The sequence below is a fragment of the Clostridioides sp. ES-S-0048-02 genome, assembly GCF_020658495.1.
Classification (GTDB): domain Bacteria; phylum Bacillota; class Clostridia; order Peptostreptococcales; family Peptostreptococcaceae; genus Clostridioides.
The window spans coordinates 115,343-309,342 of the sequence record NZ_JACVWH010000005.1 but is presented as its reverse complement, the minus strand read 5'-3'; the positions used below and the strand labels follow the sequence as shown (position 1 = coordinate 309,342).

Sequence of the window (194,000 nt, the reverse complement as noted above, 5' to 3'; positions counted from 1 at the left end):
CTTGTAATATATCTTTGAACATATCTCTTAGATAACTACTTATATCTCCAGATTTTATAAATTCTCCATCTGATATAATTTCTTTGACTAATTGTTTTCTTAAAGTATTCATAAAAAATCTCCTTTAAGACATTTGATTATATTTAAATCATTGCCATAAAGAAGATTTTTATTAACCTTGAAGCACAAATTATTTTACATTACCAATAAAGTTAATTGATATATAAAATGTTAACTTGTGTATAGATAGATATTTTCTGTATAGATAAGTATCTTGTGAATAAATAATTATAATTAGAGGCACATTTAGTCATATTTTTTATGATAATGTGCCTCTAATTTTTGCTTATAAGATATAAAGATTTATCTTCGTGTAATTTATATAACTTTTTAATGTATATTATCTTTATGTAGTTTATACAAAGCTTTAATATCGCTATTTTTTGTTAGTTATTTTTTATAATATTTAAATCGGCACTTGTAGTATCCACATACATCTTTGCAGTCCCATTTTTATAAACATATGAATCGCCATCCTGAAGTAATTTAAAACTACTATTTAAATTACCAGAGACCTTACTAAAATCTAAGGTAAATCCTGAATTCTCAGGAATATACAAATCAATATCACCAGAAGTAGTATCACATTTGAAAGAAGACAACATTGCACTTGAATTAATTTTTATATCTCCACTAGTTGTCTCAGATTTGATATTGGAAAATTTACCATCTATATTAACTTTACCAGAAGTTGATTCGCATATAAGATTCTTATTGTCCATATTTTCTAAATCTATATCTCCACTTGTTGTATTTATCTTCAAATCGTCAGTTTTACCAGAAAGTTGAATTTTACCAGATACTGAATTACAGGTAACACTTTTACTATCAAGTTTTTTTATGTTGATATTGCTACTAGTTGTCTCTAAAGTCATTTTGTCAATCTTACCATACATTTCTATATTACCTGAAACTGATTCAATATACGCCATGTTACTTTTAAGATAAGTACTATATATATCTGCTGAAGTAGTAGATACATTTATATTGTTATATAATTTTTCAGGTAAATATAGTTCAAGTACTGTTGATTTTGGAAGTCCAATTCCAATGAAGAATTTTTTTGCAGAATTATCAATGATAGAAAGAGTATTACCATCAACCTTTATTTTTGCAATCTTTTTCCTTGAAAAATTAGAAGGAGCTTTTTGAATTAATTTGATTTTATTAGAATCACTCTTTAAAACTCTAACTTCACCTGAAATCCAGTCAACATCAATATTATTTATTTTATTTGAAAAACTCTCACTTTTAACAGTTATATACTTATCATAATTTTTATTAGAGGATAAAAAACTTTCATTTTTAACTGAACCTTTAATCAAATCTTTGACATCATATTTAGATGAAGTAATAGTATTTGTAAGGAAAATAATAAATATTATAGAAAATACTATAGCCACAATACTCCAAACAATAATTTTTATTTTTAAAAATTTTTTATTCATATTTATCATCATCCTCCGCGTCTTTTAATTGTAGTACACCTTCGACTATATGAATTCCCGCAGCACCTATTATGAATATTATCCATGAAAAGCTCCAAGCATCAAAACATATATTAACAATTAAAAAAATGCCAACTATTATCATCCAATATGCACTCATAAATGATTTATAAGCAAGATTTGTACTTTTAGTTTTTACTCTCCATTCTTTGAATTCTTCTACAATAGTATCATCAGATGGACTATAGTTTTGCTTTGTCATTCCATTGTATACTAATAGACCTGTTCCAACTGCTATTAATATAAACATTGGAAGACTAGCCAGAGTTGGTTGGATACCCAAGTTTACAATTAAAACAGCAGTTAAAAATGGACTTATTATAAAAAGAGCAATTGCTATTGATACTCTCAAAGCTCTTTTTTTTCTTTCTTCAATTAATTCAGAAGACATAAAATATGGTTCTTTAACACTTTCAATTAATTCAGATAAATCTCCAATCCCAGATATTACTGAATTATATGCTTCTTGCTTTGACTTACCATTTTGTATTTGGTCGCTGTATTTTTCTTTTAGATTTTCGAATAGTTCATCTTTAAGTTCTTTGACCTTTCTTGTTTCTTTAACTTCTGTAAAGCTTTGTTCAATATAATCATGTATTTTATCTAACATATTTTCACCTCCTAAATTAATGTGTCTATTAACAATTTTGTATTATCCCATTCTTCACGGCTTTTTTTATATTTTTCTCTACCTTCGCTTGTTATAGAATAATATTTTCTTCTAGCACCAGTAGCCTCATCACCCCAATAAGATGTTATTGCACCAGATTGTTCAAGTCTACGAAAGGCTGTGTATAAGGTTGCTTCTTTTAACTCATACAAGCCTTGTGTTTTTTCTAATATAGATTTATTAATCTCATAACCATAGCTATCTTTTTCAAGTAAATGCTTTAAGATAATTGTTTCTGTATGACCTCTTATCATATCAGATGCGATTTTCATAAACATCACCTCCGTTTAAGTATATAATACTTTTATATACCTCGCCTGTCAATGTATTTCGTGTGATAAAATTTATTTTATTATAATTCTTACAGCTTTATATCGTTTTAGGAGAGAATTACATACTAAATCATATGAAAAACGTACTTTTATAGTTATTTATAGAGAAATGATGTTGTTATTAAATTGGAAGAAGGAAGAATGCTTAAATATATTAGCATATGTAATGATATTATTAAAAAATAAAATAAAATTCAATTTATTTAGGATAATTCTATCAAGGTATTTACTACAGGTGTAGAGTCGTATATAATTAAGTTATATGGAAAATTTTAAAAATTAAATTATTAATACACTAGGAGAAAATATTATGATAAAGTCAAATTTGTTTTGGAATATTTTCATTGCTATGTCTTTTATCATAGAATGGTTTGTTTGTAAAAAAATACTAGATTACACAAGTATACAAAAAATTTCCAATAAAAGAATAAATCTTTACATGATAGGTATTATTATTTTTGCTAATATATTTTATTTCTTTGACGTAATTCCAAATATAAGAGTAATTATATCTGTGATGATTATGATTGCATTTTACAAAATTTCATATAGAGTAAGGCTTACAAAAGCCATACTAATATCTTTAATGTATTGGATGTTGTTAATGGGTATAGATGCTTTGAGCATGTCTTTAACAATTTGGATTAATTCAATAGATGATATGAGCCAAATGTTAACAGAAAATATATATAGAATTGAGTCAATTGTATCTGGAAAGACAATTTTGCTTTTAATTTTATTTTTATATAAGACATTAAAAATAAAATTGAATATAGAAATAAATAAAAAGACATTAACATATGTAATTATACCTATAATTGCCAATATAGCGTCTTTCTTTGCTATTTTTGAATACATATTTAATCCTAAAACTAGTGGTAGTTTAATACATAATTATCAATTACTTATAATCTCTATCATGTTACTTCTATCAAGTATTATCTTGATTTTAGTTGCTAAAAAATTACAAGAGTATAATGCATTAATAGCAGAAAATAATATGATTAAAAACGTTTTACACAATAAAAATGAATATTATGAGGATATAGAAAAGAAACATTTAAAAACTAGATTATTAAGTCATGATATGAAAAATCATATCTTATGTATAAAAACTATGGTTAAAAAAGGTATTGATGTTACTTCATATTTAGATGACTTACAGATGGAGATTCAAAGTAATGATATTTTATTTAATACTGGTAATTTTATCTTAGATGCTATATTGAGTGAGAAGAAAGAAGTTTGTGATAAAAATAATATAGAACTTAAAATAGGAATAAATTTTGGTCACTGTGAAGCTATTGAATTAATAGATGTATGTCATATATTTTCAAATATCTTAGATAATGCAATTGAAGCATGTAAAAAAATTGAGGAGGGGAGTAAAGTAATTTGTGTTAAAGGTGATGTTTTACAAAATTTTTATCTTATAAGAGTGGAAAACACTAAAGTAAATGAAATTATCACAAAGAACGGACAAATTGTAACAGATAAAAAAGATGCACTTCATGGTCTAGGAATAAAAAGTATAAAAAACTCTGTAAATAAATATGGAGGTAATGTTGTAATTGAATATGATGATAAAAAATTTGTAGTGAAGATTGCTATACCACTTAGGAATGTGAAAAAAGCAATTAATATATAATTTGATGTGTCATGAGTAAATAATATAATTTTATAAAGATAATAGACTTAATTATTACCTATAAGAATCTATTTAAATTAGTGTGTTATATAGTGAATCATACATATAGTGAGCTATGCATATAGTGTGTTGTACAAATAGTGTGTTGTACATATAGTGATTCGTGCATAGAATGAGTTTTAAAATATAAAGTCTGAGATTTATAGATAATGTGGCTGGAAGTAGATAACATGGGTGGAATCAGTAGACAAAATAACATAAAAAAGAAGTTGCATCGAAAGGAGAAAAACTCTTTAGAGATGTAACTTCTATTGCAACTAAAGTTATGTTATATTGATAAAATCAACAAAACATTTGTATCAACGTAACTGCTTATTAGTGAAACTATTAAATTGATAAATACATAATCAGATACTATATATCTAGTTGTTCTATTATTTAATTTGGTTTTATTATACTTACTTTATATGTATGATAGCCTATATTTCCATTTCTGGAATTAGGCTTCTCATAGCCTCTATAGTTGTTTGTATAAGTTTGTCAAGTTCCCAATCAAGCATTTCTGCACCACTTCTTATAACATCTCTAGAACAGCCAGCAGCAAAAGATTTATCTTTAAATTTCTTTTTAACAGACTTTAATTCTAAATCAGATACACTTTTTGAAGGACGCATTATTGCAGCAGCACCAATTAATCCAGTAAGTTCATCTACAGCAAATAAAACTTTTTCCATAAATTGCTCTGGTTTAACGTCTGAGCCAGTCAATCCATATCCATGACTTACAGTAGAATCAATTATTGATTTATCTAAATCAAGTTCAGTCATTAATTCTCTTTGCTTAACACAATGTTCTTCAGGATACATCTCAAAGTCTAAGTCATGTAAAAGTCCAACGATTTCCCAAAATTCTACTCTTTCAGGGTCGTATTCTTTTGCATAATATCTCATAACACCAGATACAATTTGAGCGTGTCTTATATGAAATTCTTCCTTATTGTATTTTTTTAAGATTTCCCATGCTTGCTCTAAATTTGGCATGTAACTCATTACTATCACTCCTCTAGCTGAATATTTTGAATTTTTATAAAGCTTATTTTTCATTGATTATATCAATCAATTTCCAATACGTCAACACACTAATGCATAATTTTGCATTTAAATTCAGAAATTAGTGAAAATTAAAATTTTATCAGTATATATGACACATTCATATATTATGCTACAGTCGTATAGTTTTGTATATTTTGTAAAATTAAGACTAAAATCAAACATCATAATGTATCTATGAATATAAATATTCTGCTGATATTATTTGTAAAAAATACAATTAGAATATAATAAAATCTCTATTTGTTGTACTTAGCACTTTTGTCTTTTAATATTACTTTTGAAATAATTGCTATAAAGAATGTAACTATACCAACTCCTATAATAATAATGTAAACTCTATCTGATAATAAATCAAAAAGTTTACCATATATGACTTGACCAAGAGGCATTGCAGCAGCTGTTCCTGCAAAAAGTATCGCCATTACTTTTCCTAACAGTTCATTTGGAGTTTCTAATTGAGTTATTGTTATGGCAAATATTGAAATAATTGTTGTCATGAAAAATATTAACATAGAGGATATTACAAGAATTAAAAATGGTGCTACCAACCCTGTTTGTAGTATAGATGGATATACCGAAAATGCCATTGGAATAAACATTAGTGCACATACACAAAGGTATATATATAAATTACTAATTTTTATATGTTTAGAGAACATGCCAATACTTATAGCAGCTACTAGTGAACTAAATGATATTGCTCCCTGTGCAGTACCATATAAGGTATCATTAGCACCCATTGTTATTTTTATTATATATGGTATACCTACAATTATCATTGAAGTTAAAAAGAGGTTTAATGCCATTGCTATAAATAATATTTTTAATAGAGTAGGATTTTCTTTACATATATGGACAACACCATCTTTTATATCATTAAAGATAGACTTTATGATATTACCAGACTGTTCTTGTTTAATAAAAGGCATCTGAATAAACATTTCCATAATAGCTGATAAAAAGAAGCTTATACAACTGATAATTACAATAGCATTAACTCCAAGAATTCCATATAAAACACCACCTAGTACAGGTCCAGCGATATTTGTAAGAGATGCAACTCCAGCTACGACACCATTTGCATTCATTAAATTTTTACTATCAACTAGGATAGGTGTACTCGACTGAACAGTGGGTTGATACATCGTACTTATTATTGAAAGTATGGTCATGATAATTCCTACAAGAAGTATTGAACCTTTATTGTTAAATAAAAATAATGCTAAGACTAGAACAGTTAAACTACTTGAAAAATCAAAAATAACCATTAAATTTCTTTTATTAAATTTATCTGCAATAGCTCCACCAATAGGGGAACATATTATAATTGGAATTGAAGATACTGCAAGTATTGTAGCAAATATTCCTGCTTTTCCTGTCATATCAAGTATGTACAAGGATAAAGCGAATTTAAGTATTGAGGCACCAAACAGCGAAATTATTTGACCTAATACCATTAAGTTGAAGTTTTTGTTGAAAGTATTTAGTGATTTTGTCATATATACACCTACCTATCTAAGATTATTAAAACATTTATAATAATTGTTATAACAGCAATTACTATTAGAAGTTTTCTTTTTATTTTAATTCCTAACACTATTAAAAATATAGCAAACATTATAGATAGAGTAGAGTAGAAAGGCATAAGTTCACTACTAGGGTCTACAAGTTTTGTGTGTATGTTTAATTTTTCATTTATTTTATATATAATATCGTTTAGTTTTTGTATTAGTTCAATCATATGGACTCTCCCAAAAGAATTTTAAAGGAATTTTAGCAGAAAAACAAAATTTATTATTTTTGCTGTGTAATTCACTTAATTTGTTTATTTAATTTAATTTATTTTATAGTTACCTATTCTACTAGTTACCTATTCTACATAATCATTTATTTTACTTATATAATCTAGTAAAATTAGCACATCATATTATTCAAATATGTCATCTACAAGATTCTCTATCATGAAATCGAATACTTCAAAATAGTTATATCCAATATCTTCTTTTAACAGTAGACTTGATAATAGAGCATTACAAACACCAAAGGCTTTTTCTTTATCTATTTTTAGTTTAAAATCATACTTTTCAATTAAATCATAGAAGCTTTGTATATTGTTATGTTCAAGCTTTGAAACCATGTCTTTAGGTAATTTGTTTAAAAAAGCAATAGAATCATGATCTCTGGGAGCATATAAAAATGGATTTTTATCATATAAGCGATATAACATCTTTAAAGATGCTACAAATCCTTCTTTTGTAGGCATACTATTCAAGATTTCGTATATTGATGATATAAGTCTATTTTGAATTCCATTTAATACTTCAAAAAATAACTTTTCTTTTGAATCAAAAAATGTGTAAAAAGAGCCTTTTGCAATTCCTGCCTTTGAACAAAGCTCATCAATATTAGTTTTTTTATATCCATATTTAGACCAGTGGTTTTCACATTCTAAAATTAATCTTTCTCTTATATTGTTTTTTTCAACTTCTGTAAAGCTTTTAGCCATATTTATCAATCCTTTCCATAAGTATGTATATGTATGACTTAAAATATTTTTTTAGTCATACATATATAGTATTGTCCATTTATGAATTTGTCAAGTATGATTTTGTTAACAAACAACGTTTTTTTGCTACAATCTGCAAGTAGTATTATAGTAGAGGCAGTTATATGAAAAGAGCCAATAGCCATAAGGAATGCCCTTATAGGTTATTGGTTCTATGTATGTGCACTTGATAACTGGCATATTTAATTGTTTTACAGGGACATACTTTAGCACATAATCCGCAATAAATACAATCATCCCAAACTGTAAAATATTTATCATTGCCTGGACAATTCTTTATATAACGGTCCATTATTTTATGAAAAAGTGCATTTACTAAAAAATTGGATTTTGGATAGCTTTTTATTTCTTTTCGTGATATTTCTTTTTTAAAACAGAATAGTGTTCTGCTTAAATTATATCACATAGATAGATTAGGGTCAATGATTAACAGAATAATGTTCTCTTAATTGTGTAATATGTTCTATTATGGTTGACATTATGATATGTGTAATTATATCTTGCAAGAAACTCAAGCATGAAATGATGAGGAATTATTTAAAATAAAAATACATTAAAATAAGTACTTAAACTACAGAGACATATTAAAAAATAGGTATTTAAATTAAAAAGCTACTTCTAATTAAAACGTTATTTAAAATACAAAAAATAAGGATTACAAAATTTTTTTTAAAGGTAAACGTTTATGAGAAAAAGAAATGTTTACATAACAAATAAATGGCTATAATTTAAATACATAATGTTATATCAGAGAGAGGAATAAAAATATGTTTAATGAACTTAAAACCGAAGAAAATGTATATAAAAATTTAATAAATGGGAAATGGGTAGAATCCAATTCAAAAAAACCAATAGAAATTTACTCACCAATAGATAACTCACTTGTTGGAAAAGTACAATCTATGACAAAGCATGAAGTAGATGAAGCTATTAAAAATACAAAAGAAAGTATAAAGGTATGGGCTGATATGCCTGTATACAAGAGGGCTAATATATTTCATAAAGCAGCTGACTTATTGCTAGAAAATATGGATGAAATAGCTAATATATTGGTACTTGAAATAGCTAAAGATATAAAATCTGCAAGAGCAGAAGTTGAAAGAACAGCAGATTTTTTGAGATACACAGCAGATGTAGGAAAGAATATGGAAGGTGAGGCTATTAGTGGTGACAATTTTCCTGGTGGAACACGTAATAAGATGTCTTATGTTTCAAGAGTTCCGTTGGGTACTGTTTTAGCTATATCTCCATTTAATTATCCTGTAAATTTATCAATGTCAAAAATTGCACCAGCACTTATTGGTGGAAATGCAGTTGTCCTAAAACCTGCTACACAAGGAGCTATTAGTGCACTTCATTTAGTAGAAATTATGAGAAAGGCTGGTATACCAGATGGTGTACTCAACACAATTACAGGTAGAGGTAGTGAAATAGGAGATTATGTTGTAACTCATAAGGGAATCAACTTTATAAATTTCACTGGTAGTACTGAAGTTGGTCAACATATATCTAAAATATCTAAAATGGTTCCGTTATTATTGGAACTTGGTGGAAAAGATGCTGCTATTGTATTAGAAGATGCTGACTTGGATTTTGCAGCTAAAAACATAGTAGCTGGAGCTTACTCATATTCAGGTCAAAGATGTACGGCAGTAAAGAGAATTTTGGTTCAAGATAGTGTGGCTGATAAGCTAGTTGAAAAAATAAAACCGTTAGTAGAGAAGTTAACAGTTGGGAATCCAATGGATGAAGTAGTTATTACACCTCTTATAGATAACAAAGCAACTGATTTTGTTCAAGGATTAGTGGATGATGCATTGCATAAAGGGGCTAAATTAATAACAGGTAATGTTAGAAAAAATAATTTATTTTATCCAACATTATTGGATAATGTAAGTGTTGATATGAAAATTGCTTGGGAGGAACCTTTTGGACCAGTACTTCCAATTATAAGAATTAAAGATATAAATGAAGCAATTGAAATTGCTAATCAATCAGAGTATGGGCTTCAATCATCAGTATTTACAAGTGATATTGATAAGGCTTTTTATATAGCTGATAAGCTTGAGGTTGGTACTGTTCAAATAAATAATAAGACTGAGAGGGGACCAGACCACTTCCCATTTTTAGGGGTAAAGGCATCTGGAATGGGAACTCAAGGCGTTAAGTATTCAATTGAGGCTATGACTAGACCTAAGGCAGTAGTAGTAAATGTTAAGGGGTTGTAGATTATACTAGCAATATAGGATAGAGTGGAGAAATTAATTTTTTTCACTTTATATTTTGTTTTTTAAAGCTTTATATAGCTCTAGAAAATAATGAAGTTTTAATCAGGATATAGATTTTGTATAAATTATATAGATATAAAAAAGGTTCACTCTAATTAGGGTGAACCTTTTTTCTCTTCTTTTTAGAGAAAGAACTAAAACTAATCCAGATATTGCAGTAGGGCAATATTTAATATAAATATCATAATAATCTTCAATATGGATTTGTATGAAAAGAATAAGTATTATATGAATTATTAATGTCAAAATAATTATATTTGTTAGTATATTTCCATTTCTAACTTTTTTATTTAGCTTGAATTCATCAACTTTATTTTTCATAGATATCTGTGATAAATTTTGTCTATGAGATGTTAGAGTGTGGTTACACTTGGGGCATATAGTTGTAGTATCGTCAAACTCTAAATCACAGTTTTTGCAATACATAAGCTATGACTTCTTACCCATGTCCATATCTGAAGATTTTGCACACATATCATATGAATTTGCTGTTGTTGCTACAAAAAAAGTAGTTGCTAGTGTTAAACTTAATACCTTTGTTTTAGTTTTTTTCATTTGTTTTCCCCCTCAAAATATATTTAATTAAAGTTATAAAATTCTTGAAATTATAACTAGAATTCAATGTTTTTATCTGTGATATTATGATTCGAATAAGAGTTATATAAAAAGATTAGATGATTAATTTAAGAGTGGTAATTTAATGAATTTTATTCTATATAAGTAGTATATCGGAAAAAATAAAACTATATCACTGAAAAATAAAAAAATACATATAAATAATTTAATATAATGATTTCTTATTGTAGATATATCCATTTTATTTTCCTCCTCAATCTTTATTCTAAAATTTTAACAAATATACAGGTTACATACTATCAATCTCACTATGTTTTTTGTCAACGTTGAGTTGCATCCTTGTAACAGCAAGTATTTCATATAAGTTTTATTATTCAATAAAGTAACTTAAAGTTATGAATTTAAGAAAAATTTAATATCTAAGTATGGTGCAGAGTATAAAATTAAATGTAGGTCTAAATTAGATGATTCTATCTCTTTATTTTATATAGTTCGATTCCTAAAAGAATTATTTTAACATTGTTGAAATAGAAACAAAAGTTTAATATAATATTGTTAATGCACTAACGGGTGGGAGGATATATACCATGAATAAAGAAGAACAGGTCATGATGGGTTTTAGAGATTTACTAAATAAGACTGTTTGGCTTAATAAATTTAAGATGGAAGAGAGTCTCAAGGGTTATAAGTCTTCTGAAGTACATTGCATTGAATACATTGGAAGAAATGTAGACTGCAATGTGACAAAACTGGCAGAATACTTTTATATGACTAGAGGTGCCATAAGTAAAGTAACTAAAAAGCTAATAAAAAAAGGTGTTATTGAAAGTTACCAGAAGCCTGATAATAAAAAAGAAATCTATTTTAGACTTACTGAGCAAGGTAAAACAGTTTATAATATCCATGAGGAACTTCATAAAGAGTTTCAAGAACGTGATAAAGTTGTATTTGAGCAGGTAACTGATGAACAATTTGACAGTATGATTAGCTTTGTCGAAAATTATAACCGACATTTGGATGAAGAAATAAAAAAACAGGGGATAATATTAAAGTAGAATAAATCAGAATAATGAAAATGAAATCATATACAGCCTAACTCTATTGAGAATAGGCTGTATTTTTATTGTTATCTATTTTGTTGACAAGGAAACAAAAAAATGATACTATAAATATGTTTCCAAGGAATCAAAAAATGAATATGGGAATATACCTCCAAATGAGGCGAAATGATAAAAGATGAACATGCTACTAGGGAAATAAAATAATGAAAAAAGTAAAGACGTAAAAAAGTAAAAAAGTAAAAAAGTAAAAAAGAAATAAAGAAATATGTTTCTAAAGGAAACAAAATTATAATTTTTGAGAGGAGAATTTAAGTGTTTATATTTAAATCAAACAATGAACAGAATACAGAACAAATTGTAGATAAAAAGGCTTTGATATTTGGTCTTATATCTGCGTTTCTTTGCGGAATCGGATTCACTATCATAGCACCTGTCGTTCCATTCTTAGTGCAACCTTATACAAATAGTCCAGAAGAACAAGCTATAGTTGTTACAATGCTAACTTCTGTTTATGCAATCTGTGTGTTTTTTGCAGCTCCTGGGCTTGGAGCTTTGAGTGACCGATATGGACGTCGTCCATTACTCTTATTATGCTTTTTGGGTTCTGCAATAGGGTATTTAGTTTTTGGAATAGGAGGAGCTCTATGGGTATTATTTGTTGGACGTATAATAGAAGGTGTAACAGGTGGGAGCATAAGCACTATCTTCGCATATTTTGCAGATATTACTCCTAGAGAACATAGAAGTAAATACTTTGGATGGGTGAGTGCATTTTCAGGTGTAGGCTGTGTTATTGGTCCAACTGTAGGTGGATTACTTGCTAAGTTTGGTTATTCTGTACCCATGTATTTTGGAGCAATAATAACTTTACTTAATGTTATTTATGGATTCCTGTATATGCCTGAGAGCCTTGATAAGAAGAATAGATTAAAGTCGATTACACTTGCAAGGCTAAATCCATTTATACAGCTTGCAAATGTACTTTCTGTAAAAAACTTAAAAAGGCTACTTTTATCAGCATTCTTACTTTGGATACCAAATGGGTCTTTACAGTCAGTTTTTTCACAATTTACAATAGACACTTTCAATTGGAAACCCGCACTAATTGGACTTGTATTTTCAATTATGGGTATACAAGACATCATTTCACAAGGTTTTATAATGCCAAAGCTTTTGAAAAAACTTAGTGATGTACAGATAGCAATTCTTGGAATGGTTTCAGAGATTATAGGTTACAGTTTTATTGCAGCATCAGCCTTGTTTTCGTTCTATCCTATTTTTATTGTTGGAATGTTTATATTTGGTTTTGGCGATTCTATCTTTGGACCTTCATTCAATGGGATGCTATCCAAGTCTGTCGATTCTAGTGAGCAAGGGAGGATTCAAGGTGGTAGTCAATCCATTCAATCTTTAGCAAGAATAATTGGACCTATCATTGGAGGTCAAATCTATGTATTTCTTGGTCATGCGACACCTGCTTTTATGGGCATGATACTTATAGGAATGGTAACATTAGTTTTGTATAAGGGGACACATGTAAATGTGTAAACTTTGTAAAATATAATAAGTAAAAATTCACTTTATGGAGCAGTTGATTTTAATAGATTGACTGTTTTTTTGTATTATATTATTTTTAATTAGATAAATTTGACTTTAAAAGTTTTTTATGATGACTATGTGTCCAGTTATGCACTTTTATCGACTAGTTACACAGTTTGCGTTGAATGCTTAGAAAATTCGTACTATTATATAAATAAATTTAAGCATATAAGGAGGTTTGTTATATGAATATTTATTGTGGAGGATGGTCAAAATTTAGACCAGTAAAGAAATAATAAGTAGAAAAATAATAAGTAGAAATATTCAATTAAGCTGTAGGAATGTTAAAAGATGTTGATTATGAAACACCTATCGTTGCTACTTAAGTTGTAGCAGGTACAAATTTAAAATTTATTTGTAATGCTACTGCAATTACAAAGGCTCCTAAGGATTATTTAGCAGAAATTATGATTTTCAAAGCTCTTCTTTGTGAAGAAAAAAGTAGAACATGTAATTAGATATATAAAATAAAAAATATAATTAGATATATAAAATAAAATAACTGTGTTAGTAAAGGCTTTATTTTACAAGCACAGTTATTTTAATATTAAAAAATTTTATAAAAAAGGGAGAAAATACATGGGAGAAAAAAATAAGCTTTTAGAAGAAATCAAAATCCTACTAGATGAAGGAAAAGTAGCAATAGATAAAGCTATAAATAAGAATCTAATTTTGATTCTTGGAGGCACAGGTTGTGGGAAAAGTACAGCAATTAATTATCTTGCAGGATGTGAAATGAAGGAAGTAGAAGATGAAGATACTGGTATCTCCTATATTGAATGTGTAGACCCTGTTGCAGAAATTGGTTCAGGAGCTGTTTCACAAACTTTGTATCCAAATATTGTAGATATGAGAAGAGAAGTAGAAGGAATGGATGCAAAATTATGTGATACTGCAGGATTTAGTGATAACAGAGGAGTAGCACATGACATTAGTGCAGCAGTTTCGTTAGGAGAGGTGTTTAGAAATTCTGCATCTATATGTGGAGTAGTTGTACTAATACCAGAAGCAGATATATTAGAGGCTAGACTTACAAAAGTACTTGATTTATTTCAACAATTAAATATGTGTCTTCATAAAGAGAATTTTAGAGGAAGTATTACTTTCTTTATTTCTAAAAGCTTTTTAGGAAGAACAGAAAAACAAATATATAATGTGATTAGAAAAAAATACGAACAATTGTGTGAAAGTCCAGAAAATAATATACAAGATAAAGCTTGGTTATTTGAAGAATTGCTAAAAGGAGAAGGAAAAAATATTCATCTTTGTAAACCACTTGAAGCAGAGCAAAGAGAAGGATTATTAAAAGAAGTAATAAAATTAGAAGAAGTAAAAGATAAAACATCAGCATTCCAATATCCAATCAGTGCAGATGCAAGATTAGTTTTAGATACATTAATAAAAGATATTCAAAGTAGTATAGTATCTAGACTAGAAGTTTATGTCAAGGAATATACAGAAGACTTTATTAAGAAGGTTGAAAGAGTAACAATGATTCAAGAAATGTCAAAATATGAAAGAGTAGTAGACATATTTAAAAACTGGTTAGAAAGTTCAGTTAATGCAGAAAGTATTACTTTAGATAAATTTATCAATTTATTGTCAGGAGAAAGTGGATTATTCTTGGAAGACACATGTATAAAACTACAAAATGAGATAAGAAGAAACTTAGATATAATTAAAGATTTAAATAAATATACAGACCATGGAAATGCTGAAATTTCACTATCTTCTGTATATATGGAATCTATTATAGAAAAAACAAGTAAAAGTATAATGGAACAAAAATTTATTATTATAAGAAAGAAAATAGAAGAGATTTTAGTTTCTTATGAGGTACAAAAACAGGTATGGACATTATCAAATAGAGATAAATTGATGGAAGTTGCAAATAAAACAGACTACATATATAGTAAACGTGATTTTGAGCCTATTTTAAAGAATCTTATAGATAGAAATAGTGAAGAATTAGAAGCAAATATAACAAGATTAAATGCATATGGAGAAAAAGGAAATGAAATAATTAGAAATCTTGTAAGTAAATATATTTTAAATCCATTTATAATAAAATCATTTATACTTAAAGAAAAGACGGTAATAGAAGTTAAAGCATTAATTAAAAACTTGGTAATTAGCAGTGTTTTAGAAGCTTTTAGAAATAGAAATGTGGGAGATGATGTCTCTACAATTATGTTTTTAGCTAAAGACACTATCTATATGGATATTAATCTTGGAATGGATTTTGCATCAGAAAAAAATATCATTATTTCTTGTGAGAATCTTGATGTAAGTAGTAATTCTAAGATTAATGTAAGTGGAAAGAGTGGAAATCTTATAGATAATTCTATATATGGAATCAATGGTGAAGATGGTAGAGATGCAGGAAATATTTATTTGTACATTAAAGAAGAAATTAGAAACTATCGCCTTACACTAATAGCAAATGGAGGAAATGGTTCAAGAGGAACAGATGGTAAAGATGGTGTGGCTGGAAGCACAGGTAGAAATGGAAGTGATGCAGGATATACAAGTTATTTCTATGGACAAATGTTTAAAGGTTATTTTGCAGAAGGAACAAGTGGTGCAAAAGGAGGAAAAGGAGAAAAAGGAGGAAATGCTGGAAGAGGTGGAAATGGAGGAAGTAAAGGAAATATTTACTTCTTGGCAGATTCAGATAAAAAGAGAGAGAAGTTAATCAGTTGTTGTGATATAACAGTAAGAGATGGAGAAAGAGGTCCAGATGGAAGACCAGGATTTGGTGGAAGTGGAGGAAAAGGTGGTCATCATGGTTATAATACACTTTCATTCTCTCCAAGTGCTATAGATTCTACTGTATACTATACAGGATATTTTAAAAGTTGGGATTATAAACTAACTAGTATTACTAGTTATCGTATAACTCTTGAAGGTGGAAGTTGGGAAAAAGGAAAAGAAGGTCCATCAAGAGAGTATGCTGATTATGGAGATAGAGGAGAATCTGGAGGATATAATAATCCAAATTATAAAAAATCAACAGCAGTTTTAAAAGTTGAAGAAAGCTTTGTTAAAGAGAAATATCAAAACTATTGTGCTGAAATATAGAAAGGGATGGATATATGTCAAATGAATTGTATAATGGAATCATAAATCTTTTGGAAAATGGAAGGAATGAACTGGAAAGATACAATTTAAAAGAAAAATCGATTTTGTTATTCCTGGGTGCTTCAGGGGTTGGAAAAAGCACTTGTATCAACTATTTAAAAGGTTGTGATATGGAAGAAAAAACAGATGCGGAAACTGGACAAGTGTACATCACAGCTAAAGATTCAGCAGTTGATATTGGTAATGGTGTATATTCTAAGACTTTATGCCCAGAAGTTGTAGATATTGAAAATAAAGCATTTTCTTTATGCGATTGTCCTGGATTTTTTGATAATCGTGGAGCAGAGTATATGATTGCAGGAGCAATGCTTGTAAGAGAAACTATATCTGCATCTTTAAAAGTAAAAGGTATAGTAGTCATTTTAGACTACCAGTCTTTACTGGACTCTAGACATACACTGTTAATTGATACAGCTAAAAACTTAAAAGATATGTTTAATGAATATACACAGTATAAGGAAAATTTTTTCTTTCTTATCAATAAAATACCTAAGCCACTTAGTGGTAACGTGACAAAAGAGAAAGTTAGAAATATACTGAAAAAAGTAAAAGAAGACCTAGATAGCCAAGAAAAATATTATGAAGGTTATAAGGAACTGGTATATCTGTTAAATGTGGTACTAGCAGATAATGTTTCTATAGAATTGTGTAATCCACTAGACACAAAGCCAGAAAATCTATTGAGAGAATTAGAAAAACTTCCAACTACTTTCAAGAAAACTGATATGGGATTAATGCTTACTGCTTCTTGTAAAATGGAGATACAAAAAGCTGTTGACACAACATATAAAGAACTAGAAAAACTTCTAGCTCCCTATATAGAAAGTGTAAAAAAGGCATTAGAAGATTCTATTTCCATTTTATCTTCTATAGAAAATCTAAAAGAAAAAAAATCTCAGTTGGAACAAATGTATCAGAGTTTATGTAAAACAAATAGTATTGAAGAACTTATGGAGTTTGTACAAGGGCTTTTCTATGGTGATGGAGTGCAAAAAGTAAATATATTAGAAAAAATACACCTTGTTCTAGAGCTAAATAGTTACTGCAAAGAAACTAATATTGTCGGTCTAAGTGAATTATTAAAGTCATTATTAAATACAACACTGGAAGATACATTAAAATGTATTAAATACTGGATAGCAGAGAAGGAATTGGAACAAGAAGAAGCTGAGAAGCTTCTAGATGCAGAATACAGAAGAGAAAAAATCCAAAGTTGTACATATATAAAATCATATGAAAAAGATAAAGTGCTTTCTATATATATTCCTGTACCTAAAGTGAATTTATCAGATTTAACTAAAATAATATCTGGCTATAAACTTAATGAATTATCATCTATATATATGTATGGAGAGTGTGAGCTAAAAATAGATTGTGATATGAAGAAGGATGTTTTCTCAGGTAAAAATATAGTTCTATTAGTTGAAAGATTATGTATACCAAAAGGTTCTTATTCAATTAATGTTTCTGGAAATGACGCAAAAAAATTGGATGGAGAAAGTTCTATTTATAACGGAATGAATGGAAGAGTCGGAAATAATGCAGGAACCTCAGGCGATATTTTAATATCTTTTAAACATATACAAAAAGAAGGCGAACTTAAGCTTTATGCTGACGGTGGACAAGGTGGAAATGGTCAAGATGGAAAAGTAGGAGAAACAGGAGCATCTGGAGTAGCTGGAGCAAATGCAAAACTAGGCTCTAAACCAGAGAAAAAAGAGTTTGCTGAGGAAAAAGGTGCAAAATACTATATAATAGAAGCAGAAAAAGGAAAACAAGGAAATACTGGAGGAAAAGGTGGAGATGGTGGAAATGCTGGTCTTGGAAGTAAGGCTGGACAGATTTATCTCCTTGGAGAAGCAACAGTTCTAAAAAGTTCTATAAGCCAAATAGACGGAAGACATGGCTTAGCTGGAAAAGGCGGTTCTGGAGGAAAAGGTGGAGCTGGAGGTCTTGGAGGAATCCGCGGAGTTTTTGAAGAAGCAAGAATGTATATAGGAATTTCTGGTAAAACGGGTTATAGTGACATAAACTATTACTATTTTGATAGATATGTGATAGGGAGTGGTTCAGATAGTGAGGAAACAGCAGATGATGGAAAGGCATTAGATGATCTTTATACAAAACACAAGGACTGGACAATTAAAAAGCTTGCAGACTCAGGTCTAGATGGAGCACAGGGAAAAGAAGGAAATCCTGGAAAGTCATTAGTAGAAAACGAATTGTTAAAGCAAGAGTATTCTCTATCAATGGATACATTTTTCTATCAATTCTTTGAAAGATTTGGTTTTTCTGGAAGTAAAGGATATAGAAATCTTAAACTTTTATGTGCAGTAGGAATTTTAGAAGCTGATATTTTAGAAATTTCGCATATTTATGAGATTTTTAATGCAGTTGAGAAAGTGGAAATGCAGTTAAATAGAGAAATTCTTCAGAAGTATTATAAATTTGATAAGAAAAATAAAGAAGTAATTTCTTTAGATGATATGCATATTAAGAAAGCGTTTTACCAAGAAGCAAAAGAGATTTATGACTACCTTATAAATAAATTGATGCAGTCTAATAGAATAGAAGCTTTTGTAAAAGAAAATCAGAGTTTTAGTGAATGGAGTATGATTTTATTTGCATTAGAACAGAAGGCAGCATTTTATATGCAGATGATAGAGGAAGATGAAATTGGAGGAAATCGTGTTACAGATATTCGAACTCTGACAGATTATCTAGAGAAGACTTTAAAAGAATTGGAACAAGGAAAGAAAGATGAATTAAAAGAAGCATATTTTAATACCTATAAGGAAAGTGTTTTAACTCAAATTAACTCAGGAAATCAACAAATAGAAGTTTTGAAAAAAGAGCTTGAAAATAAAATGCTTTCTGTTGGAGCAAAAATGAATCTTTTGATTCAAGAAATTCTAAAGATAAAAGAAGATGAAAAAGAAGATATAAAGAAACTAGAAGAAAAGAAGGAAAAACTTCAGGAACAAATGAAAACACAGCTAATTCTTTCTGGAATACAGAGTGCGTTGAGCTTACTATCATCATTAAGTGGCATTGGTCAAGCGTGTTTAGGAGCTTTTGATAGTGCAAAATCTTTAAAAGAAAATCTTTCAGCTAAGGAAGAAGAGTACCAATGGACTAACAGAATGGTTAGTTTTTCAGATTTCAAAATGGATTCTGAAGGTATGAGTTTTGTCCTTGGAACTCAGTTAAATGAAGATAGAAAGAATGCTTTAGGAGCAATGACAAATAAACTAGTTGGTGTAGATGATGGAAAGATAGATAATTTTAATAAAATTAAAGAGATTATGACTAAGTCTTTAGATAATAATGACTATCAAGGTAAAGAAAATGACATTGCAGCAGCAAAAAATGGATTGGATGAAGGCGAGTATGAAAAGATATACACAAATATTCAGAAAAAAGAAATGGGTATGTTGGAAGCAAATTATAGTAATAAACAACAAAAAGATAAGTTGGCTGCATTAGAGAAGTGTAAAGCATCTATTGAAAGACAGCAAAAAACAGCAACTATTAAAAATGTATTAAGTATTGGTAGTGCAAGTTGTTCTTTTATCAATACAGCAATTAGTAGTGTTAATAATTGTCTAAATGTAAAAGCTAGTTTTGAAGATAAAATAAAAGTAGTCAAAGATGCGATTAAGTCAAAAGAGGATAATATTAAAAAACTAGATAATTTAAATATTCAGATGGAAGAGTTCAAAAATAAAACATTGAAAGAATCTATTATACCATTTGTAGACGGATTTGATACTACAGTTAAAAATCAGGATATTTTTGAAAATGAAATAAGCAGACTAAAAATGAAAGATGTCCTAACTGAATTAATTAAGAAGTTTGAAATCTTGAAAATGGAAAATTCAGAGGATATTTCTGGGATTTTCAAAAAAGTACAGGATATGATGGATGCTCAGATTATTATTACTGATAAGATTGACAAGAAAAAAGATAATCTTGCAATGGGAGAACTGATTTATCAAATGTCAGACAGTGGTAACCAGATGAATGAGTATCAGAAAAAGCTTATTCATCAAATTGAATTGAATCAGATTAGATATTTGTGCCAATTGGAGGCAGCAGCTTTTCAATTATGGACATTTCCATTTGGAAGCAATATAGTAAATATCTTAAATAGATGTCATGTAGGGATAACAGAAAATGAAGATGAGGTGCTAAAGCAGGCAAAGGAACAGAATAGACAAATTAAAGAGTTTTTAGTTCAAGATACTTATCAATGGCAAAAGACAGATAATCATATTTTGAAAATACCATTAGCAGGAAGTTTAGCAGGAAAATCACGTGTGGGATTTGAAAATACATTTTCTTTATATGATTGTAATGAAGAAGAAGTGAAAAAGCTTTTGACAGGAGAAGAAATTAGCTTTGAAATTCCACTAAATCAAAACTATGATGCAATGAAATATGTGACTATTTATGCAAATATACCTAATCTTAGACGAAATATTTTAGATGATAGTTTAAAAATAAATGTACATATGCATTTATATGATAAAGGATATTTTTCTCTATATGATGATAACAAAGATATGCACTATCAATATGTATTTCCACAAAATTATATCGATATTACACATGGCTTGGATGTTAAATATAAAAAAGATGATGATTCAGATTTAGTAAACTCTATATGGTCTTCAATAGAAGATAAAGGAATAGAAAAGTTTAAAAATGCGGGATTAAACTCTGGTAGAAGCCCATATTCTATGGCTAAGCTTTCTTTGAAAGCACATTTTAATAAGAAGCTTTCTTATGACCTATTGACAAGTGAGCAGAATAAAAAGCTAGAGTCATATTTTGAGAAGAGTAGCAAAGATGTATGGAATCAGAGTATAGAGAGCTTTAAAAAACTTGGATACATTGATAAAAGAGGCGTTTTGTTAAAAAACTGGTCTGAAATTAAAAAGGATATGGATAACAATGGAGAAATTATGAAGTATTTCTCTATATTACAGGCTGATTTGTGGGAAAAAATTATATATGAGCAGATGAGTATACTGAAAGAGAATATACCAAATCTGACAGTTGAGTTTATTGGTTGTGGTATCTATGTAGAGTCTGAATTTAACTATCTAAAACAAAATGAACTAAAATGCTATGAACAGAGATTAATTGAAATATAGCGGTTTTAAGTGAGGTTTAAGGAAGGGTGTTTTTAGTAGTTAAGTAGAAATATTATGGAAATTTAGTCAAAAAAGCACTTTTAAATATTACTGTTTAATTGTTTAAAAGTGCTTTTTTTAATATGAATTATAAATTTTTTATGTATAAATGTGTTATACAAGGGGGTTTAATTGTAGTTATAAGTATTAGGTTTATCTAATAAATTTGTCATACTGTTTAAACTTATTCCAACAGTAGAAGCATTATGCAAAAACGCGGATGTACTTGGTCTAATAAATCCACCTACACCAAGAAAAATCAAACCTAAGTTGAAAGCAATAATAAACTTAGAACTTAAACCAATTCTTTTCATAAGTTTATTGCTAATCTGTTTTAAAGTAATTAAATTATTTAAATTATCTGCTGATATAGTAATATCTGAAATTTCTCTTGCTATTTCAGCACCTTCACTCATTGCAATTCCAACATCTGACTCAGATATAGCAGGGGAATCATTGATTCCGTCTCCAATCATAATAACTTTACGACCTTTTAGTTTTTCATCTTTAATAAAATTGGCTTTGTCTTCTGGTAGAACTTCTGAATAATACTCATCCACTCCAATTTTACTAGCTATAGACCTAGCTGTTTTTTCACTATCACCAGTCATCATTACAATTTTTTTGAGTCCATATTCTCTTAAGTTTGAAATTACATCTTTAGCTTCTTTTCGTAAAGGGTCATTAATACAAATAACAGCTGATAATTTTCCTGATATTGCCATAAATAGGTGAGAATATTCGTCTGAAAGATTATTATATTTATACTCCTCGCCATCTGGTATAATACATTTTTCATCTTCAAATACCAAGTGTTTACTACCTATTATAACCTTTTTATTATCGACTTTTGTTGAAATACCATGTGCAATAATATATTCTACTTCTGTATGCATTTCCTTATGACTGAGACCTTGTTTTTCAGCTTCATGAACTACTGCATTAGCTATAGAATGTGGGAAATGTTCCTCTAGACAAGCAGCTAGTCTTAACATATCTTTTTTATTATAATCTTGGAAGGTAATTATATCTGCAACTGTTGGTTGAGCTTTTGTCAATGTGCCTGTTTTATCAAATACAATAGTATCTGCATAGGCAACATTTTCAAGGAATTTCCCACCTTTTACGGCAATATTATAATTGTTACATTCTCTCATAGCTGATAATACAGAAATAGGAATAGATAGCTTTAACGCACAAGAAAAATCTACCATCAAAATAGAAAGTGCTTTTATAGGATTTCTAGTAACTGCATAAGTAAATAGCGTTCCTAAAAAACTATATGGAACCAAGGTATCTGCTAGATGTTCAAATTTTCCTTCTACAGAAGACTTAAGTTTCTCAGATTCTTCAATCATAGTTACAATTTTTTGAAATCTTGTAGTACCAGCCTTTTCTTTGACACACATTACAATATTACCTTGTTCTATTACAGTTCCAGCATAGATGTAAGAGCCTTCTTTTTTATTAACTGCAAGAGATTCACCTGTAAGAGAGGCCTGATTAATCATTGCTTCACCAGATTCAATAATTCCATCTAATGGAATCATATTTCCCATATTTACACTAACTAAATCGTTTTCTTTTATTTCTGAAATTGGGACTAAAATTTCATTATCATCCTTTTTTAACCATACTTTTTCAATATTTAATGACATGCTTTGAGCTAAATCATCTATAGATTTTTTTCTAGTCCATTCTTCTAGTAATTCGCCTATACCAAGAAGAAACATCACTGACCCAGCTGTATTTATGTCTTTCCTAAAAATGGAGATACCTATTGCAGTTGCATCCAAAACAGAAATTTCTATCTTTTTATTTAGTAAAGAAGATATACCTTTTTTGAAATATTTTATAGAGTGAAGTCCTATAAAAAAAAATCTTAAATATTTTGGGAAAAATATCTTAGATACACTCTTTATAAATAGCTTATTTACTAATTTATCTCTGTAGTAATTATTTAACTCTCTACCAGTGTGTTCAGGGACTAGTTTTTCTATTTCGCTATTGTTGAAACTGAACTTAGTGATTTCTTTTATTATATAGTCTCTTTCACCTGTGTAATAAATAACAGCGTCACCAGTTCTATCATAAACCTTTGCTTTGGTAACACCATTTATAGAAGTCAAATAATATAGTAGAGTATCTGCCTGTTTGTTATTCAATTTACCAAGTTGTAAATCAAAACGTATACGACCTCTGATTTCATGCTTTATATAAAGATTCAATTTACTTCCTCCTGATACTATTAATCATAATACTTGATATTATTAACCATAATAATCGTTAAATTTATTCTGCTGTGCAAGTACTATTTTTTTCTACAGTAGTATTTTCCTTGATGTCTTCACATTTAATGCTATCAGAATCAGTATTTTTTTCTACAGTTTGTACATTTTCATCTTTAATAGTTTCTTGTACAACTTTAGTATCTTCCTGTACATTTTTTGTTTTAGATGAAGATAATTCTTCTAGTTCATTGATTTCTTTTGCCTCAGCTAAAATATCTTCCATATTTTCTTGGATTTTAGTAGTTGTTTCAAGAACAGAATCCTTAACTTTCAACGCTCCAGCAGTTGCTTTAGTACAAGACTTTTTTACACAATCACTTGAAAGTATTTTGACACCTACAGTACCTAAAAGTACTCCTCCTAAAAATATCCCTGTTTTTTTCATTTTTAAAATATTCATTTTATCATATCCTTTCATTAAGTTAAATTTTATTTATATATCTTATGTATAAAGTAATAAATGTTAAAAATAGAGCGCGATTTTACAAAAGTAGTATTATATAGTTCTATTATGTTTCGAGAGTCCTATACGCTTTTGTATAATCCTATATATTTTTGTATAGTTTTATGTGTTTTTTATATAGTCTATATAATTCTTTTACATTTTAATAATTCTCTTATATTTTAAAGAATTATCATGTATTTTAGAAAATTCTTGATATTTATTTCGAAAATTAAAAAGTTAATAATAATTGTTATTAATAGAATTGTAAAATCATATGACATTTATTACCATTTATGCAATTAAGTATAGCACGCATGAATGTAACTTTCAACAGAAAATGATAATTTATATCAATTAATTGGCTTATTTTATGAAAAATATTATTTTATCACTACTCAAGGCTCAATTATTGAGAGTTTTATTTGTAACACATTCCTATAAGTATTACATTGCTTAGAGAAACAAACTTATTCTTGTTTATAGTTGATTTTATTATATTAAATCTAATTTTTAAACAATATTTGATGATAGTAGGTAGATATGATGCTGAAAAGAAAAGGGAGTTATTAGAATAAAAACACAGGTAAAATATGGGAAAGTATATGTTATAATATTTATAGCAAGAAGATGTAACCTATAATTTAAGAGTGGAGTTCATACTAGGATAAAACCTACTTCCTAATGAAAGGAGGTGGGAAGTATGAATAACTTTTTACTTAATGTAATAGCTGGCGTTGTTGCTAGTTTAATATTTTACTTAATTTGTAAAGTGTTTACGAAAGTAAAAAGCCACTCAACTCGTGGCAAGAGTAAAAGTGGCTGGGAATTTGATTTTAAAATCAAGTTCCATAAGTTCAAATAGCTTCATTTAATTATGAACTTCACTCTACGACGAAATAGATTGTAGTTCTTCTTGCTTTTATTATACCACAAATTGGTACAGATATTCAAAAACAATATTTTTACTCTTATAGAAATTTGTTAAGTATAGTTATCCTTTTATGAGTGCATTTTCGATTGCTTTTTTTATAACTTTACTTGAATTTGTTGCACCTGATACAGCATCTACATCTACTTTTTGCTTGTTAAGTACTTTATCAATAACTTTTTCTGCTTTTTTTCCTCGTTCATTTTTATGTTCCAAAAGATTAATGTTTGAAATTTTACCACTCTTTACAGTGACTTCTACTTTAGCAGATATGATATTTATATTACATTCTCCAACATAGGTTCCATCAGCAATGTCAGAGATATTTACTTTTTTAAAGGTCATATTTTCCACTGTTTGTTTGTAATTGTATTTGGTAATTGTTTTGAATATCTTTTGTTTTAATTTAATTTCAGATATATTCAAATATATAAAGTAATAATGTCTATTATAAGAAACTGTATATTTTTAGATTTATCTTATCTATTTGGGAATAGAGCGATAAAGCATATCAAATCCGTGTTTAAGAAATTCCTGTTTAGAAAGTTTTACTTCTTGTTTGATATAAGCTTCTTTATTTGCTGCTGTCTGTATAATGCCAGATAACATTCCCAACAGTGAAAATATAGTAGGCATAATTTCAATATCTTCTCTAAGCTCACCTGATAAGATACCAGTATTTAGTAACTGTTTTATTTTTTCATTGATTTCTTCACCAACACGGAAGGTTTCTTTTTCCCCAGGTGGGTAGTCTGTATTTTCAAAGTCAATGTTGATTTCATCGAGGGCTATTTTAAAACTTATTGCATAGAAAAACACCAGAGATATGACAATGTAGTGTTTATCATTTTCTGGTGCTATTTATATTAAATTATTTTAAAATTCTGACACTGTCGTTTTCAATTAATATTGCTTGATTATCATTAATAGCTTTTAATTCTAAAGTTTTAGAATACGCATTTACTATTTTTTCTACAGCTTTTCCAAATTCTCAATTTTGGAAATGTGGTACTACATAAAAATCAATTGAATTTAAGCTAGAATAGTCTTTTAAGTAGGGCGCTTTTTCTATATAGTCTATTTCAGATGAATATTTATTTTTTTATGATATTACAAATATCTGGAATATAAAGTGTTATATATAGTAGAGCAAATAAAGTTGTTAATAGGGGGTTAAGACCTAAAACTAAGCTGATTCCTATATCAATAAGCAATCCTATTGTAAATTTGATACCTTTATTAAGTTTCAATCAAATCACCATCCTTTTATTTTTTATTACCCAATTTAACTAAAAATAGTTGATTTTTATAAAAATTATTGATGTATAAAATTACTATCTTATAAGTTAATAGTATATTTAAACACTATACATGTCTATATTATTTTAAATATTATATATGTTTATATTATTTTTCTTATAAAACAATAAAAAAAGCAAAGACATTTTTAAAATTTACCTAAGAAATATATAAAAGAAATATATAATCTAAAAAATTATAAACTTGGAAAATAAAAATTTGATTTTAAAACATATGTAAAATACAAAATATTGAGCTAAATACTGAAGAAATAATGATAATTATGCTGTTGGAAAATTATGTAAAATAATGGTAAAATATAGTTTATAATAGAAAAATTGATTTATATTATAATTATATTTATTTTTTTGGATTTATGCACTTAGAGGATTCATAATTTATGCTGATTACTACTAAAAGTGCATATATAATATTATGTTATAAGCTTTCATGAACTTCTATTTGAAAGGGGAGATTACAAATGGATAAAAGATATTTGGAATCCAGTGTATTTGAAGCTTTTCAAGACAGACTTTCTTATGTTTTCAGTGAATTTGATTATATCTATGTATCTTTCAGTGGAGGAAAAGATAGTGGTCTATTATTGAATTTAGTTTTGGATTATAAAAGAAAATATAATATAAAATCCAAAATAGGAGTATTTCATCAAGATTTTGAGGCTCAATATAGTATGACAACAGAATATGTTGAAAAAATGTTTGAAGACAATCTTGAAGATATTGAACCATATTGGGTATGTCTGCCAATGGCTACGAGAACAGCTGTAGGTAATCATGAAATGTTTTGGTATCCATGGGATGATGAGAAAGAAGAATTATGGGTAAGAAAAATGCCAGACAAAGAATACGTAATAAATCAAGAAAATAATCTTTTTACCTACTATAAGTATAAGATGAAGCAGGAAAGTTTGGCAAAGCAATTTGGTAGGTGGATGAGAAACAAGCATAAGGGTGCAAAAGTTGCTTGTTTACTTGGAACAAGAGCTTCAGAATCCTTACAACGTTATTGTGCTATTGTGAATAAACAGCATGGATATAAAGGCAAGTGTTGGATAACAAAGGAGTTTAAAAATGTATGGACAGCATCTCCTTTATATGACTGGGGACTAGAAGATGTTTGGGTAGCCAATTATAAATTCGACTATGAGTACAATAAAATCTATGATTTGTTCTATAAAGCTGGATTGCCTCCAAGAAAAATGAGAGTAGCATCTCCTTTCAATGATTCAGCAAAAGAGAGTTTAAACTTATATAAGATATTGGACCCAGAAGTATGGGTGAAATTGGTTGCTAGAGTACAAGGGGCTAATTTTACTTCTATTTATGGAAAAACAAAAGCTATGGGGTATCGTAGTGTAAAGTTGCCAGAAGGACATACATGGAAAAGTTTCACTTATTTTCTGCTTGATACACTACCTGAAGATATAAGAAATAATTATATTAAAAAATTTTCAACATCTATCGACTTTTGGCATAAAAAGGGTGGTGGTTTGCCAGAAATCGCTATATGTGAGTTGATAAGAAAAGGGTATAATATAGAAATAAATGGAATTTCTAATCATACAAAAGATAAAAAAAGTAGAGTCGTATTCTTAGGAGATATACCTGATGACACAGATGATATTAAATTTACTAAAGATATACCAAGTTGGAAAAGAATGTGTTATTGTATTTTAAAAAATGACCATATGTGTAAGTTTATGGGATTTGGTCCTACAAAAGAGCAAAGAATGAAAACAGAATACATTAAGAAAAAGTATGAAAAATTTTCTAAGATAGGAGTTAAGATGCTATGAAGTATAAAAGTCCTGTATATGAAATCATCGCTGTCCCAATTGAAAAGATAGAATCTAACGACTATAATCCAAATGCAGTAGCTCCACCAGAAATGCAGTTACTGTATAAAAGTATAAAAGAAGATGGATATACAATGCCGATTGTCTGTTATTATAATCCAGAAAATGACAAATATGTTATTGTAGATGGTTTTCATAGATATCGAATAATGCTTGAAAATAAGGATATATATGATAGAGAAGGTGGAGTACTTCCTGTTTCAGTAATTGATAAATCACTTGATGAGAGAATGGCAAGTACTATTCGTCACAATCGTGCAAGAGGTTCACATAATGTGGATTTAATGAGCAATATTATAAAGGAACTTTGTGATATTGGAAAATCTGATAAATGGATATCAAAGCACTTAGGGATGGATATTGAGGAGATTCTTAGATTAAAGCAAATAACTGGATTATCCTATTTATTTAAAGATAAAGAGTTTGGACGTGCATGGATTCCTTTTGATTCTGATACTAAACAAGATAATTAAAAAGATATGTTTTTAGTCTAAACACTATAGAAATACTATTAACCTTTTTGGAGCAGTGTTTTAAAGAACTATGAAGAAGTGTTTTAAAGAAATATGAGGCAGTATATTAAAGAAATATGAAGCAGTATATTAAAGAAAATATACTTGAGTTTAAAGCTTTTGAATAAATACAAGTATTGAGAATAGAGTAGTGTAAGATATAAATTACATAATATTAACAAAGAAAAAAGAGTAGGAGGATATCCTGCTCTTTTTCTTTGTTAGTACTGATTAACTTTTTTCATTTATGAATAAATAGTATATTTTAATAAAAAAATTATAAGTGTTATAAAATTGTTATTTTTTCATGTTAATCTTCTTATAGAAAATGAATTTAGATTATTACAAGAAAGGATGAATAGACATGAAAGACTTAATTCTTGAAACAAAAAATTTATCAAAAAGATATAGAGAGCAGATGGCAGCCAACCATATTTCACTTCAAATTGAACGTAATAGTATATATGGACTTCTTGGACCAAATGGTGCAGGTAAGTCAACAACACTTAAAATGATTGTTGGACTTCTTCATCCAACAGGAGGACATATTTTTTTTAATGGAAAGCCTTGGCAACGAGAGTCTCTTACAAAAATCGGTTCTTTAATCGAATCACCTGCTTTATATGGAAACCTTACAGCAGAGGAAAATCTACTAGTTCACACAAGACTTCTAGGCATTCCACATGAAAAAATTCATGAAGTATTAGACACAGTTGATTTAAAAAATACTGGAAAAAAGAAAGCCTCACAATTTTCTATGGGAATGAAACAACGACTTGGAATCGCTATTGCACTTTTGAATAATCCAGAACTATTGATTTTAGATGAACCAACCAACGGGCTTGACCCATTTGGAATTCAAGAACTACGTGAGTTGATTGCATCTTTTCCTGAAAAGGGAATTACAGTAATTCTCTCAAGTCATATATTATCAGAGGTTGCTCAGGTAGTTGATAAAATAGGAATTATTAGTGGAGGAAGGCTATTATTTCAAGGTATACCAGACCCAAATGAAAATCTAGAGGAATTCTTCTCTGATGTAATCTTAAAAGGAGGAAAGTAAAATGAATGGACTTAAATCTGAACTTTTAAAATACAAAAGAACATTTATGGGGAAATTGATTGTTTTTATTCCAATATTCTTTGCATTATATGCAGGGATAACACAATCAACAATCATGAAAAACCCATTATCTCAAAGTAGCTCTTGGTCATGGGACAGCATTCTAGCCTTGGTTTTTAATTCGTGGCCATTTGTATTTTTACCTCTTGGTATGGGATTGTTTGCTACTTTGGTAGCTAGTCAGGAAAGAAAAGCTGGGAATTATCGCACTTTGCGTGCATATAATGTTTCACCTATGATTCTTTGGACTGATAAGGTTATGGCTATGGCAGTTTACACTCTGCTATCAACACTAGTTTTGATAGTTTCAACAATTATGACTGGTTTGTTTTTATCAGAAGGAGCAATCCCATTTGGTAGGATTATTGCTGGAGGTTTTGTTTGTTGGCTTGTTTCTCTTTCACTTATCCCTATTCAGCTGTGGGCAGCTACATGGAAAGGAACATTTTTAAGTATGGGAATTGCACTTGTAGGTATGATGATAGGTGTTCTTACAGCAATAAAATCTTTATGGTTTGCAGTACCGTGGAGTTGGGCTATGAGACTGATGTGTCCTATTGCTGGTGTGCATCCAAATGGAGCTATTTTGGAGACTGGAAATCCACTTTTAGATTCATCTGTGATTCCTGTTGGGATTATCGTATCCGTGGTTATATTTGTTGGAATTACAGTAGTTACAGGTATTTGGTTTAATAGGAGGGAAATAAAATGATAGGAGTATTATCATCAGAGTGGCTAAAAACAAAACGTACAGCAATTCGTTGGCTTACATTCTTTATGCCTGTAGTCATTGCACTTTGTGTTGTTGCTTATCTGGCAATTAGGTCTGAAGTTACATATAAATTTGTTTTTGAAGGTTATTTTATAGTATGGACAGCAATTATCATTCCAGTAGGAATAAGTCTTCTATCAAGCTTTATTATACATGAGGAGGAACTTGCTGGAGAGTTCAATGGTTTTTTAAATACAGGAGTCTCCCGAATTAAGTTATACTTAGGAAAATTTTTTATATTGATTTTTTGTATGGCAGTCAGCACTTTTATTTCATCACTTATAATATGTGTCGGAATGAATATTATAATACCTGATGAAGGTAGCATTTCTCTATTTATGATGGCATCCTTACTTGCAGTAATAGGGACACTTCCAATTCTATCTATTCACTTGTGGGTCAGTTTTTTATGGGGGATGGGAGCATCCATAGGAATAAGCATGGGTGGTATTTTAATGGCTGCTTTGATTGGAGGAACAAGTCTTGGGGGTAAAATCTGGGTGTTTGTTCCTTGGGCTTGGCCAGTAAAGATGTCAATGTTTCCATCTATTTATTTTCAGACTACCTTATCAACTGCAATTTCTTCAGGAGCAGAGTCACAGCTAATAAATGCACTTAATTTAACAGGAATTGGACTTATCATTTTTCTAGTTGGTGGAATTATATGGTTTAACAGATGGGAAGGTAGAGCATGCAATGAGTAATGACTATGGACATTTTTATAAACTTGACCAATGAGAAAAATTATCAGATAATATATGAACAGGTCACAATACAGGCTTGTTAATAATGCATAAGTATTGGAGGATAATTAAAATTGAGCAAAATATTGATTGTTGATGATGAAAGAGAATTGGTGACATTATTAGAAAAAAAACTGAAGTCAAAAGGGCATGAAGTACTTATCGCATATAATGGAAATGATGGAATTGAATTAGCAAAGAAACAGCCAGACCTTATTATACTTGATATTATGATGCCTGGGGCTGATGGCTTTGAAGTTTGTAGTACCATACGAGATGATGTAGTGTGCCCTATCATTTTTCTAAGTGCAAAGCAATCAGAAACAGATAAAATAAAGGGATTAACTCTTGGCGGAGATGACTATATAGTGAAACCTTTTGGGTTACGAGAATTGATGGCACGTATTGAAGCTAATCTACGCCGTGAAAAGAGGTCACAATATATCAATATGGAAAATAAACGTCCAAAAATGTATTTTGGAAAACTATGTTTAGATATACAAGAGCGTGCAGTCAAAATTGATGGCAAGGATGTTCACTTGACAAAGAGAGAATATGATATTGTAGAATTACTTGCATTGCATGCAGGACAGGTTTTTTCTAGAGAACAAATCTATGAAAAAGTCTGGGGATATGATTCAGAAGGTGAAGATTCAACAGTTGTTGAGCGTGTTAAGAAGATTCGTGCTAAATTTTCTGTGGTAACACCTAAAATTGAATATATTTCTACTGTTTGGGGGATTGGGTATAAATGGAACAAATTTTAGAGAAGGAGATTTTCATATAATGAAAAGCATAAAGAATCGGTCACTTTCAGCACAGTTTCGCAGAACACTTTTTTTAATTATAATCACCAGCATATTGGCGTCACTGATTACTTATGCTGGAGTAATTATGTTGTTTATTCGAGCTTTAAATAATAATGACATATATGGCGAAAATTATTATGAACAGCAGATACCAGAAATAGAAAAATACATTCATAAAAAAAATACAACTATTCTATCTCCTTCAAATGCAGAAGATTTGAACAATATGATTCATGGTGACGGATTATTCTATCAGGTTGTAGATAATGACAGTAACTTTTTATATGGTACATATAAGAAACAAATTTTTGAAACAAAGGAACAATTATTTAATAAACTAAATACTAAAATTATAGATTCGGGAAATTTTGTAAAGATTGTTCCTGTTATTGATGATAGTGGAAAAATCAAAGGGGCTGTCCTTCTTGCTTATCAGTTGAAACTTACTTATGCAAATGGAAATGAAAATGAGCTGTGGAGAGACGATAGGGTTATTATTCTTGTTTTGTTATCTCCTTTTATATATATTATAGGATTTACAATACTATTTTCTCGAATTCTTGCTAAAAATATCAATCGACCACTAAAACTACTGATGGATAGTTCACAGAAGATTAAAGAAAAGAACCTTGATTTTGAAATAGATTATTACGCGGATAATGAACTAGGAAATCTATGTAGTGCTTTTTCAGAAATGAAAGAAGAATTAAAAAAATCCTTATCTGCACAGTGGAAAATAGAACAGGAACGAGTAGAAATGGTAGAGGCATTGGCACATGACCTGAAATCACCATTATCTATTGTAAAGGTATATTCAGAAGCTCTGATTGATGATACTGAGATTAGTGAAGAACAACGTCAATATCTTGCAGTTATAGAAGCAAATGTAGATAAAAGTGTCTCACTAGTTCAGCAAATGCAATATACTTCTGAACTTGAAAAATCTTGTATTCAGTTACAGTTAGTTCCTATAAATCTGACTGAGTTTTTGGAGCAAAAAGTATACTACTATGAATTAGAGGCTAGGAAAAAAGAAATATCTATCACTTTAAACATTCAAAGTGATATAGAAGAATCTATTTTGATTGATATAGAGAAATTGGAAAGAATCTTTGATAATATCGTATCCAATAGTCTTCAATATACTCCAGAAGGTGGAAAAATCAAAATATCAGCAAAGGCAGAAAAAGAATATATCTCATATGAGGTTTGTGATTCTGGTACTGGATTTAGTGCTAAAGATATGCATAAAGTTTTTGAAAAATTTTATAGAGGTGATGAGGCTAGACAAACTAAGGATGGGCATTCTGGTTTGGGGTTGTACATTGTCAAGCAATTAGTTGAGATGCTTGGTGGTTCAATCAGAATAGAAAATGCGGAATGTGGTGGTGCATGTGTTATATTTCAGCATAAAATATTTAATCTCTAATCATTCATATTTAATTTTTTATTGTGTAGATATTGTAAATATATTAATAAGTGATTATGTTAAGTATATAAAAGAGGTATCAGCAATATGTTGATACCTCTTATTGTATTTGAGTATTGAAAAAATATCTTATAAGTTCTTAAATGAATATAGAAAGTTTCTACAATAAATAAAGAAACTTTCTACAAATAAAATCTGTTACCTTGACGTAATAAATATAGTATTATATAACTGTACCAATTAAAAGTAAATATATAACTTTAAGTTAGTTAAGGAGAATAATATGAAAAAATATTTACCTGTTTGTCCAGTAGAAATCACATTCTAAATGAGTTTATATGCGATTGTAATAATTTTTGATGTGTCTTAATAATGTGGCAAAAGGGATTTGGAGAGAAGAAGTTCCTTATTCTATGGATATGATAAATTATTATATCACTAATCTTGTTTAACTATTTTATGTCTGATAAAAAATAATAGTATGAGGTTAATTTATGAAAAGTACTAATGAAGAGTTGATAAAGCGAGGTTTTATTACAGAAGAATATATCAATAAATTTCAATCTTATTCAGATGAAGAGTTATTGGAACTAGCAAGTTCATCAAAAGCAGTTGAAAGGTCAGTTTATATAAATTTGATGTCAAAAAGATATGGAGTCGAAAATAAAGAATTTGTAGAGTTTTTGTTAGGAAAGCTTTGCGTTGAAAAATCTCTATATACGAAGATTGAGATTTGTAATGCCCTTGAAAATGGGAATACTTATACTGCAAAACAGATGATTAAATATCTTGGAACAATAGGAAATAATCAACATAAATATTTGCCAGACAGGGTTTCTAAAAAGAAGAGTTATCCATTAGCAAGGGATATAATTGCAAGAAGTTTAGCAAGGATGAATGTAGAGATTTTACCTGTATTGTTTGACGTTTTAGAGAGTGATGATAGGATTAAGATTTCTGAGGTAATTGATGCTATAGGATTTATGATATTTTATAATCAAGGTGTAGCTAGTGAATATTACTTTAAAAGGATTGTAAGTGTAATGGAAAAGTATTCGGAAGATGATTTAATTATTTGGAAATGCGTAATGTGCCTTTCTTCTTTTAAGACTCAAGAAAGTATAGATATTCTTGAGCAAGTTTTATATAGTGATAAAAATGATTTAATAAAAAATGAAGCGGAGTGTTCTCTAAGTAAGATTAAAAAAGAGATAAAGTTGTAGAAAGAAATAAAATCAAAATTAATAAAGTTGTAGAAGGAAATAAAATCAAAAGCAATAAAATTGTATAAAGAACAATCAAATTTGCTAATCTAAAAGGGGGAAACTGGTTTATGAGAAAACAGCTGTCAGATATGACATTAGAAGAGTTATGGAAGCTATTTCCTATATTTTTAACTAATCATAGGGAATGTTGGAAAGATTGGTTTAAAGAAGAAGAATCTAGACTAACTGAACTACTTCCTATGCGAAAAATTGTGAGAATAAGTCATATTGGAAGTACTGCTGTGAATACAATTTATGCAAAACCGATTGTTGATATACTGATGGAGATAAAGCCTGAGTGTAATATGCAAGAGATTAAAGAGATAATTGAGTCAGATGACTATATTTGCATGTCTGAAAGTGGTGATAGGATTTCATTTAATAAAGGATATACAGTAGATGGGTTTGCAGAACGAGTTTTTCATTTACATATAAGATATGCAGGAGACAATGATGAATTATTTTTTAGAGATTATTTGATTGATAATCCAAGCGTTGCGAAGGAATATGAGAATCTTAAGTTGAAATTATGGAAGGAATATGAGCATAATCGTGATGCTTATACAGATAATAAATCAGATTTTATTAAAAAGGTAACTGAAAAATCTAGGAAATTGTATTCTAATAGATACAGTTAGGATGTTATTTACTATATTTAAGTTTAATATATTTAAATTTAAGTTTAATATATCAATGCTTACTAAAAATGAAATATTAAAATCACTTTGAGACAGTTGAAAAAGCTCACAATTTATATGTGTTTATATTATTATTAAAATATAAATTAAGGAAAGTCATTTCTGGCTTTCCTTTTTGGAGTTTTTTAAATATATTAAGATTCTCAGCTTAATACTAACACAACCTAATATAAAGAAATAAAGAAAAATCTGTATCAGTATAAGAAATATTCAACTCTCCACTATACTTATCAACAATTTCCTTGATATTTTCAACACCATATCCATGAGATTTACTATTATCTTTATCTGAAATAAATAAACCATGTTTTTTAATGATAGGATTTACCTTGTTATTTGTTAATAAATAGCTAAAATACTCATTTTCACAACGTGCTTTTAGCACCACTTTTCTATTTGATAAGTCAGAAATCTTTAAGGATGCTTCTATAGCATTATCCAAAGAGTTTGAAAAAATAGTACATAAATCCATTGGCTCTATACCAAAGTGATTGTCTATATCTATATTAAAATGAACATCAACACTATTTTCTTCCAATTCTGTATGACGAAGATTTAAAATTGAATTAAGGGCAGGGTTTTTACAAAATTGCTTACCACTTAAAGTCCCAAAACTAAGTTTTAATTGTGTAAAATAATCTTTAGCTCCATCAATATCTTCAACTTCTAAATAAGACTCAATCATTTGGAAGTGGTTATTTATATCATGTCGTATTTTGCGTATCTGAACCTGTTGATTCTCTAGTAAGTCGTAATATTCTTCTTTTATATGATTCGATTGATTTTCTAACTTCATCTTTACATTTTCAATTAATGGATTTAAAAGAAGTATCACACCAATATTAGCTATGATTGCAGATAAAATAATTAGATAAGTACCATAAGGTAAGTTACCTAAAATAATATTATAATCGCTACCCATAGGAATTAAATTAGTGGGTGGCAAAATAATGGCAATTAATATTGATAAAAATGAGGATATACATACTATATCAATAAAAATCCATATGCGATTTGTAAGGTACTGTTTTATATTAACTAATCTATTTTTTAAGAAAAAATGTATCAAAAACCATAAAAATACTTTAATTATGGCAGAAACTATCTTAAAGATTGAAAGTACTACAGTATACTCACTTGAGCTTACAAGTTCTCTATATAGAGGATTGTTTATAAAAAGAAAATTAACACCAACTATAATAGGATAGAGTATCATTATAACTGATACTATAGGAATCAACCTACTTTTACTACAGACTATAAGGAGTATAAAATATCCAAGTAGTGTAAAAAGTATATTTACAGGGTCAGAAAGCCATATTATCATTTGACCAATAATAGAATAACCCAAAATCAATATTATTTTAAAAATCCAATGTTTCCTAAAATCTATAAAATAAGATGTTAGCTTATAAAGAAAAAAGGCCATAAAAATGCTAAGTAAAACTGTAATATAAATTGTAGCTTTTGATATTATTGAATAAGTATCCATTTGAAAACCTTTCTAAAAATTAAGATTCTAGCATATGTCTTGTAAATTTTCCTACAACTTCTTGATATTTTTGACGACTTATAGGAATTTTTTCATTTTGTACTTTAGCATATGTTTGATTTATACTGTCTACATAGTTTAGATTGACAATATATCTTTGATGTGTACGTATAAAATTAGATGGAAGAATATCTTCCATATCATTTAGTTTTCCATAATACTCTAAAGATTTGTCAGGGGTTACTACAGTCAGCTTTCTTAATTCACTTTTAAAGTAGAAAATGTCTTTTGTATTGATTTTACAAAGGTTAGTTCCAATCTGAATCGTAATAAAGTGTTCTTTCCATTGTTCTAATTTTTTTAGTGCTTCTTTTAAGACTTCACATATTTTTTCACTTTTATAAGGTTTTAAGATATAGTTTAAAGCTCCTACATCATATCCATGAAATACATAGTCAGAAAAACCTGTGACAAAGATAATTATAGTATCTTTTGAGTATTTTCGAATGACTTTTGCTATATCAACTCCATTAATTTCTCCAAGTTCAATATCTAAAAAAATGATGTCCATATAATAATTTTCATGTTCTAGATTATATATTAGACTTTCTCCATTTGAGTATTCTTTTATCTGGCAGGGATAGCCCCATAAATCCATTTCTCTTGTGATGATTTTATTTAGCATACTTCTTTGTTGTTTTTCGTCATCACAAATACAAATTGAAATCAATGATTATTCTCCTTTCAAGTTTTATATTTATATAATTAAGTATATAATAAATTGAGCTACCTAGATACATAAAAGAGAAAATATGTCTAGGTAGCAAAGTAGAGTCTTACTTAAATAAGTTTTGACTAAAATCGTACAGATAAGAATTATATAGACTTACTCAGAGAAGTTTTATCTAAAATAATTTAAGCAAACTTATTTTGAAATTCCAACAATTTCTTTAAATTTTTTGTAAGTCAACAGATATATAAGGTACATATAAACCCCACAAACCACTAGTAAACCTAGATTTATCAGAAGAGCATTGACTTCACTATGAACAATTCTACCATCATTGTTTACCATAATCATAAAGTTAAAAAGATATATTACAAAACTTCCAGTAATAAGAGGGTATGAAAAGATTTTCTTTAATTGGTTGCGAATACAGAATTTTATATAGTCGTTGTTAGCACCTAATCGACTCAAATCTATAAAAATCTGTTTGTGATTTACTGCTATTGTAACACCTCTTGTATATGCAATGATTCCCACAGCCGTAAAGCAGATTATACCTACATAGATAAATAACATCAAGAATACTGCTGTATTTTTTATCATATCTTGACTCTGCAAAGTTTTAAAATTAGGATAGTACTTCCATTGGAGATATAATTGATTATTATCTGGAGTTAATTTTAAAGAACCTTCTCCACTTGGATATTCTTCATCCAAAAAATACTTTTGACCAGTTGATTCATTGCGTTTTTTCACATATTCATCATACATAGTGTATGTTCCCATTTCCTTAGGTGTTCTTTTTATAATCTCTGACTTTAAATCATTAGCAAAAGCATAGGTATCTGTAACTTTATCTACATTAAATAGGATAGAATTATTGTAGTTATTTATAGATAAACCTTTAGTAAATGCATTATAATCGTCTTCACTAAGGACATAAGCAGTCATACGAGCATTTTGAAAGAAAGAACCATTAAATATTAGGTTTCCAGAATATTTAAAAGGAGTTTCTTTTTCTGTGGCTGGGCTTGATATAAATTTTGGAAAATCATAATCTCTATTATTATTTTCTTTACTTACAACAGCAAGATATTCACCATTTTTTATACTGATAGGTTTATCAATTAATTTAGAGAAATCCTTAGAATTAAAGAACATGGCTAAAGAATGTTTTTTCATATATACATCATCAATAGTTCTATCTTTATTAAATATTGATTCTGTACCATCTACAATTAATTCAATAGAAGGAAGTTCCATATAGTTTTGGATTTTTACTTTATGCTTATCTGCCAACTGTTCAATTTCTTTTTTAGATATTTGATTCACTCTTTGGTTATAAGTGAATGTGTAATCTATAGGATTCTTTTTAGTATTTTCATTAATTCCTGCAATCACATTAGGTATATAGAATACAGCAAATAAGGCTCCTGCAATTAAAAATGCAATAACACACATATTTTTTACAGTTTGCTTGCCCATAAATCTCATCATACTAGTAGATATAATATTTTTGTAGTATTTTTCTGGATGTTTTCCTCTTTTTGCATGTACTACTACATATGTCATAATCATGTAAATTCCAATAGCAGAGAATACATACGTAATGTTCCATATAGATGGCATCATGTAATTAAGTTCACTTATGACTATTGAAGGTACTACATAACCTAGAAGAAGTCCTAATACCATAAAAAATGTTCCCAATATACCATACCAACTTTTTACCTCATGCACTGGTTCAGAGATTCTTTGGTCATTTAGTATATCAATTATATTTGTACGATTGATAAATTTTACTGAAAGTAAGAAAATACATAGAGTTACAAATATACAAAATATGAAACCATATATAAATCCTTGAGTTCCAAAGTGGTATGTCATTTCTCTTGTATCAATAATTACCAATTGGAATATCTTCCATATACCAAAAGATACAGGCATACTCAATAGAAGACCTAAAAGACAACAGACTATTGAAATAAGGAGTATTTCTGAAAATAGAATTTTTTTCAAATTTTTCTTATCTGTCCCTAGAGCCATAAAAATACCAATTTCTCTACTTTTAAATTTTAAAAATAGGGAAGAGGCATAAGTAGTAAAAACAGCACATCCTAATATAGCAACTGCAAATATCATTATGGCTTGTTTTCTACTATCTCCTCCAGTTGGAAGGATTGTTTGCACTGTAGGACTAAAATAAATTAAAGCATATGAAGTTACTAAGACTACAGAAAGTATTATACAAAAGAATAATGTTGTATAGTTTTTCCAATTGTAGGCTCGAAGTTTTCCATATAATTTATTAATTGTCATCTTGACCGCCTCCCATTTCTTTTAAAAGTTCCAATAATTCATCTAGGAATTCACGTCTTGAATTTGATTTTACGACTTCTTTGTAGACCATTCCATCTTTAAGGACAATGACACGGTCACAAAAACTTGCAGCAAAGCTATCATGTGTAACCATGAATATAGTGGCATCTAACTCTTGTTTGGCTTTTAGGAATGAGTCAATTACTGTACGACAAGATTTGCTATCAAGATTACCAGTTGGCTCATCTGCTAATATCAAATCTGGATTATTCATAAGAGCTCTTGCTACTGCTGTACGCTGTTTTTCACCACCAGATATTTCAGCAGGGTATTTTTTGCGTATATGTTCAATACCAAATAATTTGCATAGGCTAGTAGCACGGTTTTCCATTTGTATAACTTTACCACCTTTAATAATTTGTGGAACACAGATATTTTCAAAGACACTAAGACCATCAAACAGCATAAAATCTTGGAATACAAAGCCCAACTGCTGATTTCTAACTTCGGAAAGTTCTTTTTCTTGTAGGTTTCTTATATTATTGTTTCCAAGAGTTATTTCACCTTCATCAATTGGTATAAAGCATGAAATGCAGTTTAAGAGAGTTGTCTTTCCACTTCCAGATGCACCCATGATTGCAACGAATTCTCCTTTATTGATTTCAAAAGAAATATTTTTTAATACAGGGTACGTTTTATTACCTGCCTTGTATGATTTACATAAATTGTTTACTTTAAGCATATATATCATCCTCGCTTTCATTTATCTTGTAAGTTAATGATAGCATTTGAAAGGGGTATGGGAATATAAGTCTCATTGTAAGAATTGGGTGTTTTTTTGTAATGTTTGAGTTAGAAAAATTTTTGAAAAGGTATTGTTACGATTATTTAGATAAAAGATATGTTGATGTATAAATGGTAGTCTTTTTTGTAAAATAATTATCTATTTTTATTTTATAATATAAAAACACTATTTTTTTACTAAAAAAGCTACCACAATCAATAACGAAAATACAATTGAAAGTATTGAAAAAGTAAAGTGAGAATTTGAGTCATTATTGCGATTATTAAGTTTTATCCAAAGTCCACATATAATTGTACATATCAATAAAACTGCTGATATTATCCCTATAAATGTAAAAAACATTAAAATTCCCCCTTTATTTAATGTAAGTATTTGAGTCCATGAGAATATCTTTAAGTTCTGTCAGAGTATGGCTGAGTTATGTATCAAAACTAAAAGACATATAATTAAACTGAAATAGTACTAAATAGATATATAGTTAAACTGAAATAGTATTAAATAGACATAATACTAAATAGATATAAATACTAAACTGAAATAGTACTACTTTATGGTGTCTATTAAAAATAACTCTAATTGAGAGTCAATTAAAGCACTTCTTTTCTCTGCATCCATAATATCAATACCACTGTATCTTAAAAAGGCATTAGAACGAAGAAGAACTAACTGTATAAATGAAGTTATTTGATATGCAATAACCTTGTAATCTTCTTCAGTTTTATTGTTGTCGTGATTTTTATAATGAGCTCTAATCAAAGGCAATATTTCAAATGGATAAATAATGTCTTCTTGAACTAATATGTAAGGTACAGAAATCTCTATAAATTGACTATATAAAATTATAACATCACAAAATGTCATTAACATTTCTTTTAACTCTTGCTTAGGTGTTAGATTTTGCTTATCATGTGTAGTTTTATATTCATCCATATGGCATTTTAAAATTCTCTTAATAGCAGTATTAATTAGTGCTTCTTTAGATTTAAAATAATAATTAATCATAGCCAAATTGACATTTGCTTTAGCTATGATTTCTCTAGCTGTGATACTTGAAATATCTCTATTTGAAGTTAATAGCTGAACTGTTGTGTTAATTAGTTGCTCTTTTTTTGAATCTATTTTCATATTTTTCCCCTTAAGAATTCCTCATAAAAAAATTAAACGTGTTTAATACACGTTTAGATACTATCACGAAAGCTTTTATATGTCAATGGAGGGATAGTTTTTAAGGAGGATAGTAGGGGGCAGTTTTGTATGACATTCAAAAGGGAACTGATATAACTGTGAAATTAAAAATGTCTAAAGAGAAATACTTTTGGCTTCAAAGTGTGAACTGTAACAGCTATACATAAGTGGGTGTAAGCTATAATATAATGTTTAAAGGTCTTATTAAGACGTATAATAAGACCTTTAACATTAATATGTAAATATTTATATTGAAATCTATTTAACTTTTATTACTGGTATCTGAATTTCTGTAAGATAGTTTTCAGGATTTTCCTCATTATGAACCCCTTTATGACCAATTTGCCTATTGATACCAGACATTTTATAATCACTATTTTTATCCAGCCAGTAAGCAAATGACTCATACCCACCAGCTATATTTTCATATGGGCCATATACCATACTACATGCCATCATATCAACTGCCTCTGTCTCACGATATATAAATCCAGATTTGTTTTTTCCTAATTTCTTTACAACCGTTCCAACCTCTATATCTACACCACAATCTTTCAGTTCTTCATCATGATAAAGTGCTATATTGTTGCTTGCTTGGTGGGATATTTCTATATGTTCTTCTTTAATAAATTCATATAATTTTTCCCACAGTATACCTTCATGGTGATAGTCTGGAATTATTTCTCTAAGCGAGATAATCTTATAACTGGGAATTTCCTTAAAGATAACATTGTAATGAATCTCATCTTTATTGTCATCTATAGCCTTAATCAATTTATTAATATTATTTATTCTTTGTTGTTCTTTTTTAACTTCATCTTGTATTTCAATTTTTTTTCGATTCAATTCTTTAATCACAAGTTCGTCGTTCCAATTATGAATAATATTTGATATCTCTGAAACAGTAAATTTTGAATCTCTTAGTAAAATAATTCTTTGTAAAGTTGAAATTTGGTCAGCAGAGTATAGGCGATAACCTGTGTATTTATCTATCTTTGCTGGTTTTAGAATACCAAGTTCATCATAATAACGTAACATTCGAATAGAGACTTGTGTTAGTTTTGAAAATTCTCCAATTTTAAACATGAAAATATGACCCCCTTCTCACTTATAATCAGTATATATTTTGTTTTTGTATACTTCAAGTGTTTAGGAAAATGCATTTAATTATCAGTTTAATCTATAATCAGCAGTCTAACTCAAATTCAAATTCGTCTGATTTTATCTTCTCAATTTCAGAATTAATTTTCTGTTTAAATTTAGTAGAAGAAATTATGTAAATAATTAATATGAGGCAAAATATTATTTTTACATATTGAGCCATTACGTAGGCTTCAATAGGGTAGTAAGAATATAGTTGAATGGTAAAGAAGTCACACATCATATGTACAAATCCACCTGCTAAAATACTTCTATGTGTATTAATATATACAAATGTAATAACAAAGTTTAGAAGTATAGTAGATGGTATAAATAAAAGTGCATCAAATAAAGAGTATTGCAGTAGATTATATGGGATTTGACCAGGTGTAAGATACCATCCCAAATACCAAACTCCACAAATAGTACCTAAAATAATTGAAGCACCTGTAAATCCAAATCTGACTAATAATTTATCAAGAGAATACCCTATCCATCCAAATCCTTGGCTAAGTATACTTAATATAAAGCTTATAAATAGCATAATTGGTATTTTATAAGGTGTATAAATAGCTATGTGCGTCCAATCCACATCATTAATTTCTAGATGAAAATATTTTCCTATTAGTAAAGAACAAATTACAATTAAAGCAAAAAAGAGTACTGTTAATAATGGCCATTTTACTCCTATTTCTTTGAAGCTAAAGCTCCTGTAAAGAAAATCTTTTCTTGCGCTATTTGGATATATTGTGAAAATAAAAAGTAGCCCTATGACGGAAGGGGCTGTATATGCGAAGTAAAAAAGAAGTTTTCCAAGCATGGTATTTGTAACTCCTAATAATACAGGTGTAAAGCTAAATAACCAAGTCCATAATAGAGTGCTTGTAAAGAAAAAAATTAAATTTTTATCTGAATTAAAATGGGGATTATATAATTGCATCTTATGTTCACTATCCTTTCATTTTGTTAATAGTGGTTTAATTTATATTTATTTTATTTTGACTATAAAGTTGATTAATAAGTAGATAATTAGTGATATTAATAAAATATTTTCGATTTTTATAATTTTTATTAAATATTTAGCTTATCTCTAATATTTTTTATGTAACGGCGATTTATAATAACTTTTTCATTATTTGATAAAGTAGCTTGCATGCGATTATGTGATATTACTTTTATACTTTCTAGGTAATCCATATTTAAAATCATAGATTTAGATATTCGTAAAAAAGATGTATTGTGTAATCGGTTTGATAATTCATATATTTTTAGGTCAACTTCAAATACATCATCTTTATAGTAAGCAAATGTCTTATTGCCAACTGTCTCAAAGTATAAAATATCGCAAATATTAAGCTTATAAATTTCTCCTGCTTTTTTACCATTTATATCTAGTAATGGTGTATTTAGTAGTGAAATTATTTTTTCAATATTATTGTCAATGGCAGAGCATTTTATAATTATTTCAATATCATCAAAATTAGTGGATTGTTCGACATGTATTTTCATTAATTATCACCTCATTTTATTACTGTCATTAGAATAGCATTATATTTTATTGAGTCCAACTAGATGAGTGCTAAATTTCAAATTAAGTACAGTTAAATTCAAATTTAAAATAGTAAAATTCAAATTTAAAGTGGTAAAATTCGAAAAAATACTACGACTATTTGGAAATGTTATCCAAATATCGTAGTACTTTTCATAGAATATCTCTAATTATTATACAAATAGACCTATCTTATGACTTACATATGTTGTCAAATTACTTCTCAAATGTCAAAATATTTTTAGATAGTACATCAATGCTGTTAGATAGTGTGTTCAATTTGCCCTCAATTCTAACCAATAAATACATGGATAGAGCTATAGGAAAACCAACATTAGTTATTAACAATTGTAAACTATCATCCATAAAATTACCTCCCATCCTAAACTAGGTCATAAGGAGTAGTATTAGTTTCTACAATCTTAGCTTCAACAGCAGAAGCAAGGTCAAATCCTCCAACTGAAAAAACATTTTTAGATACTATCAAATCCATAGCAGATTTTATATTTTCTTCAGTTAAGTCCTCCTTTGGATTTTCTATAGAAAAAGAAACTTGTTTATCCTTTGTATTCTTGAAACTCATGACTAATTTTTTCTTAATCTCCATACAGTTACCTCCACGATAATAATTTATTTTTTTAATTGCTTTAAGTATTTTAATTATTGTTAGGGTAGAAAATACTCTGGTATTGTTATACTTAAAGCAAAGCAGTATTTAAAATAACTAACATGTTTAATTTACGAACATATTTAAATTACTTAAGATATTAAACTGCTTAAAGTATCAATATATTAAGTGTATAATTTGTTAAATTTATATAATATCAAGTGTATTATATATTGAACATGATATATAAATAGTTGATGAATTTTAATGTAGACTATAATCATTAGTATAGACTATATTTGAAAGTTACTATTTAGATAGTGATGTGCTATCTAGTTTTAAAATATCTACAATAGGATTTTCTTGAAGATTTGCGATTGCTTCTGCAACTGCATAAACATCATCATTTGATGCCTCTGCCTTTACATTTGCGAAAGATTTACTTTTAATAACTGCCTTACCCTTATCATCAAAACCAGCATCCAATTTCAGTTTTATACTAGATAAATTTTTTGTTGAAACAACTGCCATAAAACTACCTCCTAAAAATTTAATTTCAAAGATTTGTCGACTTTCTTTGTTAAATCTATAGTATCATATAAGATAATATAGGAGTTAAACCGTAATTTCTTAAGATTTTTTGTTAAAATCTTATAGAAAACTTTATAAGTATATATATTTTAATGATTGATTGAATGTTTGTATGCTCTATGTGCAATAGTTTTTTATTGATTTTGCTTAGAATATTTTCTAGAGGGGATAAAATGTTTAATATGTTTGTTTAGAATGAACTATCTAGATGTATCCAGTATCTGTGTCCAGTAGCTAGATTGTAAGTATATACCTTTAATTATTTTAGCTAGTTCATCGTGATATAATATACTCCATATGTTGAACAGGAACACGATATTGAACAACAATATGCTATACTAAATTTTGAGAGGAGGTTATATTGTGAGTGAAATTCTGTTGGAACAGTTTGACTCTGATTTGGGAGAGATTTTGATGTCAGAATATGTAATAGAAAAACCTGATTGTCATTTTCCTGAGACTATCGTATGTGAATTTTCAAAATCTATGATACAAACAATTGTTGAAAAGTATAATGGTAAAAAAATAGGTCGTTTAATTAATGTTGCTGGAGATATACCAATTTATGAAGTATTTTTCAAGAATGTAAGAATTGGAATTTGTCAGGTTATGGTAGGTGCAACAGCATGTGTAACCAACTTTGAAGAATTAGTTGAGTTAGGAGCAAAGAAGATATTTATCTGTGGAGAATGTGGTGTGTTAGACAATTCTATTGATGATGCGTATCTAATCATTCCAACATCAGCTATCCATGATGAGGGCACAAGTTATCATTATCAACCAGTCTCTGGTGAAATTATACTTAACCCACATGGAGTTAAAGTTATTGAATCTGTATTTAAAAGAAAAGGATTATCATACATAAAAGGTAAAATATGGACTACTGATGCTCCATATCGTGAAACACCTAATAAAATACTTACACGGAAGACACAGGGGTGTATTGCAGTTGATATGGAATGTGCTGCTGTAGCTGTCGCAGCACAATTTAGAAATGTTATATTTTCACAGTTTGTTTATGCTTGTGATAATCTAAATTCAGATGTATGGGAACAACGAGGATTAACTATACATCCTATTTCACAAAAAGTACATACTTTTGAGCTTGCAATGGAGTGTGCTATTAAGTTGTAAATTTAAAGTGTTTTAACTTGTATTTTTTAATTTTAAATTACCAAAGCAGTAAATCGATTAAGGTTTACTGCTTTTTTTATTGTTGAATTTAAAAGTGATATATAGCTATATGCTCCTTCTGGAAAAATATTATTATATTAAAAATGCTTTAAAAGTGTTCGTTTTAGTCTAAGGTTTATGTTAAAAAAATTATTAAATTTAATCTGTAAATAAAAAAGTTAAAAGTCCAATATTAACATTTTACTCTTAAACCATTAAAATCTTTATTAAAGCTACTAAAGTTATTAAAAATATTTTAAAGGAGAGTGTAGTTTATGAAAGTAAAATTAGAAGATATACCAGTTCAGTTTCATGCAATGGTGGAAATAGTGGGTATTGATAAGTTTGTAGAGATTGCTAAATTGTATGGAGGTACAAACACTTATATACCTACATGTAAGGGGATTTTTAGATATGCAAGAAATAGGGAGATAGTGAGACAATTTAATGGGGTTAATTATGGGGAGCTCGCCATTAAACACAACATGTGTGTAAGCAATATTAAGCGAATAATAAATGAAAACAGTATATAAGTTGTTATACAAAGTATTTTGTAAAGATTAAGTGTGAAGTAGGTAAAAGACATTTTATAAAGTTTTTTTAGACAAAATTACTAAATTTATTGCCTATTAATTTAAATAGATTGTATATTCTATAAAATATTCTGTTAAATAATGGAGATATATTGAGAATTCAAAAAAAATAGTCGAAAATATTTGTTGGATAAAAAATAAACAAAATGATACAATTGCTTGTATAAAGGGGAAAAAACAATAAATAAGCTATATAAATAAAAAAATATAAATAAATATGACATAATATATTTGCATATTTAAGAATATAAATAGGGATTTTAAGGGATTAATAAGTATATTTAAAATATATTAAAATAAATATATATTTAAATTTAAACTTTATGTTATCTATATAAAGTAATAATTATTGAGAAATGATTACTTATTAGTAGAAAAGGGGTTAGTAGATATGAATAATGGATTTTATAAATTGAATTCAGTAGTATTAGGCTTTGATATAACAAATGATATTAATAAAATAAGATTTAATCATTATATAATGAGAAAAGAAAATATACAGAGATTGCAAGGTACTTTACCAAGAGGTCAATTTTATATGACAGTAAGAAGAACTGCTACAGATTTACAACTTTCTATTTCTACTATAAGTAGGCTTGTAAGAGAGTTTTCAGATTTAGGAGTAATAAGGCTTGTGTCTAAGGGAACAAGGGGGAAGATGCATTCTATATATAGCTATATCAGTTCAGAAATTAGTGAAGATTTATTTGATAGTACTAGTGAAAATTTACTTGATAGTGATGAAACTATAGATTTTAACTATAACAGTGTTGAGAACTATGAATTCAGTAATTTAGAGTATAATTATGGAAATATTGAAAATAAAGGTTGTATTGATGAAGATTGTATTTATGGTGGTGGAATGTCAAAGTACAATAGTGCTTATGATAATACAGAATGTAGTAACTGTGCTGACTGTAATATATTAAGTAGTAAGAATAATTCTGCTAATAAAAAAAGCAATGACTTAGCTTCTAGTGGAATAAAAAATTCTAGTAAAAATACTAGTTCTAATAATGAAAATATCAACAATGAAAATATCAACTCTGAAAAATCTGTTATTAATTTTACTAATGTAACTAATAAAATTAAAGATTATACCAAAAAAACACTTATTGGAGAAGAACTTAAAATCGAAAACTCTAATTTAAAATCGAGGTCTTCAAATGTTAGATTTAATGAAACATGTAATGACATAGATAAAATAACTAAAAATGACATAGAAGATAATCAAAGTAAAAATGCTATAAAATTAAGTAATAGTAAAGTATTTAGTAGCATGAATAGAGATGGTAAAAAGAGTGGTTTTGATAATATTCATGATACACAAAAAGAAGATAAGTTTGTAACAAATAAAAAAGAATCCTTAAATAAATTTAATAAAAAAAATATACAGCAAAGCATTATAAATATGCTAAATAAAAAAACAGGAAAAAACTTTAAAATCAATTCTCCAACGAGCATAAAACTTATCAACGAAAGACTAAAGGAAGGTTATGTCTTAGAAGATTTCTACAAAGTTATTGAGGTAAAAGTAGCTAAGTGGAAAGATACCATAATGGAAATGTATATAAGACCAGAGACCTTATTTAGCCATAAATTTGAATCCTATGTTAATGAAAACATATCTGTAAAAAATCAAAGTGATGTTTACCAGTGTAAAAAGAGCGACAATAATAGCAGTAATAATTATATGTATTCTGACTATACCACGTATGACGACAGCAATCGTGAAAGAAAAAAACATGAAAATGCAAGGTATTGGAATCCAATCTGTGAATTTTAATTAGTCTGATAATGCGTTTATAGGTGGAATGAATTTATATATTTTATAGATGATAATGTGTTTCTAGCTAACATGTATTTACACATTTTACAACTGACCATGCATTTATACCTTTTTATAGCTGATAATGCATTTCTAACTAGTAATATATTTATATCTTTTATAATTAAAAGTATATTTCTAACTGACAATATCGTTGAAATCTAATATAAAAATAAAAGACTTAATAATATTAAAATATAAAACTTAAGAGGAAAGCGAGATTAATTTATATGGTTAAATCAAAAGCTGTTGAAATAGAGCAGGCTATTTTAGGCACAATTATTTTAGACAATAAATTAAACTACAAACTAGATGACTTAAATGAAAATATGTTTATGAACTCTACATGCATTGAAATATTTAAAATCATGAAAGAACTTAGAAAAGAAAATATAATAATTGATGTAGCAACTGTAAAATCAAAGATAGATGAGAAATCTTTAGCAATTAAAATGAGTAGTTTAACTAGTGTAATTACATGGGGTCAAACTTTTGGTATTGATGGTTATATAAAAATTTTAAAAGAAAACTTAGCAAGAAGAAGCATAAATCAAAATTGTCAAAGACTCTTGGAAGGCATAAACTTTGGAGAAAATATTGATACTTGCATCTATAAATTTGAAAATAATATAAGAAAAATCTTGGACAAAGATACTTATGAAAATGATGATGTACATAGCATAGCAGAAAAAGTCCTTGATTTTTTAGAAAGTAAAAAGGATGTTGGATTTAAGTTTGGGATAAGTTTGCTTGATTCGACTATAGGAGGTCTTTTTAAAGGAGAGCTAACGACAATAGCAGCTAAATCAGGGGTTGGAAAGACTGCTTTAGCTCTTCAAATAATGTTAAATTCGGCCAAGCAAGGGAAAAAGACTCTATTTATAAGTAGAGAAATGACAAGTGAGCAAGTGTTTATGAGAAATATATGCAAGATAACAGGAGTAAGTACAAGAAATATGAAATCTAAAGAGATAAGTGAAAGTGATTGGAAACTAATTGTAAATGCAATAGGAGATTTACGTGAGAATAACTTAATTTATATAAATGACAAGATAGACACAATCAGTGCAATTAGAAAGAGGATAAGGCAAATAAAGCCAGACTTATTAATTGTTGATTATGTGCAACTTCTTACATCTCAAAAAAGTATGGAAAAAAGAGAAAGAGAAGTAGCCACTTTTTCTAGAGAATTAAAAAGTATGACTTTGGATTTTGATATACCAATAATTCAGTTAAGTCAATTAAATGATGAAATGAAAGATTTTAGACCTTATGGAGATAGACCTATGAGGGATAGTAAAGCCATCTACCACGATAGCAACAATGTGGTTTATATACATCAATTAAAAGGGAGTGATTATGAAGAAGCAGTAAAAGATATAAGAGAAAGTGAGGAATTAGTTAGAGAAGCAGAGTACAGGGGAATTAAGATTGTTGATTTAATAGTTGCGAAGTGTAGGGATGGACAGACTAGGCATAAGCATTTTTGTTACTATGGGGATAGGTTGCATTTTCAAGAACTAAATTATTAGAGTAATGAGATAGCCATAACAAGCTTATTGAAAGTCGAAAAATAATATAAAATATGAGGTGAAAAGATGTTAGAATTAGAGGAAATCATAGAATTGCTTGAAGAACACAATATAGAAGTGAGTATTCCAAAGGAGTTACATAAGTATAATTTATTGGAGTATCTGAAATTGTGTCAACAAAGTGGGGGAACATATTTTTATATTAAGACAGTGGAGGGTGCTTTAAAAGAGGCTAGAAATGAGCTTATGATTAAATTGTTTAATGGAAAAAATTATATGGAATTAGCTAGAATGTTTGATATGAGTGTTATTAATGTCAGGTACATTGTTAGAAAAAAATAGATATATTGTGGATAAGGTAAGTGTGATGTGTATAAAGTTACGACTATAATTAAGTTTAAACTGTGAATAATAGAGTAAGAATGTGTATAAAGTTATGATTATTTGAACAACTCAATGTCGTTTATTTACTTAAAATCCTTCTACAATTAGAGTATAATTTCTAATCTCGATATCTTATGTGATTAAGTCACAGATAAAAAGTAAATATATTGTTATAATTCTTATAGATTAATAATACAGGGAGGTTATTATGTCTAATAAAAAAAAGAAGTATGCAAATATTTTAGAAAATGAGTGTGTAGCCTGTGGTAGCTGTATAAAAGTCTGTCCAAGGAGAGCTATCTCAGTACCATATGGTATTAGTGCAAAAATTGATAGAGACTTATGTGTTGGATGTGGTATTTGTAAGAAGGTATGTCCAGCATCTGTGATTGAGATTATAACAATATTAAAAGAGGAAGAAGGTAAGTGTCATGAATAATAAAAAACACTGGTATGACTATTTATGGATTTTTTCTTCTATATATTTGATATTGGGATTTGTAAATATTATTTTCGCTTGGATTGGGTTAATTTGTTTCTTTGTTCCATTGCTTATTTCTATTATTAAAGGAAATAAAGCGTACTGCAATAAGTATTGTGGAAGAGGACAGCTGTTTAATTTGCTTGGAAATAAATTAAAGTTGTCAAGAAATAAAGATATTCCTAAATTTATTAGAAGTAAGTGGTTTAGATATGGTTTTTTGACATTTTTTATGGTGATGTTCGCTAATATGCTTTTTTCAACTTATCTAGTGTTTGAGGGTAGTAGAAATTTTAAAGAGGTAGTGACTTTGCTTTGGACTATAAAGATGCCTTGGCAATGGGCATATCATGGGACTTTAGTTTCACCTTGGGTGGTACAGTTTGCGTTTGGTTTTTATAGTGTTATGCTTACATCAACTGTTCTTGGATTGATTACGATGATACTATTTAAGCCTCGTTCATGGTGTGTTTATTGTCCTATGGGTACTATGACTCAGATGATATGTAAGGCAAAGAGTAAGTCTATATAGATAGAATTTATGTGAATATGTAAGGAGTATAGATAGAGTTTGTATAAAATAAACTTGTCTATGCTTCTTTTTTATGTGTAAGGGCATTAATTAAGTAGAAAAATTAAAAAGAGTAGATACAAGGAATTTAGATAGCAATAATAATTAAATAATAAGATAGAATATAAAGCAATGAAAGAGGCAGAAAGGGAAAGAAAAAGAGGGTGAAGGAGATAGGAAAATAACTATATAATAGGTAAAATATGTAGGAATTATATGTTATAATAGTTTTAGCAAGAAGATGTAATCTACAATTTATAGAGTGGAGTTCATACAAAAGCTTATCCTCCCAACGTATAGAAGGGAGGTGAGTATGTGTGGATAATTTTTTACAAGGTGTACTAGCAAGTTTAGTTGCCAGTTTAATAGTTTACTTAACTGATAAATTGTTTAAAAAAGTAAAAAGCCACTCTGGCAGGAGTGACTTTAGTTTTGAACTAAAGATTAAGTTCAAAAAGAAACACTAATTTACGAACTCCACTCTACTGCAAATAGATTGTAGTTCTTCTTGCTTTTATTATATCACAAATTAGAAAAAATATGTAAAGTACTTGTTTTAATCGCAGGTACTTTTTTATGTAAAAATAAATTTGCATACAGCCTTTTTGGTATACAGAATTAGTAAGTTTGAAATAACATTCATATAAAAACTTTAGTTGACTTTAAAATCAATATATTGAAGGCATTTTAAAGTCAATTATTAACTTTTCATGATTTCTAAAGTATTTTATATCATCCATATCATGAGTAATTATTATAGCACTCTTATTTTCCATCTTTCTTATTACAAAATCCATAACCTTATACTTAGTTTCTGTATCCAGCCCTTTAAATGGCTCATCCATTATAAGCAAGTCAAAATCATATAATAAAGCTCTTAATATTGCAACCCTCCTTTTCATACCACCACTTAATTCCCTTACTCTTTTATTCATACAACCATTTAAGCCCAATACCTCTAAGGCACTTTCAATTTCTGAATTACCCAGATTTTCACATACCAACTTTATATTCAATGACACACTTAGATTTTCACACAAACTATCATCTTGGAATACTGCACTAATCTTTTTATTACTAATACCTACAATTTTTCCGCTATCTGCTTTCTCCAAACCCATTAATATTCTTATCAATGTTGTCTTACCAATACCAGAGGTTCCTGTTATAAATGAGATAGCATTATCTTTAAATACATTATTAAAATTATCTAAAACAACCTTATCATTATATTTTTTACTTAGATTCTCAATTACTATATCCATTTAGTTTATCTCCAATCTTTTTAATAAATAGTCTATTAATGATAAAAATCCCTTTTGAAAGCAAATACTTATTATAATGATAACTATAGTCCATGCAAATAAATCTGGTGTATTTAAGTATACTTTAGCTTTGTATAAGTTTTCACCTATAGAATTAGCAGGCATTCCTATTATCTCTGCTGCTATTCCAGATTTCCAACATAGACCTAAAGAAACACTACATGCTGCTCTTAGATATGGTGCTACCTCAGACAAATATATGTACCTTATTTTTTTTATCTTACTGACTTTAAATACTTTTGCCATATCATTTAACTCTCTAGATATACTATTTATTCCATCTAGGATATTTCTATATACCACTGGCAATACCATCAAGAAGGATATAAAAATAGACAGGTTCTTTGAAGATATCCATATTAGAGATAATATTATGAACGAAGCTACTGGTATAGATTGTATTGTAAGTATTAAGGGTTCAATAAGTATCCTAAAATTTTTTTTATTAGATGCTATTATGGCAGATATTATTCCAATGATAAAGGCTAATATAAATCCTGTTGTTATTTTCAGAAAAGAAAAGAGTATAGATTGCCAAAACTCAAACTTCATAGATAATTCGAATAACCTTTTCAAAGATGAAAAAGGAGATACTAAAAGTATCTCCTGACCAATTATCATACTACTTATTTGCCAAACGATAAGCCAAAAGATTATTGCTAGTATATGAGTTTTACTAATTTTCTTGTGTATAGTAGAAATCTTCACCTGGCATCTTTCCTCCTATTGACTTTGGATTAGCATCATAAAGTACTTGTAAGTATCCACTTAATTTATCTTTCATTGTATTGCCTTCTATAAATGTTATATTACACTTTGGAATTGCTTTTTTTGCTATCTGTGCTGGAACTATTTCATTTTCCTCAATAAGTTTTGAAGCTTCTTCTATATTATTGTTTGTAAAATCAACTGATTTCTTATATTCTTCTAAGAAACTTTTAACCTTTTCTGGATATTTATCAACAAACTCTTTTCGTGCAACAACAACTCCTGTTACTAAAGCACTTTCAGTATTTTTATCTTTATTTAAAGTATCCCATTCTTTTGTCAAATCCAAAGCTACTCTTAAGTTATCACTCTTAGTCAATGCTGTTGTTACAAAAGGTTGGGGAAGTAGTGCTATTCCATTTTTATCGTTTAATAATGCCGCCAAACATTCTGTATGTTCTGATTTGTATTCTATGTTGACATCTTTAGTTGGGTCAATTCCATTTTCTTTCAATATGTAATTCAAAGCATATTCAGGAGTAGAGCCTTTACCACTAGAATAAATAGTTTTGCCTTTTAAATCATTTACATTGTTTATAGAATTTCCATTCTCAATTATGTATAAAACTCCTAAAGTATTAATGGCTAGTGTTTCTATTTCACCATTGCTATTATTATATAAAACAGATGATAGATTTGCGGGAATAGCAGCAATATCTAGTTCTTTATTAACAAGCTTAGGTGTAATTTCGTCAACAGAATTTGCTATTGAAAATTCATAATCTTTTTCTTTCTTATCCTTTTCATCGCCAATCATCTTAACCATTCCCATTCCTGTAGGACCTTTTAGTGCTGTCACCTTTGCAACTACTTTAGTTTCTTCTTTTGTTTGTTTTTCTGGTGGGTTTGATGCACAACCTACCAATGAAATTATTATTAATGATGCCAGTAATAATATTGATAATTTCTTTTTCATAAAACCTTCCTCCTAGTATTTAATTTTATATAGAATCTGTTATTTAAGTTTATATTTCATATAGAATTTGTGTTAACTTTTCTTTATTCAATATTTTTATACACTTTTTACCAAACTCTAAACAATTTTCATTTTGTAATGATTGTAATTCCCTATATAAAGATGCTCGACTTACACTAATCCTTTTACTTAACTCCTCCTTAGAACATTCTAATAGGATAGTGTCATTTTTGCTAGTTTTTTCTAGTAAATATTCAATAACTTTCTTTTTACTAGACTGTATATTTAAAAACTCTATCTTTCTCAGTAAAAATTGTATTTTTCTATTACAATATCTTGAATACTCTAAAGCTACAGAAATGTCCAACTTCATCATATCTATAAAGCATTTTTTTGGATAAAAAACTACATAAACATCACTTTTGCATTTTAGTACAGTATCTAAGGATTCTTCATCAAATATATTAGAAATTCCAAAAACATCTCCTTCCTTTAGAATAGACATGTTAACTTCAGTTCCATCACTCGATATACAATAGATGGATACTTGTCCTGCTTTAACTACACCTACATAATATTCTTTATCAAAAAAATCACTTATAAATTGACCTTTTTTATAACTCTTTGCTTTTATCTTATCTTCTACAATGTATCTTTCAGAAAATAACTTACTATTTATTAGTACTTCCTTCTCATTCAAAGTCATCACCTTTTCTGATAAATATTCACTTTGATTGCAATAATATCACAGTATTTACCAAAATTCAATAATATTGATAATTATTTTCAATCAAGTTTATTTATTAATTGTCTCATCTGATACAATTTTTAGTAGTTTTTAATGCTATCATATCTCTTAACAAAATATGAAAGGAGACTTTACATAAGCCATGAAAACTATATTAATTTCTGGGTCATCCTCTGTAGGGAAGACCGCTTTAATAAAACATTTAATTCCATATCTTAAGTCTAATGGGCTTAACCCTTCAATATGTAAGATAGATTGTCTAGCTACTGATGATGATTTAATATATAAAAAATTGAATATACCTTATATTGTTGGACTTAGTAAAGACATATGTCCAGACCATTTTCTTATATCAAACATAAACGAACTTATACTTTGGGCTAAAAATAAAAGTAGCGATATTTTACTAATAGAAACTGCTGGGCTTTGCAATAGGTGTTCACCTGCAACAAATAAAACACTACACATATGTGTATGTGATTGTACATCTAGCTTTAAGACTCCTCAAAAACTAGGTCCTATGTTAAGTGAAAGTGATGCCATAGTTCTAAGTAAAATAGACATGGTATCACAAGCAGAAAGAGAGATAATATCATTCAATATAAAAAAAATAAATCCTAATTCTAATATATTCTTTATAGATGGATTAGTTGGTTTTGGTGTAGAGCTAATTTCAAACTATATAAACAATGCTAATATTCTAAACAATGACGAACATTTATTGAGACATACAATGCCAAGTGGGGTGTGTTCTTATTGTATTGGAGAATGTAGAATTGGTGATGAATTCCAACAAGGCATAGTTTCTAAAATGAATTTTAGAGGTGAATTTTAATGAAAAGTATAACCATATATCCTGGAAAAAACAAACTTGGTAATACAGAGAACTTTGAATCTCTAACTTTTTATAGAGGTCATATTTATTCCATTGTAGGTAATACTGGTTCTGGTAAAAGCAGGTTAATCAAAGATATAGATCAGTTTGTCAATAAAGATTCTTTGACTAATCGAAAAGTAGTCATTGATAATATGGAAGTTGCTATTGAGGAAAGAAATAAATTTTCTACAAATCTCATTTCTCATCTTAGCCAAAATATGAGGTTTGTTCTTGATTCTACAGTCGAGGAATTTTTAGTTATACATAAAGAATGTAAAAACAATACTTCTGTCTCAATAAAAGAAGTACTAGATGTAGCAAATTCCATAACAGCAGAACCTATTTCCCTATCTCAAGACCTTACATCATTGAGTGGGGGACAGACACGTGCCTTAATGATTGCAGATGTTGCTCTCATTTCAAATAATCCTATTGTTTTGATAGATGAAATAGAGAATGCTGGAATAAATAAAAATGTTGCTTTAGACATCTTATTGAAAAGTGATAAACTGATTTTTATAGTTACTCATGACCCTCATACAGCACTTATAGCAGAGAAGCGTATAATAATGAAAAATGGTTCAATCTTCAAAGTAATCAATAAGACTAACGAAGAAAAAGAAATCTTAGGCAAACTTAAAGATATATATGAATTTCAACTAGAATGTCAATATAAATTAAGAAAAGGAGAGACTCTTCATGAAAAATGTTAGGTTGTATTGGAGCAATATTTGTATACTTCATAAATATGAGAAAAACTATTTAGATAATTTAATTATGTCTTTAAAAGAGAAGGATATTAATTTAGAGGTAACTTATTTTGGTATAGGTTATCCTTACAAACTTAATGAATATTTAAAAAAACCAGACGCTTTAATTCCAGATATTATAGTTTCTACAGATTTAGAAGTGTATGAAGACAAGAATATCTATTCAAGGTTTTCAAGTAACTTATATCCATTATCGAATTATTTCAATATTAAGAGTGAGATTAAATCATCATCTATATATTTTGATGAAAGATTACTTCCATTTTTAGTTATACCATTAGTATTTTCTTATAACCAGAATTACAAGGGTTTGATAGATTCTATAAAAAACGTAATTGACACTGATACAAAAACTGTCATTGGTGGTATAAATAACTCTGGTGCGAAATCTGTTGTTAAAGCCATTTGGAGTAGGTATGGAAAAGAGTATGTAGAGAGATTTTTGTCCAATTCAACTATACTAGATATGCCAATACAATCATTTAATGATGTAAAAAATGGTTCGGATAGATTAGCTATAACTCCTAGTATATATGCAAAGCGTGCTAATAATAAAGATTTATTTATGTCATATCCTGATGACGGGGCTATAGCATTGCCATCTTATATTACTGCAAGTAAATCATTAGACGAAAAGACTATGTTAGAGGTATTAAAATCTCTTGTATCTAAGGAGTTTTGTAATTCTTTTGTGAAGTCTGCATCATTACTATCTTGCATCTATGATACTATAGAGGATAGTCTTATTAAAGATAATCAGCATAAGTTTTTATATCCTTCTAAAAAATGGTTAGATACAGTTACGACTGAAGAATTTTTTGAGGTTTATAATATGTATATATAATATATTTATTTTTACTTATTGTTTGTATGTTATTGTTTGTGACTAATAGTATTTTATATTTATGGATATATATAATTAGGCTAAGTAATCTTATTGAATCATCTTAGAGGAGAATTGTTTCAATGTCTAATGGTACTGTCGATTAATTATAATATTCATAGTCGATATAATTATAATGTGAGTTTTGTTTTTTAACAGAGCAATTATCATATAGATTAGGGGTTCTTAGGAACTCCTTTTCTGTTTTTATATAAAAAAAGAAGAAGATTCAAATTTTTATTTTGAGACATCACCTTTTATCATGGTAAAATGAGAGTATAAGATATTGATACAATACATATATATCGTTATGTGAATAATTTATCAGATATACTAAGTTCCAAGTCATTAAAAATTTACATCAATATAATGAAACTTGTATTTAAAAGTGCTTTTGATTTAAAAATAATAAGAATCCAACTAAAGGAGTAGATTTAGTTAAATCAAAACAAATTTAAAATAAAAATTATGATGAAGAGTAAATAATAAAACTATTAGAAGTATGCAAAGATACTGAATTAGAACTTCACATAAACTTAAATATTAGTCTGGGTATGAGAACATCCAAAATATTACGTCCGTCATGGGAGAATGTAGATTTTGAAAGAAAAACAATTTCAATTGAGAAAATTACTGCAAAAGTAAATAGTAAAGTAATTCTGAGGTGAATATTTTTAAAATCCTGTGAGTAGAAAATTGAGTGTCACTCTGAAGACATTATTTTGTGTGAAAAAATAATATAAAAAATAGACTAACAAAAGGAGGTTTTATGATATGAAAAATGAGATAGTAGTCATTGCTCCCTCTAAGTTATTTTCAGATACTGTATATGAAGTACTTGAAGAATTACATATAAAAATTCCATCATACATTGCTACAGGTAAAGAAACTATAGAACTAGCAGATAACATAATTAACTTAGGCACTAAAGTAATAATTACTCGTGGACAAAATGTTGATTTATTGCGTAAACATGTCTCAATTCCTATAGTGGATGTTGGATACAAATACGAAGACATATTTTATTCATATAAAAAAGCACTTAAGTATTCTTCAAAAATAGGATTTATAGGTTTAGAATCATCATATAAAACTGCTAAACGATTTAAAGAAATCTCCAATTTTGATTTAGAAATACCTAAGTTAAATTCTCTTTCTGAATTTGAAGATACAATAAAAGAATTAATTGATAATGGCACTGAGATTTTCATAGGTGGTAAAACAACAAAAGAAATCACCTCTAAATACAATAAACTCTGTATAGAGACTGAAGTTGAAAAGTCTTCTATTCATGCGTCTATCAATGAAGCAATTCATCTATATAACATAGGAATTGAAAAGAGAATAAATAACTCTATTACAGAAGAAATTCTAGAATGTACACATAGTGGTATAATTGCCATTGATAAAAATCACTCACCACTTTTTATAAATAATCAAGCAAAAAGGTTACTATTTAACCAAGTTGATAAATTTATAAAAGATTATTTAACTTCTGGTGATATTTCAGATTCACTAAAAAATGGGCACTCTCTATGTAACAATATAATTAATTTTAAAGGTTCTTCCCTTACATTTGATTGTTTCCCGATTATAATTGATAGTTTGCATTTTGGATGTGTTGCAACCATACAAGATATCGAAAATATTCAATCAACAGAAAAAGAAATAAGAGAGAGTTTAATTTCAAAATCTCATTGTGCAAAGAACAATTTTAACGATATATTGGGTTCAAGTGATGCATTAATGCACTCGGTAAACATGGCTAAGAAATTTGCTAAATCTAATTCTACAATCATAATTACGGGTGAATCTGGTACTGGAAAAGAAATATTTGCTCAAAGTATTCATAACTATAGCAATAGATTTAATGGACCTTTTGTGGCTATAAACTGTGCAGCTATACCTGAAAATATACTTGAAAGTGAATTATTCGGATATGTAAAGGGAGCTTTTACAGGTGCTAGAAATGAAGGGAAAGCAGGTGTCTTTGAATTGGCACATAATGGGACTATATTTTTAGATGAAATTGGAGAAATTTCTAAAGATGTTCAAGTCAAACTACTTCGAGTATTACAGGAGAGGGAAGTCACTAGAATAGGGGATACTAAAGTTGTACCTATTAATGTAAGAGTTATAACAGCTACTAATAAAGATTTAGTGGAGCAGATTGATAATAATAATTTTAGAGAAGATTTATTTTACAGACTTTGTGTGTTGAAGTTAGATTTACCTCCTCTTAGAGAGCGAAAAGAAGATATCGAACAACTTACATATGCTATTATATCTCATTATAACAAACCAGTGTCAATATCTGATTCTGCACTTAAAATTTTAAGTAGATATGACTTTCCTGGTAATATAAGACAATTAAAAAATATAGTAGAAAGACTAGTAGTTATGTGTGATGATAATTTTATAGATGAGTACTTAGTTTCTGAAATTTTAACTTCTGAGCCACATTTTCGAAAGGATATAAGTTTAACTCCTACAATAGATTATTCTCCTATTTTGGAAGAGAATAAAATCGTAGATTATGAAAAAAAATTAATTCTTGAGACGTTAGAGAAAAATAATGGAGTAAAATCTGTTACTGCAAGTCAGTTGGGTATCAGTGCTACTACTCTTTGGCGTAAACTTAAAAAGTATCAACTTTCAGATTAAATATTTATTGAATAAAATAAAAGAGGCTGTTACATAACAATTTAGAATTGTTGTGTAACAGCACCTGTTATTTTAAAATTTTTATATATAAATATTTTATATACATAGAGTAGAAGTCATTTATTACTAAACTCTGTAAACATCATCTATAATTTGTACACCTTTTTTTTCTAATGTCTCATTTACCCATTCTCTATTTGCAGTTCCTTCAGAAGCCTTTACCACTTTAGCATGGTCTTGTTTAGCATTTGCTTCTGCTTTATCAATAAGGTCTACTGCATCATTTTTAGGGATTACGATTACACCATCTTTGTCTCCTAATATTATATCTCCTGGATTAACAGCAATTCCTCCTATAGATATAGGTACATTCACTTCACCAGGACCTTCTTTATATGGGCCACCTGGAGTAGTTCCTGTAGCATATATTGGACAACTAGACTTTGATATAACATCAATATCTCTTATTGGACCATCTATTACAATTCCTGATACTTTTTTGAAATCTGCAAGATATTTGTACATGATTTCTCCCATGATGGCTTGTGTTCTATCTCCATTATTAGATAGTATTATTACATCGCCTTCTTGAGCTATATTAAGAGCTTGATGAAGCATTAAATTATCTCCTGGTCTTGATTTTACTGTTAACGCAACTCCACACATTTTGTTTTTTGGTGAAGACATTAACTTTATTTCTGAACTTAATGCACTTGACCTATACATACAATCTCCTACATTAGCTGCTGGTAATACACTAAATCTTTTTACAAGTTCTTTATCTGGTAAATCTCTTTTTAAATATACTCTATTTCCTATTGTCATTTTAAGTTCCTCCTAATAAGTGTTTATTGTTTACTAATCATTGTATATCGTTGCATTGTCCCAATCTATTGATTTTACTGGCCAAGTAGGGTTTTTACCTTCAAATACCTCATTAACTCCAATTGCAGAGTGTAAAGAGGCTCTATTGGTAGCTTCTTTAGTTGCTGCTCCTATATGAGGAGATACCACAACATTATCTAAATACAATATAGGGTTTTTAGAATCTACTGGCTCTTGTTGTAATACATCTAAGCCAGCACCTGCTATAATATTATCTCTACATGCTTCATATAAAGCTTGTTCATCTACAACACTTCCTCTTGCTGCATTTATAAAAAATGCTGTTTCTTTCATCATACTAAACTGTTCTTTTCCTATAAAATGTTTAGTGACAGAAGTTGTTGGACAGTGAACAGAAACAAAATCACTTTCTTTATATATTTTGCTTATATCTCTAGTTACTTCTACACCTTGTGGGAAGTCTTTAGATGGTTTATATGGGTCATATGCAACCACTTTCATATTGAATCCATCCATACACATCTTAGCAACTCTTGAGCCTATGTTTCCACATCCAATAATTCCTACAGTTTTTCCATCAAGCTCACATTTAGGAGTTCTCAGCTTAGCTTTATAATAGTCCTCTATAAAACTTTTTCTTACTTTTGTATAATTTCTAGAGCAGTATAACATATACATTAGTGTTACTTCTGCAACAGAAGTACTATTTGCTACTGGACAATACAATACTTGAACACCAAATTCTTTTGCTGCATCTAAATCTACAGTATCAAATCCTGCTCCATGACGTACTATTACTTTTAAGTTATCAGCAGCTTCAAATACCTCTCTTGTTATTTTAGATAACCTAACTATAATTGCATCAATACCTTTTATATCATTTATTATATCTTTAGTCTCCATGCCTGAACCAGTTATCAGTTCATGTCCTCTACTTTCTAAGTAATCTCTTCCTTCTTGCATTATTTCTTGTGGTAATAATATTTTCCAACCCATTTTTTTCCTCCTAATTAATTTTCATATATGTAATCTGGGGCACAATATACTATAAATCCATTTTTAATTGTCATTTCTGTTTTTAATAATTTATCTGCCTCGAATTTACTACCTTTCCAATCTGTATAAGTTTGTTTAACATCCATAATGTCAAATATTGCTACATCTGCATTTGCACCTTCTGATAGACATCCTATCTGATTTTCCATTTTCATAAGTTTAGCTGGATTTTGTGTTGTCATTTTTACAACATCATATAGACTTATTCCCATACATATGTATCTAGACATAAGATTTGGTAGAGAGAATATAGGTCTTCTAAACATGCTTTCCAATACCAAATCTGTACTACAAATATCAGCTATAAATCCTTGTTCTTTTGCTTTTTGCATGACTTCAAAATCACCATGTTTTCTACCTTCTCCTGTATCAAATATAATTCCTCTTTCTCTTGCTTTCTTTACACATTCGTATAAATTGCCATTTGAGTCGAGGATAGTGTTTTGAACACCTTGATATACATGTTCAAATATATCTCCTGGTCTTAAGATATTTAACACATCCTCTGTAGGAACTGGTAAATTTGTACAATGTACCTCAACAGGGCATCCTATTTTTTCAGCTATTTTAATAGTCTCCTTTAATGGCTCTATTCCTAGACCTTCTACTAAATTTTCACTTAATCTTATTTTTAGACCTAATATATTATCTTTATTTTCATTGTATATTCGTTCTATTTTTTCATGATTGAAATACTTTGGGTCAATACATTCATGATAGCTAGTAGTTACTAATCCCGCTGAACAAACTTGTAAGAAACTTTTTATATTTACTTTACTTCTAGCCACAATTGAAGATTTAAAGAGTTGGTAGTTTGCTACTCCTGCTGAACAATCAATTGCACTAGTAACGCCTGTTGGAAGATATGTGCTATCTGGATATATACCAATTTCAGTTCCATCTGCAAACATATGAGCATGTGCATCAATCAGCCCTGGAAAAACAAATTTACCTCTTGCATCTATTGTGTGTTTTGCCTTATCACCATGTTTATATTCAGTTACTTTTCCATTGTATATAGCAATTGTTTTATTGCCATTTACATTATTTTTAGGGTCTATTACGTGTCCATTTACAATAAGTAAATCTAGCATAATTATTCATCTCCAATATATAAATTTAATGTGTACTTACCATAATCCAATTATTTTCCAGTAAGGTAAGCCTATTACTAAGAATATTGCTAATGCAACCATTACCATGATAGTGCCTACTTTCCAGAAATCTTTTTGAGATACATATCCTGATGCAAAGGCTATAAGACCAGCTCCATTTCCATAATGAGTCAATAAAGCTCCATAACTTGCAAAGAATGCTAGCAATAATGTAACTACCATCGGATTTGCTTTAGTAGATAAAACTATTGCAAATAGTACAGGATAAAAAGATGCTACAAATGCACTGTTTGATACAAAGAAGTATCTAACTGCCAAACTCACTAACAATAGTACTATTGTAACTAATAATCCATTTACATCTGATAGATTTAATACTGTACCTAATTTATCAGCTAACCAAGTGTAAAAACCTGCATCAGCTAATGAGCCAGCAATACCATAAAATGCACCATACCATATAAATATATTCCATGCTCCTTTAGCACCAATAACATCATCCCAATCTAAAATGCCTGCTATAAGGACTAATGCTAAGAATACAAATCCTACTACCTGCATATTTAAGTTTATAAAAGGTATTTTTTCGCCAAACATCCATCCAAGAATTGCAAGAATAAAGAATACAACTAGTATCTTTTCATGTTTTGTAATAGTACCTAATGATTCCAAATCTTTTCTTATCTGTGGTTTAATATCTGTTAAATGAGTTAAACCTGGTTTGTATATCTTATATACTATAAGTGGTGCTACTAGTAAGAATAAACCTGCTGGTACGATTGATGCCATAAACCAAGTTCCCCAAGTTAAGTTAACACCTAACATACTTGCTGCCAAAGAAACTGTTATCGCATTGGTTGCCATACCTGTCAAAAATAATGCTGCTGTTCCTTGAGATACTACATATGTTAATACTGTTAAATATGCACCTAATTTTTTAGGTTCATCATCAGGTTTAGAACCTGCACCTTCTGCTATATTTCTAAATATAGGGTATATAATAGTTGTTCTAGATGAATTTGAACCTGTAGCAGGGCTAAGTATTAAATCACTTATCATCATTAGGTATCCAAGTCCTAAGGTAGAATCTCCTGCTCTTAGCAAAAGGTTGTATGCCATACGTTTTCCTAATCCTGTCTTTACAAAAGCTGTACAGACAATAGTTACAACAACTAAAAACCAAGTCATCTTATCTGAATATCCATGAAGTAGTATTGACTCATCCATAAACATAAGTGCTACACCTACAATGATTAAAGTAATGATTGGTTCTTTAAATGGTTTAATAATAAGACCTGCTAGTAAACCTAGATATAAAGCAACAATATCCCAAGTTTCTTTTTTTAATCCTTGTGGTGCAGGTAAATTCCATATAATTATTGGTATAGCTGCAACAAGTAAGAATTTCATCAACTGTTTTTTATTCATTTTCTTCTCCTTATTTAATTTTAGATTTATACTAAATTATAAAAGCACGAAATATGCCAACTTTTTAGATTAATAATATTTTATTTGTTTTTTTATGTGATTTATTGTAATTTAACTGTTAATCAAATTACTTTGATACAATTTTATTAAAATATTTTTTTCTAGTTTGATAAAATAACATTATATTTCTTTATATTATATTTCAAATAGAAATAGAATATTTCAATTTGAAATGCAATATTTCCGATTGAAATATAGTGTTTGAATTGTTAACATAACAATAAAAGATATATATTCTTATATTATTGATGAAATGGATAGAGAAGTTTCAGGTAAAGTCGCAGGTAAGTTATACTAATCATAAGAGTAAACTTTAAAAAAAATTTAAACTTATTTTCATATTACTACTTATTTCATATTACTAATAGAAGTAAAACAAAGGTATTTTATTAGCAAATAAAAGTTCAAATTAAATTTATCAGTATTTATAAAAGTGGAAGGCAATTATATGGAGAATAAGATTAAATTAATGAAGAATTGATAGAATAAAAAAAGGTGCTTACATTATGAATAAAAGTGGAAATTTTAAAGAAGAAGTTGAAGAAAGAGATAAAAAGGAGATGATTCAAATTCTTATTTTGAAACATCTCCTTATAATGTTAAAGAACGAAGTCTATCTTTATCCAATACTTTTACACCACCACGAGATACAGACACAAGACCTTCTCTAGCAAAATATTTCAACATTCTAGACACAACTTCTCTAGCACTTCCCATATACTTAGCAATTTGCTCATGAGTCATATTTATAGTAGTATTATTGTTTTTAGTTATTTCATCAACTAAAAAAGATGCCAAACGCTTATCAAAACTCATAAAAAGGATTTGTTGCATTGCCCACATAACATCAGAAAAACGTTCAGTGGCTAGCTTATATGAGAACAATTCTGCGTGAATATTTTCTGTAGACAATTTTGAGAAAACAGAAGAACTAATTTGTATAATATCGCAATCTGTCTCAGCATCCACATATACATCAAAAGTTATTGTGTTTAGAATGCATGATGCTGATAAGATACATACATCACCATTATCAAGACGGAAAAGTGTCACCTCACGCCCTTCATCTGAAAGTATGTATGTACGTATTGTTCCAGACTTTATAATCAAAATACCAATACAATCACTATCACCACAATGAATTGAGTTTCCTTTTTTAAAGTGGGATATATTGGCTGAAGAGATTAATAAGCTTTTTTGTGAGTCAGTGAGTTTATCCCAAAAAGATAAACTTTGTGTAAGTATATCAATATCGTTTTGTGAAAGCATATAGTTATTCCTTTCCTAAAATAATTATAATCCAATAATACAAGTGAATAGATAAAATAACAAGTAGTTTGTGAAAAAGGATTATTCAATTGTATATTAATAGTATGATTTGTGTAGAAAATATATGTTAATATATATTATTGCCTATTTGTAAGTAGATTAAGTCATATTAAGCATGTAAATTAATGAATTATAATATACATATCTTGTAAGCTGAAAGAGCTGTTTGATAAAGAATTTATCATACAATTCTTTGAGCCTACAAAATGCATGAAATAATTTTATATCTTTTCTGATGGTAGATTTGTATAACTAATATATATATTAGATTTGTATAACTAGAACATATCTTGAAGTATATTTATTTAGAAGAAATAGAATTTATTTTTAAAATATGAAGCTCTTTATGTAGTTTTATTGCCATAAAACCTGCGATTATTGCAGCAGCAAAATCAGCTATTGGTTGTGCATATAAAATACCATTTAATCCCCAAAATATAGGAAAAATCAAGATTATAGGAATAAAACATATACCTTGTCTACACATACCCAGTAACCCACCTTCCTTTGCTTTTCCTAGTGCAAGGAACAATGTAGAATATACTGTATAAAAACCAAATAACATAAATGAAAATCCATTTGCTCTAAGAGCCTTACTACCATTTTCAATTAATAACACATCACCACTTGTAAATTGTGAAATTATAGCTGTGGGAAAAAACACCATTACAAGACCAAGTACTACACAAAATAGAGTAGTCCATGCTATAGATGTTTTTATTGCTTGGTGTAATCTATCATAGTTCTTTGAGCCAAAATTATAACCAGCAATTGGTTGGAAGCCTTTTATAAACCCAAATACGATAAGACTCCCCAAAGACATTATTCGTGTTACTGCACCCATTCCAGCTATCACAGAGTCACCATATTTTGTAGCTTCCATATTAGTTAATGTGATAGCGAGACTAGTCAATAACTGGAATATTAAAGTAGGTACACCAATCTTTAAAATTTCTGACATGATTTCATTTGAAAAACAACATTCTTTAATTCTAAAACTAAACATACTTTTCTTGCTAAAAATGTACCTGATATAAACAAGTGTTGAAATCATCTGAGAAAGAGCAGTTGCAATGGAAGCACCTTTTACACCCATGCCAAAGGTATAAATGAATATTGGGTCTAAAACTATATTAAGCAATGCACCTAATAGCATAGCGCACATGGTTGTTTTAGCAGCTCCTTCACTTGTGACAATATTAGTCATAGTGACATTAAATACATTAAAAATAGATGATACGACATAGATACTAGCATAAGACATTGCATAAGGCATAATACTTTTTGTAGCTCCTAATAATTTTAAAACAGGATTGAGAAGAATCATAATGACAATAATAAATAATATACCAACTATTATACTGCTGTAAATAGCTGTACTAGCAACTTTGCCTGCTTTTTCCTTATCTCCATGACCTAGGAGTCTGGCAATGTAGGAAGCAGCTCCATTTCCAAATAATAATCCTAATCCCACAATAATCTGACCTAGTGGAAATGCAACGGATATAGCACCCATTTGACTTGTTCCAAGACCACCTACAAAGTATGCATCTACCAAATTGTACAATGCAGTTATCATCATACCTATCATAGTAGGTAATCCCATAGATAACAAGGCTTTTGGTATTGGGGCAGACCCTAATAATTCAATTTTTTTGTTGCTTTCTTTCATGCTAAACACTCCCTTTCTATTGACATTAGCTCTAAAATATATTACTATAAATTATAGTAATAAAGAAAATGCTACTATAAATTATAGTGTTTGTCAATAGAGAGAAAACGAGAGGAGAATTTTTATGGCAACAATAGATTTAATTGTACTGGGTATAGTAAAGCAACAGCCTCAGAGTGCTTATGATATTCAAAAAGTGGTGGAATATAGAAATATATCACGTTGGGTTAAAATCAGTACACCATCAATTTATAAGAAGGTAATTCAACTAGAAGAAAAAGGTTATATCCAAAGCACAATTGTAAGAGAGGGGAGAATGCCAGAAAAAGCAATTTACTCTTTAACAGAATTGGGTGAAAAACATTTTTTAGACTTAATGTTTGATACAGCTTCAAAGCCAGTAAATATTTTTCTGGATTTCAATGCTGTAATAGTAAATTTATACAGTCTTACACCAGAAAAGCAAAAGTTGTGTCTTAATAGTATTGAAGAAAATATACAAGTATTGAAGTCGTATATAGAGGAAAATATAAACACAAAATCGAATGTACCAGAAACAGGTAAGGCTATTTTAGACCAGCAATTGGTATTAGCTCAAACATTAGAAACATGGGTGAATTCTCTAAAGGTTATTCTAGATGTTGACAGTGAAAGAGATTAACCTCACTCATCTAAGAGAGATTGCAAAGTAATATAAAGGTCATCATGAATTAGCAATCTGAATTAGCAATCTCATTGTGGTAAAATGGATATTATGAAGCTAGGATTTTGACTAAAATGATTGATGACCTACTACAAGCAATTAAGAAACAAATTAGAAAATGGTCATCTGAATTTTATTCATTGGATATTTACGACTTATCCTGCCAAAACTTATTTGAAAATACTCCTTATGTACAGCCACTTATAACAAGATGGACAAAGTGTAATAGTATTTTCTTGAAAAGAGTAGGATTTGTATTGATTACAAGATATCCCAATGGATAACAAAAAATTATATGATGGAATTAGGGATAAGATAATGATTAAAAGCATACCAGCAAAACAAATTTTACAGAAAGTTAAATTTGACAACTCAAGATGGTTTGGGATTGATTATAATATGAATCTCTATCGTGGTTGTCCTCATGGTTGTATTTATTGTGACAGTCGTAGCACAGTATACAACATAGAAAATTTTGACCAAGTGAGATATAAGGAAAATGTGATAGAAACTCTAAAAAAGGAGCTACGTTCAAAGAGAAAAAAAGGAGTTGTTGGTATTGGAGCTATGTCTGACACATACAATCCTTTTGAAAAAGACCTTTGCATTACTCAACAAGCCTTGAATTTAATTTCAGAAAATCATTTTGGAGTATCTATTGATACAAAAAGTAGTTTGGTAGTTAGAGATATACCAATTTTGAAGGAAATAACAAGAAACAATTCTGCTATTGTCAAAGTTACTATAACCACTGCAAATGATGAGTTAGCAAAGAAAATAGAGCCTAATGTGAGTCTAAGTTCTGAACGATTTGAAGCAGTAAAACAGCTCAATGATGCTGGAATATTTTGTGGTATATTATTGACACCTTTGATACCATTTTTGACTGACAATGAGAATGAAATAAGAGCAATTGTTGAAAAAGCACATAAGGCTAATGCAAAGTTTATCTATTGTATGTATGGAATGACAATGCGTAATGGTCAGAGAGAATTTTTTTATAAGCATTTAAAGAATATATCACCAAAACTAGTATTTCAGTATAAAAAAAGTATGGCTTAAATTATGTATGTCCTAGCTTGAATGGAAAGAGATGTGAACAAGTGCTAAAAAAAGAATGTGCTCGTTATGGTATTTTGACAGAGATGAAAGATATTATAGAAGCGTATAAGAAATCAGATATGCAATTAAAGTTTTTTTAAGCTATAAGTTGCAATTACTATTCATTCTTCTAAAAATTTATTCTATTATAAATTAAATAGCAAAAAGTAAAAAGTAAAAACTAAAAAACAATAAATACAATGAAATTAGATAGTAATAATTATTCAATGTTTCAATTGTATTATCATTTAGTTAAGTGTATCAAATATGTAAAGGATAGTGAAGTGTATTAAATACATAAAGGAAATATATGTTAAAAGGAAGGGGGGATATATATGATAGAAATAAAAACTATAGATGAAAATAAAAAAGGTCATATTGACATTTTGTTGCGAGCTGACCCATATGAGGTAATGATTGATAAGTATCTTGATAAAGGCATTATGTATGCTCTATATGATAATGATGAACTTACTTGTATAGCAGTTGTAATTGAAATTTCTAAAGAAACCTGTGAATTAAAAAATATTGCTACATATGAGTATTTTCAAAATAGGGGTTATGCATCAAAGATGATAAATCATATTTTAGATGTTTATAGTGAACAGTATTCATCAATGATTGTGGGTACAGCTGAAAGTGGAATCCCGTTTTATGAGAAATTTGGATTTGTTTATTCACATAAGATTAAAAACTTTTTTATAGATAATTATCCAGAGCCAATTTTTGAAGGGGAATCTCAATGTGTGGATATGCTGTATTTAGAATATAAATTCTAGATGCTAATGAGAAGATAAAGTGTTATATATAAAATAAAGAATCGTGATAAAGTAGATAAAGTGTTGCAGAAAGCACGTCTGAAAAGATGTGCTTTTCTATTACTAGAAAACAGTATATTAGAGAATAGTTTGTAAAAACCTATTGTTAATCAAATGGTTATACACTTAATAAAATCATATTTTGATAAATATTACTTTCAAAATATAAAGGAAAGGATTTAGATTTCTATTGATGCTATAATACAAAAAGAGAGGCAAAAATTATTACAAAATCATGTTTTAGCAACAAATTACATGAGTGCAACTTAAAGTTGACAATGTGCATTTCTTAAAATATAGAATTTAACAGTATAGTTTGATAATATTTGGATATCAAATCACAGGAGGTAATAATATATGAATTTTGGTGAAAAATTATTTAAGTTAAGAAAAGAAAAAGGATTATCACAGGAAGCACTTGCAGAACAAGTTGGAACAACAAGACAGGCAGTTAGTAAGTGGGAAAACAATCAGGGATTTCCAGAAACAGAAAAACTTTTACTACTATCTAATATTTTTGAAGTATCAACTGATTTTTTATTAAAAGATGAGAAATCAATAAAAGGAGCAAATGAAAAGGGATATTATGTAAGCAAGGAAGTGGCAAGGGGTTATCTTATCAATGAGAAAAGAGAATGCAAATATTTGGGGTTAGGTTTTTTGTTTTGGGCATTAGCAGGTATTCCTTATGTAATGTTTCCAACTCATACAAGTTGGCGTATTTTGGGAATTGCAGTTTGTGTTGTTTTAGGTATTGGTGCTGTTATACTTGGAATGTTTGCAGAACAAGAAGATTATAAAATCTTGAGAAAAGAGCCACTGTTATTTGATTATGAGTTTTTGAAAGAATTATCAAAGGAATATATTTCAATCAAGAAAAAATATAAGTTAGTTGCTATCCCAAGTACATTTTTGTTTGTGGTTGGTATTCTTATTATCGCAGTAACAGTTAGAGGGTACATTGAATGGGCAGAATATCATTTACTTGTATTTTTGGGATTGGCAGTTGGTATTTTTGGTTTCGTACAATCTATTGGGATTATGGATGCATATGAGCTGTTGGTAAAAAACGAACAGTATTGTGACCGATTTATCTTTAAAGTAAAGAGAAAATTAAAGAATAAAATTGATAGGTTCTAAAAGTAAATTTTTAAAGGTAGGAGCTAGTTAGGGCAAGGTATTAATTGTGAAATTTACAGAGACAGGATAAAAGGTCACGATAAAACAGCAAAATGTATGATAAGTATGAGTAATTATTATGATACTTTATTTTAGTATTATTTTATAAAAGTTAGAAGAAAGAAAAAATATTTAAAGGTCAAATTGACCAAATAAAGATAATATATATAGCATAATTTAAGAAAAATGTGAATGATGGAACTTAAACGTAATACACATAGTATAATTTAAGAATCGTATGCATAATATAACTTAATCATAATACACATAGTATAAATTGAATGTTAATATAACTATAGAGAACTTAATATAGTTATATTAACATTACTAGTGAATGAATATCATTCATTGACATGAAGAATTACCCATGATATACTGTGAACAATACAAGAAAGGAGGAGTTTAGATATGACAAATATAAAAGAAAAATCAAGAAAAACATTTAATAATCAAGCAGATACCTATGACCAAGATATAAAGGGACAACATGCAAGAAATCTTTATCCAGTTTTACTTAAAACACTTTCAGATATTTCATATGATACTATTTTAGATTTAGGGTGTGGAACAGGAGCAGTATTGCAAGCTATTTTAAATGAAGATTGTAGGAAGAAGGCTTATGGAATTGATATTTCTGAGAATATGCTAAATATAGCAAAAAATAAACTAAAAGGGAATGCTACCTTAGTTTTAGGAGATTCAGAGTATTTGCCATTTGAAAATGAATTTTTTGATGTTGTATATTGTAATGATTCTTTTCATCATTATCCTAAACCAGATAAGGTATTGTCAGAGGTTTGTAGGGTATTAAAGCCAGAAGGAACCCTAATAATTTGTGACTGCTGGCAACCATTTTTATTTAGACATATAATAAATATTTTTATGAAGTACAATAAAGATGGAGATGTAAAAATGTACTCAGAAAAAGAAATAAGTAAATTGTTAGCTGTAGATTTTAGAAACATTGTGTGGAAGAGCGTGAATCATACTTCATATATTGTGACCAGCATAAAATAAGAAAGTATAAAAGAAAAACACATAGAGAAAAACATATAAAGAAAATTACATAAAATAAAACATAAAACATAAAAAAATACATAAAAAATAAAACATAAAAAAGCATAAAAAAGCATAAAAAAGCATAAAAAATAAAACATATGATACTTTATAATTTTGTAAATTTTTAACTCAAACCTGTATAAATCTCAGGTATTTTTTAAAATTAATTAATGAATGAAATTCATTCATAAATAGGAGGACACATGAGTACAAAAATGGATTTTATCACAGAGGATAAAAAAAATGTATAACAAAGATGTCTTTGCATTAATAGTAGCTATGTTTTTAAACATGGCATACAATCTAGTAGACAGTATATGGATTGGTAATTTATTGGAAGAGACTGCTATGGCAGTACTTACAACTTCCACGCCAATTATTTTAACTCTGACATCTATAGCTATTGGGGCTACAAATGGTATATCTATTTTACTTTCGCAAGTAATTGGGGCAAAAGAGCATAAAAAAGCAGAAAGTTTGATTTCTACTTCGTTTTTGGTATCAATAATATTTTCATTGATTATTACTGGAGTTATTGAGCTATTGTTACCATCCATCTTAAAAATATTGGTCAAGTTATAATAGTAGATGGTTATGCTAAACCTTTTTAATTTATAAAACTATAAAGGTTAGATTAATATTTATATAAAAATTGAGATGATTTTAATATAAAAGATATATTTAAATAGAATATAAAATTATTTTTAACTAATACTTCCAAAAATGTTCAATTGAATATATAATGTAATTATAAAAGCAAGCTATTTTTATAGTAGTGGTTAATTCTCTAATAAGGAGGGTGTAAAATGGCTAGTATGATTATGGAAGTTGTAGGAGTATTGTTTATAGTAATTGGATTAATTTTGACATTTGTTGAGATAAAAGGAAACTTCCCTTCTTTTTATGGTTTTGGTCAGAATGCTATAGGTAAAAATGCTATAGGAATTATAGCAGCAGGAATAGCATTAATTTTCTTTAGAAATGGTATAGACAGCATAGATTCTATAGCTACTTATGGTATATTTTTAGCGATAGAGCTTGTTGTAATCTCTGCATATTTCTTAATAAGAAGAAAGTTTTGTAGAGAAGATAAAAATTTAAGAGTTAACTAATAAAGTTGTCTACTATAAAATTAGAAAATTCAAAAAATAAATAAAATATTGCTTTTAAGTATTTAAAGTTCAAGAAACTATATTCTATATAAAAACAGAATGTGGTTTCTTTTTTTAGTGCAATAGCTTTAATAAAATTCTAATTGTAGAACAGGGTATAAAAGAAGGGGTCTTTCGTTGTAAAAATGTGGCTTTAGATACTAAGTTCTTGGTGTTTGGTATTATTCATACTTTTAATGGGGCTATTTCCACATCATTCAAAGACAAATTATCTATAAATGATAATATTCTAAAAGGAAGTGTTGGAGTTGCACAAAATGTTACAGTTAAGCTGGAAAGTCGAAATGGAAATATAAAGGTTGATAAATAAAAATAGACAAAAGAATTATCAATTTTATAAAGTTCATAAAGTAGAGAATTATAAATTGAATAAATAAAACAATACTATAATAAATATTTTTTGTATACATAATTTTAATAATATGATGAAAAACTTTTAAATAACTTTATTTAAAAGTTTTTTTATTTCCACAAATAGAGATAGAATCCCAAAAATATATAAAAAAATCCATTATAACAAAAAATTAAACAAAAATAGTATTGACCTTTGTGTTGCACAAAGATATAGAATTCTAATCAAAGGAAAATGGTTTTTAATAGAAAAAGTTTTGACCAAAAACAAATCATACAAAGGAGAAATTATTATGAAAAATGAAAGTATAAGAGAAAATATGTCAGTATTTGGAGAGGTAATACAACCTTATGAAATTCAAGATTTCCTTAGGTTAATCAATTTAACAAAAACAGCATTTAGCCAAGAACTTAGCAAAATAGAAATAATGCCAGGCGGGCTTACAAATAAAAACTTTAAGCTTGAGATTGAAGATGGCACTCAAATAGCAATGCGTGTAGCAGGAGTAGGAACAGCAGGATATATAAATCGTCCAGCAGAAAAGCACAATGCTTCTTTAATGTCATGTCTTGGAATAGCTCCAGAAATATATTACTATGACCCAAAAACAGGTTCACAACTTTGTGAATTTATAAAATCAGATACAATGCATGCAGAGGATTTTATAAATAATTCAGATGTAGTCATGAAATCAGCAGAAATTATGAGAAAATACCATGATAGTGGAATGGAGTTTAAAAGTGTATTTAACCCAATAGCTAAGATGAAAGAGTACATACAAATACTTAAAGAAAATGGTTTTGATAAGAGATATGATGGATGGGATAGCATAACAGAAAAAGTAGATATAATAGAAGTTGCTTATCAAAATAATCCACAAAAATTAGTTCCTTGTCACAATGATACACTAGCAGAAAACTTTATGTATGATGGAAAAGTTATGCGTGTAATAGACTGGGAATACGGTGGAACAAATGATAGATTTTACGATATGGCATGTGTGTGTGTAGAAAATCCTCTTCCAAAAGATAAAGAAGAGCTTTATGTAAGAACATACTTTGGCGGAGAACCAACAGAAGAGCAAAGAGCAAGATTGCTTACAAGTAAGTTTTTAGTTAATGCACACTGGTCTTTATGGTCATTAGTTCAAATAACATATGGTAAAGACCATGACTTCTATTGGGAATATGGAAGAACTCGTGCAGCTGATTGTATAGAGTTTATGAAGGATGAAAACTTTGAACATTACTTAGATATAATAAATGACCCTAACTTTACAGAATCTGTAGAACCACTAGCATAAGAAGTATTTATTATGAGAAATATTAAATAAAAATTAAGTAATAAAGAGCTGATTAATGTTTTTAGTACATAGGGGGTATACTGTATGGAATTATTAGGAGACTCAGTACTGTATATCATCATGGCTTGTTGTGTAGCTGGAGGTTTAGCAAAGATTTTCAAAGAAGAATCGGAGCTAGCTAAATCTTTTGATGAAGGCTTACATACTATGGCAACGATGTTTATACCAATAGTAGGTCTTATGGTATCTGTTCCGTATCTAAAGGTCGGGGTAGAGAAAATATTTGGAAAGTTGTTTAGTATGTTTGGCGCAGACCCAGTGGTAGCAGCAGCTATGATTATGCCACCAGATTGCGGTTCATATGCTTTAGCTATAGAAATTGGGAAAACAAGTGAAATATTAGTGATAGTATTAGCAGTTGGATTTATGTGTGCATCGACAGTGGCATTTAATATTCCAATAGGACTTTCAATTTTAGATAAAAAAGATTACAAGTACCTAGCTTTAGGAGCTATGTCTGGATTTTTATCAGTACCTTTTGGAGTATTCACGTCATATATGGTTGCATTACTTACAAATCCTACAATACGTACAACACTTTCTACAGTAGGAAATTCTAATTATACTTTAAATTTAAGTATGCTAATGATTTTCCAAAATCTAATTCCTATTGTTGTGGTGTGTGTGTTGCTTGCATTAGGGTTAAAATTGTTCCCTAATGGAATGATAAAAGGATTCATGTATTTTGGAAAAGGTCTTACAAGCATATTAATAATAGTCGTAGTATCATCTATTGTTGAACACTATACAGGTATTTTCACTAAAGTATTTGGAAGTTGGGGATTTGACCCAATGTTTGCAGATGAGAAAGAAATGTTTAGGTCTATTGAGCTTCTAGGGAGTATTGCAATGATGCTTTGTGGAGCATTTCCAATGGTTTACCTTATACGTAAGTATTTTAAAAAGCCACTGGAAAAGCTTGGTTCAATAGCTGGGCTAGATAGTGCTGGTAGTGCTGGATTAGTTGCATGTATGGCAAATGGTATCGCAATTTTTGGACTAGTCAAAGATATGAAACCAACAAGTAAAGTAATATCTATGTCGTTTTTAGTTTGTGCAGGATATTCTTTAGGAGATTTTATAGCTTTCAATGTCAATTTCCAACCAAACTTGGTTATTGCAATACTTGTTGGTCAAATAGTAGGTGGAGTAATAGGTATAATATTTGCAAAATTAATTGCAGTTCCATACGTTCTTAAGATGGAAAAAGAAGATGAGGTAGCTGAAGTTTAGAGTAAAATTGATAAAAAAATAACAAAAACAAAGAAAATTAAGGGGAGTAGTTATGATTAAATATAAAACAATAAATTCTTTAAAATCACCTAGATTCGCAGGAATTAAAACATTCATGAGATTACAAAATGTAGTTACAACAGACGATGTAGATTTTGCTGTTGTTGGTATACCATTTGATTCATGTGCTACATTTAGAGTTGGTGCTAGATTTGGTCCATCATCAATAAGAGAAATGTCAGTTCTAGGTTGTAAACCATATAATCCAGTTCTTGATGTTGGTATATTTGACTATTGTTCTGGGGTAGACTATGGTGATTTAGGCTCTGTACCAGGATATGTAGAAGATACATTTGATGTAATTACAGAGGGGATGTTACCTATCTTTGAAAATGGTGTAGTTCCAATAGCTATGGGAGGAGACCATAGTGTAACATTACCAGAATTAAGAGCTTGTCATAAGGTTCATGGACCAGTTGCTTTAATTCACTTTGACTCTCATTATGATACAATAGCAGAATATTTTGGAAAGCCTTATAGTCATGGAACACCTTTCTACCATGCTGCTAAAGAAAACCTTGTTGATACATCTAAATCAATTCAAGTTGGAATAAGAGAAGGTTATTATGGTGAAGAAGATAAGTACCACTCAACTGATTTAGGGTATGAAGTTTTAAAAGCTGTTGAATGTCATAAGATGACTACAGAAGAAATAATAGAAAGAATTAAACAACGTGTTGGTGATTCAAAAGCATTCCTTACATTTGATATAGATTTTGTTGACCCAGCATATGCACCAGGGACAGGAACTCCTGTTATAGGTGGATTCTCATCTGCCCAAACATTAGAAATAATAAGAGGATTAAAGGAGTTAAATATAGTAGGCTATGACCTTGTTGAAGTTGCGCCACAATATGATGCTGGAAATGTTACTTCACTTACAGCTGCGGGTATAATGTATGAATTTATATCTCATATAGCTTATAAGAAAAAGCATAACATAAAGTATTAATATACAAGATTCTTGACTTTACTAAAATCCAATATTTACTAAAATAATGTCATAACGAAATATTGAAAGCTTAATAAAAGCTCCATAGATTGTTCTGTGGGGCTTTTGCTTAACAATTGTTTAATTTTAAATAAGTTTTTATAAAAGAGGAGATTAGATTGAATAATTTTGAAATAAAAACCAAAGTAAAATTTGGAGTAGGTTCTTTAGAATATTTACAAGAGATAAAAGATAAAAAAGTGTTGGTTATAACAGACCCTTTTATGGTTAAATCAAAAACTATAGATAAAATCTTAGTAAATTTAAAACACAGTACATATGAAGTATTTAGTAATATAGTACCAGACCCACCTATAGATACAGTAGTACAAGGCATAGAAGTATTAAAAAATATAAAGCCAGATACAGTAATAGCTTTAGGTGGAGGTTCTGCAATAGATGCAGCCAAAGCTATAAAGGATTTTTCAAAGCAAATTTTAAGAACTAATGAAATCGAATTTATTGCTATCCCAACAACAAGTGGAACTGGCTCAGAAGTAACATCATTTTCTGTAATCACAGATAAGCAAAAAGGTGCAAAGTATCCTCTAGTGTCAGATGAATTAATTCCAGACATAGCAATACTAGACCCAGAGTTGGTTAAAACAGTGCCAGATTTTATAACAGCAGATACTGGAATGGATGTTTTGACACATGCATTAGAAGCATATGTATCAGTAAATGCTAATGATTTTTCTGATGCACTTGCTGAAAAGGCAATAAAACTAGTATTTGAATATTTATTGAAAGCATATAAGGATGGAAACGATTTAGAGGCTAGAGAAAAAATGCATAATGCATCTTGTCTAGCTGGAATGGCATTTAATCAAACATCATTAGGAATAAATCACTCCATAGCACATGTTCTAGGTGGAAAGTTTCATATACCACATGGAAGAGCAAATGCAATATTATTGCCATATATAATAGAATACAATGCTAATATCACAGGATATTCAAATACATACTACTCATTATCAGCAAAAAAATATGCACAAATATCAAAGTTAATAGGTCTTAGTAGCTCAAACACAAGAAGTGGTGTAAAGAGTTTAATTAATGAAATAAAAAAACTACAAAAAGAATTAAACATGCCAACTAAATTGAGAGAATGCAATGTAAATTTGGAAGAACTAAGTAATTTACAGAGTGAAATAGCAGTTTTGGCTATTCAAGATGGATGTACTAGTGCAAATCCTAAAGTTCCCATAGAAGAAGACATAATAGAAATACTAAATAAAATTAAGTAAAAATGTGATAAAAATTAGGGGGCAAAATTGAACGAAGAAACTAAACAAAGAATTATACAAGAATATGTTCCAGGAAAGCAAGTAACACTTGCTCATATAATAGCTAATCCAAATGAGGATATATACAAAAAGTTAGGATTAATACTAGATAGAAAAGATGCAATCGGTATTCTTACAATAACACCGAGTGAAGCTTCAATAATAGCAGCAGATGTAGCAACAAAATCATCAGATATAACGCTTGGATTTATAGATAGATTTAGTGGGTCTTTAGTAATATCTGGAGATGTGAGTTCTGTAGAATCTGCATTAAATGAAGTATTAGAAGTGTTAGGTGAGATGTTGAATTTTTCATCAACTAAGATAACGAGGACATAAAATGAAAAATATAATTTTTATGGGAAAAACAAGTAGTGGAAAGACGACTCTTTGCCAAAAACTAGATGAGCTAGAGATTAAATATAAGAAAACACAGTCAATAGAAATTTATAAAAATGCAATAGATACACCAGGTGAATATATGGAAAATAGAGCATTGTATAATGCTTTAATAACTACAGCTGTAGATGCTAAAGTAGTGGCTATAGTTTATGATGCAACTCAAGAAGAAAATTATATGGCACCAGGTTTTGCAAGTATATTTTGTAAAGAAACTATAGGCATTCTGACTAAGATAAATAAATTAGATAAAAATCAAATAGATTTAGGAATAGAAAGATTAACGTTAGCAGGAGTCAATAAAATATTTAAAGTAGACACAATAGATGATGTAGGTATAGATGAATTATTTGAATATTTAAATGAGATAAGCTCATTGGAAGAAAAATATTGATAGTCTATAGAACAATCTAACTTCTTTGTTTAAGAAATACTTTTAAATTATGAGGTGAGAAAATGAGAGAAGAGTTATTAAGTGTTGGGATAGATATTGGGACAAGTACTACTCAACTAATATTTTCTAAATTGATAGTTGAAAACACTGCATCTAGTTTTTCAGTACCTAGGATAAGTATAATAGACAAAGAAATTGTATATAAAAGTGAAATATACTTTACACCTCTTATCTCCAATAATGAGATAAATGGAAATGAAATAAAAAACATAGTTGATAGTGAATATAAAAAAGCAAATATATCTAAAGAAGACATACATACAGGTGCAGTTATTATAACTGGAGAAACTGCAAGAAAAGAAAATGCAAATTATGTACTTCATAATTTAAGTGGGTTTGCAGGAGACTTTGTGGTGGCAACAGCAGGACCAGATTTAGAAAGTATCATATCTGGCAAAGGAGCAGGGGCCCATATTTATTCTAAAAATCATTCAACTAATGTTGTAAATTTAGATGTAGGTGGAGGAACTAGCAATTTAGCTTTATTTAAAAGAGGTGAAGTATTAGATACTGGCTGTCTAGATATAGGTGGGAGACTTATAAAAATAGACAAGCATAGTAAAAAAATAACTTATATATCACCTAAGATAGAAAAAATCATAAAAGATTATAATTTAGGTCTTCAAATAGGAACTATAGCAACCATAGAAAACACAAAGCCAATAATAGATATAATGGTTGATTTAATATTACAAAGTATAGGAATAAAAAAGAAAACGAGTCTATTTGAGTTTATGGTAACTAATAAATCTATAAACTTAAGTGAAAAGATAGATAACATATCTTTTTCTGGTGGGGTCGCTGATTATATCTACTATGATAAAAAAATAGATGAATATTTTAAATATGGAGACTTAGGTATTTTATTAGGGCAAGCGATAAAAAATTGTGATGAACTAAAAAAAATAAATGTAATAATTCCATTAGAAACTATTAGAGCTACAGTAGTAGGTGCTGGTTCTCATACTACTGAAGTAAGTGGAAGTACTATAACTTATACAAGTGAAGATTTTCCACTTAAAAACTTACCTGTTTTAAAACTATCACGAGAAGAAGAAACTAGCAATGAAAAGGCATTAAGTGAAAGTATAAAAAATAAGTTAAATTGGTTTAAGTTAGAAAATGACTTACAAAAAATTGTTATCGCTATAGAAGGAAGTAAAAATCCAAGCTTTTTAGAAATTCAAGAGTATGCACGTGGATTAGTGAGTGGTATGGAAGAAATTATAGAAAATGACTTGCCATTTGTAGTAATTATAGAAAATGACATGGCAAAAGTATTAGGACAATCTATTTGTGCAGTTTTAGATTACAAAAAAGATATTATTTGTATAGATAGTATTAAGGTTGAAAATGGAGACTACATAGATATTGGAAAGCCAATAGCTGAAGGTAAGGTGTTACCTGTAGTAATAAAGACATTAGTTTTTAATTAAAAAAGGGGGTAAGGAGATGATTTTAAAGACAAAATTATTTGGGCGTACTTATCAGTTCAAAGGATTATATGATGTAATGGCAAAAGCAAATGAAGAAAAGTCTGGTGATAAGTTAGCTGGTCTTGCAGCTCAAAGTGCCGAAGAAAGAGTGGCAGCAAAAGTAGTTTTATCTCATATAAAATTAGAGGATATAAGAAACAGTCCCGCAGTTCCTTATGATGAAGATGAGGTCACAAGAATAATTCAAGATGGAGTAAATGAAAAAGTTTATAGTGAAATAAAGGACTGGACTGTTTCAGAACTTAGAGAGTGGCTATTAGATAGTGAAACAAGTAGTTTAGATATAAAAAGAGTTTCAAGAGGATTAACTTCAGAAATGATAGCAGCAGTTGCAAAGCTAATGTCAAATATGGACTTAGTTTATGCAGCAAAAAAAATTAAAGTTACAGCTCATTGTAATACAACAATAGGCGAAGAAGGTACTTTATCAGTTAGACTTCAACCAAATCATCCAACAGATGACCCAGATGGAATACTTGCATCACTTCTAGAAGGATTAACTTTTGGAATAGGTGATGCAGTACTAGGATTAAACCCAGTTGATGATTCAGTTGAAAGTGTAACTAAAGTATTAAAGAGATTTGAGGAAGTAAAACAAAAATATAAAATACCTACTCAGACTTGTGTGTTGGCACACGTTACAACACAAATGGAAGCTATAAGAAATGGTGCTCCAACAGATTTAATATTCCAATCAATAGCTGGTTCTGAAAAAGGAAATGAAGCTTTTGGATTTAATTCAGAAACTATTGAAGAAGCAAGAAATTTAGCTTTAAAGCATGGAACAGCTACTGGTCCAAATGTAATGTATTTTGAAACAGGGCAAGGCTCAGAGCTTTCTTCAGAAGCACATCATGGGATAGACCAAGTTACTATGGAAGCTAGATGTTATGGATTTGCTAAAAAGTTTGAGCCGTTTTTAGTAAACACAGTAGTTGGATTTATAGGGCCAGAGTATCTATATGATGCAAAGGAAGTAATGAGGGCAGGACTAGAAGACCACTTTATGGGTAAATTACATGGATTACCAATGGGTGTTGATGTTTGCTATACAAACCATATGAAAGCAGACCAAAATGATATGGAAAATTTAGCGATATTATTAACTACAGCTGGATGTACATATTTTATGGGCATACCTCATGGAGATGATGTAATGCTTAACTACCAAACTACAGGATACCATGAGACAGCATCACTTAGAGAAATGTTTGGATTGACAGGAATAAAAGAGTTTGATGCTTGGATGGAACAAATGGGCTTCTCTAAAGATGGTAAATTAACAGAAAAAGCTGGAGATGCATCAATATTATTAGGGTAGGAGGTCTTAAGTATGAATGAAAAAGATTTAAAAGCATTAGTAGAGCAGTTAGTAAATCAAATGGCTGGTCAAATTGATTCTAGTGTTGTAAATGAAGTTGTTGAAAATACAGTAGACAAAGTAAATAAAAGTACAATAGACGATGATGCTTGCATAGAAGATATAACGGAAGTAGATTTAAAAAAGCAATTATTAGTAAAAAATCCTAAGGATGCAGAAGCCTATTTAGATATGAAATCTAAAACTCCTGCAAGAATAGGTATAGGTAGATGTGGAGCTAGATATAAAACAGAAACAGTTTTAAGATTTAGAGCAGACCATGCTGCTGCACAAGATGCTGTTTTCTCTTATGTAGATGAAGATTTTGTGGAAAATAGCAACTTAATAAAAATAGAAACTTTATGTAAGGATAAAGATGAATTTTTAACTAGACCAGACCTTGGAAGAAAGTTTTCAAGTGAAACTATAAATTTTATAAAAACACAAATAGGAACAAATCAGAAGGTATTAATAATGGCAGGAGATGGACTAAGTTCAGCTGCTATAGAGGCCAATTCAAATGACTGTATTATGGCTATAAAGCAAGGTTTAAAGATGTATGGAATTGAAGTAGGAGATATTGTATTTGTTAAACATTGTAGAGTTGGGGCTATGGACCATTTAGGTGAAGAGTTAGACTGTGAAGTTGTATGTGTGTTAATTGGAGAAAGACCAGGTCTTGTTACAGCAGAATCTATGTCAGCATATCTTACATATAAGCCTAAAGTTGGTATAGCAGAAGCCAAGAGAACAGTGGTGTCAAACATCCATAAAGGTGGAACTACTGCTGTTGAAGCAGGTGCACATATAGCTGAACTTATAAAAACAATTTTAGATAAGAAAGCTTCTGGAATTGATTTAAAATAATAACTTAAAGGAGTACAAGTTATGAAAAATGATGTAATTCGTCCTAAAATACTGGGAATTAAAATGATTTCAAACATAAGTCCAGAAATGGCACAAAAGCTAGAATTAAATTCTGACCATAAAAGTTTAGGGTTTATAACTGCTGATTGTGATGATGTGACATATACTGCCCTTGATGAAGCAACTAAAGCTTCAGAAGTTGATGTTGTATATGCAAAGTCAATGTATGCAGGTGCTACAAATGCTTCAACAAAACTTGCTGGTGAGGTATTAGGTATAATAGCAGGACCAAGCCCAGCTGAAGTAAGAAGTGGATTAAATGCAGTAGTTGATTTTATGGAATACGGAGCAACTTTTATAAGTGCAAATGATGATGATTCAATAGTATATTATGCTCACTGTGTATCTAGAACAGGAACATATCTTTCTAAAGTGGCAGGAATCAAAGAAGGAGAAGCCATAGCTTATTTAGTAGCACCACCTTTAGAAGCTATGTATGCACTAGATGCAGCATTAAAAGCAGCAGATGTAAGTCTATGTGAATTATTTGCACCTCCAACTGAAACAAACTTTGGTGGAGCATTACTTACAGGTTCTCAATCAGCTTGTAAAGCAGCTTGTGATGCTTTTGCTGAAGCTGTTAAATCTGTAGCTGATGATTCAACAAGGTTTTAAATATAAATGAATGCTGTAGGTTTAATAGAAGTAATAGGATATGTTGCTGCAATAGAGGCATGTGATGCATGTGTAAAGTCTGCTAGTGTAAATATACTTAGCATTGAAAAAGTAGGAGCGGGAATAGTTACATTAACAATAGTTGGAGATGTAGGCGCAGTTAAATCAGCTATAGAAGCTGGAGAAGTAGCTGTAAACAAGGTTGGAGTATTAAGAGCAACTCATGTAATACCAAGGATACATAAAGAAGTAGCTGATAATTTATTTAAAAAAGAAGAAAGAATTACTCAGAAATATAATGAAGTTAGCGAAATACCAATCAAAGAAAATATGAAGATAGAAGAAAATGAAGATACAAATGTAGAAGCTTTAGAAGAAGATGTAAAAGTTGAAGAAAATGAAAATACAAATACAGAAATCTTAGAAGAAGACATAAAAATTGAAGAAAATGAAAATACAAATATAGAAACTTTAAATGAAGTAAAACCAGTAAAAGATGAGGTCACTAATAATAGAAATTTATTAAATATGAATATAAAAGAATTAAAAACTTTAGCTAGAGAATACGATTCTTCTTTGACTAATAAAGAATTAAATTCTTTGAGAAAAGAAGACCTAGTAGATTTAGTTTATAAATTGATTAGAGAGGATAAATAAAGATGGAAATTTTAGATAAAGATTTATTATCTATACAAGAAGTTAGAAATCTTGTAAAAAAAGCTAAAGAAGCTCAAGTTAAACTTTCCAGAATGAGCCAAGAACAAATAGATAAAATAGTTAAGTCAATGGCAGAGGCAGCATATGAAAATGCTGCTAAATTGGCTAAAATGGCCAATGAAGAAACTGGGTTTGGAAAATATGAAGATAAAATAGTTAAAAATACATTTGCATCTAAAATGTTATATGAAGCAATAAAAGATATGAAGACTATTGGGATAATAGGTGAAAATAAGGCAGAAAAAACGGTTGATATAGCTACACCAGTAGGAGTAGTAGCAGGGCTTATACCATCAACAAATCCAACATCAACAGTAATCTACAAAGCTATGATTTCTATAAAATCAGGAAATTCAATAATTTTCTCACCACATCCAAATGCAAAAAAATGTATACTTGAGACTATAAAAATAATAAGTGAGGCAGCTATAAAAGCAGGAAGTCCAGAGGATATTATATTAGGTATAACTAATCCCAGCCTTAAAGGTACTAATGAATTAATGAAGCATAAGGATACTAAACTTATTTTAGCAACTGGCGGAGAGGCTATGGTTAGAGCTGCTTATTCATCAGGAACACCTGCCATAGGAGTAGGACCAGGAAATGGACCAGCATTTATAGATAAGAGTGCAGATATTAAGTTAGCAGTTAAAAGAATATTAGATTCTAAAACTTTTGATAACGGTGTAATATGTGCATCTGAACAATCTATAATAGTAGAAAAATCTATGGAAGATATAATTGTTAATGAACTGAAAAATCAAGGGGCTTATTTCTTAAATGAAGAAGAAAGTGAAAAGCTGTCTAAATTTATATTAAGAGCAAATGGAACAATGAATCCTCAAATAGTTGGAAAGAGTGTAGAAACACTTGCTAAATTAGCTAATTTAAGTAATGTGCCAAGTTATGCTAAAGTACTTATAGCAAGAGAATCTAGAGTAGGAAATGATGTAGCTTATTCTAGAGAAAAACTGACTCCAATACTTGCATTTTATGTAGAGGAAAATATTGAATCTATTATGCAAAAATCTAGAGAGATACTTTTAAATGAAGGTGCTGGTCACACATTCTCAATGCATGCTAATGATGAGGAACTTGTAAAGAAATTTGCACTTAATATGCCAGTATCAAGAATAATAGTAAATGCACCATCTGCACTTGGAGGAATAGGTGGAGCAACAAACTTATCACCAGCTTTAACATTAGGGTGTGGAGCTATAGGTGGAAGTTCAACTTCAAATAATGTAGGACCATTAGACTTATTAAATATAAAGAAAATAGCCTATGGAGTTAAAGAAATAGAAGAACTTAGAGGTACAAATTCTAAAGTAGAAAAATCAATATTTGACTCTATGGATAGAGAAGAACTAATAAATGTATTAGTAAAAAAGATAGCTTTAGAGCTATGTTAGATTTTGAAAAACTAAAATAATTTTAAAAAATATTAATATAAAATTTTGGAGGTAAGCATTATGGCAAATGCAAACGCATTAGGGATGATAGAAACTAAAGGATTAGTAGGAGCAATAGAAGCAGCAGACGCAATGGTTAAGGCTGCCAATGTTCAATTAGTTGGAAAAGAGCAAGTAGGTGGAGGTTTAGTTACAGTAATGGTAAGAGGTGATGTTGGAGCTGTTAAAGCTGCTACAGATGCAGGTGCTTCTGCTGCTGAGAGAGTTGGAGATTTAGTATCTGTTCATGTTATACCAAGACCACACTTTGAAGTAGATGCTATATTACCAAAAGTAACTGTTGATTAATAAGTTTATATAGTAAATAAAATTTAAATTTGATAAAAAGGGGATGTCAATATATTTTGAGGGGTCCCCTTTTATACATCTAATAGGAGATGTGATAAGATGAGTGTTTTAACAGAGAATCAAATAAGAAAAGAAATGCGTGAAAATAAAGGGAATATAACTGAATATTACATTGAAAAAGGTCAAATTATAACTCCTTTAGCAAAGTCTTTTTTAGCCGAAAAAAAGATTGAAATAAAATATATTGATAATATTTCAAATGAAAATAATGAAAATAATAAGAATAAGGAAGCTATAAAAGAAACAGTAAGAGAAGAATCTTATAAGTACAAAACTGTATTTGGAGCTAAGTTAAATGAAAAGCCAGAACATATGACTCATTTAAATGGAGATATATTAGTATTTAAAGACCATAAAAGGATAATTTTAAGGGGAAAGATAGACTCGTTAGAATCAAAAATACTAGAAGTTCAAGTTTTATGCAACAAAAAGAGTCTTGGAAAATTAGTAAATGAATTACAAGAAATATTAGAGTTTGTAAGGAAAATAATGAGATGTGAAGTGTTAGAAGAAAAATTAGATAGCTTTAAGCTTTTAGGTCTATCTGAAAAAGAGTTGAGAGAGCATTCTCATAATCCTAAAAAATATTTTGGTATAGGTCATGAATTTCCAACTTATAAAATGGGTGAAGAAGTAGTACTCATAAATAGTATAAGAACTAGTACTAGGGAAGCTGAACTCTGTGCATATGAAGCGTTTAAAGGTGAATATGGAGAAGTTGAGAGAGAAGATTTAATAAAAGCTCTTAATAGATTGTCATCAGTGTTCTGGATTATAATTTATAAAATAAGAACTGGACAATACCAGTAGTTGGGGGAAGTTTATGGAAAACCTATTAAATGAAATAGTAAAAGAAGTAGTAAGTAGAGTTAAAAAAGAAGTATTTATAGAAGTTGAAGCGTCAGGAAGACATGTACATTTAAGTGAAGAAGATGTAGAAAAATTATTTGGTAAAGGATATATATTAACAAAATTAAAAGATTTATCTCAACCAGGTCAATATGCTTGTAAAGAAAGAGTTACAATAATTGGACCAAAGGGTACATTAAAAAATGTTGTAGTTCTTGGACCTTGTAGAAAGAAAACACAAGTAGAAATATCACTAACAGATGGTTCCATATTAGGATTGAAGCCACCAATAAAGCAAAGTGGAGATTTAGAAAATACTTTAGGTATTAAAATAGCTACAGAAAAAGGAGAGATTGAACTTCAAAAAGGTCTTATGGTAGCAAAAAGACATATACACATGTCGATAGAAGATGCCAAAAAATTTAATGTGGGAGACAATGAGGTAGTTGAAGTTAAAGTATTTGGTAAAAGACCTCTAATATTTGATGATGTAGTTGTTAGGGTTAGCGATAAGTTTAAAACTTATATGCATATAGATTACGATGAGGCAAATGCATGCGCATATTCAAAAGGAAGTATTGCAAGGATAATAAAGAGATAGCTATATATCTAGAAAGGAAAGCTTATGGATTACAACAATATTATAGAGATTATAGTAGAAGAACTTTACAAAAAAATAAATACTACGAATGTTGGATATATAGAAAATGAAAATAGAAAAAAAGTAATTATATTATATGAAAATGATAAAAGTAAATTTGACTTATTAAATGATAAGTTTAATATAGAAATATTTGATAGTGCTACAAAAGATTGTGATGCAGTAATAGTATCAAAACTTTGTTTGAGGGGTATTTGCAACTTAGCATTAGGAAATAGTTTTTCAAATGAAGAAAGATTTCTATTAAAAATGCTTATGAAAGGTAAGAAAGTATATGTGTTAGATGAAGGAATAGAATACAAACTCTATAAAGACACTGCACCTAAAGCACTATACAATAAATACAGAGCTTATGAAGAGGATATTTGTAGGTATGGAGTAAAGATTATAAAGAATTTAAATGAGATAACATTAAGTGAGAGAGCATTTAGTGAGGAAACGTTTAATAAAGAAATATTGAATGAAGAAATATTGAACGAAGAAAAAGTAAAAATAGATGATAATTTTAGCATAGATTTGACACAAAAAAGGCTTATATCTGAGTCTGATTTGAGAAAGCCTATGATAAGTGGAACTAAGGATATTATCGTAAGCAAAAATAGTATAATAACTCCATTAGCTATTGATTTTATAAGAATACATAATATAACAGTAAAAAGAATATAGTGGAGGAGACTTATGGAAATAGGAAAAATAGTTGGTAATGTATGGGCAACAAGAAAAGATGAAAAGTTAAATGGACAAAAATTCTTAGTTGTGAAACTATTAAATGCTAAAGATACATATAAAGAAGGTTTTTTAGTAGCAGCAGATAATGCAGGGGCAGGGAATGGAGATTTAGTTCTTATAACTAGAGGCTCTGCTGCTAGAACTTCAATAGAAAGACAGAGTGTTCCAATAGATGCAACTATAGTTGGTATAGTCGATTCTCTTGAATTTGCGGATGAATAACAAATGAGTAAAAGTATTGGTGATATAGAGATATAAGGTTAAGGAGGTAATAAGAGATGGATATAAGTACATTAAACAAAGATATGTTGGAAGTCTTAGTTAGACAAATAATAGAAGAAAATTTAAATGGTTCTAAAAATAATATAGATTTTAATAGACACAAAGATATAAGTGGAATAACTTCTATAAAATTACCAAGAGTAAAGGTAGATGAAAGTAATAGATTAGATACTGGTAATCCAAATGATATAGTTTATACAAAAGATTTATTTACTTTAGAAGAAAGTCCAAGACTAGGTTGTGGAATTATGGAAATGAAAGAAACAACTTTCGATTGGACCTTAAATTATGATGAAGTAGACTATATAATAGAAGGAACTTTAGATATATTAATAGATGGCAGAAAGATAACAGCATCTGAAGGGGAACTAATACTCATACCAAAAGGAGGTAGTATAAAGTTTTCAGTACCTAATTATGCTAGGTTTATATATGTAACATACCCAGCAGATTGGGAATCACAAAAGTAATAAAAAGACTATGGATAAAAGTAAGTAAAAAGGCTATGATAAGCTAACAATCATAGCCTTTATGTAATAGACTATATTTTTTTTACTGGAACTTGAATTTCCATAAGCGTTTCATTTAAGTAACTAGTAAGAGTCACATCTATTTTAAATATTTGATAAATATCGCCATTAAGGCATAGGTTGTGCTCACTCATATACTCTTTTATAAAATCAAAAGATGGATGGTATCTTTCAAGTTCATCACCATCATAATACATAGAAAGATATAACCCCCCTGGAACAAGTTTTTTTAAAGAGGACTGTATATCATCATCTTCTATGAATATAAATGGAGATAAAGGAATATAATCTTTAGATTCGTCTAAAATTAAATCATTACCATAAGCACCCACTCTATCGCTTGCAACAATTGGAGCAATCTCATTTAAATGAGATTCCAATTCAGTTACAGCAAGAGCTAATTCATGAGGTCCACCAGTTGGTTTATCAAAGGTAATCATATATCTATCTGGAAGTGTAAGTTCTGTAATTGTATTTACTGGAGATAGAGAATCTAGTTGTTTTAAAAATTCAACCTTTTTATTTAATACCTTTTCAAGCTCTATTTTTTCTCTGATTTCTGAGTGAAGTGTTTCTTGGTATTTTTCAAAAATTTCAATAGATTTTTTGAAATTTCTGTCATTAAAATAACTTGTAATATCATTAATACACATTCCTAATTGTCTTAGTTCTTTTACAGTTCCTAACTCTTCATATTGAAGAATAGAGTAATATCTATATTTAGTATTAGGGTCTACGTAGTTAGGTTTTATAAGATTTATTCTGTCGTAATATCTTAGTGTTTCACTTGTAAGGTTTCTAAGTTTTGCTAATTGGGTAATTGACAAAAGTTTATTATGCACAATATTTACCTCCTATTTTAAGCTAAAAATTTTTAAAAGGAAAGATAGGCTTTTAATAGACGTCATATAAGGTGTTTAAATAAACTTTTTAGGAAAATGTAAACTAATTTAATTTGATAATACTAAATTATATTAATTTTCTTAACATAATAATATCAAAAAATAGGCAAAAAGTGAAGTATAAAGAACTGATTTTCTATGACCATTTTTATGGGAAAGTAAATATTAATTGAATGGTGAAGTGTTTGGTATCACTTAGGTTGTAACTAAGTAATTTATTTTATTAAAAAGCATACAATAATAATATTTTATATCAAAAAAGTAGTATTTAGTCAGCATTATTAATTTATATTAAAAAATATAAATTAAGTACTATGAAATTTCAATATTAGATGTAGCATAAAAATAATATTTAATATACAATAAAATATAAAAACACATATCCTAGAAAGAAGGTATAACATGGGAGAATTGAGAAAAATTCCTGGGGTAGGAAAGGAAACTGAAAAAGACCTAATAATGTTGGGATATACAACAATTGAATCCCTTAAAGATGCCAATCCAGAAGAGTTGTACCAAAAAGAATGCTTAATGAGTGGGCAACATATAGATAGATGTCAACTATATGTATACCGCTGTGCAATATATTTTGCATCAACAGAAAACCCAGACCCAGAAAAACTAAAGTGGTGGTATTGGAAAGACTAAAGAATAATTATGAAGGACTAAAGAGTGATTATAAAAGAGTTAAATATCAGTTTTGAATAATAATTAAAACTATTATTTAGCTCCTTTATAATACCTCACTCATCATATGTATCTTAACATAATATGTATTTCAATCAATGAATTAAATTAATTAAGAGAATCATTTAAAGATTTTTCTTCAGCTAGCCATTTTCTGCATTGTTCAATCTTTATTGTAGGGTCAAAACCTTGCTCTTTCCCCATATTTGAAAGCATATCACAAGGAAAAGTATCACATTCTCCACAATGATTAAGTTCTTTGCTTTCACAGCAAGTTTTAACCTTACATTCACCACCCCAAAATGGACCTTTCATTTGAGTACATCCTTTACAATTTACTTTCTCTTTTCTTGCACAACTGTTACAGAGTACACCACATCTTGATTCAAACATATAAACTCTCCTTTTCTAACACTTAAATATATTATAAAATTCTTTTAATTCTTCCTTTTCATCTGAAGATAATTGACTTTTTCTGATGCCTTGAATTGCACCTTCTAGTGAATATAGACGGTTAATACATGCAGAAGCATCAATAGATTTTATTTTTAACCATGCCTGCTTGCTACCTATTTCCTTTAACTGTTCATAGGTTGTGATTCCAACTTGGTTTAATTGACCTTCAACTACAGGACCTATATTTGGTAATTTAGAAAGTTCACCCATTATATCACTCCTTATATCTTAAATATTAAATAGAATTACCAATCATAGTTTATAACTACTGTTCAAAAAATTCCTTTGCATATTCTACAGTACCAGACACTTCTTTCAATCCATTGTCTAGTAGCTCTATAGCCATAAAATTTTCATCTGGCACTTCAAATGGAGCTTTTATATTAAACTTACTTGCTACTTGATAGCCAAACTTAGGATAATATTTGTCATGACCTAAAACTACACAACCTTTATATCCTTTTGACTTTGCAATTTTATGTCCTTCTTCAATCAACTTTGAACCTATTTTTTTGCCTTGGACACTTGGAGAAACTGCTACTGGTGTTAGTGCAAGTAGTACATCATTTTTAATCTTTATTTCTGTAAATAGAATATGCCCAACTATATCTCCATCATCTTCAGCAACAAGTGAAAGTTCTGGAACAAATCTAGTACTATTTCTTAATCGATTAACAAGGTTTTGTTCATCATGGTCAGAAGATTCTTCATTTGCAAATGCAGCTTTAATGACTTCATATACTTTATCTTTGTCACTGGCTTTTTCTTGTCTAATTATCATTTTAATTTATACTCCTGTGGATTAATTTTTTTTATCTGTTATATTAAAGCTAATTCTATTAAGGTTAATTCTAGAAAATGAAAATAGCAGTGTACTATAGCCTTATCAATAGTTTTATCACTTTTCATAATAAAATGCATTACACATCTAAGTGTTTTACCAAAATAGCAGTTCCATCTATTACATAATCTCCAGCTCCATAGAGAGATACATATTCATCTAATAAAAAATCAGTCATTGCCTTATCAGATTTCTTGAATCCAGATTTTTCATATGACATAATTGCAAATATAGGCAAGCTTTTTTATATTTTACCATACTACATCATGAAAGTCTTTTTTATTGATTAGATGGTCAAGAGGTGATTTGAATTATTTATCATACATACTTGATTTATTATAATACAAGAGGATGACACCATCTTGTCATATATAATTTTATTGTAAGGTTAAGATATAACATCATTTTTTCTAAAGTTTCTCTTAGCGATTTCAGAAAATATTATAGTAGTGGCAAATGCAACACATATTGTAACTATAGTATCATTAACGTTTAAAGCAGATTGTTTTATAATACCCATAGCACTTCCTAACATAGAGTATGGGAAAAATATACCAATAGAAGGTTGTGCTATTAGTAAGCCCATTCCAAATAGAGAAAGGCAAAGACTGATACCAATAGGAGTAGCAAAACTTCTAATCTTTATAGATAGGTATAGTTGTATAGAAGCTATTGAAATTGAAATAATCCAACCCTTAACAATCCAGCCAGTGAGTTCATTAGGTAAACTTTGGGAAAATCCAATCATATTTCCAGCAACTATGTAAAAAATAACGAAAACAATTTGAGTGATAGCCGTAAGTATTGAAATAACTATAAGTTTAGATAAAAAAATGTTTTTTAAATTGATTGGAAGTGTCATTACATTATTCCAATTATGATTCATATGTTCAAGTCTGCAAACATAGGCACAAAAGATTGCTATTAATATAGGAAAGAAAAACTCACCATAAAATAGACTAACTTGAGTCCACAAGCTATACCATTCTTTCTTAAGGATATCTTGATTTAGATAAAAGTTTCCAGTACCAATTAGCACACTTAGAAGTGGTAAAGCCAATAATATATACCATATAAAAGAATTTTTTAACTTTAGGATTTCTCCCAAAACTGATTTTCTTAACATTTAAATCCCTCCTATATTTCCTTTTTTAATAAATGATTTTTTCCAATATAATAAATTAACATTCCAACAAAGAAGATTAAAACAGTCATTGAAAAATTCATATTTACTTTGTAAACTGATGAACCAAGGGCAGTGTCATAAGCATAATTTAGAGGCGTTAATTCTATGTAATAAGACCATATAAATAATCTACGAATACCTTGAAAAAATAGTCCTGATGTTAAACCTATAAAGCTACCTAACATACCAAGTGTAACAGCAAGCATTTGATTTTGGAATACAGTTGCAACCCATTGGTGTAGTGCTATTATAGCTATACTAACTAGTATCGTACCTAAGGTATATTTGACAATTAAGGACATAGAAAATGGTTCGATAAAGTCCTTAAAAGATGCAAAACCTAAAATAGCCAATATTTGTATAAGTATAGATAATGATATCAAAATAGTAGAGCATAAAAATTTAGAAAAATAAATACTATTTAAGGGTGTAGCAGAAGACTTTAAAAGTTTCCATGTATCTCCTTTATGCTCTATATCGCTTATTCGGGAAGTAATTATTGATATTAAGATAGGAAAAAATAATCCATTTAAACTTGTAAAACTCATAATCATGTATGAATATTCAAATCCACTTAGCATGTCTGGATTCTTTGTAAGAGCTCTACTTGAATTCATGATACACCATATTATTTCAACAGCTACAAATAAAAATGTCATCAAAATAATTTTCTTTCTTTTAATTTTATAAAATTCTAAACTAAGATATTTCATTATAAAGTCACCGCCTTGCCAGTAAGTTCAAGGAATATATCCTCTAAGCTCTTTTTATGTTCTTCTATTCTAAATACATCCATATTTGAATGTACAAGTATGTTATTTATTTTAGCTACATCTGTGTCTTTTAAATTCTCAATAGTTAAATATCCATCTTGTATAAGTGACATATATCCTTGTGTATTTAAAAGTTTTTGAGCAGATATTGGATTTTGTGTTTTAATAGCAATATGACTTTGACCTTTATCATGAAGTTCTTTTATACTATCTTGAAAAACAAGTTCACCATGATTTATTATTCCTATTGATGTGGCGATTTGGTCAATTTCACTTAGAAGATGACTAGAAATAAGAACTGTCATGCCATATTTTTCTGGAAGAGATTTTATTAGTTCTCTAATTTCTTCAATTCCAGCTGGGTCAAGTCCATTTGTAGGTTCATCAAGTATCAATAGTTTTGGAAACTTCATTATTGCCATGGCAATGCCAAGGCGTTGTTTCATACCTAGTGAATATTGACTGACCTTCTTATTTTTCTGATTTTCTAGTCTTACTATTTTTAAGGCTTCATGTATATTTTTTTTAGGTAAATCTAATAGTCTTTGCATAATAGTCATATTTTCAAGCCCTGTCAAGTGACCATAGTATGATGGAGATTCTATCAATGAGCCAATATCATTTAAAATTGATATTCGGTTTTTATCATTTAACTCTTTACCTAAAATACTAATATTTCCTTGTGTAGGTTTTGCAAGTCCAAGTAGCATTTTAAGAGTAGTAGATTTACCAGCACCATTAGGGCCTAAAAAGCCATATACAGCTCCTTTTGGTACTCTAAGGTCTAAGTCTTTTACTCTAAATATTTTATTGTATTCTTTTGAAAGTCTGTTTGTTTTAACTATCATTTCCATATGTTTTATCCTCTTTTCTATAATTTAGTATGAATTTTTATGACTTACATATAGTAGTGTTTGTAGCTTATATTAATACAATAAAGTACTTACATTTCAGATAGCTGAAGTTTACCTTACGATAACCTTAAATAGTCTATTGGGGTAAAGTTATAAAAATGGGTATATGATATACTTATGGATGGTGATAATTATGGAAACAATAAAGGATAAAAAAATACTTGTGGTTGATGACCATAAAGAATTATTAAAAATGATAGATGAAATCTTAAGAAAAGATGGATTTAATAGAATTTTTCTAGCCTCTAGTTATGAAGAAGCTGTGAAAGTATTTAAAAATATAAAACCAGACTGTGCAATTTTAGATGTAGTATTGCCAGATGGAGATGGATTTTCTATTATGAGAAAAATTAGAGAGACGTCTAAGATACCAGTTATTTTTCTTTCTGCAAGAGGAGAGGATGAAGATAGATTGATTGGTTTGGGTTTAGGAGCTGATGATTATATAGTAAAGCCATTTTTACCTAAAGAACTTACTTTAAGGTTAATAGGTATACTAAATCGTGTATATATTCCTATGAAGGAAGAGGAGTTGCCAGTATTTAAACTAGGAGATTTTGTTGTTGTAAATTTAAATACTGCATGTGTAAAAAAAGATGGACAAGAAATATCTTTAACTGCTAAAGAACATTCCCTGCTTTTAAAGTTGTATGAAAATAAAGGGCGAATTGTTACTAGTGATGCACTATGTCAAGCTATATGGGGAGATGACATGTATGGGTATGAAAATACTCTTATGGTACATGTTAGGAGAGTTAGAGAAAAGATAGAGGAAGCACCATCTTCTCCTAAGCATCTTCTTACAGTAAGAGGGCTTGGATATAAATTAATTGTTAATTGATTTATGCCATAGGAAGATTTCAAGAGGAGTGATTTAACTTTGGATAGTGTAAAATATATATTGAGGCGATTTATAGGTTCAAGCATCTTGATTTCATTATTTCTAATTATCTTAAACATAACAGGATTTTTGATATTTTCATACGTAACCTTTATATATCCATACTTGGGAGAATCGGATATAAGCACTAGCAGAGAGACTAAAGCAAATTTAATGATGCTTGAAGAAAAGTTAACCTCAAAAGATGGTAAATTTGTTTTGGATGAATCTAGCAAAGATGTGTTACATAAAAATCAAGCTTGGGCAATGTTAATTGATGATAATGGGGACAGAATATGGGAGTATGATTTACCCAAAGAAATACCAAAGCATTATACTTTAACGGATGTAGCTAAATTTTCAAAATTCTTTTTAAAAGACTATCCTGTGTATGTATGGGAGCATCCTGAGGGGCTTCTAGTTACAGGATATCCAAAAGACAAGTATACTAGGTTTAACCTTACTTATACCATTAGAGAAATAGAGCAATTTCCAAGGTTAATATTAGTTATGCTTTTGCTTAATGCAATAATTACTTTTTTAATAGCTTTGTTCATAGGATTAAAAATGGTAAAATCTATAAAGCCAATTATTACAGGGATGAAGCTTATTTCAAAGGGCGAGCCAGTATTTCTTCAAGAAAAGGGAATACTTAGTGATATTTCAAAATCTATTAACTCTGTATCTAGAGAATTACAGGAAAAAAATGCAAAGCTTAGAAAAAGAGAAGAAGCTAGGTCTAATTGGATTGCAGGAATATCTCATGATATAAGAACACCACTTTCAATGATAATAGGATATGCTGGAGAGCTTGAGGAAAGTAAAAATCTTTCTCAAAGAGAACATGAGCAAGTATCTATTATATGTAATCAAGGTATTAAGATTAGGGAATTAGTAAGCGACCTTAACTTAGTCTCTAAATTGGAATACAATATGCAACCATTGGATTGTGGTAAAATTAGAGTTTCTGTTTTCTTGAGAGAGGTTGTTTCTGATTTTATAAATAATAATTTGGATAATAACTTTTATATTGAGATTAATATATTGGATGAAGATATTATTATAGATGCAGATAAAAAGTTATTAAAAAGAGCTATTAGCAATTTGATACAAAATAGTATAACTCACAATCAACATGGGTGTAATATAAATGTAGTTTCAAGGTCTGATTTAGATTTTTGTTATATAACTATTGAAGATGATGGAAAAGGTATGAGCAAAGATAAAATTAGTTATTTATTGAATAATCAATATAATTTGAGTGATGCATATGCTAAAGGTCAGAATCATGGTCTGGGTCTTTTAATAGTAGCAGGTATTATAAACGCACATAAAGGTAAATTAAATATCACAAGTGATGATTGTCATGGTCTAAAAATAACTTTAAAATTCCCACTAGTAAAGTAAAATTTTATGATAAAATAATAAATAAGCGTGAACAATGAAAATATTTTGAAAATAATTTTATTATTTATTGACAAAAATGTTCTATCGTAGTAGAATAAATATAAATTCTTTTCTTGTCAAGTTTTATTAAATAAAATAGTAACTTTTGCTTTATGCGCTTAGAGCTAAGTTACTCATGGTATCAAAATTTTCATAGGAATAATATATTTTGGAATTATTGTAAGACTGTTAAACTCTTTAAATAGTTCCCTTTTTTTAATATTTTTCAATAATACTTAAAATATTATTGACAAAAATATTCTACTAAAATAGAATTATAATATAGTAGTTTTTAATTTTGAGAAGAAGATAATCAGATTTTAAGAGCAGATTTAATTAGAAGAACTTTTATGTAATTATTAGAGGAATATTTTATTAGAACCTTGTATTTAGAGCGAAAGAGCATCTTAAATAGACATTTTTTGACCATATAAACTCTACTAAAGTAGAGTTTTGGTGTCTGATTTTTAGTGATATAAAGTATAGATGTCTAGATATGTTGAATTAAATTAGAGCTATAAAGAACTGTTGAGGAAAAGGTTTGGATTATAAAAATCATAAATGAGAGATTCTTTTTTTAAAAGCTAGAGAAGCAATAAGTCAAAATTAAAAGAAGTAAGATTACTAAAATATAAATGCTTAAAACTAGAAAGAAAAATTTAAAAGAAGGGAGAGCTACTGAGACAAGTATCCAGAAGTATATAGCTGAGTACAAGATATTTCATAAAACTTAAGCAATATAAAGTAATTCTGACACTATTTACACATGTTTATTATGTACAAATAGCTAACTTTAGAATTTAAGATTGAGAAAATCTTATAAAATTACAGTAATTTAAATGAATATAGCATCAATTAAATTGATGAAAATTTTACTGTGAATATTGCTTGTCTGTATTCTGAGTAGCAAAGGTTTATTATGCCAATAAAAAAGTTGCCACAATCAGAATTGAAGATAATGAAATTTATATGGAAAGTAGATTCCAAAATAACATCAAAAGATATTATTTTAGCTATGGAGCAAAAATATCAATGGAAGCAAACGACAACTTTAACTATTTTATCTAGATTAGTAGTTAAAGGATTTTTAAGTTCTAAAAAGGTAAATAAACATACACAGTATGAGATTTTAATTAATAAAAAGGACTACTTGAATGTTGAAACGAGAGAATTTTTTAGTAATATTCATGATTCCTCTATAAAAAGCTTATTATTATCACTTCATGCAGATGATAATATAAGTGAAAAAGATATACTTTTTATTGAAGAGTGGTTAAGAAGTATTAAATAAAAATAAGAAAATAAGATTAAAGAAAAATAGTAGCTATTTGTAAAATAAAACATGATACCTAAAAATATGAAAACTTATTTTTAGAAATTTTGTGAGCTTGTATAATATAAGTAAAACATTAGATTGGTGATTTATGTAATTTAATAGATTATATGTAAATTAAATATTATAAAAATACAATCTTAAAGCAAAATTAAAGCAAAATTTTGTATAATATAAACATAAATCATATACAGTATATTTATGATATGTAGTATATCTGTATTTGAAAATTATAAGTGGATTGTAATATGAACTAAAATAAAATTAAATATGAGTGTAAATTAATGATGGACAATTCTATTAATTCAATATAAAAAGCTACCTTTAGTTATCAATTAAATAACTATATTTTAGGGTAGCTTTTTGCATATGGATTGTAGTTGTGTAGAATACATAATTTCATAATTTTTATAAATATGACATATAGCTTTCAAGTTTAAATTGGTACAATAAAATAATAATAAAAATTAGGGGGGATATTTATGAAATATCAATGTTCATTATTGGCAGTAAATGATATAGAAGTGTCAAAAAAGTTTTATGGAGAATTGTTTGACCAAAAAGTTGTGTTAGATTTAGGGAAAAATGTAACTTTTAGTGGAGGATTTGCAATACAAGAGGATTTCGCATGGTTAACAGGACTAAATCCAGATACAGTTGTGAAAAAATCACACAATATGGAACTTTATTTTGAAGCTGATGATTTTGATAAATTTATTGAAAAACTTAAATCATATAAAGATGTAGAGTATGTTCACCAACCACTAAAATATGAATGGAAACAGAGAGTAGTGCGTATTTATGACCCTGATAAGCATATTATTGAGGTAGGAGAAGCTATGGAAGTTATAGCCAGAAGATACTTAGATGAAGGGTATTCTGTAGAAGAAGTTTCTAAGATTATTCAACATCCAATTGAATTTGTAGAGGAATGTAAAAGGAGTGAATAATTTTGATACTAGTATTTTTAGATTAAAAATAAATCAAAAGTGGTGATTAAAATTGTATGAAAGAATGTTGAATAAAAGTGTTATGCCATCAGAAAAAGAGATTTCTGAGTATGTTGGCAAAAAACATTTTAATCTTATTTTGCATCTTGAGAATTTATTAGATAAAAAATATGATTTGCGTAAAGAATTAAGATTTCCTTTTGGAAATAATTATGGCTGGGGATATAAGTATTCACATAAAACAATGCATCTATTTTATGTGTTTTTTGAGAAAGATTGCTTTACGGCAACTATTCAAATTGGAAGTAATGATGTAGACAAGCTATTAAATATATTGGATAACTTATTGCCAAAGACAAATGAATTTTGGGATAAGCGATACCCTTGTGGAAGTGGAGGATGGATAAATTATAGAGTGGAGAATGAGAAAGAGCTTGATGATATTTTAAAGATTATTGAAGTTAAGAAAAAGCCTCCAAAAAATCTAATCATATAAAATAATAGTATTTGACAAGATTAATGATGTAAATTAAAATGAAAAGATATTTCTAGACAAGAGTATTGAGATAGAATGTATACTAGAAAAATAAACTATTCTTTAAAATAAGTGAGTATTTATAGTGTTTTGAGATATAGTTGATTTTTAAAGTATAAGTATACTATAGAACTCTTGTATAAATAGATATTAGTTAAATATTATCGTAAAGGAGTGATTAGTATTAAAGCAAAAGAACTTTATAAAAAGTTAGACTTAGAATTTGATATTAAAAATATTGATGATGATTGGAGTTTTATGAATTTTGAAAATGATTTTATTACTCCAGAGTTTAAGAAAAAATACATAGGTTTAGTATTAGATAATGCTCAAGACATTAATAAAGTATATACAGTTACTTTTCCAGATAAAGAAATAATTCAGCAAATCATAGATAAAGATGAAAGAGATATCTTACTTTTTTCACACCATGCAATGGGATATATAGCATCTGATGAAGGTTTTCCATTTCATGACATTCCACTATCTTATATGGAAGAGATGAAAAAACGTAGAATTTCTTTTTATGTATTACATTCTCCATTAGACAATTATAGTGATTATTCAACTTCTGTTAGTTTTGCAAATGCTTTAGGTCTTGAAATTGTCAAACCATTCTGCAAATATGATGATAAAATCAAGGTAGGAGTTATATGTAAAACATACTTAAAGTCAGTAGAAGAGATTAAGGAGCTTGTTAAAAAAGCAGTTGGACATGATGTGAAACTATATGATTATGGAAGCTCTTTTTTAAAAGATGGTTTAGTAGCTATTGCAGCAGGGGGAGGAAGTTATCCATTTGTAGCAAGTGAAGTTGATGAGCTTTGTATAAATTTATATATTACTGGATTTACCAAGCCTTTAAAACATTTTGAGCCAGTATTAGAATTTCATAGAATTGCAAAAGAGAATTTAATTAATGTTATAGGTGCTACTCATTATTCTACAGAAAAATTTGCATGTATGTCTTTAGTTAATTACTTCAAAAATCTAGGGCTAGAATCAGAATTCTTAGAAGGAAAGTATTATTTAGAAGATTTATAATAGATATTAAACAAAAATAGGCAGTCAGTAAAAATTTGTGTTTACTGACTGCCTATTTTATTGTTTTTAGAATAATATCTTAATTAGCTTTATAATGTAGTATCGTAATACTCTCTGGAGAATTTAAAAAAATTGTCTTGGAGTTAGATTTTTTAGATATTCCAAAATCTATTCATATCTGCTTCTTTATTTGTTCATATTTTATAGCTAACATATATCAAGGTTATTTTTCCTATTTCACTATAGAATACTTATTTTTCGATGTTTTTTTATAGTATTATTATGATAAACTATATTTTATAAGTATTTATTTTAAATTATTATAAATATTAATTTTAAAATAATAGAATTATTATATTTATGAGAATAAATGGTATAATAAAAGGTAAAGTGTCAAATATCCGCTAAACTAAATAGATTAATTAGTATATACATTAAAATATAAACAATTTAAATAAATAATAATTTATAAGGAAAGGAAAGATAGAATGGTATTTACGAAAAGTAATAAGTATGACAAAGAGTTCCTCATGAAAAATATGATGGGACCTAATTGTATAAAAATACTAGAGGAACTGACAAATAAGATAAAATTAGAAAAGGGAATGCGTATTTTAGATTTAGGATGTGGAAGAGGTATATCTTCTATATTTTTAGCAAATGAATTTGATGCAACTGTATTTGCAACAGATTTGTGGATAGAACCAACTGAGAATTATGAAAGATTTAAGGACTTTAACTTAGATAATAAAATATTTCCAATACAAGCAGAGGCACATGAATTACCTTACGCAGAAGGTTTTTTTGATGCAGTAATAAGTGTTCATTCTTATCACTACTTTGGAAATAAAGAAGGTTTTTTAGAAAATCACATATCACCTCTTGTAAAAGAGGGTGGAATAATTGCAATGGCAATGCCAGGATTAAAACAAGATTTTGTAGATTGTATACCTGATGAACTTATTCCATTTTGGCAAGATAACATGAATTTTCATTCTCTTAAATGGTGGAATGAGCTTTGGTCAGAATCGGAGTCTGTGATTTTAGAGAAATGTGAAGCTTTAAGTTGTCATGAAGAAGCATGGCAAGATTGGCTAAACTGCGATAATTCTTATGCAAAAAATGATAAAAAAATGATGGAAGTAGAAGATGGTAAGTATTTTAATACAATTTCTCTAATAGCTAGAGTTAAATAAAAGTTGGAGTTAGATAAAGACTAGAGCTTGATAAAGATTTGAATCAGATAAAGATTAGAGTTAGATAAAAATTCAAATACAAAAATAATTATTCAAATATAAAGATGATTATTTAAATACAAAATGATTTTTTAGAGAATTTATACCCAATTGGACTATTTAGGTTGATTGGGTATTTTTATTTTGTAATAATATACTAAAAATAAAAATTTTATGTCACAAAGTACTTTTTAAATTGTCTAACTTAATATGGGGGTGAAATTATGAGTGAAAGTACACAAAATAATGTAAAAAAAGATGAAATAGAAAATTTGATAGATAGAGCTATTTTAGGAGACAAAAATCTCTTGAAATTTTGTTATTGGATGTACAGGATTTAGTATTTAATTTATCTTTAAGAATGTTAGGTACTGTACAGGATGCAGAGGATGCCAGTCAAGAAATTATGATACGTGTAATTACTCATCTATCTACATTTAGAAAAGAAAGTTCTTTTTCTACATGGGTATTTAGAATAGCATACAATCATTTACAAAATTATAAAAAAAGTATGTTTTCTAAACAGCATTTAAGTTTTGAATATTATGGAGCTGATATCAAAAATGGCAAATCAAAAGATATACCTGATTTATCTCAAAGTGTTGAAACTTCTATTATTGAAGAAGAACTAAAATATTCATGTACAAATGTAATGTTACAATGCTTGGATGTAGAGAGTAGATGCATTTTTATTTTAGGTACAATGTTTAAACTAAATAGTAAAGTTGCTGCTGATATTTTGGAGATATCTTCTGAAGCATACAGACAGAGGCTATCACGAATTAGGAAGAAAATGGCCTCATTTTTAGATGGGTATTGTGGATTAAGTGGAAAGGGGGTATGTCAGTGCAAGAAGCGTATTAATTATGCAATAGTTAATCACCGTATAAATCCTAAAAACTTGGAGTATTCTAGTCTAGAAAAAGATGATGATAATACTATATTTAAATTTAAATCTGCTATGGAGGAAGCTGAAAATTTTTCAACAGTATTTTCAAGACTTCCATCATATTATTCTAGTGAAAAATTAAAAAAATTTCTAACAGATTTTTTACATTCAGACTGCTACTCAATAATTAAAAATTTATAAATAATTAGAAAGTTTTTAAAATATGATGCAAAACTTTAATAAGTATTAAGTATGAGTATTAGAAGTTATTTAGATATGTAATTTTAAAAATTAATTAATGAGTATTTTAAAATAGCTATATGGTATTTGAGTATCAATCAAGTATTTAAATAATTTTTAAAAATATTAATAAAATTAATATAAAAGGGAGAGAAAATTATGAAAAAAAATTGTATATTAGAGTTTTTAAATGCACTGAAAAACAATAATTCAAGAGAGTGGATGATGGAAAATAAAGAATGGAAAAAAGAAGCTACATTGCAATTTGAACATTTGGTACAAGATATAATTAATACTTTAGCTTATCAAGATAAATCTATTGCACATCTAAATGCAAAAGATTTAATATTTAGGTTGAATAGAGATACTCGTTTTAGTAATGATAAATCACCTTATAACCCATCATTTAGAGCACATATTTCATCTGCTGGACGAGTACCAATTCCAGTAGGGTATTACATAGATATTTCTCCACAAAATATATTTTTAGGAGCAGGACTTTTTACACCACAGCTTTCAGATGCAACAACAAGAGTGAGGGATTATATACTTAAACATTCAGATGAATTAGAATCTATTTTGTATAATCATAAATTTTCAGAGAATTTTACTTTAGATGGCGAAAAACTAAAAAATATTCCAAGAGGATATCCAAAAGATTTTACTAAAGGAGAGTATTTAAAACACAAAAGCTGGTATATTGAATATCACTTACAGGATAGTGACTTAGACAATTTATATGAATTTTGTAAAATGGTTACTGATAAATTCTTACTTATGAAACCTTTTAATGATTATATTAATAAAGCTTTAGAAGGCTACAAAATGCCTGAGAGAAAAGCTTAAACATAAGAAATATGAGTAGAGTATAATCGGGGCATAATATTAGTAAAAGTTTAAAATATAGTACAGTTAAAGTGTAATAAAGTGTTAAAATATTTGACAAATCGAAGGGTTGCTCTTATACTCAATACAAGTAAGGTACCTTTTTAAAGGACTTATTCGAAAAAAATCATATAATTAGTAAAATGTATGATTACAAAATTAATAATTAATTTAGGAGGTAAAAATCATGAATGAAACTCAAGATGAAAATTTATTAGAGCAATTTTTTAAAGTACAATCGTTACTACATAAATTTCACCTTCAAAATCATAAATCACATGGTTTTTTTAGAGGAACGCATAGAGGTCAAGGAAGAGTATTATCTATGCTAAAAATAAAACCAGAAATTACTCAAAAAGAACTATCTTATTTGCTTGATATGAGACCTCAATCTTTAGGAGAGTTGCTTTCAAAACTAGAAAATCAAGGATTTATTACTCGTACACCTTCAGAAAAAGACCGTAGAGTAATGGTAGTAAGACTGACATCAAAGGGTATGGATGAAATTAATAAAATTGAGCAGGAAGAAGACCCAACTAATAAAATATTCGATATTTTAGAAAAAGAAGAAAAAAGTATTCTAAGTGATATTCTTACTAAGATTACTAATGAGTTGGAGAGAACTATAAAAAATGATGATAATATTAATTTTGATGGGGCGCATATGGGAGCACACTCAAGACCATATCCTGGTCAACGCTTAAGTTTTAATGGAAGAGAAGGTTTTGGAATGGGGCATATGGGTTCACATCCAAATCCACATGAGGAACCACATCCAAGTTCTCAAGAAGAAAAAGAGTTTTACAATCCACGTATGGAAGCATTTCAAGCTTTTTTTAATAGAGAAGAATTCTTTGAACAAATGACGAAACAGCATCCAGGATTTTTTGAACAGATAGCAAAAGAACATCCAGAGTTTTTCAAGAATAAGAAATTTGATGAGCAGAATGTATCTAAGGATGAAAAGTATAGCGAAAAGGATGTTAATGAAGATTAGAAACTATCTATCTTCCCACTATAATTATATCATAAATAAAAAGTTTTTTTAAGACTATGAATATATCCTCATTTCTATATAATTGATATAGCGGATTAAACGTTAATTTCAATTGAGGAGGATTATAATATGAATCTAAATGATTTTGAATTGAATCTTGAAAATGAATGGCTCCAAAAAGTTCTTAAAGAAGCTAACAGACAGCTTGAGGAAAAACGTAGAGAAAAGGATAAACTAAAAAAAGATGCTATAGAAACTCAAAGGGAATTATGGAGTGATTTGGGGGCTATTTCTATTGAAAATGGATTAGAACAACTTTCTGAGTTTATGTCATTTATGGATGTTATGAAGCATCAAAAAAGGAGCCATGAATTTACTGAAAAGCTCAAAGATAAATACGAAAAAATGATTGAATCTCCTTATTTCGGACGAATTGACTTTACTGAAGATAATGAAGTTGATACTCAAAAGTGTTATATTGGGCTATCAAATCTCATTGATGATGATTATGATTTTTTTGTATATGATTGGCGAGCTCCTATTTCAAGTATGTTTTACGACTATGAGATTGGACAAGCAAGTTATGATTGCCCAGAAGGATTAATCTCTGGAGAAATAACTAAGAAAAGACAATATAAAATAAAAGATAGAAAAATTGAGTATATGTTTGACAGCAATCTAAATATTGATGATGATGTCTTACAAGAACTTTTAGGCAAAAACTCTGATGAGAAAATGAAAACTATAGTTACAACTATTCAAAGAGAGCAGAATCAAGTGATTCGTAATGAAGATTATAAAAACTTAATTGTACAAGGCGCCGCTGGAAGTGGAAAAACATCTATAGCACTTCATAGAATTGCATATTTACTATATAGACATAAAGATAAAATAACATCTAAAAATATAATAATATTTTCTCCAAATAACATATTTAACGACTATATATCAAATGTATTACCACAACTTGGTGAAGATAATATTTGTCAGACCACATTTAAAGACTATATGCATCAAGAATTAGGAAATGATTTTAAAAAAGAAAGTCCATCAGAAATGATGGAGTATATATTTGATAATAATCAAAAAATAACATATAGAGATAGGATAGAAAATATAGAATTTAAAACATCTTCAGAGTTTGTGGATATATTAAAAAAATATATAACTCATCTAGAGACAGAGGATAGATGCTTTGAAGATATTATTGTGAGAGGCAAGTTGATAATTTCATCTAAGGATTTGCAAGATTTGTTTTCCAATGATTATTCAAATCTACCAATCAAGAGAAGATTAGAAAAGATAAAATCAAGAATAATGTTTCTAATTGAACCATATGAAAAAATTTGGGTTGATGAAATATTTAAAGAACTTGAAGAATCTGAAGATTATATAGAAAAAGAAGAAATGATAGAAAAAAGTACTCTTATTGTAAAAGAAAATTTGAAAGAAATCTATTCTAAAGTTTTAAAAATGACAGAGCTAGACTTGATAGACACTTATAAAAATCTATTTGAGAATTTGGAGATGTTTTTAGATAAAACGAATATTGAGTATGATAAAAATCTTATAGATAATATAAGAACTTATACAATGGATAATTTGAGTGTAAAGAGCCTTTATTATGAGGACCAAGTTGCTCTTTTATATTTAAAAGGGGTTCTTGGAGGTATCCCAAATACATCACAAATTAAATATGTAATCATAGATGAAGCACAGGATTACAGTCCATTACAATATGAAATATTTTATAAACTCTTTAATTCTGCAAATATGACTATATTAGGAGATATCAACCAATCAATCAATCCATTTATGAATATTGGAGATTACAATAATATTCATGATATATTAAAGAATGATACTTGTATAATAAATCTAAGTAAAACCTATCGTTCAACAATGGAAATTACTAGATTTTCAAGAAAACTTCTTACTGAATCTATAAATGATGAATATGTTGAAAGACATGGTGATGAGCCTAAGATAATCGGTTTTAAAGATAAAAATCAACTGAATAAAAAACTTATTGAAGATATAAAAGGTTATAAAAAGAAAAATTATAACTCTGTTGGTATCATAACAAAAACAGTTCGTGAAGCTAGAGAAGTATACGAGTTTTTAAAAGAGAATGATGTTGATGTACAGTGTATAACAAAAGATGATGATGAGTATATAAATGGCGTGTTAATAATGCCTTCATATCTATCTAAAGGGCTTGAATTTGATGTGGTTATTATATATAATGCAAGTAATAAAAATTATAATAATGAAGATGAAAGGTTGCTCCTTTATACTTGTTGTACAAGAGCTCTTCATGTACTAAACATATATTATTTAGATGAGATAAGTTCTTTATTAAAACAATATTAAAGTAAGATTAAAGTAATACTAAAACGATATTAAAACAATATTAAAATAATATTGAAGTAATATTAAAATAATGAAATTTTAACTCTTTTCTAATTTTTTAGGATTATTATATATTTATTATGTACTTGTAATGAATATTTATATGAGTATTTTATGATAAAGTTAAAGCCCTTAAAATTCAAAATAGATGTTTTTTAAGGGCTTTTTTAGTAGTATTATTTAGTTAGAATTTGTATAGCAGTTAAATAGTTAAAATCTGATATAAATTCTAAAAAAAATATTAATATAAAAGAGATGGTTATGTTTACTAATAAATAAATTAAAGTCACAAATAATAGACTCATAAATAATTCAATTGTTAGTTATGTTTTATATTACTTATCTTTATTTTGTATCTATTACTTCATGAGCCATCTCTACTAAATTATTCATAGATAAATCTGAGTCCTGAACTATAAATGAGTAATAAACTCCATTTTGTTTCCAGCTCAAATATTTATATTCATTAACTTCCACATCACCTGACCACTCACTAAATACATATTTACCTGATTTTTCATCAAGTTTATCCTGTTCTGTCATTTTATAACCTTCTGGTACATACTTTTGCTTGAATTCCTCATAAGAAATATTTACATCTTTGTATGTATCTACAACTTTTATATTCTCAGAATCTTTTCCAAGTACATTATTTGATGTTTTAAGAGATATTTCATCATTACCATTTTCATAGGTAAAATCAAGTGCTTTTAATTCGCCTAAAATGTTATCTTCCTTATCAAGTCCTTTTTCATTTATAGTATAAGCTCCTTTAAATTTATATCCATTACTAAATTCAGAAACTATATTAGGGGCAAATTTAAAGTCTTTTTTTACTTGTTCTGTAGTTGGGATAGATGTATAGGTAGCCCTAGTACTTGATTTTCCAATTATACTAGATATCTCTCCTGTAGCAAGAACTGTTGTACCCAAAAGTAGAGTAACAGCAAAAGTTGCAATTAATCCTTTTTTGAATGATAAATTAAATGGTAATTTATGTTTTTTATTATTAATCATTTTATAATTTTCCCCTCTTTCTGGTAGACTATTTAATGTTTTATTTAATCTATTATGAAAGCTTTCTGGAGCTTTCGGAAATGAATTATTTAATTTGTTTTTGTTCATACATTACCTCCACATTTTCTAATTTAGTTTTTAATAATTTTCTACCTCTTGATAATCTGCTTTTTACAGTTCCTTGAGGTATATCTAATATTTCTTTAATCTCATCTATTGAATATCCCTCGATATAATAAAGAACTATTGGAATCTTAATTTTTTTAGATAAACCTTGAATAGCAATATATAAATCACTGTAATCATCATCTTCTTCTACTTTTTTGTTCTTGAGAATTTCTTCAAAGGGTAGAAGATTAAACTGTTTACGTCTTAATGAATTACATTCATTTATGACTATTCTAATCAACCAAGTCTTAAAATATTGTTGTTCTTTCAGTGAGTCTAACTTTTCATATGCCTTTAAAATAGCATTGTTGACAGCATCCTCACAATCTTGGTCATTTCCTAAAATAGACTTAGATATGCGATACAAAGTCTGTTCTGACTCAAGAATATTATTAATAAATGTAGTTTTATCCAATTGTACTCCTACCTTTCTATGCAAATCGTAGCGCTACTTTTTTGCCTTACACTTATTAGATAAAATTTTACTATAAATGGTTCACTTTTTTTAAATAATTATTTTATTAGTAGGAGTATCCCTAATTTTTTTCATTTTGAAAATAGAAAATAAAAGAAATTGAAGAAAATACAAAGGTACCTTAAAAATAGTGTTGACAAAATTATAAGGTACCTTTATAATTAAAAATAGATAAGGTACCTTAATAAAACTGAAAAAATAAATTAATAGAAAAAATCGAGTTAATTAGGAGGAGTTAATATGAATTATTACAAAGATAAAAGAGAAGGATTTAGAGGATATGGAGGTCCTCATAGACATCCATGGAATCATGTATGTGAAGGGTGCAAAATATTTGAAATGATGTGTCATGAAGGATTTGCACCAAGAGGATACGAAGGAGGTCATGGCAATAGAGAATGTAGAAGTCATGACAATAGAGAATATAGAGGTCATGAAGGATTTGCGTCAAGAGGATACGAAGGAGGTCATGGCAATAGAGAGTGTAGAAGTCATGAAGGATTTGCGCCAAGAGGATACGAAGGAGGTTATGGCAATAGAGAATATAGAGGTCATGAAGAATTTGCGCCAAGAGGATACGAAGGAGGTCATGGCAATAGAGAATATAGAGGTCATGAAGAATTTGTGCCAAGAGGATACGAAGGAGGTCATGGCAATAGAGAATGTAGAGGTCATGAAGGATTTGCACCAAGTGGTCATGAAAGAACTTACAGAGAATTTAAAGAAAATGAAGAATTTGATGCTAAAAATTATCAAGAAAACAATGAATATCAGAAATGTGGAAGATTTGAAAACCAAAATGTAGATGAAAAAATAGTGTCTGAAAATAAATCAGATACTGAGAAAAATAATATAAAAGAATATGAAAAAATTTATGAATCTAAAACAGCAACTGATGAACAAGTAGAAGAGGTTAATAAAAATAATACTAAAGAAGAAATTAAAGGTGAAAAAAAAGATACTGATAAAAAATAGGGTTAGAAATTCAATAAATAAACAATTAAATTAAAGGTTAAAAAATAAATATCAGAATACAAATAAAAACATATTATTGACTAAATCAAAAAGGTGATAGCTTTAAAAAGACTGTCACCTTTATTTTTTTATAGTTGTTTATTGGTGCAAGTATTTCAATAAATATGGGAGATAAAGATTAGTTTTATTAGGAATGATTAAAAACATATAAATTTGAGTAGATATAAGTTACAATTTACATTTTTATGATAACATTTTCTTTACAATTTTTTAGATATATGTTAATATTTAGAAAAATGCATATGTATTCATAAAATAGCCTTAAAATAGATAAAAAGGCTATAAAAAAGAAAACGTATGCAATAACAAGTCAATAAAGTTAGATTATACTTTATAAATTTGGGAGGATATAATCATGGGAAAATATCAAGAATCAAAAAGAGTTGTAAGAAATTACTTTGAAGCATTAGAAAATGCCAATGGAGATGAAATTAAAAAAATTTTAAAACAGCACATGAAGTCAGATTATGACTGGAGAGGCGTATATCCATTTCGTGAACAAAAAGGAGTTGAAAATGTAGCAGATATATTTTGGAAGCCTTTAAAGCATTCATTGAGTAATATGCAAAGACGACAAGATATCTTCATTGCAGGTACTAATGAAATTGATAACAGTGAGTGGGTAATGAGTATGGGTCATTTTATGGGACTTTTTGATAATGATTGGCTTGGGATTAAGCATACTCGCAAGATGATTAGCTTAAGATATGCGGAATTTAACTGTGTGCAGGATGGTAGAATTTCCAAAACTGGATTATTTGTAGATATAATTGGATTTATGATTCAGGCAGGCGTCAATCCATTGCCACCACAAACAGGTTCATATTTTGTATATCCAGGACCAATTGACCATAATGGATTACTTTTTGAAGATGCAGATGAAGTAGAGGGGGTTAAGACTTTAGCATTAGTCAATAAAATGGTAGATGATTTGTCTGAACTAAATGACAGTGGTTCTATGGGATGCCCACCAGAGATACTTGAAAAATCATGGGCTAAAGATATGATTTGGTATGGACCAGGGGGGATTGGAGCTTCTTATACTATACCTAGATATCAAGAACAACATCAATTGCCATTTAGAAATAATTTAAAAGGAAAGACTTTTAATGGACATGTATGTAGATTCGCAGAAGGTAATTTTGCTTGTTTCTTTGGATGGCCTAACTTAAGCAATATCCCATGTGGAGGATTTTTAGGATTGCCAGGTGGAGAGGTTAAGGCAGATATGCAAGTCGTTGATGTTTACTATCGTAAAGGAGATAAACTTAAAGAAAATTGGGTGTTGATTGATATTCCATACTGGTTAAAACAACAAGGTCTTGATATTCTTGAAAGAACTAAAAGTATTTTTAATGTTTAATTTTTAATAATTAATTTTGAATACGTATTCAAGGAAGGAGATAATGTAAATTGAAGTATATTGATAAAAATGATGTAAGAGAAAAAGATAAAGAAAAAGCAAAAGCAAAAGAAGTTGATATAAATGAGATTAAATTAAGTAATGTTGGAGTAAATAAAGCTAATAATGTTGAAGTAAATAAAGCTAATATAGATAAAATCAATGAGAATAATACTATTAAAAAAGCTGAAGAAATTACATTGAAGGGAGAAACAAATATGGAGTCTACAAAAATTTACTATGGAGATTCACTAGAAGTAACACCTGTTGGAGTAATGGATTATAATGATTTTTCAAATCAAACAAAAAGGGAGCAGAAGTTACCTGGATTTGATTCCAAATATAGAGATTTTGTAGACTATATTATGAAAATTACACATAATATTTGGGAAGAAAAAGGTATTGGAGTTATTTATGATACATATCACAATAATGTAACAATGCACTGTGGTTCTTCTAATTTAGTTGGTATAAAAGATGTTATCTCAAATACTCTTCAAACTTTACATGCGTTTCCAGATAGAAGGCTGATTGGTCAAAATGTAATATGGTCTAATTTTGGTGCTGATGGTTTTTTGTCTTCTCATCGTGTTTTGTCGACAGCAACTAATTTAGGTGACAGTAATTTTGCTCCAGCAACTGGAAAAAAGATAAATTTTAGAACTGTAATTGATTGTGCTACTACGAATAATAGAATCCATGAAGAATGGCTAGTTAGAGATAATCTATGGATTGTTACTCAGTTAGGATTAAATCCTCAAGAAGTGGCAAAAAATATGGCAAAGGCAAGTGCATCTAAAGTATTGAGTTTACAATCAACTTATGGTATTTGTGAGTCTATGGATGGTCAATTTATGCCAGCAAAGTATCAAGCTAAAGATGATTCTGTTGGTGAAATGATGCTTGAGATGACAAGTCGTATTTACAATTATAAATATATAAATGAAGTTAAAAAGTACTATCACGATAATGCAGTAGTACATTTCATATGTGATAAAGATTTAAATGGGTATGATGAGATTCAAGGAATGATTGTAAGTTTACTTGCTTCAATTCCAAATGGCAGTTATGAAGTAGAAAGAGTAACTTGTAATCAAAAGGAAAAAAATGAAGGATATGATGTATCTGTGAGATGGAGACTACGTGGAATAAATGAAGGCATTGGATTTTTTGGACAACCTTCTGGTAAGCATGTAGAGGTAATGGGAATTAATCATTATCATGTACTACAAGGTAAGGTAAAGGAAGAATGGATGACTTTTGATGGTATGGATGTTTTGAAGCAGATGTACATGGGTGTAGAAGAGTAAGATAGTTTAGAGTATAAATATTTTTAGAAATTATATAATAAGTATTCTTGTTATATAATTTAAGCAAGAAATATGTATGAAAAGTAAAAATTTAAAGTTTTAGCAATAGTATGCTTAATAGTAAGGGAGGGGTAATTATGAATAATATGAAAACAACAGATGTGATAGAAAATGATATTATACTAGGAAAAGATTATTCAAATCTAAAAAGGGGAATTGCATTTTTTTCGATTGCTTTAATATACTTTTTCTATTGCTATAACTTTATGGTAGGTACCTTTATTAAACCAACAATGATTTATACTTTGGCAGAAGGTGGATTTGGGTTTTCATTAAAACAGACAGAAGAAATATTTGCTGTCATGTCCTTTGGTACAATTCCAGGTACATTCATTTTTGGAGTAATTTCTACAAAGCTTGGTAAAAAGAAAACTTTAATTAGTGTAGCTTTATTAATTGGGTTGACGACTTTTATTCCAATGTTATCTCCTACAAATATTATATTGTGGAAAATTGCACGTTTATGCACAGGGGTAGTATTGGGTGGTGTATTTGGAACAGCTATGCCTCTAGTTGCAGATATGTTTCCAAGCAAATATCGTGGTAAGTTAGCTGCTGTATTAACTGCATTATTTTCACTAGCTATGATTTTTGGTGGGAAAGTGTATGGATTTTTAGGTGATGCAAATTGGCAAATATTAATGTATACTGCGATTATACCACCTATAGTTGGAGCTATTTTGGCATTTTTCTTTGTACCAGATGATTCAGAGTATACAAGAGAATTAGTTAAAAAAGGAAAAGAAACAGGTGAAAAAATTAGCTATGTAAGTATGTATAAGGGGAAATATTTGTGGATTGGACTAGGAACAATTATTTTATCAGGTGCTAACTTCACAGCATACTCAGCATTTTCAAACAATGCAACTACATATTTGGTAACAGGGATAGGAATGACAGCAGCAGTAGCAGGTTCTATATATAGTTTACAAGGAATTGGGCAATTAGTAGGATATTTATTTTGGGGTTCAATAGCAGATAAATTTGGAAGAAAAGTACCTTTTATAGGGATGGCATTAGCAGCAGTATTTGTATTTATATATACAAAACTAGGAGGAAATAATACAACAGCATTTTATATTATATCAGTATTATTAGGAATTGCTGTTGGGTATTCTGGAGCATGGGGAGCATACTATACAGAATTATTCCCAAGTAAATATCGTTCATTGTCCTCTGGAATGTCATTTAATGGAGGAAGAATTATATCTACATTTGCAATTCCTGCAATAGCTGGTACAGCTTCTGGTGCTTTAGGTATGACAACTATTTTTTATATATCAACAGCAGTATTTGTAGCAGGTGCTATTGTATGGCTGTTCTTACCAGAAACATTAAACAAGAAAGAGTAGAATTCTAAGAACTATTTTGTTGGTTAGAAAGGGGTGGCTTATGATTTCAGTAATCGATGTGTGTATTATAGTAGGATATTTGCTGTTAATGTTGGTTATTGGTTATTATTCAGGAAAAGATAATAAAAATCAAGAAGATTATTTCTTAGCAGGTAGGTCAATGCCATGGATTCCAATAGCTTTGTCAGTTGCTGCTACTATGATTAGTGCTAATGGATTTATAGGGGGGCCTGGATGGGCATATATGGATGGAATGTATCCAGTAATGGTTAACATTACAGTCCCTTTAGCAATATTTTTTGCACTGAGCATTACCACCCCAGTTATTTATAGATTAAAAATAACATCTGTATATGAATATATGGGACTTCGTTTAGGCAATTATTCAAGGGGCTTAACTATTATTCAATTTTTTATCAATTCATTGATTCAAGCGAGTTCTATGGTGTATATACCAGTACTTATTATTCAAATAATCACTGGTTGGTCACTTTATATTTTGGTTCCAATAGTTGTATGTGTAGCAATTATATATACACTACTAGGGGGAATTAAAGCAGTTATATGGACTGATAGTATTCAAATGTTAGTAGTAATAGGTGCTGTATTTATAGTAAGTATGACAGCACTAAAAGGAATGAATCTTGGCTTTTTTGATACATTGCAAATTGCACAACAGAGTGGTAAATTAAATACATTTGATTTTAATATGGATGTTTCAATTACAAATACTTTTTGGGCTACTCTGATTGGCGGAACTGTAATGTGGATAAGATATTTCTGCTTTGACCAATCTCAAGTTCAAAGAGTTTTGACATCTAAATCTTTAAAAGGAGCCAAAAATTCTTTTGTAGTTAGTGCATTTGTTATGAATTTAGCTTACTATTTTATGTTATTAGTAGGAGTGATTTTATTTGTTTATTATAAGGGAAGGACATTTGAAACTTCAAATGAAATAATGATTACTTTTATTTTGAATGAACTTCCAGTAGGGGCAATTGGAATTATTATTGCTGGTGTATTTGCAGCGGCGATGTCTAGTATTGACTCTATATTAAATAGTATGACAACTGTTTTTACAAAGGATATTTATGAGTTTTATTTTAAAAAAGATAATGAGGAATCGTCATTAAAAGTCACGATGATTATAACAATGATTATAGGTATTGTTATGACATGTTTTATTATTATGGGATTTGGAGGAAGCATCAAATCAATTCTTGACCTTGTTGGTAACTATATTTCATATTTTGCTGGTCCAGCTACGGGTGCATTTATATTGGCTATGTTTACATACAAAACTCATGATAAAGGGGTATCTATTGGTTTTATCATAGGATTAGTTTTAGGATTTTTTATTTCTAATAAATATAATGTGAGTTGGTTGTGGAATCCAGCAATAGGTGCTACAATAACATTAATATTTGGATATATTTTTAGTATCATTTTAAAGAATAATCATAATATAGAAGATATTAAAAAATATACTGTATTTGGTATGAGAAAAGAACTTATTTCACAAGGAATAGATAAAGTAGATGGAGTGTCTGTATTGCCATTTTCTTTAGGTAAACAAGAGTTAATTGTGTTAGTTTTTTTCGTTGTCCAATATATAATCTTATTTTTAATACAATTTTAATGAGAAATGCAAGATGTTTAATAAGAAGTAAAGGGCGTTAAAAAGAAATGCAAGATGTTTAAAAAGAAATACAAGATGTTTAAGGAGAAATACAAGATGTTTAAGGAGAAATACTAAATGAATCAAAAGAAAGTTCATTATAATAAATCGGCTACTTCAAAAGATGTTGCAAAATTAGCAGGAGTATCGCAGTCATCAGTTTCAAGGGCATTTGGTAGTGCAAATGGAAAAGGTGTAAAACCTGAAGTGAGAGAAAAAATTTTCCGTGTAGCAGATGAAATTGGATATGTTCCCAATTTAGTTGCAAGAGGAATGATTAGTGGCAAAACAAATGTTATAGGATTGATAGTTGGTGATAATCTAGGTCCGTTTTACAACAGAATTATTAACTTATTCGTGGAAAAGATTCAAGAAATAGGTAAACAGTGTCTTGTTTTTAAGGTTCCTAGACAAGAAAGAATAGATAATATAATTTCAAGAGTAATTCAGTTTCAAGTGGAAGCTGTGATTATTACAGCTTCAGCTATGAATAAGGTAATGGCTGAGACATGTGAAGAAAATAATATTCCTGTGATTCTTTTTAATCGTTTTATACCAGGTATAAAAATAAGTACAGTTTATGTAGACCCAATTGAAGGTGGAGGAATGGCTGCTGAATACCTAATTGATAGGGGACATAAAAATATAGGATACATTCAATTTACAAGAGAAACAAGTGAGGAAATGGAAAAGAAAATTGGATTTTATTCTAAATTAAGACAAAACGGAATTCACAATCTTAAAGAAGAATCTGCAAATTATGATTATGATTCTGGATATGAAGCTGGAAAGAGAATGTTAGCATTATCAAGTCCTCCAACAGCAATTTTTTGTACAAGTGATTTGATAGCTATGGGTGTAATGGATGCTGCAAGATTTGAGTATAAATTGAAGATACCAGAGGATTTATCAGTAATGGGATATGATGATATTCAGATGGCTTCATGGAAAAGTTATAGTTTAACAACGATTAGACAACCATTAGACTTATTAATTGGAAAAACGATTAATATACTTAAAATCTTATTAGAAGAAGATGATTGTGAGCCAGTAGTTGAAATGCTTAAGCCTGAATTAATTAAAAGAGATTCTACCATTTAGGATAAAATTATATTAAAGATATACTAATAATACTGTATAAACAAGAAAAGTATTCTTCAAATTCAAAATGAAGAATACTTTCTTGAATACTTGTGATTAATTTAGTAAACCTATATTTATAGTATATTTTTTTGTTTATATTATTTGTTTAATAAAAGTCTCAATTTATTAAGTACAGATAATTTTATGCCACCACCTACTTGATATACTTTTTCTGAGTTTTTTTTATCTAATATATTTTCTTGCTCTTTATTTAAACTACTTGTGGCTATTACAACTGGCATATTTTCCTTTGAGGCAAATGGACCTACTGATAAAGCATCAATCAGATTATTTTCCTTAGCTAATATCACCCCATTTATGCTATTATCTTTATAGAAACGTTCAATAACATGGGCATTAGTTTCTTGTCTGTCATTTCCAGCAATTCTATTTTTTGATACATCATTTGAAGTTACATTATTAATTTGTTCTATAGCTTTTTGAGAGATTTTAGTTTCCCCACCTATAAAGTAAGAAGTTTTTATTTTTTTAGATTTAATATAATCATATGTATCTTTATCTAAACCATCTTTTTGTGTAAGTATTATAGGAGAGTTATTTTTTCCTGCTACTGATGAAATAGAGAGTGCATCAGCTTCTCCATCTCCAGCACTTACATATATTGTATCAATATTGTTATTACCAGACATTTCTTTAGCTATATTTAAAGACGTTTCATATCTTGATTTCCCACCTATTCTTTTTACATTCATAGATTTATTAACACCTTTTAGTTGGTTAACAACTGAATTGGATATTGAAGCTTCACCACCTACAACTATTACATTAGATGCTTTTAATCTTTTAATTTCATCCATTGTTGATTTATCTACATTATTTCCATTAGAAAGTAACATTGGTGCATTTTTTGTATTTGCAAGTGGAGTAGACGATAATCCATCTACTAAGTGCTTATCAGTACCGTTTACAAGTATTACAGTATTTGAAGTTTTCCAGCCTTCTTTAGATACTTTTACTGCTGTTTCGAATCTGTCATCTCCAGTCATTTTTTTAGATTTTACATTAGTGTCTAGATTATCCCATAAATTTACTCTATCCTCAGGAGCTACATACATACCATCATTCTTTGTTATATTATACGTTTTATAGAATTCTTCGAAATTTGATAAGACACGATTTACTCTTAAAGTATTTGGACTATGCTCATCTCCTGTAGAGTTCTTTGCATATTCTCTTGTGTATAATCTAGTATATGACTTTGCATAACTCTTGAAGAACTTATCATAATTTGGATTTTCCATCTTTGATAAAATTTCCAAGGCTGCTCCTACACCACCTATATCTGCAATATTTTCACCTAAACTTATCTTACCATTTGCTTTTACACCTGGAGCTATTTCCCATCCATCATAGAAATTAACTACATCATTACAACGTTCTTGAAATTCTCTGTAATCATCCTTAGTCCACCAATCATGTTCTTTCCCACTTGAATCATATTTGGCTCCACTGTTGTCAAATGCATGAGAAATTTCATGACCTATTATTGCACCTATTGCACCTAGATTTTCTTCTCTTGATGCCTTTGGGTCATATAAAGGTGCTTGTAAAATACCTGCTGGGAAAGTCATTGCATTATCATACATTCCATACACTGCATTTACAGTAAATGTTGCTAAATTAAATCTATCTTTTGGTACTACCTTACCTGTATCTTCAGCATCCTTTTTTAGACGTGGAAGTTTAAAAGCAGTTATATTATCAAAATAATTTCCACCATTTTCTTTACTTTTAATGTCTACATTTTCTGTATCAGATTCCCATTTATCAGGATAGCCAACTACAAATGTCATTTTATCAAGTTTTTTTATAGCTTCTTTTTTTGTAGATTCACTCATCCAGTCAAGTTTTTTAATTCTTTCTTTATATAATTCTACAAAAGATTTAATCATATCTTCAATATCTTTCTTTGATTTTTCAGGAAAATATTTCTCTACAAATAATTTTCCAAGATATGAATTGAACCTTTCTGATGTTAATACTGATGCATCTTTTTCAGTTATTTTACTTTGTGAAGCATCTGCACCAGGATTAAAATTTTCAGCCCAAACATTTAGATAGTTTTGGTCTAAAAATTGCGCATTTTCTTCAGAAAGTTTTATTTTAAAAAGTGTTTTTAAAACTTCTAAATTGTTATTAGTGTATGCCTTATTAAATAGTTCTAAATCTTTTGGATTCATTAGCTTGATTTCTTTAGGAAGATTAGTATATCCAGCAGCAGTAAGCATTTTAGACAACTCTAAGTTTGGCATTTTTTCTTCCATCTCTTTTAAAGTCATCCTCTTATCAATATTTTCTTCACCTCCAGATACTTTTTTTACAAAGTTTATATACTCATCAACATGCTTACTAGCTTGTGCTTCACTTTCTCCACTTAAAATTAACAGTTTTTTAAAAAATGTTTTACTATTTTCTATTACCTCATCATTTGAATAGGAGCTAAATAAATGTGTATCAGCTATTGTTCCTATATATAAAGCATATTTTGCTTCACCTACATTGTCTTGCATTAAAGAAAGAGTAACCAAACCACCAGTTCCTATTTCTTCAAGTGATTTTTTTTGAATATCACTAAGTTCTTTTACATTCTTTGCTTTATCTATAGCATCAAGATATTTTTTTATTGGTTTATTTCCAAGTTCATTTCTGCTTTTCATGTCTAGTATATTAAGATAGAAATCTTTAATCTTTTGCTCTTCACTACCTTTTTTATGATTCCCTTCTACTATCTTTTTAATAATAGCATTAATTTTTTTTGTGTTCTCATTTTCAATATCAACATAACCACCAGATACTGCTTCGTCACTTGGAAGCTTTGATTCTTCCAAAGACTTTTTATTTACAAAATTATAAAAATCATCATTTGGATTGCTACCTTTAAATGCCCAGATACGTCTAACCATAGTATCAACTTCTCCTACAGTCATAACATCACTACCATGAAGTTTTTTGTCTTTAGTGTTAACCATAACTCCACCCTTTATTAAGTTATCTATATCAGACTTAGCAGAAACAGGGATATCTGTAAAACTTACATTTTTATCTGCCACTCTTTCATTTTGACCTTTTGGAGCTGATAAAGTTCCAAAAGCTCTACTTATCATGATAAGACCATCTAGTCTATTAACTTTTTGATTTTCTTTCTTTTCGTATCCAGACAGGATTTTCTTTTTATCTATATTAGAATTATATGATTTAGCTGATTGTAAAAGAAAATCAGCTAGTTGACTATATGTAGTACTACTAGTTTTAATTTCTTTTCTACTTTTAGATTGTGTTGTTTTTTCTGACTTTTCTATATTAGTATTACCTTGAGCAGTTTCTTGTGCCTGAGCAACTCCTGTAACTAGTGTAGTCATAACCATTCCTGTAGATATAATTTTTGCATTTAATTTTTTATTCATGATATTTTCCCCTTTTTATATGTATTATTTATGTGTTTAACATTTAAAATTTACTTTTTATTAGTGTCTTATATATTAGTCTATTGGTATTTATATACAAAACAATATCATAGTAATGTTAATCTTATGTTTACAGGAAGATAGCATTTATTATTAATCATATAAATAAAAAGAGACAATCTCTAAATGATTCTTAAAATCAGATAAGAGATTGTCATGTTTATATTAAGAGATTATCATATTTACATAAGGATAAAGTTGTGTAGCTTTAATATACAAAAATCTAATTGCTATAGATGTAACTGATAAAGACGAATCACAAATATAGGATTTTGAAGAAAGAATAGAGTAGTCAGAGGCTATAAAATTAATGAAGAGGCTGTAGGTAAATTTGTTTTTACACAAATCTATCTACAGCCTCAAGACATATCATCTTAAAGTATTTTGGTACATTTTAAATATTGAAATTCTTTTTAAGATTAATTATTAATTTTAATGTAAGAATTATTTAAAATACTATCAAATTAATTTACAGCTTCTTTTCCTATTAAATCTTTTAATTCTTCATGAGTCATAGTTTCTTTTTCAAATAGGAACTTAGAAACAGAATGTAAATCTTCAAGATTATCCTTTAACATCTCTAAAGTTTCCTTATAACAACTTTCAACTATACGATTAGCTTCTTTTTGAATTTTATCACATAAGAAAGTCTTATCATTTCCATCAATAGTCATAAATCCTAAGTTACTCATACCATACTCACAAACCATTTGGTTAGCTATCTCAGTAACTTTCTTTAAGTCATCCTTTGCTCCGGTAGATTTATGATTAAATATTAATTCTTCTGATGCTTTTCCAGCAAGTAATATTTTTATTTTTCCAATCAGTTCATCTCTAGTATAAATATATCTATCTTCATCAGGTAATTGAAGAACATAACCTAATGCTTGTCCTCTAGGTACTATAGATATTTTTTGTATAGGACAAATTCCAACGATATCACTTACAAGAGCATGTCCAGCCTCATGATAAGCTACTATCTTTTTCTCTTTTTCAACTAATGAAGAGTTTTTAGATTCTAATCCTGCAATAACTCTTTCAAGTGCTTTGTCGAAGTGTTCTGCTGTAATATATTCACTGTCATCTCTAACTGCAAATATAGCTGCTTCATTTGCTATATTTGAAAGATGGGCTCCGTTGAAACCGTGAGTTTTTTTAGCTAAAAGTTCTAGATTTACAGATTTGTCTATAGGCTTGTCATCTGTATGTACCTTTAGAATTTCAAATCTAGTGTGATAATTTGGTGCACCTATATGAATGTGTCTGTCAAATCTTCCTGGTCTAAGTAAAGCTTCATCTAATAAGTCAAGTCTATTGGTAGCACCTATTATTAATACATTGGAGTCTTTATTAAATCCATCCATTTCAACTAAAAGTTGGTTTAACGTTTGGTCTTTCTCATTGTTACTTTCAAGATGTCTTTTTGCTCCTACAGCATCTATTTCGTCTATAAATATTATACTTGGAGCTTCTTTTCTAGCTTTTTCAAATAGAGTTCTTACCCTTTTTGCTCCTACACCTACATATTTTTCAACGAACTCAGAACCTGTAACATTGAAAAATGATGAGTTTGTTTCACCAGCTACAGCAGATGCAAGTAATGTTTTTCCTGTTCCTGGAGGACCATAAAATAATACCCCTTTAGGTATTTTTGCACCCATTTTTTGATACTTTTGTGGAGACTTCATAAAATCAACTATTTCAAATAGTTCTTCTTTTACTTCATCTAATCCAGCTACATCTCTAAATGTAGTTTTTGGTTTTGTAGAAAGTGAATCATCTGTTTGATTTTCTCTTTCCATTTTTGTCTGTGCAAAGACAGGAACTGGATTGTTAATTTTTTTAAAAAAGTTGTTTAGCATTTTCATATTCACACCTCAGGTAATTAATTATTGTTAATCAATTTTATATTTTCCATATTTACTATTTTTTATTATTTATTTTTTATGGAAAAAATATACATGCAATCTAAATAAAAATAAATTCATAAATTTAACTGAAAAAAGTCATTTATAAATATGTGCAAATTAACTTTATATACTAAAAAAATACGACAAATCAAGATAAAATTGAAATGATGAAAAAACCATAATATAGATATTAAAGGATGTAAAGTAAAGTATTCAGTATAAAATTGGCTAAAGAAGTGTTTTTAGGTATTTACTATATAGAGTAGTAGGATAATAAAAGATTTTAAAGTTGAAGTTTGAATTTTTTTAATTAAATTTTGAAAAATAAGAGCAAAATAAATAGTACAAGCATATAATAAGTATTAGGAAGAAATAATTAAATGCAAATACGATGTACCTTATAATAAATATATGTAGGTTTAAATAAAAAAGCAGTTAATTTAGTAAAAATTTATTAAACTTAAAAAAATAGTTGCAAAAAATTTGATAAAATGATATAGTAGATAGGGTAAGAATAAAACAAAGAAGAAGTCCGCTTCTCACCTTACGCCGATGGTTAGTAAGGTAAATATAAGTTAAAGCTTAATAGTAATTTAAGCTTGTTTAAATTTGGTAACTTATATTGCGGATGATTATGTCATCCGCTTTTTATTTTATATTTTATAAAAATTTTGGAGGTGTCCTACAATTAGCAAAGAATTAGCAATCAATGAACAAATAAAAGACAAGGAAATAAGAGTCCTTTCACCTACAGGTGAACAACTTGGAGTAATGCCTACTAAAGAAGCTCAAGCAATGGCTACTAGTAAAAACTTAGATTTAGTTCAAATCTCGCCAAATGCAAATCCACCAGTGTGTAAGATAATGGATTATGGAAAGTTTAGATATGAGCAAGCGAGAAAAGATAAAGAAGCTAAGAAAAAACAAAAGACTATAGTTGTAAAAGAAGTAAGACTTAGACCAGGTATTGAACAAAATGATTTAAATACGAAAGCTAATAATGCTATAAAATTCCTTAAAAAAGGGGATAAAGTCAAAGTTGAACTTAGATTTAGAGGTAGAGAACTAGGACATAAAGATATAGGTAGAGAAGTTATGTTAAAGTTTTTAGAGATAATAAAAGAGTTTGGAGAACCAACAAAAGCCCCTGCATTTGAGGGTAATAATATGGTTGTAATTATAGATCCAAAAAAATAGATGATTAACTGAGAGGAGGAATTTGTCATGCCTAAAATGAAAACTCATAGAGGTGCAGCAAAGAGATTAAAGAAAACAGGAACAGGAAAGTTAAAGAGAGCTAAAGCTTATAAAAAACATATATTAACTAAAAAATCTGCAAAAACTAAGATGAACTTAAGAAAATCAACTCTAGTAAGTGATGGAGATGCTAAGAGAATAGCACAATTATTACCATACTAGGATAGGATACGGATTATAAACAATAACTATAGAAGAGGGATATAAAAGGAGGTCATAACGATGGCAAGAGTTAAAAAAGCTATGAACGCTCGTAAGAAGCATAAAAAAATATTAAAACTTGCAAAAGGATTCAGAGGATCTAGAAGCAAATTATATAGACCAGCAAATACATTCGTAATGAAGGCATTAAAAAATGCTTATATAGGAAGAAAGTTAAAGAAAAGAGACTTCAGAAAACTTTGGATACAAAGAATAAATGCAGCAGCTAGAATGAATGGAATATCTTATTCAAGATTAATGAATGGATTAAAATTATCTGGTATTGAAGTTAACAGAAAAATGTTATCTGAAATGGCTATACAAGATCCAGATGGATTTGCTAAATTAGCAGAAGTTGCTAAAGCAAAATTAGCTTAGTATTAAATCATGATAAAAAAAGTCCTTGAATTATTTAAATAATTCAAGGGCTTTTTTTATTTTTTGAATATTATTTGTTTATATAAAATTTTTAATAAACTTGATTAAATATTATCAATATAATAATATTATCTTATTAATAATAATGAGGAGGTAGTATAATATGAATGATAAACTTATGGATTGCTTCATAAATCCAGTTAAATGCAAGTTGTTACTTGAGATTTATTCAAATAAGCAAACTACAGCAAAGCAATTAGCAGAGAAGTTTAAGGATATATCACAAGCTACACTTTATCGTTATCTTGATAAAATGTTAAAGGATAATATTCTAAAGGTAGTTGAAGAAAATAAAATACGAGGAACTGTTGAAAAGGTATATGCTGTTAAGTCAGATATTGATGATGATGCAAAAAAAATGATAAATGAAAACTCAGCAGAAGCATATGTACAGCTGTTTACTCAATATATGATGGCATTTATGAAGGAGTTTTATGATTATGCTAAAAGAGAAGAAAAAGATATTTTAAAGGATGGCTCTGTTTTTTCTGTCTGTCCAATATATGCGAATCTAGAAGAAATAACTGAAGCAGCTAGAAAGATCGGTGATATACTAGAACCTTTAAGAAATAACTCATCAGGAGAAGGACGCAAAATGCACTCTATAGGATTAATAATTGCACCTCCTAAAGAAGAATAAAGTAAAATTGTTGAAGTGCAGTGTAAACAATATATAAGCTAGTATGATTAAATAAAATATTGAGGGTAGTTTTAAAATAAAGATAGCAGTTTGATTTCTATATCAAATTTCTATTTTTATTTTAGCATGTTAAACTTTACATAAGTAATAAGTAATAAGTAATAAGTAATAAGTAATAAGTAATAAGTAATAAGTAATAAGTAATAAGTAATATTTTTATGTTAATTTATAAAATTTATATGATGAATTGATATAACGTGATATAGGTTATATTTAAGACTACAACAAAATATAAGTATTTAATTTTGATTTAATTTTGGTTGTTAGGCAAGTTATAACTATATTCCTAGTAAAAGACAACGTTGTACTTTAGATAATAAATAAAGCTATTTATAGTCCAAAAAATAAGTTTTGTTAGTATATATTGAAATGTATATCAAGCTGACATGTAAAGTGATATTATATATTTAAGGAAAAAATTACAATATCTATAGGCATATATTTAAAGCAAAGGGGTTGAAACATATGAGATTGATTACACGTTCTGATTTTGATGGATTAGTTTGTGGTGCATTATTAAAAGAAGCAGGTATTATTGATGATTGGAAATTTGCTCATCCTAAGGATTTACAAGATGGGTTGGTTGAGGTGACAGAAAATGATTGTCTTGCCAATGTACCATTTGTAGAAGGGTGTGGTCTTTGGTTTGACCATCATTCTAGTGAATTTGAGCGAAATGAGCTTAAAGGAAGGTATAAAGGCGAAAGTCGTATTGCTCCTTCTTGTGCAAGAATTATTTATGAGTATTATGGTGGAAATGAAAAATTTTCTCATTTTAATGAAATGTTAGAAGCAGTAGACAAAGTTGATTCTGGAAATCTTACTATAGAAGAGGTACAAAATCCAACTGGATGGATTTTAATTGGTTATCTTATGGACCCAAGAACAGGGTTGGGGCGTTGGAGAAACTTTACTATATCTAACTATCAATTGATGGAAAAGTTAATTGATGCATGTAGAACTTTAGATACAGAAGAAATTTTAAATCTGTCAGATGTAAAGGAACGCATAGAAGTTTATTTTGAGCAAACAGATAAATTTAAAGAAATGGTTGCTAAATACACACGTACAGAAGGAGATGTTATTATTTCTGATTTACGTGGAGTAGAGCCAATTTATACAGGTAATCGTTTCATGATTTACAGTATGTATCCAGAACAAAATATTTCTGCTTGGATTGTAAATGGAAAGGGTGGGAAAGGGTGTTCTGTAGCTGTAGGATATAGTATTTTAAATAGAACTTCAAATGTTGATGTTGGTAGTCTAATGCTTAAGTATGGCGGTGGAGGTCACAAAGCTGTTGGGACTTGCCAATTTAATGATGAACAAATAGACGAGTTACTTCCAATGTTGCTTGATGAACTTATAAATCCTAAGAAGTAATGCTCTAATTTATAAAGGATAGTATAAATAAAATAGAATTTCATTGTACCTTTTAACATAAGAAAGTGAAGTGGTACAATGAAGTTCCTATAAGCATGCATATTGAGGATGCTTACATATGCAACAATCATATCTGAGGATATAAAATTACTTTGTATTTCTATATTTTGAATATCAGATAAAATATAGGTAATACAGTCAAAAATACACAAGTCCCTTTATCAATTTTACAACCATTCTGGTTACTTAACTGTTCAAATAATATTTTATACTCGATTTTCTCCATATATTTTAATATCGCTACAATCTCATCATAGCTATCTGTGTTAAATAAAAGTTTGTTATTTGAAGTATCTATTTAAAGTTTTCTAATAGTATATTTAAATATATTATTAAGTATGTTTAAATACCATGACATAAGAAATGAAATGTATATCTTTAAATTATAGATATATTTACAGGTAATAATCTACTAGTCCAATGAATGTTGCTCATAATCCTATAACCTGCTATAGTTTAAAATAAAGCATGATATTAAATTTTATTATAATCTAAAAATTTATGAGGGGGGCTTTTATGAAAATAAAATTTATTATAATGGTATTGATAGTGTTTTTAGTGGGATTGCTTGTGGCATGTCAAAGTACTAAAAATAAAGAAACTAAAATAGAAGATACAAAAGTTAATGTATCAGATACAGAAGTAAAAATATTAGGAACAGGTGATTTGCATTCAGTTGTGACAGATTCTCTAGTTTCATATGTAAATGAAGAAAGAGCAAAGAATGAAAATATACTTATGGTAGATGCAGGGGATTTTTTTGGTGAACAGAGTAAAGAAATGTGGGAATGGACCTCTGGCAAAAAACTAGTTAATATTAGAGAGAGTGGTACAGCAGAATATGAAGACATAGTTAAGAATAGTCAAGATGAAGTACCTATAGTTAAAGACATGATACCATTGAGATATGATGCTGTAGTACTTGGTGATAATGAATTTATTTCAAATGATAAGCAAGGTCTTGATAAATTAGTTTCTGATTTTAAAAATAATAATATACCAGTAGTATCAGCAAATATATATGAACAATCTGGAAAAAACTACATACAACCATATGTGATGAAAAATGTTAAGACAGATAAAGGTGATGTAAAAGTAGGAATACTAGGTCTTACTATAAAAGAAGTGGGGAAAAGTTCAGGATTTGAAGATATTGAAAAAGAAACTAAATCAAGAGAACTTGGAGAGCAAGCTGAGTATAAAGGTAAATTATATGCAAATGATTTAGTAGAAGATGCAAAGAAATGGATAAAAGTGATGAAGAAAGAAAATCCAGATATAGTAGTTGCAGTTGTACATTCTGGGGAAGAATCTAAGAGTTCTGATAATACAGGAAATAGAATAAAGGAACTAGCAACTACAGTAGATGGAATAGATGCAATAGTAGCAGGTCATACTCATAAGAAAATAAAGCAACATACATATAAAAATAAATCTGGGAAAGAAGTAATTGTTACACAACCAGGTTCGCATGCAGATAGTGTGTCAGAGATTAGCTTTAAATTAGATAAGAAGAATGGTAAATGGGATATAAAGAAAAAGGCTAGCAAATTAAAAATAGTTGATAAAGAAATAAATATAGTTGCTACTGCAGATTTACATTCACATTTTTCTGACAAATTATTAGTAAGCCTTGTTAATGAACGAAGTAAGCCAATTGAACCTGTTGTAGTAGATGCAGGAGACTTTTTAGACCCTCAAACAGATGAAATGATTGAATGGTATAAAGAGTGGAAGGCTATAAGGGATAATAATACTGATACAGTGATTAGTAGATGCCCAATGGCAATAGCTATGAATCAGGGTATGTATGATGCAGTAGTACTTGGCAATCATGAGTTTGTATCCGAGAAAGATGAATTTTGGGCAGATGAGCGTCTTTTAGATGCCGTTGTAGAAGATTTTGAACAGACAGCAATTTCTGTATTATCAGCAAACATATATAAACAATCTGGACAAAACTATGTTAAACCATATGTCATACAAGATGTGGAGACAAATGAAGGAAATGTAAAAGTAGGAATATTGGGTCTTACGATAAAAGAGGTAGGTAAAGGTCTTAAAAATGTAAATTTACAAGAGCAATTTCAATATAAAGGTAAATTATATGCAAATGATTTAGTAGAAGATGCAAAGAAGTGGGTAAAAGTGATGAAAGAAGAAAATCCAGATATAATAGTTGCAGTTGTACATTCAGGAGAAGAGCCTAAAAATCCCAAGCATCCAGGAAATAGAGTAAAAGAACTAGCAACTACAGTAGATGGGATTGATGCTATTGTTGCTAGTCATACTCATGAAAAGATAGATGAACATGACTATAAGAATAAGTCTGGAGGCAAAGTTATAGTGACACAACCAGGTGAACATGGTAAATATTATTCTAAAATTACTTTTAAAGTGAAAAAAGAAAAGGGTTCATGGGTTATTAATGATAAATCTAGTAAAACAATTGAGGTTGAATAATTTTAGCATACTAGAGTAAGCCTTGTTTTGTAACTGAAAAATATCAAGAACTATATGTAGATTTATTTAAAAAGGAATTTACATATAGTTTTTTTAGTATAATAAACAGTACAAACTTATATAGTAAAGATAAGGTATAAGAGTAAATTTTATTATCATCAAAAAAATTAAGGGGGAGGCTTTTATGAAAATAAAATTTATTATAGTTACATCAATAATATTTCTAATAATATTATTAGTGGGCTGTGAAAGTACTAAAGATATAGAAATCAATGTACTTGGTACAAGCGACTTACATTCAATAGTCCCAGAAAACCTAGTTTCTTATGTGCAAGAAGAGAGAAAATACGATGAAAACTTGCTAATGGTCGATGCAGGCGATTTTTTTGACATACAAAGTATTGATATGAATGGATGGTTTACTGGTCAAAAACTAGTACGATTTAATGATGGTATGCCGGAATTTAAAAAAATAGCTGAGCCACGTGAAGGAGAAGTTCCTATAGCTAAAGAAATGGCAAAATTAAAATATGATGCAGTTACATTTGGAAATCATGAGTTCGTTTCTAATGATAAGCAAGGTCTTGATAGGTTAGTTTCTGATTTTAAAAATAATAACATACCATTAGTGTCTGCAAATATATATGAGCAATCTGGAAAAAACTATGTAAAACCGTACATAATGAAAGATGTCAAAACAGAAAAAGGGAATGTAAGGGTAGGAATACTAGGGCTTACTATAAAAGAAGTAGGAGAACGTTCAAGATTTAAAAGCTTTGAGCAAGATAAAAAAGCTAGAGCACTTGAAGAACAAGCACAGTATAAAGGTAAATTATATGCAAATGATTTGGTGGAAGATGCCCAAAAATGGGTAAAAATCATGAAAAAAGAAAGTCCAGATATAATCGTTGCCATTGTACATTCAGGTGAAGAGCCTAAAAATCCTAAAAACCCAGGAAATAGGATAAAGGAGCTGGCAACAACAGTAGAAGGAATAGATGCTATTGTAGCTGGTCATACGCATGAAAAGATAGAGCAACATACATTTAAAAATAAATCTGGTGAAGAAGTGATAGTGACACAGCCTGGAGCTCATGGTGATAGTGTATCAAAGATTAATTTTAAGTTGGATAAGAAGAATGATAAGTGGTTTATAAAAGATAAGCATAGTGAATTAAAGGTATTTGGAAAAGAAGTAAATATAATTACGACATCTGGTTTACATTCAAATTTTTCAGATGAAATGGCAGTTAGTTTATTTAATGAAAGATATAGAGCTGTACAGCCAATCTTTGTTGATACTGGAGACTTTTTTGATGCTAATACAAAAGAAATGACTAGATGGTCTAAAGAATGGCAGTATAATACAAAAAAAGGTATTCATAAAAGAATAAACGAATGGCCTATTGTTTATCTCGGCTATGATGCTGTAGTACTTGGTAGTCATGAACTTCTATCTGAAAAAAATGATTTTGAAGAAAAAAAGTCTACATTGGATTCTATTATAGAAAACTTTGAGGAAATGAAAATTCCTGTTTTATCAGCTAATATATATGATGAGTCTGGAGAAAATTATGTAAAACCTTATATAATGCATAAAGTTGAGACTAAGGAAGGTGATATAAAGGTTGGAATATTGGGGCTTACTATAGATAAAGATGAAAAAAATACCAATGATTCGAGTTTAGAAAAAAATTCTAAAAAAACAAATAGATTATATACTAATGACTTAGTGAAGGATGCAAATGAGTGGGTAAAGGTTATGCAAAAAGAAAATCCAGATGTAATTGTCACAGTTGTACATTCAGATAGTGATAATATAAATTTAAAAAATCCAAGTAGCGAGATAAAAAAACTTGCTACTACAGTAGATGGAATAGATGCTATTGTAGTTGGGCATACCAAAAATAAGATAAAAGAACGTACCTATAAGAATAAGTCTGGAAATAAAGTTATAGTGACACAATCTAGTGAAGATGGAGAGTATTATTCAAAAATAAGTCTCGAATTAAGAAAAGAAAATGGGACATGGAATATTATCAATAAATATAGTAAGGCGATAAAAATGAAGTAGAACAATAAATATTAAGTGAGACAATAAAGATGAATTAATACAATAAATAAGTAAATTGATAAAGCAGTAAATCAATAAAAACAAAGCAAATTTATACCATAATTATACAATTAGGTACAATGTAATATTAGATTTATTAGTAAGAATATATTTATATAAAAAATATATTTGAATATAGTTAAAACACTAAAAAATAGTATACTAAGATGAAAGAGAAGAACCTTTATATTTGATGTTCTTCTTTTTTCTATTTACAAACCTTTTTCTATTTACAAACCAGTAAAATTATCTATAAAGAATCGAATATATTTTTCCTTTACATTTTTTGTTTATTATAGTCTTTATACAGGGACATTTGAGTTGGAATAAAAATTATAAGTTATAAATTTTTATAGAATATATAAACAAAGCAAGACACTTTAATATAATATGAGTGCTTTGCTTTGTTATTTTATACATGTAATTGTCTGTTATTTTTTATAAGTTTTATTTTTAATATTTTTCTACATACTTTTATTATTATATATACTTATTAGATAAATTTAATTCCATATATTGGATATACAAGCTATTATTTAAACATACTTATTATATGATATAATATTATAAGTATAATTAAATTAAAATATCTTAATAAAGGAGGAGATTAAATATTTGGCATCTATACAACAGTCTATTAAAGATTATATGGAGAAGTATTTCAATAAAAAATTAAACTTACAAGAAAGACTTTTTTATCTTTTTTGTTTTGCTGGAGTTGTTTGTTCCTTTTTAGCCTTTGTTGCAGCTCTTTTTAGTAATCTTCCTAGTATATCTGTATGGGGAAGTTTTTCTTGTTTTTGTATCATGTCAATATTGGCAATCTATTCTCTTAAAACACAAGATATTGATAGAGGGTGTCTAGTAATTAATATAGGGCTTAATATATTCTTATTTCCAGTACTCTTTTTTATAAGTGGTGGAGTGGATAGTGGTATGATGTTTTATTTCTTGTTGGGAATATGTGTTATATCATTGACTCTTGATGGTCTTAAGAGAATAGTTATGATATTTGTATCTACACTTGTGTATAGTATATGTATATTTTTGGCATTTAATTACCCAAACTTAATTGTGTCTATAGGTGAATCTCGTGCATCAGATACGATAAGTAATTTTATTATAGTTTCATTGTTTTTATGTATAGTAATGATTGTGGTCTTACAAGAGTATTCTCATGAGCGTGATAAAGTATATAAATTGAACCAAAGACTTGAAAGGCAGGCAATTATAGATGATTTGACAAAGTTGTATAATAGAAGATATTTAATACAATATATGTCCGATATATTAAAAAAGCCATTGGAAGAAAGAATTATGTCCATTGTGTTATTTGATATAGATGATTTTAAAAAAATAAATGATAAATATGGTCATCTATGTGGAAATAATGTATTAATTCGATTTAGTGAGATTTTAATTGAAGAGGTTGGAAATGATGGAATTGTTTCAAGATATGGAGGAGAAGAGTTTATAGTGGTAATGCCTAGCTTTACTAAATCTAAAGCGGTTGAGGTAGCAGAGCGTATTCGCATACATGTTTCTAGTGACAAAAAATTATTTGATTTAGTGGATAAAATTACAGTCAGCGGTGGTGTAGAGGAGTATGTTGAAAATATGACTATGGAGAAGATAGTAAAAGGAGCTGATACAAAACTTTACATAGCTAAAAATAATGGAAAAAATAGAATTGTAAGTTAGAGAACGTTTGGTTTAATAGTGTCATCATAGTAGATGCATTTGCCATGATGACACTATTATTTTAATCAATAATACTAAGTACTATTTGTATGTTTCCACTTCCTAATATTTCAGCAAGCTTACTGGTATCTTCAATATACCCCAGTTTAGTGTAGTTATATGAGGTTTGAAAATCTTTATAAAATAGAACCAAACAATCAGAGCCGTAGAGCATAAAATCACCAGTTTTAATATTTTTTACGGATTCTGCATTTGATGGCAAATCTTTTATAAAGTAATTGTATTTTTCGTTTTTATTTAAATCTTTCATATCTATTGTAAGTGGCATTTTTTTTATTAATGCCTGTACAGAGGAATTATTATAAAGTTTCAATACAAAGTCTTTATCTCCAATTTTAAGATTGGCAGTTATAATGTTATTTTTAATTGGTTTATTTTCAGTTGGTGTTATTACTTCTTTTTCTTTATAAGAAATAGGAGTTGCAGTCAAAGTATTATTTTTAGATTCTTGTTTTACTGTTTGTTTTGAGGCTGGAATATTTGTACAACCTAATAGTGCAAAGCTACAGAGTGCAGTTAACATGAGGGTTATAATCTTTTTTATATGATTACATTGCTTCATATGATTATACTACCTTTCCCATTTGATATGCTTTACTTAATAGATTAGGTAAAGCAGAGATAGAACCATATTCATCTGCACCTGTACCGCGCAAAACATCTTTAAGTGTTGCATTTTCAAAACAATCAATCCAGCCCTGCAATCCTTTCACTGCACCATCCATTGCATGTTCCTCTTTATCAGCAGCAGTTGCTAGAAGATAAATATCTCTAAAAGAATACTCTAAGGGAAATAGTGGATTAGAACGATCAAGTAATGTTTTCATCTGTCCACTCATTTCATAAAAATAGATTGGAGTTGAAAAAACAATTACATCAGCAGTCATCATCTTTTGTACAATCATATCGGCATCATCTTGCATTATACAATGTCCTGTTTTTGTATTCTGACAAGCAAGACATCCTTTACAAAAGTGAATAGTTTTATCATACAAACAGATTTTTTCAACAATATTTCCTGATTCTTTTGCTCCTTTTAAAAATATATCTGCTAACATTTCAGAATTTCCGTCTTTGCGAAAGCTTGTAGATATAATTAAGACTTTTTTGTTCATTTATTTATTCCTCCTCAATTTTTTTTATAAACTTTGCTGGTACACCTCCCACCAATGTATTAGGTGTCACATCTTTTGTTACAACAGCTCCAGCTGCTATAATTGCCCCATCTCCTACTATTACACCAGGAGTTATTGTGACATTAGCACCAACCCAGACACTTTTCCCTATTTTAATAGGTTTTGGGTGCATAGTGCTTCGTTTGCTTGGAGCAAAATCATGATTCAAAGTTGCCAATACTACATTATGACCAATTAACGAATTGTCTCCTATAGTAATACCACCTTGGTCTTGAAATCGACATCCTGAATTTATAAAAACATTTCTACCTATTGTTATATTTTTTCCACAGTCAGTATAAAATGGAGGGAACATGTTAAATGTTTCATCTACCTGTTTTCCAATTAACTCTGAAAATAATGTTCTAATTTCTTCCGGCTCATGATAATGATTGTTTAATTTAGATGTAATTTTCATGGCTTCATTGCTAAGTTCACTCATAAACTGATGTAACTTTGAACCTCCAACAACAGTAAGTCCTTGATTAAGGTGTTCTAAAAATGTATTTAAGTTCAAGTTCATTTTGCACATCCTTTCTGATTAACTGTAAGATTTTTTCAATACTTCTACACAATCCTCATGTGTCATTTCACAAGGATTTGCTGCAAATAAACCTCCCATTGTTTCTCGTGCACTTTTTGCTATTAGATTAAAATCTCCTGGTGTAATTCCATAATCGGACATTTTTAAATCTGCAACCCCACAAGCTTCTTGTAATTTGCTAAGAGCCGTAATAAAATCTTCTGCTTTGTTAGCATCTTTCATTCCCAATGCCTGTGCCATGCGTACAAAGCGTTCATCACAAGCATGTTTTTCTATAAAAAATCCAAAGAAAGCTTTAGAAATCATAATCAAACCTGCACCATGAGGAAGTCTTGGGTAATAACCAGACATAGCTTGTTCTAAAGAATGCTGTGCTGTAGTGACACTGATTGTCATGACAATTCCTGCAATTGTATTTGCAAAAGCCATGTGTTCTCTTGCTTTCATATCATTACCATTTTTTACTGCATGTGCAAGATAGTTGCCTACATTTTCGATAGCAGTTAAAGCATACATATCGCTCATAACACTGGAAAAAGAAGATATATAGCTTTCCACGGCATGGAATAAAGTATCAAATCCTTGATAAGCAGTAAATTCAGGTGGTACAGATTTCATTAATTCTGGGTCAATTATGGACAAAACAGGGAATAAAGAGTCATAACCACCAACACCAATTTTCTCATGGGTTTCTTCATTTGTAACAACTCCCCATTGGTCAGCTTCACTACCTGTTCCAGCAGTGGTTGTAATACAAACAACTGGTAGTGGTTCACTTTGTAATGGTTGAGCCTTTCCAGTACCTCCATTTACATAATCCCATAAGTCACCATCATTTGTCACCATCATTGCAATTGCCTTTGAAGCGTCCATGACACTTCCACCACCTAAGGCAATGATAAAATCGCATTCTGTTTTACGAGCACAGAAAGCCCCGTTCATGATAGAATTTTTATTAGGATTTGCGTCTATTTCATTGAATAACACAAATTCTACTCCTGCCATTTTTAACTGTTTTTCTGTTCGGGCAAGTGCACCATTTTCTTTAGTTGATTTTCCACTTGAAATAACAAGCAAGGCTTTCTTTCCAGGTAGTTTTTGTTGATGTAATTCATCTAAGCGTCCATTTCCAAAGATAAAACGAGTTGGTATATACATATTAAAATTCATATTTTTTTCTCCTTTTTATGTTATTGTTTTTATTAAAATTTATATCATAGTTTCTATACGTTTATTATATTAACGAAACAATATAATAGCAAATACTTATAAAGAATGCCTTCCCATAGTTGACAGGCATAGTAGGGAAAAGTACACTATAAATAGGAGGTATAGATAATGGAACTTAGAGTATTGAGATATTTCTTGGCAGTTGCAAAAGAGGAAAGTATTACAAGTGCAGCTCAATCACTTAATGTGACACAACCTACGCTTTCAAAACAACTTATGGAACTTGAAGATGAACTTGGGAAAAAGTTGTTTTTGCGTGGTAACAGAAAAATCACACTTACAGAGGATGGCTTATTTTTACGTAAACGTGCACAGGAAATAATTGACTTAACAGATAAAACTACTTCAGATTTTAACAATGATTGTGATGATATACGAGGAAATGTTTATATTGGTGGGGGAGAAACAGATGCTATGCGTTTTATTGCCAAAACTGCGAAAGAATTGAAGAAAGAATACCCTCATATCCGTTATCATCTATTTAGTGGAAATGCTGATGATGTAACGGAAAGACTAGATAAAGGGCTTTTAGATTTTGGAATTTTAATCGAACCTGCCAACATGGAAAAGTATGATTATATCAAACTTCCTGTTAATGATGTATGGGGATTGCTTATGAAAAAAGATTGTGAGCTTGCTCAAAAGAAAACGGTATGTCCAGATGATTTGAAGGAAATTCCTATCTTAACTTCACGTCAAACATTGGTTCAAAATGTAATTTCTGGTTGGTCTGGGCAAGATTTTCAAGCATTTAATATAGTGGCAACTTATAATCTTGTCTACAATGCTTCTCTTATGGTAGATGAAGGGGTTGGGTATGCTCTTTGCTTGGATAAGCTAATCAATACAACAGGTAATAGCAATCTTTGTTTTAGACCTTTAGAACCGAGATTAGAAGCACACTTAAATATTGTCTGGAAAAAGTATCAGGTTTTTTCTAAGGCAACTAAAATGTTCTTAAGTAAATTGCAAAGCGAAATTAATAATTTTGTATCAGAATAGAGAGACAGCTATTTAATTTATAATATTGTTTATATGAAGGTAGTGATTTTTATGAAGCGAGATTTATATGTAATGAGAGATAAAATAAAACTTTTTTATGCTGAAGATTATGATAGAAAACTAATATATGATATGGCATTTGAGGAAGATGAGATATGGAAGTCAATGTTTGACAATAAAGAGGATTTTGACTGGTCTGACATTCATGATGAAGAATCTTACTTTTTTAGTAGTAATCCTGGTATTAATAAATACTTGCTTATAGAATATGATAATCAAATTGTGGGTACCATTTCTCATGCATATAATGATGGTAAGATACCTAATATGGAGCTAGATATGTGGTTGCGTTCAATGAAATATACTGGGAAGGGGATTGGTTCAAAAGCTATGAAGTTGTTAATTGACAGCTTGACTAGAGACTATGAGGTAGGCACATTTATTATTCGACCATGGATTAAAAATTCTCGTGCTATAAAGGCCTATGAAAAATGTGGTTTTGTGGTAAGTGATTGTTTTAATCCTAAAGAGTATTATGGGAAATACTTCGATAAATGGGGTCAAGGTGATTATCCAGAAGGTGAGAATGTGAATATGATACTTTCAATAGAGTAGCTAACAATGCTATGAAAAAATATACTTTTGCTATTAGTAGTTCGATGTCTGGAAAATAAGAGATTAGAATAAAAATAAATATTATTCCCTAGGTTGTAAGTTTAGCAAAGGATATTTATACTCAGTAAAGAAATAAAATGTGAGGTCCAACAAGTTCCTATTAGTTAGGAAACTTGTCAGACATTCTAGCAAAGTTTGAAAAACCTAAAGAATCTAAAGCCGATTGTAATTGATGGTTATAGCAATTTCTTAGTCATTAATTGGGATGTTTATTCAAAAGTAGTACTTAAAGTATGAATCTATGTTTAAAAGACTTATAAAAAAGTACAACAAGAGCTAGAATACAAATATTATATAAATAAAACATCATTGAAACTTATTTTTTTCTAACTGGAAAGCATACTTCTGTTACCCAATTATCAGAATTACTGTCTTGACCAGGTCCTATATGATAAATATTAAACATAGGGCCGTCTACATCATAGTTATTGTCAGATATCCAATTACCAATAGCTTCACAAGCATCTGTAAGTTGATTGAAGTTTCCTTTTACAATAGCAGTTGCAGCAGTTACACTTGGAACAGTTCTAAACTTAACATTTTCAGTATCTTTATAATTTCCAGATACAGCAAGTTGTATTTCAACATCAACATAATTTTCTTTATACCCAACATCATAAAAGACTGCTTTAGAATAGTTAGGAACATCAACTTGTACATTATGCCCTTTTGTTTCTGAGAATAATTGATGCCATAGCATTCCTTCATCTTGATAAGTAGGTATAGTTTTTCTTAAAGTCATCATATATTTTGGAGCAAAGTCTTTTATAGTTACATCATAATTTTTCATAATATCAGTCCTTCCAATTCTCTCCATAGTAGTTTCTATTTTTAATAGTTTTTTTTGCGTGTCTTCTAGATGTTCTCTTACTTGAGAATAGTGAATATTTAAATACCTTATCAAGCTTTCTCTATCATTGTATTCCGTCAAAATTTCTTTGATAGAAGATAAGCTAAATCCCATATCTTTTAAGGCATGGATTCTATTTGTAGTGGAAAGTTGATTTGCACTGTAGTATCTATAACCATTAATTTTATTTATATGAGTTGGTGTTAAAAGTCCAATTTCATCATAGTGACGTAGCATGCGAATACTAATTTTACTAAGTTTTGAAAAATCGCCTATCTTAAACATATTTACATCTCCTTTATAAAGGTGTTATTTTTGAGCTCAATATCAATATAAACCATATCATAGTGGTAGAGTCAACTAAAAATTATATATTGACAAATAATAAAAAAATATTATACTGAACATGTTTAGAACGAAAAATGTAAATGTTTTGGAGGTAGGTTATGATAAGGTACTATCTTTTATATTGAATCAATGTATAATCAATGGAAATATGCAGGCACAACTTGCTATCATTTCTATGCTTCGTAATATATTTGGGGACGAAAAAGACGAAATGAGTTTAAGAACTATTGCCTTACAAATTATTTTACCTATACAAATGGAGGCTTTATCACCAGACTCATTTCAATTATATAGTGGTACAAATATAAAAGTTAAACATCAGAGAGATAAATTTATTGATATTTTAATAGATAATATTATCAAATGAGATGATGTGAAATGAAACTTATAACTATTGGTGCAAGTGTTATTAAATATTAATCTAATCAGTCAAACATATGAAACCGCCAGAAGTAATAAAGGTAAAGGTTTATAAAATTTCTGACGGTTTTATTATATGTTACTAAGTATGGAAAATATTTACTAGATATAACATAAGTTAATAAGTATTAATAAGTACGTACTAGACATAACATGAGTTAATAAGTATTAATAAATATTTATTAGATATATCATAAGTTATTAAATACTAAGAAGCATTTTCTAATTCAAGAGGGTTCTCTATACCAAAATAATCGTATAAAGCTGAGCTTATTTCCTCCAAGTTTCCGCTTTCAAAAGGAGATTGTAGATTAACTTTTTCTACTACATCTTTAAATCCTGCATCTGTATTTTGATTTAAAAAATCCATATATACATCAACAGCTTTTCTATAGTCACCTTGTGATAACTCCCATATTTGAAGAGATACATCAGATGCAAGACCATAACTTAAATAGTAAAAAGGAACTTGGAAATTATGAGATACAAGTATCCAAAATGGAGCATTTTTATCTTTAAGTATCTTATTAGATACTCCATATTCTTCTTCTAAATCAAAAAATAGTTTATTTATATCATTTAAGTTCATATATGGGTTTTTATATATAATTTCTTGAAACTCATCGTAAAGACAAGCATCAATAATTGTGTTTAAAACAATCGATAAGTGTTCTTTTTTTATTGCTTCAGATTGTTTTCCAAAGAATTCATCAAAATACTTGTAAAATAAAATTTCTAAAGATGTTGAATGAACTTCGCATATATCAATACTTGGCTGTATTGTATTATTTGAGTTAATACTGTTGTAGTAATTAAAAAAATGACCAAACTCATGAGCAAAGCTAGTAACGCCTAAAAAAGAATTGTCCCATGTATTAAATAAAAAGGGTGCTTTGTACTTGGTTATATAAGTAGTATAACCTCCAGGTGATTTGTTTTTCCCAGAGGAATAATCGTATAAGTCATACTTTTTCATGTAGTTAAAACACTCTTTTAATTTTGGAGATATATCTTCAAGTACTTTATCAAATTTTCTGAATGAACGATTCTTATATGCCTTAACATAAATAGAAGAGTCAGAAGGTTGTGATGTAACTTTCCTATATAATGGAACTATGTACTCTTTTACTTCACTTCTAAATTTTCTTGCATCCTCTTGGGAGTAATCTTTATTTAAATTTAAATAAGCATAATCTGTATAATTCTTAAAGCCTAGCTTAGTTGCTATTTCAGTTCTCGTCTGTACAAGTTCTAAAAAAATATTACCAAATATAGGGTTGTATTTTTTTAAGTAATCTGAATAGATTTTTACATATTCTTCATAAGTGAGATTGGGTTTTGACATAGCTTCTTCAAAGTCTATTTCCATCCCATCTACTGATACAGTAGACTTAGATAATAAGTCTTCATATTTAACAACTAAGTCTTGCTCTTTTTTAAGTAGGTTTTCTACTTCTTCTGAATTAAGCTTTCCAATGTTTTTTAAATAATTAAATCCATCTTTTCCAATTTCTTTTTTTAGTTCTTTAGAAAACTTAGAATTTACAAATGTATCCTGAAAATCTTTGTATGCCATATCGACATCCACAGATTTACTCATAAGGTATTTGTATTCTTTAGAGTAAAATTCATCTGATGAATCAATATTATTTCTAAGTTTTGCTATAGTAAGTGTACTATAAAAGTCTTGGTAAATCTTATCGACATTACTAAATACGTTCAATTGCTCTTTGGCATTTTTACATGTTAAAAGTTTATCGTTATATGTGTTAATATTTTCGCATACTGACTTTATGTCAGGACGCTTATATTCCATTTTTTCAAAAGGAATAGTTCCTCTAACTGAATCTTTTTTTGAATCATTAGTATAATTTTTTATGTATAATGCAAATATAATAAAAATTACAATTAAAATTAGAGAAATAAATAATCTTTTCTTGGATTTAATCATAGAAATCCTCCAATCATGGATATAGTTATTAGTTATTTTACTATATTAAATATAAAAAATGCATATTAAGAAAATTTAATATAAAAATATGGACAAGATTATAGATAATATAAAAATTTAACTTCAAGAAAATATATGAAAATTGTATTGGTAAAATGATAAATAAATTTTAAGTATAAAATACGAAAAACTATTCTACTATTAGACTTATTATATGCAAAAAATATAGAAATTTTTGATGTAATTGAAATTAAAAGACATATATAAAAATTTGCAATATTCTAAACAAAATTTATAAAAATTCATATCATTGTCTTTATACAATATTTATACTATAATAGAGTAATAATTTAGAGGAAAACTCTAAAAATAAACAAATTAAAGGTCTTAACAGTAATGATTTTATGTTAAGGAGGTATAAAGAAAGTTGAAAACAATAGTTAGAAGACTTATTCTCTACGCAGATGGAATGCGACCTACTCAAATAATAGTATCTGGGTTTGCAGCAACTATTTTAATTGGAGCAATATTGTTAACACTCCCGATATCGTCACAGAGTAGAGAGAGTATAGGTTTATTAAATGCTCTATTTACAGCTACTTCAGCGGTTTGTGTTACTGGTCTAGTTATGGTAGATACAGCAACTTATTGGAGTTTATTTGGACAGATAGTAATAATAACATTGATACAAATTGGTGGTCTTGGATTTATGACCGTAGCTACAATGTTTTCACTTATGGCACGAAAAAAAATACAACTAAGAGAAAGATTATTGATACAAGAATCATTAAACCAAGCAGACTTATCAGGGCTAGTAAAACTTACAAGGTTTGTATTAATAATAACTATAACCATAGAGGGAATAGGAGCACTAGTCTTATCAACTGTCTTTATTCCACAATTTGGTTTATCTAGAGGGATATGGTATAGCGTATTTCACGCAATATCAGGGTTTTGTAATGCCGGATTTGACTTAATGGGTAGTGTAAGTGGGCCATTTACATCGCTAAATTCTTATGTAAACAATTTTATAGTATCAATGACTATTTGTGCACTTATAGTGTTAGGTGGATTAGGATTTCCAGTTGTTCTTGATATTGTAAGAAAAAGAAGATTTTCAAAATTAAATGTGCATTCTAAAGTTGTTTTATTTTCAACTGCAATACTTATTTTAGTAGGTGCAATATTTATTTTTCTTATAGAGTTTAACCAAAAGGCCACTATGGCAGATTTACCTGTAAAAGGGAAAATATTATCAGCGATATTTCAATCAGTAACAGCAAGAACTGCTGGTTTTAATACACTTGATTTAGCTACTTTACAAGAAAGTAGTGTATTTATAATGATAATTTTGATGTTTATTGGAGCATCACCTGCATCTACTGGTGGAGGTATCAAAACAACAACATTAGCAGTTTTAATAATTACAGTTAGAAGTTTTTTATCAGGAAAATCTGATATAGAAACTTTTGAGAGAAGACTGGCTCCAACAACTATAAAAAAATCTCTAGGGATATTTGTAATTAGTATATCCGCAGTTATTTTTGGAACTTTGATTATTTCAATAACTCAACCTAAGTTTACACTAGTTCAATCAGCATTTGAGGTTACATCAGCACTAGCTACAGTTGGTTCAAGTTTAGCTGGAAGTGCAAATCTAAATGCTTTAGGTAAGGTTATAATAATAATCTTTATGTTTATGGGGAGAGTTGGTTCTCTTACTTTATTTATGGCTATACTTTCTGGAGGTAGAAGAAAGAGTCAGCCAGTTAGATACGCAGAAGGCAAGATTATGGTTGGTTAGAGTACCATTTATTAGATAAATCTATTAATAATGATATATAATCTAGGAAAATGAATTTAGATATAATCAATTAAATAAATCAATTAATGATAGAAATAATCTAGCAAATAAATTTAGCTATGATTAATAAAATAAAAATATTAAAATTAATTTATCTATATAAAAGTTAATTTAATAGATATTATACAAATTGTGTATTAGGGAGGAAGTTTCGAGATGAAGCAATATATAGTCATTGGATGTGGGAGATTCGGAAGTTCAGTTGCATCTACTATGCATCTTTTAGGACATCAAGTAATGGCAATAGACAAAAATGAAGATTCAGTTCAAAGTATATCTGATAAAGTAACTCATTCACTTATAGTGGATGTTACTGAGGAACAAGCATTAAGATCATTGGGTTTAGGTAACTTTGATGTAGCAGTAGTTGCAATAGGTTCTGATATAAGAGCATCTATAATGGCGACTCTTATAGCCAAAGAAATGGGTGTAGAGTTAATAATATGTAAGGCAAAAGATGAATTACAAGCCAAAGTTCTTTATAAGATTGGTGCAGATAGAGTTGTATTTCCAGAAAGAGATATGGGAGTAAGAGTTGCACATAATTTAGTTTCTGACAATATATTAGACCATATTGAACTTGACCCAGAATATTCAATTGTTGAAATCGTAACTCCAAATGGTTGGGTTGGTAAAACACTTGTAGAACTTGAGCTTAGAGCTAGATATGAGATAACTGTGCTTGCTATCAAGACTGGTAAAAATATAAATGTGACACCTTCTCCTGATGAGGAACTTACAGCTGGAAGTATATTGGTTATAATTGGTCAAAACACTAGTATAACAGCTATTACATCTGGAAATAAGGGTATAATTAGAAGAAGATAGTTTATTATTTAAGATATATTTGATTGCAATGAAAGTAGATAGTATCATATAATTATGAATAGTTATATGATACTATTTTTATTTTAATCGAGAATAGAATTTTAATAGAAATAAAGATTTTAGAAGTAGGATAAAGAATGATAAGGAGGTTGTGCTAATATCAAGTTAGCATTTATATAAAATGATTACAACTATAAGCAGTAAGGATAATGAAAGATTAAAATATACTAAAGCATTATTAAAGTCAAAAAATAGAACAAAAGAATCAAAGTTCATAATAGAAGGGTACAGAATAGTAGTGCTTGCACTTGAATGTAATGCAAATCTTGATTATGTATTTATCAATGAGGATTTTGAAAATAAAAAGGAACACATGGAATTATTAGAAAACTTAGATAAAAAAAACACAAATATATATAAGACTACTAATAAAAACTTTAAGGAACTTGTAGACACAGAAAATACTCAAGGTATAATAGGTGTAGTTTCATTTAAGGAAAAAAATTTAAAAGAAAGTATAAATGAAAAAGATAAGTTTGTATTAATTTTAGACAGAATACAAGACCCAGGAAATATGGGAACAATAATAAGGACTGCTGACTCTGCTGGAGTAGATGCAATAATAGCACTAAAGGGATGCGTCGATATATACAATCCAAAAGTAATTAGGTCAACTATGGGCTCTATTTTCGATATGAATATAATCAATGCCATACAAGATGAAACTGTGGATATACTTAAATCACAAGGATTTAATATAGTTTCAAGTTATTTAAATACAGATAATTTTTATGACAAAATAGACTACGGTTCAAAAGTAGCTTTGGTGATAGGAAACGAAGCAAATGGGATAAATGAAGAGCTTGTATCAAAATCTGATATTTTGGTTAAAATACCTATATATGGCAAAGCTGAGTCGTTAAATGCAGCAATAAGTTCTGCTATATTGATGTATGAAATAAAAAAATACTTAATTTAATGTATTGTAATAAATATAATGTCGTGTTATAATCTTGAATTAAATAGTAGAGTATCAAAAATAGTCAATATATTTTAAATATGATTGATAAAAATATTATATGATTGTACTTTAAAATAGTTACAATAAAATAATCATATGGATAATCACAAAATGTAGATATAAATTATATAATACTAAAATAAACAATATAATATTGTAAATGCAATGAAAGAGGAAAGTATTTTGATTAAACTTAGTAAAGAGATAAACACCTAGGCTGGGAGTGTTTTCTAAGAGGTCAGGAGAAGTTCCCTCTAGAGTAACAAAGCTGAAATTTGATAGTAGGCTTTGACGTGAAAAACGCGTTAAGTTTGTTAGAGGTGGTTTGATGATTTTTAGATTGTTAAACTACTAGGGTGGTACCGCGAAACTATAGCCTTTCGTCCCTAGACAGGGATTGAGGGGCTTTTTTTATACAAAAAAACGAAAGGGTGATATGTGTGCAAGAAAAATTACTTGCTTTACGTGAAGCAGCTTTAGCTGAAATAAAAGAGGCACAAAGCATAGAAAATGTAGAAAGTTTAAGAGTTAAGTATTTAGGAAAAAAAGGTGAGATAACTGCCATACTTAAAGAGATGGGTAAATTATCTGCTGAAGAAAGACCAGTAGTTGGAAAAGTTGCCAATGATGTAAGAGAGAATATTGAACTTAGCATAAATTCTAAAAAAGAAGAAATAAATGCTATTGAAAAAGAAAGAAAGTTAAGAGAAGAAGTAATAGATGTTACTCAACCTGGAAAAGTATTGAAAGTTGGAAAGAAACATCCAATAACTCAAATTATAGATGAAGTAACAGATATATTTATCGGAATGGGATTCTCTATAGCAGAAGGTCCAGAAGTTGAAACAGTTGAAAATAACTTTGATGCATTAAATGCTCCTAAAGACCACCCATCAAGAGATATGAGTGATACATTCTATATCAATGATGGTGTATTACTTAGAACTCAAACGTCTCCAGTTCAAGTAAGATCTATGAGAAGCCAAGAGTTACCAATTAAAGTAATAGCACCAGGTAGATGCTTTAGATTTGATTCACCAGATGCGACACATTCACCAATGTTCCATCAAATAGAAGGACTTGTTGTTGGAAAAGATGTTACTATGGCAGAATTTAAAGGAACTATGGATATCTTCGTTGAAAAATTGTTTGGTTCTGATATCAAAACTAAGTTTAGACCTCATAACTTCCCATTTACAGAACCAAGTGCAGAGGTTGATGTTACTTGTTTCAAATGTGGTGGTAAAGGTTGCCCAATGTGTAAGTATGAAGGTTGGATAGAAATATTAGGTTCAGGTATGGTTCATCCAAATGTACTTAGAAATTGCGGAATAGACCCAGAAGTTTACAGTGGATTTGCATTTGGAGTTGGGGTTGAAAGACTTGCAATGCTTAAATATGAAATAGATGATATTAGATTATTATTCGAAAATGATATGAGATTCTTAAATCAATTTTAATTAGGAGGGTGTGTAGATGTTAGTATCTTTAAAATGGCTTAGAGACTATGTCGATATAGACATGGATGTAAAAGAGTTCGCTGATAAAATGACAATGACAGGAACTAAAGTTGAAACAATAGATTATTATGGTGAAGAAGTAGAAAATATATTAGTTGGAAAGATTTTAGAAATAAAACAACATCCAAATGCTGATAAGTTAGTTGTAACTAAAGTAGATGTTGGAGATAAAGTTGTTCAAATAGTTACAGGAGCTACAAATATATCAGAAGGAGATTATATTCCAGTAGCTGTAAATGGTTCTAAATTACCTGGAGGAGTTGAAATTAAACAAACTGACTTCAGAGGTGAATTATCAGATGGTATGATGTGTTCAGCAGCTGAATTAGGTATAGATGAACATTATATTGAAGAATACAAAAGAGGTGGTATATATATTTTAGACCACGAAGACTCTTATGAATTAGGAAAAGATGTAAAAGATGTTTTAGGATTAAATGATGCTTTAATAGATTTTGAATTAACTTCAAACAGACCTGACTGCAAATGTATGATGGGGATAGCTAGAGAAGCAGCTGCAACTATAGGAACAAAAGTAAAATATCCTGAAATAGAAGTAAAAGAAAGTGACGAGGAAATAGACTTCAAAGTTGAGATAGATAATCCAGATTTATGTAGAAGATATGTTGCTAGAATGGTAACTGATGTAAAAATAGAACCTTCTCCATACTGGATGCAAAGAAGACTTACAGAAGCAGGTGTAAGACCTATAAGTAACATAGTTGATATAACAAACTTTGTAATGTTAGAGCTTGGTCAACCACTTCATGCTTTTGATATAAATCAAGTAGAAACAGGAAGAATAGTAGTAAGAACTGCTAAAGATGGAGAAAAGCTTGTAACACTAGATGATGTTGAAAGAACATTAGACAAAGATATGTTAGTTATAACAAATGGAGAAAAATCACTTGGTCTAGCTGGTGTAATGGGTGGTGCAAACTCAGAAATAACTGACAAGACAAAGACTGTACTTTTCGAAAGTGCCAATTTCAAGCCAGAAAACATAAGAATGACAGCTAAAAAAGTGGGAATTAGGTCAGAAGCATCTTCAAGAAATGAAAAAGCCTTAGACCCTAATCTTGCAGAAATAGCAGCAAATAGAGCTGTACAACTTGTTGAAATGTTAGGTGCTGGAAAAGTATTAAAAGGAACTGTTGATGTATATCCAAATAAACCAGAACCTAAAAAATTAGTAGTAAATCCTCAAAGAATCAACCATCTTTTAGGTGTAGATGTACCAATGGAACAATTTGTAGGAATTTTAGAATCATTAGAATTTAAATGCAATTTAATTGCTGATGATAAGCTAGAAGTAGATGTACCAAGTTTCAGAACAGATATGGAGCAAGAAGCTGATGTATGGGAAGAAATAGCTAGAATTTATGGATTTGAAAATATACCTTCTGTACAATTAGAAGGAAATACAACTGCAGGGGTTAAAACTCCAAAACAAAAATTCATGGAAGCGCTAAAAAATAATTCAACTGCTGTAGGATTAAATGAAATATTAACATATTCATTTGTAAGCCCTAAGGGAGTTGATAAGATAAGAGTACCAGAAGGTAATATAAAGAGAAACTTTGTTAAGTTGATGAACCCATTAGGAGAAGAAACTTCTGTAATGAGAACTACTTTAATACCAAATATGTTAGATGTTTTATCAACTAATATATCTCATAAGATAGAAGAAGTATCAGCATTTGAGTGTGGACATATATTCACACCACAAGATTCAGAACTTCCTATGGAAGCAAATAGAATGTGTGTAGGTATGTATGGTAAAGATGTAGATTTCTTTGCATTAAAGGGAGCTATAGAAACTGTACTTGTAAATGTAGGATTTAAAGATTATGAAATTGAACCTCAAGATAATAATACTACCTTCCACCCTGGTAGATGTGCTAAAATAGTGTATAATAATAAATATGTAGGTACATTAGGTGAATTGCATCCAGATGTTATAGAAAACTACAATCTAGGGCAAAGAGTTTATGTTGCTGAAATAGATATTGATTTTGTATTTGATAATTCTGATAGAACAAAGAATTATGTACCATTACCAAAATATCCATCTACATCTAGAGATATAGCTCTTATTGTTAAGGATGATGTATTTGTAAAACAAATAGAAGATATAATAAAGGAAAATGGTCAAGGATTAGTAGAAAGCTACAAATTATTTGATGTTTACAAAGGTTCTCAAATAGAAGCTGGATATAAATCAATTGCATATTCAATAACTTATAGAAGTAAAGATAAAACTCTAACAGATGAAGAAGTAGCTAAGGTGCATGATAAGATATTAAGTGAATTAAGCAAAAAATTGAATGCTAACTTAAGATCAAATTAACAACTAATGTCGGGGAGGTTAGGATGAACAAAGTAATGGTAAAAATCCATGGCGCTGAGTATCCAATGGTTGGAGACAAGTCAGAGAAATTTATGATTAGTATTGCTGATTTTGTTGACAAAGAAATGGATAAGATAACACGTCAAAACCCGAAGCTAAGCTTATCAGTTGCTGCAATATTAACTGCATTAAATATATCAGACCTTTTATTTGAATGTTCAGATGAAAATGAGAGGTTGATTAAAGCTAATGAAGAATTGAGCAAGAAGGTTGGTTCATCCAACGAAGAACTTCAATTAGAAATCAAATCTTTAAAACTTACAATAGCAGAAAAAGAAGCAGAAAATCGTGAAACTGAAGCTAAAATGAAAGAGTTAATTGAGATTATAGAAAATAAAAAGCAAGAAATATTTGAACTTAGTAATACAACAGAAGGCTCTAAAGCCGAGTTAGATGCTTATAAAAACAAGATAGAAGAGTTAACTGCTCAGCTTGAAGAATCAAATGAAAGAGCTACTATAGCTGAAAATTTAGCTTCTGAGTTTCAAAACAAGGCTTATGATTTACAGCTAAAATGTACAGGGTTAAATAATGATGTAAAAAACGTGGAATAAATTAAAAGATTTGCTGTCTCTTGTTTTTTGAGACAGCTTCTTTTAATTTATAAATAATAAATATAAATAACATGTAATGTATACATATAACTAGTGTATAAATAATATGTAAATATAAAATTTTTTTAAAATATTAAAATAAAAAATAATATCTAAAAGAATTTTGATTTGGTATCTATCAATAGAAAGTGAGATGTTTATATATGACAAAACAGAGCCAGATGTCTGAATCATTCTTCTTATGCGCTTTATTGGCAATAACAGGAGGATTTTTAGATATTTATACTTATGTAGTAAGAGGAAAAGTATTTGCTAATGCACAGACTGGAAATATAGTTTTATTTGGTCTTAACATAGCAGAAGGTAATGTCAGGAAATCTTTTTATTATTTTATTCCTATTTTGGCTTTTATTTTAGGGGTGTTGATAGCAGAAAAAATAAGAAATCATTTTAAAAATAATAATAGAAAGATTCATTGGCGACAAGTTATCATTGGAATTGAAATGATTACTATACTTATTGTTTCTTTTATTCCTCAAGGAAAATTTAATATGTTTGTAAATGTTGCTATATCTTTCATTTGTTCAATGCAAGTTGAGAGTTTTAGAAAGGTAAATGGCAACACATTTGCAACAACAATGTGTACTGGTAATTTAAGAAGTGCTACAGAAACACTATTTCATTATGTGCAAACTAAAAATATTTTTATGATAAAGAAGAGTTTGCAGTATTATGCTATTATTATATTCTTTATTTTGGGAGCTATTTTGGGAACTGTTTTTACAAAGATTTTTGTGGAAAAATCTATATTAATATGTTTCCTTATTTTATCAGTAGTCTTTATAGTTATGTTTATCAATAAAGATGATTCTTTTAATTTAAATTAACAAAACAATAGAGTCATTATTTGATATACTTTAAATATAGTAAGTAGTATATAAATTTAGTGTAAATGTGTAAATTATAGACATGATAACATTAAGTTTAACAAGTATATATAGAGGAGAAAAATATGAAAAAAATAGAATTACTTGCACCAGTTGGCTCTTTTGATTCCTTGAAAGCAGCAGTACAAAATGGGGCAAATGCTGTGTACTTAGGTGGAAAAGACTTTAGTGCGAGAGCATCTGCAAATAACTTTGATAGAAATGAGTTGATTGAAGCTGTTAAATATTGTCATATAAGAGGAGTACAAGTATTTGTCACTGTAAATACATTGATAAAACAGTATGAGATAGAAGATTTTGTCGAGTATGTAAAATTTTTATATGATATAGATATTGATGCATTAATAGTTCAAGATATAGGTATGGCAAGGCTTATAAAAAAATTACTACCTGATTTTGAATTACATGCAAGTACTCAAATGGTAGCTCATTCGCTAGAAGATGTAAAATACCTTAAAAGCGTAGGATTTGATAGGGTAGTTTTGGCAAGAGAATTAAATGTTGATGAGATAAAATGGATTTGTGAAAATACAACTGTAGATGTAGAAGTATTTGTGCATGGGGCTTTATGTGTATGTTATTCAGGTCAATGTCTTATGAGTAGTATGATAGGAAACAGGTCTGGAAACAGAGGAAGATGTGCACAACCATGTAGACAAAAATATGAGTTAATAGATATAAATACAGGCGAAGTTGTAAATAGTAATGGAGATTACTTATTAAGCCCTAGAGATTTAAGTACTATAGAAGATTTAGACAAAATAATCGAAGCAGGGGTATTATCTCTAAAAATTGAAGGAAGAATGAAAAAGCCAGAATATGTAGCTACTGTAGTTTCAGGATATAGAGAAGCGATTAATGAGTTTATAAGTGAGAAAAAAATAAATATTTCTGAGGAAATAATAAATAATTTGTATACTATCTTCAATAGAAAGTTTACTAAAGGATATATATTAGGTGAAGTTGGTAAGGATATAATGAATTCTGATAGACCTAACAATCAAGGTCTATATGTTGGAAAAGTCTTAGACCATAATAGAAAAACAAAGAGACTTAGAGTGATACTAGAGAATACCCTTAAAAAAGGAGATGGAATCAACTTAGGTGGAGGAACTATTGGAAGAATTATAAAAGATGGAGAGATAACTACAATAGCACACAAAGGAGATTTAATCGAATTAGATTTTATTGGGGAAGCAAAGAGAAATCAACTTATATTCAAGACTTCAGACAGTGAATTAATGGACAAAGTACAGTCTACATTTCAGCAAGATAAAGAACTTATAAAAACTAACATAAATGCAAAAGTAAGTATTAAACTGGGTGAAAAGCCAGTACTCTCTATAAGTGATTTTTGTGGTAATAAAGCAGTTGTAGAGGGTGAAAAGGTAGCTGAAAAAGCTATAAAAGTTGCTTTAAGTGAAGAAAAAATCGAAACACAGATTCAAAAACTTGGAAATACGCCTTATAAATTAAAAGATATAGACATTGATTTAGACGAAGGTGTAAGTATACCTATAAGTATATTAAATCAAATGAGAAGAGATTGTATTGAGCTTTTGGATGAGGAAAGAATAAGGATAAAAGAGAGAAGATTTAAGGAAAGTAAATTAAAATATAAACCAGCTAAAATAAATCAACATAAAGAATTTAATACAACTCCTAAACTTAGAGTTAAAGTTAAGAATTTAGAGCAATTAGAAGCAGTACTAAAATATAATGTAGATTTAATTTATTATGAAGATATAAATACGCTATTTGAAGCTTTGGAAATAGCTTCAAGTATTTCTAAAGAATCAGTTAATTTAAGTTCAAATATAGATAGTGTAAATTCTTCATTAAATATAGATGATGTAAATGTTTCAAGTGAAAGAACATCTAGCTTTGAAGATAGATTAATCTATTCAGCACCAAGAATTATTAGAAATAGAGAATACAAACAGTTTGAAGTATTAGATAATATAAAAGGGCTTAATAAAATTCAAATTGGTAATTGGGGTTCTATGGATTATTTTAAAGATAAAAATCTAAATATAGATTGCTATTTGAATACTTTTAATAGTGAAAGTATAAATCACTTTAGGGATACAGGAGCAAGTACGGTTTGTTTATCACAGGAGTTAAATCTAAGTGAAATTGAACAAACATTAAAATATACAGATGCAGAAATTGAAGCAGTGATATATGGATATACGCCTATGATGGTCACAGAATACTGTCCTATGGGGGTTGTTGTTAGAGATTGTAAAAAAGATAAGAGAGTAGCTAAATGTAAGGAGAGCAGTTATGCTCTAAGAGATTTTACAGATGCAAGTTATAGGATAACACAAGATATATTCTGTAGAAGCACTATTTACAATTCAAAGGTAACCTGTATGTTGGACAATCTTTATGAATTAGATGAGATTGGAGTAGATGTATTTAGAATAGATTTTACAGTGGAAAATAGTGAAATGGTAGAGAAAGTTATTGAAGCTCATATTGAGGTTTTAAACAATAATTATAAACTTGGAGAAAAAGCTACTAACTTATATAAGCAATTGGATGAAATTGGAACAGTTGCAGGACACTACTATAAAGGTGTAGAATAGATATAACATGAAAAATATACATAAATATATAAAAACTCTTGAATTTATGTGTATTAATATATAAAAATATCATATCTATGAAAAAACAGGGGGATTACTGAAAATGAGAGAAGAAGCTTTAAACATTTTATTTAAGTATTTAGAAACTGATAGAATGAGAAAACATTGCTATGCAGTTGAAGCAGTTATGAAAGATTTAGCCAAAAGACTAGAGCCAGAAAAAGAAGAAAAATGGGCGGTTGCAGGTCTTTTACATGATTTGGATTCAGATATAGTTGGAAGAAAACCAGGAGAAATCTGTGAAGGTCATGCAACAACAACTGTAGAACTTCTCAAAAAAGAAAATTTTGGTGATGAAGAAATGTATAGAGCAATACTTGGTCATCATGATGGTATGGGGGTTACAAGAACTAGTTTAATGGAAAAAGCTATATATGCAGCAGACCCTATAACTGGATTTATAACTGCAATAGCTTTAGTTTATCCAGATAAAAAACTTACGAGTGTAAAGACAAAATCTGTAATTAAAAGAATGAAAGAAACAAGATTTGCTTCAAATGTAAATAGAGATGCAATGAGAAGTATAGAAGATATAGGGATTCCATTTGATGAATTTGCAGAGCTTTCTCTTAATGCAATGAAAAATATTAGTGATGTACTTGAAAACAATGAAAATGAGTAAATAAGGAAAATAACAATAAATTTAAAAATGTGAATTGACAATAATTAGTTTAAATAAATGACTATAATTAATATAAACTTAAGGTCAACTTGTTAATAATTGACTGCAATGAGTAATTATAGTGATTCTTTGCATCAGTAATTATAGTAATAAACTTAAATATATAAAATAAGTAAATGAAAAATAGAAAAGAGAAAGTAAGGCGAAGTATATGAAACTTACGACTATTTGTTATATAGAAAAAGATAGTAAGACTTTAATGTTGTATAGAAATAAGAAGAAAGATGATGTACATGAAGGTAAGTATGTAGGTGTTGGTGGCAAATTTGAGCAGGGAGAAACACCAGAAGAATGTATAGTTAGAGAAGTTAAAGAAGAAACAGGTCTTACTCTTAAGTCATTAACATATAAAGGATTGATAACTTTTCCAAAATTTAAAGATGAAGAAGATTGGTATATGTTTTTGTATTTTTCAGATGAATTTGAAGGAACTTTATCTAACAAAGATTTAGATAATTGTAAAGAAGGCAAGTTACTTTGGGTTGATAATGATAAAATATTTGACTTAAATATGTGGGAAGGCGACAGATTATTTTTAGATTGGGCTAAAAAAGGCAAAATTTTTAGTGCAAAGATAACATATGATAATGGTAAATTGAAAGATTACAGTGTAAATTTTTTAGATTAATTAAAAAATTAAAGCCTCTGTATTGTTAAAAAAATAAAAATTGACTAGGACAACTATTTGATTTATACTAGAGTAAAAATTTTAAAATGGAGGAATAATCTGGAATGATAGACATAAATTTAGACAAATGTGTAGGATGTGGTATGTGTGAGTCGGACTGCCTTGTAAATGCAATAAGGGTTAAAGAAGATAAAGCAAAGGTGAAAAATATTCTCTGTATTAATTGTGGTCACTGTATGGCTATATGTCCAACAGATGCAATAGAAATGCAGGGATTTGATAAAAATGAAGTATTAGAATTCAATCATGAAAATTTTGAACTAGAGCCTGAAAAATTACTAAACTTTATCAAATTTAGAAGAAGTATAAGAAGCTATAAAGACATAGAGGTAGAAGAAGAAAAAATAAAAAACATAGTAGAAGCAGGAAGATACACACCAACAGGTGGAAATAGACAACCGATAAGATACATATTAGTAAAAGAAAAACTAAAAGAAGTAAAAGAATTAGCAATAGAAGGGCTTTATAACTTGGCATTAAATACTGATGATGAAGACCCTGTACGTTCTATATATAAAAATACATTTAAGAGAATGTACAAAAGATATAAAGAAGAAGGATATGATTCTCTATTCTATGATGCACCATTACTTATGGTAGTAGTTGGTGATACTTCTTTAGGAGGAAGTGTATATGTAGATGGTGGATTAGCTGCGTCTAATATGGAGCTTATGGCTTATTCTCAAGGATTAGGAATGTGCTACAATGGATTCTTTGTTATGGCATCAAATGTAGAGCCAAAGTTAAAGGAATTATTGGGAATGAATGATAATGAAGCAGTTATAACTTCATTTATATTGGGATACCCAAGTGTAAAATATAAGAGAACTGTAAATAGAAATAGTGCTAAATTTGAAATAAGATAGAACTTAGAATGTATTATATACTCAAGATTAGCACAAGATAATGTATACATTTAATATAGTAAATTTGTTGTAATAATCAAATAAATCAGTTATAATCTAGGTATATTGTATATGGTGAGGATATTTAAATTTTTAAGTAAATTTTTATATCCTTTTTTATGCTAATCTACTTTTTCATATCTAAAAGTTTAAGTAGTAATTTGCATTGTAAATCTTAATTATATGGAGGATTAGTGTAGTGAATTCAAAAAAATTACTTTTATTAATTATTGTAATTGCATCCATATTCACTTCTTGCATATTTCCTTTTAATGTCAATGCTCTAGGTAGTGATAATCGTACTATTCGGGTTGCTTATCCTATTCAAAAAGGGTTAACTGAACTAGATAAACAAGGTAAGTACTCTGGATATACATACGAATATCTGTTAGAAATTGCACAATATACTGGATGGAATTATGAATTTGTTCAAGTATCTGGTGATGAAAATGAAGTTCTTACAAAACTAATGAAAATGTTAGAAAAAGGTGAGATTGATATAATGGGAAGCATGTTATACAATGAGCAGATGGAAAAATTGTATAATTATGCAGGTAATAGTTATGGAGTAGTAAATACAGTATTACAAGTATTATATGAAAATACAGCTATTGATAGTATAAGGTTAGAAGCTATGAAAGAAATTCGTATTGCTGTAATAGAGAATTCTAATACTAGGCTTAAAGAATTAAATGAATATTGCAAGATGAATTTAATATCACCTAAATTGGTATATTGTAAGTCACAAGAAGAACAATTACAAGCACTAAAGGTTGGTGAAGCAGATGCACTGCTTAATGTGAGTGTGAGTCCAATGGAAGGTGTGCGTACTATAGCTAAATTCTCACCAAAGCCATTCTATTTTATTACACCTAAAGGAAGTACAGACTTAACTCAAAGACTCAATTCAGCAATTAATAATATCGAACAGACAGACCCATATTTTTCGACTGCTTTGTATGAAAAATATTTTACACCAGAAAATAGTAAGATGATTTTGTCTGATGATGAAACTACATATATTAAAGATATAGATACATTAAAAGTTGGAGTACTTTTAAATAAGCCACCATTTCAAAACATAGATAAAAAAACAGGAGAATTAAAGGGTATATCAATAGATTTATTAAATCACATATCTGATAAAACTAGATTGAAGTTTGAACTGGTGCCTGTAAAGTCACAAAAAGATTTGGATAAAATGACTAAAAATCATGAAATTGATATTGTAGCAGGAATGATTTATGATTATGAAGATTCTCGTAAACACAATGTGACTATGTCTCGACCATTTGTTTCCACCCAATATATTATGATGATTAATAACAAATTAAATGAAAATAGTTTAGATGGAAAACGTCTAGCTCTACCTAAAGGGACTGGTTATGATAATTATTTTAATGGGGATGTCATATGGTATGATACTTTGGAAGAGTGTATAGAAGCTGTTAACAAAGGGTTTGCAGATTATACTTATGGAGAAGGATATTCTATACAGTACTATATTAATCAACCTAAGTACAAAAACGTACGTTTAGTTCCACAGACTTATGAATCACAGAGTATTTGCTTTGGAATAGTTAAACCAAGTAAGCAGGAATTATTGGGTATATTTAATAAAGCTATTATAAGCATTCCATCAGAAAAGATGCAATCAATTATCTATCAAAACACTACATATAGACAAGACTTTTCACTACTTTATATTATGCAACAAAATCCAATTGAAACTATTTTAATAGTTGCTAGTTTATTACTTTGCATTATTGGAGGTATGGCATGGAGCCTGCATACACGTAAAAGTATGAATCAGAAAATATCTTTGGAACTTAAAAAGCATGCTGAAGTTTATGAAATGGCAAGTGAATACTTTTTTGAATATGATTATAAACGAGATAAATTGATAGTTTCTATGAAAGGGAAAGGAATTAGTACTTATTATGGTATAAGTAAGAGTGCTATGAGTGAGATTGAAATAGAACATAATAAAAAGTTTTTTGATGTAATCAAGTCACAGGAGAATGGGACGACTGAAATGTATTCTATATGCGCTGATGGTAGTTGTCACTGGATTAGAATTACTTCAAAAATAATTTATAATGAAAAAAGTGTACCAGTGTATGTAATTGGAAAAATATCTAATATTGATTCTGAAAAAGAGGAAAAAGATAAGTTACTGGATAAGGTTCAAAAAGATGGTTTAACAAATATTCTTAATTCAGCATATATTAGAAAGTTAACTACAGAAAGTTTATCTAATTTATCTCCTAACAAAAATGGAGCTTTGTTAATTTTAGATATTGATTATTTTAAGTCTATTAATGATACTTATGGGCATTTAATTGGAGATAAAATATTAATTGATGTTGCAAAAGTGCTTGATAGAAGTTTTGAAAAAAATGATATTGTTGGTCGATTGGGTGGAGACGAGTTTAGTATATATATTAAAGATATAATAAATAAGGAAGAACTTGTCAATAAATGTAATGAAGTATATAAACAAATTCACCTCATAAAACTGCCAAGTGGAAAAAGCATATCTATAAGTATGGGTGTAGTAATAACAAAATATGGACAGAAATATGACGAATTATATCAAATGGCAGATGATGCTCTTTATGATTCTAAGAAGCAAGGAAGAAATAAATTTAAAATAGTAGGAGTATAATTTTTAGTAAGATTTACTATAAAAATTGTAAATAAGATACAATTGAACGAGTTTTGTATAATTGTACATAAAAGAGATGTATTACTTTATATAAGATTCAGTATAAAAATATAATAAATTTTTAAATAAAAAGTATCTAATAAATCTTTTTAAAGTAAAAATAATAAAGCCCAATGACGTATGTTATTATCATCATTAGGCTTTATTTCTATAAATTAATACTAAAATTAAACTTGATGCTAACATTAGTATTAATTTACAGGTTAATTTTATATGGATTTACTTAGAATTAAAATCTGCTTCTTAAAACTTAGTCTTAATATTGGTTCATAGATTTTAATATTTCAATAACATAATCCCAAACATTAGCAATAGAAGGTATACTAACGTGTTCTTTTGGAGTATGAACATCAAACATATCTGGTCCTATAGATATAGCTTCAGCATGAGGAAGTTTATCAAGTAATAATCCACACTCAAGACCAGCATGTAGAGCCATAACAGTAGGAACTTTACCAGTTAATTTCTCATAAGTTTCACTACATATTTTTTCTAATTTAGAACCTTTTTTAAATTCCCAAGCTGGATATTGAGATGTAAGACCATAGTCAGCACCTAAAGCTTGAGCTAAAAGTCTTATTCTATCAGCTATCTCATCTCTAATAGACATAACAGAACTTCTAACAGAAGTTAAGAATTCAATAGTTGATTCTTTAGTTTCAATTATAGCAAAGTTAGTAGAACTTTCAACTAATCCTTCTATATCAAGACTTACAGATTGAACACCATGAGGAGTTAAGCTTGACATTTGAATAACTTTTTCTTTGCAGTCTTTAGTAAGAGCTTTAGTTGCAGAAGTTTCAACTACTGAATAAGCCATATCAGGGTCAGAAGTAGTAAACTCATGTTTAAATGCAGTTAAAATATCATTTATTTGTTTTTTAGCAGATTCAACATCAGCTTTATCAACAGCTATTACACATTTAGCTTCACGAGGTATAGCATTATGCTTAGTACCACCATCAACTGAAACTAATTCGTAATCAACATCTAGTACGCTTAATACTCTAGCTATTGCTTTGTTAGCATTTGCTCTTTGTAAAACAATTTCCATACCAGAATGTCCACCTAATAATCCAGTAACTTCAACTAATAAAGCTTGCTTGTCAGCTCCAACTTCTTTGTACTCAACAGGTAGACTAACAACACAAGTTTTACCACCAGCACAACTAACTAATAGATATCCTTCTTCCTCGGAGTCCATGTTTAGGATATATTGACCTTTGATTAAGCTTGGGTCTAATGCATCAGCACCGTTCATACCATCTTCTTCATTAACAGTAACTAAAACTTCTAATGCTGGATGCTCTAAAGTATTATCTTCTAATATAGCCATACCCATAGCAACAGCGATACCATTGTCAGCTCCAAGAGTAGTTCCAGTAGCGTATATCATATCACCATTAATTCTTAATTTTATAGGGTCTTTAAGAAAATCATGTTCAACATTCTTTTCTTTTTCACAAACCATATCCATATGTCCTTGAAGAACTACTCCTGGACAATTTTCATATCCTTTTGTAGCAGGCTTTCTTATTATTATGTTTAAACTTTCATCCTGGATAGTTTCAAGCCCTAAATTTTTACCAAAGCTAAGTAAATAATCACTTATGCCTTTCTCGTTTCCAGAACCTCTAGGAATTTGAGATATTTTCTCAAAGTTTTTAAAAACATTTTCTGGCTTTAATCCTTCTAATACGTTTCCCATGACTTGTGTTCCTCCTTAATTTATCTATATAAGTAGCTATTTTTATAAAATAAGCTAAAATAAACTCCTTTAAAAAATATTAAAGAAGATTTTTTAACAGATTATATTACAAATAAAGCATGTTTATGTATAATATATAGATAGCTACATACATAGTATAATACAAAATATGTTTAAAATATATCTAAAAGAGAAAAAATATAATAAATTTAGAAATAAAAAAGAAATAAAACTTGCAGTTTTTATTGAAAATGCTTGGAAAGCATACATTTTAAATATTAAAGAAAAAAGTTAAAATATTGAGGATGGTGAATATAGAAAAATGAATGAGAAATCGTTAAGAGTTCTAGAATACAATAAAATAATAGATTTATTAAAGAAGAAAGCCTCATCTTCTTTAGGTCTAAAATATATAGAAAGTTTAGTTCCAAATACTGATTTTGTAGAAGTAAAGTCCATGCTAGAAGAAACTAGTGAAGCTCAATCAATTATTATAAAGAGAGGTTCAGTAGGTTTGGATGGTATTCATGATATAGAAGATAAGGTTAAAAGAGCCTATATAGGTGCATCTCTTGACCCAGGAAGTTTAATTATGATAGCGGATACTTTAAGAGTAGCTAGAAGATTAAAAAATAGTCTATCTAGCAGTGATGAAGAAGATTTTAATTATCCAATAATACAATCTCTATCAAATTCTCTATATGTATATAAAGATATAGAAGAACAGATATACAATGCGATAATAAGTGAAGTAGAAATATCTGACAATGCTTCAAGTACACTTAGAGATATCAGAAGAAGAATAGCTCAAAAAAATCAATCCATTAGGTCTAAATTAAATTCAATAATAAGTTCAACTACTTATCAAAAATACTTACAAGATGCCATAATTTCTCTAAGAGGTGATAGATTTGTAGTACCTGTAAAATCTGAATATAGGTCGCAAGTAGCTGGTATAGTACATGACCAGTCATCTTCTGGTGCGACACTTTTTATAGAGCCAATGACTATAGTAGAGATGAACAATGAGTTAAGACAGCTAAAATTAGGAGAGCAAGAAGAGATAGAGAGAATTTTATCAGAACTTTCTGCAATGGTTGGAGAAGTAAGTGAAGATTTGATATCCAATCAAGAGATACTTGGAAGATTAGACTTTGCATTTTCAAAAGGAAAACTTTCTATACAAATGAGAGGTATAGAGCCTACATTAAATGAGGATAAATATTTAAATATAAAAAATGGAAGACATCCACTATTAGATAAGAAAAAAGTAGTGGCAAATACTATTTATTTAGGAAGAGACTTCCACACATTGGTAATAACAGGTCCAAATACAGGTGGTAAAACAGTTACAATAAAAACTGTAGGTTTATTTGCACTTATGACACAAAGTGGACTTCACATACCTGCTGATTATGGAAGTAGTATGTGTGTATATGATAATGTATTTGCAGATATAGGAGATGAACAAAGTATTGAGCAAAGTTTATCTACATTTTCATCTCACATGACAAATATAGTATCAATACTAAAAACCGTAACAGCAGACTCTTTAGTTATATTTGACGAATTAGGAGCAGGAACAGACCCTGTTGAGGGAGCTGCACTTGCAATAGCAGTATTAGAAGATATAAACTCTGTAGGAGCGAAATGTATAGCAACTACTCACTATAGTGAACTTAAAAATTATGCTCTTACTAAATCTGGTGTAGAAAATGCAGCAGTTGAATTTGATATAGAAACTTTAAGTCCAACATATAAGTTACTTATAGGTGTTCCTGGAAAATCAAATGCGTTTGAGATTTCCAGAAAACTTGGACTTAGTGACTATGTAATTTCACGTGCCAAAGAATATATAAACACAGATAACATAGCTTTAGAAGATGTATTACAAAATGTTGAAAAGAACAGAATCAAAGCTATTGAAGATAGAGAAGAAGCTGAGAGATTGAAGGAAGAGATAGAAAGACTAAAAGTAGAATACGACGAAAAACTTGAAAAATTAGTTACTCAAAGAGATAAGATGATTGAAAAGGCTAAATCAGAAGCATTTTCAATAACAAGACAAGCTAAGGAAGAAGTAGACCTTATAATAAAGGAACTTAGAAGTTTAGAACAAGAAAGAGCTTCTAAAGAAAAAAATCGTAAAATAGAAGAACTTAGAAAAGAATTGACTAGTTCTATGGGAAGTCTTCAACCGACAGTAAAAAGTATGATAGTTCCAAAAGTTTCAAGTAAAGAAATAAAAGACCTAAAACCAGGGGAAGAAGTTAGAGTAATAACTTTAAATCAAAATGGTAGTGTGGTTTCTGTAGACAAAAAGAGAAAAGAAGCAGTAGTGCAAATTGGTATAATGAAGATGACTCTACCTTTTAAATCTTTACAAAAATCTCACAAGGATGTTTCAAAACACGTTACTAAATCAACAAGAAATATCATAAGGGCAAAATCTGGAAATATAAAAAGTGAAGTTGACCTTAGAGGTTTAAATTTAGAAGAAGCTATAATGGAAGTCGAAAAATATCTAGATGATGCATATGTAGCAGGTCTAGAATCTGTAACAGTAATACATGGAATTGGTACAGGAGTGCTAAAATCAGGACTACAAGACATTTTAAGAAAAAATAGACATGTAAAATCACAAAGAGGTGGCCAGTATGGAGAAGGTGGAGCAGGAGTAACAATTGTTAAACTAAAATAATTTGTATAGGAGCACATTTTTATGATATTAGTATCTGCATGTTTAATAGGAATAAATTGTAAATATAGTGGCGATAATAATGAAAATGAAGAAGTAAAAGAATACCTAAAAGGTAAAGATTTTACTCTTGTATGTCCAGAACAGTTAGGTGGTTTATCTACACCAAGACCTCCTGCTGAGATAGTTGATGGAAAAGTAATCACAAAAGAAGATAATAAAGATGTAACAGAAAACTTTGTAAGAGGGGCTGAAGAAACTCTAAAAATAGCAAGATTATATGTATGTAGCGAAGCAATACTAAAAGAGGGTAGCCCCTCTTGTGGATGTAATCTAGTGTATGATGGTAGTTTTTCAGGCAAAAAAATACCAGGGAAAGGTATCACAGCAAAGTTACTGGAAGAAGAAGGAATAAAAGTCAAGAGTGAAAAAGACTTATAGAAAAGCAATAATCGTATAGATAAAAACTGTAATTATAGTATTTTTAATATATACAGAAAACATAATTATTAAAGTGTTTTGCCCTGTAATGAAATACTTGAAAAAACACTAAATTTGATTTAACATAAAGAGATAAGTACAATATAAACCAGGAACAATGTAGAGAGGAGCAACAAGATGCAAGATTTCAAGGTAGCAATATCAAATTGCCTTAAAGAGAAAATAGAAGAACTGTCGATAGAAGAGATAGAGGCACTTATAGAAGTTCCACCAAACAAGGACATGGGTGACTATGCTTTTCCATGCTTTAAATTAGCTAAAGTATTTAGAAAAGCTCCAAACATGATAGCAAGTGAATTAGCAGAAAGTATAGAAGCTAGTGGAGAGATAACAAAAGTAATACAATTAGGCGGATATGTGAATTTCTTTGTAAACAAATCTCAATTAGCAGAAACTGTAATCAAAAAAGTATTAGATGAAAAAGAAAATTATGGTCGCAGTGATTTTGGAAAAGATAAAACTGTAATAGTTGAATACTCTTCTCCAAATATAGCAAAGCCTTTCCATATAGGGCATATAAGAACTACAGTAATAGGTAATGCTCTATATAAGATATATGAATCACAAGGATACAAAACTATAAGAATAAATCATTTAGGTGACTATGGAACTCAATTTGGTAAGTTAATAGTGGCCTTTAAAAAGTGGGGAGAAAAGGAAGTAGTAGAATCTAATCCAATCCCAGAATTATTAAAATTATATGTAAGATTCCATGAGGAAGCAGAACAACATCCAGAAATGGAAGATGAAGCAAGAGCATGGTTTACTAAATTAGAAAATGGTGACGAAGAAGCAAAAGAATTATGGCAATGGTTTAGAGATGAAAGTCTAAAAGAATTTAGTAGAGTATATAAACTTTTAGATATAGAATTTGATTCTTTAGCAGGTGAAAGTTTCTATTCTGATAAGATGGACAGAGTAATAGAGTTATTAGAAGAGAAAAATCTTTTACAAGAGTCTAAAGGTGCAAGAATCGTTGATTTAGAAGAATATAAGATGCCACCAGCTCTTATTACTAAGAATGATGGCTCAACATTATATATGACAAGAGATTTAGCTGCGGCAATATATAGAAAAGAAACTTATGATTTTGATAAGTGTATATATGTAGTTGGTTCTCAACAAAACCTACATTTCCAACAATGGTTTAAAGTAATTGAACTTATGGGATATGAATGGGCAAAAGACTTAGTGCATGTTGGATTTGGTATGGTAGCTCTTGAAGAAGGGACTATGTCAACTAGAAAAGGAAGAGTTGTATTTTTAGAAGATGCATTAAATCAAGCTATAGATAAAACTAAGGATATTATACTAACTAAAAACCCAGATGCTAAAAATGTAGATGAAATATCTAAACAAGTAGGTGTTGGAGCTGTAGTATTCCAAGAACTATCTAATAGTAGAATAAAAGACTATACTTTCTCATGGGAAAGAACATTAAGCTTTGATGGAGAGACTGGACCATATGTTCAATATACACATGCTAGATGTTGTGCAGTTTTAAGAAAAGCAAAAGAAGAAATCACTTCTGATATAGATTATAGTCTATTGGCTGATGAAGATAGTGCAGAAGTTCTTAGAGTTATAGAGTCATTTAATAAAAATATTTTACTTGCTCTAAAGAAGAATGAACCACATATAGTTACAAGATTTATGCTAGATTTAGCTCAAGCGTTTAATAAATTTTATCATGATAATCCAATTTTAGTGGAAAATTTAGAGATTAGAAAATCGAGACTTGCTTTGGTACAAGCCACAAAACAAACTTTAGAAAATTCTCTGAAGCTGTTGGGAATGCACGCTCCAGAAAGAATGTAATACAACAAAATGTTGAAATAAAAAGAATAAAATTGAACTTAGTACGCAATTTGTATAACTGTAGAATATAGGGATGTCGAAAACTGATGCTTTACATATAAAAAAGTAGTATCGTATAATAATATATAGATAGTAGATTACAATGATTTTTGTACACTACTATCCCCCTATATATGACAGCTTCTTAACGGGCTGTCTCTTTTTTTTTAATAGCAGGATATTTAAATTAAGTTTTTGAGAAAGGATATATTTATGAATGACGTATTAATAAAAAAAGTCTACACATCTTCTTTTAATAATGGAAGTAAGACTCTTAAAGATTTAATTATAATAAATACAAAATCCTTAATAGATGATAAAACTCAAAGATGTGTATATATAGACGAAAAGAGATTGAAAGATGAACTTATTTACTTTAGATTTTATGGAGAAAAAATAGATAATGTCAATTTTTTAAATATTTTATTACCATTAATTTTATCAAATACTAATATTCAAAAAAGTGAAGATGAGGTTGTTAAATTAATAAAAAAATATGTGAGTTACTTTAGAAAAGAGGAATTCTTATTTGATTATTTATTAAGTTCTGTAGCATATAATTCTGTTATGCACAATCTTATAAATAACAGTAAAATTGAATATGTCGAATTACTACAAAATATTAAAGACAAGATAATAGATTTTTCTATAGAATTAGACAAGTCTGATATTGTAAAGTTTCAGATGGCAAGGATAGGTACAATACAATTAATTGATAAATATATTGATTTAAAATATGAAGATTATGATGAAGAAAGTATTCTATCAAGTGTTTTAAATATTTTATATGATATTTATATAGAAGACAGAAATGTAGAAAATGAAGGAATTAAAAGCATGAAAAAATCTATATTATCTATTTTAGGTGAAGAGACTGAATTAAACGAAGATAATATAGATTTTATTCTTTCTATGTCAGAATATGTTGTTAAGTTGAGAAAATATAAAATTGGGGTTAAAATGTATAATAAAAAAATAGACCCAAGAAGTCTTATAAGCCTTGAAGAAGGCGATACTACAATAGACCCCATATTTAATCAAATAACAGTTATGTCGAAAACCTTTAGTGATAATATATTAAGCATAAAGATACATTCTAAATCAGGTATTTATATATTAAAGTTTAAAAAGGTTTAGGTTACTAGAGATTACTGTTTTTTTCTAAGTAATCCAAAAAATCTTTTTCTTTAGTGTCAGTTAAGAAACATAATTCTTTTACTATATTATTTCTAAGGTCGATAAAATCACTAATTTGGGTATTTTCATTAGTGTATTCAAGAGACTTTATAATAAGCAGTAAATCTCTTTTTGATAAAGAGTTGATAGATACTTTTTCAATTAATTCCATAAAAAACTTCCTTTCCTCACATTACTTGAAATTAATAATCTAATTATATAAATGTTATATAGACTTTACATATACTATTTTAACCTATAAGGGGTACAAAAAGCAGTATAATATTAAAAAGAGGTGAGAAATATTTGAAAATTTTATTAACAACGTTGAATTCTAAGTTTATTCATACAAATTTAGCTATAAGATATCTAAAAGAATTTGTAAGGAATTTGATAGAAGTTGACATGAAAGAATATACGATAAACAATGACTTAGATTATATTTTAAAAGATATATACAAAAATGAATATGATATAATTTTATTCTCAACATATATCTGGAATATAGGAGATATAGTTAAACTTTGTGATAATCTAAAAAAAATTAGACCAAATACTAAAATAGCTTTGGGCGGGCCAGAAGTGAGTTATGATAGCTATGAGGCAATGAAGAAATACGATTTTGTAGATTATATACTTTATGGAGAAGGAGAATTAATCTTTAGAGATTTAGTGCTTCATCTTAAAGGAAAAAAAGAAATAAAAAGTGTAGACGGATTGGTATATAGACAAGGAAGCGAGATAATAGTAAATAAACCTATGGAACTTCTTCAAAATTTGGACGAGATTCCTAGTCCTTATGAAAATTTAAATCCAAAGGAATATGAAAATAGAATAGTATATTATGAGTCGTCAAGAGGTTGTCCATTTAACTGTCAATACTGCTTATCTTCTACCATTCCTGGTCTGAGATATTTCAGCTTAGATAGAATAAAAAGAGATTTAAAAGCTTTAATAGATGCAAGAGTCTCACAAATTAAATTTATTGATAGAACTTTTAATGCAAATAAAAAAGTAGCTATGGAAATTATGGATTTTCTTATGAAAAATGATAATGGATATACAACCTATCATTTTGAAGTTACAGCATATTTGATAGATGACAAGATGCTAGAGTTTTTGGCTGACTGTAAAGAAGGGCTTTTTCAGTTTGAAATAGGAGTACAGTCGACAAATGAAAAAACACTTGATGCAGTAGGAAGAAGAGATGATTTCAAAAAGTTATCTCATGTTGTTCAGACAGTAGCATCTTATAGAAATATACATCAACATTTAGACTTAATTGCAGGACTTCCCTATGAGGATTATGAAAGCTTTGAGAACTCATTTAATGATGTATTTAATCTAGGGATAGAACACTTACAATTAGGTTTCTTAAAGATGATTAAGGGTACAGGTATGAGAAAGGTAGCAGATGAGCATGGATTTAAATATAAGGATTATGCTCCATATGAGTTTTTATACAATAATTATATAAGCTATGAAGAAACATTGAAATTAAAGGATATAGAAGATGTACTTGAAAGATACTACAATTCTAAAAACTTTGTGTTGTCCATGAGATATATTATAGGCAAATTTTATAAACAAAGTCCTTTTAAATTTTTTGAAACTTTTGCTAAGTACTTTGATGAAAATGGGTATTTTGACTTGGCACAGGGGAAAAATCAATTATACAAAATATTATTGGATTTCTATAATGAAAAAATAAATATAGACAATGATGTATTTAATGATATATTAAAGTATGACTACATTTCACTAGGTAAGACATCAAATATACCACAGTTTTTTAATAAGTTAGATGTGGATGACTTTAAGAATAGATGTCATGTATTTTTACAAGATAATGATAACTTATCAACATATCTACCTAATTTTGTTGATAAACCAGCAAAACATATAATAAAATATGTTCATTTTGAACCATTTAAATTTAATATTGTGGATTTAAAAAATAATATAAATACAGAAATAAGAGAAGAAGAAAATATAGTCTTATTTGAATATGATGATAAAAAAATATTTGAGAAATCTAAAACTCATAAAGTAGAAATTTAAGTATTTAGGAGGAAACAATGGATTTTAAAATAGAAAAGTATTTACTGAAGAAGGCAGAAGAACTAGCTTTTATAACTATAAAGCATGGTGGAGAATTTAAATTAAAGAGTTATGATGTGCCAAAAGGTGGGCTAGATGTACCTATAAAAAATGAGGTACTAGTAAAAGGTATAAAAGAAAAAACTGCTCAAGATAGGTTAAACTCAATGTCTATAGCAGATGCAATGATATATATAATTGGTATAGATAGTAAATTTAAAAATAATGGAGAATATGAAAAGTTTTTAGATGCTTTGTCTAAGGATATTAACTTAGATTTAAAAGCATATATGGGATACATGTCTAGAAAATACTTTGAGATTGGAGAGCATACAGATTCTTTAATATATATAAAAGCATTTATAACTATGTATCCAGATGATTTAGATGCAATGTATAATTATGCAATTGTGTGCCAAGAGATAGCAAAACAATATCAAAAAGACCTAGATGATAAGGCTATGAATGCATTTTTACTTGAGGCAATGAGCAAACTTGAAAAGATAATAGATATTGATAATGATTTTGCATTAGGTTATTATCATTTAGGTTATCATTATTATAATCAAGGTCAATATTTGAAGACTAAATTGACATGGGAAGATGCATTAAGATTAGGTTTAGATGCTGACTTAGTGGCTGAGATACAAGAAAATTTAGGAAAGATGGATTTTAAAGTACAGTATGAAGAAGGATATACACTTATATTCCATGGTAAGTTTAAAGAGGGATTAGAAAAATTACTGCCACTGGAAGAAGAACATATGGATTGGTGGAATTTGCTGTTTATGATAGGGCTAGGATATAAGGGTATGGGCGAAATAGAGCAGGCTAAGATGTATTTTGAGAAGATATTAGTAATAAAACCTAAGCAAGTAGATGCTATAGTTGAATTAGGGCTTTGTGAAGCTTCTAAATATAATTTAGATAAAGCAATAGAGTATTTTGAGCAAGCTGCTAAGATAAAAGAGGACCCAGAAATTCTTTGTAATTTAGGTATGGCTTACTTAAACAATGGTGAAATTGATGATGCAACTTACTATATAGAAAGAGCTTATGAATTAAATCCACAGGATGAGATTACGATTGCTTGTTTAAAAGAGCTTGGTATAAATAAGTAAGAATGTTATTAGATTGTATTAGATTCTATTAGGTTTTACTTTATTAGGTTGGACTTGATGCTAGCGAGTTTTATCTGATGCTATTAAATTTTATTAATTAAGAGTGGTAGAACATTTATTATGTTGTACCACTTTTTTTATTTACTTTGTCTAAGTATTTTTACTCTTATTTACTATTTGTAATATTATATTTCATAAGTATCTTGAATTTATAATAATTAAATATTAAAGCAGATTTTAGTTGTACAAATTTTTTGTAACATAAAAAATAAATTGATAAAAGACATATCAAATATGGTATTATTTAGTTAAATATATATAAGGGAGGGGTTACTTTTGATAAAGAAATTAGATGATATTTTAGAGCAGCTTAAAGGAGGAGAAAAAATAGTACTTTCTGTAGCAGCAGCTCACGATAAAGAAGTTTTAATGGCTATAAAGGATGCTGTAGAAAGAAATATAATTACTCCTATATTGGTTGGAAATGAAGGAAAGATAAGAGAAATATCAAAAGAAATAGAATTTGATTTGGGTGGAATTAAAATTATTGACAAGGATGATATTAAAGACTGTGCTGAAATAGCAGTTAAATTAGTATCAAGTAAAGAAGCTGATTTTGTAATGAAAGGTTTATTAGATACATCCGTTATCTTGAAAGAAGTGTTAAATAAAGATTATGGTCTTAGAACTGATAGTTTATTAAGTCATGTTATGGTATATGAGTTAGAAAGATACCATAAGCTATTGATAACTACAGATGGAGGAATGAATATAGCTCCTGACTATGAACAAAAGGCAAAGATATTAAAAAATTCTATAAAAGCAGCAAAAGCTTTAGGTATGGAAACTGTAAAAGTTGCATGCTTAGCAGCTAAGGAAAAAGTAAATCCTAAAATGCAAGCTACTGTAGATGCAGATATGCTAGCAAAAGCTTGTCAAGCAGGAGAATTTGGAGATAATGTAATTGTAGAAGGTCCTTTAGCTTTTGACTTAGCAGTTTCAAAAGAAGCTAGTGAGATAAAAGGATTTAAAAGTGAAGTATCTGGAGATGTAGATATTATGTTGGTTCCAACAATAGAAGTTGGTAATGGCATAGGAAAAGCCTTTACATACATGGCAGATTCTAAATCAGCAGGTATAATTATGGGCGCAAAAGCTCCTATAGTTTTAGTATCAAGAGCTGATTCACATGAATCTAAATTGTACTCTATTGCGTATGGAGCTATTGTAGCTAAAAGTATGAAATAAAAACATTAAGTGTGTAAAATAAATGCGTTAAAAGATAAAATGTAGTCATAATATCTAAATTAATGCAATATTAAAAAAATTTTATATAAAAAATAATTATAGCTTCAAATGAATATATACAAATGTTCAATTTGAAGCTATAATTAATATTAAAGTAAGAAAAATAAAAAAATTTCAAAAAATTAGTCCAAAAAATGCTATTCTAAGAAGTTTTTACTAATTATGGTATAGGGAGTAAAAATCTGTAACAAGTCCAAAAAAGTAGTGAGAAATAATAAACACACAAATAAGATATAATATCAAAAAATTGACTAGAAATAATTCAAAATTGATTTAAAAAAATCAAAACATAATTTAATTAAACTAAAGTATCAAAAAAGTAGGCTCAAGTATTAAAAAATAGCCAAAAATGAGTAGTTAAATTAACTTAAATTAGGTATTAAAAATAAAATTTTTATGTATTATCTAATTTTGTTAAAAAAATATTTAAATCTAAAGCAAAGTGCTGAAAATTAGTATATAATCAACTTAGAAAGCATTTATTTTATTATTTTATGACATGAAGTCAGTCACCTGGGGGATTTTAAAAATCAAAAAAAGGGGATAGGAATATGGATGAAAAAATGTTAACAATTGATTTAAACAGCCAGAAGATGATAGCAAAAGCTAGAGAAGAAGGCGTAGAAACAATGTATGATAGAAAAGAAGGCTTTAAAGCACAATGTGGTTTTGGTCTTCAAGGGGTTTGCTGTAGAATATGTGGAATGGGACCATGTAGAATAAGTCCTAAAACTCCAAGAGGGTTATGTGGAGCAGACGAACACACTATAGTAGGTAGAAACTTTGCAAGAATGGTTGCTGGTGGGACAGCTGCCCATTCAGACCATGCTAGAGATATAGCACATACATTAGCATTAGCTGATCCAAATGGAAACTATAAAATAAGAGACGAAGCTAAATTAATTACTTTAGCTAAAGAATGGGATGTAGAAACAGAAGGTAGAGATATCTATGATGTAGCACATGAAGTGGCAGAAATTGCATTAATGGAATTTGGTAAACCTTTTGGGACATTAAGATTTATAAAAAATGCGCCAGAACCAAGACAAAAAATATGGAAAGAATATGCTATAGAACCAAGAGCTATAGATAGAGAAATTGCAACAATAATGCACTCTACTCATATAGGTTGTACTGGTGATATAGATAGTTTAATACACATGAGTCTAAGAACTTCTATGGCTGATGGTTGGGGTGGTTCTATGATAGGTACTCGTTTAAGCGATATCTTATTTGGAACTCCAGTACCAAGAAGAACAGAAGCTAACTTAGCAGTATTAGAAGAAAATAAAGTTAATATAATATTGCATGGACATGAGCCAGCATTATCAGAAATGATAGTTTTAGCTGCAGAAGAACCAGACTTAATAGCTTTAGCTAAAGAAGTTGGAGCAGATGGAATAAACTTAGCTGGTATGTGTTGTACAGGTAATGAAATTACAATGAGACATGGTGTAAGAATAGCAGGAGACTTCCATCAACAAGAACTTGCAATAGTAACTGGAGCAGTTGAGGCTGTAATAGTTGACGTTCAATGTATATTCCCTGCACTAGCTAGAGTAGCAGATTGTTACCACACTAAATTTGTAACAACTTCTCCAAAAGCTAAAATAACAGGTTCAACTTATATTGAATTTAGAGAAGAACAAGCTCTTGATGATGCTAAATCAATAGTTAAAGAAGCTATCTTAAACTTTAAAAATAGAGATAAATCAAAAGTACTTATACCTGAATTAAAATCAGGGGCAACAGTTGGGTATAGTGTAGAAGCAGTAGTAAATCAATTAGACAGAGTTGTAAACTCTCATATAGATCCAGCAGGAACAGTTAAGCCATTAACAGACTGTTTAAAATCTGGAGTATTAAGAGGAGCAGCTGGTGTAGTTGGATGTAACAATGCTAAAGGAGTTTCAAATGAGGCTCACGTAACAATAATGAAAGAATTAATTAAAAACGACATAATAGTAGTTACTACAGGATGTGGTGCTTCAGCAGCAGCTAAATTTGGTTTAATGGAAACTGATGCAGCTGAAAAATATGCAGGTAAAGGTCTTGCAACTGTCTGTAAATTAGTAGGAATCCCACCAGTACTACATATGGGTTCTTGCGTTGATATAAGCCGTATATTAGATTTAGTTGGAGCAGCAGCTAATTACTTAGATATGGATATGTGTGACCTTCCAGTTGTAGGTATAGCTCCAGAGTGGATGTCAGAAAAAGCAGTTGCTATAGGATGCTATGTTGTAGCTTCTGGTATAGACACTTACTTAGGAATAATGCCTCCAATAGCTGGTTCTTCAAGAGCAGTAGATATATTAACTAGCGAATTAAAAGATAAAGTTGGTGCAACATTTACTGTAAATACAAATCCAAAAGAGTTAGCAGCTACAATAATAGAAGATATAGAAAAGAAACGTGTTCACTTCGAAGCATTAGTTGAAGAAAAAATGGGTGTTGAAGCAGAAGCTTAGAAAATGGCTAAAGCCTTAGAAAAAACGATTTTATATCTAAATAAAGGTTTTATAGTTGAATGAAGTCAAATATTAAAGAAAAGAACATCAAAATACAATGAATATACTGAATAAATAAAATATAAACAATATAATGAAGAATACTAAAACTATACATGCTGCTTTGAAAAGCTAGTAGGGTAAATGTAATTGGTTCCTGTAAGGACTAGCTGTAGTTTATTTTTAGTGTTTAAAAAATAGATAACTACACTAAAACATAAATAAAATAAAAAGCAAATAGTAATAAAGGTGGTAGGGATTATGAAGATAGCAATAACAGGTAAAGGTGGAGTAGGTAAAACGACTTTTTCTTCAATGCTCTCTAGGATGTTTGCTGAAGACGGATACAGAGTTGTTGCTGTTGATGCCGATCCTGATGCTAATTTAGCTTTAGCACTAGGTTTTCCAAAAGAAGTATATGAATCAATAGTACCTATATCAGAAATGAAAAAGTTAGTTTCAGATAGAACAGCTGCTTCTGTAGGTTCATTTGGAAAAATGTTTAAGATGAATCCTAAAGTAGACGATATACCTGAAAATTTCTGTAAAGAATACAACGGAGTGAGATTACTTACATTAGGAACAGTGGATTCTGGTGGCACTGGATGTGTATGTCCAGAGCACGTTCTTTTAAAAAGACTCTGTTCACACTTAATACTACAAAATAAAGATGTAGTTGTTATGGATATGGAAGCTGGAATTGAACACTTAGGAAGAGGAACAGCTCAAGGTGTAGATGCTTTTATAGTAGTTGTAGAGCCAGGAGAAAGAAGTCTCCAAACATATAGAAAAGTTAAAAAACTTGGTCATGATATAGGCGTAAATAAGGTATTTGTTGTAGGTAACAAAATCAGAAATAAAGAAGATGAAGAATTTATAATACAAAACTTAGAAGATGGGGAATCTTTAGGATTTATCTATTACAATCAAGATGTTATAGATTCTGATAGAGCTAATCAATCTCCATATGATTCTAGTGAAACAACAAAGGCACAAATTAAAGAAATAAAAGAGAAATTAATGTCACTTAAAGATAAATAGAAATTTTGATTTATAATTGGGTTGTTGGTTAAAGGCAATAAATAGGTATTAGATAGGTAATAAATGATTAATTAGATAAATGACTAGCTATTAAGTTAAAGATATTTTAATAGCTTAGTAGCTAGTTTTTAAGCAATTTTACATGTATAATTATCTTATAAAATATAATTTTTACATATTAATACAATTTATACAAAAATTATATTTTAAATCTATTTAGGTTGTGGGAGGAGATTCAGTTATGGGATTTAAATCTGACATTGAAATAGCTCAAGAAGCTAAACCTCAAGATATTAGAGAGGTTGCAAAAAAATTAGGACTAGGTGAAGAAGATGTAGAACTATATGGTAAATACAAAGCCAAAGTTGACTACAATCTACTAAAAAGAGAAACTGGGAAAAAAGCTAAGTTAATATTAACTACAGCTATAAACCCAACTCCAGCAGGTGAAGGAAAAACTACTACTACTATCGGTGTTGCTGATGCATTTGCAAAATTAGATAAAAATGTATTAGTTGCTCTAAGAGAACCATCTCTAGGACCAGTATTTGGTGTTAAAGGTGGGGCAGCTGGTGGAGGATATGCACAAGTTGTTCCTATGGAAGATATAAACTTACACTTCACAGGAGACTTTCATGCTATAGGAGCTGCTAATAACCTTTTAGCTGCTATGCTTGACAATCATATTCATCAAGGAAATGAACTTAGAATAGACCCTAAGAAAATAACTTGGAGAAGATGTGTAGACATGAACGATAGACAACTTAGAAATATCGTTGATGGTATGGGTAAAAAAGGCGATGGAGCAGTTAGACAAGATGGATTTGATATAACTGTTGCTTCTGAAATAATGGCAGCGTTCTGTTTGGCAAGTGATATAGCTGACTTAAAAGAAAGATTAGGAAACATAATAGTTGGATATAGCTACGAAGGTGCACCTGTAACAGCTAGACAATTAAAAGCTAATGGTGCTATGGCTGCATTATTAAAAGATGCTTTAAAACCAAACCTAGTTCAAACTCTTGAAGGAACACCATCATTTGTACATGGTGGACCATTTGCAAATATAGCTCATGGATGTAACTCTGTTATAGCTACAAGAATGGCTATGCACTTTGCAGATTATGTAATAACTGAGGCTGGTTTCGGTGCTGACCTTGGAGCAGAAAAATTCTTAGATATAAAATGTAGAATGGCAAATTTAAAACCAGATGCTGTTATAATAGTTGCTACTGTAAGAGCATTAAAATACAATGGTGGAGTTGCTAAAGCAGACTTAAACGAAGAAAATCTAGAAGCTCTTGAAAAAGGACTTCCAAACTTATTAAAACATGTTGAAAACATAACTCAAGTATATGGATTACCAGCAGTTGTTGCAATAAACAGATTCCCACTTGATACTGAAGCTGAACTTAAACTTGTTGAAGACAAGTGTAAAGAATTAGGCGTTAATGTTGCTCTTTCTGAAGTATGGGCAAAAGGTGGAGAAGGTGGAATTGCAGTAGCTAAAGAAGTTTTAAGATTATTAGATGAAGAAGAAAATAATTTTAGATTCTGCTATGAAGATGATTTATCTATAAAAGATAAGATAAATGCTATAGCTACTAAGATTTATGGAGCAGATGGTGTAGATTATACTCCAGAAGCTGATAAAGAAATAGCTAACTTAGAAAAACTTGGATTTACTAAAGTTCCAGTATGTATGGCTAAAACTCAATATTCTTTAACTGATGACCAAACTAAATTAGGTAGACCAACAGGATTTAGAATAACTGTAAGACAAGCATCAATTTCAGCAGGAGCTGGATTTATAGTTGCACTTACTGGAGAAATAATGAAAATGCCAGGATTACCAAAAGTTCCAGCAGCAGAAAAAATAGATGTTGATGAAAATGGAGTAATAGCTGGATTATTCTAAGTGTATTAATTTATAAATAAAGAGTAGGAAATATCTCTAAGATAATTTAGGATATTTTCCTACATCCTTTTAAGGAGGATTATCATGAAAATAGCAGATAAAACTTGTGTTGATTTTGTAGAAGTACTATCTTCTAAAGAAGCAGTACCAGGTGGCGGTGGAGCTGCCGCACTAGTTGGTGCAATTGGTATGGCTTTAGGGAGTATGGTATGCAATCTTACAATAGGAAAGAAAAAGTATGCTGAGTATGAAGAAAGTGTAAAAGATATATTAAATAAAGCAGGAAAATTAGAAAAAGATTTATTAAAAATGATAGATGATGATGCAGAATGTTTCTTACCATTATCAAAAGCTTATGGGCTTCCTAAAGAAACAGAAGAGGAAAAAAGAATAAAAGCAGAAACAATGGAAAAAGCGCTAAAAGTTGCTTGTGAAGTACCATTAAATATAGTAAGAGTTTGTTATGAAGCTATTAAGTTACATGAAGATTTAGTTGATAAAGGTTCAAGACTTGCTATAAGCGACGTTGGTGTAGGGGTTCAATGTTTAAGAGCTGCTATACTTGGTGGACAATTAAATGTAGTTATAAATATAAATTCTATACAAGATCAAGAATATGTTAGTAAAGTAAAAACAGAAGTAGATAAATTAGTTGAAGATGGCGTTAAAACTTGTGATGAAGTTTATGCTAAAGTTGAAAAAGCGCTTGGAAAATAATTTTTAAATGACGAAAGTAGATACTATGTTATTAATATGTGGTATATAGAATAAATTAATTTAAGTTTGCTTGTAGGGGAGTTGTGAATATATGGAAGTAATGTCAACTAAAGGACAGATTATAAAAGGAAAACCTGTAGCTGATAAGATTAGTGAAGACTTAATAAAAGAAGTCGAGTTACTAGTTAAAGAAGGTATAAATCCTAAGCTAACAATAGTTAGAGTTGGAGCAAGAAGCGATGATTTATCATATGAAAGAGGAGCACTAAAAAGATGTCAAAACATTGGTATAACAACTGAAGTGTTGGAATTAGCTGAAGATATAACTCAAGAAGAATATATTGATGTTTTAAAGAAAGTTAATGATGACAAGGATGTTAATGGTATATTATGTTTTAGACCACTTCCAAAACACTTAAATGAAGAAGTTATAAAATATGTCATTGCACCAGAAAAAGATGTAGATTGTTTTAGCCCAATAAACTCTGCTAAAGTCATGGAAGGAGATAAGAGTGGATTCCCACCATGTACTCCTACAGCAGTAGTAGAAATATTAAAACATTATAATGTTGATTTAAAAGGAAGTAAGGTAACAGTTCTTGGAAGATCAATGGTAGTTGGGAAGCCAGTATCAATGCTTTTATTAAGTGAACATGCAACTGTTACAATATGCCATTCAAAGACTAAAAACTTATCAGATGTAGCTGCAGAAGCGGACATATTGATAGCAGCTATTGGTAGAGCTAAGATGGTAGATGAAAGTTTTGTGAAAGATGGAGCAGTAGTTATAGACGTTGGTATAAATGTTGATGAAGAAGGAAATTTATGTGGAGATGTTGATACAAATGCAGTTTTAAATAAAGTATCGATGATAACTCCAGTTCCAGCGGGGGTTGGTTCAGTTACAACATCTATACTTGCAAAACACGTAGTTAAAGCTTGTAAGTTGCAAAACAATAAATAGATAGATATTGTGGAAGGTTTAGGGGGGAAGTAGATATGATAATTTCTGAAAATAAACCATTGGAAGAAGTGCTAGGGTACTTAAAGAATTTTGACAAGCTAGTTTTAGTTGGTTGTAATCAATGTGCAGCGACTTGTAAGAGTGGTGGAGAAGAAGAAGTTCTAAAAATGAAGGAAACTCTTGAAGGTGAGGGCAAAAAAATCTTAGGATATGTAATGCTTGATCCTGCTTGTAACCTTTTAAAGTCTAAAAAGGACTTAAAGGCTCTAAAAGAAGAAACTAAAGAAGCTGATGCAGTTTTATCTTTAGCATGTGGAGATGGGACACAAACAATAGTTAAAAACCTAAAAAATAAACCAGTTTATCCAGCTAACAACACTTTGTTTATAGGGGAAGTACAAAGGGTTGGAGAATATGAGGAAGCCTGTAAGGCTTGTGGAGACTGTGAACTTGGTTGGACAGGTGGAATATGTCCAGTAACTATGTGTGCTAAAGGTCTTATGAATGGGGCTTGTGGTGGAGCTAAAAATGGTAAATGTGAAGTAAATCCAGAAAATGATTGTGCTTGGATAAAAATATATGAAAGATTGGAATCTATAGGGCAATTAGATAATTTAGCAGAAATAAGACCGCCAAAAGACTATTCTAAGCAAAATAATCCAAGAAGCTTAAGTGCAAAGAAAAAGAAAGAAGCAACAGCCAATTCATAAAAGTTTTTTTTAGAAGGTTAAAAGGGGGATTAGAGATGAGCTTATTAAGAGAAACATTAGAGAGTGGAAAATTTGCAGTTACTACTGAGATGGCTCCTCCAAAAGGGACTGACCTTTCACATTTAATTGAATGTGCAAAGCCGTTAGTTGGAAGAGTTCATGCAGCAAATGTGACAGACTTTCAATCAGCAGTTATGAGAGCAACTTCTCTTGCTACATGTAAATTACTAAAAGATGCTGGATTAGAGCCAGTGATTCAAATAACAGGGAGAGATAGAAATAGGATAGCTATACAAGGAGAAATGTTGTCAGCAGGTGTATTTGGGATAAACAACTTGTTGGCATTAACAGGAGACCATACTAGCGTAGGAGACCATCCACAAGCTAAAGGTGTATTTGATTTAGACTCTGTAGGGATACTTCAAACTGCTGAAACTCTAATGGCAGGTACGGATATGGCTGGTAATAAATTAAAAGGTTCTCCAGATTTTTATCTAGGAGCATCAGTAACTCCAGAATATTCTCCAATAGAAGTTCAATTATTAAAAATGCAAAAGAAAATAAAAGCTGGAGCTAAATTTTTCCAAACTCAAGCACTTTATGACATAAATACAATGAGAAAGTTTAGAGAACTAACAAGAGATATGGATTGCAAGGTATTGGCAGGGATAGTACCTTTAAAATCTCCAGGAATGGCTAAATTTATGACTGCAAATGTACCAGGAATATTTGTGCCAGATGAACAAATCGAAAGATTAAGAGCAGCTGGAAAAGAAAACTGGGTAAGTGAAGGAATAAAAATGGCAGGAGAACTTATCAAACAATTAAAAGAAGAAGATTTATGTGATGGTGTTCATATAATGGCAATTGGGGCAGAAGAAAATATACCTGCTATACTAGATGCCGCAGGTTTATAGTATTACAAGATTGTAGATTATAAGGTTTGGGGGAATTAAGGATGAAAATAGTAGTAGTAGGTGGTGGACCAGGAGGATATGTAGCAGCTATAAAAGCTTCTATGCTTGGTGCAGAGGTGACAGTTGTTGAAAAAAGAAGAGTTGGAGGAACTTGCTTAAATGCAGGATGTATACCAACTAAAGCACTTCTTGCTTCTTCAGGGGTATTAAATACTGTGAAGGAAGCAAAGGATTTTGGTATAGAGATAGATGGTACAGTTACACCAAATTTCACTGCCATAATGGAAAGAAAAAATAAAGTTGTAAATCAATTAATAAGTGGTATAGAATTCCTATTTGAGAAAAGAGGAGTAAAACTAGTTAATGGTTTTGGAAAATTAATTGATAAAAATACTATAGAAGTAACAAAAGATGATGGAACAGTAGAATCTATAAAAGCTGATAAGATAATACTAGCTAATGGTTCTGTTCCAGTTGTACCAAGAATGTTCCCATATGATGGAAAGATTGTAATAACTAGTGATGAAGTTCTTGGACTTGAAGATATACCTGAATCTATGTTAATAGTAGGTGGTGGAGTTATAGGATGTGAAATAGGGCAATTCTTTAGAGCCTTAGGAACAGAAGTAACTATAGTTGAAATGGTTGACCAGATACTATTAAATGAAGATAAAGATGTAGCAAAACAACTACTTAGACAATTTAAGAAAGATAAGATTAAAGTTATTACAGGTATTGGAGTACAAACTTGTGAAGTAGTTGATGGTAAAGCTGTTGCAACTCTTTCTAATGGAAAGGTTATAGAAGCACAATATGCATTAGTATGTGTTGGTAGAAGACCTAACCTTGATAATTCTGGAGTAGAAGATATAGGAATTGAAATGGAAAGAGGAAAAGTAGTAGTTAATGAGCATCTTGAAACTAATGTAGAAGGTATATATGCAATAGGTGATATAATAGATACTCCTTTCTTAGCACATGTTGCTTCTAAAGAAGGTATTGTTGCAGTTGAAAATGCTTTAGGAAAAACTAAAGTAGTAGATTATAGAGCAATTCCAAGATGTGTTTATACTGAACCTGAAGTTGCTGGTGTTGGTAAAACTGAAAAACAACTTGAAGCTGAAGGTGTAGAATACAATGTAGGTCAATTTGATTTTAGAGGACTTGGAAAAGCACAGGCTATAGGACATTTCCAAGGATTTGTAAAAATAATAGCTGATAAAGAAACAGATAAAATAATAGGTGCAGCAGTAGTAGGTCCTCATGCTACAGATTTATTAACAGAGTTATCACTTGCTGTTCATCTAGGATTAACTGTAGAACAAGTAGGGGATGCAATACATCCACATCCAAGTTTATCTGAAGGACTAATGGAAGCACTTCATGATGTACATGGAGAATGTGTTCATTCTGTACCTAAATTATAATAAGTAAACAGAGTACATAAGGCTCTGTGGCTAGATTTAAGGGGGAAGTCTTAAAATGGGATACAATATAGCTGTTGCAGGAAAAGGTGGAACTGGTAAAACAAGTCTCACAGGGCTTTTGATTGATTATTTGGTTAAGGACAATAAGGGACCAGTATTAGTTGTAGATGCTGATGCTAATGCTAACATAAATGAAGTATTAGGTATTGAAGTTGAAGCAACAATAGGAGAAATAAGAGAAGAAGTAAATCAAAGAGAAAAGTTAGGCAATGCATTCCCAGGTGGTATGACAAAAGCACAATATCTACAATTTAGATTAAATTCTATAATTGAAGAAGGAGAAGGATATGACTTATTAGTAATGGGGAGATCAGAAGGGGAAGGATGTTACTGTTTTGTAAATGGGATACTTAGAGAACAAGTAAACAAAATATCTGGTCACTACAAATACTTAGTCATGGACAACGAAGCTGGTATGGAACATCTAAGCAGAAAAGTTACTAGACATGTTGATACACTTTTATTGGTTAGTGATTGCTCAAGACGTAGCATACAAGCTGTTGCTAGAATAAGAGATTTAGCTGAGGAACTAAAATTAAATGTTGGAAGAATACTTCTAATTGTAAATAAGGTTCCAAATGGGGTTATGAATGATGGTGTTAAAGAGGAAATAGAAAAACATAACCTAGAGCTAATTGGTGTTGTACCTATGGATGAATTGATATATGAATATGATTCTACAGGTATTCCTTTAGTTAATTTACCTGAAGATTCAAAATCTAAAGTGGCTATGAAAGAGATTTTTGCTAAATTAGAATTAAAATAGGCTTAAGGGGGAAAAAAATATGGCATTTAAAATGTCTACTCAAAAATATTCTGGAAAAATATCAGAAGTTGAAGTAGGAATAGGGGAAAAAGCAATTAAATTAGGTGGGGAAAATGTATTACCTTTTTATAGTTTTGATGGAGAAGTAGGGAATACTCCAAAAATAGGTATAGAAATATCAGACGTTTATCCTGAAAGCTGGACTGATTCATATAAAGAGTTATACAAAGATGTAGCTAATTGTCCAGTAGAATGGGCTAAATATGTTGAAGCTAATACACAAGCAGATTTTATTTGTTTAAAATTTGATGGTTCTGACCCAAATGGATTAGATAAATCAGTTGATGACTGTGCTGAAGTTGCTAAAGCAGTAGTTGAAGCAATAACATTGCCTTTAGTAGTAGCTGGTTCAGGAAATCATGAAAAAGATGGTAAACTGTTTGAAAAATTAGCTCAAGCGTTGGATGGGCATAACTGTCTATTTATGTCAGCAGTAGAAGATAACTACAAAGGAGTAGGAGCATCAGCTGGAATGGCTTATTCACACAAAGTTGGAGCAGAATCTTCTGTTGATATAAACCTAGCAAAACAATTAAACGTACTGTTAACTCAATTAGGCGTTAAAGGTGAAAATATAGTTATGAATGTTGGATGTTCAGCAGTTGGTTATGGATATGAATATGTTGCATCTACTATGGATAGAATTAGACTTGCAGCATTTGGTCAAAATGATAAGACATTACAAATGCCTATCATAACACCAGTAGCTTTCGAAGTAGGTCATGTTAAAGAAGCTATAGCTCCAGTAGAAGATGAGCCAGATTGGGGTTGTCCAGAAGAAAGAACTATAGCAATGGAAGTTTCAACTGCAGCAAGTGTTTTAGTAGGTGGTTCAAACGCAGTTATACTTCGTCATCCAAAATCAATAGAAACTATAAAAGAATTGGTTAACGCATTAGCTTAATTAAATTGTTAAGGTTAGGGGGAGAAAATAATGGCATTAAAAGCTTTAGATATATTTAAATTAACACCAAAGAAAAACTGTAAGGATTGTGGATTCCCAACTTGTATGGCTTTCTCTATGAAGGTTGCTTCAGGAGCTGTAGAAGTAGGCAAATGCCCACATATGTCTGATGACGCTATAGCAAAACTATCAGAAGCTACAGCACCTTTAATGAAAGCATTAAAAGTTGGTACTGGAGCATCTGAATATGAACTAGGCGGGGAAACAGTATTATTTAGACATGAAAAAACATTAGTAAGTAGAAATAGATATGCAGTTTCATTCTGTACTTGTATGAGTGATGAAGCAGTAGACGCTAAAATAGCTAACATGAAAAAAGTTGACTATATAAGAATTGGTGAACAAATGAAAGTTGAAATGGTTGTTTTAGAATACTGTGGAGACAAAGATGCATATTTAAAACTAATAGACAAAATAAAAGGTAGTGGATTAGAAGTAGCTTATATTTTAGCTTGTGATGATGCACAAGCAGTTAAAGAAGCTGTTGAAGTATTAAAAGATGCTAGACCAATGGTATATGGAGCAACTAAAGATAACTACAAAGATATGATAGAAGTAGTTAAAGGAGCAAACCTACCATTAGGAGTAAAAGCAGCTAGCTTAGAAGAATTATATGAAACAGTTGAATTAGTTCAATCTGCTGGATATAAAGAATTAGTATTAGATGTAACTGGAGAAAATATAAAAGATACTTACACTAATGCTGTGCAAGTTAGAAGAATAGCTTTAAAAGAACAAGATAGAACATTTGGATATCCTTCAATAGTATTTGCAAATAGATTATCTAACTCAAATCCTATGATGGAAATTGCTTTATCATCAATATTTACTATAAAATATGGTTCTATAATAGTAATAGATGATATTAGTTATGCTAAAGCATTACCATTATTTGCATTAAGACAAAATATATACACTGACCCACAAAGACCAATGAGAGTTGAACCAAAGATTTACCCAATTAATAACCCAGATGAAAATTCTCCAGTATTAGTTACTGTTGACTTTGCATTAACTTATTTCATAGTTGCTGGAGATATAGAAAGATCAAAAGTTCCAGTATGGTTAGTAATACCAGATGCAGGTGGATATTCAGTTCTTACATCTTGGGCTGCTGGTAAATTTGGTGGAAATTCAATCTCTGCTTTCATCAAAGAAAGTAAAGTAGAAGAAGTAACTAATTGTAAAGACATTATCATTCCAGGAAAAGTTGCAGTACTTAAAGGTGATATAGAAGATAACTTACCAGGATGGAATGTAGTTATAGGACCAGAAGAATCTATGGAATTACCTAAGTTCTTAAAAGGATACCAAGAAAAAGCATGCCAAACAAACTAATAAAATATTAACTAACTATTAATATTAAATTTAAAGGGGGACATTATAAATGGAAAAATTTATGATTATAGGTGAAAGAATACACTGTATCTCACCTTCAATAAGAAAGGCATTAGCAGAAAGAGATCCAGCTCCAATATTAAAAAGAGCAAAAGAACAATTAGAAGCAGGAGCACACTATATAGATTTCAATATAGGGCCTGCTGAAAGAGATGGCGAAGAGATAATGACATGGGGAGTTAAGCTACTTCAATCTGAATTTAACAATGTTCCTATAGCATTAGATACAGCTAATAAAAAAGCTATCGAAGCTGGACTTAAGGTTTATGATAGAACTAATGCAAAACCAATAATAAACTCTGCTGATGCTGGTTCAAGATTTGATTTAATAGATATAGCAGCTGAATATGAATCAATGGTTATAGGTTTATGTGCAAAAGAAGGTATCCCAAGAGATAATGATGAACGTATGGCTTACTGCCAAGAGATACTAGAAAAAGGCTTAATGCTAGGAATGGAGCCAACTGATATATTATTTGACCCATTATGCTTAGTTATAAAAGGTATGCAAGAAAAACAAGTAGAAGTTTTAGAAGCTATAAAAATGATGACTGAAATGGGACTTTTAACTACAGGAGGATTATCTAATGTATCTAATGGATGTCCTAAACATGTTAGACCTGTTTTAGATAGTGCATTCTTAGCAATGGCAATGGCTAATGGATTTAGTTCAGCTATAATGAATCCATGTGACCCAGAATTAATGAAAACTGTAAAATCTTGTGACATAATCAACGGGGCATCTTTATATGCAGACTCTTTCTTAGAGTTAAATGAAGGTGGATTTGCTTTCTAGGGTTTTTAGGGTATAGTTAATAAAAAATAGGTGTAAATATTAAAGGGGGAAATAGAATGAATCTATATAATATAATCTTTACAGGGTCAGAACAAGCTTTGGGTGCAGCTCAAGCTATGTTAAATGAAGCTATAGAAAAAAACGGAAAAGAACATAAAGTAGCTTTCCCTGATACAGCATATTCATTACCTTGTATATATGCTGCAACAGGACAAAAAATGAACACTTTAGGGGACTTAGAAGGTGCTTTAGAAGTAGTAAAATCTTTAATCAATAGAACTCATTTATTAGAACATGCTTTTAATGCTGGTTTAGCTACTGCTTTAGCTGCAGAAGTAATTGAAGCATTAAAATACTCAACTATGGATGCTCCATATAGTGAGCCATGTGCAGGTCATATAACTGACCCTATAATCAGATCACTTGGTGTACCACTAGTTACAGGAGATATACCTGGTGTTGCAGTTGTTCTTGGAGAATGTCCTGATGCTGAATCAGCAGCAAAAGTTATAAAAGACTACCAATCTAAAGGTTTATTAACTTTCTTAGTTGGTAAGGTTATAGACCAAGCTATAGAAGCTGGAGTAAAAATGGGTCTTGAACTAAGAGTTATACCTCTAGGATATGATGTAACTTCTGTTATCCACGTTGTATCTGTTGCAGTAAGAGCAGCATTAATATTCGGTGGATTAACTCCTGGTGATTTAAACGGATTATTAGAATACACAGCTAATAGAGTTCCTGCATTTGTTAATGCTTTTGGACCATTAAGTGAATTAGTTGTATCTGCAGGTGCTGGAGCAATAGCTTTAGGATTCCCAGTTGTAACTGACCAAACTGTTCTTGAAGTTCCAATGAATTTATTAACTCAAAAAGATTATGATAAGATAGTAGCTACTTCATTAGAAGCTAGAGGAATAAAAATAAAAGTTACTGAAATACCTATACCAGTTTCATTTGCAGCAGCATTTGAAGGTGAAAGAATTAGAAAGAGCGACATGTTTGCTGAATTTGGTGGAAATAAAACTGAAGCTTGGGAGCTTGTTGTTAAGAAAGAAGCTGCTGAAGTTGAAGACCATAAGATAGAAATAATAGGACCAAACATAGATGAAGTTGAAGCAGATGGTGTATTAAGATTACCACTTGCTGTAATAGTTAAAATAGCTGGTAAAAACATGCAAGAAGATTTCGAACCAGTTCTTGAAAGACGTTTCCACTACTTCTTAAACTATATAGAAGGTGTAATGCACGTTGGACAAAGAGATATGGCCTGGGTAAGAATCTCTAAAGATGCATTTGATAAAGGATTTAGACTTGAGCATATAGGAGAAGTTTTATATGCTAAGATGTTAGATGAATTTGAATCAGTTGTTGATAAGTGTGAAATAACTATAATTACAGATGCAGAAAAAGTTTCTGAATTAAAAGGTGAAGCAATAGCTAAATACAATGCTAGAGATGAGAGATTAGCTTCATTGGTTGATGAAAGTGTAGAGACTTTCTATTCTTGTAACTTATGTCAATCATTTGCACCAGCTCACGTTTGTGTTGTTACTCCTGAAAGACTTGGTCTTTGTGGAGCAGTTAGCTGGTTAGATGCTAAAGCTACTAAAGAATTAGACCCTACAGGTCCTTGTCAACCAATAGAAAAAGGTGAATGTTTAGACGATAGAACAGGTGTATGGAACTCTGTAAATGAAACTGTAAACCAAATATCTCAAGGTGCAGTTGAAGCTGTTACATTATACTCTATATTAGAAGACCCTATGACTTCTTGTGGATGCTTCGAGTGTATCTGTGGTATAATGCCAGAAGCAAATGGATTTGTTGTAGTTAACAGAGAATTCCCAAGCGTTACTCCAGTTGGTATGACTTTCGGAGAACTTGCTTCTATGACAGGTGGAGGAGTTCAAACTCCAGGATTCATGGGACACGGAAGACATTTCATATCTTCTAAAAAATTCGCTTATGCAGAAGGTGGACCAGAAAGAATAGTTTGGATGCCAAAAGAATTAAAAGATTATGTAGCTGATAAATTAAATGCTACAGTTAAAGAAATGACTGGAATAGAGAACTTCTGTGATATGATTTGTGATGAAACTATAGCTGACGATTCTGAAGGAGTATTAGCTTTCTTAGAAGAAAAAGGTCATCCAGCATTAGCTATGGAAAGTGTAATGTAATTGATGGAAAATTTAAAATAATGTGATATAATATTAATATGATTTAAATAAATTAATCAATAATATAATATTGGGGGTCTATCGAAATGAAATTATTACCAGAATTAAAATACTCTAAAGATCATGAATGGGTAAAAGTAATTGATGGAGATGTTGTATATATAGGTATAACAGATTATGCTCAAGATCAATTAGGAGAAATATTATTTGTTGAAACACCAGAAGTAGAAGATACTGTAACTAAGGGAGTAGATTTTGGAGTAGTTGAATCTTCTAAAGTAGCTTCTGATTTAATATCTCCTGTTAATGGTGAAGTATTAGAAGTTAATGAAAAATTAGAAGATGAACCAGAATGTATAAATGAAGACCCATACGAAAACTGGATATTAAAAGTAAAACTAGCTGATGTTGCTGAGCTTGATACATTATTAAGTGATAAAGAATACGAGGCTGGATTAGAATAATTAAAGACTAGGGATGTTATTATAATTGGGGAAAGTATAGTAAAATTTGAGTGCACGCAAATTTAGCTATACTTTCCTTTTATAATATATAGAACAAATTGGGAGGGATATCATGATAAAGGTAAATTTTATGCCAAACAATAAAGAAGTTTATTGTAATGAGGGGGATATATTGCTAGAAGTTGCAAGAAATGCTGATATATTTATAGATGCTCCTTGTAATGGAAATATGTCTTGTGGTAAATGTAAGGTAAAGTTGTTAAAAGGTAAGGTTGATACAGAAAAAACGAGACATATAACAGATGACGAATGGGAGCAAGGTTATATATTAGCTTGTTGTACAAAAGTAATCTCAGATATAGAAATTGAAGTTCCTTCTAAAGTATCATCTTCTATGCATGGTATGAAGATTGAAGGTAGCAATAAACAAAAAGATAGAGAAATTTTTGAGAGAGCTAAAAAAATAATAGAAAAGCATAACTTACAATTTAAGACAAATATAAAAAAGAAATACATAGAAATGGAAGAGCCAAACTTAGATGACAATATAAGTGATGTAGATAGATTAGAAAGACATGTTAGAAATCATCTGGGATACAATGAAATAGATTTTAGATTAGATATACTTAGAAAGATGCCAACGATATTTAGAAAGAGCGATTTCAAAGTTACAATAACATATGTTCAAAAACAAAAGAAACTTACAATCATAAATATAGAAGAAGGAAATAAGGAAAATTCTCTTTATGGAGTTGCAATAGATATTGGTACAACTTCGGTAGTTGTATGTTTAGTAGACTTATATTCAAAAGAAGTAGTAGATAAAGCATCATCTGGAAATGCTCAGATAAAATATGGAGCAGATGTTATAAATAGGATTATATATTCGACTAAGAAAAACGGATTAGAAACTTTACACAAAGCTATAGTTGATGAAACTATAAATCCTCTATTAAAAACATTATATGAAAGAAATGGCATAAATAAGGAGGATGTAGTCACTTTAGTAGCTGCTGGAAATACAACTATGACAAGTTTATTCTTAGGGGTGTATACAGACTTTTTAAGACAAGAACCTTATATACCACCATTTTTAAAATCTCCAAAACTTATGGGTGAAAATGTAGGTCTTTTTGTAAATGATAGTGCATATGTGTACTTAGCTCCATCTGTAGCAAGTTATGTAGGAGGAGATATAACAGCAGGGGTATTATCAGCTGGTATATGGTCAAGTGAAGAAAATGTTTTATTTATAGACTTAGGTACCAATGGAGAGATAGTATTTGGAAATCAAGACTATATGATGAGCTGTGCATGTTCAGCAGGTCCTGCATTTGAAGGTGGAGGCATAAGCTGTGGAATGAGAGCATCAGCAGGAGCAATAGAGAAGGTGGCTATTGATAAAGGAACTTTAGAGCCTACATTAAAAATAATAGATGAATGTGCACCAGTTGGTATATGTGGTTCTGGTATAATTGATTTAATTTGCCAAATGATTACTAAGGGTGTAATAGATAGAAGAGGTAAGATATATAGAGATTTAAATAATAAGAGAGTCAGATTTAATGAACATGAAATAGGAGAGTATGTATTAGCATTTAAAGAAGAATTTGATTTGGAAAATGATATAGTAGTAAATGAAGTGGACATAGATAATTTTATTAGAGCTAAAGGAGCTATATATTCAGGCGCATATACTCTTGTAGATAGCTTGGGTATGGATTTTAGTATATTAGATAGAGTTTATATAGCAGGTGGTATAGGAAATAACCTAGATATAGAAAATTCAATAATTATAGGATTACTTCCTGATATCGATAGAGAGAAATTTACTTATATAGGAAATAGTTCACTTGTAGGTTCTTACTTGGCTCTTATAAGTAAAGATGCCAAAAATAAACTTGAAGAAATAGGTAAACAAATAACTTATGTTGAACTTAGTGTTTATCCAAGTTACATGGACGAATTTATTTCTGCATGCTTCTTACCACATACAAATATAGAGCAGTTCCCAACTGCAAAGCAACTACTAGAAGAGTAAAATATCAAAATATAGATGCATAGGTAGAGCATTAAAACATAAATGTAGAGGATTAAATTATGTATAAGGATTTGTCTGAGAAAATGAGAACTGCGTTTGACATTAAATTAAGAAATTTCGGAAATGAGATAGAGTTTGCTTATCCGAATCAGACTCTAGCTCTTAGTACTACAAGTAATAAGTGTAGTCTTAAATGTGCTCATTGTAATGGTCATTATTTAGAAAATATGATACCAATTGAGGACTATAAAGAAAAAGTTAAATCAAGAAATATAACTAGTTTTTTATTAAGTGGTGGTTGTAGTTATGAAGGTGATGTCCCAATAAATACCCATATACAGACCATTAAAAAGTTAAAGGAACAAGGATACAGATTAAATGCTCATTTAGGGCTTATGGATAAAGAGAGTATTATAGAATTATGTAAGTATTTAGATATAGTTTCTTTCGACTTGGTATTCGATAAAGAAACTATAAAAGAAGTTTATAAAATGGATAAAAGCAAAGAAGATTATATTAAAGCTTACAATACAATAAGAGAAAATACAGAAGTAGCACCACATATATGTATTGGTTTAAAAGGAGGAAAAGTAAAAGGTGAGTATGAGATTATAGAATACTTACAAAAAAATCCTCCTAATAAACTGACATTTATAGTTCTTATTCCTACAAAAGGTACTGAATATGAAGATGTAGAATCTCCTAATTTGAAAGAAGTAACAGATGTTTTATGTGAAGCTAGAATTAGTTTACCAAATACCGAGATTAACCTAGGTTGTATGAGACCTAGAGGTGTGTATAGAAAAGAACTAGACCAATTAGCTATAATGTGTGGAGTTAATAGAATAGTTCTTCCATCAAAATCTGCTAAGAATAAGGCTATAGATATGAATATGACAATAACTGAATGTAAGGAGTGTTGCGTTTTATGATTAGATTATCATCAGGGACAGCAATAGAACTTGGAATATTAAATAAAAAAAGCGATATACCTCCTACTACAGCATATATAATGATTGGGGAAAAATGCATAAACAAATGTAGTTTTTGTTCTCAATCAATAGAAAGCAGTACTAGAAAAGATAAATTATCAAGAGTAGTTTGGCCAGAGTATTCTAAAGAGGAAATATTGAATGCTTTGAGAGCATATAACGGGAAAAATATAAAGAGAATATGTATACAATCAATGGCAAGTGAAGAGGCACATAAATCTGTTTTAGATTTTATAAATTACATAAATGGTAAAATAGATATGCCTATTTCATTGTCTGCAAAATTAGAAAGTGATGAAGAAATAAACAAGTTTTTTTCTGCTGGAGTAGATAAAATAGGAATAGCGATAGATGCAGCAAGTAAAGACTTATATGAAAAAATAAAAGGATATAATTATGATGAAAAATTGAATTTTATAACAAAAATGTCAAAGTTATATCCTAATAAAATCAGCACACATATAATTGTTGGTATGGGAGAAAGTCATGAAGACATATACAACCTATATACTTATTTAAAGAAGAACAATATAACTATTAGTTTATTTGCGTTTACTCCAGTTAGAGGAACTAAAATGGAAAAAATAAGTCAACCAAATATAGAAAGTTACAGAAGAGTACAGCTAATGTCCTATATGATAAATAAAGGTTATTCACAAGAATACTTTGAATTCAAAAATGGATACTTGGAAAATATAAAACTAGATGATGAGACTGTATCAGATATAAACAGGGGTTACCCTTTTGAGATAAGAGGCTGTAAGGATTGTAATAGACCATATTATAATGAAAGACCAGGAAGTACTATATATAATTATTCAAGACCTTTAAATCAAGATGAGATAGATTTGGCTATAAGAGAACTAAATCTGTAAATGATTTCTTGAATATATTTATACTAAAGATTGGGGCGTAATAATCATGAATCAGTGGAGAGTTATACATAATAAATCATATGATGGTGCAATGAATATGGCAATTGATGAAGCTATATTTACTGCATATAAAAAAGGATGTGTGAAGCCAACACTTAGATTTTACACTTGGAAGCC

General features: G+C 29.2%; 179 protein-coding genes and 2 other annotated features (1 of these 181 cut by a window edge). Of the genes, 124 read left to right on the top strand and 55 right to left on the bottom strand.

What is annotated here, in order from left to right:
• Nucleotides 1-446: 446 nt before the first annotated feature.
• From IC173_RS09685 to IC173_RS09675, 3 genes are read right to left on the bottom strand one after another with little or no spacing between them, the layout of a single operon-like run.
• Complete coding sequence (locus IC173_RS09685; protein ID WP_227855479.1) at nt 447-1,508, bottom strand: DUF4097 family beta strand repeat-containing protein; 1,062 nt, start codon at nt 1,506-1,508, stop codon at nt 447-449.
• Entirely contained in the window at nt 1,501-2,178 is a 678-nt protein-coding gene (locus tag IC173_RS09680; RefSeq protein WP_227483083.1) for a TMEM198/TM7SF3 family protein, read from the bottom strand. The genes IC173_RS09685 and IC173_RS09680 overlap by 8 nt, the downstream gene beginning before the upstream one ends.
• Nucleotides 2,179-2,189: 11 nt before the next feature.
• Nucleotides 2,190-2,510: a PadR family transcriptional regulator gene (locus tag IC173_RS09675; RefSeq protein ID WP_227433593.1), complete on the bottom strand. Its 321-nt coding sequence runs from the start codon at nt 2,508-2,510 to the stop codon at nt 2,190-2,192.
• Nucleotides 2,511-2,880: 370 nt separating this feature from the next.
• On the opposite strand from IC173_RS09675, the gene IC173_RS09670 reads away from it, so the two are divergent.
• Nucleotides 2,881-4,218 (top strand): ATP-binding protein, encoded by a 1,338-nt coding sequence (locus IC173_RS09670; RefSeq protein WP_227433592.1) that lies wholly within the window; start codon nt 2,881-2,883, stop codon nt 4,216-4,218.
• 479 nt (nt 4,219-4,697) lie between these two features.
• Here IC173_RS09670 and IC173_RS09665 read toward each other — a convergent pair whose 3' ends face one another.
• The 5 genes from IC173_RS09665 to IC173_RS20965 all read right to left on the bottom strand — a co-directional run bounded on the left by IC173_RS09665 (nt 4,698) and on the right by IC173_RS20965 (nt 8,188).
• A complete protein-coding gene (locus tag IC173_RS09665; RefSeq protein WP_227433591.1) occupies nt 4,698-5,267 on the bottom strand; it encodes a hydrolase in 570 nt (189 codons plus the stop codon).
• A gap of 299 nt (nt 5,268-5,566) precedes the next feature.
• Nucleotides 5,567-6,829: an MFS transporter gene (locus IC173_RS09660; RefSeq protein WP_227855478.1), complete on the bottom strand. Its 1,263-nt coding sequence runs from the start codon at nt 6,827-6,829 to the stop codon at nt 5,567-5,569.
• A gap of 8 nt (nt 6,830-6,837) precedes the next feature.
• On the bottom strand, nt 6,838-7,071 hold the full coding sequence (locus IC173_RS09655) for a hypothetical protein (protein WP_227433589.1): 234 nt from the start codon (nt 7,069-7,071) through the stop codon (nt 6,838-6,840).
• Between the two features lie 186 nt (nt 7,072-7,257).
• Nucleotides 7,258-7,836, bottom strand: coding sequence for a TetR/AcrR family transcriptional regulator (locus IC173_RS09650; protein WP_227855477.1), 579 nt, complete (start codon nt 7,834-7,836; stop codon nt 7,258-7,260).
• Nucleotides 7,837-8,032: 196 nt separating this feature from the next.
• Nucleotides 8,033-8,188 carry a 4Fe-4S binding protein gene (locus tag IC173_RS20965; protein WP_227855476.1) on the bottom strand — a complete coding sequence of 52 codons (156 nt, stop codon included), beginning with the start codon at nt 8,186-8,188 and terminating at the stop codon, nt 8,033-8,035.
• A gap of 475 nt (nt 8,189-8,663) precedes the next feature.
• Here IC173_RS20965 and IC173_RS09640 point away from each other — a divergent pair, with 475 nt between their 5' ends.
• Nucleotides 8,664-10,124 (top strand): NADP-dependent glyceraldehyde-3-phosphate dehydrogenase, encoded by a 1,461-nt coding sequence (locus tag IC173_RS09640; protein WP_227855475.1) that lies wholly within the window; start codon nt 8,664-8,666, stop codon nt 10,122-10,124.
• 489 nt (nt 10,125-10,613) lie between these two features.
• On the opposite strand, the gene IC173_RS20710 is transcribed toward IC173_RS09640, so the two are convergent.
• The gene (locus IC173_RS20710) at nt 10,614-10,739 is read right to left on the bottom strand and encodes a hypothetical protein (protein WP_255613358.1); all 126 of its coding nucleotides are present in this window, start codon (nt 10,737-10,739) and stop codon (nt 10,614-10,616) included.
• A 608-nt stretch (nt 10,740-11,347) separates the two neighbouring features.
• Here IC173_RS20710 and IC173_RS09635 point away from each other — a divergent pair.
• The 4 genes from IC173_RS09635 to IC173_RS09620 all read left to right on the top strand — a co-directional run bounded on the left by IC173_RS09635 (nt 11,348) and on the right by IC173_RS09620 (nt 21,720).
• On the top strand, nt 11,348-11,815 hold the full coding sequence (locus tag IC173_RS09635; RefSeq protein ID WP_227433583.1) for a MarR family transcriptional regulator: 468 nt from the start codon (nt 11,348-11,350) through the stop codon (nt 11,813-11,815).
• Between the two features lie 318 nt (nt 11,816-12,133).
• Nucleotides 12,134-13,369: an MFS transporter gene (locus tag IC173_RS09630; RefSeq protein WP_227855474.1), complete on the top strand. Its 1,236-nt coding sequence runs from the start codon at nt 12,134-12,136 to the stop codon at nt 13,367-13,369.
• Between the two features lie 630 nt (nt 13,370-13,999).
• Nucleotides 14,000-16,501 (top strand): ATP-binding protein, encoded by a 2,502-nt coding sequence (locus IC173_RS09625; RefSeq protein ID WP_227855473.1) that lies wholly within the window; start codon nt 14,000-14,002, stop codon nt 16,499-16,501.
• 14 nt (nt 16,502-16,515) lie between these two features.
• Entirely contained in the window at nt 16,516-21,720 is a 5,205-nt protein-coding gene (locus tag IC173_RS09620) for a GTPase (RefSeq protein WP_227855472.1), read from the top strand.
• 167 nt (nt 21,721-21,887) lie between these two features.
• On the opposite strand, the gene IC173_RS09615 is transcribed toward IC173_RS09620, so the two are convergent.
• Nucleotides 21,888-23,987, bottom strand: coding sequence for a heavy metal translocating P-type ATPase (locus IC173_RS09615; RefSeq protein WP_227855471.1), 2,100 nt, complete (start codon nt 23,985-23,987; stop codon nt 21,888-21,890).
• Between the two features lie 64 nt (nt 23,988-24,051).
• Nucleotides 24,052-24,450 (bottom strand): DUF6110 family protein, encoded by a 399-nt coding sequence (locus IC173_RS09610; protein WP_227433578.1) that lies wholly within the window; start codon nt 24,448-24,450, stop codon nt 24,052-24,054.
• A gap of 745 nt (nt 24,451-25,195) precedes the next feature.
• Here IC173_RS09610 and IC173_RS09605 point away from each other — a divergent pair.
• On the top strand, nt 25,196-25,357 hold the full coding sequence (locus IC173_RS09605; protein WP_227433577.1) for a type I toxin-antitoxin system toxin: 162 nt from the start codon (nt 25,196-25,198) through the stop codon (nt 25,355-25,357).
• Between the two features lie 129 nt (nt 25,358-25,486).
• Here IC173_RS09605 and IC173_RS09600 read toward each other — a convergent pair whose 3' ends face one another.
• Both IC173_RS09600 and IC173_RS09595 read right to left on the bottom strand, forming a co-directional pair.
• Nucleotides 25,487-25,768 (bottom strand): FMN-binding protein, encoded by a 282-nt coding sequence (locus tag IC173_RS09600; RefSeq protein ID WP_227835846.1) that lies wholly within the window; start codon nt 25,766-25,768, stop codon nt 25,487-25,489.
• A 138-nt stretch (nt 25,769-25,906) separates the two neighbouring features.
• Nucleotides 25,907-26,242, bottom strand: coding sequence for a hypothetical protein (locus IC173_RS09595; RefSeq protein WP_227855470.1), 336 nt, complete (start codon nt 26,240-26,242; stop codon nt 25,907-25,909).
• 961 nt (nt 26,243-27,203) lie between these two features.
• On the opposite strand from IC173_RS09595, the gene IC173_RS09590 reads away from it, so the two are divergent.
• The 10 genes from IC173_RS09590 (at nt 27,204) to IC173_RS09545 (ending at nt 35,889) form a co-directional block, all read left to right on the top strand.
• Nucleotides 27,204-28,538, top strand: a complete 1,335-nt coding sequence (locus IC173_RS09590; RefSeq protein WP_227433576.1) for a phosphoadenosine phosphosulfate reductase — start codon at nt 27,204-27,206, stop codon at nt 28,536-28,538.
• Complete coding sequence (locus tag IC173_RS09585; protein ID WP_227433575.1) at nt 28,535-29,071, top strand: IbrB-like domain-containing protein; 537 nt, start codon at nt 28,535-28,537, stop codon at nt 29,069-29,071. Before IC173_RS09590 ends, IC173_RS09585 begins: the two co-directional genes overlap by 4 nt.
• A gap of 403 nt (nt 29,072-29,474) precedes the next feature.
• The gene (locus tag IC173_RS09580; protein ID WP_227855469.1) at nt 29,475-30,173 is read left to right on the top strand and encodes a lantibiotic protection ABC transporter ATP-binding protein; all 699 of its coding nucleotides are present in this window, start codon (nt 29,475-29,477) and stop codon (nt 30,171-30,173) included.
• 1 nt (nt 30,174) lies between these two features.
• Nucleotides 30,175-30,945, top strand: a complete 771-nt coding sequence (locus IC173_RS09575; RefSeq protein ID WP_227855468.1) for a lantibiotic immunity ABC transporter MutE/EpiE family permease subunit — start codon at nt 30,175-30,177, stop codon at nt 30,943-30,945.
• Nucleotides 30,942-31,709, top strand: coding sequence for a lantibiotic immunity ABC transporter MutG family permease subunit (locus IC173_RS09570; protein ID WP_227855467.1), 768 nt, complete (start codon nt 30,942-30,944; stop codon nt 31,707-31,709). Before IC173_RS09575 ends, IC173_RS09570 begins: the two co-directional genes overlap by 4 nt.
• 113 nt (nt 31,710-31,822) lie before the next feature.
• A complete protein-coding gene (locus tag IC173_RS09565; RefSeq protein WP_227831356.1) occupies nt 31,823-32,515 on the top strand; it encodes a response regulator transcription factor in 693 nt (230 codons plus the stop codon).
• A 19-nt stretch (nt 32,516-32,534) separates the two neighbouring features.
• Complete coding sequence (locus IC173_RS09560; RefSeq protein WP_255613356.1) at nt 32,535-33,986, top strand: sensor histidine kinase; 1,452 nt, start codon at nt 32,535-32,537, stop codon at nt 33,984-33,986.
• A 359-nt stretch (nt 33,987-34,345) separates the two neighbouring features.
• Nucleotides 34,346-34,438 (top strand): aminoglycoside 6-adenylyltransferase, encoded by a 93-nt coding sequence (locus IC173_RS20960; protein ID WP_227433570.1) that lies wholly within the window; start codon nt 34,346-34,348, stop codon nt 34,436-34,438.
• Between the two features lie 42 nt (nt 34,439-34,480).
• Nucleotides 34,481-35,209, top strand: a complete 729-nt coding sequence (locus IC173_RS09550) for a HEAT repeat domain-containing protein (protein ID WP_227855466.1) — start codon at nt 34,481-34,483, stop codon at nt 35,207-35,209.
• A gap of 110 nt (nt 35,210-35,319) precedes the next feature.
• Nucleotides 35,320-35,889, top strand: coding sequence for a GrpB family protein (locus IC173_RS09545; RefSeq protein WP_227855465.1), 570 nt, complete (start codon nt 35,320-35,322; stop codon nt 35,887-35,889).
• A 214-nt stretch (nt 35,890-36,103) separates the two neighbouring features.
• Here the strand turns inward: IC173_RS09545 and IC173_RS09540 are convergent, their stop codons facing one another.
• The 12 genes from IC173_RS09540 to IC173_RS09485 form a co-directional block, all read right to left on the bottom strand.
• Entirely contained in the window at nt 36,104-37,441 is a 1,338-nt protein-coding gene (locus IC173_RS09540; RefSeq protein ID WP_227855464.1) for a sensor histidine kinase, read from the bottom strand.
• A 19-nt stretch (nt 37,442-37,460) separates the two neighbouring features.
• A complete protein-coding gene (locus tag IC173_RS09535; RefSeq protein ID WP_227855463.1) occupies nt 37,461-38,171 on the bottom strand; it encodes a LytR/AlgR family response regulator transcription factor in 711 nt (236 codons plus the stop codon).
• A gap of 195 nt (nt 38,172-38,366) precedes the next feature.
• A complete protein-coding gene (locus IC173_RS09530; RefSeq protein WP_227855462.1) occupies nt 38,367-40,487 on the bottom strand; it encodes an FtsX-like permease family protein in 2,121 nt (706 codons plus the stop codon).
• Nucleotides 40,477-41,229, bottom strand: a complete 753-nt coding sequence (locus tag IC173_RS09525; RefSeq protein WP_227824650.1) for an ABC transporter ATP-binding protein — start codon at nt 41,227-41,229, stop codon at nt 40,477-40,479. The genes IC173_RS09530 and IC173_RS09525 overlap by 11 nt, the downstream gene beginning before the upstream one ends.
• Nucleotides 41,230-41,457: 228 nt before the next feature.
• Nucleotides 41,458-41,634 (bottom strand): hypothetical protein, encoded by a 177-nt coding sequence (locus IC173_RS09520; protein ID WP_227433563.1) that lies wholly within the window; start codon nt 41,632-41,634, stop codon nt 41,458-41,460.
• 201 nt (nt 41,635-41,835) lie between these two features.
• Nucleotides 41,836-42,417, bottom strand: coding sequence for a TetR/AcrR family transcriptional regulator (locus tag IC173_RS09515; RefSeq protein ID WP_227433562.1), 582 nt, complete (start codon nt 42,415-42,417; stop codon nt 41,836-41,838).
• A 318-nt stretch (nt 42,418-42,735) separates the two neighbouring features.
• Nucleotides 42,736-43,563 carry a MerR family transcriptional regulator gene (locus tag IC173_RS09510; protein ID WP_227433551.1) on the bottom strand — a complete coding sequence of 276 codons (828 nt, stop codon included), beginning with the start codon at nt 43,561-43,563 and terminating at the stop codon, nt 42,736-42,738.
• 100 nt (nt 43,564-43,663) lie between these two features.
• Complete coding sequence (locus IC173_RS09505; protein WP_227483060.1) at nt 43,664-44,437, bottom strand: CPBP family intramembrane metalloprotease; 774 nt, start codon at nt 44,435-44,437, stop codon at nt 43,664-43,666.
• Nucleotides 44,438-44,688: 251 nt separating this feature from the next.
• Complete coding sequence (locus IC173_RS09500; RefSeq protein ID WP_227433549.1) at nt 44,689-45,126, bottom strand: LytTR family DNA-binding domain-containing protein; 438 nt, start codon at nt 45,124-45,126, stop codon at nt 44,689-44,691.
• A gap of 256 nt (nt 45,127-45,382) precedes the next feature.
• A complete protein-coding gene (locus tag IC173_RS09495) occupies nt 45,383-45,532 on the bottom strand; it encodes a YvrJ family protein (protein WP_227433548.1) in 150 nt (49 codons plus the stop codon).
• A gap of 16 nt (nt 45,533-45,548) precedes the next feature.
• Nucleotides 45,549-45,773 (bottom strand): DUF2922 domain-containing protein, encoded by a 225-nt coding sequence (locus tag IC173_RS09490; protein WP_227433547.1) that lies wholly within the window; start codon nt 45,771-45,773, stop codon nt 45,549-45,551.
• Between the two features lie 309 nt (nt 45,774-46,082).
• Complete coding sequence (locus IC173_RS09485) at nt 46,083-46,304, bottom strand: DUF1659 domain-containing protein (RefSeq protein WP_227433546.1); 222 nt, start codon at nt 46,302-46,304, stop codon at nt 46,083-46,085.
• A gap of 423 nt (nt 46,305-46,727) precedes the next feature.
• Here IC173_RS09485 and IC173_RS09480 point away from each other — a divergent pair, with 423 nt between their 5' ends.
• The 8 genes from IC173_RS09480 (at nt 46,728) to IC173_RS09445 (ending at nt 53,393) form a co-directional block, all read left to right on the top strand.
• Nucleotides 46,728-47,498, top strand: coding sequence for a nucleoside phosphorylase (locus tag IC173_RS09480; protein ID WP_227433545.1), 771 nt, complete (start codon nt 46,728-46,730; stop codon nt 47,496-47,498).
• A gap of 314 nt (nt 47,499-47,812) precedes the next feature.
• Nucleotides 47,813-48,070 (top strand): Mor transcription activator family protein, encoded by a 258-nt coding sequence (locus tag IC173_RS09475; RefSeq protein ID WP_227433544.1) that lies wholly within the window; start codon nt 47,813-47,815, stop codon nt 48,068-48,070.
• A 451-nt stretch (nt 48,071-48,521) separates the two neighbouring features.
• Complete coding sequence (locus IC173_RS09470; protein WP_227433543.1) at nt 48,522-49,916, top strand: conserved phage C-terminal domain-containing protein; 1,395 nt, start codon at nt 48,522-48,524, stop codon at nt 49,914-49,916.
• Between the two features lie 272 nt (nt 49,917-50,188).
• Nucleotides 50,189-51,490 (top strand): DnaB-like helicase C-terminal domain-containing protein, encoded by a 1,302-nt coding sequence (locus IC173_RS09465; protein WP_227433542.1) that lies wholly within the window; start codon nt 50,189-50,191, stop codon nt 51,488-51,490.
• Nucleotides 51,491-51,556: 66 nt separating this feature from the next.
• Nucleotides 51,557-51,832 carry a Mor transcription activator family protein gene (locus IC173_RS09460; RefSeq protein ID WP_227433541.1) on the top strand — a complete coding sequence of 92 codons (276 nt, stop codon included), beginning with the start codon at nt 51,557-51,559 and terminating at the stop codon, nt 51,830-51,832.
• Between the two features lie 250 nt (nt 51,833-52,082).
• Entirely contained in the window at nt 52,083-52,313 is a 231-nt protein-coding gene (locus IC173_RS09455; protein ID WP_227433540.1) for a 4Fe-4S dicluster-binding protein, read from the top strand.
• Complete coding sequence (locus IC173_RS09450; RefSeq protein ID WP_227433539.1) at nt 52,306-52,887, top strand: 4Fe-4S binding protein; 582 nt, start codon at nt 52,306-52,308, stop codon at nt 52,885-52,887. Before IC173_RS09455 ends, IC173_RS09450 begins: the two co-directional genes overlap by 8 nt.
• 356 nt (nt 52,888-53,243) lie before the next feature.
• Entirely contained in the window at nt 53,244-53,393 is a 150-nt protein-coding gene (locus tag IC173_RS09445; protein ID WP_227433538.1) for a type I toxin-antitoxin system toxin, read from the top strand.
• A 201-nt stretch (nt 53,394-53,594) separates the two neighbouring features.
• Here the strand turns inward: IC173_RS09445 and IC173_RS09440 are convergent, their stop codons facing one another.
• Genes IC173_RS09440 through IC173_RS09425 form a run of 4 tightly spaced genes read right to left on the bottom strand, consistent with a single transcriptional unit; the run spans nt 53,595 to nt 56,635 of the window.
• Entirely contained in the window at nt 53,595-54,191 is a 597-nt protein-coding gene (locus IC173_RS09440; protein WP_227433537.1) for an ATP-binding cassette domain-containing protein, read from the bottom strand.
• Entirely contained in the window at nt 54,192-54,959 is a 768-nt protein-coding gene (locus IC173_RS09435) for an ABC transporter permease subunit (RefSeq protein ID WP_227433536.1), read from the bottom strand.
• On the bottom strand, nt 54,928-55,935 hold the full coding sequence (locus IC173_RS09430) for an ABC transporter substrate-binding protein (RefSeq protein WP_227433535.1): 1,008 nt from the start codon (nt 55,933-55,935) through the stop codon (nt 54,928-54,930). The genes IC173_RS09435 and IC173_RS09430 overlap by 32 nt, the downstream gene beginning before the upstream one ends.
• Nucleotides 55,936-55,984: 49 nt before the next feature.
• On the bottom strand, nt 55,985-56,635 hold the full coding sequence (locus IC173_RS09425) for a Crp/Fnr family transcriptional regulator (RefSeq protein WP_227433534.1): 651 nt from the start codon (nt 56,633-56,635) through the stop codon (nt 55,985-55,987).
• Between the two features lie 190 nt (nt 56,636-56,825).
• Here IC173_RS09425 and IC173_RS09420 point away from each other — a divergent pair, with 190 nt between their 5' ends.
• The 4 genes from IC173_RS09420 (at nt 56,826) to IC173_RS09405 (ending at nt 61,877) form a co-directional block, all read left to right on the top strand.
• Complete coding sequence (locus IC173_RS09420; RefSeq protein WP_227433533.1) at nt 56,826-57,518, top strand: GTP-binding protein; 693 nt, start codon at nt 56,826-56,828, stop codon at nt 57,516-57,518.
• Nucleotides 57,518-58,273: an ATP-binding cassette domain-containing protein gene (locus tag IC173_RS09415; protein ID WP_227433532.1), complete on the top strand. Its 756-nt coding sequence runs from the start codon at nt 57,518-57,520 to the stop codon at nt 58,271-58,273. Before IC173_RS09420 ends, IC173_RS09415 begins: the two co-directional genes overlap by 1 nt.
• Entirely contained in the window at nt 58,260-59,174 is a 915-nt protein-coding gene (locus IC173_RS09410; RefSeq protein WP_227433531.1) for a hypothetical protein, read from the top strand. The genes IC173_RS09415 and IC173_RS09410 overlap by 14 nt, the downstream gene beginning before the upstream one ends.
• A gap of 813 nt (nt 59,175-59,987) precedes the next feature.
• Entirely contained in the window at nt 59,988-61,877 is a 1,890-nt protein-coding gene (locus IC173_RS09405; protein WP_227855461.1) for a sigma 54-interacting transcriptional regulator, read from the top strand.
• Nucleotides 61,878-62,003: 126 nt separating this feature from the next.
• Here IC173_RS09405 and IC173_RS09400 read toward each other — a convergent pair whose 3' ends face one another.
• The 6 genes from IC173_RS09400 to IC173_RS09375 all read right to left on the bottom strand — a co-directional run bounded on the left by IC173_RS09400 (nt 62,004) and on the right by IC173_RS09375 (nt 69,383).
• Complete coding sequence (locus tag IC173_RS09400) at nt 62,004-62,702, bottom strand: RraA family protein (protein ID WP_227433529.1); 699 nt, start codon at nt 62,700-62,702, stop codon at nt 62,004-62,006.
• Nucleotides 62,703-62,735: 33 nt separating this feature from the next.
• Nucleotides 62,736-63,719 carry a hydroxyacid dehydrogenase gene (locus IC173_RS09395; protein ID WP_227831337.1) on the bottom strand — a complete coding sequence of 328 codons (984 nt, stop codon included), beginning with the start codon at nt 63,717-63,719 and terminating at the stop codon, nt 62,736-62,738.
• A gap of 14 nt (nt 63,720-63,733) precedes the next feature.
• Nucleotides 63,734-64,873, bottom strand: a complete 1,140-nt coding sequence (locus IC173_RS09390; protein WP_227433527.1) for an amidohydrolase family protein — start codon at nt 64,871-64,873, stop codon at nt 63,734-63,736.
• 36 nt (nt 64,874-64,909) lie between these two features.
• The gene (locus IC173_RS09385; protein ID WP_227433526.1) at nt 64,910-66,322 is read right to left on the bottom strand and encodes a DASS family sodium-coupled anion symporter; all 1,413 of its coding nucleotides are present in this window, start codon (nt 66,320-66,322) and stop codon (nt 64,910-64,912) included.
• Between the two features lie 651 nt (nt 66,323-66,973).
• Nucleotides 66,974-67,651, bottom strand: coding sequence for a Crp/Fnr family transcriptional regulator (locus IC173_RS09380; RefSeq protein WP_227824663.1), 678 nt, complete (start codon nt 67,649-67,651; stop codon nt 66,974-66,976).
• A gap of 361 nt (nt 67,652-68,012) precedes the next feature.
• Nucleotides 68,013-69,383, bottom strand: coding sequence for an MATE family efflux transporter (locus IC173_RS09375; protein ID WP_227483050.1), 1,371 nt, complete (start codon nt 69,381-69,383; stop codon nt 68,013-68,015).
• Nucleotides 69,384-69,507: 124 nt separating this feature from the next.
• Between IC173_RS09375 and IC173_RS09370 the strand changes: the two genes are divergently transcribed.
• The 28 genes from IC173_RS09370 (at nt 69,508) to IC173_RS09240 (ending at nt 91,482) form a co-directional block, all read left to right on the top strand.
• Nucleotides 69,508-70,044, top strand: coding sequence for a PadR family transcriptional regulator (locus IC173_RS09370; protein ID WP_227824665.1), 537 nt, complete (start codon nt 69,508-69,510; stop codon nt 70,042-70,044).
• 116 nt (nt 70,045-70,160) lie between these two features.
• Entirely contained in the window at nt 70,161-70,370 is a 210-nt protein-coding gene (locus IC173_RS09365) for a DNA alkylation repair protein (RefSeq protein WP_227831334.1), read from the top strand.
• Complete coding sequence (locus tag IC173_RS09360) at nt 70,363-71,148, top strand: SPL family radical SAM protein (RefSeq protein ID WP_413927544.1); 786 nt, start codon at nt 70,363-70,365, stop codon at nt 71,146-71,148. The genes IC173_RS09365 and IC173_RS09360 overlap by 8 nt, the downstream gene beginning before the upstream one ends.
• A gap of 17 nt (nt 71,149-71,165) precedes the next feature.
• Complete coding sequence (locus IC173_RS20955) at nt 71,166-71,288, top strand: hypothetical protein (RefSeq protein WP_413927543.1); 123 nt, start codon at nt 71,166-71,168, stop codon at nt 71,286-71,288.
• A gap of 234 nt (nt 71,289-71,522) precedes the next feature.
• Nucleotides 71,523-71,966: a GNAT family N-acetyltransferase gene (locus IC173_RS09355; RefSeq protein ID WP_227855460.1), complete on the top strand. Its 444-nt coding sequence runs from the start codon at nt 71,523-71,525 to the stop codon at nt 71,964-71,966.
• A 396-nt stretch (nt 71,967-72,362) separates the two neighbouring features.
• Nucleotides 72,363-73,145 carry a helix-turn-helix domain-containing protein gene (locus IC173_RS09350; protein WP_227831332.1) on the top strand — a complete coding sequence of 261 codons (783 nt, stop codon included), beginning with the start codon at nt 72,363-72,365 and terminating at the stop codon, nt 73,143-73,145.
• Nucleotides 73,146-73,592: 447 nt separating this feature from the next.
• The gene (locus tag IC173_RS09345; protein WP_227855459.1) at nt 73,593-74,201 is read left to right on the top strand and encodes a class I SAM-dependent methyltransferase; all 609 of its coding nucleotides are present in this window, start codon (nt 73,593-73,595) and stop codon (nt 74,199-74,201) included.
• Nucleotides 74,202-74,486: 285 nt separating this feature from the next.
• Nucleotides 74,487-74,825: an MATE family efflux transporter gene (locus IC173_RS09340; RefSeq protein ID WP_227855458.1), complete on the top strand. Its 339-nt coding sequence runs from the start codon at nt 74,487-74,489 to the stop codon at nt 74,823-74,825.
• A 224-nt stretch (nt 74,826-75,049) separates the two neighbouring features.
• Nucleotides 75,050-75,355, top strand: a complete 306-nt coding sequence (locus IC173_RS09335; protein WP_227483046.1) for a hypothetical protein — start codon at nt 75,050-75,052, stop codon at nt 75,353-75,355.
• Between the two features lie 187 nt (nt 75,356-75,542).
• Nucleotides 75,543-75,725 carry a hypothetical protein gene (locus IC173_RS09330; protein ID WP_227835877.1) on the top strand — a complete coding sequence of 61 codons (183 nt, stop codon included), beginning with the start codon at nt 75,543-75,545 and terminating at the stop codon, nt 75,723-75,725.
• Nucleotides 75,726-76,059: 334 nt separating this feature from the next.
• The gene (locus tag IC173_RS09325) at nt 76,060-77,070 is read left to right on the top strand and encodes a choline/ethanolamine kinase family protein (RefSeq protein WP_227824671.1); all 1,011 of its coding nucleotides are present in this window, start codon (nt 76,060-76,062) and stop codon (nt 77,068-77,070) included.
• Between the two features lie 84 nt (nt 77,071-77,154).
• Nucleotides 77,155-78,363: an ethanolamine utilization protein EutH gene (locus IC173_RS09320; protein ID WP_227851414.1), complete on the top strand. Its 1,209-nt coding sequence runs from the start codon at nt 77,155-77,157 to the stop codon at nt 78,361-78,363.
• A gap of 52 nt (nt 78,364-78,415) precedes the next feature.
• Nucleotides 78,416-79,375, top strand: coding sequence for an agmatinase (gene speB, locus IC173_RS09315; RefSeq protein WP_227824673.1), 960 nt, complete (start codon nt 78,416-78,418; stop codon nt 79,373-79,375).
• 158 nt (nt 79,376-79,533) lie between these two features.
• The gene (locus tag IC173_RS09310; protein WP_227855457.1) at nt 79,534-80,664 is read left to right on the top strand and encodes a 1-propanol dehydrogenase PduQ; all 1,131 of its coding nucleotides are present in this window, start codon (nt 79,534-79,536) and stop codon (nt 80,662-80,664) included.
• A gap of 27 nt (nt 80,665-80,691) precedes the next feature.
• Nucleotides 80,692-81,042, top strand: coding sequence for an ethanolamine utilization microcompartment protein EutS (gene eutS / locus IC173_RS09305; protein ID WP_227824675.1), 351 nt, complete (start codon nt 80,692-80,694; stop codon nt 81,040-81,042).
• Nucleotide 81,043: 1 nt separating this feature from the next.
• On the top strand, nt 81,044-81,496 hold the full coding sequence (locus tag IC173_RS09300; protein WP_227831327.1) for a EutP/PduV family microcompartment system protein: 453 nt from the start codon (nt 81,044-81,046) through the stop codon (nt 81,494-81,496).
• Between the two features lie 62 nt (nt 81,497-81,558).
• Nucleotides 81,559-82,992: an ethanolamine ammonia-lyase reactivating factor EutA gene (gene eutA, locus IC173_RS09295; protein ID WP_227855456.1), complete on the top strand. Its 1,434-nt coding sequence runs from the start codon at nt 81,559-81,561 to the stop codon at nt 82,990-82,992.
• Nucleotides 82,993-83,008: 16 nt separating this feature from the next.
• Entirely contained in the window at nt 83,009-84,373 is a 1,365-nt protein-coding gene (locus IC173_RS09290; RefSeq protein ID WP_227824678.1) for an ethanolamine ammonia-lyase subunit EutB, read from the top strand.
• Nucleotides 84,374-84,385: 12 nt separating this feature from the next.
• Nucleotides 84,386-85,279 carry an ethanolamine ammonia-lyase subunit EutC gene (gene eutC, locus IC173_RS09285; protein WP_227834765.1) on the top strand — a complete coding sequence of 298 codons (894 nt, stop codon included), beginning with the start codon at nt 84,386-84,388 and terminating at the stop codon, nt 85,277-85,279.
• Between the two features lie 21 nt (nt 85,280-85,300).
• Nucleotides 85,301-85,954, top strand: a complete 654-nt coding sequence (gene eutL, locus IC173_RS09280) for an ethanolamine utilization microcompartment protein EutL (RefSeq protein WP_227855455.1) — start codon at nt 85,301-85,303, stop codon at nt 85,952-85,954.
• Nucleotides 85,955-85,960: 6 nt separating this feature from the next.
• Complete coding sequence (locus IC173_RS20850) at nt 85,961-86,611, top strand: BMC domain-containing protein (protein WP_285894768.1); 651 nt, start codon at nt 85,961-85,963, stop codon at nt 86,609-86,611.
• A 2-nt stretch (nt 86,612-86,613) separates the two neighbouring features.
• Complete coding sequence (locus tag IC173_RS09270) at nt 86,614-88,083, top strand: acetaldehyde dehydrogenase (acetylating) (RefSeq protein WP_227855454.1); 1,470 nt, start codon at nt 86,614-86,616, stop codon at nt 88,081-88,083.
• Nucleotides 88,084-88,143: 60 nt separating this feature from the next.
• The gene (locus tag IC173_RS09265; protein WP_227848576.1) at nt 88,144-88,431 is read left to right on the top strand and encodes a BMC domain-containing protein; all 288 of its coding nucleotides are present in this window, start codon (nt 88,144-88,146) and stop codon (nt 88,429-88,431) included.
• 99 nt (nt 88,432-88,530) lie between these two features.
• Nucleotides 88,531-89,301: a cobalamin adenosyltransferase gene (locus tag IC173_RS09260; protein ID WP_227824683.1), complete on the top strand. Its 771-nt coding sequence runs from the start codon at nt 88,531-88,533 to the stop codon at nt 89,299-89,301.
• Between the two features lie 13 nt (nt 89,302-89,314).
• Complete coding sequence (gene eutD / locus IC173_RS09255; RefSeq protein ID WP_227855453.1) at nt 89,315-89,941, top strand: ethanolamine utilization phosphate acetyltransferase EutD; 627 nt, start codon at nt 89,315-89,317, stop codon at nt 89,939-89,941.
• Nucleotides 89,942-89,965: 24 nt separating this feature from the next.
• Nucleotides 89,966-90,667, top strand: a complete 702-nt coding sequence (locus IC173_RS09250) for a TIGR02536 family ethanolamine utilization protein (RefSeq protein ID WP_227855452.1) — start codon at nt 89,966-89,968, stop codon at nt 90,665-90,667.
• A gap of 12 nt (nt 90,668-90,679) precedes the next feature.
• On the top strand, nt 90,680-90,952 hold the full coding sequence (locus IC173_RS09245) for a EutN/CcmL family microcompartment protein (RefSeq protein ID WP_227824686.1): 273 nt from the start codon (nt 90,680-90,682) through the stop codon (nt 90,950-90,952).
• A 56-nt stretch (nt 90,953-91,008) separates the two neighbouring features.
• Nucleotides 91,009-91,482 carry a cupin domain-containing protein gene (locus tag IC173_RS09240; RefSeq protein WP_227855451.1) on the top strand — a complete coding sequence of 158 codons (474 nt, stop codon included), beginning with the start codon at nt 91,009-91,011 and terminating at the stop codon, nt 91,480-91,482.
• Between the two features lie 71 nt (nt 91,483-91,553).
• On the opposite strand, the gene IC173_RS09235 is transcribed toward IC173_RS09240, so the two are convergent.
• Nucleotides 91,554-92,384, bottom strand: coding sequence for a MerR family transcriptional regulator (locus tag IC173_RS09235; RefSeq protein WP_227824688.1), 831 nt, complete (start codon nt 92,382-92,384; stop codon nt 91,554-91,556).
• Nucleotides 92,385-92,846: 462 nt separating this feature from the next.
• Here IC173_RS09235 and IC173_RS09230 point away from each other — a divergent pair, with 462 nt between their 5' ends.
• On the top strand, nt 92,847-93,092 hold the full coding sequence (locus IC173_RS09230) for a helix-hairpin-helix domain-containing protein (RefSeq protein ID WP_227433517.1): 246 nt from the start codon (nt 92,847-92,849) through the stop codon (nt 93,090-93,092).
• A gap of 147 nt (nt 93,093-93,239) precedes the next feature.
• On the opposite strand, the gene IC173_RS09225 is transcribed toward IC173_RS09230, so the two are convergent.
• From IC173_RS09225 to IC173_RS09195, 7 genes are all read right to left on the bottom strand, one after another.
• Entirely contained in the window at nt 93,240-93,524 is a 285-nt protein-coding gene (locus IC173_RS09225; RefSeq protein WP_227433516.1) for a DUF3795 domain-containing protein, read from the bottom strand.
• Between the two features lie 15 nt (nt 93,525-93,539).
• On the bottom strand, nt 93,540-93,797 hold the full coding sequence (locus IC173_RS09220; protein WP_227433515.1) for a TfoX/Sxy family protein: 258 nt from the start codon (nt 93,795-93,797) through the stop codon (nt 93,540-93,542).
• A 55-nt stretch (nt 93,798-93,852) separates the two neighbouring features.
• Nucleotides 93,853-94,368, bottom strand: a complete 516-nt coding sequence (locus IC173_RS09215) for a GNAT family N-acetyltransferase (protein WP_255613353.1) — start codon at nt 94,366-94,368, stop codon at nt 93,853-93,855.
• A gap of 139 nt (nt 94,369-94,507) precedes the next feature.
• Nucleotides 94,508-94,648, bottom strand: coding sequence for a hypothetical protein (locus IC173_RS09210; RefSeq protein ID WP_227831316.1), 141 nt, complete (start codon nt 94,646-94,648; stop codon nt 94,508-94,510).
• Between the two features lie 168 nt (nt 94,649-94,816).
• Nucleotides 94,817-95,554, bottom strand: coding sequence for an ABC transporter permease (locus IC173_RS09205; protein WP_227855450.1), 738 nt, complete (start codon nt 95,552-95,554; stop codon nt 94,817-94,819).
• Between the two features lie 11 nt (nt 95,555-95,565).
• Nucleotides 95,566-96,327, bottom strand: a complete 762-nt coding sequence (locus IC173_RS09200; protein WP_227483040.1) for an ABC transporter permease — start codon at nt 96,325-96,327, stop codon at nt 95,566-95,568.
• Entirely contained in the window at nt 96,327-97,241 is a 915-nt protein-coding gene (locus tag IC173_RS09195) for an ABC transporter ATP-binding protein (RefSeq protein ID WP_227433510.1), read from the bottom strand. Before IC173_RS09195 ends, IC173_RS09200 begins: the two co-directional genes overlap by 1 nt.
• 193 nt (nt 97,242-97,434) lie before the next feature.
• On the opposite strand from IC173_RS09195, the gene IC173_RS09190 reads away from it, so the two are divergent.
• The 11 genes from IC173_RS09190 (at nt 97,435) to helD (ending at nt 110,108) form a co-directional block, all read left to right on the top strand.
• Nucleotides 97,435-98,142 (top strand): response regulator transcription factor, encoded by a 708-nt coding sequence (locus IC173_RS09190; RefSeq protein WP_227824693.1) that lies wholly within the window; start codon nt 97,435-97,437, stop codon nt 98,140-98,142.
• A gap of 39 nt (nt 98,143-98,181) precedes the next feature.
• On the top strand, nt 98,182-99,588 hold the full coding sequence (locus tag IC173_RS09185; protein ID WP_227855449.1) for a sensor histidine kinase: 1,407 nt from the start codon (nt 98,182-98,184) through the stop codon (nt 99,586-99,588).
• Between the two features lie 958 nt (nt 99,589-100,546).
• Nucleotides 100,547-100,918: a BlaI/MecI/CopY family transcriptional regulator gene (locus tag IC173_RS09180; protein ID WP_227433507.1), complete on the top strand. Its 372-nt coding sequence runs from the start codon at nt 100,547-100,549 to the stop codon at nt 100,916-100,918.
• 524 nt (nt 100,919-101,442) lie between these two features.
• The gene (locus IC173_RS09175) at nt 101,443-101,910 is read left to right on the top strand and encodes a VOC family protein (RefSeq protein ID WP_227855448.1); all 468 of its coding nucleotides are present in this window, start codon (nt 101,443-101,445) and stop codon (nt 101,908-101,910) included.
• Nucleotides 101,911-101,974: 64 nt separating this feature from the next.
• Nucleotides 101,975-102,406, top strand: coding sequence for a DUF3788 family protein (locus IC173_RS09170; protein WP_227855447.1), 432 nt, complete (start codon nt 101,975-101,977; stop codon nt 102,404-102,406).
• Between the two features lie 213 nt (nt 102,407-102,619).
• On the top strand, nt 102,620-103,489 hold the full coding sequence (locus IC173_RS09165; protein WP_227855446.1) for a Nif3-like dinuclear metal center hexameric protein: 870 nt from the start codon (nt 102,620-102,622) through the stop codon (nt 103,487-103,489).
• 488 nt (nt 103,490-103,977) lie between these two features.
• A complete protein-coding gene (locus IC173_RS09160) occupies nt 103,978-104,685 on the top strand; it encodes an SAM-dependent methyltransferase (RefSeq protein ID WP_227433502.1) in 708 nt (235 codons plus the stop codon).
• Between the two features lie 355 nt (nt 104,686-105,040).
• Complete coding sequence (locus IC173_RS09155) at nt 105,041-105,814, top strand: RNA polymerase sigma factor (RefSeq protein WP_413927542.1); 774 nt, start codon at nt 105,041-105,043, stop codon at nt 105,812-105,814.
• A gap of 198 nt (nt 105,815-106,012) precedes the next feature.
• Nucleotides 106,013-106,699, top strand: a complete 687-nt coding sequence (locus tag IC173_RS09150) for a DUF2461 domain-containing protein (RefSeq protein ID WP_227855445.1) — start codon at nt 106,013-106,015, stop codon at nt 106,697-106,699.
• A 226-nt stretch (nt 106,700-106,925) separates the two neighbouring features.
• Nucleotides 106,926-107,735 carry a MarR family winged helix-turn-helix transcriptional regulator gene (locus IC173_RS09145; RefSeq protein ID WP_227855444.1) on the top strand — a complete coding sequence of 270 codons (810 nt, stop codon included), beginning with the start codon at nt 106,926-106,928 and terminating at the stop codon, nt 107,733-107,735.
• A gap of 129 nt (nt 107,736-107,864) precedes the next feature.
• Entirely contained in the window at nt 107,865-110,108 is a 2,244-nt protein-coding gene (gene helD / locus IC173_RS09140) for an RNA polymerase recycling motor HelD (protein ID WP_227855443.1), read from the top strand.
• 384 nt (nt 110,109-110,492) lie between these two features.
• Here helD and IC173_RS09135 read toward each other — a convergent pair whose 3' ends face one another.
• Entirely contained in the window at nt 110,493-111,272 is a 780-nt protein-coding gene (locus tag IC173_RS09135; protein WP_227433497.1) for a hypothetical protein, read from the bottom strand.
• Nucleotides 111,250-111,747: an RNA polymerase sigma factor gene (locus tag IC173_RS09130; protein WP_227433496.1), complete on the bottom strand. Its 498-nt coding sequence runs from the start codon at nt 111,745-111,747 to the stop codon at nt 111,250-111,252. The genes IC173_RS09135 and IC173_RS09130 overlap by 23 nt, the downstream gene beginning before the upstream one ends.
• 300 nt (nt 111,748-112,047) lie before the next feature.
• On the opposite strand from IC173_RS09130, the gene IC173_RS09125 reads away from it, so the two are divergent.
• From IC173_RS09125 to IC173_RS09100, 6 genes are all read left to right on the top strand, one after another.
• Nucleotides 112,048-112,782 carry a hypothetical protein gene (locus tag IC173_RS09125; protein ID WP_227855442.1) on the top strand — a complete coding sequence of 245 codons (735 nt, stop codon included), beginning with the start codon at nt 112,048-112,050 and terminating at the stop codon, nt 112,780-112,782.
• A 415-nt stretch (nt 112,783-113,197) separates the two neighbouring features.
• Nucleotides 113,198-114,205, top strand: a complete 1,008-nt coding sequence (locus IC173_RS09120; protein ID WP_227855441.1) for a nuclear transport factor 2 family protein — start codon at nt 113,198-113,200, stop codon at nt 114,203-114,205.
• A 50-nt stretch (nt 114,206-114,255) separates the two neighbouring features.
• Nucleotides 114,256-115,554, top strand: a complete 1,299-nt coding sequence (locus tag IC173_RS09115; RefSeq protein WP_255613352.1) for an ester cyclase — start codon at nt 114,256-114,258, stop codon at nt 115,552-115,554.
• Nucleotides 115,555-115,691: 137 nt separating this feature from the next.
• Nucleotides 115,692-116,966, top strand: a complete 1,275-nt coding sequence (locus IC173_RS09110; RefSeq protein ID WP_227835894.1) for an MFS transporter — start codon at nt 115,692-115,694, stop codon at nt 116,964-116,966.
• Between the two features lie 40 nt (nt 116,967-117,006).
• Nucleotides 117,007-118,605, top strand: a complete 1,599-nt coding sequence (locus IC173_RS09105; protein WP_227433492.1) for a sodium:solute symporter — start codon at nt 117,007-117,009, stop codon at nt 118,603-118,605.
• 117 nt (nt 118,606-118,722) lie between these two features.
• A complete protein-coding gene (locus IC173_RS09100; RefSeq protein ID WP_227433491.1) occupies nt 118,723-119,745 on the top strand; it encodes a LacI family DNA-binding transcriptional regulator in 1,023 nt (340 codons plus the stop codon).
• A 140-nt stretch (nt 119,746-119,885) separates the two neighbouring features.
• Here the strand turns inward: IC173_RS09100 and IC173_RS09095 are convergent, their stop codons facing one another.
• A complete protein-coding gene (locus IC173_RS09095) occupies nt 119,886-123,212 on the bottom strand; it encodes a cell wall-binding repeat-containing protein (RefSeq protein WP_227855440.1) in 3,327 nt (1,108 codons plus the stop codon).
• A gap of 524 nt (nt 123,213-123,736) precedes the next feature.
• Nucleotides 123,737-125,140 (bottom strand): ATP-dependent metallopeptidase FtsH/Yme1/Tma family protein, encoded by a 1,404-nt coding sequence (locus IC173_RS09090; RefSeq protein ID WP_227433489.1) that lies wholly within the window; start codon nt 125,138-125,140, stop codon nt 123,737-123,739.
• Nucleotides 125,141-125,698: 558 nt separating this feature from the next.
• Nucleotides 125,699-125,841, top strand: a sequence feature (ribosomal protein L20 leader region).
• Nucleotides 125,842-125,869: 28 nt separating this feature from the next.
• Between IC173_RS09090 and infC the strand changes: the two genes are divergently transcribed.
• The 8 genes from infC to IC173_RS09050 all read left to right on the top strand — a co-directional run bounded on the left by infC (nt 125,870) and on the right by IC173_RS09050 (nt 135,498).
• Nucleotides 125,870-126,379: a translation initiation factor IF-3 gene (gene infC, locus IC173_RS09085; RefSeq protein ID WP_227433661.1), complete on the top strand. Its 510-nt coding sequence runs from the start codon at nt 125,870-125,872 to the stop codon at nt 126,377-126,379.
• A gap of 27 nt (nt 126,380-126,406) precedes the next feature.
• Nucleotides 126,407-126,601 (top strand): 50S ribosomal protein L35, encoded by a 195-nt coding sequence (rpmI, locus tag IC173_RS09080; RefSeq protein ID WP_003418222.1) that lies wholly within the window; start codon nt 126,407-126,409, stop codon nt 126,599-126,601.
• A 60-nt stretch (nt 126,602-126,661) separates the two neighbouring features.
• Nucleotides 126,662-127,018, top strand: coding sequence for a 50S ribosomal protein L20 (rplT, locus tag IC173_RS09075; protein ID WP_227433488.1), 357 nt, complete (start codon nt 126,662-126,664; stop codon nt 127,016-127,018).
• Between the two features lie 163 nt (nt 127,019-127,181).
• Nucleotides 127,182-127,718 carry a helix-turn-helix domain-containing protein gene (locus tag IC173_RS09070; protein WP_227483023.1) on the top strand — a complete coding sequence of 179 codons (537 nt, stop codon included), beginning with the start codon at nt 127,182-127,184 and terminating at the stop codon, nt 127,716-127,718.
• 525 nt (nt 127,719-128,243) lie between these two features.
• Nucleotides 128,244-129,161: an exopolyphosphatase gene (locus tag IC173_RS09065; protein ID WP_227483022.1), complete on the top strand. Its 918-nt coding sequence runs from the start codon at nt 128,244-128,246 to the stop codon at nt 129,159-129,161.
• Nucleotides 129,162-129,737: 576 nt separating this feature from the next.
• Nucleotides 129,738-131,684 carry a metallophosphoesterase gene (locus IC173_RS09060; RefSeq protein WP_227433485.1) on the top strand — a complete coding sequence of 649 codons (1,947 nt, stop codon included), beginning with the start codon at nt 129,738-129,740 and terminating at the stop codon, nt 131,682-131,684.
• Between the two features lie 184 nt (nt 131,685-131,868).
• Nucleotides 131,869-133,758 carry a metallophosphoesterase gene (locus tag IC173_RS09055; RefSeq protein WP_227855439.1) on the top strand — a complete coding sequence of 630 codons (1,890 nt, stop codon included), beginning with the start codon at nt 131,869-131,871 and terminating at the stop codon, nt 133,756-133,758.
• Nucleotides 133,759-134,604: 846 nt separating this feature from the next.
• A complete protein-coding gene (locus tag IC173_RS09050) occupies nt 134,605-135,498 on the top strand; it encodes a diguanylate cyclase (protein ID WP_227855438.1) in 894 nt (297 codons plus the stop codon).
• A gap of 61 nt (nt 135,499-135,559) precedes the next feature.
• On the opposite strand, the gene IC173_RS09045 is transcribed toward IC173_RS09050, so the two are convergent.
• Genes IC173_RS09045 through IC173_RS09030 form a run of 4 tightly spaced genes read right to left on the bottom strand, consistent with a single transcriptional unit; the run spans nt 135,560 to nt 138,447 of the window.
• Nucleotides 135,560-136,120: a cyclophilin-like fold protein gene (locus IC173_RS09045; protein WP_227851432.1), complete on the bottom strand. Its 561-nt coding sequence runs from the start codon at nt 136,118-136,120 to the stop codon at nt 135,560-135,562.
• A 4-nt stretch (nt 136,121-136,124) separates the two neighbouring features.
• Nucleotides 136,125-136,673 (bottom strand): flavodoxin family protein, encoded by a 549-nt coding sequence (locus tag IC173_RS09040; RefSeq protein WP_227855437.1) that lies wholly within the window; start codon nt 136,671-136,673, stop codon nt 136,125-136,127.
• A gap of 4 nt (nt 136,674-136,677) precedes the next feature.
• Nucleotides 136,678-137,250, bottom strand: a complete 573-nt coding sequence (locus IC173_RS09035) for a DapH/DapD/GlmU-related protein (RefSeq protein ID WP_227824794.1) — start codon at nt 137,248-137,250, stop codon at nt 136,678-136,680.
• Between the two features lie 24 nt (nt 137,251-137,274).
• The gene (locus IC173_RS09030; protein ID WP_227834743.1) at nt 137,275-138,447 is read right to left on the bottom strand and encodes an iron-containing alcohol dehydrogenase; all 1,173 of its coding nucleotides are present in this window, start codon (nt 138,445-138,447) and stop codon (nt 137,275-137,277) included.
• A gap of 168 nt (nt 138,448-138,615) precedes the next feature.
• Between IC173_RS09030 and IC173_RS09025 the strand changes: the two genes are divergently transcribed.
• Nucleotides 138,616-139,509, top strand: coding sequence for a LysR family transcriptional regulator (locus IC173_RS09025; RefSeq protein ID WP_227433479.1), 894 nt, complete (start codon nt 138,616-138,618; stop codon nt 139,507-139,509).
• A gap of 33 nt (nt 139,510-139,542) precedes the next feature.
• Nucleotides 139,543-140,124, top strand: a complete 582-nt coding sequence (locus tag IC173_RS09020; RefSeq protein WP_227855436.1) for a GNAT family N-acetyltransferase — start codon at nt 139,543-139,545, stop codon at nt 140,122-140,124.
• Between the two features lie 376 nt (nt 140,125-140,500).
• Here IC173_RS09020 and IC173_RS09015 read toward each other — a convergent pair whose 3' ends face one another.
• Entirely contained in the window at nt 140,501-141,319 is an 819-nt protein-coding gene (locus IC173_RS09015) for a MerR family transcriptional regulator (protein WP_227433477.1), read from the bottom strand.
• Nucleotides 141,320-141,440: 121 nt separating this feature from the next.
• On the opposite strand from IC173_RS09015, the gene IC173_RS09010 reads away from it, so the two are divergent.
• Complete coding sequence (locus IC173_RS09010; protein ID WP_227483015.1) at nt 141,441-141,749, top strand: hypothetical protein; 309 nt, start codon at nt 141,441-141,443, stop codon at nt 141,747-141,749.
• Between the two features lie 261 nt (nt 141,750-142,010).
• On the opposite strand, the gene IC173_RS09005 is transcribed toward IC173_RS09010, so the two are convergent.
• Nucleotides 142,011-143,753, bottom strand: a complete 1,743-nt coding sequence (locus tag IC173_RS09005; protein WP_227855435.1) for a peptidase M3 — start codon at nt 143,751-143,753, stop codon at nt 142,011-142,013.
• 427 nt (nt 143,754-144,180) lie between these two features.
• On the opposite strand from IC173_RS09005, the gene IC173_RS09000 reads away from it, so the two are divergent.
• The 12 genes from IC173_RS09000 (at nt 144,181) to IC173_RS08945 (ending at nt 160,491) form a co-directional block, all read left to right on the top strand.
• Complete coding sequence (locus tag IC173_RS09000) at nt 144,181-145,557, top strand: TrkH family potassium uptake protein (protein ID WP_227433474.1); 1,377 nt, start codon at nt 144,181-144,183, stop codon at nt 145,555-145,557.
• Between the two features lie 216 nt (nt 145,558-145,773).
• Nucleotides 145,774-146,445 carry a potassium channel family protein gene (locus IC173_RS08995; protein WP_227433473.1) on the top strand — a complete coding sequence of 224 codons (672 nt, stop codon included), beginning with the start codon at nt 145,774-145,776 and terminating at the stop codon, nt 146,443-146,445.
• Nucleotides 146,446-146,626: 181 nt separating this feature from the next.
• The gene (locus IC173_RS08990; RefSeq protein WP_227433472.1) at nt 146,627-147,424 is read left to right on the top strand and encodes a TrmH family RNA methyltransferase; all 798 of its coding nucleotides are present in this window, start codon (nt 146,627-146,629) and stop codon (nt 147,422-147,424) included.
• Between the two features lie 198 nt (nt 147,425-147,622).
• Nucleotides 147,623-147,857: a binding site (T-box leader), on the top strand.
• Nucleotides 147,858-147,906: 49 nt separating this feature from the next.
• Nucleotides 147,907-148,926, top strand: coding sequence for a phenylalanine--tRNA ligase subunit alpha (gene pheS, locus IC173_RS08985; protein WP_227433471.1), 1,020 nt, complete (start codon nt 147,907-147,909; stop codon nt 148,924-148,926).
• Between the two features lie 16 nt (nt 148,927-148,942).
• A complete protein-coding gene (gene pheT / locus IC173_RS08980) occupies nt 148,943-151,336 on the top strand; it encodes a phenylalanine--tRNA ligase subunit beta (protein WP_227824718.1) in 2,394 nt (797 codons plus the stop codon).
• A gap of 23 nt (nt 151,337-151,359) precedes the next feature.
• Nucleotides 151,360-151,950, top strand: a complete 591-nt coding sequence (gene zapA, locus IC173_RS08975; protein ID WP_227433469.1) for a cell division protein ZapA — start codon at nt 151,360-151,362, stop codon at nt 151,948-151,950.
• A 203-nt stretch (nt 151,951-152,153) separates the two neighbouring features.
• Nucleotides 152,154-152,837, top strand: coding sequence for a YoaK family protein (locus IC173_RS08970; RefSeq protein WP_227433468.1), 684 nt, complete (start codon nt 152,154-152,156; stop codon nt 152,835-152,837).
• 125 nt (nt 152,838-152,962) lie between these two features.
• Nucleotides 152,963-155,488 carry a U32 family peptidase gene (locus tag IC173_RS08965; protein WP_227855434.1) on the top strand — a complete coding sequence of 842 codons (2,526 nt, stop codon included), beginning with the start codon at nt 152,963-152,965 and terminating at the stop codon, nt 155,486-155,488.
• Between the two features lie 103 nt (nt 155,489-155,591).
• Nucleotides 155,592-156,170, top strand: coding sequence for an HD domain-containing protein (locus IC173_RS08960; protein WP_227855433.1), 579 nt, complete (start codon nt 155,592-155,594; stop codon nt 156,168-156,170).
• Between the two features lie 211 nt (nt 156,171-156,381).
• A complete protein-coding gene (locus tag IC173_RS08955; protein ID WP_227433465.1) occupies nt 156,382-156,858 on the top strand; it encodes an NUDIX hydrolase in 477 nt (158 codons plus the stop codon).
• Between the two features lie 104 nt (nt 156,859-156,962).
• Nucleotides 156,963-157,784, top strand: coding sequence for a nitroreductase family protein (locus IC173_RS08950; RefSeq protein WP_227824721.1), 822 nt, complete (start codon nt 156,963-156,965; stop codon nt 157,782-157,784).
• Between the two features lie 238 nt (nt 157,785-158,022).
• Nucleotides 158,023-160,491 carry a diguanylate cyclase domain-containing protein gene (locus tag IC173_RS08945; RefSeq protein ID WP_227855432.1) on the top strand — a complete coding sequence of 823 codons (2,469 nt, stop codon included), beginning with the start codon at nt 158,023-158,025 and terminating at the stop codon, nt 160,489-160,491.
• A 316-nt stretch (nt 160,492-160,807) separates the two neighbouring features.
• Here the strand turns inward: IC173_RS08945 and IC173_RS08940 are convergent, their stop codons facing one another.
• Nucleotides 160,808-162,259 carry an aminoacyl-histidine dipeptidase gene (locus IC173_RS08940; RefSeq protein WP_227851437.1) on the bottom strand — a complete coding sequence of 484 codons (1,452 nt, stop codon included), beginning with the start codon at nt 162,257-162,259 and terminating at the stop codon, nt 160,808-160,810.
• Nucleotides 162,260-162,428: 169 nt separating this feature from the next.
• Here IC173_RS08940 and IC173_RS20700 point away from each other — a divergent pair, with 169 nt between their 5' ends.
• From IC173_RS20700 to IC173_RS08920, 5 genes are all read left to right on the top strand, one after another.
• Nucleotides 162,429-162,554, top strand: coding sequence for a hypothetical protein (locus IC173_RS20700; RefSeq protein WP_255613105.1), 126 nt, complete (start codon nt 162,429-162,431; stop codon nt 162,552-162,554).
• Nucleotides 162,555-162,581: 27 nt separating this feature from the next.
• Nucleotides 162,582-164,960, top strand: coding sequence for an endonuclease MutS2 (locus IC173_RS08935; RefSeq protein ID WP_227483008.1), 2,379 nt, complete (start codon nt 162,582-162,584; stop codon nt 164,958-164,960).
• Nucleotides 164,961-164,981: 21 nt separating this feature from the next.
• Complete coding sequence (locus tag IC173_RS08930) at nt 164,982-165,398, top strand: DUF523 domain-containing protein (RefSeq protein WP_227433460.1); 417 nt, start codon at nt 164,982-164,984, stop codon at nt 165,396-165,398.
• A gap of 177 nt (nt 165,399-165,575) precedes the next feature.
• A complete protein-coding gene (argS, locus tag IC173_RS08925) occupies nt 165,576-167,276 on the top strand; it encodes an arginine--tRNA ligase (RefSeq protein ID WP_227433459.1) in 1,701 nt (566 codons plus the stop codon).
• 252 nt (nt 167,277-167,528) lie between these two features.
• Nucleotides 167,529-168,452, top strand: coding sequence for a hypothetical protein (locus IC173_RS08920; protein WP_227855431.1), 924 nt, complete (start codon nt 167,529-167,531; stop codon nt 168,450-168,452).
• 4 nt (nt 168,453-168,456) lie between these two features.
• Here the strand turns inward: IC173_RS08920 and IC173_RS08915 are convergent, their stop codons facing one another.
• Nucleotides 168,457-168,663, bottom strand: a complete 207-nt coding sequence (locus tag IC173_RS08915) for a hypothetical protein (RefSeq protein WP_227433457.1) — start codon at nt 168,661-168,663, stop codon at nt 168,457-168,459.
• 134 nt (nt 168,664-168,797) lie between these two features.
• On the opposite strand from IC173_RS08915, the gene IC173_RS08910 reads away from it, so the two are divergent.
• From IC173_RS08910 to IC173_RS08810, 21 genes are all read left to right on the top strand, one after another.
• A complete protein-coding gene (locus IC173_RS08910; protein ID WP_227433456.1) occupies nt 168,798-170,552 on the top strand; it encodes a B12-binding domain-containing radical SAM protein in 1,755 nt (584 codons plus the stop codon).
• 17 nt (nt 170,553-170,569) lie between these two features.
• Nucleotides 170,570-171,712, top strand: a complete 1,143-nt coding sequence (locus tag IC173_RS08905; RefSeq protein WP_227855430.1) for a tetratricopeptide repeat protein — start codon at nt 170,570-170,572, stop codon at nt 171,710-171,712.
• A gap of 336 nt (nt 171,713-172,048) precedes the next feature.
• The gene (locus IC173_RS08900) at nt 172,049-172,960 is read left to right on the top strand and encodes a bifunctional enoyl-CoA hydratase/phosphate acetyltransferase (RefSeq protein WP_227433454.1); all 912 of its coding nucleotides are present in this window, start codon (nt 172,049-172,051) and stop codon (nt 172,958-172,960) included.
• Between the two features lie 611 nt (nt 172,961-173,571).
• The gene (gene cooS, locus IC173_RS08895; RefSeq protein WP_227433453.1) at nt 173,572-175,491 is read left to right on the top strand and encodes an anaerobic carbon-monoxide dehydrogenase catalytic subunit; all 1,920 of its coding nucleotides are present in this window, start codon (nt 173,572-173,574) and stop codon (nt 175,489-175,491) included.
• A gap of 300 nt (nt 175,492-175,791) precedes the next feature.
• Nucleotides 175,792-176,571, top strand: a complete 780-nt coding sequence (locus IC173_RS08890) for an AAA family ATPase (RefSeq protein WP_227433452.1) — start codon at nt 175,792-175,794, stop codon at nt 176,569-176,571.
• Between the two features lie 241 nt (nt 176,572-176,812).
• Complete coding sequence (locus tag IC173_RS08885; protein WP_227433451.1) at nt 176,813-178,489, top strand: formate--tetrahydrofolate ligase; 1,677 nt, start codon at nt 176,813-176,815, stop codon at nt 178,487-178,489.
• An 84-nt stretch (nt 178,490-178,573) separates the two neighbouring features.
• The gene (locus IC173_RS08880; protein ID WP_227433450.1) at nt 178,574-179,206 is read left to right on the top strand and encodes a cyclodeaminase/cyclohydrolase family protein; all 633 of its coding nucleotides are present in this window, start codon (nt 178,574-178,576) and stop codon (nt 179,204-179,206) included.
• 91 nt (nt 179,207-179,297) lie between these two features.
• Nucleotides 179,298-180,170: a tetrahydrofolate dehydrogenase/cyclohydrolase catalytic domain-containing protein gene (locus tag IC173_RS08875; protein ID WP_227831286.1), complete on the top strand. Its 873-nt coding sequence runs from the start codon at nt 179,298-179,300 to the stop codon at nt 180,168-180,170.
• Nucleotides 180,171-180,205: 35 nt separating this feature from the next.
• A complete protein-coding gene (locus tag IC173_RS08870; protein ID WP_227433448.1) occupies nt 180,206-180,880 on the top strand; it encodes a methylenetetrahydrofolate reductase C-terminal domain-containing protein in 675 nt (224 codons plus the stop codon).
• Nucleotides 180,881-180,915: 35 nt separating this feature from the next.
• Nucleotides 180,916-181,797: a methylenetetrahydrofolate reductase gene (locus IC173_RS08865; protein ID WP_003432262.1), complete on the top strand. Its 882-nt coding sequence runs from the start codon at nt 180,916-180,918 to the stop codon at nt 181,795-181,797.
• A gap of 41 nt (nt 181,798-181,838) precedes the next feature.
• Nucleotides 181,839-183,224: a dihydrolipoyl dehydrogenase gene (lpdA, locus tag IC173_RS08860; protein WP_227433447.1), complete on the top strand. Its 1,386-nt coding sequence runs from the start codon at nt 181,839-181,841 to the stop codon at nt 183,222-183,224.
• A gap of 55 nt (nt 183,225-183,279) precedes the next feature.
• A complete protein-coding gene (locus IC173_RS08855; RefSeq protein ID WP_021383511.1) occupies nt 183,280-184,050 on the top strand; it encodes a carbon monoxide dehydrogenase accessory protein CooC in 771 nt (256 codons plus the stop codon).
• A 19-nt stretch (nt 184,051-184,069) separates the two neighbouring features.
• Nucleotides 184,070-185,014 carry an acetyl-CoA decarbonylase/synthase complex subunit delta gene (gene acsD / locus IC173_RS08850; protein WP_227433446.1) on the top strand — a complete coding sequence of 315 codons (945 nt, stop codon included), beginning with the start codon at nt 184,070-184,072 and terminating at the stop codon, nt 185,012-185,014.
• A 30-nt stretch (nt 185,015-185,044) separates the two neighbouring features.
• Nucleotides 185,045-186,412 carry an acetyl-CoA decarbonylase/synthase complex subunit gamma gene (acsC, locus tag IC173_RS08845; RefSeq protein WP_227433445.1) on the top strand — a complete coding sequence of 456 codons (1,368 nt, stop codon included), beginning with the start codon at nt 185,045-185,047 and terminating at the stop codon, nt 186,410-186,412.
• A gap of 49 nt (nt 186,413-186,461) precedes the next feature.
• Nucleotides 186,462-187,268 carry a carbon monoxide dehydrogenase/acetyl-CoA synthase methytransferase subunit gene (gene acsE / locus IC173_RS08840; protein ID WP_227433444.1) on the top strand — a complete coding sequence of 269 codons (807 nt, stop codon included), beginning with the start codon at nt 186,462-186,464 and terminating at the stop codon, nt 187,266-187,268.
• 56 nt (nt 187,269-187,324) lie between these two features.
• Nucleotides 187,325-189,451, top strand: coding sequence for an acetyl-CoA decarbonylase/synthase complex subunit alpha/beta (gene acsB, locus IC173_RS08835; protein ID WP_227433443.1), 2,127 nt, complete (start codon nt 187,325-187,327; stop codon nt 189,449-189,451).
• Between the two features lie 86 nt (nt 189,452-189,537).
• Nucleotides 189,538-189,915, top strand: coding sequence for a glycine cleavage system protein GcvH (gene gcvH / locus IC173_RS08830; RefSeq protein ID WP_003418363.1), 378 nt, complete (start codon nt 189,538-189,540; stop codon nt 189,913-189,915).
• Nucleotides 189,916-190,027: 112 nt separating this feature from the next.
• The gene (gene acsV / locus IC173_RS08825; protein ID WP_227433442.1) at nt 190,028-191,956 is read left to right on the top strand and encodes a corrinoid activation/regeneration protein AcsV; all 1,929 of its coding nucleotides are present in this window, start codon (nt 190,028-190,030) and stop codon (nt 191,954-191,956) included.
• A 59-nt stretch (nt 191,957-192,015) separates the two neighbouring features.
• Nucleotides 192,016-192,888 (top strand): radical SAM protein, encoded by an 873-nt coding sequence (locus IC173_RS08820; protein ID WP_227483004.1) that lies wholly within the window; start codon nt 192,016-192,018, stop codon nt 192,886-192,888.
• Nucleotides 192,885-193,823: a radical SAM protein gene (locus IC173_RS08815; protein ID WP_227433440.1), complete on the top strand. Its 939-nt coding sequence runs from the start codon at nt 192,885-192,887 to the stop codon at nt 193,821-193,823. The genes IC173_RS08820 and IC173_RS08815 overlap by 4 nt, the downstream gene beginning before the upstream one ends.
• A 46-nt stretch (nt 193,824-193,869) precedes the next feature.
• Nucleotides 193,870-194,000, top strand: the 5' portion of a protein-coding gene (locus IC173_RS08810) for a biotin/lipoate A/B protein ligase family protein (protein ID WP_227433439.1). The gene runs 685 nt beyond the window's last position; only the first 131 of its 816 coding nucleotides appear in the window; its start codon is at nt 193,870-193,872; its stop codon lies beyond the right edge, outside the window.

Bases quoted from the DNA above. Each gene is read 5' to 3' on its own strand.
- IC173_RS09390 (WP_227433527.1), bottom strand. From the start codon at position 64,873: ATGCTAGATTTACTTATTGTAAATGGACACGTAATAGACCCTAAAAAT.
- IC173_RS09580 (WP_227855469.1), top strand. From the start codon at position 29,475: ATGAAAGACTTAATTCTTGAAACAAAAAATTTATCAAAAAGATATAGA.
- rplT (WP_227433488.1), top strand. From the start codon at position 126,662: ATGGCAAGAGTTAAAAAAGCTATGAACGCTCGTAAGAAGCATAAAAAA.
- rpmI (WP_003418222.1), top strand. From the start codon at position 126,407: ATGCCTAAAATGAAAACTCATAGAGGTGCAGCAAAGAGATTAAAGAAA.
- lpdA (WP_227433447.1), top strand. From the start codon at position 181,839: ATGAAAATAGTAGTAGTAGGTGGTGGACCAGGAGGATATGTAGCAGCT.
- cooS (WP_227433453.1), top strand. From the start codon at position 173,572: ATGGATGAAAAAATGTTAACAATTGATTTAAACAGCCAGAAGATGATA.
- IC173_RS20960 (WP_227433570.1), top strand. From the start codon at position 34,346: ATGTGTCTTAATAATGTGGCAAAAGGGATTTGGAGAGAAGAAGTTCCT.
- IC173_RS09100 (WP_227433491.1), top strand. From the start codon at position 118,723: ATGAATCAAAAGAAAGTTCATTATAATAAATCGGCTACTTCAAAAGAT.
- IC173_RS09045 (WP_227851432.1), bottom strand. From the start codon at position 136,120: ATGAAGCAATGTAATCATATAAAAAAGATTATAACCCTCATGTTAACT.
- IC173_RS09025 (WP_227433479.1), top strand. From the start codon at position 138,616: ATGGAACTTAGAGTATTGAGATATTTCTTGGCAGTTGCAAAAGAGGAA.
- IC173_RS09345 (WP_227855459.1), top strand. From the start codon at position 73,593: ATGACAAATATAAAAGAAAAATCAAGAAAAACATTTAATAATCAAGCA.
- IC173_RS09460 (WP_227433541.1), top strand. From the start codon at position 51,557: ATGTTAGAATTAGAGGAAATCATAGAATTGCTTGAAGAACACAATATA.
- IC173_RS09520 (WP_227433563.1), bottom strand. From the start codon at position 41,634: ATGTTTTTTACATTTATAGGGATAATATCAGCAGTTTTATTGATATGT.
- IC173_RS09160 (WP_227433502.1), top strand. From the start codon at position 103,978: ATGGTATTTACGAAAAGTAATAAGTATGACAAAGAGTTCCTCATGAAA.
- IC173_RS09650 (WP_227855477.1), bottom strand. From the start codon at position 7,836: ATGGCTAAAAGCTTTACAGAAGTTGAAAAAAACAATATAAGAGAAAGA.
- zapA (WP_227433469.1), top strand. From the start codon at position 151,360: ATGAACAAAGTAATGGTAAAAATCCATGGCGCTGAGTATCCAATGGTT.
- acsE (WP_227433444.1), top strand. From the start codon at position 186,462: ATGGAAAAATTTATGATTATAGGTGAAAGAATACACTGTATCTCACCT.
- speB (WP_227824673.1), top strand. From the start codon at position 78,416: ATGATTAAATATAAAACAATAAATTCTTTAAAATCACCTAGATTCGCA.
- IC173_RS08990 (WP_227433472.1), top strand. From the start codon at position 146,627: ATGATTACAACTATAAGCAGTAAGGATAATGAAAGATTAAAATATACT.
- IC173_RS09090 (WP_227433489.1), bottom strand. From the start codon at position 125,140: ATGAAAATGCTAAACAACTTTTTTAAAAAAATTAACAATCCAGTTCCT.
- helD (WP_227855443.1), top strand. From the start codon at position 107,865: ATGAATCTAAATGATTTTGAATTGAATCTTGAAAATGAATGGCTCCAA.
- IC173_RS09610 (WP_227433578.1), bottom strand. From the start codon at position 24,450: ATGAATATTTTAAAAATGAAAAAAACAGGGATATTTTTAGGAGGAGTA.
- IC173_RS09010 (WP_227483015.1), top strand. From the start codon at position 141,441: ATGTTTAGAACGAAAAATGTAAATGTTTTGGAGGTAGGTTATGATAAG.
- IC173_RS09340 (WP_227855458.1), top strand. From the start codon at position 74,487: ATGTATAACAAAGATGTCTTTGCATTAATAGTAGCTATGTTTTTAAAC.
- IC173_RS09015 (WP_227433477.1), bottom strand. From the start codon at position 141,319: ATGTTTAAGATAGGCGATTTTTCAAAACTTAGTAAAATTAGTATTCGC.
- acsC (WP_227433445.1), top strand. From the start codon at position 185,045: ATGGCATTAAAAGCTTTAGATATATTTAAATTAACACCAAAGAAAAAC.
- IC173_RS09250 (WP_227855452.1), top strand. From the start codon at position 89,966: ATGGATTACAACAATATTATAGAGATTATAGTAGAAGAACTTTACAAA.
- IC173_RS09120 (WP_227855441.1), top strand. From the start codon at position 113,198: ATGGGAAAATATCAAGAATCAAAAAGAGTTGTAAGAAATTACTTTGAA.
- IC173_RS09655 (WP_227433589.1), bottom strand. From the start codon at position 7,071: ATGATTGAACTAATACAAAAACTAAACGATATTATATATAAAATAAAT.
- eutA (WP_227855456.1), top strand. From the start codon at position 81,559: ATGAGAGAAGAGTTATTAAGTGTTGGGATAGATATTGGGACAAGTACT.
- IC173_RS09455 (WP_227433540.1), top strand. From the start codon at position 52,083: ATGTCTAATAAAAAAAAGAAGTATGCAAATATTTTAGAAAATGAGTGT.
- IC173_RS09195 (WP_227433510.1), bottom strand. From the start codon at position 97,241: ATGGAAATGATAGTTAAAACAAACAGACTTTCAAAAGAATACAATAAA.
- IC173_RS08880 (WP_227433450.1), top strand. From the start codon at position 178,574: ATGAAAATAGCAGATAAAACTTGTGTTGATTTTGTAGAAGTACTATCT.
- IC173_RS09380 (WP_227824663.1), bottom strand. From the start codon at position 67,651: ATGCTTTCACAAAACGATATTGATATACTTACACAAAGTTTATCTTTT.
- IC173_RS09440 (WP_227433537.1), bottom strand. From the start codon at position 54,191: ATGGATATAGTAATTGAGAATCTAAGTAAAAAATATAATGATAAGGTT.
- IC173_RS09680 (WP_227483083.1), bottom strand. From the start codon at position 2,178: ATGTTAGATAAAATACATGATTATATTGAACAAAGCTTTACAGAAGTT.
- IC173_RS08970 (WP_227433468.1), top strand. From the start codon at position 152,154: ATGACAAAACAGAGCCAGATGTCTGAATCATTCTTCTTATGCGCTTTA.
- IC173_RS09475 (WP_227433544.1), top strand. From the start codon at position 47,813: ATGAAAGTAAAATTAGAAGATATACCAGTTCAGTTTCATGCAATGGTG.
- IC173_RS09590 (WP_227433576.1), top strand. From the start codon at position 27,204: ATGGATAAAAGATATTTGGAATCCAGTGTATTTGAAGCTTTTCAAGAC.
- IC173_RS09065 (WP_227483022.1), top strand. From the start codon at position 128,244: ATGAGATTGATTACACGTTCTGATTTTGATGGATTAGTTTGTGGTGCA.
- IC173_RS09600 (WP_227835846.1), bottom strand. From the start codon at position 25,768: ATGACCTTTAAAAAAGTAAATATCTCTGACATTGCTGATGGAACCTAT.
- IC173_RS09465 (WP_227433542.1), top strand. From the start codon at position 50,189: ATGGTTAAATCAAAAGCTGTTGAAATAGAGCAGGCTATTTTAGGCACA.
- IC173_RS09070 (WP_227483023.1), top strand. From the start codon at position 127,182: ATGAATGATAAACTTATGGATTGCTTCATAAATCCAGTTAAATGCAAG.
- IC173_RS09365 (WP_227831334.1), top strand. From the start codon at position 70,161: ATGATTGATGACCTACTACAAGCAATTAAGAAACAAATTAGAAAATGG.
- IC173_RS08960 (WP_227855433.1), top strand. From the start codon at position 155,592: ATGAGAGAAGAAGCTTTAAACATTTTATTTAAGTATTTAGAAACTGAT.
- IC173_RS08930 (WP_227433460.1), top strand. From the start codon at position 164,982: ATGATATTAGTATCTGCATGTTTAATAGGAATAAATTGTAAATATAGT.
- IC173_RS09170 (WP_227855447.1), top strand. From the start codon at position 101,975: ATGTTGAATAAAAGTGTTATGCCATCAGAAAAAGAGATTTCTGAGTAT.
- IC173_RS09005 (WP_227855435.1), bottom strand. From the start codon at position 143,753: ATGATTAAATCCAAGAAAAGATTATTTATTTCTCTAATTTTAATTGTA.
- IC173_RS09190 (WP_227824693.1), top strand. From the start codon at position 97,435: ATGGAAACAATAAAGGATAAAAAAATACTTGTGGTTGATGACCATAAA.
- IC173_RS09530 (WP_227855462.1), bottom strand. From the start codon at position 40,487: ATGACAATTAATAAATTATATGGAAAACTTCGAGCCTACAATTGGAAA.
- IC173_RS09200 (WP_227483040.1), bottom strand. From the start codon at position 96,327: ATGAAATATCTTAGTTTAGAATTTTATAAAATTAAAAGAAAGAAAATT.
- IC173_RS09145 (WP_227855444.1), top strand. From the start codon at position 106,926: ATGAATGAAACTCAAGATGAAAATTTATTAGAGCAATTTTTTAAAGTA.
- IC173_RS08955 (WP_227433465.1), top strand. From the start codon at position 156,382: ATGAAACTTACGACTATTTGTTATATAGAAAAAGATAGTAAGACTTTA.
- IC173_RS09385 (WP_227433526.1), bottom strand. From the start codon at position 66,322: ATGAATAAAAAACAGTTGATGAAATTCTTACTTGTTGCAGCTATACCA.
- IC173_RS09095 (WP_227855440.1), bottom strand. From the start codon at position 123,212: ATGAATAAAAAATTAAATGCAAAAATTATATCTACAGGAATGGTTATG.
- IC173_RS08950 (WP_227824721.1), top strand. From the start codon at position 156,963: ATGATAGACATAAATTTAGACAAATGTGTAGGATGTGGTATGTGTGAG.
- IC173_RS09640 (WP_227855475.1), top strand. From the start codon at position 8,664: ATGTTTAATGAACTTAAAACCGAAGAAAATGTATATAAAAATTTAATA.
- IC173_RS20965 (WP_227855476.1), bottom strand. From the start codon at position 8,188: ATGGACCGTTATATAAAGAATTGTCCAGGCAATGATAAATATTTTACA.
- eutL (WP_227855455.1), top strand. From the start codon at position 85,301: ATGAAAAATGATGTAATTCGTCCTAAAATACTGGGAATTAAAATGATT.
- IC173_RS20850 (WP_285894768.1), top strand. From the start codon at position 85,961: ATGAATGCTGTAGGTTTAATAGAAGTAATAGGATATGTTGCTGCAATA.
- IC173_RS09605 (WP_227433577.1), top strand. From the start codon at position 25,196: ATGAATAACTTTTTACTTAATGTAATAGCTGGCGTTGTTGCTAGTTTA.
- IC173_RS09220 (WP_227433515.1), bottom strand. From the start codon at position 93,797: ATGGGTGAACTTTCTAAATTACCAAATATAGGTCCTGTAGTTGAAGGT.
- IC173_RS09245 (WP_227824686.1), top strand. From the start codon at position 90,680: ATGGAAATAGGAAAAATAGTTGGTAATGTATGGGCAACAAGAAAAGAT.
- IC173_RS09105 (WP_227433492.1), top strand. From the start codon at position 117,007: ATGATTTCAGTAATCGATGTGTGTATTATAGTAGGATATTTGCTGTTA.
- IC173_RS09675 (WP_227433593.1), bottom strand. From the start codon at position 2,510: ATGAAAATCGCATCTGATATGATAAGAGGTCATACAGAAACAATTATC.
- IC173_RS09450 (WP_227433539.1), top strand. From the start codon at position 52,306: ATGAATAATAAAAAACACTGGTATGACTATTTATGGATTTTTTCTTCT.
- IC173_RS09420 (WP_227433533.1), top strand. From the start codon at position 56,826: ATGAAAACTATATTAATTTCTGGGTCATCCTCTGTAGGGAAGACCGCT.
- IC173_RS09400 (WP_227433529.1), bottom strand. From the start codon at position 62,702: ATGACAATAGGAAATAGAGTATATTTAAAAAGAGATTTACCAGATAAA.
- IC173_RS09395 (WP_227831337.1), bottom strand. From the start codon at position 63,719: ATGGGTTGGAAAATATTATTACCACAAGAAATAATGCAAGAAGGAAGA.
- IC173_RS09515 (WP_227433562.1), bottom strand. From the start codon at position 42,417: ATGAAAATAGATTCAAAAAAAGAGCAACTAATTAACACAACAGTTCAG.
- IC173_RS09545 (WP_227855465.1), top strand. From the start codon at position 35,320: ATGAGAAAACAGCTGTCAGATATGACATTAGAAGAGTTATGGAAGCTA.
- IC173_RS09335 (WP_227483046.1), top strand. From the start codon at position 75,050: ATGGCTAGTATGATTATGGAAGTTGTAGGAGTATTGTTTATAGTAATT.
- IC173_RS08935 (WP_227483008.1), top strand. From the start codon at position 162,582: ATGAATGAGAAATCGTTAAGAGTTCTAGAATACAATAAAATAATAGAT.
- IC173_RS09685 (WP_227855479.1), bottom strand. From the start codon at position 1,508: ATGAATAAAAAATTTTTAAAAATAAAAATTATTGTTTGGAGTATTGTG.
- IC173_RS09505 (WP_227483060.1), bottom strand. From the start codon at position 44,437: ATGCTTGGAAAACTTCTTTTTTACTTCGCATATACAGCCCCTTCCGTC.
- IC173_RS09430 (WP_227433535.1), bottom strand. From the start codon at position 55,935: ATGAAAAAGAAATTATCAATATTATTACTGGCATCATTAATAATAATT.
- IC173_RS09055 (WP_227855439.1), top strand. From the start codon at position 131,869: ATGAAAATAAAATTTATTATAGTTACATCAATAATATTTCTAATAATA.
- IC173_RS09180 (WP_227433507.1), top strand. From the start codon at position 100,547: ATGCCAATAAAAAAGTTGCCACAATCAGAATTGAAGATAATGAAATTT.
- IC173_RS08965 (WP_227855434.1), top strand. From the start codon at position 152,963: ATGAAAAAAATAGAATTACTTGCACCAGTTGGCTCTTTTGATTCCTTG.
- acsV (WP_227433442.1), top strand. From the start codon at position 190,028: ATGATAAAGGTAAATTTTATGCCAAACAATAAAGAAGTTTATTGTAAT.
- eutD (WP_227855453.1), top strand. From the start codon at position 89,315: ATGGAAAACCTATTAAATGAAATAGTAAAAGAAGTAGTAAGTAGAGTT.
- IC173_RS09525 (WP_227824650.1), bottom strand. From the start codon at position 41,229: ATGCTTAAAGTAAACAATTTATGTAAATCATACAAGGCAGGTAATAAA.
- IC173_RS09290 (WP_227824678.1), top strand. From the start codon at position 83,009: ATGATTTTAAAGACAAAATTATTTGGGCGTACTTATCAGTTCAAAGGA.
- IC173_RS09575 (WP_227855468.1), top strand. From the start codon at position 30,175: ATGAATGGACTTAAATCTGAACTTTTAAAATACAAAAGAACATTTATG.
- IC173_RS09510 (WP_227433551.1), bottom strand. From the start codon at position 43,563: ATGTTTAAAATTGGAGAATTTTCAAAACTAACACAAGTCTCTATTCGA.
- IC173_RS08915 (WP_227433457.1), bottom strand. From the start codon at position 168,663: ATGGAATTAATTGAAAAAGTATCTATCAACTCTTTATCAAAAAGAGAT.
- IC173_RS08865 (WP_003432262.1), top strand. From the start codon at position 180,916: ATGAGCTTATTAAGAGAAACATTAGAGAGTGGAAAATTTGCAGTTACT.
- IC173_RS09660 (WP_227855478.1), bottom strand. From the start codon at position 6,829: ATGACAAAATCACTAAATACTTTCAACAAAAACTTCAACTTAATGGTA.
- IC173_RS09300 (WP_227831327.1), top strand. From the start codon at position 81,044: ATGAAAAATATAATTTTTATGGGAAAAACAAGTAGTGGAAAGACGACT.
- IC173_RS09405 (WP_227855461.1), top strand. From the start codon at position 59,988: ATGAAAAATGAGATAGTAGTCATTGCTCCCTCTAAGTTATTTTCAGAT.
- IC173_RS08885 (WP_227433451.1), top strand. From the start codon at position 176,813: ATGGGATTTAAATCTGACATTGAAATAGCTCAAGAAGCTAAACCTCAA.
- IC173_RS09415 (WP_227433532.1), top strand. From the start codon at position 57,518: ATGAAAAGTATAACCATATATCCTGGAAAAAACAAACTTGGTAATACA.
- IC173_RS09500 (WP_227433549.1), bottom strand. From the start codon at position 45,126: ATGAAAATACATGTCGAACAATCCACTAATTTTGATGATATTGAAATA.
- IC173_RS09620 (WP_227855472.1), top strand. From the start codon at position 16,516: ATGTCAAATGAATTGTATAATGGAATCATAAATCTTTTGGAAAATGGA.
- acsD (WP_227433446.1), top strand. From the start codon at position 184,070: ATGGCATTTAAAATGTCTACTCAAAAATATTCTGGAAAAATATCAGAA.
- IC173_RS09230 (WP_227433517.1), top strand. From the start codon at position 92,847: ATGGGAGAATTGAGAAAAATTCCTGGGGTAGGAAAGGAAACTGAAAAA.
- IC173_RS09325 (WP_227824671.1), top strand. From the start codon at position 76,060: ATGAAAAATGAAAGTATAAGAGAAAATATGTCAGTATTTGGAGAGGTA.
- IC173_RS09175 (WP_227855448.1), top strand. From the start codon at position 101,443: ATGAAATATCAATGTTCATTATTGGCAGTAAATGATATAGAAGTGTCA.
- pheT (WP_227824718.1), top strand. From the start codon at position 148,943: ATGTTAGTATCTTTAAAATGGCTTAGAGACTATGTCGATATAGACATG.
- argS (WP_227433459.1), top strand. From the start codon at position 165,576: ATGCAAGATTTCAAGGTAGCAATATCAAATTGCCTTAAAGAGAAAATA.
- IC173_RS09560 (WP_255613356.1), top strand. From the start codon at position 32,535: ATGAAAAGCATAAAGAATCGGTCACTTTCAGCACAGTTTCGCAGAACA.
- IC173_RS09665 (WP_227433591.1), bottom strand. From the start codon at position 5,267: ATGAGTTACATGCCAAATTTAGAGCAAGCATGGGAAATCTTAAAAAAA.
- IC173_RS09360 (WP_413927544.1), top strand. From the start codon at position 70,363: ATGGATAACAAAAAATTATATGATGGAATTAGGGATAAGATAATGATT.
- IC173_RS09110 (WP_227835894.1), top strand. From the start codon at position 115,692: ATGAATAATATGAAAACAACAGATGTGATAGAAAATGATATTATACTA.
- IC173_RS09215 (WP_255613353.1), bottom strand. From the start codon at position 94,368: ATGATAATTAGACAAGAAAAAGCCAGTGACAAAGATAAAGTATATGAA.
- IC173_RS08905 (WP_227855430.1), top strand. From the start codon at position 170,570: ATGGATTTTAAAATAGAAAAGTATTTACTGAAGAAGGCAGAAGAACTA.
- IC173_RS09635 (WP_227433583.1), top strand. From the start codon at position 11,348: ATGAATAAAGAAGAACAGGTCATGATGGGTTTTAGAGATTTACTAAAT.
- IC173_RS09370 (WP_227824665.1), top strand. From the start codon at position 69,508: ATGGCAACAATAGATTTAATTGTACTGGGTATAGTAAAGCAACAGCCT.
- IC173_RS09550 (WP_227855466.1), top strand. From the start codon at position 34,481: ATGAAAAGTACTAATGAAGAGTTGATAAAGCGAGGTTTTATTACAGAA.
- IC173_RS09205 (WP_227855450.1), bottom strand. From the start codon at position 95,554: ATGTTAAGAAAATCAGTTTTGGGAGAAATCCTAAAGTTAAAAAATTCT.
- IC173_RS20710 (WP_255613358.1), bottom strand. From the start codon at position 10,739: ATGAAAAAAACTAAAACAAAGGTATTAAGTTTAACACTAGCAACTACT.
- IC173_RS08890 (WP_227433452.1), top strand. From the start codon at position 175,792: ATGAAGATAGCAATAACAGGTAAAGGTGGAGTAGGTAAAACGACTTTT.
- IC173_RS09060 (WP_227433485.1), top strand. From the start codon at position 129,738: ATGAAAATAAAATTTATTATAATGGTATTGATAGTGTTTTTAGTGGGA.
- IC173_RS09490 (WP_227433547.1), bottom strand. From the start codon at position 45,773: ATGGAGATTAAGAAAAAATTAGTCATGAGTTTCAAGAATACAAAGGAT.
- IC173_RS09625 (WP_227855473.1), top strand. From the start codon at position 14,000: ATGGGAGAAAAAAATAAGCTTTTAGAAGAAATCAAAATCCTACTAGAT.
- IC173_RS09485 (WP_227433546.1), bottom strand. From the start codon at position 46,304: ATGGCAGTTGTTTCAACAAAAAATTTATCTAGTATAAAACTGAAATTG.
- gcvH (WP_003418363.1), top strand. From the start codon at position 189,538: ATGAAATTATTACCAGAATTAAAATACTCTAAAGATCATGAATGGGTA.
- IC173_RS09410 (WP_227433531.1), top strand. From the start codon at position 58,260: ATGAAAAATGTTAGGTTGTATTGGAGCAATATTTGTATACTTCATAAA.
- IC173_RS09670 (WP_227433592.1), top strand. From the start codon at position 2,881: ATGATAAAGTCAAATTTGTTTTGGAATATTTTCATTGCTATGTCTTTT.
- IC173_RS09570 (WP_227855467.1), top strand. From the start codon at position 30,942: ATGATAGGAGTATTATCATCAGAGTGGCTAAAAACAAAACGTACAGCA.
- IC173_RS09240 (WP_227855451.1), top strand. From the start codon at position 91,009: ATGGATATAAGTACATTAAACAAAGATATGTTGGAAGTCTTAGTTAGA.
- IC173_RS09125 (WP_227855442.1), top strand. From the start codon at position 112,048: ATGAATTATTACAAAGATAAAAGAGAAGGATTTAGAGGATATGGAGGT.
- IC173_RS09150 (WP_227855445.1), top strand. From the start codon at position 106,013: ATGAAAAAAAATTGTATATTAGAGTTTTTAAATGCACTGAAAAACAAT.
- IC173_RS09210 (WP_227831316.1), bottom strand. From the start codon at position 94,648: ATGTCATATGAAAAATCTGGATTCAAGAAATCTGATAAGGCAATGACT.
- IC173_RS09135 (WP_227433497.1), bottom strand. From the start codon at position 111,272: ATGAACAAAAACAAATTAAATAATTCATTTCCGAAAGCTCCAGAAAGC.
- IC173_RS09470 (WP_227433543.1), top strand. From the start codon at position 48,522: ATGAATAATGGATTTTATAAATTGAATTCAGTAGTATTAGGCTTTGAT.
- acsB (WP_227433443.1), top strand. From the start codon at position 187,325: ATGAATCTATATAATATAATCTTTACAGGGTCAGAACAAGCTTTGGGT.
- IC173_RS08995 (WP_227433473.1), top strand. From the start codon at position 145,774: ATGAAGCAATATATAGTCATTGGATGTGGGAGATTCGGAAGTTCAGTT.
- IC173_RS09320 (WP_227851414.1), top strand. From the start codon at position 77,155: ATGGAATTATTAGGAGACTCAGTACTGTATATCATCATGGCTTGTTGT.
- IC173_RS09040 (WP_227855437.1), bottom strand. From the start codon at position 136,673: ATGAACAAAAAAGTCTTAATTATATCTACAAGCTTTCGCAAAGACGGA.
- IC173_RS09585 (WP_227433575.1), top strand. From the start codon at position 28,535: ATGAAGTATAAAAGTCCTGTATATGAAATCATCGCTGTCCCAATTGAA.
- IC173_RS08875 (WP_227831286.1), top strand. From the start codon at position 179,298: ATGGAAGTAATGTCAACTAAAGGACAGATTATAAAAGGAAAACCTGTA.
- IC173_RS09350 (WP_227831332.1), top strand. From the start codon at position 72,363: ATGAATTTTGGTGAAAAATTATTTAAGTTAAGAAAAGAAAAAGGATTA.
- IC173_RS09375 (WP_227483050.1), bottom strand. From the start codon at position 69,383: ATGAAAGAAAGCAACAAAAAAATTGAATTATTAGGGTCTGCCCCAATA.
- IC173_RS08855 (WP_021383511.1), top strand. From the start codon at position 183,280: ATGGGATACAATATAGCTGTTGCAGGAAAAGGTGGAACTGGTAAAACA.
- IC173_RS08815 (WP_227433440.1), top strand. From the start codon at position 192,885: ATGATTAGATTATCATCAGGGACAGCAATAGAACTTGGAATATTAAAT.
- IC173_RS09355 (WP_227855460.1), top strand. From the start codon at position 71,523: ATGATAGAAATAAAAACTATAGATGAAAATAAAAAAGGTCATATTGAC.
- IC173_RS09225 (WP_227433516.1), bottom strand. From the start codon at position 93,524: ATGTTTGAATCAAGATGTGGTGTACTCTGTAACAGTTGTGCAAGAAAA.
- IC173_RS08820 (WP_227483004.1), top strand. From the start codon at position 192,016: ATGTATAAGGATTTGTCTGAGAAAATGAGAACTGCGTTTGACATTAAA.
- IC173_RS09260 (WP_227824683.1), top strand. From the start codon at position 88,531: ATGAGTGTTTTAACAGAGAATCAAATAAGAAAAGAAATGCGTGAAAAT.
- eutC (WP_227834765.1), top strand. From the start codon at position 84,386: ATGAATGAAAAAGATTTAAAAGCATTAGTAGAGCAGTTAGTAAATCAA.
- IC173_RS20700 (WP_255613105.1), top strand. From the start codon at position 162,429: ATGTTTAAAATATATCTAAAAGAGAAAAAATATAATAAATTTAGAAAT.
- IC173_RS09270 (WP_227855454.1), top strand. From the start codon at position 86,614: ATGGAAATTTTAGATAAAGATTTATTATCTATACAAGAAGTTAGAAAT.
- IC173_RS08870 (WP_227433448.1), top strand. From the start codon at position 180,206: ATGATAATTTCTGAAAATAAACCATTGGAAGAAGTGCTAGGGTACTTA.
- IC173_RS09265 (WP_227848576.1), top strand. From the start codon at position 88,144: ATGGCAAATGCAAACGCATTAGGGATGATAGAAACTAAAGGATTAGTA.
- IC173_RS09495 (WP_227433548.1), bottom strand. From the start codon at position 45,532: ATGGATGATAGTTTACAATTGTTAATAACTAATGTTGGTTTTCCTATA.
- IC173_RS09020 (WP_227855436.1), top strand. From the start codon at position 139,543: ATGAAGGTAGTGATTTTTATGAAGCGAGATTTATATGTAATGAGAGAT.
- IC173_RS09050 (WP_227855438.1), top strand. From the start codon at position 134,605: ATGTCAATATTGGCAATCTATTCTCTTAAAACACAAGATATTGATAGA.
- IC173_RS09030 (WP_227834743.1), bottom strand. From the start codon at position 138,447: ATGAATTTTAATATGTATATACCAACTCGTTTTATCTTTGGAAATGGA.
- IC173_RS09540 (WP_227855464.1), bottom strand. From the start codon at position 37,441: ATGGATACTTATTCAATAATATCAAAAGCTACAATTTATATTACAGTT.
- IC173_RS08920 (WP_227855431.1), top strand. From the start codon at position 167,529: ATGAATGACGTATTAATAAAAAAAGTCTACACATCTTCTTTTAATAAT.
- IC173_RS08940 (WP_227851437.1), bottom strand. From the start codon at position 162,259: ATGGGAAACGTATTAGAAGGATTAAAGCCAGAAAATGTTTTTAAAAAC.